We start from the raw sequence: 230,686 nt of genomic DNA on the forward strand, positions 1-230,686 counted from the left end.
AACAAGACCACCAGCAACACACCGACACCTGCGACGGCAATTAGAATTAGGCTTCTGGGGTTCATAGTCCCCTCCTGGCTTTTGTCACACACTCCCCAGGCCCATGGTCAGGCCGAAGGGTTAATAATTCTTCACGAATTAGATCGAAAGTGCAGATATCTGGTGGAAACAGACCCACAGCCCCCCGGCTGAAATAGCAACGCCATACGGTACTTTGGCGCTTTGTTCCGATTGGTCTTTTCTCCAGCGGCTCCAGGCTAGGAGTGCAATGGCAACAAAGCCGCCAATGACCGCAACATAGAGCACGAAAGAGAGCCCCAGGTCAGGACCGGCAAACAAGGCCACTGCAGATAAGAGCTTCACATCTCCGCCGCCCATGACGCCTGTTGCAAACAGGGCAAGGCCGACAAGGAAGACTGAGCTCCCGACAACGGCTGGCCAAACAATGGCGGCCATAACATCCGCGCCGGTCAGGAGGTCTGCTGCAACTGTGACTCCGAAAAGTCCTACAAGGATCAGGCTAAGCCGGTTGGCGATCTGCCTGGTCTTTATGTCTTCAATTGCAGCAAGGATAAGCACCACAGCAACGGCCAGAAAAATGCCTGTGTATATGGCTGTTGTTGCTTGCATATCTTGCCTGAGAACTGCTTTCCCGAAATCTGATTTCAGATCCCTGTCTCACTAAAAAAGCCGCCGGCAAAAGCTATTCCCCCAGCGGCCTTTTGAGTTTCTTGAAGTACCAACTTTTCGTTGGACGCCCGATTAAGGCGTTGTCGTCGGCGTTGCGTTGTCTACTTCAGTAGCCACACCGTCAAACATTTCGCCGAGGTCAGTACCCAGCGTATTCAGTGCCGTGATCAGTGCAACAGCGATGAGGGCGGCAATGAGGCCATATTCAATGGCGGTCGCGCCTTCTTCGTTAGTCCGTAGTTTGTTCAAAAACTTAATCATTGGTTTTCTCCAGCTGCCAAGATTGGATGCAACCTTTATAGCGCTGAACAACTAAATAAAAAGTTAACGTAAAGTCTAAAATGCTTTTTATTACAAAGACTTATTGTAAAAACTAAAGTAAAATTATCTAAAATTTTATCATGCTTAACAAGCTATTGATAATGTTGGCGAATCCAGAGAGCTGGAAGCCGGAAAACACTTCGAAAACTACTTCTGTGGATAAGAAACACGCCCGGATTTGAGGCGTTTGCTGAAATTTCTGGGCAGGTTTGTTAAAAAAATATTGGAAAATTCTGGATGAAAAGGGTGCTTGTGGCCCGAAAAGGCGAATCATCTAGGGTAAAATCAGGAATAACGATGTCCCAGAGACGTTAGATTCCTTAGAATCTTATATACGCGTGCGCTCGCATGCGCGGGAAAGGTGATTCTCGCGGTGGCTGCGCCCACCGGTGCGTCAATGATGAAAGCCAGCTTCTGTCCGGCTCATAGGAGGCCTGCCCGCTTGCTTGTGAGCGGCAACCGCATTTTGTTAAAATGCAGGCTATTTATGCACTGAATTTAAAGAATTCTCCAATAGGTTTGAGGCTCAGGCAGTGTGACCGGAACGACAGGCAGGCGATTCGGATGAAAAAACAATCGAGAATTCAGCGCTTCTTGCGCGACGAGAGTGCCGGCATGATCACCTTGAGTGCATTCATGTTGCCGGCGATTTTGGGTTTTGCAGGTCTCGGACTTGATGTAAGCGGTTGGTACATGGAGCGCCGTCATGTCCAAAACATTACCGACATGGCCGCCATCGACGTGGCAAACTCCGCTATCAATTTTTCCGATTCTGATCTTGAGGCCCAGTTGGCCGCCTTCATGGCGGCACGCGACGAATATGATAGTGGCTCCGACACGGTGACGATGAACAATCCGCCGACATCAGGTGATTATGCTGGCAACAACAACTTCTATGAAGTGACCGTATCGCGCCAGGTAACGCTGAAGTTCCTGAGCGCCTTTTACGCCATCACCGGGGATAACCTGACAGTTAACGTATCTGGCCGCGCCGTTTCCGGCGCTTTGGTTGTGGGGACCCAGTGTGTGGTTGCTTTGGACGATTCAGCAGACCGCGCGCTTGAGTTTTCCGGGAATACCACGATCGGGACCGACTGTGGCGTAACGGCCAACAGCGTATCCGATGAGGCTCTTTACATCGGCGGCAGTGCCACCCTTGACACCACATCGGTGCAGGCGGTGGGTGACATCAGCGTGCAGGGTGGTGGGACACTGACTACCACCAGTCCGCCGCAATCCTTGTCGCAATCGGCGGATGACCCGTTTACGAACCTGCCAATCCCCACGGATATGGGCTGCGATATTTCTGGTAACCAGCGGCTAAGGGACGGGGATTCGCTCGACGCTGCAGGCGGTGTGTTGCGCGTGTGCGGCGATATTACTATCCAGGGGACCGGCGTGGTGTTTGAGCCAGGTACCTACGTGATTGAGGGCGGTGATTTCAACGCCCTTGCCGGGGCTGACTTTACCGGTAGCGGTGTGACATTCATTTTTACCGGGGATACAAGCACGGACATCGGCAGTATCAAGATCAACGGTGGCGCAAGCGCTGTCCTGTCTGCGCCTGCTGACGATGGTAACGTTTATGAAGGCATCCTGTTCTACCAGGACCCAAATGCCGAATACCGTGGGCGCGATTCCGCAGCCAGCTTCACGGGTGGGTCCAGCATGACAATGGACGGTATCATCTATATGCCCAGTTCAGATGTGACCTTCAGCGGAGGAACGTCCTCTGCGCCGTCCTGCTTGCAGATATGGTCGGCCACAGTGAAGTTCACCGGTGACAGTTCAATTGATAACGACGAAACCGTCTGCAGCACAATGAATATCGAATCCACATCGCAGAAGCGTATTCTGCTCGTTGAATAGAGGTTTGAGGCAAGTCGACATGAGGCTGATGCAGAAATTCAGGACCGACCAGGAAGGATCGATTGCGGTTGAAACCGCAGCGATCATGACTGTGATTGCGCTGATTTCCATTGGCGTGGTTGATTTCGGTTTGGCTTATGCACGCAACATGCAGCTTGCGAACGCCGCACGGGCAGGCATGCAATATGCCCTCGTCCGCAAGCCTGTGCAGGGTGACTATTCAGGGATCATCGCGGCGGTGGAAGCCGCGGCGCCTGCCGCAGAGGATGGTTCCGGGCGCACCGTCACCGCGACACTATACTGCGAGTGTCCGGACGGAACCGCAAGCGACTGCACAACCACAAGCGATACAGATATCACTTGCAGCGACGGCACACTCAGGAAGGCCTATCTGGATGTCACTATCTCGGAGACATACGACCTTCTTCTTCGCTATCCGGCCTTTTCTGACAGTGTCAATCTGTCGCAAACGGCCACAGCGAGGCTGAACTGATATGATGTGTTCTAATCTAATAGGGCGCCTGCGGAAAGGCATCAAACGGTTCCAGCGCGATACCAGCGGCGTTGCTGCCGTAGAGTTTGCTTTGACGATCCCGATCTATCTCGGGTCCATAATCATGCTCGTGGAATTGTCGCGTATCGTCTATACTCAAGGGGTGGTGCTGTATGCCGCCGAAGAAGCCACGCGCTACGCCCTGGTGCATTATAATGCGACATCAGACGACGTTCAGGCGATCGCAGAAGCGAACTTGCTGGGGCTGGATCCAGACAACATCACCGCCATTATCATCACGTCGCCGGTTGATCCGTCCGACCAGACGAAATTGGTGACGGTTGAAGTTCAATATCAATACCTTCCTATCCTGTCACTTGAAGCGTTCCTTGACTTGGGCAGCGATGCAGGACTGGCCATCAGGGGCGAGTCCAGTGGTTTCCTGACAGAGGAAATTCCGTCCTAATGCATCTATCTGCCGCAACGCTCTCCCAATTACCGCTTGTCTCACGTCAATATTAATGGCAACGATTGAGAAAAGTGGGTGTGATATGACGTCAGAATTAGAACTGGAAGCTGGTGTGGCCATGCCCGCAGCGGGCGATGACTATCCAAGCGCAGAGATATTGGCCGCCGCGAAAGCGAGCCGCCGCCATGTTCCCGAAGATGCTGTGTTTAGTTATTTCGTGGCACCAGACGAAAGGCGTCTGCGGTTTGCACGCTTTCCCGCCAGCAAGGTGATCGAGCCCAAAGGCACCATCATTTTCCTGCCAGGCCGCACGGAATTCATCGAAAAATTTCTTGAGGACGTCCATATTTTCAATGCACTGGGCTTTGCCTGTGCTGCGATGGATTTGCGTGGGCAGGGCATGTCCTGGCGACCACACCCCAACAGGGATAAGCATTATGTCCGGTCCTTTGATCCGCACCTGACAGACGTGAAGGCCTTCTTTGATGAGAAGCTGGTGGGCAAGATGCCCAAGCCTTTCATCCTGATGGGGCACTCGGCAGGCAGCCATGTTATTTTGCGTTTCCTTAAGGAACACCCTGGCTATGCCGATGCAGCCATTACGGTGGCGCCAATGGTGAAGATTTTCACCGGAGGATTACCTTCCTGGGTTACTAAAGGCTTGCCGTTGATGGCCCGATTGTTGGGCTTGGGCGCCAGCTACATCCCTGGACACACTGCCTTCAAGGAAGGACGCTGGGGGTGGCGCAAGAAGCTCACCCATGACGACGAACGGTTCGAGGACGAGGATTTCTTCATCAAGACCAAGGACAAACGCCTGGCCGTTGGCGGTGCTACCTACAAATGGCTTTGGGAGGCACTCAAGTCCTGTGAAGTCCTGAATTCAGAAGGGTATCCGGAAGCCATCCAAACGCCTGTGCTGGTATTGCAGGCGGAAAAGGACCGTATCGTCGATAACGACGCCCAGCGGGCGCTGGTCGAGCGCATGCCACACGCCCGTCTTGTTGTCATCGATGGTGCGATGCATGAAATCCTGAAAGAAACGGATGACATTAGGGCGCAGGTCTGGCGTGCGGTCAGTGACTTCATCGACCTTGAAAACGGCCCTTCTTTTGGTGTCGATGTCCTGCAGACGAATTCACCCGCGCCGCTTGAGGGCGCTTAGACATCGTCCTCGACCATAAGCTTATGGCTGACCAGAAATGACCGGCAAGTGCGCCAAAGCTGCTGCCGGTCAGTGATGACTTTGCTCATCAAGTTGATACCCGACAGGAAAGCAGCCAGTTCACCTGCAAGTGCCTGAATATCAGTATCCGCTGCCAGTTCGCCCTGGTCCCTGGCCTGACGGACCAACCGCAAGAATCGGTCTACCATGGCACTAAATAAATCACGTACGAAGGGCGGGGCTTCTGCATCCTTTCCCAGTTCGGCGACAGAGTTGATCACCAGGCATCCCTTGCGGTCTGGGTCTGCGGAACGCAGGTCGCATATTTCACGAAACATGGCGCAAAGCGTTGGCAGGATCGGCTTGCCGTCCGTTATCTCGGTCAACACCCCGTCCGGGGCCTCTTTCTTGTATCGGTGCAGTACCAGACCAAAAAGCTTTTCCCGGCTTTCATAAGCGTTGTAGAAGCTGGATCGGGTGATCCCCATCGCCGCCGCCAGCACCGAAACACTGGTAGCTTCATAGCCATTTTTCCAAAAAAGGATCATGGCGATGTCCAAGGCTTCGTCTTTGTCAAATTGTGTCGGCCGGCCCACTGCGCACTCCTCGCTGCTGTTGGCTTTGATGTAACATATTTGTGTACATGCTTGTACAAAAAAATCTGATACCCATTTCCGTATTGTACAATAATGTACAAAATAAACACAAGCCTACGGAGAGAAAGATGTTCCCTACGCATTCCATCGATAGTGCCCCTGCGGGCAGTAAAGAAACGCTTGCCGCAATTGAAAAAGGTTATGGTTTCCTGCCGAACCTGGCCGGGAAGCTGGCCGAAGCGCCGACGGCCTTGAAAGGGTTTGTTTCGCTTGCGGGTATCTTTTCGGGTAATGACACCACCCTTAGCCCGCTTGAACAGCAGATTGTATTGGTGGCAACAAGTGCCGAAAATGGCTGTGACTACTGCACGGCTGCCCATGGCATGTTGGCACACAAGTCTGGCCTTGGCCGTGATGACGTGTCTGCTGCACAAAGTGGTTTGCCACTATCCGACCCGAAGCAGGAGGCCCTACGGGCGTTCACAACGATCATCGTCGAAAAACGTGGCTGGGCCGGTGAGGATGAAATCCAGTCCTTTCTGGACGCAGGGTATACCCGGGCTCAGGTCCTGGAAGTGGTGATCGGCGTGGCAGTTAAGACCATCACAAATTATGTCAACCACATGACAAAGCCGGAACTGAATGTTCAGTTCGCCGACTATGCGGTTACCAGGCAAGCAGCCGAATAGGCGCTAGTCTTTCAGGATATCCAACACCTGCCCCAGAAGCGTCGGGTCCCCCATGGCCACCAGTCGGCCGCAATCGCCCGGCGCTTCACCTTCCCAGTTTGTGGCGCAGCCACCAGCACCGCGGATCACGGGGATCAAGGCCATCATGTCATAGGGCTTGAGGCCGCTTTCCACCACAACATCCATATGGCCAGCGGCCATCACGGCATAGGCATAACAGTCAAGGCCATAGCGCACCAGTCGGGTTTCCTGGAGAAGCGTGTCGAATCTAGCGCGTTCGGCGTCCTTGAAAAGATATGGATCAGTGCTTGAAAGAGTTGCTTTGTCAAGGCTTGGACAGGCGCGGGTGCTGATGGGCGTGCCGTTTAATGTGGCGCCATCAGGCCAGCCCAGGTAGCGTTCCTTGAGGTAGGGTTGATCAATCACACCAATCACCGGTTCACCATGGTGGCGCAGGGCAATCAGCGTGCCCCACGTTGGCAACCCGGAGATAAAGGCGCGTGTGCCGTCAACAGGATCCAACACCCACTCGAACGGGCCTTCCGCAGCCTTGACCCCGAACTCTTCGCCGAAAATGCCGTGGTCGGGGTAGTGTTCCTCGATCAGCGCACGGATTACCCTTTCAGCGCCTTGGTCCGCTTTGGTCACCGGGTCAAAACCGTCGCCTTTGTCCTTGTCATCCACGCCCATGGGCTGCCGAAAATAGTCCAGCGTAACTTCGGCCGCGGCATCTGCCAACTTGCAGGCAAAGGCGCATAGTTCTTCGACCTGATCCTGCGATAGCGTAGCGGGCTGTGCTGTGGCGGTCATGATAAGTTCCCGTGACGTGATTGGATAAAGATTTTCATCAATGGCGCCTTGCCATTGCGGTCACTTTAGACCACAAATTGCCCGGAAGACGCAACGGATGTATGTGGATGAATGTTGATTTTCTGATCGTTGGAGCTGGGATCGCCGGGGCAGGGCTGGCCTTCCGCCTGGCGCCTCACGGCCGGACTGTGCTTCTCGATATGGAAGAGCAGGCCGGGTATCATACAACGGGCCGGTCGGCTGCTTTCTATGCCGAAACTTATGGCGGCCCGAAACTGCAGCCGTTAACCACGGCATCCAAGGAATTCCTGACCAGCCCCCCTGATGGGTTCACCGATGCACCACTGATGAACAAGCTGGGCGCTATCCATGTCTTCAAGGAAAGCCAGCGTGCGCAGGCAGAGGCTGTCTTTGAGGAGATGCGCGAAGCCCTTCCGGGTGTCCGTATGCTAACTGAGGCCCAAGTGCGTGACCGGGCGCCACACCTGAAGCCGGGTGTATTCGTTGGGGGAATTGATGATCCAGACTGCGGAGACCTGGATGTGGCGGCCCTTCATCAAGCGTATCTCCGTGCGGCGAAGAAGCAGGGGGCAGAGGTGTTTTTGGGAGCGGGCATGGAGGCTGCTGCGCACGATGGCACATTCTGGCATGTCAAAACCCGTACGGGGCAGGTGAAGGCGCGGGTGCTGGTCAATTGCGCCGGCGCATGGGCGGACGATATCGCCAAGCGTGCGGGTGTCTCGCCACTGGGATTGAAGCCCCTGAGGCGAACCATTATTACGGTACCGAAACATGGTGATGTTCCGTTTGATCGCTTTGGGCCGGTCATCATTGATGTGGATGAGGCCTTTTATTTCAAACCGGAAGGCAACGGCTACCTGATCTCACCCGCGGACGAGTCAGAGAGCCAGCCTTGCGACGCCCAACCGGAACTTGAGGATGTGGCCATCGCCGCGATGCGGTTCGAGGAAGCGACAGGCTTAACGGTTGAGAAGATCGACGCCAAATGGGCCGGTCTAAGAACCTTCGCGTCAGACAAGGCACCCGTCATCGGCTATGACGCCGGCCAGCCAGCCTTCTTCTGGAACGTCGGCCAGGGCGGATACGGTATTCAGACATCGCCAGCCTGGTCAGAATTGGCGGCCGCCCTCATCCTCAAACAGGGCGTGCCGGACACGCTGGCCCGGCACGGTGTCAGTGTTGACGTCTATCGACCGGAACGGTTGCGTTAACGCCTTCTACGCTGTCTGCGGTGGCGGGTTTCGCCAAAGGCAAAGACCAGGATCAGGGCGCCGGCAACGCCCGCGATAACATCGCCTATCCAGCCGGTGGGGCCCAGGCCGATCACGCCGAACAGGAAATTGCCGACCATCCCGCCAAAGATTCCCAAGATAATGTTGCCTAGGGCGCCAAATCCTTCACCTCGGATGATGTGACCAGCCAGGAAGCCGACAATGGCGCCAGTGATGATTGTTCCTATCATGACGTCTGCTCCTGTTTGTCATTATGGTTGGGGCCGAAGCGCAACAGGATTGCGCCTGCAAAGCCTGTGACAATGGCGCCAAACAAGTTGGTGGGCCCAAAGCCCAGTAACCCGACGGCAAACCAGGCCACTAGGGCGCCCAGAAGGCCCAGTGCAACATCGCCGACCGGGCCAAAAGACTTTCCTTCAAGATATCGTCCGGCAATGAAGCCCGTCAGGGCCCCGGCAATCAAAGTACCAATCATCAGTGCCTCCCCTAGTAGCGATATCGCCGACCATAACCGCGGTCATAATCAAACTCGCGCCGGAGTTCGTCGTTGCGGTATTGGCTCAGCGCATAGATGGCCCACATGGCGGCCACAGGCCAACCGATGACGGTTATCCACAGAAAAGCATTCATCAAGCCCTGGAAAGGGCGCCAAATGGTGAAAAACACCAGGGGTGGGAAAAGTATCGCCAGTATCAGGCGCATCAAATCCTCCTCTATCCTCGCTATGTGTCGACATTTTTTTGTCTTATTTGAAATATGTGGGTGTGCGCCTTTTTGTTTTCAAGGTCAGGCTTGGCTGAAGGGCGCCGTACGCCTGCCGTTGAAGGGCGTTATGTCGCTGCTGATTTTGATACGCAACCAGCCGCTACTGTGCTAAGGAGCCGAATAGCTACTTGTTTTCTATGGGGTTAGGGCAGCCTTGCCAGGCTAGGGATTGTGTGTCGAGATGATTAATTTTCTGCGTAACTTCAAAGTGAATGTCCGGATCTGGACGCTGACTATTTTGGCCTTTCTGGGCATGGTCTTCATTGTCTGGGAATTTTCCACTTTGGTGGCGGAACTGCAGGCGGGGCGCGTATCCGAGGCGCAGTTCGCAAGCCACCAGAACTTGGTTTATATTGTCACAGCTATCTTGATAGCTGCGATCTTTGCCCTGTCGTGGGCCATTACCGCCAGTGTTATGGGGCCGCTCCGACGTCTTCAGGAGGAGTTGAATTATCTTGCGGAAGGTAAGTACGACCAGCCGGTGACTGATACCAATCATGGTGACGGTATTGCGGCTATGGCCAAGGCAGCGGAAGTCCTGCGGCATAATTCGCTCGAGACAGAGCGCTTGCGTCAGGAAGCTGATGAGGCCAAGGCGCAACAGGCAGCCGCTGAACGCGAGGAAGAGGACCGCCGACACGCAGAAGAAACCCGCCGCCTGCAGCAGGAGCAGGAAAAAGAACGCCAGATGAAAGCCGAACGCGACAGCATGCGGGCGGACCTGGCAGATAGCTTTGAAAACGAAGTCTCTGGTGTGATCCAGTCCCTTTCAGGTGCAGTCGCAGAACTGCAAATGGCGGCCGACACCATGACGGACGCCATCGAGCAAACAACGATGGAAGTCAGCGCGGCAGCAAGTGCTACGGACGCCACAAGCCAGGACATGATCTCTGTAGCAGAAGCCACAGAAGGTCTTACCGGCGCCATTGGCGAAATCCGCACGCAGGTTGAGCAGGCCAATACTATCAGCACCAATGCAATGTCGGTGACCAAGGCGGCGGCTGAACGGGTGGGGTCGCTGGCCAGCGCGTCTGAGCGGATTGCTGAAGTCGTGCATCTGATCAACGATATTGCAGAACAGACCAATCTCTTGGCACTCAATGCCACCATTGAAGCCGCGCGGGCAGGTGAGGCAGGCAAAGGCTTTGCTGTCGTGGCGAATGAGGTGAAAAGCCTGGCAAACCAGACAGCACGTGCCACACAGGAAATTGAAGAACAGGTTGCGGCCATGCAGTCCGCAACCAAGGAAACAGTGGACGGCGTGAATGAAATTCACCGCACCATCAATCAGGTGAGCGAGATTTCCGGTATGATTGCCGCCGCCGTGGTGGAACAGGAAGCTTCGACCGGTGAGATCGGTCGCAGCGTCCAGAACGCCAGCCAGGGTACTGCCAATCTGGGCCAGAATGTTGGCCGCGTGCAGGAGATGGCGCAAAAGAGCTCTGGCGCAGCCACTGTGGTCAGCGAAAGTACAGGCGGCCTGACCGATCAGGCCAGCATCCTTGAGGATTCGGTATACCGCTTCCTGAAGAGATTGCGCGGTTGATCTGTGCCCCGATGTGGGATCGGTGAAGGCCTTCAGTCTCGTCTGAGGGCCTTTTCTTTACGCTCTATACAGGATCATGGGGTAACATGGTTTCTACAGAGAAAGTTTGGGTGAAGAGTTGATCAAAACATTCCAGATTGCGGTGGCAGCAGTACTGAGTGTGCTATGCGGTGCCTTTAGCATGGCAGACGATGGTGTGGAATGTCCTGCAACTGGCCCTGTGCTGCACCTGTCCGTTATCGCTGGTGAAATCACCAACATGATCGAGAAGTCCGGACAAGGTCCCTATTTGCGTTTGCTGCGCGAAATTGAGGCACAATCCAACATTCGTTTCGATGTGACTGTTTTGTCCGACCGTCGGGCAAAACGTGATTTTTTGGAAGGCATGGGCGATGTGTACATGATCCGCTCCAATTTTGATGAGGAGCTGTCGCCCGTCCGGGTCACGTTGGATGTGCACGGATTGCACGCATTCGTTCGCAAAGGCGAAGCTGTCCCAACGTCCCTGGATGACCTTAAGGGCAAACGTGTTGGCCTGCCTTACCTTTATTCCTTCCCCAAGAGCTTGATGGAGAATGCCGACATCAATGTGGTTAAGCTGGCGGAATCTGCTCACGCAAACCTGGAAGCATTAGCAATAGGCCGGGTGGACGCGACCATCGTGCCGCTGGCGGTGGGAGAGGCTTTCCTGAAAGCCAGGCCGGACGCCAATTTGACGGTAGACGTTGACCATCCGGTCCTTGTGAAAGAAGCAAGCATGGTATTCCGCCCCACATTGACCTGCGCAGCACAGCAGGTGGGTCAGGTGGTCGAAGATTTCAGGCGTAGCGGCAAACTCTTCACTATTTTAGCAGAAAACCCCTGATCTGATCGGTTGGCGCGAGACCGCGCAATCGAGGGTGGTGGCTGCTAATGCCTTGTTAAATCATCTGAATTAGCCTTGCTGATATGAAAGCGTGGCGCATCCAACTCTGGTCCCTGTTGATTGTCGTGACGGGTATTTTTGCCGGTCAGGCGGTGCAGGCCCATGCGCCTGCCTGCAGCTGGGACACCAGCCAGACCCATATCAGCATTGTGGGTGGTGTATTGGGCAACCTGATCGAAAGCCCCACGGAGGGCACCTATGTGAAGCTGTTGGAGCGGCTATCTGAGCGTACGCCTATGCGCTACGACCTGGAGGTTCATTCCGATAAACGGGCACAGCGCCATTTCACCGACAAGCATTATGATGCCTATATGGTCTGGTCCAACTTTGATCCCGTGCTGTCATCGCTTCAGGTCAGGATCAGCGGTCGGCCCATCTATGCCTTTGTGCAGGAAGGCCAGAAAATACCGCGCCAGATCAGTGACCTGGAAGGGCTGACTGTGGGGCTGCCGTTTGTCTATTCTTTTCCGAAGGAGCTGACAGAAAACCCGGCCATTCACACCATGCGGCTGGCGGAAACCGCAGCCAGCAACCTTGACGCCCTTTCGCGCGGGCGGGTGGACGTTGCGCTGGTGGCGTCAGGTGATGCGCTGGCCTTTATGCGGGAAAACCCAATCAAGGGCCTGGTCTATGACGAAGATCATCCGATCATGACCAAGGAAACGGCGCTGGTGCTGCAGGATCATGAAGCCCTGCGCTGTACGGCTGTGATGCTCCAGCAGGAAATCGAAGCGATGCGGGCTGATGGTAGCCTGGCACGGATACTGGCGCCCTAGTTGCGCTTCTTGGGGTCATCCAGCGGGCGGTGGCTTTCGATGTGATCGATATACCAGCCAGGAAAACCATAGCTTTTTGCGGCCTTCAGGACTTTCTCGATATATTCTGTCTTGGCCTGTTCGGGTTTCATGTTGTCGCACACATACACCAGGGCCGGCACAATCTTGCCGCCGCGGGTCGTCACAAGCATAGCCTCCGGGTGGTATTCATAGTCAGTGAAGGACGACAGGTGAGTGGTATAGAGCGTATCCAACTCTTCGTGGGTCAGGTTCGCGAGAATGCCATACACGACGCCGTCACCGTTTTCGTGCAGGTTTGCAACGGGCTGCATCAGCATTTCATAGCCATGAATGCAGGCTGGCGCGAAGGCGCGCTTCTTGATGCCTGCTTCTTCAAGCACGCTCAGGCTGATAAAAGACCCGTAGAAAAAAACCTGTACCTTGCGGTTGGTCATATGAATTCCTCCCAATTTCCCCAGCAGTTTCTTATGAACACGCGCACCGGTTGCCCGTCAAACCTTATCTTATGTATTTGCTACAGTTTTACCGGGGTTGCCTCGTAGCGTTTCACATTGATCGACAAGATCTGCATGCCCGCGAGGGCCTGGCGGAACTTCGCCGTGTTGTCTGATTTCAGATGCCGGGCAAGGGCCTCTTTGGCCTCCCATTCCTCGTAGAAACGGAAGTTGCCCGGCATGTCGATGTCTTCCGACATCTGGTATGTAATGTTGCCGAATTCCTTGCGTGCGGCGCGGACAAACTGTTCGAACGCTTCCGTCGCCTCGCGGCGGTACTCGGGCGATATCTCAATCAGGCCTGTTACAATTAACAATCTGGCCTCCCGTGGTGATTTTTCCCCAACCACAACACCAGTATAGCCAGAAGACCTTTCGCAGCTGTTAATAAATCAGGGTGGGTTCAATACGCAAGTGGCGCCAAGCGCAGGCGAGGTTCCTGGGGCGTGCTGTGTTGTTCGTTGATATCAAGCTGGCTGGTGTCGAACCGCTGAATGTCGATAGACAAGACGCCAAAACGCGCCAGCGCCCGCCGGAATTCAACAGTATAATCCGCCCTGATATGGCGCATCAGGGCCTGCTTGGAATACCATTCCTCGTAAAAGCGGAAGGTGGCCGGGTCGTCAATATCCTCGTAAAACTGATAGGTGGCGTTGCCGGGTTCCTTGCGGCTGTGGCGCATTAGCATGCGTGCGGCAGCGATGGTCAGAATCCGGTTTTCTGGCGCCACCTTGATCAGACCTGTCACGACAATCATCCTGCCCTCCTGTTCAGGCAGTGACCCCACGTCGTGCGCGCAAACCTCTCAAATCCGCTTCGAAGTTCCAGCATACCGAAAGGGGGTTGATGACGGGTTAATTGATCAGGTTGCGCCGCCACGCTTTATACGTGCATAATTGTGCGAACCGCTGATGGGGGAAACACCATGCCCGAAGACACGAAACCCGACGAGACGCAATACACCGATCCGGAAACCGGCAAGCCGATCATCTATGCCGACAACGTGCCTGAGATTTTGCGGGGGCTGACGGAGGGGAACTGTGGGTTTGAGTTGGATGATCCCGAGCTCACAAAGATGGACACGAAGATGTCTGCCATCCAGCGTGCGGAGCAGGGTGTTGTACTTTGGAAGCGCTGGGTTCAATGGGCTGAACTAGTGGAGCAACGATGGACCATTGATGAAGAGCGTGACGGTCTGATTTTTCGAGGCATCAAGGAATCTGGAGATATTGGTCACACTATTGAATTTAATGCTCAATTCCCAAGAACTGTGGCTGCCCATCTGTGCAATTTGCGTGAGTTTATATTTCCGTGTCATGTTAAGTTTAACTCAATTAATTTTGTTCGGCGAGTGTCATTTGAGGATGCAATATTTTGCTCAGGTGTCTCCTTCTGCAACACAATCTTTGACCAAGGGGGGAGCTTTGGCTCAACAGTTTTCAAAGCCTCAGCAGATTTTCGTCATGCAAAATTTCGTGGGCTATCTACATCCTTCAATGGTGCCCATTTCTTAGACTTTGTCGATTTTAGCTACGCTGAATTTCATGAAAACGTCGGATTTATTCAGAGCAAATTTGAAGACGCTGCATGTTTTGATGAAAGTAAGTTTCTTAGCAATGCATCCTTTAATGAATCGATCTTTAGTGGTGCTATGCGATGTGTGAAAACACGTTTTGAAAATTCATTTAATGCCAATGATTGTGTCTTCCTTGGTTATGCCAACTGGTCTGGCGCAACGTTTATGCGTAGCGTTAACCTGCGGAACAGTGCGTTTCTCTTTCGATCCAATTTTGTGAATTGTGACTTCAAAGGCCATGTGGATTTGGACTGGACACGTTTCGGAACAATGAAGCAGGTAACGAAAAATGAGAGTAAAGCCGTGCCCAATTTTGGGGGCGCGAAATTCGCGGTTCCGCCTAATCTTGGCTATACGCTGGTCGAAGCGCCAAGTCTAAGAGCAACAAGGAACCTTTGGGAAAAACTCAAACTATCATGCGGCATGGATGTAAATTCATTTCGGGTTTCAGATGCAAAAGTCATGTCCAAGCTGCGGCGCCTTCAGGAATTGGCGGCAGACGGGCATCACCATTTGGCGGAAAAAAGATTTTTCCGGGCGGAGCTTTTATGCCGTCGGGGCCATGAAGCCACAGGGTGGCGTGAGATTATGATGATCAATCTCTTTGAGCTTTTTAGTGAATGCGGGCTCAACTTCTGGCGGCCGATAGATTGGCTCATACGTGTCAACATACTATTTGGCCTCTGCTATTTGGCACTCACCCAGCAGGGACCGTTGGAGTTAACCCCTGACACAGCGATAGTATCTATCTGCTTTTTGGGCCTTAGCATCTGGCGACCAAAGGCGTTCGTTCCGTTGTTCGGCGCAATGTTCTTCTTCGTGTACTGGCAATGGGGCGATTGGACGTTTGTCAACGTGTCTGGGGAAACCTGGCGAGAGCTCCTAATATACTGTGGCTCAAATAGCCTGCCGGTTATCGGCCTTACATCGGACAGTTATCAAGTCGCCGTCGAGTATCTTTTCGGTTTGCCGCACCAAGTGCCCGATCCTGTGCGAGTGTTAGCCTTTATCCATAATGCGGTGTCGGCAGTTTTCCTGTTCTTTGCATTGCTGGCTATCCGCAACTATTTCAAGCTGGGGTGAATGCACACAGCTCGTCACTCGCCGACTGGATCGGCGAGTCTATGGTCACAAACGATAGGTGGATTCGCTGATCAGGTGGCGTGCCGCCAGCTTCGCAAACAGCGAATGACGAGATAAAGACGTGCGGAAACGCGCAGCATGGCGGCCATGCTGCGGCGTCAAATTCTCGGGGGTTTAGCTTTGGCTGTTAGCCGCGCTTTTTCTTGAAGCGGGCAAAGAAGCCTTCGCCTGGCTGGTAAGACTGGGCTGCTTCCCATTCTGCTACCTTGCGGGCGTACTGTGTTTTGGTGATACCGTAAGTGGGCACAGGCTTTTGCTGTTGCATGGTTTCTTCCTTCGCTTATCGTTCGGGCCTTTTTTTAGGTTGGCCCTTTTGTCGTGTTTTATGGTGCCTCTTTGGGCGCCTCTTGTTCACCTTATCTGGTGATGATTTCCACGATTACAAGATACTGATTAATACGGCATTAAAAAGGCGGCGAACGGTGCAAGAAAAAAGGCGACCCGTTTGGGCCGCCTTTGATGTGTCGAATTTTTCTTCCCTTGTACTGGCATGAAGCCAGAACTGGGGCTTATTCCGCCGCGCGGGATGCTTTCTTGCGCTCGTGTGGCAGCAGGAAGCGTTTGCGCAGGCGAATGCTCTCTGGCGTTACTTCAACGAGCTCGTCGTCGTTGATGTAAGCCAGCGCTTCTTCAAGCGGCAGGATTTTCGGCGTGCTCATCTTGATGGCGTCGTCCTTGCCTGAGGCGCGCATGTTTGTGAGCTGCTTGGCTTTCTGCACGTTCACGTCAAGGTCATTGTCGCGGCTGTGTTCGCCGATGATCATGCCTTCATACACTTCAACGCCGTGGTTGATCATGATGGTGCCGCGTTCCTGCAGGTAGAAAAGCGCATACTGAACGGCCTTGCCGCCGGCAGTTGCGATCAGCACACCGCGCTGACGGGCGCGGATCGGGCCTTTGTAGGCGTCATAGCGGTCGTAGGCGCGGGCCATGATACCTGTACCGCGCGTGTCGGTGAGGAACTCGCCGTGATAGCCGATCAGGCCACGGGCAGGAGCATCAAACGTCAGGCGTACTTTGCCGCCGCCGGATGGCACCATGCCGGTCAGTTCAGCCTTACGGAGAGACATCTTCTCAACCACTGCGCCCTGATATTCTTCGTCCACATCGATCTGGACGGTCTCATAGGGCTCCAGGCGCTTGCAGTTTTCGTCCTGCTTGAACAGCACGCGTGGGCGGGAGATTGCCAGCTCAAAGCCTTCACGGCGCATGGTTTCAATCAGAACGCCCAGTTGCAGTTCGCCGCGGCCCGCCACTTCAAACGCGTCCTTGCTTTCGCTTTCCGTCACCTCGATGGCCACATTGCCTTCGGCTTCGCGCATCAGACGGTCGCGGATCACACGGCTGGTCACATGCTTGCCCTCGCGGCCCGCCAGAGGGCTATCGTTGACCATGAAGGTCATCGCCAGGGTTGGTGGGTCAACCGGGATCGCATGCAGCGCTTCGGTTACTTCCGGCACAGCGATGGTGTCTGCAACAGTTGCAGTGGTCAGGCCCGCGATGGCGACAATGTCACCCGCTTCGGCTTCTTCAACCGGCACACGTTCGAGCCCGCGGAAAGCCAGCAGCTTGGAAATGCGGCCAGTTTCGATCACCTTGCTGTCGCGGCTGAGGGCATGGATGGGGTCACCCACCTTCACGCGACCGGTTTCAACACGGCCGGTCAGGATACGGCCCACGAAGTTGTCGCGGTCCAGCAGGCTGATCAGCATGGAGAAAGGCTTTTCTTTGTTGCCTTCGGTCACCACTTTTGGTGCCGGCACGTGCTCGATGATTTTTTCAAACAGAGGGTGCAGGTTTTCGCGTGGGCCGTCCAGGTCATTGTCACACCAGCCGTCACGGCCGGAAGCGTACATTACCGGGAAGTCCAGTTGCTCGTCGTTGGCGTCCAGGTTCACGAACAGGTCAAAGACGGCGTCTGTGGCTGCGTCCGGGTTGCCGTCCGGCTTGTCCACCTTATTCACCACCACGATCGGCTTCAGCCCGAGCGCCAGCGCTTTCATGGTTACGAACTTGGTCTGTGGCATTGGGCCCTCGGCCGCGTCCACCAGCAGTACCACGCCGTCTACCATCGACAGGATACGCTCAACTTCGCCGCCGAAGTCGGCGTGGCCTGGGGTGTCCACGATGTTGACGCGGGTGTTGCCCCACATCACGCTGGTGCATTTCGCCAGAATGGTGATGCCGCGCTCTTTTTCCAGATCGCCGCTGTCCATGGCGCGTTCTTCCACGCGCTGGTTATCGCGCACGGTGCCGCTTTGCTTGAACAGATTGTCCACAAGCGTGGTTTTGCCGTGGTCAACGTGGGCGATGATCGCGATATTGCGAATGTCTTTACTCATGTCTGCTTCCTGAGGCCGTCAATGGGGGCCCAATTTAAAAAAGGCTTCCGGAAAAATCGGAAGCCCCCCAAATAAAAGATTTGCGCGGCTTATACGCGTCTTTGGTCGTTGCGGCAAGCGGAAAGGGCAGAGCTCCTAGGGCTTAGCTGCCATAAGGCACTTGAAAAGCTTGGTGTCGGCGGCAAATGCCAGTGACCGCTTCTTTGAGAAAGCCAGATGTTGAGGCGCTGAGCCAATGGGTGGCTCGAGCGTGCGAACCCGCTTTAAAACCCCGGTTTCGCCTAGGTAATGTTCGAGAACCGCTTTTGAATCGGCAATGAACTCTACCCTTCCGGTCAACAATTCGGCTACCAGCGATTTGGCGTTGCCGCGGATTATCAGGTCTACCGCGTCGCTGCGGATAAAGGCGTCGAACTTGGGTTCGATCAGGATATTTTGCTGGATTGCAATGCGTCGGCCGCGCAATTGCTCCAGACCCAGAAAGTCCTGCACAGCACTGTCTGCACGCACCATCAAGGCTGGACCCAGATCAAGCAAGGCATGTGGGTGGAAGTCAAAGAACTCGGTTCGCTCTTGTGAAAAGTTTGTTGGGATCAGCGCATCAGTCGTGCCTTCGCGCGCCATTGCGAGTGCTCGGCTCCATGCTGGGGGCGCGATAAATTCAACGTCTGCGCCACAGGCCTGTGCCATTTGGCGAACCGATTCCACGGCCAGCCCAGAGATATGACCTGTGTCTGGTGCAATGGTGACGATAGGCGGCAGAGGGATCGTGGAGACCTTCAGGATTGGGCGGCTGTCTGCAAACACTTCGTCCGCAACTGTCAACAACACAAGCAGCGCGATTAGCAGCGCTGCAGTGCCTAAAAGTTTTCGTGTCACACTCGTAACCACTGAGCTTTCCTCCCCGCCCCTGGCGGTACCATAGAGTGAGAGCCTCTATGAAAGGTTAATTCGGCGAAGTTAAGATAGGTTTCAGTTCTCGGGTAGGTACACGGATTTGCTCAACAGGCAGCGGGAAATCTCTGTCTCCGCAGCGAAGGCAGGCGCGCGTTTTTTGGACAAGGCCAGGAACTGGCCGCTACGACCCAGGGGTGGGTCCAAAACGCGAATTCTCTCCGGAATTTTTGATTCCGTCATGTGATAGATGATCATGGTTGGGCTGTCTGCGATGAAATCTACGCGACCAGACAAAAGCTCATCCACAAGGGAGATGCTATCGCTACGTTCCACAAGTGTCGCCTGATCGCTTCTGATATAGGCGTCGAATTTTTGTTCCAGAAGCGCGTTGGTGCGGACCGCTACTTTTTTCCCCTTGAGGATGTGAAGGCCGCTAAAGCGAAGGAAAGGACTATCAACGCGGACAATCAGGCTTGGGCTCATATCGACAAGCGGCTCTGTCGGGAAATCAAAATACGACAGCCGGTCTTCTGCGAAATTGGTTGGAATGACCGCGTCAACAATTCCTATTTGAGCCATCATATAGGCCCGATTCCAGGAGGGCGTGACGACAAGATCAGCTTCAGCGCCGCAAGTTTCTACCAGCAGCTGGAGGGCATCAATGGCTTCGCCGTGGATGTTTTTGCTGCCTGAGTCCTGCATAACAAGTGGCGGAACCACAATCGTGGAAACACGCAGAGTAGGAACGTCAGCGGCCGAGCCGGTGCCGGTCACTGTGCAGATTACTAGTAGAGCGCCGGCAATCAGTTGCGCCAACCTACCCAATCGGGACCTCCTTTCTACAAGGGTTCCCCGTTTTCCAGGACATTCAATGTAGCTCAATCCCTTCTAGGAAAGGTTAACAGCCTGGATGGCGAGGGGATCGGTTTGCCGCGGCCTTGCCACCGTTCGCCGACTACCGCCTGATTTGTAGCTCTGATGATGTAATGCTGCTGATGTTTGCGGATTAAGGATTGTCGGAGTGAAAACTATGGCTCGGGATATCGATCAGACAATTGATCTTTCCTATAAGCTTTTGGGGTGTCTATGGGGCGTTGGCTTGATCTGTCTTTGCCTGAGTTTCATGGCGGATAGTGCTGAACCGGACTGTCCTTTGGCAACATGCCATATCGAAAAATGCTGAAATTCTGAAAGGCTCCAATCTCTACTATTGGGTGTATTTTGCGTTTTTTTGGCGGGATGCCTCCCTGTTGGAACGGCCTAAGAGACAGTCAGAGCCGATCTGGTTTCCAGCGTGGCATCACAGACAATAATTCCCAAGTGGGATGCCGAGCATCGGCAAGAGAGCTTTCAGAAGCTAATTATTCCTGCGGGGCGCGATAAACGGCAATCATGGGGTTAACCAGAATAATTGCCTTGCGTTGAAATAAAATTGGCAAAGATCTTGAAAAGATGTGAGTCGTTCCTTGAAACCTGCGCCCTTATGGACCCGGGACAACTATTGAGCCAAGTTTGGTGAAAAAAAATTTCAAAAATAACACCAAATAAAATTCATATATTTCATAAAGTTATAGTGAATTAACAGATTCTCAAGGATTCGTGACGTAGCCTGTACTTGGAATTTGAGTACGAAGCATTTATCTTAATGCTTAGCGGGTAGCCCCCGCGAATGCCCTCCGTGGGCGTTTCCTCCCTGAGCCTGGGCCACGCGAAAGCGTGGCCTTTTTTTATTCAGCGTAAATTTTTCAGTAGCTGTGGCATTTTTGCTTACCTTACTTATTGCGGCGCATGTATGGCTTGTTTCGCACATGCTTGACCTTTCAAGCCCTGGTATATGTATCGCCTGCATTAGGTCGTCGCGGTTTTAGAAATGACTTTGTGGCGGCACAAGGGCCTTCGGAACCTCTTACAAGTTTTCACTTATGGGTAGAGTGTTGCAAAAGCAATAAGTTGGGAGTGGTGTTGCGCAGGCCTCTTGGTGTAGTGCCCCGGCATAAATAGTTGCGGCAAAAGAAAAGGGGCGCCGAAGCGCCCCTTTGGAACTTAGTATGGCATCAAGCCCTAGAAGCTGTAGCGAGCCCGTACATAGTACATGCCACCATTGAAGCCGAATGGCGATTCAACAGGGTAAGCCGCGCCTGCGATCCCGGCGTGTGGGTTGTCATCAGGATAGGTGTCGAACAGGTTTTCTGCGCCGATAACCACTTCAACATTTTCCATGACGTTGTACCCGAACTCAGCATCGAAGGTGATCTTCCCGCCTGCGTCAATCGGCAGGCCGAAGGAGCCGAGGTGATACTCGGTGTGGCCGCCATAGTAGTTCACGCGGGCCAGCATCCGCCACTTGTCATCGGTGTGCGTGAAGGTCGCGTTACCACGGTAGCGTGGCAGGCTTGTTTCAAGCTGTGCGATGCGCAGGTCATCAAGCGTTGCTGGGTTGAAGTCTGTTACCTTCGTTTTGGTGTAGTTGCCCGCGAACGACAGGTTAGTGCTACCATTCTCGAACAGGTCGAGAGGGATGGTTGCCACGATATCGATACCCTGTGTACGGGTGTCAAAGTCGTTCACGAAGAAGCGGAAGGCCGCCAGATCTGCTGCGAAGCCAATGCCCGATTCAACCAGACGCGTCCGGTCTTCGGTTGACAGGTTGATGGTTGCAGACTGGGTAATCCGGTCTTTCAGCTTGATATTGAAATAGTCGATCGTGAGGCTGGCTGCCCCAATATCGGCTGCAAGGCCAAGCGTGAAGGCGTTGGATTTTTCTGGCCCAAGAGGCTTCGCGCCAAAGTCAGCGGAAACCGGGTTGGTTGGTGGAATGGTACCACGCTGAGCTAGCTGCAGGCGGCCGTCAACTTCCTCGAACACTGTCGAGATGTTCACAACCTGCTGCTGACCAACGGTTGGTGCCCGGAAGCCGGAGCTGATGGAACCACGGAGGCGCAGGGCATCTGTGATTTTATACAGGCCGGAAACTTTGAAGTTGGTTGTGGAACCAAAGTCAGAGAAGTCTTCCCAGCGCAGTGCTGCACCAAGGATCAGGTCTTCGGTTACATCAGCTTCCATATCGAGATAAAGCGCGATGTTCGTGCGGTCCCACTCACCGGCTACGTTCGGACTGAAGCCCGCAAAGCCGTTTGCGGCAACACCAAAGCCCTGGTTGCCAACAACGATGTCGCCATCAGCGTTTTCAAGCTCGAACGGCTGGGCAAGAATGCCTGTTTCCCAGGATTCTGTTTGACCAATACGTGCTTCGAACTGCTCTTCGCGCCACTCGAAACCGGCTGCCACGTTCAGGTCAGAGAAGAAGCCAACATCGATCGGATAGGACAGATCGGCGTTGAAGTTCTTTTCAAGCTGAATGTAGGAACCAAGTTCAAACTCGGTTGGCGTCAAAGAACCCAGGCTTGGGTTTACAGTGTTCTTGATGAAGAAGTCTGCCTGGTTGCGGCCCACATGCATGGACACGTCATAGGCAAGGCCATTGTCCATCTCGCCGCGGTAACCCATGGCGATAGCTGCGTCGTTCAGTTGGCCACCGAATTGTGGTGTAAAGCCACCTGGGAACATTTCGTTGAAGACGAAACAGTTCGGGTCGGCAAAGATTTGCGCCAGAACGGCTGCTTCATCTGCATCGCCAACATTCAGAGGATCGGCAACTGTACCAGTAGTGGCTTCACCTTCGTTGAAGTTGATACCGCCAGGGCAGGTGATGCCGTCATCCGGGGCCATGTCACCCACAAGACGCTGTGTGCCAGATACGTTCACGCCGGAACGGGTGTCTGGGTTACGATAGAAGAAGCCACCTTCTGTTTCCCGTTCGGCATAGTTACCGAACAGATAGGCTTCGCCAGAGCTGGTGTTCAGACCAGCATTGAGGAAGACCTTCCAGTCATCACGAATTTCAGGTGTGCCCCAGACTTGGGCGTATGGCTGGCGAACATTGTTGTTGCCCCCATCAATCAGGCCCTGGGCATCGTCACGCTGGACGCTGCGGCTGGTTGGGTCTGCTTCGCGCCATTCAGCGGAGAAGTTGGCAAAGCCGTCTGGGCCAAGCGGCAGGCCGATATTGGCTGCGAACATGCGCTGGTCGCCGTCACCCTCATAGGTTTGGCCCCATTTGGCTTCAACGCTGCCACCTTCGGCATCGTCGCGCAGAACAAAGTTCATCACGCCAGCGATGGCATCGGAACCATATTGTGCTGCTGCACCGTCACGCAGAACTTCAACCTGCTTGAGGGCAATAGAAGGAATAACGGAAATGTCCGGACCTTGTGCACCGTCAGAAAGACCGCCGCCAAGGAAGGAAATAACCGCCGCACGGTGACGACGCTTGCCATTCAGAAGAACCAGCGTCTGGTCGGGCGCGAGGCCACGCAGGTTCGCAGGGCGAACAAGCGTTGCGGCATCCGAAATTGGCTGTGCGTTCACGTTATAGGATGGCACAACAGTCCGCAGCAGGTTCGACATGTCCCCGTCGCCCTGGTTTGCAAACTGGTCTGCGCTGATTACATCAACTGGTGCCGGCGTATCTGCCGCAGAACGTGCTGCCCGGCGCGAACCGGTAACAACAACTTCTTCAATGGCAAAACCGTCATCAGCAGAAGTGCTTTCCTGTGCGCTAGCAGCAACAGTCGGTAGGACTGATGCCATCGCTACGCAGGACGTACCTAATAGGAATTTTTTCATGGTGTCCACAGAACCCCTCCGTGTTTTTAAGGTGTGGTTTCAGTTCTTCGCCGCCAACCTCCCAGAAGCGCAGCGAATGCACTCGATACCTACAAAGACGGATATTAAGCCTGCTTTAGGAATAAAAAGATCAGAAAAAGGTGCCTTTTTTTCTTTGGCGCCAAGAAAAGTTAAAATGTGTTGTTTTTGAAACACTTGTGAACTCTTGGGTCTAGAAAAAGAAATTATGTTTCCTGAAACATGGGTGGGCGCAATATTTGACAATGAGTGATGAGGTTGTCAGGCGCGGAAAATAGCGATTTTCTAGGGAGTGGCAATAATGATTAATCACTCAGCTGCGCGAGGGAGAGCCGCTTTCACGTGACCCTTTTGCATGTCTATGAAGCGCGAAATAAGGTTCTGGCTAAACCACTGAAGTTTTTCACGAATTTCTTCAAACTCTGGCAAAGGCTCTATTTTGTTCTCATTCATATAGATGGCGCGATTGATTTCAATCTGCAGCGCATGGCGTCCCTGGTTGGGGTTACCATAATGCTGAGTGGTAAAGCCACCGGAATAGGGCACGTTCCGACGCACACGAAAACCGGTCCGGATCAGTAGCTCCTCTGCGATGGAGGTCAGGTCGCGACTGCATGCGGAGCCCCAGTTGTCTCCAAGTACGATGTCTGGCCCCTGATGTCGGCCCGTCTTTTGTTCCGAAGGCATCGAATGACAATCAATCAGCGCAGCATAGCCGAACTGCTTTTTCCGGGCGCTGATAAGGGCCGCCAGCTTGTCGTGGTAGGGCTTGTAGACGGCACCAATGCGATAGAACGCTTCCCGGGCTGGCAGCTTCTCAGTATAGATGGGCACGTTTTCGGCCACAAGTTTCGGGATGATCCCAAGCCCTGCTTTTACGCGGTGTGTTTCGTGTACCAGGCCTTCATCAAGGGTGGGGCTGAACATGGATGGGTCAAGCTCCATCTCGTCACGATTGAGGTCCAGATAGGCGCGGGCGTGGGTTGCCACCAGAAGAGTTGCGCCATTTTGGGGCGCGTGATCAAACAGCTTGTCGACGAATGCATCTTCCGACAGGCGCAATGTGTGATCTGACAAATGGGTGGCTGAGCGCATGGCTTGCGGGTAGAAGCGGCCGCTGTGTGGCAGGGCAAATATAAAGGGTCCCGGTGTTGGTGCGGAACGGCACAAGAAGGGCGCTGGGCGCTCAACTTTTTTCCGGCTTGTCTCGTCGCAGCTATGCTCTGTCATATGAATAGCCTAGCGCGAAACCGTCACGAAGTCATCGCTGATCTTAAGTGGGTCGGTCCGATAAAAATTGGCTTGCACGGTCGCGGGCTGCGGTGTAAACACAGGCCCGTTCCCTCCCGGTCCAAGTTTCTTGGTGCGGGCGGGCCTTCCGAATGAAATGGCACGGTCGGTTAGCTCAGTTGGTAGAGCGCATCGTTGACATCGATGAGGTCGTTGGTTCGAGCCCAATACCGACCACCATTTATTTTCCGCAGAATAGACTTTTATGCGTGACCGGATTGTTGCTGGCTAATTTGCCTGCACTGTATGCGCTTCGGTTGGGTGATTGTTGAAAAGGGCAGCAACCTTTCCTGCTTTTACCAGCGTCTCAATGGCCTTGCCGAGGCGATCGGCAAGGCCGATACAGGGGGATTGACGCGAAAAGGCCATATAGACCTTGTGCGCATCAACGGGCGTTGGATGCAGCATGAATGTGCCGTCCGGGCTGAAGTCATCTGTTTCGAACATGGAATATTGCCCGGTGAGCATGAAATCCACTCGCCCGGCTTTCAGTAGGTTGAATGCAACCTCCTGACTGTGGACATACAGCATGTTCAGATTCTTTCGCATGAACGCGTCAAAGCGGTCACCGCGGCTATCACTGGCCACTGTAACGCCTTTGAAGGCTTTCAGGTCATCCCAGGTGGTGTAATTGATGGGACCGTCGCGGCGCATGACAATTTGTGTTTCTTCCGACCAGAAGGCTGGGAGGAAATGCATGGTCTCTTCCCGTGGTTTAGTGTGATACAGCCCGACAACAACGTCCAGATTGCCCAGCGCGTGTTGCTGAAGCACGCGTGCCCAGCTACCTCGGTATGTGATTTGCACCGGAATGCCGGCTTCTTCGGCGGCCATCCGCGCCAGATCGATGCCGACACCTTTGACGGTATTATTGTCTTTGTAGGACAAGGGGAAATATTCTGGCGGCCCACTGATCTGCAAGCTTTTGCAGGAATGGTCATCTGCCAGAGATGCAGGGGGGCCAAACGCGAGCGCGACTATTAGAGTGATCCCAAGAATAAGAATGCGGTGCGTGGTCACCCGGCCTCCTGTCGCCCCCACTAGAGTAACAGAGTGTAGCGCAACCCGGCGTTTCCTCCAAGGCTGATTGAGGCCGGTCAGAGCTTCCTGTATTGGTTCAATTTTTATGCATTCTTTATACAACCAGCCCGGAGTCATATCGAAACCTCACATGAATGGCAGCACCCTAAGGGCTTCCAAGTCAGGAGGTCGCTGGGACATGTCTGAAGAGCCGGGAGAAATGCAAACGTTTGACACCGTAGCGGTCAACCTGCATGAGCAACTCAAGCAACACCAGGATATGCTGGAAGCAGAAGGCATGGTGGTTGAGCTTGGGGCTTTGGTCTATTGGACTGACAGAGTGGCCCGAGGCCAACTTTCTGCCCGGGATGCTCTCGACAAGCACGGCTTGGGAGATCTTCTGGCGCTTAAGCGCCGGATCGCGGCCACCTGTGCCGAGTTGGAAAACGCCACCCAGGATCAAGAAGGCGAGGATGTCCTTCTCATCAAAAAGCAGCAGGAATATTCCAAGGCCTATCAGGACCTGTCGGTTGCGATAGACTGTTATCTGAAGGCAGCCTATAGCATGAAGCCGGAACAGCGCCTCAAGGATTTCAAGCAGGTCTCCGACTTGGCGGCCGAAAGTTCGCTGAAGCCAAAGGCGAATACCAAAAATGGGCGTAAAGCGGTCCTTGTTGAGCCATTGGCAGGGCTGCTGGTCACTATTTATTCGCTCTATGTCAAATCACTATATTACCGCTGGAACAGCGGCAAGAAAAGTGCAGCCCATGCGCATGAGATGCTTGATCACCACTGTACGGCCATCAGCCAAATTGGCGATGAGCTTGCGAAGCGCATCAGCGCACTTGGACATTCGACGCCGGGTCAGTTAAGGGCCTATGCCGCCTTTGCTGCAGAACGTGACGACCTGGGGCAGCCGGGAACGCCAGTAGAATGTATTAATGCGCTAATTGTTGCCAATCAGGTCTGTATGTCGGAAGCTAGGCGCGTGTTTGATGTGGCCCGGGCAGTACGGGATGAGACGACGGTGGAGCTGGTCAACCCCATTTTCACTTTCCATAACCGGGCCATCCAGGAGCTCAAGGCTGTCCGAAGTGCGACGGAAGGGCCAGGCGGTACCAGTTGATGTCGTCTCTTGTGCCAGCTTTGTATGTCGAACACCGGCCCACCGAAGGCACAGCATGTGCGGTGGGCGGTGGCTACAAGGAAGAACGGATGGCAAAGAAACAGCAACAGATTCTGGCGTTTGTCGACAGCCACCCAAAAAGTTACAAGGTCGTTGCCGCGGCGCGCGAAAAGGCGGCGAAAACCGGCGCGCGCTGGCGCCTGATTTATGTTGACCGTATCGACGAAAGTGTTGGCAGTGACAATCGGCGCGAGGCGCTGCTCTCTCTTTTAAACAAGGCCCGCCGCGAAGGGGCAAGCGTCCTTCACCTTGATTCCGCCAGAGGCAGCCAAACGGAATTGAACTACATTCGCAGCTGCGTTAACAGCGGAGAAGCCGTTTCTCACATATTCATGGGGCAACCTGCAACGGCACGGGGAGCGGACCTGAGGCGCTATTGGCGCACTCGAAGAATTACCAAAGAGTTCTCGCACCAAGCGTCGGTGACCATTATTCCGCTTGAGGGCAGCATCAAGCCTGCGAGCCTCTGGAGCCGATTTGTTCACGGTCCTGTTACGTGGCATACCGCTGTTTATCCACTCGTGGCTGTCGCCGCCGCCTATCTGGCGGTGGAAGGAATCCGTGCGTTGATGCCGGTGATCTATTTCAAGATCAACACCCACAATGTGGCGCTCTTGTTCCTGCTTGCATGTGTGATGGTAGCTATCCGGCAAGGGCTCCTGGCCGCGCTTTTGGCGTCGATCCTGAGTGCCGCGACGATCAATTATGCTTATACTGTGCCGTTCCAGAAGTTCAACATTGGCACTGTTGCAGATGTTGCGAATATTACCATCTTTCTTGCCTCCGCTTTTATCATTGCCTTTTTGGGTGGCCATGTAAGAGCAAATCTGGAAACGATCCGGCGACGGGAAGAGCGCAGCAGGGTGCTTTATGAAATTCATACACTGACTGCAGAAGCTAGCGCACGGGAAGCGCTGCTGAAGGTCGTGGCGCGTGAACTGAAATCGCTTTTGGGTATGAAAGTCGTCTTCTTCATCACCAAGGTGCGCACGTCGGTTTTGGAAGCCGATGCTATTGCCGATTTTGTTCAATACCCGGAGAAGGTTGACCTGGATGGGCCAGTGAAGCAGGGGCTGGAGGAATGCTGGCAGGCGGGTGACGTGGGTCGCGCCTTTCGCGCTGTTCGCCATGAGACAAGCACTTGGGTGTTCGAGCCCATTACAACGCCGAACCAGAAATATGGCGTTTTGGCGGTATGTATTCCTTTGTCGTGGCGCCTTGATTCAGAATTCACCCAGTTGATCAGTGCGCTTGCCGATCACACCGCGCAGGCGTTGGAACGTATCGAATATGCTACCGAAATGCAGGAAAGCCGGTTCCGGGAAGAGCGTGAAAAATTGAGGTCCATGCTGCTTTCCAGTGTGTCCCATGACCTCAAGACACCGCTGGCTTCGATCATCGGCAGTATCAGTGTCCTCAAAAGCTTGAAGAAGTCAGATCGGTTGTCAGATGACCAGTTGGAGACGTTGGCAGGTACGGCGCTTGAAGAGGCGCAGCGCCTGGACGCCTTCATCACTAATATTCTGTCGATGACACGGATCGAAAGTGGTGACGTGGAGTTTTCATGTCTGCTGCACGACCCGGCCGAGCCGCTGGATCAGGCGTTGAAATCGCTGCGGTCCCGCTTGCAGGGGCGCGAGCTGCGCATAACGCGGAACTATGAAGGCCTCCATGTCGAAATGGACGCCCTGATGACGGCCCAGGTGCTGCAGAATGTCATCGATAATGCGGCCAAATATTCGCCGAACGACAGTGCGATCGAGATTGATCTCAAACGCCGCGAGGACGGTTTCGAATATCGCGTCCGGGATTTTGGTAGCGGCATACCTGAGGATAAACAGGAAAAGATTTTCGATAAGTATGAGCGCCTCAATCGTACGGATCAGCAAGTCGCTGGGACCGGCCTGGGGCTTGCCATTGCAAAGGTGGTGATGCACCGCCAGGGCGGCGTCATCACGGCAGGCAATCACAAGCAAGGTGGTGCAGAATTTGTTCTGGTGTTCCCGACTGTTGTCGCCGTACCCAAAGGGCAAATGGATGGCTGAAGAACTCAACAAATCTATTCTGGTAATTGATGATGCCGACGCAATCAGGACCTTTCTGCGGATCTCTTTAGGTGACTTGGGTATGAAGGTTACTGAAGCCAAAACCGCGCGGGACGGGCTTCAGGCCTTTCGGGACCAATCGCCGGATTATGTGGCACTTGACCTCGGTCTGCCTGATGATGATGGCATTGAAGTATTGCGGCAGATTAAGGCGGACGGTGCTGGCAAGCGAACCCATGTGATTGTACTTTCTGCCCGGTATGGCAACAAGATCAAGGACGAAGCCCGTGCTCTGGGGGCTCTTGCCTTTATTCCCAAACCGTTCGTGATTGACGACCTTCTCGAAGTGATCGGTTGTTAGGCTCTCCAGCTTGCAGGAAGCTGCCTCAATGCAGCCTTAATTAATTTACCAAAAATTTATGCACAGTCGCGGTTCGGCGGATCGAATACTGATGCCGCGTGCGCCATCCTCAGTTCAACAGATCCTTGAGGGCTGGAGGGTGACATGACTAAAACATTATGCATGCTGGCAGCCGCGCTTGCGCTGCCCTTGACAGGGCATTCTGCAGCAACCGCGGAAGAGAGCCTGACCCCCGCAGTGGCTCACAAGGCGGAGTGGCCAGAAGGGGTCACTGATGCAAGCTCTCTTTCATGGGTTATTGAGGACCGGAGCAACGCAATTGCGCGTGCCAAATGGACGTTGATGGATCAACTGTTTCAAGCGCACCTCGCTACCAAGCATCAATCCCGGGAACAAGTCGGACGGCGGCTTGCAGATGCTTCCCAACAGTTGCAGTCGCTGGTTGAAGAGGGTCTTGAAGGTGCGCCTTCAAAGGTTGCCGGACCAGTCAAACTGGTGGAGCTGAAATACGGCAGCATCATTTCGCCAAATCTGATTTATGTCCCAGTTGCCGATAGTACGCTGGCAATTGATGATTTTGTCGCTGTACTTGATATCAAAGCTGCTGATCGAAGCGATATTGAAGGTGCAAAGGTGCGCTACGTGCGGCTGCAGCTGGACCCAGACAAGCTATCCCATGACTTGAATGAAGGCCTGGAGGCACTCAACATGGGGGACCTTGACGGAGTGCGTGATCAGTTAGTGGACGCACAGCAAAGCATGATTACTGAATTGGAACGTGCACCATCCTTGCAGGGGGTGGCGCGGGACAATGTGTCGCTCGCGCGTTTCCTGCTCAAAGCGGCTGAATATGAAGGCGCGCGCGAGGCCCTGAAAGAGGCAGAGAGGGCTGTGGCGGCACTCTGTGAAGGTCAGGATGCCTCAGACCGCGATGCCGCAGAGGTCGAGACGATCCGCAAGGAGATGAGGGAGCTATCGGGCATGATCGAGCAGCGTGACCCGGCACTAGCGGATCAGATCGACAAACAGCTGGAAGCCTGGTGGAACTCGCTGAGTTGACCCCCAGACGCCGGGCCCGGCGCATAACAATAAATATTTTCCTCACCCAACCTTCAGGAGCCTTCTGGCTCCTGTTTTTTTGAGCAGCTAATTGACTTTGGTTTAAAAGTTCCAGTTACCAGAGAGGTGAACATGCGCTATCATCCAGCCCAAGTTGTCATATTTGGCTATATTCCAGACAGGCAAAACTTTGGGGGGAGCGCGGTGAAGCAGAAGAAGAACACCATTCTGATTGTCGATGACGAGCCGCAGATACGTAAGCTGCTGTGCATCACGCTTGAAGCCCACAATATGAAGCCGGAAGAAGCGGACGAGGGGCGGAAGGCCATCCGCATGGCTGTTTCTGTAAAACCTGACTTGATGCTGTTGGATCTGGGGCTGCCCGATATTGACGGTAAACAAGTGATCAAGGAAGTACGTGAATGGTCGAACCTGCCGATCATTGTCTGTTCGGTGCGCGACAGCGACAAGGAAATGATCGAAGCCTTTGATTTAGGGGCGGATGATTATGTCACCAAGCCCTTCAACCCTGACGTGTTGCTGGCGCGAATCACAGCAAACTTGAGGAAGGCCGCGTCCGTTGAAGCAGGCCAGCCGGTTCTTGAGAATGGGCGTATCCAGATGGACCTTGTGAAGCATGAGGTGTTGGTTGATGGCAACCGCGTGGAATTCACACCCAAGGAATATGATCTGTTGCGCTATTTCCTTGTGCACCGGGGTAAGATGTTGACCCACCGGCAGATCCTGCATGAAGTTTGGGGTGCTGCGCATGGTGATGACACCCAATATCTACGGGTTTATATCAGTCAGGTGCGCGAGAAGGTCGAGCCGACGCCGTCAAGCCCGGACTATATTGTCACCGAGCCCGGCATCGGCTACCGCATGGAAGTTTTCTAGCCTCGTTTCACCAACCATCCAGAGGCTGATCTTTGCACAGAATTTATGTGTGTAGCCTTGATGCATATAGAGCCCTCATGAGGTGGTGCCTACCATAAAGCTCAATGGTTCCATATCAATGGGAGGTGGAAATGAATAAAAGTACCCTGATTTTGTCGGTGGCGTTGTTCGTTGCTGCCTGCGCGGGCTCCAACAACCGTTATATGGCGGCAAGTGAACCGGGTGACTTTGGCTACTATGAGCAGGCCCTGGCAGATGACCGATATCGTGTGGTTTATAAATCCAAGGGGGATAACTTGGCAGAAGCCAAAGACTATGCCCTCCTGCGGTCCGCTGAACTGACCCTGCAAAAGGGATACACCTGGTTCGAGATAGTGGACCGTAGCACCACTCAAAGTAAAGACGATGACCATGACAATGCTGTCGCAGACATGCGTATTCATGCAACGACATACCGAGAATGCGGAATTTTGGCCTGCCGAACGGTAACGCATCCAACCTATATCGAGTCAGGGTTTGCAAACAGACCAACCAGTGCGCGCGAATCCACAGCGACCATCATTGAAATCAAGATGGGTGCAGGTGCAAAGCCTGATGCGGGCAGGTTTTACGATGCGGCCAAATTGGCTGATACAATTCGGGAACGGCAATAGCGGTCAGCGCGCTGGCGGAGGGGCATACATCTCCCGGTTCGTTTGCAGTTTGGCCATTAGTGTTTATGCTGGTGGCTGGCGGGCGCAGGCCCGCGCTGGAGGAAGCAGGGGGAGCATGTCTTGAAAAAGCTGGCTTCGATTGTAGGGCGATTAAGCCTACTGTCGCCTGTACTGGTGATAGCAGTGATTGTCGCGTTTGTCCGCTTCGTTGACCTTCGGCCTGAAATCACCCCAGATTTTTTCTTTTCCAGCCAAAGTGCAGTTTTTCAGCAGAACAAGCAGATTACTGACGTTTTCCCATCAAGGCATCAGATTATCCTGAATGTCACTACCGGAGGGAAAATTGACGAGCCAGCTTTTATCGATACCATCGACGCTGTCACCAGGCGGCTGCAAAAGCTGGATGGAATTTCAGACGTTCAAAGCATTACAAACGGCCCGGATGATTTGAAGGCGGCGCGGGAAAATCCTCTTTGGCGACGCCTGTTGATCGGGGATGACGAGAAATCCAGCTTTGTGATCGCCTTCCTCAATACTGATCGGTTTGCGGGCTTGGTCGAAGAGATCGAGCAAATCGCGGATCAAGAGGCCACCTCCACCTTCCGTATCCGGATTTCCGGCTTGCCTTACATTGTTGAACAGATGCGGCGAAACCTGACTTCGGACATGAAAGTCTTTACCCTAGGGGCCATATTGCTCAGTAGCTTGCTGCTGATTGCTGTTTTTCGCTCTGGCCTCGTGGTCTTGGGAGCGCTTTTGGCATGTGCGACAGCTGCAATGCTTACCCTTGTGGTGCAAAGCCTTCTGGGGATTTCCATCGGTATCTTGACAGCCAATCTGGGCACGATTGTTTTTGTATTGACCCTGTCTCATGTCATTTTCCTGGTATCCAATTGGTGCAATTCTGCTCGGCGGAATGCAGACGTGAAACTCAGGCATACTTTGAGCCAAACGTTACCAGCCTCCTTTTGGGCCGCAGTGACGACCTTGATCGGTTTTGCCAGTCTGATTTTTGTAGAGGCCAAACCCTTGAATGAGTTGGGCATTGGCGGCACGATTGGGGCCGTGTCGGCACTTTTGTGTGCCTATACGATCCTGCCAGGATTCCTGAAGCTCTCAAAGGTCAGTCCGGATGCTTTCACCTACAGCCTTGCCAGCCGTTTCCCGGTAAGCAAACCTGTGGCGCGGGGGCTGGCTGTGGCGGCGCTGGGGTTAGGGCTTGCAATTGGTGTTACCGGTATATCGCGGCTGAACACCGATCCGTCACTGCTCTCTTATTTCGATGAAAAATCGCAGCTTTATGACGGCATTTATTATGTCGACCAGAATGGTGGAAGCAGCCCGCTGTTGCTTGTGGTTCGGCGCGAGGATGGGGCAAAGCTCGATGGCAACGAATCGTATGAGCGCCTGTGGGATCTGCAGAATTCATTGGCTGCCCACCCTTCCGTCGGGTCTGTAATCTCATTGCCGGTTATTATGGCCGAGGGTGACGAGCATTGGCTTGGTCAGCTGCTGCCTTGGAATTTGCTTTTGGATATCCTGTCGAAGCCTGAGTATGGCGCAGTTGCAAAGAGCTTTATTTCGCCTGACCGGATGCATGCGCTTTTCATGCTGAGGATGAAGGAGGGCGGGCGCGAGCAGTCTCGCCTCAAGGTCATAGAAGAGATCAGCAAAATACCCCGTCAGCATGATTTCACGATCACCCTTACGGGCGGCACCTATTTCCTGCAAGGCGAGCTGGCAGCATCGGTGGCTCGGAGCATGGCAAGTGGGATCATCACGCTGGTACTAATTTTTGGCGTGGTAGTTTTTATCATCGCGCGGCGATTAGTGGTGGTGGCCGGTGTGATGGCGTGCATGGCTGCGCTCGCGGGTATCGTATTAGGGGTACTGGGGGTGGCTGGTATACCGGTCGATATCATCTCGTCGCCGGCGATCAATATTTGCCTGGGGCTGGCAGTGGACAACATGATCCACCTCAGTCTGGCGGCTCGGAGGGCGGCCAAAGGGGATGCTCAGCTTTCTTTGTCCCAATGGGAGGTATGGCGGAAGGCGCTCGACAGCCAAAGTTGGCCGGCAACCGTGTCGTCCCTTACCATCATTATCGGATTTTCAGTTTTTGCGTTCTCGGATTTCCCGCCATCGCAGCGGTTCGGGCTGGAAGTCGCTTTCGGGACGCTTATTGCAGTAACGTTGGCGCTGGCGGTGCTGCCTTATCTCGTGACCCGAGTGAAATCCAGTCGGGCATAACCATATCAACTGTCATGGTATAAGCGATTTGCCTCTATGTATTACACGGAGCTGGGTTAAGATGCGGCGGTAAGTCGTGTACAGGGAGATTTCGATGGAAAGCGAGAACACGTCCTTTTTGGTTCAGGTCCGCCGTAACATGTTGGTGGGACTGTTTACGCTGATTCCCATCTGGCTGACGCTGTTGCTGATCAACGTCATTCTAAGATTCATCAACGACCTTGCCGCACCGATCATCAAGTGGATGACATCAGGTGTTAACTCTGATGGAAACCTATACAGCATTATCAAATCGCCTCTGTTCAACACGTCACTTTCCGTGTTTGTGCTGTTGCTGCTGTTTTATGTGGTGGGGTGGGTCGCGTCCCGATATGTGGGTCAAAAGGTTTTGACCCTTTTTGAGCAAACCGTGGACCGTATCCCGGTCGCGAAATCCATCTACCGCACTATCAAGCGCCTGGCGGACGCCGTGCAATCAAGCTCCAATGACATCGAACGAGTGGTGCTTATTGAGTTTCCATCGCGCGACATGAAGACCGTCGGGTTGGTCACGCGCACTTTCAAGGACACAACAACCGGGCGTGAGCTTGCAGCCGTGTATGTGCCGACAACGCCCAACCCCACCTCAGGCTATCTTGAGATCGTGCCGGTGGAATATGTCACGCCTACAAACTGGAAGATGGATGAGGCCATGTCCTTTATCATTTCTGGCGGAGCGGATGTGCCCAAAACCTTCAACTATGATAAAGCCCCGCGCCAAAAATAGCACGGGGCAGGGGGGTGCCAATCAGGGTATCGTTCTTTAGTGCCAAACCAATCATTGGAGTGGCATCGCGACCCCGGCGCGTGTGTGGGGGAGGTCGGGGCCGCGATGCGGTGTGTGCTGGATAGGACACAGCCTGATAATGCATCCGCCCTCATCAAGATGCGATATGGAGCGCGCTCGGCGGCATAAAGATTCCGTAAAAATGTGGCTTATTTGGTCTGTGGATCCCAGTGTTCGGCAATCTTGCCATTTTCAATGCGGAACATGTCGAACCAAGTTGTGCTGTAGGCCGCATTATCGCCTTTCGCAGGCATATTGCGCACAAATACAAGTGTAACCAAATCGCCTTCCGCCATGATGGCGACAAGGGGCGCTTTCACCCGGCTTTCCACGTTGGTGTCGGGGTTGGCGAACTGTTTGAAGAGGTCAGTGAAACCTTGCCGGCCTGTGGGGACGCGTGGGTTATGTTGGATATAGTCTTCGGCCAGAAAATCAGCGGCACGGTCCAGTTGTTGTCCCTCGAAAACAATGCGCCAGAAGTCATAAACCAGGCGTTTGTTGGCCTCCAGTTCTGGCGTGTCGGCTTGCAGCATGGCTGCATGATCTGGGTTGCCGGTGACCGGAACCTGCGCGTGGGCCGTGGAACTGATTAGTATGAGGAATAAAAAGGTGGTTTTTACCACGATCGTCTTAAGCATAGATGCCCCGCTAATGTTCATTGTCATGCTTGCGGATAATTGTGCCGCAAGCCAAAGCCTGACTGGCAGGGCAACATGCTGTTCGTCAACAGCAGTTGATCGCTACTCGCGGTAGTTTTAACTGCTATTGACGAAAGCTGACGGTTTCGTGATTTCTGGGAGCTTTCTTAGGACGCGACCTGTTGAAGGTCTTCTGTAGGCACCTCCCACGAAAGGTGGTTGTCGTTCAGGATCACCATATTTTTGGTGGTGATGACGTCCGGCACTGCAGAATAGCCGAGCAGCTCTGCCGTGGTGGATTCCGGATGGCGCGCCAGCAAAAGAACCTCGTCTGAGCCGAAGTTTGTCAGCCCTCGGGCGATTTCCTGTCCCTTTTCATCGTAGATGTGAAGGATGTCGCCTTTCTGGAACGTGTCGGCCACCGATACAATATCCGTATGCTTGATGGCTTGCGGGGTTGAGACAAGCTCGTCCGCAGCGCTTTGCTTCAGGATCAGGCTGCCCGCCACTTGAAGCCTGTTGGTCAGCCAAACCTTCCAGGCAGAAGCCGGGGTACCGATCGCGGTGCACAAGGTGTGGCGACGTTCGCCTTCAAGCACCGACAGGATTGGGTTTTCAATGATGCCTTCAGCGATGATGGTGCTGCAACCTGCGTGCTGGGCCATGTTGGCCGCCTGCAGTTTGGTGTACATGCCGCCGCTTCCTAGCGCATTGGTGCCTGTGGTTGCCGCCAGATAGGTGCTGACGTCTTCGAGTTTTTCAATAAACTCGGCGCCGGGCTCTGATGGCGGCCGGTCATAAAGGCCATCAATGCTGGTCAATAGCACCAGGTGGTCAGCCTGAATCATTTGCGCAACCTTGGCGGCCAGGCGATCGTTGTCGCCCACGCGCAGCTCTTCCGTGGTCACCGTGTCATTTTCATTCACGATGGGCATGATGCCATTGTCGAACAGGCGCTCGAGCGTGTTTTTAATATTAATGAATCGACGGCGGCCTTCCATATCGCCCAGCGTCACAAGGATCTGTGCGATGTCGAAGCCGAATTCATGCGCTACCTGCTTGTAGGCGTTCAGCAAAAGTGGCTGGCCGTAAGCAGCCGCAGCCTGCTTGTCCAGGATACCTGCATCCTCTGGTGATTTTCCGATGGCGTTCAGGCCCAGCGCAACAGCGCCGGACGACATAAGCACCACTTCATAACCTTGCTCCTTCAGACGTGCGATATCGCTCATCAGTCCGTGCATAAAGGCGTACCGGAGCGTCAGTTCTTGGCTGTGCGCCAACAGGCTTGAGCCGATTTTGACAACGATACGCTTGGACATAGACAAAACAGAATCTCCTTTTAATGGCCAAAACTCGGCCCTTCATATAGGGGGCATTGCGCAAAGATACCAGAATTATTTTGAATTAAAATTAAATTCAGATGAAACGAATATGTCCAATATTCCAATTAGGCTTTATTTAACATCGCGTTACGGCCATTTTATGTGTCAGCACCCCTGACCTTCCTGAAATTTAGACTTGAAAATATCATTCGAATTCTAATATTTAGCAGCAACCGAGCGACCGGGGTTTTGTCGAACCACTGCGCTTGGGCAAAGTGATGAATACGCCGAGAGGCGGAAAGAAAAGGAGCAGTTGAATGGATATTCTGATGGTCGGATGCGGCCGCATGGGCGGGGCGATGCTTGGATGTTGGAGTGCCCGCAAGGATATTCGGTTCACTGTTATTGACCCTGCCGGCCCGGCTGCACCAGAAGGTGTTCGGGTCCTGAAGGCGCCATCGGCGCTGGGCTCTGACCAGTTTGATATGATCATCATTGCGGTGAAGCCTCAGATGATTGAAGACGTGATGCCGGGCTACACGGCGCGCCTTAAGGATGATGGCTGCATGGTTTCCATTGCGGCTGGCTTCAGTCTTGAAAGCCTGAAGCGGGTTCTTGGCAACGTTCCCGTGATCCGCGTGATGCCTAACCTTCCAGCGCTGATTGGCAAGGGTGCCACCGGCATTTACGCCAGTGATGACTGCTCGAGTGCACACAAGGAAACGGCATCAGACCTGATGGGCCGTATTGGTAAAGCCGTATGGGTGCGCTCGGAAGATGAGCTCGACCGCCTGACGGCCGTATCTGGCAGTGGGCCCGGTTATGTATTCCAGTTTATTGAAAGTTTTATGGAGGGCGCCAAGGAGCTGGGCTTTTCTGATCAGGATGCCCGCACGCTCGTTATCCAGACCATGGTAGGCGCCACAGAGATGGCAGCCAACACGGACGCGCCAATCAGCGAATTGCGCACGTCGGTTACAAGCAAGGGCGGCACCACGCAGGCCGGGCTGGACCAGCTGAGGCAGGACCATATGCTGGACCTGCTGATGAAAAGCACCACCAAGGCCGCTTACGAACGCGCGCTTGAGCTGAAGTAGCCCGGATCGCCCGAATTTTTCCTCCCCAAGTTAACGAAACGGAGCCATTCATGACCTCCCTGTCGAATGAAATCAGAGACTATGTTCACCTGCTGGCCAAGCGCGCGAGCGCGGCGTCCAAGAAACTGGCAACGGCCACGACTGACCAGAAGAACGCTGCCCTGTTGGCTGCGGCAAGTGCGCTGCGGGCAGACAAGAAACTGATCATTGCCGCGAACGAGCGAGATGTGGCCGGTGCGCGGGAGGAGGGACGTCCCGATGCCTTCATCGATAGGCTCGTGCTGAATGACGACCGCGTTGAGGCTATGGCAGAGGCGCTGGAGGCTATTGCTGAGCTGCCTGACCCGGTGGGCCGTCAGCTTGCCATGTTCGACCGCCCGAACGGCCTGAAAGTTGAACGGGTTGCTGTGCCGATCGGTGTGATCGGGATGGTTTATGAAAGCCGCCCGAATGTGGGTGCGGACGCTGGCGCCTTGTGCCTGAAGTCCGGTAACGCCGTGATTTTGCGTGGCGGGTCTGAAAGCTATCATTCCACCAGTGCAATTGTGGCCTGTATGAAACAAGGCCTCAAGGACGCTGGTCTGCCCGAAGATATCATTCAGTTTGTGGATACCCGTGACAGGGCTGCGGTAACCCACCTGTTGAAGTGCGCTGAGTATGTCGATCTTGTCATCCCGCGTGGCGGTAAGGGCTTGGTGAAACTGGTAACAGAGCAGGCTGAAGTGCCGACACTGCAGCACCTGGACGGCAACTGCCATACCTATATCCATTCGGCGGCTGACATTGATAAAGCTGTGGCGATCGTGAAGAACGCCAAGCTTCGCCGGACGGGCATCTGTGGTGCCACTGAAAGCCTGGTGATTGACCGTGAGATCGCGCCGGACGTGTTGCCTCGCCTTCTGGATGCCATGCCTGACTGTGAGTTCCGTGGCGACGGCTTGGCGCTGACCATCGATGATCGCATCAAGGAAGCCAGCGAAGAAGACTTCAGCACCGAGTATCTGGATGCTGTGCTGTCGGTGAAACTTGTGAACGGAGTGTCAAATGCAGTCACATTTATCGACCAGCATTCGTCTAAACATACGGACGCTATTGTGACAGAAGACCAGGCCGTCGCCGATCAGTTTATGGACATGATCGACAGCGCTGTGGTGATGCACAACGCATCCACGCAGTTTTCGGATGGTGGCGAGTTCGGCATGGGCGCCGAAATTGGTATTGCCACCGGCAAGATGCACGCGCGGGGGCCTGTGGGGCTCGAGCAACTGACTACCTTCAAGTACAAGGTACATGGCAGTGGCCAGATAAGGCCGTAGCGCACGACGAAAATATTGAGTGTTTGGCGCCCGGCACCTTAGTGACCGGGCGTTTGCACAGAAACGGATAATGACCAGAAGGGGCAGGAGACAATGCAGATTGAAGTGATGATTTCGCTGGCCGCCTATTTCATCTTGATGATGGGCATCGGGCTATATGCCTTCAAGAAATCCACCGACGACGTGTCGGGTTATATGCTGGGCGGCCGCCAGCTGAGCCCGGCCGTGGCTTCGCTTTCAGCGGGCGCGTCAGACATGAGCGGTTGGATGCTGATGGGCCTCCCTGGCGCCGTGTATGTTTCGGGGCTGTCCAGTGCCTGGATTGCCGTTGGCCTGATGGCAGGCGCTTTCCTCAACTATCTTTATGTGGCCCCGCGGCTGCGCGTTTATACCGAAATCGCGGATGATGCCATTACTATCCCTGACTATTTCGAAAAGCGCTTCCACGACAGCTCGCACATGCTGCGGGTCCTGTCCTCGGTGGTGATCATCATCTTCTTCACGCTTTATACGTCTGCGGGCGTGGTCTCTGGCGGCAAGCTCTTCGAGGCGTCTTTCGGCATGTCTTATGAGGTGGGCCTGTTCGCCACGGCGGGTGTGGTCGTGGCCTATACACTGTTTGGCGGGTTCCTGGCCGTAAGCATGACGGACTTCGTGCAGGGCTGTATCATGTTCGTGGCACTTGTTCTTGTGCCTGTTGTTGCCTTTTTCGACATGGGGGGCAGCGGGTCCATCTCCAACACCATCGGCGAGGTGGACAGCAGCCTGCTGAATATGTTTGGGGGGCTCACAATCGCGGGCGTGGTGTCCAGCTTGGCGTGGGGGCTGGGCTATTTTGGCCAGCCGCACATCATTGTGCGCTTCATGGCGATTCGGACACTGAAAGATGTGGGTGTCGCTCGCAACATTGGCATGAGCTGGATGCTGATCACCGTGATCGGCGCGGTGGCAACAGGTATCGTGGGGCTTGCGTACATTTTGAAAAACGACCTCAACCTTGAAGACCCGGAAACCATCTTCATCGTGCTGTCGGAACTGTTGTTCCACCCCTATATTGCAGGCTTCCTGCTTGCGGCCATTTTGGCTGCGATCATGTCCACGATCTCCAGCCAGCTGTTGGTTTCGTCAAGTTCGCTTACGGAAGATTTTTACAAGACCTTCCTCCGGAAAGAGGCCAGTCAGAAAGAGCTGGTTCTGGTCGGGCGTCTGTCGGTTCTGGCGGTATCTCTCGTGGCCATCGGTTTGGCATTTGACCGGTCCAGCACTATCCTGTCGCTTGTGTCGAATGCATGGGCGGGTTTTGGTGCCGCCTTCGGGCCTCTGATTCTCCTCAGCCTGCATTGGCGTCATATGACCCGGGACGGGGCGATGGCCGGAATGATCTCCGGTGCGGCAACTGTCCTGTTCTGGATCTACGCGCCCATCACCATTGGCGGCAAATCGCTTTCTGATAATCTCTACGAGATGCTGCCCGGTTTTGTGGTCAGCATGATTGTCTCGGTCGTCGTCAGCAAGCTGACAGAAGGTCGCGGCGAAGCGGCGCGTTCAAAAAAACTGTTCGCCGAGATGGAAACCGTTCTGGCTAAAGGCTAGGCGTTACCTTTGAGTTCTGCTGGTAGCGGTTCGCCGCTACCAGCATCACATACCCCAACAGTCAGAAACGTTGGCCTTCCTGCCTCCAGAATAATTTGACTTCAACCTAAAATATGATTGCACGTCTAATCTTATAATGATAATGCGAAGCATTCTTAATTAATGGTTCAGGGAGATATTTATGTATCGGAGTAAGGTAAGTGCCGTTGCAGTGCTGGCAGTTCTTGCGACAGCAGGCGCAGTTGCCGATGACGCCGCGCTTGAGGCAGGCGGTGATTTTGAGGAAATTATTGTAACCGGCAGCCGAACGCCGGAAAAAATTGATGAAGTTACGGCCTCGGTTTCCGTGATTGGCAAAGACGATCTGATGGAGGATCTAAAGCTCAATCTGGAACTCCAGAGCACACTTGCCACCCGTATCGCCGGATTTGGGCCAGCGACCGGCTCCACTAGTAACTCCGGCATGACCTTGCGTGGGCGGACTGTCCTGGTGATGATTGACGGTGTGCCGCAGTCCACCCCGCTTCGGAACGGTCAGCTGGGGCTCAGGTCTGTTGATCCAAGCGCACTCGGACGAATTGAGGTAATCAAGGGGGCGACCTCTATTTACGGTAATGGTGCCGCGGGTGGCATCGTGAACTATATTACCAAGCAGGCGTCAGAGGAGACGCTTGCGGGTGATATCGCGGTCAGCAGCCGCTTTTCCATGGTTGATGCCGATGGCAGCTTTGGCAAGCGCGTTGACGGCACGCTGAGCGGTACGCTGGACAAGTTCAGTTATGTCGTGAATGCAGTGTACGACAGCCGCGGCCAGCAAAAGGACGCCGATGGTGACACCATGGGGCTCGTATATGGTCTGTCAGACCTGGATACGGTCAACCTGTTTGCCAAGGCGGCTTATCAGTTTGACGCTGACAAGCGCCTGCAAGCTACAGTGAATTACTATGACAGCCAGCAGGACAGCGACCTTGTTGATGTAACCGGAAACCCAGTCACGGGCCAGAAAACCTATGCCGTGGAAACCAGCGCGGATAAGCCGGGCGTACCGCAAGGGCCGAAAGGCAACACCAATATCATGGTGAAATACAGCGACGCCGCGCTTCTGGAAAACACCGAGCTGACACTGGATCTCTATCGTCAGAAAATCGAAAATGTCTTCTTCTTCTCCTCGCGCCTTGCGAACCCCGACGAAGGCTTCGACGGTGGCCAGTCCCTGATCAAATCCGAAAAATTCGGCGTGCGTGCAAACTTCAAAAGTACGTTCGATTGGGACAGTGTGCAGGCTGATTTTGTCTATGGCATCGATTATCTGAAAGACACCACATCCCAGCCGCTGGTGGATGGCCGCCTTTGGGTCCCCGAGATGGACATGCAAAACAAGGCTGCCTACCTGCAGTCCAAGTTTGTCGGGCGTGACCACTGGGTGTTCAAGGCTGGCGTCCGTGCGGAAAAGATCGATATCTCTGTTGATGACTATAGCACCCTGCGCCTGTGCCGGTCGGAGACTCAGTGCTCGGTCCCCATGGACGTGACAGGGGGCGAGCTGGACTATAGCTCCACAACCTATAACGTTGGCCTGCGCTATAATGCCATTCCGGCGTTCAGCCCGTTCATCAGTTTCTCCGAAGGGTTTGATATCTCAGATCTTGGCCGTCTATTGCGGTCCGCCGTGGTGACAGACCTGATGCAGGTCCAAACGGAAGCATCGGAAGTACGCCACTATGAAGTCGGCTTCACCAGCCAACTGCAAGACCTGAAGCTCGAGTTTGCCTATTACCGCAGCACGTCTGAGCTGGGTACTGGCACACAGCTGGACCCGGACACCGGCGTGTTCCTGCCGGTCAGGGAACCGCAGGAAATCACCGGTTTTGAAATCGCAGCTCAATATGATGTCAGCGACACGCTGGAGATTGGTGCCAACTATACCAGTTTTGATGGTGAAAATTCCGACACTGGCGAAAAACTGTCCGGCCGCTTTATCTCGCCAGCCAAACTGTCGGTTTATGCTGATTGGTCCCCGATCGAAAACCTTCGGATTTCGGCGAACCTCCTGCATCTGGCATCGCGTGATGAATTCACTGCTGAAGGGAATGCCTACGCCATCTATGAAGGCCCGGTTGACGGCTATGACCTGGTGAACCTGAGCGCGTCTTACCGCATGGACGACGTGGAGATTTATGGCGGCGTGGAGAATCTGTTCAATGAGGACTATTTCTCCCAGCGGGCGCAATCGATTTTCATCGACAGCTACTATTCCAAAGGCCTTGGGCGCACGGCCAATGTAGGCGTGCGCTACAGCTTCTAAGCCATGGCCGGGTTCCTGCGGGTGCCCGGCTGTCTGACTGTACCAGTTGTTCAAGGGGCGTGCCGGTTATGCGCAAGACAATGAAACGTGTCCATCAGCTCATCGGGCTTGTGGGGGCGCTGTATATGATACTGATGGCGCTGACCGGCACCATCCTGGCGTTCGAGGACCAGTTGTTGCGGCTTGCGGTGCCTCAACTTGAACAAAGCGTGGTGCCCCTGGATGCTGATCAGCTGGGTACTGTGCTTGAGACCATTGAGGCCAGGTATGACGCTTACCAGCTTTTGTCCATAAAGCTGCCGTATCCGGGCATGAATGCTTACCGTGTGTATGAACGGGGGCATGGCTCCTATCTCCTGGATCCGCGTACGTTGAAGCCAATAGATGACCCGCTCAATGTTGATGCCGCGCTCCAGTTCCTGTTCGACCTGCATCACCGTTTGGCGCTGGGGCACTGGGGCGAGGAAGCTGTTGCACTGCTTGGGCTTGTGGCCTTTTTTCTGGTACTCAGTGGGCTGTACTTGTGGTGGCCGTGGCGTAGGGGGTTTCGGCTGAAATTGCTGAAACCAAAGAATGGACGCTCTTCGGCCTTGCGGGCCACACATGCCACCAGCGGTATCCTCATCGCGCCGCTATTGCTGCTACTGATTGGGACAGGTGTTGGGATGATGTACGGCGCCCCCATTCGAAGTGCCCTTGGGGCTGTGTTTGGTGGTGACCAGCCAGTGAATATGCATGCTGTATCAAATGGCAGTCCGGCATCTTTGCTGACCATGGCAGGTGATCACTTCGCTGAGGCGCGGGTCACGCTCTACCGTCCGGCGCGCAAGCCAGGGGACCCTGTGGGGCTCAGGCTGCAGATGCCGTCTGAGATGCACCCCAATGGCCGAACCACAGTGACGGTGGGGCAGCAGGGGGGGCAGTCCTATGATGCTACTAAGGCAGGGCTGGGGCACCGCATTGCAGACAGTTTCTATCCGCTCCATTCCGGGAAAACAGGCGGGCTGCCATATCTGCTTCTGGTTGTCTTTACCGGGCTGGGTACGCTCTATCTCGCAGGTATGGGGCTGATGGCCTATGTGCGGCGGCGCTAGTCAGCTTTGGTCGGCACTACCTCTTCGGTATGGCGCCGGATGAACAGCAGGAACAGGGTGGCCGACAAGCCAGCGGCGGCAAACATCATGCACATCACCATGATCTGGTACCGGGCGGCAACCAGGGGCGAGACGCCTGATAGGATTTGTCCGGTCATCATGCCAGGCAGGGACACCAACCCTACGGCGAACAGGCTGTTGGTGATCGGGATCAGCGCTGCTTTCAGTGCTACGGAACGGGCCGCCTGGTAGCTATCCCCGCGTCGCATTTCCGCGGCCAGGCGCTCTGCCGCCAAACTGACGCTGTTCATGGAGGCGGCGAAAATCATGCCCGCGAGCGGGATAATCACCTGGGGCGTGAACCAGGGGTCCGGGCGCAGCACCCCTTGGGTAATAACCGCAAGTACGGCGCCGCCGCCCAGTGTGATGGAACAAAGTGCGATGGGGTATAGTGTCCGGCGGGAAAACTTGGTGGTCCGCAGCGAGATCCAGCTTGATACCAATGCCATGATGGCCAGCACAGCAATTACAAGCCAAGGCGTTTCGGCGGCGAACAGATAAACCAGGAAATAACCGATCAACGATAGCTGAAGGATCATCCTGGCGAAACCATACAGGGTTTCCCGTGCGTCCCGTGACCAGATGTGAAGGATGGCAACTACCGAGGCGACAGGGACTAACGCCAGTGCCAGGTCAGTAAGCGGAATTGTGTGCGTGGCATCAGCCATTTCCAGTATCATCTCCATAGAAAGCTCATATCGTTATAGCGCAGGGAAGCTTGGCTGCACATAGCGTTCTAAAGCCCAGGATTACCCTCTTGAAACCGCAAAAAGGCTTCCTAGATTCTGTATGTCGGCGCCTGAATGGGCCGGCAAATATGGTGAACATTGCTCAAAGGAGGATGTAAGCTATGACACGCTTTAACTTCGATCCACTATTCAGAACCACGATCGGTTTTGACCGACTGGCGCGCCTGATGGACGCGGCAGAGCAGCAAGCCGAACCGTCTTCATCATTTCCACCCTATGACATCATGATGGATGGCGATGACCGCTATCGCATCACCATGTCAGTGGCTGGTTTTTCGCGTGAGGATATCGATATCCAGGCGCAGGAAAATCTGCTGACCATTGTAGGACGGAAAGAGCAAAAGGAGACTGGTGGTGAGTACCTTCATCGCGGCATTGCGGAGCGCGATTTCAAGACTGAGTTCCAACTGGCTGACCATGTGGAAGTTAAGGGGGCGAATCTTTCTGATGGCCTTCTGACCATTGACCTGGTTCGTGATGTGCCTGAGGAAAAACGACCCAAGACGATTGAAATCAAATCGTCTGCTCCGGCTGGCTTCCTGGATAAGGCCAAGAAATTGCTGTCGGATAGCTCACCGAAAAAGGCAGCCTGAAGCTGTATTCCCTGAGAAAGCCTGAGGGCCCCTCATGGGCCCTCTTTTTTGTTCCGCTCGTGCCGGTCAGTTGTTTGCTGTTAAGGCGCTGGAATGGGCCGTTGCCACAACTGGCTGGCCCGGCTGTAGGCGCTCGCCGCCGCGCACCACAATTTTGTCACCAGCTTCAACACCATCTGCCAGCGCAACCCAAAGCCCCACAGTTGCCTTGATGTTGGCGTCCACGCGTTGTGCCGTGCCATCCGCACCCACCTTGAAGAGATAAACACTGCCACTCTTGATGATAAGCGCGTCACGGGGAACGGCAACTGCTGTCATTTCTGGCCCCTTTGGCAAACTGATCATCACCGGTGTGCTGACGGTCCAGTCTTTTGCGTCTGCGCTCAGGCGGACTTCTACCATACGCGACACCGCGTCGCCCACGGGCACCACCGTCCGGATCGGCAGGTTATAGATACCGTGCTTGCTTTTCACTTCCACATTGGTGCCTACCGTCAGATAAGGCGTGATGTCGATGGGAGCAGGCATGGCGATTTCGATATTCCGGGTGTCGACAAGGCGCAGGACTTCCTCGCCAACCGTGACATATTCGCCCTTGTTGGCCAGCCGCTGCACCACATGACCGGGGAAGGCGGCTTTGATCTGGGTACGGTCCACATCGCCCTGCGCGCGATCCAGTACGGCCTGTGCGTCGGCGATTTCCTGACGTGCCATTTCAAGGTTGGCGATGGCTTCGTCCAGGCGAGCCTGGGATGCGTTGTTGCCGGCAGCCAGTTCTTTATAGCGCTTCACTTCCTCCTGGCGATAGGCAAGGTCCGCTTGCAACCGTTTCACATTTGCGGCTGCGCGCCTTAGTGCCACAGCAAGCAGTCGGTCATCAATGCGGGCAATGACATCGCCTTCTTCTACTGCAGTGCCGACGTCTGCGACCCACAAAAGAGGGCCTTCCACTTCTGCTGAAATGCGACTGTCGTGGAGACTGATCACGGTGCCTGACACATCCATTTGGGGTGCCATCTTGCGGGATGCGGCCTCAACCACTTCCACTTGCGCGGGCGGCATTTCGCCCATGCCCTGGCCTGATGCAGGTGCGGCAGCCAATAGGCCAGCCACAAGCATCAGGGGGGCGGCGATACGAATATTCAAAAGGGTTCTCATAACTTAGTCCTGCTGTCTTTCTTGTTATTCTGCCGGGTTTGCCTGGCCAGCGTCACTGCCATCTTCAAAGCGCCGAAGCTGGTCTGGCGTTGCAGGTGCGATCTTTGTGGGTACAAGCTGCAAAAGGCTCGGCAACAGCAACAGCGTGAAGATGGTCGAAATGCTCATGCCGCCCACAATAACAGCTGCCATGCCGCGATAAATCTCTGACCCTGCGCCTGGGAACAAGAGCAGCGGCAGCATGCCGAACAGGCTTGTGAGGGTACTCATGAAAATGGGGCGAAGTCGTAACTTGAGCGCCTGATGGACCGCTTCGGTCCGGTTCATGCCGCGGCCTTGTGCTGTACGGGTTTGGGCTACCAGAAGAATGGCGTTGTTTACGACAAGACCAAGCAGGATGATAAAACCTATCATGCCCAGAAGATCGAGTGGCGTGAACTGAATAAAGTTGAGTATCGCCAGTCCGATCATGCCCCCTGCGCATGCCGTCAGGATGGAAACCACAACAAGCAATGCATCCACGGGCGACCGGAACAGCCCGGCAAGGATGAAATACAACAGCGCAATGGCAACCAGGAAGTTGAGGCCCAGTGTTTTAAGGGCCTGCATCAGGTCATCCGCACTTCCCGCGTATTTGATCACCGCATCAGCGGGTAACATTGCTTTAAGTTGCGGTTCGATCTTGGTCTGAAGTTCATTGATCAGGGTGTCAAGCGCCATGCCTTCGGGTGGGTTGACCTGGAGGCTATAGGCACGGATGCGGTCAAACCGGGCAATTGCGTTGGGGCCAAGAACCGTTGATATCTGGGCTAATTCCCCAAGCGGCACTAGGCCGCCATTAGGGGTTTGCACTGGCAGGTCTGCCATCTGTTCCGGTGACGTGAAGCTCTCTGACTTCAGATAAATATCCATCTGGCCCTGGCCGTCAAAATATTCACCCAGCCAGGCGCCTTGGCCCAACTCGAGGATGACCATGGTCAGGTCCTGCCGGGTCCAGCCCACTTCGGCGAGACGGCGGTCATTGGGATCAAACCTGAGTTCGGTGGATTCTGCGAACGGGTCAGGTTGCGGGTTGGCCGTGGCACCAGGAATTTGGCCCATCACCATTCCCATGCCTGCCATGGCAGCGTTTTTGGCGGCATTCAGGTCTGTAGAGCTGATGCGCATTTCCACGCTGTTTTCACCGCCAAAGCCGCCAAAAAGACTGCGCCGCAGGGTGAAGCCAAACATGTCGGGGATACCACTTGTCACCTCCGACTGCACAATGTTTTGGAGTTCTTCTAGCCTGCTCGGGTCTTCTGCATTGAGGGCCAGCCAGCCGCCAGTTGCGCCTGGGAAAGACCAGAAGAAATAGTCGCGAACCTTGGGTTCTTTTTCACCCTTCAAATAGGGCTGGATGCGGGCATCCACGACCTGTGCAATTTCCTTGTCCGCCGTTTCCACATTTGTACCAGGCGGGAAAAATAGGAAGCTGTCGACGGTGTCGCGCTTAACGGGAGGCAGATAGTTTAGCTGGGGCATAAAGTACAAGAACAAGGTAGCCGACACTGAGACAAGGGCGACGAACCAGAATAATTGTTTTTGGACTGTATCGGTTAATTCCATCAAGGTGTTTGCCATCCGGTCCCATGACGTTTCGCGACCGTCAGATTCCGGCAAGCTGCGCATCCAGAAGCGCGCCATGGTGGGGAGTACAGTGACGGCAACAAGAAGTGAAATCGCCACGCCAACAGCGATGGTGAGGGCGAGGTCAGCGAACATCTGGCCAATGGCGTCCTTTAGAAACATCACAGGTATAAATACAGCAACCGTTGTGGCGGTGGACGCCAGCAGCGCCCCCCACACTTGGGTCGCGCCCATGTCAGCTGCGTCGCGTGGGGTTTCACCGCGTTCCCGCAGGCGGACGATATTTTCCAGCACCACGATGGCGGCGTCCAGTACCATGCCGGTGGCGAAGGCAAGCCCTGCCAGCGAAATCACGTTTAGCGTCCGGCCAGCCACGCCAAGGATTACAAACGTGGCCAGCAGGGAGGTCGGAATGGCAATGGAAATCAGCAGGGTTGCCCGCCATTGGCGCAGGAACATCCACAGGGTGCCGACAGCCAGTAGCATCCCTATCACGAGGTTACTGCCCAACAGGCTGATCGACCGATTGATATATTGCCCGGGGTCAAAGGCATATTGGGCTACCATACCGCGGTCTTTGAAGGCCCCGGCATTCAACTCATTGATCTTGGATTTTACGCCGTCGAGAGCTTCAAGCACATTGGCGTCATTGCTTTTGGCGATGGCAAGGCGGAAAGCGGGATTGCCGTTCTGGTAGATGAAACCGTCTGCGCGCCCTGGCCCAACTTCAATACGGGCCACATCTCCAAGCGTGATAGGCAGTCCGCCGCGCCATTCAAGGATAAGCCCTTGCAGTTCTTCTATGTCATAGCGGCCTTCATAGCGAACCGTATACTGCTTGCGGCCCACGTCGACAAAGCCCGACGAAATGTCAGCTGATTGGCCGATGCGCGCCGGCACGCGTGCGATGTCGATGCCGAATTCCGCAGCCTTGTATGGGTCGAAGATGATCTTGAGCTGGTCCTCGCCGCCATTGCTGTCCCAGAAATCAATGTTGGAAACGCCGTAAAGCGCTTGCAGTTCCGGTACGATGATATCGCGCATATAGCGCGCGTTTTCACGCGCCAGATGCTCGGTGCCAGGCAACTGCTGTACATAATACTCGATCAACTGGTCGTTGGCGTCACCCCATTCGCCCAGCTGGACCTGTGGCTTTTCCGCATTTGCGGGCAGGGGACGCAGGCGGTTGAGTCGGCTGATAATTTCAATCAGCGCCCGCGTCATATCGGTTTCAATGGCGAACTCGAGCTGCATGAAACCAAAATTGGCCATGCTCCAGCTCTGCATTTCCGTGAGGCCTGGCGTGCCTTGCAGCACTTCCTCAACCGGCACGGTAATCTCAGATTCGATTTCGGCAGGAGATGCCCCAGGCCACTGGTTGACAATTGTGACAACCGGCTTCTCAATCTGTGGCAGCAGCTGCGCCGGCATGTTTAGCATGCTGGCGATGCCCAAAAGCATGACCACCGCGGCTACGATGCCCACGGCAACAGGGTTATTGAGGCTTTGGCGCGTCAATCGCATTTTCTGTCCCTCGCGGTCAGCCCCCTTTTTTGGGAGCCTATTCTTGTTGCGTTCAGTTGAGCGAACGGGTGCCTTCAGGCTGTTGCCCTGCATATCTGGCTACCATGGGTATGGCCGAAAGCCGTATGGTCTTTCGTGTAGCGCGAAGTTGCTGACCCCCGTAAGCTATCCCAGAGTGCACGTGTTCACGGTATGTTCAAGAAATTTGGTCTGATCACATCGCGCCTGTGCCTTGGAAACACCAGCGCTGTGTTTAATTGATCACAGTGTCAAAAACTGACAGGAGCGTTCCGCCGAATGGAAGCTTCTTTTATGATCTAGGCGGCAGCACCATTTGCCTGCGCGATCGCAAGATAGACATTGCCGCTTTCATCTACGTTCGTTTCAAGAGCGGGGGTGCACCCCTTGTCAGCGCCCTGCGCTTCTCCGCTCTTGAGGTCAATTACCCAATTATGCAGTGGGCACGCGACAGAGTGCCCGTGCACGATGCCTTCCGACAATGGGGCTTTTTTGTGCGGACATTCGTTCTTCAGCGCGAAGATTTTATTGTCCGATGTTCGAAACAGGGCTACCTCAAAAGCACTGGTGTAGATGCGGCGGGCACCGCGAGCCGGGATATCGTCAATATGGCAAACAAGGGTAAAGATCGGTTGGACGGGCATTTTCATATCCTGCTGGAACAACTTGGGAAGTATTTTTTGGAACTCCGGCATTTAGCGTAGGGTTCGACGGAGAATAGCAAGCCGTATGCCAAAACGGTGTCCTGAAAGAAGTGGCTGACTGACAGGGGTGCCGTGAAGTCTTGATGCAGTGGAGCTGCAAAAGTGGGTGCAAGCACTGACCATAAATTAGACAGCTGACCAAAAAACGGCCAGTGCCTTGGGAAAAATACACCGGTCAGCGGAGCGGGGTGGAGGAAATGACTTCCATTTCAGAAATATGGTGTTTCTTCTTCAGTGCCTGAATTTCATCAAATGCATCCTCCAACCATCTGTTGAAGGCATCGATCATCAGTGGTTTGGTGGTGGTTGAGAGGAAATACTGGCTGTTCTGAAACGGCAGGTCGCGCCTGAAAATCACTGTTTCCACAGGTATGCCCTCGCGCCTCAGGTATGCGCGCATCACGTTGATATTGGTATAGATTGTATCCACTCTGCCCCGCACCAGCAGGTTAAACAGGTCTGCTTCTGCGTTGGCTTCGAACAGTTTCACTGAAGTATTGCCCAGGACGCTCATATCGATCGTGAAGCCGCGCATTGTTCCAACTTTTTCGGGTGCTCCTTTGTGTTCAGGGAGGGTCAGGAAACCATCTGTGAACAGCACGACCGGGTCGGAATAGAGAACGGGCGAATTCCCTTTTGTGGATTGTGCCCAGTCTGGGTTGGCGGGAAACTTGGCATCGATCAGGCCGGACGCCAGGGCCCTGTGAAGTCGCGGAATGGGTAGCGGTCGGTAAAGGACTTCCACACCCTGGGCAGCGGCAAATGCATCCAGAAGGTCGCGCCCAAAACCGCAATATTCTGTATCGCATATGCCGTAATAGGGCAGATGCATGATGTTTTCCACGCCGATCACGTACGTGGTTTGAGGCGGGTCGTCATCGGCGCCTGACACAAGACTACCTGCAAGCGCCAGGCATAGGGCCTGTGCCAACCGATGCAATATGGAAGATCTGGTCCCGCTCTTGCGCATCCGTTACCCCGGGGCCCGCCAACTTGGATGGAGAGGCCAATTCACTTTACGCCGACCAGTATGAGATGGACCTGTTAAAACAATGTTAGCACCAGACAGTGGTCCATCCTTCTCATCAGAAGGGTAGGTTGCCCATGCGCTGCACTTGGGCTACAAAAGCCACTGCCCCGCTCGACATATGCTGGCGCCCGCCTATGTCATGGACCATTAATCGATTTGTGACTTTTCAGGAGTGCTCCCCATGCAATCATTCATCCCGACCAAACGCACGTTGATGGGCCCCGGGCCCTCTGACGTCCATGACCGCATTCTCGAGGCCATGGCGCGCCCCACTCTTGGCCATCTTGATCCTGAATTCCAGCGCATGATGGAAGAGCTCAAGGGCGGCCTCCGTGCACTGTTCAAAACCGAAAACGCCATGACCTTCCCGGTTTCTGCGCCTGGATCAGCGGGCATGGAAATGTGCTTCGTTAACCTTATCGAGCCGGGCGACAAGGTTGTTGTTGTGAAGAATGGTGTTTTCGGGGAACGCATGCGCGAAAACGTGGTGCGTGCGGGCGGCGAAGCCGTGATGGTGGAATTCGATTGGGGCACAGCCCCTGATGTGTCGAAGGTGGCCGAAGTACTGGCGGCCAACTCAGACACTAAAATTCTGGCCTTCGTTCATGCTGAGACATCAACGGGTGTGCGCGCGGACGCTGCAGCTCTTTGCGCGCTGGCCCGTGAACACGATTGCCTGACAATCGTAGATGCGGTGACCAGCCTGGGCGGTCTGCCGGTTGAAGTGGACGCCTGGGGCATCGATGCCATCTATTCGGGCAGCCAGAAATGCCTTTCCTGCACGCCAGGCCTATCGCCGGTGAGCTTTTCTGAACGCGCGCTCGCGCGCGTAAGAGCCCGGAAGGTACCTGTGCAAAGCTGGTTTCTGGATCTCAGCCTCGTGATGGCCTACTGGGACGGCACAGGTGGCCGGTCCTACCATCACACAGCGCCTGTGAACCCGCTCTATGGTCTGCATGAAAGCCTGGTGATGTTGTTTGAGGAAGGGCTTGAGGAAAGCCACGCCCGTCATGCGGTAATGCACGAAGGCCTCGTTGCAGGCCTGGAGGACATGGGGCTTGACTTCCTGGTGCACCCAGACATCCGTCTGCCGATGCTGAATGCAGTCAAGGTGCCTGACGGCATCGATGAAGCTGCTGTTCGGGCACACCTGTTGCAGGAATACGATCTTGAGATTGGTGCTGGCCTTGGCCCACTTGCAGGCAAGGTTTGGCGGATTGGTCTGATGGGAACCTCGGCGCGTGAAGAAAATGTAGAGCTTTGCCTGACAGCACTGGCTGACGCGCTGGGTAAACAGCAGATGCATGTGGATGGCCTGAAAGCTTTGGAAGCAGCCCGTAAAGCCATGAGCGACGATTAACAGCAGGCAGACCAGTCTGGTGTGAAAGGGCGGGGACTTCCCCGCCTTTTTTTTGTTTTAGATGGCCGTGATGTCCTTAACTTTCCTTGCCCGTCAGCTTGCGCCACAACCGGCGCTCGCAGGTGGGGCTGCCACCTGAAAGCGTGCCTGAGAAGGCCAGCACAAACAAAAGCCACATCACTTTGTCTGCCTGTTCCGTGCCTTTCAGGATAAGGGCACTGCCAATCAGCGCCACCGCCCAAAGAATTGCCTGCACGATTTCCTGCCGACCTTTTTTCCGTTTCTGTGCGGTTTCCATTTTGTTGTCCTCGGTCATGTCTCGCTCCTGTATGTCCTTCATGGGTTCATTAATGTAACCTATAGGTATCAAATAGGTTGATATAGTGGTCATGTCAAGAGGGGCGCGTATATCGCCCGTAAGGTCTCGCAAAGTCGTGATCTGCATGAACCTTGTTTTTTGGCGTGCGTAGGGCAATCTCTGAAATCCGAAAGCAATGCCATGACATCAAGGAAGCCCATGAAACCGATCCAGCTTTACTCACTGAACACACCCAACGGGCAGAAAATCTCCATCGCGTTGGAGGAGCTTGGGTTGCCCTATGACTACCACCGCATCGATATCGGTGCTGGCGATCAGTTCACACCAGAGTTCCTGGCCGTGAACCCGAACAGCAAAATCCCTGCGATTACAGATCCTGATGGCCCTGATGGTAAGCCAATCAATGTTTTTGAGAGCGGTGCGATCCTGCTGCATCTGGCGGAGAAAACAGGCAAACTTTTACCGGCAGAGCCACGCGCCCGGTCTGAGGCCATCCAGTGGCTGTTCTGGCAGATGGCAGGGTTGGGTCCCATGTTTGGTCAGCTCGGGCATTTCTTCAAATATGCGAAAGACAAATGCGATCATCCCTATCCGGTGGAGCGCTATACCAATGAAGCCAAGCGGCTGTTGAGTGTGCTTGATAAGCGGCTGGAGGGGCGAGGCTATCTGGCAGGGGAATATTCCGTTGCCGACATCGCTACTTTCCCCTGGGTGAATTGTTTGGAAGAGTTCTATGAGGCCACAGAACAAGTCGATTTATACAGCTTCCAGAATGTGGCTGCCTGGCGGGCGCGGTGCAATGAGCGCCCTGCTGTGATCCGAAGCCGAGAGCTTTACGTATAAGGTTCATTCCTCGTAACAGCGACCCCGACGGGTCTCCTCCCTCTCCATCCAAGGGGGCCCTTCGCTGACTGACCCGCCCCCTTCCCCCGAGGGCGGGTCAATTTTTTTGAACCAATACCTTATCCTGCCTCAATCCCGGATTAGGGGTTGGTGCCGACGGTTGCATCCGATATGAAGGCCCCAAACGATAACCGAGGATTTTATGACAAAGTTTGTGGCGCTTTTGCGCGGTATCAATGTGGGTGGTCACAAGAAGATAAAAATGGCCGACCTCAAGGAAGTGGCTGGAAAATGCGGGCTTTCGGACGTGCAGCATTATGTACCGTCAGGGAATCTGGTGTTTTCGGGCAAAGGCACGCCGGATGCGGTTGCGGGCAAGCTGGAGAAAGCGTGTGAGCGGACCTTTGGTTTTCCTGTGGATATCATGGTGCTCTCGGAAGATGAATTCCGTCAGGAAGTGGCGGCCTGTCCGTTTGCCGATGGTAGCCGCCCCAAAGGCGAGCTGGACCCGAAATTCCTGCAGCTGGCCTTCCTGAAAGGCACGCCGGACAGCGCGCATATTGAAGCGCTTTTTGAGGGTTACGAAGGGCCAGAGGTGGTGCAGTTGGCAGGCCGCACCCTCCACATCTATTTCACCGAGGGCTCGGGCCGGTCAAAGCTGACACCGCTCCTGACAGACAAGAAGCTGGGTGTGCCTGCAACTGCGCGGAATTGGAACACGGTTCAGAAACTTCTGGCGATGCTGGACGACTAGGCTGTCTTCTGCGCGGCCTTGGCTTCGCGCCACAGTTGGGCCACGGCGGCCATGAGGCTTGGGCGTGTGGCCTCCAGATACAGCCGGTTGTCCGGCAGTTCTGCCTTCAGGCGGAAATAGGCCTTCTCAAGCGAATGATAGGGCATGCCCGGAAACAGGTGATGTGTCGCGTGGAACCGCAGCCCCACAGGTGCCCATAGGCTTGAGATATAACGGTTGCCCGGGATATCCACGCTGTCGAGGAACTCTTCCTGCTGGGTCATGCGCTCGCGCCCGCCGTTCCGGTAAGCGTGGGCCGCCAGGGTCCGAAGGCCGTTCAGCACGAAAATCAGGATCGTCACCACATACCATACAGCCAGAAGCTTCCACGGCAGATAGCCCAGATACATCAGGCCGAGGCCCGCATAGGCATAGACGCCGGTGAAGATATCCTCAAGCAGCCAGCCAGCCACTTGGTCTTTTTTGGGGGCCGGGCGGATATAGGCGAAGTCGATCACCAGCGAGCTTGCCCGCTTCCAGACATAGCGGCGGAATGGGGGGATGATCAGGGTTAGCGGCATCAATACCGTATAACGCAGCAGCAGAAGGCCCGGCACAATCAGGGCCTGGACGATGAAGGCCACAATCTTCCAGGGCTTGTCCACGGCGAACGGCAGATATTCCCCGTCCTCGGACGTGCCATAAACCTGCGGTTTGTGGTGGTCGATATGTACATCGGCGTAGGTGTAGGCCGGCACCATCATTGGCATGCCGCAGAAGGCATTGAAATAGCGCCGGAAGGCGGTGAAGGTGCCTTTGCGGAAATGCGCGATTTCATGGATGAAAATCACCGCGCGGTAGAGGCCCAGCGTGGCAACCACAAGCGCCAGAATTTGCACAATCGAATAATTGGGTGCCAGGGTGGCGACAGCTACAGCGCCCCAGCCGATGCCGGCAGATAGCGTGAAGTCGGTCCAGTAGACGCGGGCATTGGGTTTCCACAGGTCCTTGACCAGCTTGCGCGCTTCCTTGAGCGGAAAGGCTGCCGCTTCCGGGTGCTTGCCCGACCGGGTTCGTGCGCCTGTTGCAGCGCTTGCCACTTTCTCTACAGTCATACCGTCTTGCATGTCACTCTCTCACGCCGCGATGGCGGTAAATCTTATGTGTGCGCCTAATTGCCACAAAAACTATGAAAGGCAAAGTGTCTTAAAGCCCTGCAGGCCTCACAAATCCTTGACTTTGGGCAAGTGACGGTGGGCTTGTGCTAAACTAGTTAGGCGAAACTATGTCCCTGGCGCGGGGCAGAGATGCGTATTTCTGCTCTTTTTTTCAAGCGCTTGTCCGTCTAATCTTGAAAGTATAACAGAAGGAATTTCTTGGACGTGCTCGATTATCAGGCATTGCTGGATTACATCGCCGAAGGGGTGCAGCCTCATTTCGGTAAGGGCAAGGTTGCCAACTATATTCCAGCGCTCACGGGCGTTCCGGCAACAAAGTTCGGCATGGCCGTGCAGCTTGCGTCTGGCGAGAGCTTCTCGGTGGGCGACGCTGAAGAAGCCTTCTCCGTCCAGAGTATCTCCAAGCTCTTTGTGCTTGAACTTGCCATGTCTCACTTCGGTGACATGGTCTGGACGCGGGTTGGCAAAGAGCCGTCAGGCGACCGTTTCAATTCCATGATCAAGCTTGAGATGGAACATGGTGTTCCCCGGAACCCCTTCATCAATCCAGGTGCGCTCGCAACGCTGGACCTCCTGATGGGGCTGAAGGGCGACACCAAACACCGCATCCGCAATTTCCTGCGGTTCCTGGCAATGAATGATGCGGTTGACGCCGATGAAGCGGTCATGCAGTCAGAACTGACGCATTCAAACCTGAACCGCGCCATGGCACACCTGATGAAAAGCTATAAAAATATCGACCAGGATGTGGATACACTACTGGAAACCTATTGTTTCCAATGTTCGATGACCATGACCTGCAAGGACCTTGCGCTTGCGGGCCTGCCGCTTGCAACAGGGGGCTATTCCGCGCTCCATGACGCTACCATCCTGTCGGTGGCACAAGCAAAGCGCATTAATGCCGTAATGCTGACGTGCGGCATGTACGACAGCGTCGGCAGCTTTGCTTACCGGGTTGGGGTGCCTGCGAAAAGTGGTGTTGGCGGCGGTATCCTGGCAGTGATCCCCGGCAAGATGTCCGTGGCCGTGTGGTCGCCTGAGCTGGACCAGTTCGGTAACTCTTATGTTGGTACCGCGGCGCTGGAAATGTTCACCTCCATGACCCATACCAGCATTTTCTAGGTCATCTAGCGGTCTATCGGCGGACCATCCACGAACATCATATCAAAGTCATTCGCGTCAACCAGATGCGCATAAGCTGCCCTGATTTTTGCGGCCAGTTCAGGGCGCAGGTTTGCGCCGCCCGCCAAATAGAGGGTCAGGCCCACCTCAAGGTCATAGACCGGCTTGAACGCCCCTCGCCAGGCGCCGTGGTGCTGGCGTTCAGTCTGGTAATTGATCATGCTGCCCGGGAAAAGGTCAACGCGTCCTGCCTCAACCATTTTGAGTGTGCCGGGTTGATCCAAGTCTGGCGACTGGATGATGCTGGCTTCTGGCAGGCCTGTATCCTGAAGAATGGTGCAGGAGATATCCCCCTGAACGCAAATGACACTGAAGGCCCCTTTCCGCAACTGTTCGCGAGTGAAGACGCGTTTGTCATCCTTACGGGCAAACAGCCGGTAATTGTCGAACGCCAGGGGGACAAGCCACTGAAAGCGCTCCTCACGGTTCGGTATGCGGGCGATGGAGTAGATCAGGACATTATCTGCGGTTTCCGTGTAACGCACCGCCCGTGCCCAGGGGACGATGGTGATCGAATAGTCCAGTTCACTTGTGTTCATCACCTTGCGGACAAGCGCAGTTGCGTCTCCAGCTACAGTGCCATCAGCTGCAGGGAAATTATAAGGGGGATAATTTTCCGTGAAGATGAATACGTCAGCCGCGTGTGGGCTACTGACGCTGCTGAACAACAGCAGACAGACAAAAAACAACGCACGCCTGAACAAAAGCTGACGTCTCCCCATTTCTGGCCCCACGGGGCAATAATAACCGCATAGCGAATGGTTCGCACGTGAATATTGTCAAATGGCTGTGATGTTAGCGTTCAACAATATCCCGCTTCATCGGGGCCAGAAGAGCCAGCAGTCGGTTCTGGGTGTGGAAAGGCACGCCTTCTTCGTCCATCGCTTGCTGGAGTTGTTCCACAAGGGCATTGAACTCGGCCTCGGTGATCCCAAGCTTGATGTGGGACTTTTTCATGTTTACGCCGCGATATTTGCACGGCCCCCCTGAAAGCTCGCATACCTGATCAGTCAGTAGTCTGGCCAGGCGATCCTTTTTTGTCTGCTCGAACTGGTGGGCGGTGCGGGGGTCGGCAGACGTCAGTTCCACCAGTCGGGTCATCATTCGCGCGATCGCATCTTTGCCCCCCAAGTCATCAAACAGGCTATCTGCATGAACGGCGGTGGTCAGGGCCAGAAGGCCAGCGATCAGCGTGGTTTTCAGAAATTTCATATCTAGAACCCCAGTTGGACGGACAGGTAAAATCCACGTTGGCGGCCCTGCAGGGCAATCTTGCCAAGGTCAGTGTAGGCGGCTGTTACCGTCAAATGTTTTGACGGCAACCAGACCATATAAGCGGCCATGGCGTCATCTTCTTCTGCGAAAGCCAGGTTGTCCGGCTTGGTGCGATAGTCAGCACCAAGTACAAAGTGACGACTGAGTAGGTAAGCGACTGATCCTTCAAATTGAAGAGACCTGCTTGAGCCATTCGGACCGCCGAAGCCCAGGAGGCCGAACTGGTTGGCGCGTGTCAGTCTGGCCGTGCCGGTTAGCACAAGGCTTTTATCCAGCAGGATTTTAGTGGCAGCCAGATAAACGTCTATATCGTCGTCGTCCTCAGCGCCCACTGCGCGTACGATAGCTCCCTTGTCCGCTTTCTTATACTGAGCGCCCAATGCCACTTGCGGCATCCAGGTGTCTTGGTCATAAACCGCGTCCCCGAATATCTTCACTTTCGCACCAAGGATGTCCTGGTTGAACTTGAAACCCTCCCCAAGGCCCAGCCGCTCGCCCGCACTGCCGGTGTCAAACCACTGCCTGGTGAAGCTAAGCTCAAGCCGATCATATAGTCCCACGGTGGCGCCGGTGGCGTTCAATGTGAAATCGTTGGTGGTGACATAAGTATGGTGCACGCTGCCGCCAATCTGGCGATTGGTTCCATAGCCTGAAATTACTGCCCAAGGCGTCAATCCGCCGCCTGCAGTCCCTTCAACCTGGATCACCCCTGGGGTTGCCAAAATTTTGCCGCTTCCGAACAAGTTTTCCTCAGCAGTGGTTGGGCTGGAAAATATGAGTAAAATGGTCAGAAAAAACAGCAGGGTTGTGCGGCTTTGAGCCATTTTAGCGTTCCTTTTCAGTGTTCAACCCCATGAAATCTATAGCAAGTTTTCGGCCTGTTATGAAGGGATAGCTGGAATATTGCCCTTACTTCTGTGCCTCTATTTGCTATCCTTACGTGCAAGGTGACCAATCTGCTGTTCGGTGTCTCTTATAGTGTTAAGGTCACGTTTTCTTCAGCGACACAGTAGGCGGAGAACACCAATCATGTCCCTTCTTGATAATATGATGTCTACCGATTTTATGCCACATGGCTACTGCTTCCTGTGGGCGCCGGAAATCTTGTGGACCCACGTGGTTTCTGATGCGGTAATCGCCTTGGCTTACTTTTCCATCCCCATCAGTCTCATGGTGTTCATACGCAGACGCCCTGACGTTCAGTTCACTTCTATATTCTATCTTTTTTCGGCGTTCATTTTCCTGTGCGGAGTAACTCACATTTTTGGGATCATCACGGTATGGCATGGTACCTATGGCATGTCGGGTATTGCAAAGGCCGGTACGGCCATTGTGTCTCTCCTCACAGCGGTCGCCGTCTGGCGACTCATTCCTGCTGCACTCAAGATACCAACCCATGCATTGCTCGAACAACAGGTGGCGGAGAGAACTGCAGAACTTGAACAGAAAAGCCGTCGGCTCGAATTGGTGATCAACAAGATTTCACCAGCGATCATTGGAGTGAACTCGCGCGGATTGATTCAGGTGGTAAACCCCGGTGCGACAAACCTGTTTGGGTATTCGGAAGACGAGTTAATGGGCCAGCCTGTTGAAATTCTGGTGCCGCAAAATGCTCGGGCGAAGCACCCAGCCAACCGCGAGAGATTTTTCACTAATATGAAAACCCGTCCAATGGGGCAGGGGATGGAGCTTTATGGCGAACGAAAGGGTGGCGAGCTGTTCCCTGTGGAAATTGGCCTGACGCCGGTTGAAGACGATCCAGAAATCGTTGTGATTGCTACAATTGTGGACGTTACGGAACGCATGCGGGTCGCAACCGAGCGTCGCCGTTTGGTCGCTACCATTGAGGCTTGTGATGATGCCATTTTCAGCCTTGATCTCATGGGCACAATCCAGAGCTGGGCGCCGGGCGCGGAGCAGCTGTTTGGGTATTCCGCTGCCAAGGCCATTGGCTGGCCGGGTACGCTGATCTTGCCAGAAGGTAAGTCCGGGGAGTTGCATGATATCCTTGCCCAGATTGCAGCCGGAGAGACGGTTCGCCACTATGAAACGGTTTACCGCCATGCCGATGGCCATGAAATTGATGTATCCATGTCCATTTCCCCGGTTAAAAATCCGCACGGCCAGATTGTCGCGGCGGCTGTAGTGGCGCGGGATGTTTCTGATGCAAAGGCTGCTGAAAAAGAGCTGCGCGAATTGAACGGCAAGCTTTCTGCTTCCAATGAAGCGCTGGACCAATTTGTCTATATCGCAGCGCATGACCTGAAAGAACCGTTGCGGGGTATTCATAATCTTTCATCTATTGTGCGTGAAGAATGTGCCGATAAGCTCGAGAAGGAATACCAGGAGGACCTTGATACGGTTGCGCGGCTGACGATGCGTATGGAGAGGCTGATCGACGACCTGCGAGAATATTCCCGCATCGAGCGCGGTGAACGACAAGGAGAAGAGATTGCAGCCGATAAGGCGGTTGAAATTGTTCTGGATGATATCGGTGGCTTCTTGTCCGAGCATGGTGCGGAAGTTGTTGTGGTTGGAGACCTCCCACGGCATGTTTTCCCTTCAGCACATCTTACCAGCATTTTCCGAAACCTGATTACTAATGGTGTGAAGTACAATGATAAATCGGAAAAAAGAGTGGAAATCTCTGGCCGTACGGACGGCAAGTTTGCTATACTGAATGTCACAGATAATGGCATCGGCATTGCGCCGGAATTTCAGAACAAAGTGTTCGACATGTTCCGGCGTTTCCACCGTGAAGACGCCTTCGGGGGCGGAACTGGTGCTGGCTTGGCTATTGTGAAGCGCATTCTGGATCACAGTGGCGGCTGGATCAGGTTCGAAACTGAGGAAGGAAAGGGAACAACCTTCTCCTTTGGCCTACCCATTCAAATGGAGTCACATGATGGCGGACAATGAGACCGACCTTATCTTACTCGTTGAAGATAGCGAGGCGGACGTCCGCGTAACCAAGCGCGCCTTCAAGAAGTTGGGTGTCGACAACCCGGTACATCACTGTGAAGACGGACGTCGGGCGATCAATTATCTGGCCATGTCCAGGCGGCCCAGCGGTAACCGGTGGCCTTCCCTTGTGCTACTGGATTTGAACTTGCCAGGTGTTGATGGGCGTGAAGTGTTGCGTACGATCAAAGATGATGATCGGTACAAGTCTATTCCAGTGGTTATATTCAGTACCTCAGATGATGAACGTGATGTTCAGGATTGTTACGCACTGGGCGCAAACAGCTTTGTCAAAAAGCCGCACGACTTGAACGGATTTGTGGATGCCATTCAGTCTCTCTCGGAATTTTGGTTGCACAGTGCGGAATTGCCGTCGCGTCCGTGAGGCTGTGGTGGCGTTCTAGATCATGTCATTAGGCAGATTTTGATCAGGTTGCTTCTTTGGCAATTCGATCTTGAATCTGCTGCCGCCAGTCGCACGCCCTTCGCACCAGATCCGCCCGTGATGCATCTCAGCAATTTTGGCGCATGTCGCGAGGCCAAGGCCGGAGCCCGTGGTGTTTTTCCGGTGGATGCGGAACAAGGGTGAAAAGATTTGGCGACGAGCAGAAGCAGGTACGCCGCAGCCATTGTCGGTAATCGTGATAATACAGCTATCCTCCATGTCTTCGGCGCTGATCGTGATCACGGGGCGAGCGTCAGAATGATACTTGATTGAATTGGCGATAAGGTTTTGGAACATCTGTGTCAACTCCGTGACATAGCCTTCAATCTTCGGCAACGTCTCCAATTCAATGACAGCACCCGACGCCTCAATGGCTTCCTCAAGTAAATTCGCAGCCAGCTGTACTGTGTCTGTAAGGTTGACGGGCTCGCATGCTTCTGCCGAAGAGCCAGTTCGCGCAAAGTGCAACAGGTCGATAACCAGTTGCTTCATATAGTGGGCCGCCTTCAGGGCGCTGTCCAGATAGTCAGGTATCTGGTCAATCTCGCCCCTTTCCATCATCTGTTGGGCAAGCGACACAAAGCCGATGACGCCGTTGAGAGGATTGGCAAGGTCATGCGCTGCGGTGGATGCAAAATTTTCCATCAGCATTTGCTGGTGCACTTGGCTACGTTTTTCCTGAGCCCGTCGGATGGCGCTATCGATTACTTCTTGCAGCCTTCCGGAGTTCAGCTGATTTTTGGATAGGTAGTCATGCGCCCCCAGTTTGATGGCTTTAGCGGCCACCCGCTCACTGCCTTCTCCACTGATCATCACGAGGCCTGGAAAGCCGGTTTCAATATCACGGTGAATACTTTCCATGAGTTCCAGCCCGTCCAGGTCCGGAAGCCGGTAATCGATCAGCATGCAGTCATAATGCTTTTCGGCAATCTTGCGGCGCGCGTCTGCGGCTGTATGCGCGGAATCTATATGGTAGCTGGCACTTGAACGTTTGAGCGCGTGTTCAATGAAGCGGCAGTCAGCGCCGCTGTCATCAACAAGCAAAATATCTCTATGGTGTATCGGCAATGCAGTTCCCCTAGGTTTCGCCATAGTGGGGCGCATAAATACAAGACGATATTGGTACGATTTATTGTCGAATAAATCAAATGTTAGCGTGCTATTTCATAAAATTTTACTAATGAGGCTGCCAATTTGTGCAGACTATTCATTAACGGGCTTTTAAAGGCACCTTTCTAACCTTTTCGCGGTCTATGGCCCTTGAAGGGACGGTAAGGCGCCCTAAACTCTTTCCCCGGATATACAGTGGACCCAAGCGGTATAGATTTGAAGGGGCGAACAATGCGTCTTGAATATAGTGAAGAGGACCTGGCCTTCCGTGCGGAAGTACGGTCATTCCTGGAAGCCAGGCTTCCAAGCCATATTGCAGAGCGGACCAAAGCGGGCCTTGCTCTGGAAAAAGAAGACTATCTGAATTGGCAACGCACGTTGCAGGAAAAACAGTGGGTGGCCCACGCCTGGCCCAAGGAATTTGGTGGATCGGGTTTTACCCCATTCCAGAAGCACATCTTTGAAGAAGAGTGTGTGCGGGCTGGCGCGCCAGAGCTGCCACCTTTCGGGCTTTCCATGTTGGGTCCGGTGATTATTGCATTCGGGTCGGACGAACAGAAGGCCCATTATCTGCCGCGCATCCTTGACGGTACCGATTGGTGGTGTCAGGGCTATTCGGAGCCGGGATCTGGCTCGGACCTTGCCAGCCTCAAGACAAAAGCAGTACGCGACGGTGACCATTATATTGTTAATGGTCAAAAAACCTGGACCACGCTTGGCCAATATGCCGACTGGATCTTCTGTCTTGTACGGACATCCAGTGAAGGCAAGCCGCAGACCGGCATCAGTTTCCTGTTGATCGATCTCGACACCCCAGGCGTTGAGATGCGCCCGATCATCACCATCGAGGGCGGTCACGAGGTGAACGAGGTATTCTTCGATAACGTCAAGGTGCCGGTTGAAAACCTGGTCGGTCAGGAAAATATGGGCTGGACCTACGCCAAATACCTGCTGCAGCACGAGCGTGTTGGTATCGCAGGTGTGGCTGCGGCCAAGGAAACACTGAAAAAGCTGAAAAAGATCGCGTCCGACACCGATGACGGTGAAGGCGGGCGTTTGATTGACGATGCGCATTTTGCGGAGCGTCTGGCGAATGTGGAGATCGACCTGATGGCGATGGAACTGACCAACCTTCGGGTGCTTGCGGCGGCTCAGGCTGGCGGCGCGCCGGGGGCTGAAAGCTCCATGCTCAAGATCAAGGGGTCTGTGATCCGCCAGGAGCTGAGTGACCTGATGCGCCGGGCTGTTGGCCCCTACGCGCTACCGTTCATGCCGGAGCTGGATCAACTGGGTTCCAACATGGAACCGGTCGGCCCAGAAGGCGCACATCTTTATGCAGGCCAATATTTCAATCGCCGGAAATACTCAATTTATGGCGGATCGAACGAAATTCAGCGCAACATCATCTCCAAGATGATTCTTGGGCTTTAAGGGAGGATTTAGGTATGGATTTCAATCTCTCTGATGATCACCGCATGCTCAAGGACATGGTCTCGCGCTTTGTACGTGAGCAGTGCGATTTTGAAAGCCGGTTGAAGCTGATCAGCTCTGAAAAGGGGCATGATGAAGCGGTTTGGGCGCAGATGGCTGAACTGGGCCTGGTGGCGGCCGTGCTACCGGAACGGGTTGGCGGTCTTGGTGGGTCAGGCTTGGATATCATGGTGGTGGCCGAGGAGCTTGGCCGCAAGATCGTGGTGGAGCCTTTCCTCGCAACGGCCGTACTTGGGGCTGGGCTTCTGGCTGAAGAAGGTGCGGAAGGTCGTGGTCCGGCTCTTCTTGATGACGTGATCGGCGGTGGGCACAAGCTCGCGCTGGCGCACTATGAACCGGGTGCACGCTACAATGCGGCGAAGGTGGATGCGACAATCGCTGGTGGCAAGCTGTCGGGTTCGAAATCGCTTGTGATCAATGGCGGCGATGCCGACACCCTGGTTGTGTCCGCCAAAGATGGCGACAAGTTGGTACTGGCACTAGTTGCGAAGGATGCTGAAGGCGTTGCCATCAAGGCCTTTAAAACTCATGACGGTTTTGGCGCCGCTGAAGTGACCTTCACAGATGTCGCCGTGGCAGCGGACGATGTATTGCTTTCGGGCGATGCTGCGGAGGCGGCCCTTGGCCGGGCTCTTGCGCGCGCTACACTCGCGCTGTGCGCGGAAAGCCTGGGTGCCATGGAAAATGCACGCGACGCCACGCTGGAATACCTGCGTACCCGGACACAGTTCGGAGTGCCGATTGGCAAGTTCCAGGTGCTGCAGCACCGTCTTGTGGACGTGTGCCTCGAGATCGAGCAAGTGCGGTCAATTGTGCTGCTGGCGGCTTCCAAGCTGGACGCTGGCGACCGCGACAAGCATCTGTCTGCTGCCAAGGCCCTAGTAGGCCGTGTGGGCCGAATGGTCGCTGAAGAGGCGGTGCAAATGCATGGTGGTATCGGCGTGACCTGGGAGCTTGAATTGGCACATGTTGCCAAGAGGCTTGTGATGATCGATCATTATTTCGGTGACACCGATTACCACCTGAAGCGCTTCCAGAAGCTGTCAAAAGCAGCTTAAAAGACTGCCGCTAGAACGCAGAAAGCCCGGCTTTTGCAGCCGGGCATTTTGTTGCCTCTATGTCGTGAACCTCGGGGCAGTCTACCCTTTAGCGTTGATCTTGTAGCTGAGGGGAATGGTCAGCGACACGCTTTCCCTGTTTTCAGGCAGCTTAGGGAAGCTGACGCGGCGCATCAGGTCGACGGCTTCATCGTCCAGGATCGGGTTGCCTGAGCTTTCGACTACCTGCTGAGCCAGGATGGTGCCGTCCATGGCAATCTGCACCTTAACCCGGACCGTGCCTTCAATGCCTTCTTCAATCAGCTGTGTTGGATAGCCCTGGTATCTTGCCAGAATACGGGAGACATCACGTTGCCAGCCCTGCCAGTCAGGTGTGGCTTCTGCTACCTGGATATCGGCACCCAGCTGGGTTTGCTGCTCGTCCATATTGAATCGAAGCGGAATCTTGAAATTGAAGCTGGATAACCCCTCAGGCAGCGGGGGCAGAGGGTTGATCCGGTTCAGTATCTGCAGGACCGAACCGTCCAGCACATTGTGGCCCGACGACTGGTTGATTCTGAAGCCGATAATGTCGCCGTTCTGGCCGACAGTAACTTCAACCTTCACTGTGCCTTCCAGTTTGGCGTCCAGCGCGCGCTTGGGATACCGCTGCTTGGACGCGAAAGCGTCATAGACTCGCTCGCCCCATGTGGCGAGGTCATAGTCTTGTGCGGTAGCTGAGGGCACTGTGGTGCCGCATAAAAAAGCGAATAGGCCGAGGGTGAATATAGTACGGGTGGACGTTGGCGACATTGCGCGTTCTCCTTGCGGAAAGGGCTAAAGGCAACAAACGCAGAACTGTCGGGCAGGCTTCCGATACCTATAAAGTGGTGGTTGTCTGTCCTATGTCGGGCAGAATAGGTAACATTGGTTTATATCAAATTAACGCCCTTCAAGTGACCAGAACTACGTCGTTTTTTCGTGCGAACTGACAGATTGTGTCGGCGCGCAGCATTATGTATGGTTCCTATAGGGATGGCTGAACGCGGGGTCACAGCGCAGGGAGGACCTATGGGCGACATTGAGATCAGGCCAAGTGGCGTGTTGCGGGGAAGAACGGCCCTGGTGGTTGATGACCAGGAAATCATCCGCAAGATGTTGGAGAAGTTGCTCCTGAGCCTGGGCTTCACAGAGGTATTGCAAGCTCAAGACGGTTCTGATGCCCTCAAGATGCTTGATCGCCGTGCCTTTGACGTGATTGTTTGTGATATCAATATGGATCCAATGGGCGGTATTGATTTTGTTCGTACACTGCGGGATGGCGCCAACATCCGATTTGATGCCAAGCGCGCAAGAACACCTGTGCTGTTCCTTACAGGCAGTGCCGAAAAGGACCATATCCTGAGTGCTAAGGGCTTGGGCGTGAAGGACTATTTGTTGAAGCCGATCGACCCGGAAAAGCTGCGTGCTCGGTTGGTTAAGATGTTCAGTTGACGTGCTGAACTGCGCATAGGTGCGGTTCAAGAAAACGTGATCGGGCGGGGGCTTACAATTTCAGTTGTGGCCCCCATTTTTGTGGTGCCCGGGGCGTTCCCCTACCTCCCCCTAAGCTCCCGGGATCGCCCGCGCGTCAGCCCCCCATAGACGCGCGGGCTTTAATTTTTCGGGCTTCGGTGAGTGGCTAGAACTGCCCAGAGATTTCAAATAGGAATCCGGTATCTCGTTCACGTTCGGAGATCTCGGTGCCGATAAAGGTATCGCCACGGGTTGGTGCGTAAAGATATCTGATACGGTCACGCTGGACACTGAAGGTGTAAAAGCTTGTCAGTTTCATTTTCACGCCGAAAAATTGGGTGGTTTCAATGAAAAGGTCCCAGCGGTCACTACCCTCGAAATCCTCGAATTCCTCGACAAAATAGCCATGCCAGTTGAAGTTTGATTCATATTCCACGCCCCATGACCATTCCGAATTCAGAATGTCGTGACGGAAGTCGATAAAATACTCCAGAGGCTTGAAGTCATGGAGCCTGCGCGTCTGATTGGTGAGCGGATCAAGGAAGCTGCTTTCTTTGGCATAAAGCTCTACCTCCAGCAGTCCGCCTTTCAGTAATTGATCAAGAGGAATGCTGGCCTGGGCATCAAGGCCCCAGCGGCGGGCACTGCCGACGTTGGCGCGGGCCTGTGCGCCACTTGGTAACACGATGCGTTCAAGCACGTCGTCTTTCCACTCGTGAAAAAGGGTCAGTGACAGCGCGCCCCGGTCGCTGAACTGATAGTTGACTGTGCCTTCGAGGCGGTCGGTACGGTCAGGCCTCAGGTTCGGGTTGCCGGCAAAAACGCGGTCGTCTGTTGCGTCCGCGCTTGCGGCAAAATCGCCAAAGTCAAGCTGGCCTACAAGCCGCTCCATTTTAACATCAAACTGCAGATTGTCGGATATATTGAACGTTGCCCCCAGGGATGGCTTCAGGAATTTGAAGGTCTGTGCCTGTTCGGCGTGCCCTGATGTGGAGATGCGTGAAATTTCTGCCTTCAGGCCACCATCAAGAGTGACCTTGTCAGAGGCCTGCCAAACCATATTGACGAAGGCCTCAGCTCGTTTTTCCTCAACCCGAACAGGTGAGGGCGCGCGGTAGAATGTCTCCATGCTACTGCTGTCCCGTTGGCTGATTTCCAGGCTGCCATCCAGCGTGTTGAAGGCTCCCTCAATGCCGAACTCGGGCTTGAAGCGGCTAAGCCCGTTTTTGCCCAGCGTGGTTCTAAAAATGGTTTCGGTGGTTTTTTCCTTGGCAGTGAAGGTGCTGAAAGAGGACGGCGTTCCCAACGGTGTTTCGAATGAAATCTCGTCAACGGCTGTCCAGTCCTCAATTGTGGTCAGGCCAATAAGGCGCCACTTCCAGCCGCTGTCGTATGTGCGCGACCAGTCGGCCCCGAATTCACCCGAATATTCTTCCCAGTTATGGTCGTCAAAAAAGCGATCAGTCACCGGAGCTGTTGCCAGGCCCGCGCCGCGACCAAGGCGCTCAGTGTCCCCGTACCAACTGTCGAACCCTAACCGGCCGTTCAACTGCAGTCGACCGCCAAAAGCGTCCCGACCGGCATCGAACGAAAAGGTGCCATCGCGGTTCCGTTCGGCTCGGTTCTCAGTTTGTCGTTTGGTAAGCGCACCGCCTGCATCCCGGCGGCTGATCACGGCCTGACGGGATTCGTCCTTGAAAAAGGTCACCAATTTAAGGGATGTGTCCCATCCCATTAGTTGGGTGCTGAATGTGCCGGAAACGGACGGCATGATTTGGCTTTTGTCAAACTTGCGGAGCCCGACTGTCCAGGTGCCTGTGCTGACATCTTTCAAGCGAACGACGTTTGCAATCATGCTTTGGCCGGCCGCTTCACCTGCGCCAATAGCGCCGCGCTGTATTTCAATGTGGGACACCTGGCTTGCCGGAATTCGGGAAAGGGCTTCCGAGAGGCCGCCTGATTTTGATGTCGGCCGCGTGCCGTCGATAAGAACATTGCCCGCTGTGCCGCCAAAACCCCTCGCGCTTGAGCCAGCGTCAAACACAAATCCGGGCAGCCGGTTGATCATATCCAGTGCCGTCTGAGGCGTATATTGTTCGAAGAAGTCAGCATCGAAGGCTTGGTGGTCAACATCAATTGTCACGGACGCACTTGCGTTAACTGTTGCATCCGAAGCGGCAGCAGGCAAGATGGCCGAAGCAAGTGCGGACCCAAATACAAGGGAGCCGTAGGCCTGTCGTGTGGCCCTTTTCGTCATTCCAAATTTCCCCAGAGCATGTCTGCTTCCCGGACCCTGCGAAAGGGTGGTGCTGACTTGAATTGTTATAATGTCCGGCTTCAAACTAATGATTTAATGGGCCTGGGGCTGGTCTTTTGCGGTGAAAAGAGCCCTTGCCGCGATAAATTGAATCGATCTGACTGCGCACGATACCTTAGGTGCAGCCAGCCTTAAGCCGAACTCATGCTGGGGCTAAAAAAATAAAATCAGGGCGTCAACAATTCTTTAGCGGATTTACAATTGCGAAAGGAATTCGGGCCTAAGCTGTTCCCGGGGTCAAATAGTGTTTGAGAGGTTTGCCATGGTTCCTGGAGATGCAGGAGACGGCAGTTTAGTATCATCGTTTGAAGCTACGAGCTTGACCAGCCAATTGGATAGCCTCCCCTCGGCAAGTGCAGACATGCAGTTGTTGGTAGGTGAGGGTTCCATGCAGGCAGGAATACGTAGTGCAGATCTTAGGGACATGTTTGACCATTATCTGTCGTTGCGTCCTTCCAAGGGAGTAATGCCCTCCCGTGAGGCTTTCAACCCAGCCGCCCTGCCAAGACACTTACCCAATATTTTTCTCGTGGAAATTGAGCTTCAGCCAGATGGCAGGCCGAACTATCGCTATAAGGTGTTTGGTACAGCGCTTAGCGTATTGTTTGGCGCTGAGATGACCGGCAAGCTTGTTAGCGAATTTCCTGATCCCAACAGGGCTGAAAGATCGCGCCGTATTCTGGATCATGTTGCCCTGTTGCGTCGTCCGGTACGAACGGCAGGCAATTTTGTATCCAAGAACGGGATGTCAGTTTTTGGGGAATCTATTGTATTGCCATTTGGTGAGGGTGACAAAGTGACCCACGTTCTAGCAGACCTTGACTACGATCAGCACGACTGATCGTTTTTTCAAATGTTGGTGACAAGTCCGGAAATGGCGTGCAGATTTTTGCGCGGCGTCATACGGTATCGCTTGCTGTCTTGAAAGACGATAATTGCTACTTATGAAGGATACTCCCGCGTGACAGAACCGATCCCGCAAATGGGCCCACGCCAATGGGGGTTGCTGGCCATGCTTTCCGTGCTTTGGGGGGCGTCCTTCATGGCGATTGAAGTGGCAATAACTGCCTTGCCACCTTTGACTGTTGTTGCTGTGCGGGTTTCGCTGGCCGCTTTGGGCCTGTATTGCTTCATGAAGCTGACTGGGGTTTCCGTGCCCGGCGCCGGGCACAAAAACAAATGGCAGATATGGGGGGCTCTTGCGGTGATGGGGCTTCTGAATAACATCATGCCCTTCTCGCTGATCGCTTGGGGGCAGACGCAGATTGCTTCAAGCCTGGCTTCCATCCTGAATGCCACCATGCCGCTTTTCACTGTGTTTGTGGCTCACTTTTTTATCCATGATGAACGCCTGACTGCGAGACGCTTCTCTGGTGTATTGGTTGGTTTTCTTGGCGTGGTTTCCATCATTGGCCCAGGCAGCCTTGCAGGACTTACGGGCGAGTTTATGGGGCAGATCTCTGTCCTCGCAGGATCTCTTTCCTATGCTTTTGCAGTTGTGGCCGGTCGCCGTTTCGTAGGGTTGGGGTTGAAGCCAGTGCAGATGGCATTTGGGCAGGTTACAATGGCAGCGGTTATGTTGATTCCGATTGTTTTTTTGGTAGATGCGCCCCAAAGCCTGCCTCCGCCTGAGGCCAGAGTTTGGGCCGCGCTATTGTCTCTGTCGCTGCTTTCAACGGCACTTGCATATCTGTTGTACTTCCGCCTGATCAGTGAGGCTGGCGCAACCAGCGCGTCGTTGGTGACGCTTACCATTCCGGTGGTCGCGACGACCTTCGGGGTGTTGTTCCTGGATGAGAGTTTGCAATTAGGCCACGGCATTGGCCTTGCGCTGATCGGGCTTGGTCTTCTGGTTCTGGATGGCCGCCTGCTCAGGCGGCTGCGCAACAGCACAAGGCGGCAGGCCTCAAGCCCCCCGCTTTAGGTGTTTCACGGCATGAATTCGGCTGGATCCAGCCCGAGTTCCCTTAGGTGTTCGGCCATTTCGCCAGAAGCTGCCAACTCTTGCAGACGGTGATTGAATTGCGCAATAAAGTCCCTGTTGTTGGGGGTGTCATGGCAAACAATCCGAATGCGCGGAACGGGAATAGGGTCATAGTGCGGATCATGGGGCGGTAGTGGCTGGCCCAGGCTTTGAAACACAAAAAAAGCATCCGGCATGTTTGCGATCATTGCATCCACAGTACCGGTATCCAGGATTTTAGCTTTGTCCACTTCGTCTGCGACAGGAATATATTCCACTCCGATATCACCAAGAGAATGGGGTATTTTTGATCCTAGTGCGTAGGCCAGGCGCTTCCCCGTTAGGTCTGCTGGACTGTGGATGATGGTCATGTCGTCCCGGGTGAAAACCCTTAAGGGGGACCGCAGCATAGCGGCGCTTTCGATGAAGCTTTCCCCTTCCTCCCAATCACCAGTTCGCATAAGTGTATCAATGCTTTTTGGATAGACACAGCTGGACTTGTCGCGTTTGAAGCCGCGCATGGCCCGCTTGTAAGGGGCGACCAGATAATTCTTATTGCTCAGGTCTGTGCCAAGAGTGAAGCGGGCGTAATCATTGTAGAAGCCACTGCCGTCAGCGTCGAGCGTGATACCCCAGCCGGTCGCAAATATATGCGGGACTTTGAATTCCGGATGATGCGCCCAACTGGGCATCGCGACCAATCCCAGCAAGCAGGCAACGGATAGAGCCAGAAGGGAGGGGCGCATTCAAGGGTCCTTGGTGAGAGGTTAATCGATCCTTGAGATACAGGGTATAGGAACAATGATTAACAATTGGCAAAAGCATCGAGTGCTTTGCCTTTCTGCTAAGGCAAAGCACTAGTCATGATAGCGGGATTTGATCCGATCAATGGAATTGGTACACCAATCCATGTAACTTCTTTGAAAGCGAAGTCCGGCATCCAGTGTCATTTGCATGAAGAAGTCATCGTCGCCGAGGCCATCTGGGTAGGTCGGACACTGGGCTTTCCAACCCGCTTCTACAGCCTGAAGTGCAGCGTAACGGGCTTGATAATGCGCCTTCAGTTCTTTGAAAAACTTTAGGGCGGCCTCCCGGTCCTTTTGTGTTCCCATGAAAAATACCTGACCCAGGAAACCATGCCGCACCGGGCTGGTGGCAGGCCCAGTGTGTAGCCAGTCTATCAGGGCTTGGGTGCCAGCGTCTGTTCTGCTGTAAAGCTTTTTGTCTGGGCCTTTGTCAGACGGTACGCCCTCAACGCGCGCTAGGTCGTCCGCTACCAGCTTCTTTAGCGCCGGGTATATCTGACTTAGTTCCGCAAACCAGAAATGCTTCAGCGAACTGTCGAATTCCTGTTTGATGTCATACCCGCTTTTGGGTTCTGCGATAATGCCCAACAGGATATGCTGCAGGCTCATGCTGGGGCCTCCAACTTGCTTCGCTTGGGGTCGTCAAATTTTTTGCGGTAGTGGCGTTCCCATATCATGTTGGCTGGCACGCCTATCAGGGTTGGTAAAATCCAGGGTACAAAGGCAAAGGGGCCTTCGACGCCAATATCGAATAGGCGCGTTGCGCCGAATACAAGAAATGCGGTGTGAAACGCAATGCCAGCACCGATCATTGCGCCCATATGGCTATACCACCAGCCACGTTTGGATGTTTCACGCCCTTTGAAATAACCCACAATCTGTGGCCCGACCAGAAGCCCGATAGGCGATAGTGCCAACAGTACGACTGTCACTTCAGGCCTAACAAGAACGGCATAGGCAATGACCGCAACACTGCCGATAATTGCCCCGTACCCCAGCGCTAAGTTGGCTGCGGAGGCAAGCTTGGTTGGGTCTTTCTTCTCCCAGAGAACGAGCGTCCCGAAACGCAGCATAATGAAGGTCACCAGTGACAGGTAGCCAAGGAAAATCGCGAAACCCCAGAAGCTTTCCAGTTGCTCGAAGCTGTAATCAGACAGCGCATAGCGTATCGCGCGTGTCCCAATAGAAAGCACCGCGGCGGTCACCACCACATAGCCGGCATAGAGGAAAGCCTTGCCAAAGCGCCGGTGGTTAACCGCGCCTTTCTTGGCAAAGATGGGAACCCAGTAAGCCGCGAGGCCGATAAAGCCTGCGGTTATGTGGGTATAGAGAAATATTTGGTTGAGCATATCCATCGCAGCCGTGCCTCGGTTGTTATCTATGTAAATATTTATATAGTAGAAGCTTGTGTTCGGTTCAAGAGGGGGGGCTTTCACTTGACAGGCCACTTCTGAATAAACATCTATAATGAATGGGGAATTTAAGAAAAGTTTGGTTGAAAAGACGCCAGAAGCGCCATGCGTTTGGCTGGCTCTCAGATAACCAGGATCTTATCGTTACTGTGTCGATGCTGCTGATCTACCGCTTGATCCACGTGTTTGCGGTGGTTGGGTTTGGCCCAAGGGATTTTCTGACATTTTGGTGTGGATCCCATGACTTCTCAGTTCCTCTACATCCTGCCTTCATGCTGGTTTTTGCTCTCTTGCTTGCATGGATACTGTCGGTCATATTCTCAAGACTGCGTCAAACAATGACAGGCCGTTGGCCTATGTTGCTGGTGCGGGGACTGACTATAACACTGCTTGTCGGTTACATTTACGTTCTGCATGAGCAGTATGGCGGCTTCACGTGTAGTGTTAGGTCTCCCGCATATTTCGCAGCCGAACTGCATCAGGAACGGTATGAGGAATCTAAACGCTTCTTGGCGTCTCTGAGGGAAGATGAGGAAAGATGACCCCTGCTGAATTCAAAGCTTTGCGGGAAGGGCTTGGTCTATCCGAGCGCGACGTGTCAATGTTGACCATGGCCAAGGAAGCGCAGATCAAGGCATGGGAGCAGGGCCTTGAAGATGTCCCCGAGGCAGAAGGCGGCCTGTTGATGGATATCGAGCGCGAGGTCGAACGTCGGCTCGCCGAGGCTCTCAAGCGTGCGCTCGCGAGAGATGCCGTGACCCTCAAGCGCTTCAAGAGCCCGCTTGATTTCAAGAAGACCGGCCCGGACATGAGTCCCATCCCAAGCATGCTGGCATACCGTTGCCACTCGGCGCTGATTGGTCGGCTTTACCGGGCCCTCAGGCGCGCGGGTCGGGACGTCACGATCATCTATTCCTGATGTGGCATATGGTCTTTGGGGTCGAGGCCTTTTGAAATCAGAAACGTACGCAGCTTTCCACTATCTATCAACGCTTTGAGATGTTGGTCGAATGCCTGGATGAATGCCCTGTTTTTCTCAGTCTTATGGCAGACGAGTCCAATTTCTGTTGAATCAAGGGAATAGTCCACGTCATAAGGTGGGAGTTCCTTGCCAAGGCTGTCGAAGACGAACTTCGCATCCGGCAGCACGGCGACCAGCAGGTCCGTGCGACCTTCCAATAGCATTCTGGCTTTTCCGACCTCATCTGAGACTGCCACAAAATAGGCGCCGGACCCTTGCAGCAGATTGGCTACGTCTGAACCCAGGGCATAGGCGACCCTCAGCCCTTGCAGGTCACCCACATTGGCCGGAGGGCGGGTGCCGTGGGGACTGAAGATGCGCGACTGTGCAGCCACTACGCTTCGACTGCCGATATAGCTTTCAGGGTTGTCGATGGCGCCGGTGGTGACAAGATAGTCCAGGCTGTTCGGGTATAGGCAACTGGTTTTGCTTTCCAGGAATGCGCGTTTGGCCCGCTTGTATGGTAAAATTTCATAATCGATTTCGCCAAGAGCTGATGGCAGGACCATTCTAGCCAATTCGTTGTAAAAACCACTGCCATCTGATTTGAGCGTCAGGCCCCAATCTGTCCCAAGGATATGGGTAGAGTCGGTCGCAACGCATGCCTGGGGCGTGGTTGAAACAAACATGCCAAAAAATGCAGCGCCTAAGGCGCGGCGTACTGGTTTGAACGCCATATGCTGTCAGTTCCCCTTCTGCGCTCCCCTGCGCGACCGCCATAGTAGCGTGCCTGCAGGCCAGTTGGCAAACGAAGGACGTTTGCCTGATGGTGGATTTTACCTGTAGGGTGTTGGAAAAGGGGAGGAACGAGCATGCGATGGCTTTTCACACTATTGGTGGCAGGAGTGTTTGGAACATTCGCTGCTGCTTGGGCAGACCCTTTGGAAATAGCACCGCCCAGTGATGCCCTGACTTTCGCCAGGTCCTATGAGGACGGGATGCCTTCAAAGCTCTTGCTGGTTATTCGTTACGAAGGCGAAACAATCACTGGAATTGATATGTCTCATGCACTTGGGCGCCCGGTGTATGATCCGATCATTCTCTATCAAGAGCTGGGAAGGCCTGCTATTCTGGAGGCGCTGAAAGTGATACCAGAGAGCGCCGCCGTGACGGTGCCGATTTTCAGTCTGGGTATGCCGGTGGGGCTTGGTGGCAACCATATCGCTGCAGGGGCGAATTTCTCGGAGCATGCCGATGAGGCCGAAGTTGAAGAGGGACCGTTCCTGTTTCCGAAACAGGTTCAGCCGACGCCCTGGAATGCGCCCATTCCCATAGGCGAAGGGCTCCTGGATTATGAGGTTGAATTGTGTTTCGTGCCGATGCGGGATTTTCCCCCTGTCCGGCCCTCCTCGGTGATGGGCTTGATCTTGTGCAATGACGTGACTGACAGAGCACTGCTTTTGAAGCGCATCGACGCTTTTGATATTGGATCCGGCAAAGGCTTTACCGAGGGAAAGAGTGCGCCAGGATATCTGCCAGTAGGCAATCTGTTTGTTATCCCTGCAGATATGGATGCTTTTACCCGGACGTTGGTGCTCCACTTGTCTGTAAACGGAGAGGCTCGTCAGTTGGCATCTGTATCCCGGATGGTTTGGAACCTGAGGGAGATCCTGCTGCAGACGGAGGCCAGGAAGGATCATCGGTGGGCTTTCCATGAAACCTGGGCCAGCTTGCCTATCAGTAAGGGCAGGGTACCCGCACGGGCAATGATCATGTCGGGCACGCCGTCGGGAACCGTATTTGACGGGGTTCGCACAATGCACAAAGTACGAGGCTTTCTTGACTATCTGTTGGGCGGCTGGGATCAGCCCATGCAGCAATGGGTTATGGGGCGTTACACTCGAGAAGAACGGAAATTGGACCGGTATCTGAAGGCCGGTGACACGGTTCATATTCGGGTGGACCGTATGGGGGAGCTCCTGAATCCGGTGGAAAAGCCGGTGGAATAGCGCTCTGTCGGCACCGTGAAATCGGGCCTTTTGGGTGCCAAATTATCCTTTTATTTCCGCATCTTGAAATATAATTACGGTTTTCTGGATTTTCCTTGTTGACAATTGCGCGGCGCTTCGGTTAGTGATGCAAATATCGGACGGCCTCAATAGGAGGGGCCTCGAGTATTTAGGATTTTAGGAACATGAACACCACTTGGACGAAAATGTATGCAGTGAAAGGCGCGCAATTTATTTGCGTCCGTCTCGCATGCGTCCAGGAGGGTAGAGAGCTTTAAGCCGACAGGCCAAAAAGTTAAAAGGTTCCGAACCCCTCCGAAGCATCGCTCCGGAGGGGTTTTTCGTTGGACCGAACAGGAGCAAGGATAGGCACCTCAAAGCGCAAGCGACGGACGGTGCGAGACATTTGAGAAACAGAAGACCCGAGTGCGGCACGTTTTGAGTGAGATACTTGCGAGGACAGAATGAACCCCCGGGGTGCGGTAAGCGGCCCTTACCAAACCTCGGGGACCATAAAATGAAACAAATATGGCCCAGGATATGCATGGGCAAAATGGTGAGACAGAGACATGACAGCAATTGTTAACATACGGCCCGGTGAGACGGGCGAAGAGCGGTTCAACGAGTTCCGAGAGGGACAGCCGCTGAAGATTGCCCGCGCGCGGCGGGGCTTTGGCGGCTTTATCACGCTCGATATGGGCGAACCGTGCGAAGCGGATGCGGTGACGGGCGACGCCCAGTGGCAGTGGCATTTGTGGATCTACAGCTGTGACTGGGACCTATATCTGGACGAGGCGCGGATCCTGTGGCGGCGCGAAAGCGACACTGCCCGGGCCGGTCATATCCTGTCGAAACTTGAAGGCGAAAGCCTGACCAGTATTGAGCATGACGAAGTGGACGACTGTTTTGTGTTCACCTTCACCGGTGGTTTCCGTCTGCATGTAGACCCGGACTTCTACGGCTATGACGCAGGGGACGACCTGTTCATGCTCTTTAAGCATGGCGAGCGCGATGTGCTCTCCTATTCCCCGAAACGACGTTTTTACAAGGCAGCGTAACATGATGAGTAGCCCAGCGTATGACATGACGGCAGATCACCCTGAGTTCGAGATCAGCGTGAGCCTGGAGATTGATACCCAGGAAAGTTCACCCGACGCGGTGACCAAATCCCTTGGCGTCTTCCCGAGCTTGGTCACGCGCAAGGGCGAGCCTGAAGCGCCGGAGGGCGAGCATCACAGCGTGCTAACGCATCAGGCGCTCAACAGCCACAATATCTGGCGGCTCGACAGTGGCCTACCCGCTGCCAACACGACGCTGTCGGACCAGATCAATGCACTGCTGGACCGGTTAGAGGGCAAGGAAGAAGAAGTGCAGAAATGGGCAGAAGGCGCACACGTGTTTGTTGCAGCCTACGCCTATAGTCGGGTGCCGCTTTTGACGCTGAGCCCTGAACAAATGAGCCGCATGGCGGCGCTGGGTGTGACGTTGGAGGTCGATTTGCACGACCTTACACATGCCCAGGACAATGATAATTGACGGAGACAGACGATGGAAAAATTTCACGACGTAATGCTGCCCCGCGACGTAGAGCAGTTCGACCTGAAGAAGGGCGCGAAGGGCGCAATCATCGGGTCTGGGTTGACGCACCAGCGGGTTTATACCGCTGAGTTTCCAAGCATCCGGGGCGGCGGTGCTTCGACGCTCCTGGAGTTGGACGCTGACGCGTTCGACAGCCTCGGCGAAGTAGTGGTTGTGGCCGGTTGGCGCCAAAGCGCAAGCCAGCTCGACCGACACTAGGTCAGTTGAGTTTCTTTAGCCCCTGATTCCTCCCCCGGCCTCCCCTTTGGCCATTTGGAATCCCCTGGCGCCGGCATCCTCCCCTGAATTCGGCGCCAATCCTCAGCCCCCTCGCCACAAGCGAAGGGGCTTTTTTTTTGGTTAGCGGTAGAACCCTGTGGCGGATATGCAGCAGTTGGCACCAGAGTCGTCAACGGCGCGGAGATTCCGCTTCACCAAAACTTTGTCTGGCCGTCGAACGGGCTATTATATCAAGCAGGGAGTGGGGAATGCGCGACAAGTTTTTTGACATTGCGGACACAGCGGCAGAGACCTTTGCAAAACTGGTCTTGATGGCGCTGTTTGCCGCTTGCACCATTTTCCTGATGGTTGATGCGGCGCCCGTTGGCATCGTTTTCTTCTTTGTCGTCCTCAGCTTTGCGCGCTGGGTATGGGCGAAGCCCGCAGAGAAAGACGACCAGTTGACCGACTGATCGTGCGGTTGGCCACAGCTATCTTTTCAAGAGAACAGACAGTTCATCGGCTGTGTCCAGAATTGGCCGGCTGGATTTCTCGACACGAGCTGTGATCAGGGCGCCTTCAAAGGCTGAGAGAATCAGCGTCGCGGTGGCGCGGACCCTGGCGCGGGGCCAGTCATGGCTCAGCAGCATGTCGCTTACTGCGCGTTGCCAATGATTGAAGGACGCTTTGGCTACTGGGGTTATGAGGTCGGAGTGAGGTACGGTTTCGAGAACCGTTGTGGCAACTGGACAGCCGTCCGTGTAGTCCGATTTTTCCATCCAACCCGCCAGCAGCGACGCATATGCTTGTACAAATCCTGCCGGGCTTTCTGCGGAACCCGCAAGTTCTCTGAACGTGCGGGTGGCAACCTTGCTGGCTGCTTCAAGGGCGGCCGCACCAATGGCTTCCTTGCCTTCCGGGAAATAATAATAAAGTGATCCACGTGGTGCGCCGGACCGCTTCAGGATTTCTGCGGTGCCGGTGGCTGCATAGCCTTGTTTGCGAAAAAGTACGGCAGCCGCGTGGATAAGCGCCGCTTCATGTTTTGACCGATTCTGCGGCACCTTTTTTCGCTTGTCATCTGCGGCTTTCGCGGCAGTTTCAGTTGTCTCTGACATCCCGAATTTCTCTGTTTTTGACTCTGGGGCTTGACTTTTGTTAAAGTTATACAGATCAGTCTATATAATCAATAACTTTCAAGGACGGAAAATGACAAATCAAGTGAATGACGTGACAGAAAAAGCAAACGGGGGCCACCAAAGTCCAGTTGCAGGCGTGCGGGTGGCTACCACGACCTTGATCCGGGAAGTGGTGAAAGCCTCGCCGTTCACCGAATGGACCGGCTGCGAGGTGATTACCTGTGAAAACGGTGTGGCGGAACTGAAGATGCCGTTCCGGCAGGAACTGACCCAGCATCACGGCTTCGTCCATGGGGGTATTATTGGATTTCTGTCTGATAATGTGTCGGCCTGGGCCGCTGCCAGCGTGGTGGGCGACGTGGTCACTGCGGATTATAGTGTAAAGTTGTTGGCGCCAGGGATCGGCGAGGAATTCTTCGCGCGCGGCGAAGTTGTGAAAGCCAACAAGCGTCTGGTGGCTGTTGAAAGCCGGGTTTACGCCTTGCGGGACGGTGAGCGCAAGCTGATCGCTATCGGCAGCGCTACTATTTTACCGGTATGAAATAAACCATTAATTGTTTTTTTGGGTTTCCAAGAATTAGCTTCGGGCTTATGCTGATCAATCAGATGCATCCGGTTTAGGGGAGACCACATGTCTGAAGGAACGGGTACCCGGCGCGAAAAAATACCAGTGTCAACCATCATTTGGGCACTGTTGACGGCGCTGATTTTTTCAGCCGCCGTCTATCTTGGCGAGAGCTAAGCTAGGCGATACGTTGAAAGTCGGTGGCGGCCATCAGGTCACCAATCAGCCCGGCCTTTGATCCCTTTGCATTCACATGGAATATCGCTCGGAAATCATCAGCCTTCTTTATCAAGCTGGGGTCCATGCCGTCCGGTAGGCCGACATCGTTCGGAAGCAGCATCATCTGACTGCTGCCATAGGCATTGCAGGCAAAATAGGTCCCCCAGAAGCCACTTTCTTTTTCTGCCAGCCGGATACCCAGTGCCCGCTCTAGGTCTTGACGGGAGCCCATGATATCAGTTTGGCGTGTGCCGAAGATCATCTCCTGCACTTGAGATTTGTCACCAACTTGTTGAGGCGTTGACGGTGCCTTAATCGGATGGTCCACTGTTTTCTTCATTTTTAACCTGAGGCCGAAAATAGGATCAAACGGTGCGTGATCCTGCAGGAAAAGCTTCAGTGGTAGGTGAAAACTGATCACGATCAGGCCAAACGGAAAGAAATAGAGGCCCCGTGCGAGCGATGCCCAGCTGACGGGCGCGGTGCCGCCTTTCATGACGTGGTAGCCCAGTATGCGCGCGCCAATAGTGGTTCCCTGCATCACCAAGGCTGGTAGCGCAAACAAGAGAGCATTCAGGGCAACGATCATGGTAAAATCAAAACCGGTCAATACGTCTGGTTTGCGGTCGAAGACCAGCTTGAATATGCCAAATACTCCAGCAAAGCCGATCAGTGCGTCAATGGCAAAGGCGCAGACTTGGCCGAACCAAGGCGCTTCCCTCAGAACAGTTTTCTTCACGTTGACCCCCACAAGCTCAATCATCAGCCGATGGAATGTGCGTATCGGCTGTTTTATTCTCTCTACAGTATATTGAGTGTTTTGTTAACACCATTGGTAGCAAATGATACATCCAAATTGCCGGTCGCATAGGGAGGGTGGCAATAGTATTGTGCCGGTAGGCCGTATGTAAGGAAGGCGGATGTCAAAGGTGAAAAATCAAGTAGCTCATTTAGGGGTGCTCCTGGTTCTACGCGATGCAGTCGGGCACATTTCCCGTATCTGGGCTCGGGCAGTGATTGTTTGCCTTGCGATGGTTTGCTCGCTTCTCGCCTTTGGTGGCATTCTGCAGCTGTTTGGTATTCCGATCTTTGACGTCCAGCCGGAACCGGCGTGGCGCTTTGACACCTTCCTGTTCAATTGGTTGGGTTGGGTAATCAGCTATATAGCCTACACCATGCTGATCGGAAAAATGCTGGCCCACCACTCAGCGATTGGGACCGCTTTGCCTAGGCATTTGCTCAAGTCAGGCATGTCTGTTTTTGTTTTGATGGCTGTCCCCAGCGCAATCGTATCCACCTGGATGCCAGACGGGGATCTGACAATGACCTATATTCTTGCGATGGTGCCGCAAAGTATGCTGGATGTGTTGCTCTCAGTCTGCGCCCTCTACTTGGTCCTTCGGCGAGGAGCGATAAATGGTGGAGAATTTCCGACGCCGGATTGGCGATCCATTCCAATTCGTCTTTCGCTGGCTTTGATAGTATTGCTTGGTGTTTTCCTGATCGCGGCTGAGTTGCTCTATACTGCTTTGGGGACAATCAAGTGGCAGGTGCTGACCGGTAGCGATGATCTGTCTGCCTTCATGAGTATGGCGGCGTTCGCAGTTGCCATTATGGCGCTGTATCTGAACATTGTGGCGACTCCCGGCTTGGTGGCGGCTTGGTACAGCAATCAACCAGGCGCGAGGGATCATCTGTCGGGGATAAGGAATATTTTTGGGTGATCGATTGACAGCCATCCCTGCAAACGTCCAATGTGCGGCATTGATCGTGTCGAAATTACATGTAATTGGGGGTTGGGATGGAAGACATCTCGCAGGGGCCGCAAAGTCTGGGCGCAATACTTGGTAACAGCGTTCGTCAGATTTCCACCATCTGGGGGCGTGTCATCCTGTGGACAATTCTGATCTTTCTGATCAATTCTTTTGTTGCTGTATTCATCATGGCCATTACTGGGTTGCCCTTCGAGAATGGATGGTCGGCATCGGGCTACCTCTATAACTGGATAGCCATCACCCTGGCATATGGGACGATTGTGAAGTTCGTGGGTTATCTTTTGGCAGCCAACCATCTGCTCCTGGGCGAACCGGGAAAGAAGCCACAGCTTGTTCGCACAGCCTTCCTGGAAATTGCCATTGCTGCCGCAATTATGGCTGTGCCACAGACGCTTGTGGCCGAAGACGGTCTGACGTTGTGGGACTTTGTTGTTTCTGTCCCATGGAGTTTCCTTGATGGCTGCGTCATTGCGACGATTTTGGTTCGGGCGATAGCGATGAATGCACGCCGGCAGGGGAGCGAAGAAGGCGTCAAATGGCGTGAGGCGCCTGGCCCTATTACCGTCAAGCTGATGCTGGTTTACAGCTTGATGACCAGTGCGGTGGGGCTGACGCTGGAGTATCTGCGGGGGCTGCGTATGCCGGTAATCGACGGTGACTATTCTTCTTCTGATGTGACCACTGAATGGATCATTTATCTCTCGCACATTGGTGCGTTTGGCATCGCCACTGCGTTCGCTGCGGGTGTCTTTGTCGCCTGGTACAAGCTGCTGCCGTCCGTACAGGCTAACCCTGGCGGTATCCGCAACATTTTTTCGTAGATCATATCTGGCAGGCACTGGGAGAATACATGGACAGCAAACCGATGAAAGAAGCGGGACATAGTTTAGCAAACGCCGCCTCGATTACCGGAAATGGCAACCTGCCCGGGACAGGGGCGCTGATGCGGGAAGCTGTTAAAAGTATGTTTTCCAATTTCAGGCGCTTGATTGCCTGCTTCCTTGCTTTATGCCTGTTTGGGGGGCTCCTGTTTCTTGTGGCCAGTGCAGCAGGCTTAGAGAGTTTCTTCGATCAGGGCATGGCGGGCTCGGCCCTTGGCAGCTTCATGTTTTTGTTTATTGACTACTTCATTACCACGGCCGTGATGGGAATGCTGCTGGCCTATATTTTTGCTGCCAAACTTGGCTTTGAGATAAGCCTATGGAAAAGCTTTTTGCTGAGCTTCCGCGGCTGGATAGGGGTTTTGGCCTTATCTGTTGTTTTGGCCCTGATCTATTTGGATTTTCCGGCAGACATTTCATACAGAGAGCACGCAATGGTGGCTTTACCGTTGGAAATTCTGGAAACCGCCCTTGTCGGTGCAGCGCTGATATTCATGGTGAGGAAGTCCAGCGAACATTATGGCTATCCTCTCGTGTTGTGGTCCGATTTCTCGGTGCGTAAGATCTGGCGGTTCCTGGTCTGTATTTCCGCAATTGTTGGCTATTCTGTCCTGTTTTTGGATTGGGGCAGTTCCTGGGCGATCGAGGTGTCGGATGCGGCTTTGGAAGCGACCGACCTTGAAAGCTTGCAATTTCTCCTGCTTTGGCAGGTTCTGGCAGTTTTGCTTAGCACAGCTGGGTTGTTGATAGACTTGGGGATGTTGCCCTGTGCTGTGCTGGTTTGGTTTCTGCATGTACCCTCGGTTCGTCAGGACGCCTGTGGCATCACCCAAATATTTCGGTGATCTCTCCTTCAATCCGACAGACCCAATACGGTAAACACTGCGCCTGTTCATGCGACTTGCAAGTGCCCATGACCCTGCGCCAAGTATTATTAGTGTCATTAATACGTGAAAATATTACTGGATATCAGGCGTTTAGCTCAGACCCGGGAAAAATCGTCTCTGAGCCACTTGAAGTTCTGTATGCAAATGCATACATATAAACTGTAAGTTTTGAAGCTCGCTTTTAGGGTGTGGGTGCCGAGTGCCTGAAAGCGTAGATTGGGGGAGGCCTTCATGGTCGCAAAATCGGTCCCGTTAAGCGTTCGCTTGTCCAGGGAAGACGCCGAATTTATCGCAGGCCTGAAGGCCGGAGACGCCGTCACCATGAGCGAAAAGGTGCGGGCGCTTGTAAGTGAAGCACGCCTGAAAGCCTTGCGCGGTGACACGTTTGAAGGGGTGGTTGAGCAAACTGAAGACACGCTCGCCCCCCTCAAACAGGCGCTGGACAGACTGGAGCAGGACGAAGGTGTCCGCTCTGCCCTTCTGAGGGCCCTGATTGTCGCTTTGCCGCGAATCTTGGCAGAGCTGGAGGCCGCCGATGTGGACGGAGACCCGCCCATTCTGGAGAGCCTGACCGACCTGGAAGCCGGGGCTGCCCGGCGAGTGAAAGATCTTCTGGATCAACTGGCGCGCCTGAGCGTGACGAAGGAAGCACCAACCCTTGATCCCTGTATCATGCGTAAAACGATCGCTGAGCCCCTGACGGAGCTTATCGATATCATTAAAGCCAACCCGAACAGTGGGGAGTAGGGATATGACCAATATTGCATCACGTGTAAGCCGTCTGATCTCAGGCAGTGTGAATGCCGCCATTGACGCCGTTGAGAACATGTCGCCGGAGATGGTGATGGAGCAGGCCATTCGCGAAGTGGAAGTGGCTGCCGCGGAAGTGCGGGCCGAGCTTGGCAAAGCCACAGCAGAGCGCCATCTGGCCTCAAAAAAGCTGGCTGACAACAGCAGTAAGCACGAAGAGCTTGCGTCACAGATTGAAGTGGCCGTTGCGGAAGGTCGCGACGACCTTGCCAGTGCGGCCATTACCCGCCAGATGGATCTCGAGGCCCAAGTGCCGGTCCTTGAGCAAACAGTGGCCGATGCCGCAGAGCGCGAGAAGGAGCTTGAAGGCTATATTGATGCCCTTAAGGGCAAGCGCGCTGAAATGCAGGAAGAATTGAAAGCCTTTAAGGCACGTCAGGCCGAGATGCCGGAAAACACGGTGATCGACGCCAGTGGCAACCCGTCTTCAAGTCATGAGATCAATAAATCTGTGGATCGCGCTTCGGCGGCCTTCGACCGGGCATCGGGGCACGCGGCAGATATGCTGGGCACCAGCTCGAAGGACGCCGCAGCGATGGCTGAACTGAAAGACCTTGCGCGCAAGTCCGAGGTTGAAAAACGGCTTGCTGCCATGAAGGCCAAAGGCGCCTGATAAGGCTTTGGTGCGACGATGGGGGTCGCATCAACGTTCCGCCGGGCTGCTGCCCAGCCTGGCGGGACACCCAACAATAAGAATATATCTGATAGGGGTTAAAGCGGATGATCGAATTTATGCTGGCTGCAGCCAACCTGCCATTTTCCGTGGCACTTGCGATCATGCTTCTCATCGCAGCGATTGAAGGTGTCGGCATGCTTCTGGGCTTTGCGCTTTCCGGTCTGTTGGACAACCTGCTGCCGGACCTAGAGCTGGATGTGGATATCGACGCCGGTGACGTGGCAGACCACGGGGCCTTTGGTGAATTTCTCACCTGGCTAAGGCTTCGGGAAGTACCCGTAATTGTGGTGTTGATCGCCTTCCTGACAAGTTTCGCCATTACCGGTTTTGCCATGCAGCAAATCCTTACAGGTACGCTGGGCTTCATGCTGCCGGCGCTGATCGCGGCCCCAATTGCACTCTTTGTTTGCCTGCCCGGCGTGCGCCTGTTTGCGGGCGTTTTGGGCAAGATCATGCCCAAGGATGAAACCGAAGCAGTGGGAAGCGAGACCTTTATCGGCCGCCCGGCGACTATCACGCTGGGCACCGCCAGCATGGGCAGCCCAGCCCAGGCAAAACTGAAAGATAAACACGGGCAAAGTCACTATGTGATGGTGGCGCCTGATAACGACGGCGAGAGTTTCGAGCAGGGAACAGGCGTGCTGCTGGTGCGCCAAACAGGCTCCACATTCTTCGCCATCAAAGACACTCAAACTGACATGTTGGACGCTTAAAGCCAAAATCAGGGGCCAGACGTGTGCCCAAATCCCATGCGGCCAAAGAGCCAACAACCGATCAAATGAATGCAACGTCTCCTCCGAGCCGCATCAGGCAGACGGGGGTCTATTGAAGGAGGCAGTTCATGCCAGAACAAATGATTACGATAGGAATTTACGCGGGTATTGCCGTTGTCGGTATGCTCACCATTGGGCTCATTCTGGCCCGGCTTTACACTCGGGCGTCGAAGGAAATCTCTTTTGTGCGGACTGGTTTCGGTGGCCAAAAGGTCATCATGAACGGCGGCGCGCTCGTGTTCCCGGTGCTGCATGAGGTCATCCCAGTGAACATGAACACGCTGCGCCTCCCGGTGCGCCGCGATAATGAGCAGGCGCTGATCACTCGCGACCGGATGCGCGTGGACGTGGTGGCGGAATTTTATGTGCGTGCCCAGCCAACCACCGAAGCCATCGCCAATGCTGCCCAAACGTTGGGCGCGCGAACCATGCAGCCCGAAAAGCTGAAAGACCTTGTTGAAGGCAAGTTCGTCGATGCGCTCCGCTCCGTGGCGGCAGAAATGTCGATGGAAGAGCTGCATGAAAAACGCGTGGAGTTCGTGCAGAAAGTGCAGCAGGCTGTGTCGGAAGACCTGCTGAAGAACGGCCTGGAGCTTGAAACCGTGTCGCTGACTGGCCTCGACCAAACTGGCATGGAATATTTCAACCCCAATAACGCGTTCGATGCCGAAGGCCTGACGCGCCTGACCGAGGAGATCGAGCAGCGCAAGAAAATCCGCAACGATATCGAGCAGGACACAGCGGTTCAGATCAAGAACAAGAACCTGCAGGCGGAGAAAGAGTCGCTCCTGATCGCCAAGGAAGAAGAATATGCGCGGCTTGAGCAGCAGCGCGAAGTGGAAGTGCGCCGGGCGGCACAGATGGCGGAAATCGCCAAGGAACAGGCCGACCGTCAGCGCGACGCCGACCAGGCGAAAATTGTTGCCGATCGTGCTGTAGAAGAAGAACGCATCGAGAAAGAACGCGTGGTTCAGGAAAAAGACATCGCCAAAAACCGGGCGGTGGAAACCCAGGACATTGAACGCCGCAAGGCTGTCGAACTGGCCGAACAGGAACGCGATATCGCGATCAGCCAGAAGTCCAAGGAACAGTCCGAAGCTGCGGCTGAGGCTGATGCCGCACGCGCCATCGCAGTGAAGGCGGAGGAGCAGGTAACCACGTCCCGTGAAACCGAAGTGGCTGACCGTCAGAAACAGATCGAGCTCATTGAAGCCGCCAAGGAAGCCGAGCGTGAAGCCCTTGCGATCACCATCGCGGCTGAGGCCGAGAAGCGTGCCGCATCCGACAGCGCTGAAGCTGTGCGTGAAAAAGCCCGCGGTGATGCCGACAAGGCCCGCATCACAGCGGAAGCCGAAGCCGAGGCCGAGAAACTGCGCGCTGCGGCTGCAGAGATCACCTATGCGGTTGAAGCAACGGGTATGAAGGCGCTCAACGAAGCGGCCAACCTGCTGTCATCTGAGCAGATCGAGATGAAAGTGAAGCTGGAGCTGATCGGCAATCTTGAGAAGATCATCCGCGAAAGCGCCAAGCCGATGGAAGCCATCGATGATATCAAGATCATTCAGTTGGACGGCCTGAACGGCATGGGCGCCACAACCGTGAACGGCGAAGCCGTGAGCACAGGTGGTGACGGAAACCTGGCGGACAAGGTTGTATCCTCAGCCCTCAAGTACCGGGCACAGGCACCGCTGATCGACAGCCTGATGGCTGAGGTGGGCCTCGCGGGCGGTGACCTGAATGGCCTGACCTCCAGCTTCAAGCCAAACGGCAAAGCCAATGGCGCGGCAAACCCTGAAGATGCAGCGGTTCCGACGCCTGCTGTAGCCAAGAAGGTCAAGCCAGCAGCAAAGCCAACCGGCGCGGCTGAATAAAAACAGATAGCCAACCGGCGTGGTCTTCGGGCCGCGCCGGTTGGCTAAGAGCCCAGAAAAGGAAACTTAGATGCTGCACTTGATTGTCCATCTTATTTCCTGGCTTTTCGGTAGGTGGTTCGAGGAAGACGAGGGCGCCAAAAACGAGGAGCGTCTGAGGAAGGGCGCTCCCATACCGCGCAGATCGGAGGATGATCGGTGAAGATACTGCTGGCCATATCGACCCTCGTGGCGCTTGTTTCGGCGGATACTCGGGCAGAAGACAACAGCAGCATCTGTGATCTTGCGATCAACCGGGTTTGTGAGGTGAAGGCGGGGCCGATGCTGGAACATGCCACCCTGCAGTTGATGGACGAAGAGACCCAGGTTGACCTGGTTGGCGGCGCGGCCTGGCGAGTGTCTTTCTATCGCTATCCCCACCAGTTTGCTGCGGTGGTTGAGCAGGCCAAGGGCGAACATGTTTGGTGGAACGTCTATCTCCTGGGGAGAAATCCTAACATCCGTTTGCAGTTTGAGACGATGCGGGAAGAGGGCGTGCGTGAGTTCACGCTTTCTCCCTACCATGGGCTGAAAGCCTGTCTGGCTGACACGCCGGGCGTTTGTGACCAGGTGATAGCCGTGAAGCAGATCCTGGCGGGTCATCTGGAATCAAGCCGATTAAGTTGGCGAGCCGGTCCCGGAATTCTTTCCGCGCTCGATTATGTCATGGCTGAGTGTGAGGCGCACCTTGGCCAGCCGTGCGGAGAGGATTTCACCCTTGATTGAAACACTGTTTGATTTTGTGGCCGACTTTCTGATGATGGGATTACCGAATGGCAAGGCGCCAAGCAGGCCGATGCTCGGTTAGCAGCGCGCACCGAAGAGTGAAGTAAAGATGGGATTGAAAGCCAAGGGCAATTCTAGCCTTAAGATAAGGTAAAAAGCAGCCTTCATTTGGGAGGCCACCATAGGAGAACACAAATGACAGCGGTTTATATTATTCTGGGCGTGGCAGCATTGCTGCTTCTGTATGTGGTCAGCGTTTACAACAAGCTCGTGGGCTTGCGCGTGCGCAAGAATGAGGCCTGGTCGGATATCGATGTGCAGATGAAACGCCGGTACGACCTGATCCCGAACCTGGTGCAGACGGTGAAGGGCTATGCCAGCCACGAAAAGGAAACGCTTGAGCGCGTGATTGCGGCGCGGTCGGCGGCCGTGTCTGCGACTGGCAGCCCGGCCGATCAGGCGCAGGCGGAGAATATGCTAACCGGTGCGCTTCGGCAGCTTCTGGCAGTATCCGAGGCCTACCCGGACCTGAAGGCCGACAAGAATTTCGCCAACCTGTCGGACAAGCTGCATGAGGTTGAGGACCACATCCAGAAAGCGCGCCGTTTCTATAATGGCAACGTGCGCGAACTGAATGTGGCGGTGCAGGAATTTCCGTCCAACGTCGTGGCGAACATGTTTGGCTTTGCCCGTGCTGAATTCTTTGAACTCGACGATGCCGAGGCCGAAGCCGTGAAGCAGGCGCCGAAAGTGGAATTCTAGGTGTCGACGACAGGAGATAAGCCGCAGGTTGTGCGGGCTGAATATGACCCGCCTGAGGGCGTGTCACCCGCGGCGGCGCGTTTTCTATCTGTGGGCTGGTATGACACACGTACCTTCGCGGCAGCGATATTGAGCCTTGTTGCGCAAAACTGTGTCTCGCTGGAGACGCGGACTGGCGGTCAGTTTGTCTTGTCCAGGATTAAGGGGAGCAAGCCAAAATATGCAGACGAGCAGTCCCTGCTAAGGTCCTTGTTCCCGGGTCGCAGGGCCCTGGTGATTGGCGAGAAGGCATATGTGCGCCTTTGTTATTTGCGAAAACGGCACAAGAGATTTCTGGAAAAGCGGCACACCAACGGCGGTGCGTCAGAAGGCGTTCTGTTTATGATGCTCGCCGGCCTTCTGGTGGTGCAATCGGTAATGGCAGTTGCCTATATGGGCCAACAGCCACCTGCAGTATCCGCTTGGGAGGGGCTGTTGCCTTTCTGGTATGTTCCGGTGGTCATGTTCGGGGGCGCCATCTTGGGGCGCTGGTTGTGGCGCAGGGAGCAGTCCCAAGAGACGGTTCAGGAAAGTGGCGTAGCGGGCTACCGCTTATTTGTAGAAAAGGCGATGGCGGATCGGGTCAATCCGTATTTTGTCGCCGATGGGATTCACAAAACCCTCGACCCTGCAGCGCTTTATTCCGTGGCGTTCGGGTTCGAAAATGCTTGGGCAGACCCATTCATCGAAAGTCTGGAAAATCTTTTGCCGAATGCGGTTCACGGCACAAGCCTTGATGAAATCACGGAAGTGAATACGCCCCATATTGATCGGTCCAGCCGTTATGGACGTGATCAGGAAATGCCGACCTTAGCTGGGGTGATCGGCTTTTTCTGGCGGCGATATGGCTTCAAATGGAAGTATGACGATTTCGATTGAGGCATTTGTCTTGTCGGAACGGTGGGGAGAAAGACATGACGATACTGAAATACGTTCCGGTATTTCTTGGCAGTGCTGCGCGGCACCTTGTGGCCGTCATTTGTGTCGCGGTGGCGTCAGTTGCCGTCCAGGCGGTTGAGCAGATCGAGCGCTATGAAAGCGACATAACAGTGCGTGCTGACGGGGTGGTTGAGATTTTGGAAACCATTACGGTCAATGCCGAAGGGCGATCCATTCGGCGCGGTATTTTCCGCGATTTTCCAACCGAATACGGCGATGAACATGGTAACAATATCAAGGTCGGCTTTGATGTAATATCCGTTACCCGCAACGGCAGACCGGAACCTTACCGGGTTGAAGCAAAAGACAACGGCAAGAGTGTGCGGATCGGCAGTGCGGAGCATATGCTATCTCACAGGCAGCACACTTACAGCATTCGGTATGAAACCACCTGGCAAATAACCCACCTGACAGATACTGATGAACTCTATTTCAATGCTATTGGTCACGGTTGGCAATTCCCCATCCTTTCGGGCGGTGCCACGATCAGGGTTCCCGAAGGCGCCGAAATCGGCCGCACCAAGGCAACAGCGGGCCGGATGGGGCAGGTAAACGACATGATTGAACCCGAGCGGCTGGCGCCGAATGTGGTGCGGTTTGACCTGCCGCATGACCTGCGTCCGCGCGAGGGTTTGACAGTTCTGGTGGAATGGCCGGCGGGGTTCGTTGCCCGCCCATCGGGCGCAGATAAGGCTGAACGCTTCCTGTTGGACAACGGCTGGATTGGCGTTGGCGTGCTGGCGCTTGTAATTCTGATTTCCTATCTGTATGGCGCATGGAAGTTGGTTGGTAAAGACCCAAAGGGCGGTGCCATTGTCGCACAGTATGCACCGCCTGAAGGCCCGTTTGGTGAAATGTCACCGGCTCTGTGCCGCTTCATGATGGAACTCAAAACAGACAATACGGCGTTTAGCGCAGCGATCATTTCGATGGCCACCAAGGGGTATTTGAAGATCAAGGAAACAAGTAAGGGGATCACGCTGACGCGGATCGCTTCTGATGTCGAATTGCCACCGGGTGAGGAGGCCATTGCCAACCGACTTTTTTATCATGAAGGGGATGAATTCCTGATCGAGGAAGGCGAATATAACAGTAAGCTCGCAAGCGCCGTGAAGGCCTTCGGCTACGCTGTTGGGCGCGGTGAAAATAAATATATCAAGCGCAATATGGGGCCTGTGTGGACAGGTGCTGCGCTTTGGATTGCAGGTATGGCCGTGATGATCATGGGCGGTGCCCATTTCCCCTTTTCCTTGCTTGGACTTCTTGTGGTTGGTGGGATTGCTTATTGGGGGCTGTCTGTTTTGCGGAAGGCCGAACATGAAGAAGGCCAGGGAGCGGTTACGGCAGCGGCAGTTCTTGCTGCCTTTGCTGCCTTTGGTATGAATGTGGTGTTTTCCGAAGCCGTCGCACTTTACCCCGGAATGTTTCTCTTCATTCTGGTTGGCTTGGTGATGGCTCTGGTTTTTGGCATCTTGATGAAGGCTCGCACTCCATACGGGCGCCGCCTGTTGGATGAGGTGGAGGGCCTGAAGCTCTATATGTCGGTGGCGGAAAAGGATCGGCTGGAATTTCATAACCCACCGGACAAGACCCCTGAATTGTTTGAAAAGCTGTTGCCCTATGCCATCGCGCTCGGCGTTGAGAACCGCTGGGGCGACCAGTTTGACGATGTTCTGGCACGCGCGGCGAAGGCAAGGGGCGAAGAGCATTATCAACCTGGTTGGTATCGCTCCAGCAGAGGCAGGGGCTCGTTCGGTAGAGGGCGCTTCTCCGCTGGCGCCTTTGGCGGGGCAATAGCCGGCGCCATGACCAGCTCGATCGCATCCGCAGCGACCCCACCGTCTTCAAGCGGGTCGTCCGGTTTCTCTGGTGGAGGATTTTCCGGTGGTGGCGGTGGCGGCGGTGGTGGCGGTGGGGGCTGGTAAGCTGTGACACCGCTCAGGCATCAGTGGCCCAGGGTTTTGCGCTCCAACGGACCAAGATAATAGGTCGGGTCGATGCCATTTTCCGATAGGAAGGCGGCTAACGCGCCGCTTTCCCGTAAGGTGGCGATCCGCGCGTTCACCCGAGCAAGCATCGCTTCATTCCCTGGCGTCCGGTGACAGACGATGGCGATATTATCGTCGTTTATGGTGAAGGTTGGATCATAGGGGGGTAGCGGTTTGCCAAGCTCGCGAAACACAAAGAGCACGTCGGGCATGTAGGCGATCATCAACTCTACCCGGCCGCTAATTAGAAGCTCAGCCTTGCCCTTTTCGTCGTTAACCGGAATGAAGGATGCACCAAACCCGTCCAGCAGCTTGGGAACTTCTGCCCCCATTGGGTAGGCGATCACTTTTTCTGAAACGCCCGATTTTCTGCTTACTGGTGGCGTGTCATAGCGCGAAAAAATATGGGCCACGCTGCGGATCATGAAGTAGCTTTCAATCAGATCGGATGTGTCGGCAACGATGCCAGTCGCAGCCATGTAATTCAGGGTGCTGGGATAATGGCAGCTGGATTCATCTTGTGCAAAAATTCGATTGGCACGGCGGTAGGGGACGATGTCGTACTGGGGGGCACCCTCCAGGGTGCCCAGGACCAGTCGTGCTAGATCGTTGTAAAAGCCTGCCCCATCCTCAGCCAAGGTCATACCCCAGGCAGTGGCATAAATTTTCCCGGCGTTGTGCGCATCCTCTGTAGGCTGCGCGAACACATGCGTCGTCACCATGAGGGAAATACAAGATGCGATAAGCTTTAATGCGTTCATATGTAGTCCCATTATACCCCGTTATTCATGATACGGGAAGGCTACGGGAGTAGCAACGGGTTATGGCGAGCGAATGGGCGTGTACAGCTTAGGGTCCAATATGTTCTTCACGAAAAATGCTTGCAGTTCACCGCTTTCCAGCACGGTTGTCGCGCGCTCATTGAAGGCATCGATGAAAGCCCGTGTCGTTGGCGTGTTGTGGCAGGTGATGCGTACTTGCGTGTCGTTCAGTTCATAGGATGGATCAAATGCAGGCAGGGGCTGCCCCAGGGCATTGAACACGAATTGTGCGTCTGGCATGGCCGCCGTCATCATGTCGACCCTTCCAGTAAGCAGCATCCGGGCCTTGTCGCTTTCATTGGCAACTGCAATGAAATCCGCGTTAGCCTCCTTCAGGAAGAAAGGAATGCGTGACCCCATGGCATAGGCGACCAATTTTTGGCTTACATCTGCTATGCTGGCCGGCGGTCTGGTGCCCCGTGGCGAAAAAATATAAACCTTCACCTGTAGCAAGCCGGTAGTGTCAATAAAGCTCTCGGCGTAGGTAATCTCACCGCCGTCCTGAAGAAGCTCAATATTGCTTGGGTAAAGGCAACTGCTGTTGTCGCGCAGAAACAATGCCTTGGCGCGCCTGTAAGGACGAATGTCATAGTTGTATGGCGTGTCTAGCCCGGAAAGAAACAATGCGGCCAGATCATTGTAGAAGCCGGAGCCATCCTCCGCCAATGTCATGCCCCATGCTGTAGAATAGATATGGACGCCCTCTTCGCTCACAGGCGTTGTTGGTTCGCTTGCAGTTGGCGCCATTGTGTCTGCTGAATGCTCGCTTACAGGCGCGGGCAGCAGGAAAACCATGGCGACCAGCCCACCCAACAGGACAACAACGCCCCACGCTAGAACTGTATTCTTCATGCGAACTCCGGTTTGGACACCGGGCCACTATATCAGACGAAGATTAGCAGGGGAAAGAGAGATCAGTCCTGATCCAACTGCTCAAGATACAGGCTGGCATTCAGGCCATACCCCTCGTAGAAGCGTTTCAGGTCGCCGGAGCTGTGCAAGCTTCGCAGACGTCTATTCAGTTGGTCCATAAATGCCCTGTTGCCAGGGGTGTCGTGACAGACAACGCGTGAACTGGCTGCGGGAAAGGGGCGATAGCTTGGGTCATAAGGCGGTAGGGCACTGCCCAAATGGCTATAAACGAGGCCTGCGTCAGGAAGATTGCCAACCATGACATCCACTCTGCCAGTCAGCAGCATACGGGCTTTGTCCACCTCATTTGCGACCGCGATAAAGAAGGCCCCGTCTGCGCCCAGATACTCTGGCACCTTGGCCCCCATCGCATAGGCAACACGTTTGCCGGCCAGTTCCTGCGGGCCTCGGACGGCAGGGGAGCCGGGCGGTGTAAAAACTGCGACAAAGGTTTTCTGGATGGGGATGCTCTGGATGAACCCCACCGAATTGTCGATATCCTTGGTGCGTATCAAGCCAAGGATGCTTTTGGGGTATATGCAGCTGCTTTGCTCTTCATAAAAACGGCGCATTGCCCGGCGGTAGGGCTCAATGTCATAGCCAATATTTAAGCCAAGCAGGATATAGCGACCCAGGTCATTGTAAAAGCCGCCCCCGTCGGTGGAAAGGGTCAGACCCCAGGCTGTTGCATAAACCTTTGAAGGTGGAAATTCGGTCGGCTCCGCTTCGGCCTGAGGGATGCCTGCAATACAGAGCATGGCAGCCAAGCTGCATGCTGCCAGGTGAAGTCCCCGTCGGATCCGGCGGATGTGTTTGTGCATACGGTTTCCAGCAATTGATCATATTAGCATACATAATTTTAGGACGCCTGGGAAGTCAGGGCGACAGGCGTGGCTGTTGGGCCATAAATCCAAAACTGGAATGAGAAATTTGGATCTTATTGTTAACACTTGCGCAACGGTCTATCTATAGAAGTGCAAAACAAACGTGCAAAACCAATAACTTGCACCAATTTATATCTGTCCAGGATACACGAATGCTGTCCGATGATACTCAAAGTGGCGCCATCGCCTTTTATGACCGGTTGGTCGCCGAAACCGAAGTTGACCGGGCCGCTTTCATGGCGTTACCGATTATTCGAACAGCGCTTAAGGGCGGATTGTCAAAGGCCGTCTACCTTGGTTATCTCAGTGAAGCCTTCCATCATGTGAAACACACAGTGCCATTGATGGCGCTGGTCAATGAGCGACTGGACGAAAAACACACGGCATTTCAGATTGGCCTCGCGGAATATGCCCTAGAGAAGCGCGGGCAGGAACGCTGGATATTGCACGATATTGAGCATGCTGGTGGCGATGCCGATGCCGTTAAAAACGGTACTCCTGCCAATGAGACCCAGGCCTTGGTGGATTTCGCATATGAGTATATCAGGCAGGTCAGTCCAATGGCCATTTTTGGCATGATTTTCGTGATCGAACGTACGGGCTCTGGGTTGGCGGAAAGGGCAGTCGAACATTTGATGGAGACCTTGGGGCTTCCACGAAAGTGTTTCAGCTATCTGTTATCTCACGGGTTTGCGGACCTGTCGGAAATCAGCTTCTTCGAAGGCCTGATGGCGCAAGTAAACGACCCAAAGGAACAGGATGCCATCGTGTATATGGCAAAGCGCATGTATGGCCTTTATGGCCAGGTGTTCCAGGCGATCGCCGACAAGTCGGGTTTCAGCGAAGGCGACTGAAGCCGGCACTTTACCCCAACCCGGGAACGGGCCAGCGCAATCTCGATTGACAGATGGCCTCTGGGCCTCCTAGTTCATGGATACCAAAAAATGGTGGGGAAATTATTTATGGCTTGTTTGGTGCGTTCGCTGGCTCTGTCATTTGCGTTTGTCTCATTGATAGCTGTCGGCCCGGAAGTCGCTTCTGCTCAGGACTATGAAACGATCCCGCCACCACGCAAGCTGACCAAGGCACAAAGTGATCGGGCAGCTGCGAATTATCAGAAATATTGCGCATTGTGCCACGGTGTTAACCGTGAGGGCTACGCCAACGACCATGCCCCGTCGCTGAAAAGTGAAAGTCTGTTCCAGTCCGGCGTGCCGCACGCTGTGCTGCGCCCACTGTCTTACGGTCGCGAAGGCACTGCCATGGGCGGTTACCTGGATGAGGTTGGCGGTCCCTTGACCCTGGACGAAACCTGGGATCTGACCTACTGGCTGTTCTGGGAATCTGGCGTGGACCGCGTAAGGCTCTCCACGGAACCTGTGCATGGCGATGTTGGCCGCGGAGCGGCGGTGTATCAGGAAAACTGTGCCAGCTGCCACGGGGTGAACGGCGAAGGTGTCGACGCCCCGGCGCTTGGAAATCAATCGGCACTTGCGCACAATACTGACGAATTTATCCGCTTTGCCATTCAAAACGGTCGGGACGGGACACCAATGCCAGCATGGCGGGATAGTCTGTTGCCGGAGGATATCGACAATGTAACCGCTTTTCTGCGCAGCCGGGCAAGTGGCTGGACCATGCAGAAGCCTGTACTGCAGGCGATGCCCACGCCAGATGAATATATTATAAACCCAAACGGCGAAGACCCCGGTTTCGAGTTGTCGGATGGTCGATACGTCTCCGCAAAAGATTTACTGACTGCCCTTGAGGGCAAGAAGCGTTTGGTTTTGCTGGATACCCGTGTGACATCTGTCTGGCAACGCGTCCATATCGAAGGCTCGATCCCGATCCCCTATTATACCGACTTCGACAAGCTGATGTCAGACCTGCCAAAGGATGTGCAGATCGTGGCCTATTGTTCGTGCCCACGTGCGGCAGCGGACAGCGTGATCAACAAGCTCAGGCGCCGGGGGTATGAGAATACTGCCGTGCTGTATGAAGGCATCTTTGGCTGGATGAACATGGGATACCCTGTCAGGCGCATTTATCGTTAACCGAATTCTAATAGGGTAGGCATAATGGTTTGTCTGGAGACCGATCGGGGAATGTATGCCGTCGTTGAATCTAAGCTGCAGCAAGAACATATACAGTAGCTTCAAAAGCACACTTTTGAGGTTGGCTGCCCTAATGATGTTTGTACTGCCTGTTCAAACCAGTTGGGCGGCAGCTAGTGACCGCACGATCATTGTGGGCTATGACGAAAATTCCTTCCCTGCCTATTTTCAGGAGGAGCGAAAGTGGGTCGGCATGGATGTGGAAGTGATCCGGCGGCTTATCCAAGGAGCTGGCCTGACGTACCACCCAGTTTCAATGAAATTTCCCCGCCTCCATAAAGACCTTCGGATGGGTGTTGTTCATCTGGTGCCAAACCTGACCAAAACGGCTAAGCGGTCGGAAGATATGGAGTGGATAGGCCCGGTCAGGACAACAGCCATCGCCCTTCTGTGTCGTCCGGAAAGGCTCAGTATTACTATCGAGACCTACGACGACCTTGAACGGGCTGTGAGGGACACCCAGCTCAGGATTGCCTATGTCACGGCTACCAGCTTTTCGGAATCGTTCGAGCGACGTCTCGCCGATGAAGCGTTTGTCAGAAGTCTGTTTTTCGTATCAGAGAAAGCAACCGCCGCCAGGATGACGAAGGCAGGCAGGGTTCTTGGTTTCTTCTATGATGATCTTGAGGCCGCGGCGATCATGCAGCAGCCCGAAATGGCGAAGCTCGAAGGATTTGACGGCCTGGCCATCCATGATTTCCGTATTCCGGGATCAGAGGGTGGGGTCTATATCGGCATGTCCAAACGATTGCCGGATGCGGTCAGGACAGCTTTGCAGCAAGAATTTCAGACGATCCAGCAAAATGGCGAGCTTGACGCGATCATCAGCCGGTGGACCGAGGCTGACAATGCGGCCAATGCAGCCGATCAATCCAGTATTCTGAACCCATCTTCATCACAAAGGTAAAGCACCTCCTTGTCGTCGACCGTGGTCATCAACTCCATGGGGCGGCGCCACAGGGCGTACATATGCTCCATCGTGTGGCGGCAATTGTCGGGCTCAAGCTCGCGCACTTCGCCCGCAACTTCGTCCACTTCATGCTTCAGCGTTAGCCGGTCGCCCGCGCGGGCATCGATCTTGTGACCCTTGATCACCGGCACGCCGCCCATGCCCATATTGGCGATTAAGGTCGCCTTCACATCCTTCCAGCCGCTGTCGTCTGACACATGGCTGACCACCAGATCACCCTGTCGGTTGGGGCCATACTCGAACAGGTCCAGTTCGCGCATAAGTTTTTCATCAAGGAAGCGCCTGAGGAAACTGACATCCCGGTCCACCTCCCGCACCTTGAACATCTCTTCGCGCACATGCGCGGCGTCGGCGGTGGTCAGTGGCAGTGGGCCACCATCGTCATCCTTGTCGTCGATGCCCAGATGTTCCTTGGCGATCTTCCGCCAGGTCATGAAGCCGATATGATAGGGGTTCATACCGCCCGGGTGTGGGCGGATCACCTGGTGGTGCCGCACCAGGAATTCCATATGGATACCGTGAGGCAGGTCGAGCGCATTCATGATCTGGTGGTGCCAGAAACTGGCCCAGCCTTCGTTGATGGTTTTGGTTTCGATCTGCGGCAGAAAATAGAGGCTGTCTTCGCGCACGATATTGACGATATCGCGCTCCCATTCGCTGAGGTCAGGGGCGCGATCCCGCACCAGCAGCAGCAGGTCTTCTTCATCCTCCAGAAGCGGTTCGTCGAGCACACCTGAGAGTACCTTGTCGTGGATTTCGCTGTCCTGACCCTTGCGATTGCGCGCAAACTCGGCCGTGATATTGGCTTCCTGCTGCGCGCGAGTGTGGCGCTTGACGGACGGGTTCCTGGTGACCTGCAGGCTAAGGGCATGGCAGGCATCCAGGATGCGTTCCACCTTGTCGACACCGATCGACGGGTCGGCCATATAGTCGCGGATGCGGTTGCCATGCACCTTCACCCGGTTCAGCACATTGGTGGGGTCGGTGTGGCGGAAGGTGAAATTATTCTTGAAGAAGTCGTTGTGGCCATAGACATGTGCCATTGTCAGGATCTGCAGGCACAGGCTGTTGCCGCGCATCAGGTAAGCGACCGACGGGTCCGAATTGATCACCATCTCATACGGCAGGCCACTGAGCTGCAGGTCATAGAGCGTCTTCTGGCGTTCGAAGCTTTTGCCGAACGACCAGTGCGGATAGTGGGCAGGCATGCCGTGATAGGCCATATAGCCCAACATCTGCTCGTGGTCGCACACCTCAAATTCCTGGGTGAAGCAGTTGAGGCCGATATCATCGACGATGCGCAGGATCTTTTCGTTCCAGCGCTGAAGGTCCGCCATGGTCCAAGCGGTTTCGTCGGGACGGAACGGGACTTCGTTACCCGGCATCGGCATCCTCCTCTTCCCTTAGCGCATGGCGGAGTTTTTCTTTGCTCAACAGCGCCTGGAACGCGGGCCAGACATCGTCTTTCTCGTTGATTTTAACGGCCTTGAAATTGTCGGCATCCAGATTGCGTTCGAACACATCCACAAGTCCCGAACCCCACGGGCGTATTTCGCCATAGCCAAACAGGTTGCATACATCGCAAAGCTCGTTGGCGCATTTGAGCATGGTCTCATTGTCTTCGGTGAAATTGTCACCGTCGGAGCCATGGAAGGCATAAAGGTTCCAAACGTCCGGGTGATAGCGTTCGCTGATGATATCGAGCGCCTTCTGGTAGCCCGAGCTGATCTTGGTTCCGCCACTTTCGCCCTTGTGGAAAAACTCATGCTCACTCACTTCCTTTGCCTGGGTGTGGTGGGCGATAAACGCCACCTCGACCGACCGATAGCGGGTGCGCACGAACTGGAACAGCAGGAAGAAGAAGCTACGCGCCAGATATTTCTTCATCGTGTCCATCGAGCCCGAGGTGTCCATGATGCAGATGATGGCGGCGTTGCTTTCAAAGCGGGTCTTGGGCTTGCGCCTACGGTAGCGCAAGTCTTCGCGCCGCATGCTGGCCGGGTCTTCCGACCCGATGGTGCCGCCGGCGATCCGGCGTTTGATCAGGGTCTTGAGCGTCTTTTTCTTGTCGAGTGTGGCGGGGTTGCCCGCGCGCTGGGTGCCCGCGCGCCTCAACGTGCGTTCGGATAGGGTCTCGCGCATCTTGCGGCGCTCCATGTCCGGCAGCTCAAGGTCTTCGAACATGATGTCCACGAGCTCATCCAGCATGATCTCGGTTTCATAATAGTCTTCGCCCTCATCGTCGCCGCCTTCACCTGGCTGGGCGCCTTGCTTCTTCTCGCCCGCCTTCTGGACAACCTGGCCTTCCTCAGTATCGCCATCGCCCGTGCCGGTGCCTTTGCCCTTGCCATAAACAAAGCGATACTCCTTGATGCCGCGGACGGGGATTTTGATGATCGTGTCGCCGGAGCGGCCGATGATGGGTTGTTCGGCGACAATGTCGGCGATGTTTTCGCGGATGGCTTTCCGGACCTTCTGTCGGTGCCGGGCCCGGTCCCCCGCAGAGCGGTCGGACCGCAGCCCCTCCTGGGCCGGATAGTCGCGGAATATGACTTTTGGCTGGCTCATGTGCTTATGGCCTCAGTCCTTCCACAGATTGTTGGCGGCATACTTGAGGATCACATCCGCCGAATAGGGTGTGTAGCCGAGGTCGAGAAGATCTTCGACCAGCTTGTCATACTTGTTGCGCTGGTCCTCGTCGCGTGTACGGCTTGCTGTGACGATCCGACTGATATCGCGCACGCTTGAGGTGAGGCGTTTCTCAATCGCGTCTTTGAGCGGTGCATAGGACGTGTATGTGATCTTCTCTTTCCGTCGTGTTGCGGACCACAGGAAGGCGATCACTTCCTGGCGGAAGCCCTGGCAGGCGCTGCCGACGATAGCGATCTGTTCCTCGATGGACTTCAGGAAATTCTCGTCAGGTTCGAGCTCTTCCTTGGTGTCGCGGTCCTTGACCTTGGATTTGTTCACATAGGCTTCGGCATGGTCGAGATAGTTGTGGAACAGGGTTTCGGCCTGTTCTTCATAGGCATGCACGAACGCCTTGGTGATTTCTTTCTCAAGGATCGACAAATATTCCTTATGGATGGTGTCCTGCAGGAAGCCAAGGAGATCCTTCTTTTTATCGTCGGCAAATTCGCTTTCCTTGACCATGTCAATCAGCGCTTCGCGGATATGAATTGGTGTGATGCCGTCCGGGCTTTTAGAGAGTGCAATATCAAGCGCCTTGACGATGAAGCGCGTGGAGATGCCGGAAAGGCCCTCGTCCTGCGCATCGCCCTTGAGTTCTTCGATATCCACTTTCTTGGTGCGGCCCTTCTCGATCACCTCATCGCCATTATAGAGACGGAGCTTGGTCATGCGATCGCATTTGTTCGACGGCTCAAGGCGTGACAGGATCGCGAACATGGCCGCGGTCTCCAGCGTGTGGGGAGCTATGTGGCCGTCGAAACCGGACTTGCCCAGGATCTTCTGGTAAATCTTCACTTCTTCTGAAAGGCGGAGGTTATAAGGCACCTTCACCACTACGATCCGGTCGAGGATCGCCTCGTTCGTGTGCTCGGCCTTGAACTTGCGCCATTCGGCCTCGTTCGAGTGCGCAAGGATCGCACAGTCCACATAGACCATGCCGTGTCGGCCAGGGGCCGGGACCTGCTTTTCCTGTGTCGCGGTGATCATGGTATGGAGATATTCAGTTTCGTTCTTGAATACCTCGATAAATTCGACAATGCCGCGGTTGCCTGCATCGAATGCGCCGTCGAGGTTGAGCACACGTGGATCGCTTTCCGAATATTTGTCGAGCTTCGAGATATCTTCGGAGCCGATCAGCACGCTGGTGTCCTGGTTGTTGGGGTCCACCGGCGGCACTACGGCGATGGCGCGGCGCGCGCGCTTGGACGGGCGCACGGAAATGACACGCATCTTTTCATACTCGCCGCCGAACTCTTCCTTCAGTCGGTAGCGGCACACCGGGCACAGGTCGCCTTCGACATGAACGCCCAGCATCTTCTCGAATTCTTCCCTCAGGTGCCTTGGCGTCAGGTGCAGGGGTTCTTCCTGGATGGGGCAGCCCTCAATCGCCATCATCGGGGCTGCGGTCTCGAACAGGTGATGGACATGGTCGACAAGGCTTGACTTCCCGGCACCCACAGGGCCCATCAGGTACAAGACCTGACGGCTTTCCTCGCCCTTCAGGGCGGCCGCATGGAAATAGCGCACGATCCGGTCCACAACCGGTTCGATGCCGAAAAAGATATCCTTGAATTTGGTGTAGACCTTGACGCCTTCGTCGCCGAACAGGCGGCCGATGCGGGGGTCGTCTTCTGCTGTGAGGACGGTGTCGTTCTTGTCGATCAGCGCTTCATAGACGCGCTTATGGGCCAGCATGGGCAGGTGAGGATTCTCGCGCAAGAGTTCAAGGTAATCAAGGAAGGTACCTGACCATTCTTCCTCGGCTCGCTTTTCACGGTCGGTTGAAATCAGTTCCGCAAAAGACTTGTCCTTCTTCACCATTGCTTTGTCCTCACTCGTTGCTGTCCAGTTTCCTTGTGTCTCCATCTTCATCACGCACACGCGTGTTCATCATCGGTGCGCGATGCCCCGTTCGCTTCTAACGCCTGCCGCGCTGGTGGCGACATGACCGAAAGAATCCCCTAAAAAATTAACAAATGAGTTCGATTTGCGTCCCGCTTCTGCGGGGAGATAATGAAATTGCCGGGCAGATCCGCCCACGCGTTAACTATATCACATGGTGCGCCCGTGCTGATTAATTTTTCATGAACAGATCACCTGGGCAGAGAAAAACCAGTCAGCAGGGAGGACAAAAATCCGTGATCGGGCCGGGTGAACTGAAAAATGACGGTCTGGCATATATGGCCTGAAATTGACATTTTGGGCACTTAACGCGCAGAGCGCCATTCGGCAGGGTGCCGCTGTTCTCAGTCACGACAGCGAAAGGAAATTTATGTTGGAACTTATCATCCTGAGCACCTTCGGCCTCCTTGCGGTGTGGGAGATGATCCACCCACGCCAGCAATATCCTGCCTCTGCCTTTTGGCGGACGCGGGGTGCAATTGGTTTCATTCTTTATTTGGCTGTTGGCACTTATGCCCCCTTCCTTTGGGATGATGTGCTCGCGAATTATCGGCTTTTTGATCTTACATCCCTGCCGATCTGGCAGCAGGCGTTGGCGGGCTTTTTCACAGCCGAACTGGTCGGCTATTGCTGGCACCGCAGCATGCATAACTCGAGCTTCCTGTGGCGCGCCTTCCACCAGATGCACCATTCTGCTGAGCGATTTGACGTTTGGGGCGCCTTCTACTTCAGCCCCCAGGACATGGTGGGCTTTACCTTCTTTGGCAGCCTTGCACTTGTAGGTGTTGTGGGCCTCGGCGGGGAAGCGGGTCTGATTGTCAACCTCGCAATCCTGTTCCTGACTGCGTGGCAACATATGAACATCAAGACACCGTACTGGCGGGGCTTTTTCATCGTGCGACCGGAGGCCCATTCGGTCCATCACGAACGGGGCGTCCACAAATATAACTATTGTGATGTGCCGCTGATCGACATGGTGTTTGGAACCTTCAGGAACCCGAGGGAGAGCATTCCTGAGACAGGCTTCTATCAGGGGGCCTCCCTGGAAATTCCAAAGATGATTGCTGGGTTCGACGTGTCTTCAAGCTATGCGGGCCCTGGGCCTTCAGGGTCAGCTGCAGGCAAGAAAGCGACGGCGGGCTAGGCCTAGGCCAGATGGGCCAATGGCTTTCCAAGGTTGCGGATGGCTTGGTATTTTTGCCGGTACTTGGCTGGTGAAACTCCTGCCGTCCGCTTGAAAAGGCGGCGGAAAAAGGCGGAGTCTTCATAGCCAACTGCCGCGCTGATCTCCTCCACGCTTAAGTGTGTGGTTTCCAGCAACTGTTTGGCTTCCTCCACGCGGATGGTTTGCACATAGGCCACGGGTTTCATACCCGTGGCACTTGTGAAACGGCGTTTGAAGGTGCGTTCTGCCAAACCGGATTTCTTGATCATGCGACTAACCGGCTGGGGCGCATCATAGTGGTCCGCGATCCAGGACTGGCATTCCCTTATGACGGCGTCATCATGATCCTTCAGGGGGGAAGGGCCGGTGAAAGGCAGTTGACCGTCACTTCTGTCACCCAGCAGGTAAATCTTTGCGGTTCGCGCTGCGGCGTCATATCCGAAAAAGCGCTTGATCAAGTAAAGGCACAGTTCCATCCAGGATGATGCGCCACCGGTTGTAATGATGCTCTCGTCTCCGATTGCGCAGGAGAAGATCAGGTCAGGCTTCCATTTGACTTCCGGATAGGCCGACTGAAGCAGTTCGGCCCCGGCCCAATGGGTGGTGGCCTCCCGGTCATTCAGGAGACCAGTTTCTGCAAGAAGGGCGGCGCCGGTACAAACCGAACAGATGGTGCTGCCACGGGCGTGCTGATCTCGAATCCACTCGGCGCTGGCCTGCCAGAATTCTGTGGTCTGGAAGTCATCCCCAAGAAGAAAATCGGGGGCGATAATAATGCTGCCTGAAGGCAAATCCTCAAGGCTAGCTTGGGGCATGATCGGGATTTTTCCGATGCAGGTAAATACACCCTTGATGGGGGAGGCGATACGCACGTCGAAGCCTTCGATGTGAGTGTCTGCACCGGTCAGGGTTGTCCACATACTATCCGCCGAATCCAGGATTTCATACAGGCAATACAGCACTGATCCCGTGGTCTCGGGCAGGGCAAGGATGTCGATTCTTGGTTTTGCAGGCTGCATAAGGTTTCCAGGTGGCATAAAAAGACCGTAATAGTCATTTATAGCACTTATCAGTTTGAGTTGGCTTTGACAAGGTGCGCCTGCATTGAGCGAATGAAGGACTGGTCAGGCATTTCCGGTCCGTATTCAATCATGCCCTGCCCTGCAGGATAGGGCTGACCAGTCGGAGCACGTCTTCCTGACAAGTGCCGGGTGACGCTCCTCCCGCACTTACCCCACAATCGTCACCGATTGGTCAGCCCTCGTGATCAGTCGTGACACTATGCAAATCAGCACCCAAAGAATGGCTGCACCTTAATGCTTGACCTTGTAGTAAGCTTTAAGGTGTATGATGATGTCGACTCAAGGATAAGGAGTGTGGCATGGCTGGCATGACAATCGGAAAACTGGCGAAATCCACAGGCGTGGGAGCGGAGACAATTCGGTATTATGAACGCAGCGGCTTTTTGCCGCCACCGGACCGGATGCCCTCCGGGTACCGTGTCTATGGCGGTGACGCGCAAAAGCGCGTGCGGTTCATCAAGGAGGCGCAGGCGCTGGGTTTTACCCTGAACGAGATCAAGGAGTTATTCTCCCTCACGGATGATCCTGACGCTGACTGTGCCAGTGTGAATGCACGCGCCCGGGCAAAACTGGCCGAGATCAATGAGAAGCTGAGGAAGCTGAAGTTGATGAAGAAAAGCCTTGAGCGCCTTTCTGACTATTGCCCCGCAGATGAACACCCGCTGACTGAATGCAGCATTATCAACTATCTGTACGGCAAATCCGGGCTCAGCGCCTGAAGCGGGGCTAGCGCCCCAGTTGTCGCTTCGCAGTGGCCCTTAGCGCAATATAATTGTCCTGGTTCTCTTTGGCGATGCTGGCGCAGTAAGCTTGTGTGGTCATCTCCAGACGGTCTTTGGCCTCGCGCCTTTCTGCAATAGCTGTTGCATATTCAAACGCATAGATATCCTGGCCAAGGTCGCCAATGAAGCGCCGAACGTCGGCTTTGTCCATCGCGCCAAACTTGGACCATTCGGTTTCTTCAAAGTGGGCGACGATGATTTCACTCAGGTTCTTCAGTGCCATTTCGTTGAGGATGGGCATGTTTACATTCAGTTCGTGCCGTCTGCAGAAATAGACATAGGAGCGAAACCGAGCTGGCCCTAGAGCATTATGATACAGCGGGTGATTGGTTTTTCTGACAGCCATCCACTTATCCATCGACCATGCACGGAGTGCAGCAAGGCCTGGGCTTTCAGCTTCAAAAAGCGGGTCCGGGATGGGGAAGCTGCTGTCTTCCTGCGCATGCAAAACATGGCTGGAAATTAGCAGTATCAACATACAGAGGGCAAGCCTGAGAGGGTGCATGGTCTTCTTTCCTTTGTTTGTTCCGATTTTGGCGGTTTTCATCTGCGGCGCAACCGTTAAGATGCCCTACAAGGAAGGAACCTCAATTTGCTGATATCTCCGCTACTGACCCTTTTGCTGGCGAACGCCACTCCTGCCGACTGCACCCCAGTTGAGAAAGAAATTCACGGCACGTCCCTTGAGGGCCAGTTGATGCCAGGGCAGAAAGTGACCGCATTACCGCCGGGATGCCGGGACATGCGGCGGTTGGATTTTGTTATTTTCACATCGGACGAAAGCCAAAATCTGGTCATCAAGCAAATCTGGGGAATGCCGGGTGATAAGCTATCGGTTGACGACCGGGGCTATGTGTTTGTCAACGATGAGCAGGTGCTGACACCCTTTGACAAGCCATACCGCCTGAACCGTTATTTCATGCGCAAGCTGAAGAAATTTGAAGGCGAATTGACCGATTATCTATTGTTGGGGCACCCTGGCAGCCTGGACAGTGGGCGTGTTGGGCCAATTTCCATTAACCACATTGTAGGCATCGTCGAGAAGGAAGAAGGCCGCGAACGGCACTAGCTGTGAAGCCTTTTGATCCTACCCGCCTAAGGCTGACAATTGGGCCCGGTAGCGGCGGCTGGCGGGTACCTTGGAGCCGTCCTGCAGCACCACTTCCGCGTCACCATCAGACTTCGGTTTGACCGAAAGAATGCATTCAGCGTTGACCGTGAAGGACCTGTGTATGCGAATGACGTTGACCCCGGCATCCGTAAGCTGGCGTTCCAGCCCGGTCATGCTGAGCCGCACCAGGTGCATGGCATTGGCGGTGTATAATTCCACATAATTGCCGGCGGCCTTGGCATAAAGAAAGTCACAGGGCTTGATCCAGATGAGCTCGCTCCCGCTTTTGAACGCCAGCCGCTTGTCTGGTGTTTGACGTGTGCCTTCCTGCAGGGCTTCTTCACGTCGGACCAACGCCTGCACCAGATACAATAGTGACACAAACATGATGTAGGTCACGACATCCTTGCGGTATTCATAGAGCGCATCGCGCCATACGACATCCAGGAAGCTATAGTTGCTGTCGAAAAATCCCCAGAAGATCAACTTGCGCAGACCCACCATGCCGGCAACATGGATAGCGGAAAAGGCTATGCTGAGTCCCAAGTGTGCGATCACCGCTTTCTTCATGCCAGCGGCGTCGAGCGTCAAACGGCGCACGAACCAACTGACGAGTGGAAATAGCAGAATGATAAAGACCGCACTGGTGGCTTCAGTAATCCACGGTGTTCGCGCGTCAAGGCTGTCGCCCCGGCGCGCCGCTTCAGTCAGAATGGACAGCGCGTTGACGGCCACGATAACCAATGTCACCACCGATACCACGCCCCAAAGAAAGCGTTCGTTTCGGCTGGGCAGGCAGGCGCGATAGAATTTCCGTAAGCTGATCATGCCTGTCACTATAGCGCCGCCTCTTTTGCGGCGAAACTGCAAAGCTTGGCCACTTGTCCCAGATGTGCCGCCGTTCGTCCCTGGCCAGCGGCTGCTGGGCCCATGGGAGTCATTTTCAATCCGCCGCTCGTCCCTCCCAGGCAGCAATTCGTGTCTGGCTATCTGGTACCTCTGTTACCTTGATGATTGTATGTCCTTACCCGAGAAAAACGATGACGCGAGGATATGATGACACATACAATGAATAATAGGCGGTATGACCTGGACTGGCTCCGGGTCGTCGCCTTTGGGCTCCTGATCTTTTATCACGTAGGCATGTATTATGTGACCTGGGGCTGGCACGTAAAAAGCCCTTATGAGAGCGATTTCCTGGAACCAGCCATGATGCTGCTCAATCCGTGGCGGCTGTCGCTATTGTTCCTGATCTCCGGTGTGGCGGTTCGGTTCGCTGCTGATAAGGCCGCGGCGGGCTATTTCGCCTGGGCGCGCGTGAAGCGCCTGACGGTGCCCTTTTTCTTCGGTGCATTCGTGATCGTGGCACCGCAAACCTATTTCGAATTGCTACGGGCTGGCGCAATCGAGCCGGGGTACTGGGCATTCTACAAGGATTATATGGACCTTGATCAGCGCTGGGAGGTATTCACCCCCACATATAACCACCTTTGGTATGTGCTTTATGTACTGATCTATACGCTTCTGATCCTTCCTGTATTGCCACTTGTGCGGCGGTTTCGTGCGGGTGCAACGTTGAAGAATTTGCTTCAGACGCCACTTGTACTTGTTGTGCCTGCACTCCTGTTCGTGCTGTACCGTTTCTCGTCAGATATTGCCTGGCCGGAAACCCACGATATTCGGGGCGACTGGGGCGCTCACATCCGCTACTTCAGCTATTTCACCGTCGGTGTGCTGATCGCCAAAAGTGACGCTTTCTGGGCCGGTATTGCGCGCCAATGGAAATTGTCGCTGGGCTTGGTTGTCGCTGCAGGCATCACGCTCACCATAACCTGGGCCAACTGGACGGAAATGGAAGTGGATGGGCCACTGATGCAGGCCGCTCGTACCCTCAGGATATTTTATATCTGGTGGGTAATCTGTGCGCTCTTCGGCGCGGCTCAACAGTTTCTTAACCGCCCCAGCAGCGCGCTTAGCTACCTGACAGAAGCGGTGTTCCCATATTATATTCTGCACCAGACCGTGATCATTATGATTGGTGTGGCGGTGGCTCCTTACCTGATTGGCGCAGTGCCTGAGTTTTTGGTGGTGACGATTGGCACCGTGGCTGCCTGCGTGCTGCTCCATGAGTATGTAATCCGCCGTATTGGCTTTCTCAGGCCGTTGTTTGGCCTGAAACCAAAAGGCGCCAGTCCGGTCAGCGAGCCGCTGGTGGTGCAGACATAGCCTATCTCTGAAAGGGGCGGTCACGGCCCGATCGCCTCTTTCTGAATCTTTTCCGATCCAGTCATTCAGCCAGGGTTCATGTCGTGCCCGCACAATGCGCGCAGCACAGATATGGGGACCTGCCCAGGCTTGCATGAGCCGGGGCGGGTAGTGTCAGAACTAGGCCTCTGGGCCAAACATTGCCTTATTCGAAGGAAATATTGTCGGCCTCCGTATCACGTGGGAACCATTCCAAGCGGAGCGACCAATGCTATTTTCTGACAGATTTCATTATGTCCCAATTTTTAGCGCCTTAACCCTTGTCGGAGCGACGGTTTCTCCAGCCGTTTTTGCTGATGATGCAGAAATCGATACCGACCGCACTACGGCTGTGGATACCACGACGCTGATGGGCGGCAGCGGGACACTGACCGTCACCGCAGACGGATCTGTCACGGTTTCAAGTGGCACAGCTGTCAGCATTACAGGCAATCATTCGCTATTGATGCAGGGAACGTTGCAGTCAGATGACGCGACGAATGCTGTCGCGCTAGGCGTCTATACCGATGATCTCCGTCTGACCTCAGACATCGACATCGAAGGGGCGTTCGTGATTGATGGCCCCACGGACGAAGATACGGCTACGAGTAACGTTGGCTTGGGTGTTTTCGGGACTGGCGTGTTTGACGGCAACCTGACGCTTTCGGAAGAATCGACCATATCAGTCACGGGCGGCAGTGCCCGGGGCATCCTGATCGAATCCGGCTTCGAAGGCGAAATATATAGCGACGCTGTCATCACCATGACCGGTGAAGGGTCTGTCGGTGTTGAAATCATTGGTGACGTCACGGGTGACGTGACCATCGATGGAACGATCACTGCCCGCAACAAGGACAGCATCGGCATCCTGCAAACGGGCACTATTGACGGTGCGTTTGTGCATGAGGGTGGGATGTCTATTGGCGAGCCGACCACCACTGATGACGATGGCGAAGTTGTTGACGCAGTTCCTGGCAGGGCAGGGCTTTATGTGGGGAGTGATATCACCGGAGGCCTGATGCTGAATGGTGAGGGCGCGGACTTCAATGATGATTCAGACGAGGTGATCCCGACATCGGCCATCACCACATATGGTGGTGCCCCGGCTGTGTTGATTGAAAACCTGAAGGCAGACGGCACTGATTTGCGCCTCGGGCAGATCTCCGGTCTGGACTACGGTTTGGTCCATCGCGGTTTTATCACCGTGAACGGGCAAAGTGCCGGCCTTGATGCCGTGGGTATGCGCATTCTGGGCGGTAACGAGGCCAAGTCCATCATCGAGGGTGGTATCCACATCGACGACGGCTCGATCGATGTCAGTGCGCTTGATGCCACGGCTGTTGCGTTGCATCTGGGTGACGGCGCCGAGGTGCCAATGCTTTATAACCGAGGCACGATCGAAGCCACGACCGGCGTGACCTACAATGATGATGGCAACGAAACCTACAGCGTTGGCGGTGATGCCATCGGTGTGGATGTGGACGAGAATGCCCTTCTGGAAGCGCTCCAGAATGAAGAGACCATTGTGGTGTCCGCTGCAGGTGAAACCGGCGACGGTTTCGGCGTGCGCGACCAATCCGGCACGCTGAGACAGATTGACAACTCGGGTGCCATCTTTGTTGTGCGCGGCACCAACAGCTCAGGAGAAACGATTGCGTTTGATTTGCGAGCCAACACAAGTGGCGTTGAAATTAGTAACAGTGGCACGATCCAAGGCGATATCTGGCTCGGGAGCGGCGATGATAACGTCGTTCTGACGGATGGCAGCCTGGACGGAGATATTGCATTTGGCGCCGGGCAAAATAGCTTTTCCATGTCTGGAAACGCTGATTTCTCAGGCAGTATCAGCCATGAAGGGTCGCTTGATTTCTATCTTTCAGGCGCCGATCTGATGCTAGGGGCGGATGACGTGCTGGACGTGACCTCCGCCACGCTGAGTGACGGTGCGACGCTGTCCATCACCGTTGATCCTATTGAAGGCAGTGCCGGGCAGCTGAATGCGACGGGCGCTGTGGCCATCAGCGACGACGTTTCAATTACCACACGCTTCAGCACGTTTGTGACCGAGGAACAGACATATACGGTGATCGACGCAGGTGATCTGACGCTGGAAGGTGACCTGGTAAACGATGGAGGTGCTTTCCTTATGCACAGTACGCTTGGTTTGTCTGACGACGGGACAGAAATCGAGCTGACAGTCCGTCCCAAGACGGCAGATGAACTTGCTTTCACCGGTAACCGTGCAACGCTTTATGACAATCTCTTTAAGGCACTTGATCCGGAAGATGATTTGGGGAGTGCCTTGGTACAGCTCGAGGACGCCGATGAAGTGGAAGATGCCATGCAGGCCATGATGCCGGATACCACCGGCGCCAGCCTGCAGATGGCCTACAGTGGCCTCCAGCAGCTTGAGGGCGGGCTTAGCGACCGCCTGATTGAGGTCAATGCCAAGAAGCGTCTTGAAGGTGGTTTCTGGGCCCGTGAAGTCGTTGGTGTTGGCGACATGACTGGATCCGTCAGCGAGCAAGGCGTGGACTATATCGGCGCGGGTATCCTTCTGGGGTACGACAAGGCGATTGGCCAAAATGTCCTGTGGGGCTTCGGCGGCGGCTTCATGTTGCAGGGTACGGAGCGTGAAAGCAACATCGGCGATGACGTATCCATTTTTTCACCTTATCTGAATACCTACCTGATCGCCAAGGCGGGGGCTGCCTATGCCACGACGTCAGGATCCATTTGGTATAACGATGTGGACCGTAGTCGAGAGCTCTCTTTCGCCACCATCGATAAGTCGGTGGACAGCAGTTCAAGTGGCTACACGGCAGCGCTGGATGCCAGTATTGGATATGACCTTAAGCTCGGGGGGCTGCATGTGCGGCCACATGTGGGCGCAAGCTATATGCATGTTCGCGAGGGCGGATATACGGAAACGGGTGGCGATGGTGCCAACCTGGTGGTGGAAAGCCGAAGTTATTCACGCCTGGACGGAATTGGCCGGGTATCAGTGGGCTACGATTTCCGTTGGAGCGGCAAGGGTGAGAATGCAGTCATTATCCGGCCTGAGGTCTTCGGCACATACAGGAAGGCCTTGAGCGGAAACGATACGTTCGTCACCGCAGCGCGTTTTGAAAGTGGGGAAGACTGGTTCGAACTGGCTAACGACCCAATGGCAGACAAGTCAGTGGTTATCGGTGGGGCGTTGAATATCTTTTCGGGCTTCGGTACCGCTAGCCTCAGATATTCGCGTGAAAAGCGCGATGACTGGAAGTCCCATTATGCCGGGTTCAATTTCCAGATGCGCTTCTAAGAGGCGAAACGAGAAGCGGCGCAGCCATTGGGCCGCGCCGCTACATAATCGGTGTATCCATAATCTTATGCCGCTAGTTTGGCTGCCCGCAGCACGAGTGTTTCAATCCGTGCGCTTTTCACCGTGATAATCTGACGTACCTTGTTGAGAAGCACGCTGGCGGAATGGTCATCCACGTCCGAACAATCAAGCTCGATCCACTGAAAGCCTTCTTCCGTTTTCCGTGCAGAAACGCTGTCGCAATCCTGACCGCGGATCGAGAAAAGTTCCAACACGCGGGACAAGGTGTTTGGGTCATAATCCGCCATGACGGAAAATCGGGTTCGGGTGTTGCCTCGCAAAACCATGACTTGGGTCTCCATATAAAATGCCGACCCCGCCCGTTTGCTCAGGCCCTTCTGGGGTGCGGCTTTCTGTCTAAGGTATGAACATTTTACCCTGACGCATGCGAGAAAAGGTTCCTATTGTCGCGGATATGGCATATAAAGTGAGAAAATATCTCATTAAATAGCGGTATATCGAAATAATGGCCGACAAAGTAGATGATCTTGATGCACGTATCCTGAATTTACTGCAGGAAGACGCCCGAATCCCGCTGGTGGATCTGGCCGACAAGGTTGCCTCCAGCCGTTCTGCCGTGTGGCGGCGTATCCAGAAGATGGAAGAGGCGGGCGTGATCTCAGGGCACACGGTGCTTCTGGATGCGGAAAAGGCCGGGCTCGGCGTGCTTGTGTTCGCGCAGGTCAAGATGCATGCCCACAGCCGTGACGTGCTGCCGGACTTTATGGAAAAGGTGCGCGGCTTCCCGGAAGTGATCGAATGCCACACCCTGATGGGTGACATTGACTTCATTCTGAAGGTGCGGGTTCGTGATGTGCAGGCCTATGAGGAATTTTTCTGGAATCACCTGTCGCAGATTGACGGTGTGCGCGAAATCAACAGCTCCATCGCCCTGACGGCCGTGAAAAATACCACCAAGCTACAGGTGGTGGCGGGTTAGCCATTTGGCCTGAACACACGCTTGATATAATCGCGGCATAAAAGGACCTGCCGGGGAAGCAAGTCTTTGGTGTCCAGCGATCGGGACAGAATAATGCCGCCCTCAACGGATGCCATGACCATGTCAGCAACGGCTTCCATGTCAACGTCCCCGGTAGGCGGGTGTTTTCGGGCAATCTGCTCCAGGCGATCCAGGAACAGCTTGCGCCAGCGCAGGACACCTTCGGCATTCAGGTCGCGTATTTCACTGTTGAACAGCTGGTGCTGGTAGCAGTAGGACGCAACCATGCAGCCAGGATGCAATGACGGCATGTCCGAGAGCATGTCTGCAAGCAGTTTCAGCATCAGCAGGAGGCTGTCCAGTGGATCTGTGCAGCAGGCGTCAGCCTCGTTGAACAGGTCAGCAAAAATGCGGTCGTCTTGCTCGACATACCGCAGGAACAAATGCTTGGCCAGGTCGGCCTTATCCTTGAAATGATAGAAGAAGCCGCTTTTGGTGATGCCTGCGGCGGCGATCAGCTCATCTATGCTGGTGGCGGCAAAGCCTTTTTGAAGCACGGACTGTTCGGCAAGCTCCAGGATCAGGTCCCGTTTTGACTGTTTCTGGTGCATCGCAGCCCCCACTAAGGCTTGTCAAATGTTATATATATCAATGGCTTGGCTCTACTGTACCACAAGTACACTAGAAGGCCCATTGCCAAATAGAGATAGTGGCCGCGACTGGGCGGCTTCGGCTGCTCAAGGAGACCAAGAAAAACGCGAGGATACCATCATGACAACAACCTTTTTACCCAAGGTCGGCGGTCCGCTTTACCTGACCGACAGTGGGCTCGAAACCACCCTGATCTTCCACGAAGGCCAGGAATTGCCTTATTTTGCGGCGTTTGACCTTTTGAAGACCGAAGACGGGCGTGCATCGCTCAAGGCCTATTACATGCGCCACGGCGAGATCGCGCTTGCCCAAGGAATGGGCTTTCTGATGGAAGGGCCAACCTGGCGGGCAAGCGCCGACTGGGGCGATAAGCTGGGCTACGCGCCGGACGAACTGGCGGCCGCGAACAGGGCATCGATCGAACTGATGCAGAGTGTGCGGGATAGCCTGAAGGCCCGAGGCGATATCCCTGTTCTTGTCAGTGGTTGCATCGGGCCGCGTGGTGACGGCTATGTGGCCGGAGATGCCATGACTGCTGAGGCAGCCCATGCCTATCATCAAGCACAGGCCATCGCCTTCAAGGAGGCCAGAGCGGATATGATTGGCGCCATCACCATGACCAATATTCCGGAAGCGACGGGTGTTGCGCTGGCTGCAAAGACGGCCGGAATCCCGGTTGCCATATCCTTCACTGTGGAGACAGACGGCCGCCTGCCAAGTGGTGACAGCCTCAAGTCGGCGGTGGCCGTAGTCGATGCGGCGACGGGCGGGTATCCGGCATACTATATGATCAACTGCGCCCATCCTGAGCATTTTGATCACGTGCTGGAAAGCGGGGCAGCCTGGATGGACCGGATTGGCGGTATGCGGGCCAATGCGTCCCGGTGCAGCCACGCGGAACTGGACGAGGCAGAAGATCTGGATGACGGCAATCCGGAAGAACTGGGGCAGCAATATCGCGCGCTTCTACAAGCCCATCCGCAGATTGTTGTGCTGGGTGGGTGCTGTGGCACTGACCACCGTCATATCCACAGTATTGCAAAGGCTTGTGTGTCGCTTGGTCAAGCTGCCTAGAAGTGGATTTTCAATATGGCGTTGATCGCCACCTGATCGGTATCGAAGGCCGCAGTGTCTTTGATGCCGAACTGGTTCTTCCAGATGTCGATCTCGGTACCAAGCCATATTTTGCCCGGTTCGCCCCATGTGGCGCCCAGGTCCCATTTGATCTGTGGCACCAGATGGAGGGCTGTTTCCTGTGGGCCCCAGCCCACTACATAGTCCATGAAGCCATCGATGACGAACGCCTGTTCACCCACTTTGAAAGGGCGTGACCACGCAATCGTCCATTGCATGTCGTCAAACCCGGCACCAAGGCCGGTGTCCTTGCGGGCATAGGCATGGACGTTGAAATAGCTGAAGCCCGGCAGGTTCAGATCAACGGCACCGCCGATCAGCAGGCCTTCAACGCCATCCTTTCCGCGTTCCCAGGTGGTTGCGATCAGCACATCACGAACCAAACCATCTTCTGAAAATTTGAGCCCAGCGACTTTGCCAAGGCTCAGGCGTGGCGAAATTTCACCGTACCAACTGCTGCCGGTGAAGGCATTGTCGTGATAATCCAGATAGTCGAAAAAGCCGAACACATCGCCCCAGTTCCAGGCACTGACGTGCTCAAATGTCAGGGTGGAAATATTGTTCCCCGGCACCTCGAAACCTGTGCCAGTCAGAGCGGTAATGCTATTGTCCATCCAGATGAGCGGGCTGGAATCTTCTGCAACTGCCGGAGTGCCGGTAAGGAGAGTTGCAAGTACCAAAGGGCGCACGACAGCCATACCTATGCCTCCCGCACGTCGGTGAGGAAGCGCTTCACATCGTCGCCTATAGTGCCTGAAAGCTCGTCCAGCCGTTCAGCGACCGCCATTACGCTGTTGGATGCTTCACCAGTCTGGTTGGCCCCTTCTGTCACCTGGCCGATTTCACTTGCCACCTTGTCAGTTTGCTCGGACGCGAACTGAACGCTGCGGCTGATCTCAGACGTGGCGGCTTCCTGTTCCTCCACGGCGCTTGAGATGGCCAGCGTGACCTGGTTGAGTTTGCTGATGGTCTCGTCGATCGCTTGCATGGCGCTCACGGCTTCGCCGGTCAGGCCCTGCATTTCACTGATCTGGGCAGTGATGTCCTCTGTGGCTTTTGCGGTCTGGTTGGCAAGGGACTTCACTTCTGACGCCACCACGGCGAAGCCCTTGCCGGCGTCGCCCGCGCGAGCGGCCTCAATGGTGGCGTTCAGGGCGAGGAGGTTTGTCTGCTCGGCGATGTCATTGATCAGTTTCACCACATCTTCGATCTTGGCGCTGGCGACAGACAGGGTATCAATCGCTTCGCTGCCGGTGCCAGCCACCTTGACGGCGTCAGCGGACATCTGGCTTGCGGCCTGGATCTGGCTTGCGACCTCCCTGATGGAGGCCGAGAATTCTTCAATCGCAGACGCCATGGTGGATACGTTGTTCTGCATCTCGTGCGACGCGGATGACACGGATGTTGCCTGCCCGCGCGTCTGGTCAGCCACATCCACCATGGTAGTGGCGGTTGAGCGCATCTCGAGGGCGTTGGCGTTCAGATTCTCAATTGCTTCGGAAATGGACCGATCGAAGGCGGCGATCAGCGCTTCAATGCGGGCGGCATGCTCTTCGCGCTGGCGTGCTTCCTCAGTATCACGGGCATGTTTTTCCCGTTCCAGTGTTGCGCGCTCCTCTGCCGCTTCCATCTCGGCTTTCTGGGCGGCTTCCCGTTCTTCCGCCAACTGCTCGACCTTCTTCATCTCATCTCGGAAGAACTCCATCGCGCGGCCCATGTCGCCGATCTCGTCCTGGCGGCCGGTGTGCGGAATATCGATATCCAGCTTGTTCTCCGCCAGCGTCAGCATGGTGCCGGTGATATCATTCACAGGTGCCGCGATTGAATGGCCAACGCCGCGGGCAATCACAACAGCCAACAGCACACCAAGCGCGCCCGTGACAATCAGGGTCCATGTCTGGAAGCTGAAGGCGCTCAGCATTTCGTCTACGATGGACTGTTGTTGCCCTTGCTGTAATTCAACCAGTTCGTTGATGCTGTACAGAACCTTTTCGAGGGGCGGCCAACTAGTGCCGTCGATCTCCAACTGTCGGGCTTGCAGGCGGGCGTCTTCGCCGCCCTGCATTGCCAGGTCTATCTGGCGGCGGAACATCGTCTTCAGGGTTTCGGTATTCGCCTTCAGTTCCCTTGCGATCCGCAGGCCGTCACCATTTTCTTCTTCATATTCACGATACAGGTTGATCAAGGTTGTGATGTCCCGGTCAAACTGTTTGGACCGGTCCTCGAACAGGCCCACCAGATAGTCATTTTGCGTCAGGACGGTCCCGCGTGTTAGCGCCAGCATATCGGTGACGTCATATTGTACCTGCCGCAGCATGGCGGTGGATGCATAGCGGTTCGCTGCCAGCTTGGTGGTCGACTGCACCCCTTGCACCTGGATCAAGTTGCCGATCACAAATAACAGCAAAAGCGCTACCAGCGCACCTTGGCCGAGAGCAAGTTTCATTGTCAGGGAATAGTCCCGCAGAAAAGCATCAAAGAATCGTCTCATCGAAGAGCTCCAGGAAGGCGCCGTGGCGCATTAGACCGAAACAAAGGAACTGGGGCCATCTGCCGGCCCGAATGGCGGGATTCGAAATCCGACATCATTGTCCCAAAGCAGGGTTAAAGTTGCGTTAGCGGTCTTGCCAACTGGCAATAAGCGCCTTGCCGGGGCGCGAACCATGCAGTATAGCGGGATCAGGTGGTGCTGGCCCGGCGCCAAAGGCGTTGGGCAGCTAAGAGGGAACACGGACGTTGACCCCGTCAACTGCATGCCGTGGCTGTACCCGCAACTGTGATTGGGGACGCGTTTCAACAAGGCCCACTGGACCGCTAAGTTTGGTCTGGGAAGGGTGAAACGGCGGATGATCCAAAAGCCAGGAGACCTGCCACCGCGTCGCCCATCTGTCAGCCGGGCTAGCTGATCAGAGCGGTTCTCCCGCAATGGCGACAATCCCGCTGAAATGCGCGGAGATTGTCCCTGTCTTTGAAGGCAAGCTCCCGTTCAGTGGTTTTGTGAAACCAAGAATGATGGGAGCGGGCATGCCCTCAAGCCTGCAATTGAAACACTTTTTGACAGCTGCTTTTGTTGTGGCAGGCATTGCTGCGCGCGCAGGTGCAGCGCCCACCGTGGCTGGGCTTGATTTCTGCGCCGACCAACATGTCCTGGCCTTCGCTGACCGGCAGGATATTGTCGCTGTGTCGGGGGATGCCACCAGCCCGAATTCTTTTTACTTCCGGCGGGCCCGAGGTCTCCATGCGCTCAGGGGGGGCGCCGAAGAGGTTCTGATGCTGCGGCCGGATATCCTTGTGCGCAGCTACCGGGGGAGCCTGTCTATGGATGCCAAGTTTGAGCGTGTCGGCATTACCTCTTACCAGCCGCCTTATGCCTTCAACTTCGAGGCCAACCTGAAGAATTTTGGGGCTGTTGCCACGCTTTTGGGGCACGAGGCAGAGGGCAAGGCCTTCATGGCGGACTATATGGCCCGGTACCAAGCGCTAAAGCAGGCTGCCCCTATTCCCATGAAGACGGTCTATATGACTCCCAGCGGCTTCACGGCAGGGAAGGGAAGTTCGGTAGACGATATGATCCGACTGGCGGGGCTTGACCCTATTGCTGAGGACCTTGGCCTGAATGGCTGGGGGCCTTTGCCCCTCGAACAGCTGGTCATGACGCCGCCTGACCTGGTGGTTGGCAGCTTTTTCGAGGAGGGGGCTGTTCATATTTCCAATTGGAGCAGCGGGCGCCACACAGTGTTCCGCGATCTGGTGAAAGACGTGCCGTCGATCATGGTGCCAAGCGGCATGATGTCCTGCGGCGGTGCCTTTACGGTGGATGCTGCCGAATATATCCGCGCGGAAATCAAACGTCGTGAATTGATGCCAAATAGGGTTGCCGCCGGTGCGACCGGGGAGGAACAAGAGTGATCAGGAAGCTGCAACAAAACGGCTGGCTGCTGAACGTGTCGCTGATGGGGGTTATCCTGATCGTGGCGCTGATGTCAGGCATGTTTGGCCAGGTGGACCTCGATGTTGCGCAGGTGGCGGCGGCTGTATTTGGGCCGCCCGACAGCCCTGAGGCCATCATCGTGCGCGAACTGCGTTTGCCTAGGGTGCTGCTGGCTATTCTCGCCGGTGCGTCGCTAGGCTATTCCGGTGCTGCCCTTCAGGGGCTTCTTCGCAACCCGCTGGCTGATCCGGGTGTGATAGGCGTGTCGGCCAGTGCCAGCTTGGGGGCAGTCATTGCCATTTATATGGGGCTGGCGGCGATGTCGTCTCTCGCCATTCCAGTTATGGCCATGGCGGGTGCATTTGTTTCAACCGCCATCCTGATGCTGCTGGCCTCGCGTGACGCCAGCGTCCTGACATTGATCCTGGCCGGGATTGGTATTTCAAGCCTGGCCACTGCCGCCATTGCGCTGGTGATGAATTTTACCTCAAACCCGGTGACGGTGCAGGAAATGGTGATGTGGATGCTGGGGTCGCTTGAAAACAGGACGTTTGACGACCTCACATTGGCAGGGCCTTTCATCATAGCTGGATGGCTTGCAATGCTAGGTGTGGGGCAGGGCCTGAACGCCCTGAGCCTTGGTGAAGAGGCCGCCCAGACGCTGGGGATTGACCTTAAACGCCTGCGCTGGCGCGTGGTGCTGGGGACAGCCCTGTCTGTGGGGGCGACCGTATCAGTTTGTGGTGCCGTGGGTTTTGTCGGCCTAGTGGTGCCCCATATGGTGCGGGCCATGATTGGTTATGAGCCGCGCCGCCTGCTGCTGCCGAGCGCGTTTCTGGGCGCGATCCTGATGATGCTTGCCGATATCCTGACCCGCTTGCCCATCGGCCACGGTCAGCTGCGCCTGGGCGTGGTGATGGCCATCATTGGCGCACCGGTATTCCTCTATATCGTGTTCAAGACGCGGGAGAGCATGCGATGAACGGGCTGGAAATTCAAAACCTGGCCGTCACGCTGGGTGGCAACGCCATCTTGCGCGATGTGTCTTTCACCGTTGAGCCCGGCCAGGTGGTTGGGCTGATTGGCGCGAATGGCGCCGGTAAAAGTACAGCGTTGAAAGCTGTGCTTGGCATTGTTGAGCCCGAAGCGGGCGACATCCGCATCGGTGATCAGGACGTGGCGGCCCTCGCGCCCCGCGAGCGAGCCAAGAAGCTTTCTTATGTGCCGCAGGGCGCGCCGGTTCACTGGCCGCTGACGGTCGAGCGACTGGTGGGGCTTGGGCGTACACCGCACCTGACGCCCTGGCAGGAAGTGAGAGAGGAGGATCAGGCTGTCATCCGGAGCGTGATGGAAGAAACAGACTGCTGGCACCTTCGCAACCGGTTGGCCACAACCCTTTCGGGGGGTGAACGGTCCCGGGTGCTGCTCGCGCGCACCATGGCGGTTGGAGCACCCTTCATGCTGGCGGATGAGCCCACGGCGTCGCTGGACCCGCTGCATCAGCTTCAGGTGATGGACATCATGCGCGGGCAGGCGGCTTGTGGTGCCGGCGTGCTGCTGGTGCTGCATGATCTCAGTTTCGCGCTACGCTATTGCGACCGCTTGGTGCTGCTACATGAAGGAGGCGTACTGGCGTCTGGTACGCCAGCGGATGTGCTGACAGACGCCCATTTGGAAACCGCTTTCAAGGTGAAGGTGGCTCGCTGGTCTGAGGGCGGTGAGCAGTTCCTCGCGCCGCATGTGGCTGGGGGATAGGCCTTGGCGCGGTCCCTCATGCTGCAGGGCACGGGCTCTGACGTTGGGAAGTCCGTGTTGGTGGCGGGGCTATGTCGCGCGTTCCACCATCGTGGCCTGACGGTCAGGCCCTTCAAACCCCAGAATATGTCCAATAATGCGGCGGTCGCCAAAGAAGGCGGCGAGATCGGTCGTGCCCAGTGGCTGCAGGCACAGGCATCCTGCGTTGACCCCAGTGTTCATATGAACCCGGTTCTGCTGAAGCCGGAAAGCGACACGGGCGCCCAGATTGTGCTGCAGGGGCAGGTATATGGCCGCGCCGAAGCCCGAACCTACCAGGAACGCAAACAGGAACTGTTTGCCCGCGTGGTGGAAAGCTTTGACCACATGAAGGCGGAAGCCGACCTCGTACTGGTGGAAGGCGCGGGCAGCCCGGCAGAGGTGAACCTGCGTGCCACTGACATCGCCAACATGGGCTTCGCGCTGCCAACCCAGACCCCAGTGGCGTTGGTTGGTGACATCAACCGCGGCGGTGTGATTGCGGCCATTGTGGGTACGCATGCGCTGTTGCCGCCTGAGGAACGGGCGCTGATCAAAGGGGTGATCATCAACCAGTTCCGCGGCGATGTGCGCTTGTTTGATGGCGGGCTGAAGACCATCACGGATGTCACGGGCTGGCAGAACTTTGGTGTGGTGCCCTTTCTGAGCTGTGTGCGGGACCTGCCGGCTGAAGATGCGGTGGTGCTCGAGAGCGCGAGCGAAAAACGCGAAGGCGGTTTGCGCATCGTGGTGCCCATGCTGTCGCGCATTGCCAATTTTGATGACCTTGATCCCCTTCGGGCTGAGCCGAATGTCGAGGTGGTGTTCGTGCGGCCAGGTACGCCCCTGCCGCGTGATGCCGACCTCATCGTGCTGCCGGGCACAAAGGCCACTATTGCGGACTTACGCTTCCTGAAAGCCGAAGGGTGGGACACCGATATCATAGCCCATGTACGCACAGGCGGGCATGTTCTGGGTATTTGCGGTGGCTATCAGATGCTGGGGCAGAAGGTGTTTGATCCTGAAGGTATTGAAGGTGCACCTGATGAAGAAGCCGGCCTTGGTCTGCTGGACGTGGAAACGGTCTTGTGCCGCGCCAAGGAAGTGCGAGATGTGGCGGGTCATGCCCCGGACCTGGGGGCTGAGGTGACCGGATATGAAATCCACACAGGCCGCACGTCAGGCCCCGCACTCGACCGTGCCTTCATTCTTTCTGGAGGGGAAAGGCTGGGTGTAGTGTCTCAACAAGGTCGTGTGATGGGGACATATGTACACGGGCTTTTTGACAAGGCAGCCTTTCGCAATGCCTTCCTTGCCCGCCTTGGGCTGGCGAATGGCATGATGGAAGATCATCACCATCGGGTGGACCGGGCGCTGGATGAACTGGCGGAGGCCCTTGAAAAGCACCTTGATCTTGATGCCCTTTATGCGGCAAGCAGATAGACAGGCATACAGCCACGGGTAGCCAAGGGGCGCGGTTATGGAAAACCTACTGACGATCTTCGATATCGCGGGCATCTTTGTGTTTGCGGTCTCAGGCGCGCTGGCCGCCATCCGGAACGGCATGGATCTTTTTGGTATTATTGTTTTGGCGCTGATGCCGGCGGTCGGCGGTGGCACGCTGCGGGACTTGATGCTGGACCAGCCAGTGTTCTGGATTGAAGGCACCCAAACCATCTGGATCGCCCTCGGCGCTGCACTCATTACATTTGTCGGGGCGCGTTACCTGGACGGCAAGCGGCTGAAGTGGCTTGCCTGGGCTGATGCCATCGGGCTGTCACTCTTTTGCGTTGTCGGTGCCGAAAAGGCCCTGGGCGTCTCAGGCAGCATGCTGGTGGCCACCATGATGGGAGTGGTGACAGGCGTGGCGGGCGGTATTATCCGTGACGTTATCTGCAATGAAATTCCGTTCGTGATGAAAAGAGGCGAAATCTATGCCACGGCGGCTTTCTTTGGCGCCGGCGCTTTTTGCCTTCTGGTGTATGTCGGGGTTTCCGGGCCGATTGCCTTGTGGCTTGCCATGCTTGGGGCATTCCTGATGCGCGCCGGCGGCATCGTCAAGGGGTGGACCCTGCCGCAGGCGCTGCACTAATTCCCTAGAAGCTCAGTATTTTTCCCGTTTTCGGGCTGACACGGCCATCGACCATATCGGTGTAGGTCGCAAGCATCATGCTAGGGCCTTCATCACGCTCGATGTCGATCCAGCTGGCGGCGGGTTTGATGAAGCTGAGCCAAGCTTCGGCTGTGTTTTTCTGGAAGCCCTCCGGGCCCCAATCCGCCAACCGCTTCTGGCCTTGGGACGGTGCAAAGAACATCGTCGGCTTTGCGCCTGGCAGGTTGGAATTATCGCCCATCTCGTCCCAGTGGGACGCGCCAACGGCACAGCTGTAAACCAGATTATCGGCGAAGTGGGTATGCATATCTGTGCGCACCTGCCCACTGCCGGCCATGTCGATATAGATGGTCTTCTTGCTGGCATCCAGACTAGCCACATCGTCATAGGCAACGGTGCGGTCATAGCAGCCCAGGCTTTCCACGAATGCTATGTTCCCGGGCGAGGTAAGGCCGATCACCTCAATGCCGTCCCTTTTGGCCAGCTGGAACGCGGCGCCGAATGCAGTTTTTGAAGATGCGCTTGAAAGCACCACCTGCGTGGCACCGAAAAAGTCATTGTCGGCCATGAAGTCATCAATCAGGAAGCTGGTCATGAAAAGCGGCCTGAAGATCATCTGCAGGTCTTCCATGCTTTCCACATACCCAGGGTCCGTGGCGGCATTGACATATTGGTTGTAGACAATGGCCAGTTCTGATCGGTGAGCGCTGCCGTCAAGGAAACCACCCGGTGATACCTTGGCTGGCTTGACCACCAGATGTGTGGACATTGGGTAGTACCCATAGAAGCGTTCGCCCACCTTCACTTCCGGGTGGTTGCTGGCCTCAACGTCGGCGAAGCCCCACACGGGAATGCGTCCCCAGCCGTCGCTTGCCGGGAAAAACTGCCAGTATTTCATCACGTCACCGAAGGCCGCATAGGTCACATTGTTGGCGGTAAAAGCGAACCGGTCCAGCTTCAGAAGCACGTCACCATCCTTCAGGTCAGGCAGGTCGTGGCTTCTGAATTCTGTTTTATGGAGGTCCGCTTTCGCGACCAGAAAATCGGTGCACTGTGTCATGTGATGCTCTTTTGTCCATGGTTTTCATTTTGTTCGTTACACATGACCTAGGGTGAAGCTTTTCGCATTCAACTTCTCTTGTCGGGTGTAGGGCAAAAAGGCATACTGCATCCAATTGGAGATCCTAGAGGACGGATATAATGGACTTTTTCAATTCGGACGACCTTGATACCGACAAGCTGGTGGCCCAGGCCACAGACATGGGTATCACCATTCTGGCAGCTATTCTTGTTCTGGTTATTGGCCTTTGGCTGGCCGGATTCGTTGAGCGCCGCCTAAATGCCGCCTTCAAGAAAAGCAGTAAAATCGATCCTACGGTATCGAGCTTCATGGCCAGCCTTGCAAAATATGCGGTGATCATCTTTACCGGTATTGCGCTGCTGGACCAGTTTGGCATCGAGACGACATCTCTTGTGGCGGTACTTGGTGCGGCCGGCCTCGCCATTGGCCTCGCGCTGCAGGGCACTTTGTCGAACCTTGCTGCGGGTGTAATGCTACTGATTTTTCGGCCGTTCAGGGTGGGGCAATTTGTTGAAGTAGGAGGTCATGCGGGCACAGTAAAGGGGATCTCCCTTTTTCTGACCAAGCTGGACACCGGCGACAATGTGCGCATTACCATCCCGAACAATTCGGTATGGGGTAGCTCCATTCGCAACTTCAATCACCATGATACCCGGCGCCTGCAGATTGTGTATGGCATCGGCTATGGCGACGATATCGACAAAGCGATGGAGATTATCAAGGCCAGCATTGAAGCAGACGAGCGCTGCATGAATGATCCGGAACCAGTGATTGCAGTGACATCGCTTGGCGAAAGTTCGGTGGATATCATGGTGCGCGTCTGGTGCGCGTCCGGCGACTATTGGGCGCTCAATTGGCATCTGCTGAAAACCGTGAAGGAACGGTTCGACGCCGAAGGGGTTTCGATCCCATTCCCGTGCCGCACCATTTACCAAGGCGAATAGGAGTTCAAGGCTACATCTTTCGTTTATAATTGTTGATCAGGGCAGCCTGCAGCCGGTCAAAACCATTTCATTGGTTGACTGTGCCGCAGCTGCCCTGTTTTATGTCGCGGGTGAGCCCTGCGGCTGGGTGGTGCAGGGCTCACATCAAAAAGAATATGGGCAATAACAAAAAATATCTCGTTACAGCTCCTGGAGGGGATCAATGATTAAAGCAGTACTCAAGTCGTCCGTTGCGGCGACGGCGCTGTTGCTTGCGGCATGCGGCAACGGTGAACAATCCAATGATACGCCTGCGAATGAGCAGGTTGTGGCCAAAGCCGAGGTGAAGCCTGAACTGGGCAGCTTTGGTGTCGACCTGACGGCGCAGAAAGAAAGCGTCAAGCCAGGCGACAATTTCTTCGAATATATGAACGGTACATGGCTCGATACTTTCGAGCTGCCGGCTGACCGCACCAACTACGGCGCCTTCACAGTGCTGGCTGAGCGCTCCCGCGACCGGACCAAAGCCATCATCGACGAAGTGACCGCTGGTGACTTCCCGCAAGGGTCTGTCGAGCAGAAGATCGGTGACTATTATAACAGCTACATGGATGTGGAAGCGATCAATGCCCGCGGTATTGAGCCCCTACGTCCGCTCCTTGATGAAATCGCGGCTGTTGAAGATGTGGCGGGCCTGACCCGCATGTTCGGCCGTGACGGCAAGGATAGCATGATTTCGCCGGTGTCGGGTGGCCTGGGCATCGACCGTGAAAACCCTGACTACTATATCCTGAACCTGGGCCTTGGCGGCCTTGGCTTGCCGGATCGTGACTATTACCTGGATGACAGCGAGCGCTTCCAGGGTATCCGCGAAGCCTACAAAGCCCATATCGCTGAAATGCTTGGGTTTGCTGGCGTCAGCACAGAAGATGCTGCCTCGCAGGCAGAAACCATTCTGGCGCTTGAAACCAAGCTGGCCGAAAAGCAGTGGGACCGCGCAGACCGCCGTGATCGCACCAAAAACTTCAACCCAACCACGATGGAAGAGCTGAAGGCAAACTACACGGGCTTTGATTGGGATGCCTTCTTCGGTGCAGGTGGTCTTGAAGGCCTGAAGAAGGTCAACGTCACCGGCCCGCAGCCTCTGAATGATGCCATCGCACTGGTGAATGAAATTCCGGTCGCAGACTGGAAAGCTTACCTTAGCTATCACACCATTTCGAACCATGCCGCCATCCTGTCCGAGGAAATCGATACAGCGAACTTCAACTTCTTCGGTAAGACACTGCGCGGCCAGCAGGAACAGCAGGACCGCTGGAAGCGGGCCACTGCGCGCGTGGGTGCATTGGACGCGCTCGGTGAAGCCATCGGTCAGGTGTATGTGAAGCGTCACTTCCCACCAGAAGCCAAGGCTGAAATGGTCAAGCTGGTGGAGAACCTGCGTACGGCCATGGGCCAGCGCATTGATGGGCTTTCCTGGATGGGTGAAGAGACCAAGAAGGAAGCGCACGCCAAGCTGGCGTCCTTCAATCCGAAGATCGGTTACCCAGACAAATGGAAAGACCTATCCAAGATTGATATCAAGGATGGTGATCTGTTTGCCAACGCCAAAGCGATTGATGCCTTCAACTATGAAGACCTGCTCGGTCGCTTCAAGCGCAAGACCGACAAGGACGAGTGGTTCATGACGCCACAAACGGTCAATGCCTACTATAACCCGCAGTTCAACGAGATCGTGTTCCCGGCCGCTATCCTGCAGCCGCCATTCTTTGATCTGGGTGCTGATGCCGCCGTCAATTATGGTGGTATTGGCGCGGTGATCGGCCACGAAATGGGCCACGGCTTCGATGACCAGGGGTCCAAGTCCGATGCCACTGGTGTGCAGCGCAACTGGTGGACAGACGACGACCGCGCGGCGTTTGAAAAGCTGACGTCCACGCTTGGCGGCCAGTATGACCAGTATGAGCCGGTGCCGGGCAACCATGTGGACGGCACCTTTACCATGGGTGAAAACATCGGTGACCTGGGCGGCCTGCGGATGGCCTACACGGCCTACAAGCTGTCGCTGAATGGCAAGGAAGCGCCTGTGATTGACGGCCTGACCGGTGATCAGCGCTTCTTCATGGCCTGGGCACAGGTGTGGAAGCGCAAGTATGCGGAAGAAGAGCTTCTGAACCGCCTGAAGTCTGACCCGCACAGCCCGTCCGAATACCGCGTCAATGGTATCGTGCGTAATATGGACGAATGGTATGAAGCCTTTGACGTGAAAGAAGGCGACGCGCTTTACCTTGCGCCAGAGGATCGAGTCCAAATCTGGTAAGCGGATAGGCATAGAAATACTGAAAGGGCTGGGGATTTCCCCGGCCCTTTTCGTGTGATCCAAAGAGCGGACAGTGCTTGGGAGCATTTTTCATGGACGACTTTGGGTGGGCCAACCTCCATGGGTCAAGCAACATGTCGGCGCAAGTTATAAACCTTTCGTCGCATTACCCTGGCCGCTTCGCGGCCGCCGCCGATAAATCTAGTCCTTGAATTAAAATGTCCAGTCATGGGGGGAGGACACCAATGACCAGAACCGGTTTGGTGCTGCTTGCAGCCGCTTTTCTTTTATCAACACCTTTCATTTCAGCCGATGCCGAATCCGAACCGCAGATAAGGCACCACAAGATTGCAAAAGGGTTCCACGTTCTTTATGGCGGGAATGGTCTTGGGGCATCTGTGGGTGTGATTGAGACCTCAGACAGTCTGGTGCTCGTTGACGCCATGCGCGACCGCACGACTGCCAAGCTGGCGGCAGCGCTTCAGGAAATTTCGGACAAGCCGGTCAGCCATGTGTTCAACACGCACCGGCATGAGGACCATACCAGCGGCAACAGCGCCTTCGTCGAGCAGGGGGCAATTCTTGTGCGCCAGGCCAATGGCCCGGGCGCTGGTGAAGGCCGCCAGATCCGCTTCGAGAAAAAGGTGATATTGAATGTCGGCGGCGTGCGTTTCGAAGCCTATTCAGTCCAGTCTCATACGCCGGAAGATGCGCTGATCCGGGTTCCCGCGGCCAATGTCATTTTCCTGGGCGACACATTTACCACCAACTGGCACCCGACTTTTTATTCTGGCGGCGAAGCTGGCCAACTTGCCGTGGTTGAACGGGTATTGGCCCTTGCGGACGATAAAACGGTTATTGTGCCCGGCCATGGGAATGTGACGAACCGGCAGGGGGTGATTGTTTATCGGGATGCCTTCCGCGATTGGATGGATCGTATGCGCGAGTTGGCCTCCGCCGGGTGGACGGCTGATCAAATGGCAGCTGATGTGGAATTGAAGTCTATTTCGAAAAGGTTTCTGCAGGATGGCAGCAGAGACGAGATGAGGCCGGCGGGCTATAGGCGTTTCATCAAGCGCACGATCTCAACTGAATTGACGACGGCAAATGAAAGCGTGCTGCCACACCTTGGCGAGTATGTCGGCACCTACCGTTATGCAGATGGCATGTTGCTTCGGGTTGAACTAGCGGAAGGTGGTTTAACGATTTTCGAAGGTGGCCAACTTTCAGGCCACGTCATTCCGCTGTCGAAAGACAAGTTCCATTTCCCAGGCAGGCTGGAGGGAGAGGGCCATCTGACATTCCAGTTTGATGGCGGCGGCAATGTCACTGGCGCTACGTATGTCGGCGAAGACCAAAGTTGGCCCGCTGCACGCGTCCGCGACTAGTGAGATAGCGGATTGTCTGGTATCCTGGGCATACGTGTGGAAGGGGGGCACCATGACGACATCAATTTTTTGTCGCTTTACAGCAATCTCATTGTTCTTGCTGTTGCCGGGATGTGTGGGCAACAGCTTCTTTTGTAAAGCCGAACATGAAGATCCGAAAGTCGCTAGCTTGATGCGTGATAGCTGCCAGGGTAACCGCGGTGCCAGCATGCAACTCGGGTTGTGGTTCGAGGGCGAAGAAGACTATGAGCGTGCCGCGCGCTATTACCGTGCTGCTGCCACGCCCGATATTGGCCAGACCTATATCTATGTGCCGCCGGCAGGCGATGTGGGCGGCTATGTAATGCCCATCGACACCGGCCCGCACACGCCGGGCAATGCCGAAGCGCAATACCGGCTGGGGTTGATGTACCGTGACGGCAGGGGCGTTAAGCAAAGCGCCTCCAAGGCGCGCAGCTATTTCCGGCAGGCCGCTGAGCAGGGCCATGCAGACGCAAAAGCTATCCTGGCAGTTACCGGGTAGCCTCCTTGATGAGCCAGTCCCTGAAGGTTTTCACTTTTCGCAAGCTACCGCGGCCGTCGGCGTATGCCAGATAGTAGGCGTTCCGGCTTTTCACGGGGCCGCCGAAGGGTGCGATCAGGCGGCCGGTCGCCAGGTCGTCTGCCACATACATCAGCGGCAGCACGGCAACCCCTAGGCCCGACCGCGCGGCTTCGATCATCATGGTGAAATTCTCGAATTGGGCCCCGCCTCGCGCACTGCTGTCTGAAAGTCCTGTTCCTTCCAGCCATTCGGTCCAGACGGTCGGACGGGTGGTCATCAGCAGTCTGTCATAGTCCGCGATGTTGGCGTCCTCCTTGCCCTTCATCAGGGCGGGGGCGACGACCGCAATGATTTCCTCGTCGACCACCTTGTGGCTGGTCATGCCGGGCCAGTTACCGTCGCCATACTGCACAGCAACATCTGCATTCGCCGTCTTGAAGTCATCAGGTGTCAGGCCGGTGATGATATTCAACTGGATGTCGGGGTACGCATTGGTGAAGACGCCAAGGCGGGGGATCAGCCAGCGGGAGCCAAACGTGGGCAGAAGGCCCAGCCGTAACACCCGGTCATCCGCACCCCAGGTGATGAGCCTGAGGGTTTCGCTCTCAAGCCCAGCCAGCAGGGGCGCGACGGCATCCGCATATTGCTTACCAGCTTCTGTGGGAATGAGCCGCTTACGCTCGCGGGTGAACAGGCTTTGACGCACAAACTCCTCCAGGTTGCCGATCTGGCGGCTGACGGCGCTTTGCGTCAGGTTCAAGGCTTCTGCGGCACGGGTGACCTGGCCGGTCTTCATGACTTGTTCGAAGCATTCGAGAGCGATCAGGCTTGGTATTCTGCGTTTCATGGTTCTAATTCATGATTATTTGTAATGATAATAGTCCTAAATGTTACTTTATGCGCCTGAGAATTGCTATATACATTCATTAAATTCATTAAGTGCCCGCCTCTCGGGCCTAGTTGAGGGAAGAATAATGTCGAAGCCAACATTCAATTGGGAAGATCCGCTGCTCCTTGATGAGCAACTCACCGAAGACGAGCGCATGATGCGTGACGCTGCCCGCGCTTACTGTCAGGACAAGCTGATGCCGCGCATTCTTGAGGCCAATCGCCACGAGCGTTTCGATCGCGAGATCATGAGCGAACTGGGTGAGATGGGCCTTCTTGGCGCGACGCTCCCTGAAGAATTCGGCGGCGCTGATGCATCCCACGTGGCCTACGGCCTGATCGCGCGTGAGGTTGAGCGTGTGGACAGCGGGTACCGCTCTGCCATGTCTGTACAGTCGTCCCTCGTGATGTACCCGATTTACGCTTATGGCAGCGATGAGCAGCGCAAGAAATACCTGCCGAAACTGGCGTCTGGTGAGATGGTTGGTTGCTTTGGCCTGACTGAGCCTGATCACGGCTCTGACCCTGGCGGCATGAAATCCCGCGCCGAAAAGGTTGATGGCGGCTTCAAGCTGACTGGCAACAAAATGTGGATCACCAACAGCCCGATCGCTGATGTGGCTGTTGTGTGGGCCAAGTTGGACGGCGTGATCCGTGGTTTCATCCTCGAGCGCGGCATGGAAGGGTTCAAAACGCCGAAGATCGAGGGCAAGATGAGTCTGCGCGCCTCTATCACCGGCGAGATTGTGATGGACGGCGTGTTTGTGCCGGAAGAAAATCTGCTGCCGAACGCCAAAGGTCTGGGCGGCCCATTCGGCTGCCTGAACAAAGCACGCTTCGGTATCGCCTGGGGCGCCCTTGGTGCCGCTGAATTCTGCTGGCACGCCGCGCGTCAATATACCATGGACCGTTCGCAGTTTGGGCGTCCGCTGGCGCAGAACCAACTGGTGCAGCAGAAGCTTGCGAACATGCTGACGGAAATCACGCTTGGTCTTCAGGCTTGCCTGCGCGTCGGCCGCCTGCTGGACGAAGGCAAGTCCGCGCCTGAGAATATCTCGCTGATCAAGCGCAACAGCTGTGGCAAGGCGCTGGATATCGCCCGCATGGCGCGCGACATGCACGGCGGCAACGGTATCTCTGACGAATTCCATGTCATCCGTCACATGGTGAACCTGGAGACCGTGAATACCTATGAAGGCACGTACGATATTCACACATTGATCCTGGGCCGCGCACAAACCGGCCTTCAGGCTTTCATGTAAGCAAGTCCGCGTTCGGAGTAAGCGATTATGGCAGGCCCTTTGACAGGCATCCGTGTACTTGACCTCAGCCGCATTCTGGCCGGGCCCTGGGCAACCCAGTGTCTGGCCGACCTGGGCGCCGAGGTGATCAAAGTCGAGCGCCCCGATGTGGGTGATGACACACGCACCTGGGGCCCGCCATTCTTTGAGGACGGCGACAAGCCGGTCTCGGCCTATTTCATGTGTGCCAACCGGGGCAAGAAATCGGTGACCATCGATTTCACCAAACCGGAAGGGCAGGCGCTCATCAAGAAGCTGGCCGAGAAATCTGACATTCTGGTCGAAAATTTCAAGGTTGGCGGCCTTGCAAGATATGGTCTCGACTATGAGAGCATCAAGGCGGTTAATCCGGGTCTGATCTATTGTTCGATCACAGGCTTCGGCCAGACGGGCCCTTACAAGGACCGTCCGGGCTATGACGCGCTTATCCAGGCACTTGGCGGCCTCATGAGCATCACGGGTGAGCCGGACGGCATGCCCGGTGGCGGGCCGCAGAAGGTGGGCGTGGCGGTGACAGACCTGTTCACCGGCCTCTATAGTACCATCGGTATCCTCGGTGCGCTGCACCACAAGGCACGGACGGGTGAGGGCCAGCATATCGATATGGCGCTGATGGACACGCAGGTGGCCGTGCTGGCGAACCAAAGCATGAATTATCTGGTCTCATGCAAGGAGCCAAAGCGACTCGGGACCGCGCATCCGTCCATTGTGCCCTATCAGGTGTTCGCAAGCGCCGACGGACACATGATGCTGGCGGTGGGCAATGACGGCCAGTTCGCGCGCTTCTGCGTGGCTGCAGGCATGCCGGAAGTCGCTGCGGACCCACGCTTCAAATCGAACCCCGGGCGGGTGGAAAACCGTGAGGCACTGATCCCCTTGGTGGCGGAAGCCATCGCGCGCAAGACGACGGACGAATGGATCGCGCTGCTGGAGGCACACAATGTGCCGGGCGGGCCGATCAATACCATGGAGCGGGTGTTCGATGATCCGCAGGTGGAAGCGCGCGGTGTGGCGCTGGCGCTGAAGGCAGAGGATGGGTCCATCATGCCGTCTGTGGCCAACCCCATTCATTATTCCGGTACCGAAATAAGTTATGACAAGGCCCCACCAGCGTTGGGTGCAGACACAGATGATGTGCTCAAAGACGTTCTCGGTGTGACAGACGATAACCTGAAGCTCGTGCGGGCCTCGAAGGTGCTGGGCTAGTCGCCATCAAACGTCACACCCGGCATTGGCCGGGTGTTGACCTTCAGCTCAAACACATCCGGGCGGCTATAGTGGCCGTCTGTATCCAGCGCCTGGCATTCCTCAAGCTGCCTCGCCATGTCAACTTCCCCCATCACCAGGCCAGCGCTGCCGTAAAGTGGTTCGGTAATGTAGCTGCCGTCGGCGGCGATGATGGCACTGCCGCCCGTGTGGATCAGGTCATCTGCGCCGCCCGGCATGGAGGCCAGCATGGCTTCGGCCTCTGGTGCGTCCACATCCAGTGACCTGAAGCCTGCAATAACGTCCGCTTTGGTCAGCACGGCGCCCGCCGCAGCCACGGCACATCGCCCTTCAAAGGCATACTGGCGGCTGGCGATATGGTTCATTTCCTTGACCATGGGCCACTGGGCTATGTGGATGGCTTCGCCTTTCGCATGCATGGCGGCCCGCGCCAGCGGCATCCAGTGTTCCCAGCATATCAGCCCACCAAGGGTGCCCCACGGCGTGTCGATGGCAGCGAGGGTTGACCCATCACCCCGGCCCCAAACCAGCCTTTCGGTATAGGTGGGAACCAACTTGCGGTGCGGGACAGGGGCTTCTGCGCCCGGCGTGAAATAGAACATGCTGTTATAAAGCGTGTTTCCAATTCGCTCATGTGCGCCCATCACCAGGTAGGCACCCAGCCGGTCGCAGGTTTCCTGCAGGCGCGACAGATGGTTGTCACCCAGTCGCACGCTGTTTCCCGCCAGCAGGCGAAACAGCGCCTTGGCACCCGGGTCATCCCACAGGCCCGCGCCGGGCGCAAAATCCAGCCACACCGGATATCCAGGCAGCCAGGTTTCGGGGAATACGATGATGCTCGCGCCAGCCTTTGCGGCTTCTTCCATATGCCCGATGGCTTTTTCCACGCTCGCTGCGAGATTCAGGAAAACAGGCGCTTCCTGTACGATGGCGATGGTTGGTTTTGTCACGATGTTTTCCCTTAGAATGGTTTGGAGACGCCAATGAGCAGGAGAGTGTCGTTAACGTCTGCCACGTGACCTGCATTGAAGCGCTTGCCTGCATTGGCCTCGAGAAGCCAGCCCCCCATCTGCGTACGGTAGGCCAGTTCCAGGGCAAGTTCCCGCGATGACGGCGCCAATGAAAGCTGCCTCTCTGTGAACAGCACATTGCCTTCCACATCCAGCCTGTCGCCAACCGTCAGACGTGCAGTTGCGCTTTCTACACGCAGTGGCTGGTGCAGGGTCAGGCTCAACTGGTCAGCGCCTGATATGACATCCATGGCCGTCAGGCGTGCCGTGAAGCTGGTGCCCAGAATGGTGCCCACATCATCAAACAGGCTGCCGGTGCGCGCGGACGGATGGGTCATGGTTGCTGTGCCGCTCACGCTGGCGCTGATGTTGTCGGATATGAACCATGTGCCGCTGGTGCCAAGCCATGTGGTGTCCGCGCCCCCCGCAAGTGACAGGCCGCCTGCTGATCGGCTGCCCAACAGGCCGCCGTCCTCATGTGCCAAACCAGCCTCAAGCGCCCATGTGGCGTGCGCGGTGAAGTGCTCGAACCGCGCACCGACCGATTGGGTGCGGCTATCGGTCCGGAAGGCCTTCACGGGGTGGCGGTCTGTGCCGCTGTCTTCATCGAACGATAAGCCAACCCAAAGCATGCTGCTATCTCCCACCGGCTGGCCAACCGCCATATAGCTGCCGCCATTATCGGGCAGGGGGCTTGTGTTCGCGCCGGTGGCAGAAAGAGTGTGCCCGGTGCGGTAGTCCACTGGTTGGCGCCTCAGCGCATCAGTCAGGCTGCGACCGGTGCCGATAGCCCATAGGGTATCGCCCAGTGTGCCCGTGAATTCAAAACTGGCGTCTACGACGGGGTCAAAGCTGTGTTCAGCTTGCCCAGTCAGGGCAAAGGCGGGGGCATGGTCTCTCTCGCGCGTCAGGGAATAATTCAGCGCCATGCCACCAAGGCCAATACTGCTGGCCTGCTGGTCGCGCCGCAGGTTCAGCGCGCCTTCAAGCAGGCGCTTCTCTGTGCTTCCTTGCACAAGGCCTGACGCGTCCATCTGGAAATCGCGGCCGTAGCTATCGAGGATCATGATGTTGCTGAGGCCTCTGTTCAGGTCCTCGGCGTCCCCGAAGGCGCTGCCCAGCAGGATAGCAGAATCGGCCACCGGCTGCGCGCCGGCTTTGATCGCCACCTTGGCCTGCCCTGTCGGCTGCAGGGCTGCGTCCAGGTTCAAGAGGCCGTGGCCATAGACATTATCCACCCCCGCTTCGCCAAGATCGGTAGCGGTTTCAAACAAGATATCCGCGACCTCACGGGCCGTCAGGCTGGGCCAGCGATCCAGGATCAGTGCAGCGGCCCCTGTGATGTGGGGTGCGGAAAAGCTGGTGCCTGATAGGAAGTACAGGCCAGGCCCTTCGGCTTCAGTCACCCATGGCACAACTACCCGCTCGCCGGGGGCAACAAGAAAGTGAAACCGCGCAGGCCCATTCCCAGCCCGGTCCGAAAAATCCGAAATCTCCAGGTCTTCGTCCACGGCACCGGCGATGATCAGCGCGCCTGGGCCACTGTTGAGGATGCCACGTTCGGCCAGCCGTTCGATGGCCTCTAGGTTTGATAACGACGGCTCCGGGTCATAATTGTTTCCGGCTGAGCTGACGATCAGCGCGCCAGCCTCAATCGCAGTCGTTTCAAATTCGAGCGTGTAGCGTTCGTCCACATCCGGCAGGTTGCTGACGACGTCGTCTTCATCAAAACCAAGCGATTTGTTGATCACACGTGCGCCATTCTCGAAGGCATACAGATAGGGGTTTGAAACGGTGTAACGGATGCCGTTTTCTGTTGTCTGATAGCTGCGCACGCCGGAGAAGAAGTCTACAGCAATCACTTCTGCGTCGTAAGCTACACCGTGCGTGTCACTGTCGTTCTTGACGCCCGCCGCCGTCACTGCAACAGCTTGGCCATGGGGCTGGGTTGACGCTGGCCTGTCGAACTGGGCTTCATAGATGGCGCGCAGGTCTGGGTCTGCATCGCGGCTGGCGCTATGGAAATTCAGCTCGTTCGATGTGAAGTCAAAGTTGAAATCCACGAGACCGATGGTGACGCCTTCGCCCGTATAGCCTTTGGCGTAGGCACTCGCCGCGTTGATGGCATCAAGCCCCCAGCTGCGGTTATACTCATCGGTCTTGAAATCATCCGGATTGCCGTCAAGCGGCGGTTGTTCGGGTGGCGTGACAACGGTTGGAATGACGGGCGCAAGTCTTGGTGAACTGGAGCCGCCACAGGCAGCCAGCGTCGTCGACGCAGCCAAAAGCCCGGCAAATTTGAGCCAACTGAAGTGATGACGCATATGGTTCCCCTTTAACCCAAGTCCCACAGCACGACTTTAGATGAAACTGATTGTTGCACAAGCAAGCTGAACAAAATTTGAACGGACTTCACGGGGGCGCACACGAATAGTTGACGGTGGCTTGAAGTGCGTAGCCTGCCGTTCGCTGATACATCATCGGCAACAGAGACAGGAGCCAGCTATGAAGCGCATTCTACCTTTTTTGACCTTCATTCTTTTCATTGCAGCCAGCCCAGCCCAAGCTGGTGAAGACCCAATCTATACCGGCATCTTCAACGATCGCGCGGCGGGTGGATATGACGTTGTGTCCTACTTTACTGATGGTAAGGCGGTGAAGGGCGACAAGAAATTCCAGACGGACTACATGGGTGCCAAATGGCGGTTCACATCGGAAGAGCATCTTAATGCTTTCCTTGCGAACCCGACCCAGTATGCCCCCCAGTATGGCGGCTATTGTGCCTGGGCCATGGGCCGCGGCTACACGGCGAAGGGTGATCCAGAAGTGTGGCGTATCGTCGAGGGCAAGCTTTATCTCAATTACGACGAGTCGGTGAAAGCCCAATGGGAGACCGACATCCCAGGCTTCATCATGAAGGCTGACGTGAATTATCCCAAGCTTGTCGACCTTGAGGAATAGGCATGCGGACTGTCCGGAATATGATCGCGCTGACCATGCTGATCTCAGGCATGGCCGGGGCAGTGGCTGCGAATGCGCCGACGCTGGGTGTCAATCATATTGGCCTTGCTGTTTCCAACCTGGACGCGTCAGCTTCTTTCTTCATTGATACACTTGGCTGGCGCCGAGCCGGTGGAGACGCCGATTACCCTGCGATTTTCGTCACTGACGGTGAAGCCTTCGTCACTTTATGGCAGGTCGAAAACCCAGCTGAGGCGGTAGCCTTCGACCGAAAGAAGAATGTCGGCCTGCATCATTTGGCGATAACGGTGGAAAGCCTGGACGCGCTGCATGCCCTACACGCAAAGTTCCTGCAAACCAAAGGTGTGACCATTGAATTCGCGCCCGAGTTCATGGGGCAGGGGCCAACCACGCATATGATGATCCGTGATCCATCGGGGTTGAGGCTCGAATTTATCCTGCCCGGGAGCCGAATGCCAAAGGCGGGTAACGAATAGCCTTAGGTCCATTCGCCTTCCGTCGGAATCTTGAGCGTGGTGCCACAGTGCTTGCAGTGGACGGCGTCGGGGTCATGCCGGTTCAGGCCGCATGTTTCGCATGGATATTGCACCTTGGTGGGGCGGAAGATGGTCTGAACCAGGCGTAGAAACAGCGCCACGCCAAACACCATGATCACCACCGAGACCATGCGCCCGAGCGTATCATCCATGGTGATATCGCCGAAGCCGGTGGTCGTCAGCGTTGCCACCGTATAATAAAGCGCATCAAGGTAATTGTTGATGGAATCGTTCCTGCCAGCTTCCAGCACATACACAACGGCAGTGATAACAAACACGAAAATCGCAAGATTGACGCTTGAGAGAACCACCTGCTCGTTCTGTCGGAACCAGGAAGATTCCTGTCGGATGGTCTTGAGCATATGATAGCTGCGCATCAGCCGGAGCATACGCACGACCCTTAGGAAGCCAAGGTTATCGATGAACAGTGGCGCGATGAGGGAGAAAATCACGATCAGGTCTGCGAGTGAGCTGAAATTAATCAGGAAGCGCACTTTTCTCCGCGCGATGTAGAGCCGGGCGGAAAATTCCACCAGCAAGAACAATGCGATGCTGTAATCAATGATATAGGTGGCCCAGCCCTGCTCAAGCAGTGAGGACAGGATGAAGAAGGCAATGGTCAACAAATCCAGCATCAGCAGGGCGAGGCGGAACCTGTGAGCCCGCTGGTCTGCCCCGAAATAGAGTTTGCTGAGTTTCTCTTTCACCTGTGATCCTCCCCCGGATTAGGCACGTACCTGTTCCGGCTGCGTGCTTCCCGGAAACTGCCCCATTGTGGCGTGACCTGCAAGTGTCTTGGCGTTATCACAGGGGTGTGATTGACGCATCGCAGAAATGAAAGATACACTCCCAACTCTTCAGGGAAGTTCGTCTAACATACGGGTAATCCGTATCAGAGGGAGTTTTGTATGAGTATGCTGCGTATCTTCGTGGCTCTGGTGGTTGCGTTTGGTGTTTTGACCAGCGTCACACGAGCCGACACCAAAGACCCCATCATCGTTTATGATACCCAGTTCCACCCAACGATTGCCCGAAACGGTATGGTGGTGAGCCAGGAAACCTATGCGTCAAAAGCCGGTCGCGAGATTCTGGAGCAGGGTGGTAACGCGGTTGACGCCGCAGTGGCCACGGGCTTTGCATTGGCCGTGACCCACCCGCAAGCTGGCAACCTGGGGGGTGGCGGCTTCATGATGATTTATCTGAAGGAAGAGGACCGGGCCATCGCGCTGGACTATCGCGAGATGGCGCCAGCAGCTGCGCACCGGGACATGTTCCTTGACGAGAATGGCGACGTGGACAAGAAGCGTGTGCGCTTCACGTTGAAAGCCAGCGGCGTACCGGGGACTGTGATGGGCCTGACAGAAGCGCTGGCGAAATATGGCACCCTGCCACTTGATGTAGTGATGGCGCCCGCAATCCGCCTGGCTGACGAAGGCTTCCCCATGACGTGGGCGCTTTATGAATCGCTTGGCCGCTATGCCGGTCGTCTGCAGGCCGACCCGGAAAGCGCCAAAAACTATTATAAGGCGGATGGGTCGCTCTATGAGGCAGGCGAGCTGTTCCGCCAGCCTGACCTGGCGGCCACACTGAAAGCCATCGCTGCCAATGGCGCTGCTGGGTTTTATGAAGGGCCGGTCGCCGACAAGCTGATCGCTGCGATGCAGGCGCAGGGCGGTATCATGACCCATGAAGACCTGCGGAAGTACCATGCGGTTGAGCGGGAGCCCCTGGTGGGGACATACCGCGGCTTCAAGGTTGTCACCATGCCGCCACCGTCGTCAGGCGGGGTGCATGTGGTGCAAATGCTGAATGTTCTTGAAGGCTGGGACCTGAAGGCACTTGGGCACAACAGCGCGGCCTATATTCACCGGCTAACGGAAACCATGAAGTATGCCTATGCGGACCGCTCAAAGTACCTTGGTGACCCGGATTATTTTGATGTCCCGGTCGGGGCGCTGACAGACAAAGCCTATGCAGCGTCCATCAGGGGTAAAATCAAACTGGACCAGGCCACCCCATCGACCGCGATTGCCCCGGCGCAGAGCCTGCCTGAGGAAAGCAATGACACCACCCATTTTTCCGTCATGGACAAGGCCGGTAATATGGTGGCCAACACCTACACGCTTAACTTTACCTATGGCAACGGTCGTTCGGTGCCCGGCGCGGGCTTCCTGCTGAATAACGAGATGGATGACTTTTCTGCGAAGCCGGGTGTGCCGAACGCCTTCGGTCTGCTGGGCGGTGAAGCCAACTCGATCGAGCCGGGCAAACGGCCTCTCAGTTCCATGACGCCCACCTTCCTGTTCAAGGATGGGGAGCCGCTGATGGCGACGGGCAGTCCTGGGGGGTCCACCATCATCACGGTGGTCTTGCAGGCCATCCTGAATGTGATGGAGTTTGACATGAACGTGCAGACGGCCATCAGTGTGCCGCGCATCCATCACCAGTGGTATCCGGACCGCTTGTATCTTGAGCCAGGCCATTCGATCGATACTCGTCGCATCCTGGGGCAGATGGGCCATCAGGTGAAGACGGAAGCAACCGAGGCCTGGGACAGTGTTTTGGGGTCAGCCCAGTCACTGATGCGGACGACAAGTGGCATGATCCTGGGCGCAGCCGACCCACGTCGGCCAGGATCGTATGCTGCGGGCTTTTAGCGCAACTGATCAATAAGCCAAAAAGAAAGGCCACCGGAAATCCGGTGGCCTTTTTGTTTCTGGCAATACCGCAAGAGCTATTCAGCTTGTTGCGGGAGGCTGCCTTTCGGTTGGCCCTTGAAGCGGCGTTTCGCACCAGCCCACATGCGGCCGAAGAAACCACCAATGTCAAAGCCGATGGTATAAAGCGCCGGCACCATGAACAGGGTGACGAAGAAGGCGATCAGGACACCGCCCGCCAAGGCCACAACGATGGGCTTAAGGAAGGCTGCCTGGATGGACCGCTCCAGCATCATCGGCACCAGGCCAACGAAGGTTGTCACTGATGTCAACAGGATCGGGCGGAACCGCGCCACACCTGCTTCCACAATTGCTTCGTAGGGGTCCATGCCCCGCTCGCGCAGCTTGTTGCAATAATCCACCAGAACCAGGTTGTCGTTCACCACGACCCCCATGGCGGCGGCTATGCCGAAGTAGCTGAAGATTGCCATTGTCATATCTACCGCCAGGTGGCCGAAGATGGCACCTGCAAGGGCATACGGCATGGCAATCAGGATCGCAATCGGCTGCCAGTAGCTGCGGAACGCAATTGCCAGCATTGCATACATGACGAAAAGCGCAGTGGCATAGAGCTTCAGGACTTGTGCGATGAAGCGGGCTTCACCTTCGGCCTGGCCAATGGCGCCACGAATGATCCCTGGATATTGCTTCTCCCACTCAGGGAAGAAGTTTTCATTCAGGTCCTTCATGATGTCTTCGCGGATATTCTCTTTCATATCCGCGCTGACCCTTGCGGCCCGGTTCATGTTCCAGCGCGCGATCCGGTTGATACCCGGCGCATACCGCAGTTCGGCGATGGACATCAGGGGCACTTCTTCGCCGTCAGCCGTACGAACACGGAAGTCCTTCAGGCTTTCGATCGACCGGCGGCTTTCCCGTGGATAGCGCACCATCACCTTCACATCCTGGCCATCGCGGGGCAGGCGCTGGACTTCTTCACCATAGTAAGCCTGACGAACCTGGCGGGTCACATCCGCCAGAGTAAGGCCAAGTTTTTCGGCCCCAGGCATCAGTTCGATCCGAATTTCCTCGGATGCACCTTCCAGGTTGTTACGAACATCATAGAGTGCGTCATAGGTGCGCAGCTGATCTTCTAGATCATTTACTGCTTCACGTAACAGGTCCAGATCGGAGTGGCGAACGGACAATTCAAAGCCCGGGTCATTGTCGTTGGAAGAATAGTGAACCGTTACTTCCTTCGCGTCAGGAATAACGCCAATCAGGTCACGCAGGCGCAAAGCAGTTTCCTTGGCAGTCATGCTTTGAACTGCTTCAGGGCGCTCTTCTGGTGGCGTCAGTTTTACGATGGCTATAACGCTGTCACGACGGGACCGGGTGTACCAGTTTTCAATAAGGGCACCCTCGGTATTCGTGCTTGCATCAACCTCGCGGACAAGTTCTTCTTCCGCAGCCTGCAACTGTGCCAGAATTTCCAGTGCGCGGTTATATGACGCGCCTTCCGGCAGAACCACATTCACGTTGATCTCGTCGGATTCGATATCCGGCATAAAGGCTTTTTTCACGTAGCCAACGTTAAAGAGACCAAGAGCAACAATGAAGACGGCAACGAAGACCGAGAAGGTCAGGTAGCGGCGCTTCACAGCCCACTGGCCAATGCCGCGATAGTGATTGTGGGCAAAGGTCGTGATGCCGTCGGCAATACGCTTCTGGAACTTCCCGAAGCGGCTCAGGTTCTGTCGTGGTTTCAGGCCCGACAGGTGGGCAGGCAGGATCAACAGTGATTCCACCAGCGAGAACGCCAAGGCACAAATAACCACCCATGTAATGTGGCGGGTAAATTCAGACGTTGAACCATCAATGAAAACCCAAGGCAGGAAGGCAATGATGGTCGTCAGGACGGCAAAAATAACCGGTTTGGCAACCAATTGGGTACCGAACACTGCAGCGGTGATGCCGCCACCAGTCTTCTGGCTTTCCGTATGGATGCTTTCGCCAACAACAATCGCATCGTCTACCACAATCCCCAGCACAAGCAGGAAGGCAAAGGTGGACAGGAAGTTGATGGAAATGCCCAGCGATGGCAGGAATACAAAGGCGCCTGCATAAGCCGTGGCAATACCAAACGCCACCCAGAAGGCCACCTTAGGCCTCAAGGTCAGCATCAGGACGATCACAACAAGGACAAGGCCCCAGAAGGCCGAGCTGCCAATGGTTTCCATGCGACCCTTGAACAGTTCACTATTGTCTGTCCACAACGTCAGCTTTGCACCAGTTGGCAGTGTTTTACTGCGCTCATCGACCCATTTGTTAATGGATTCAGAGGCCGTGACAATGTCCATAACCTCTGTTGTCATCACCTGCAGAAGAACTGCGGGTTCACCGTTCAGCGTTGCCAGGATTTCATTGTCTTCGAAACCGTCGATAACCGTCGCGACATCGCCGACACGAATGGTGCCGCCGTCAGCCGTTTGCCGCACGATAATGTTTTCAAAATCGGCTTTGGTATCGGCCATATTACGGGCCGTCAGCTTGTATTCGCCGGCATCGGTCCGTACAGTACCGCCGGACGAGTTCAAGCTGTTGGCGCGAATAACCGCGGCCACATCTGCGAAGCTGATATTATAGCGGCGCAGCGAATTCTCACTGACCTCTATCGACACTTCCTCGCGGCGTACGCCGAACAGCTCCACGATGTTTACCGCAGGGAGCTGGGCCGCTTCCCGGCGCAGCTTTTCAGCCAGACGTTTCAGCGGTCGTTCACCAATGTCGCCGTGTACTGCAACCCGGATCATCTCGTTCCGGTTTACCCACTGCTGGACCCTTGGGGGTTCAATATCGCGTGGGAAGCTGGAGATAGAATCGACACGGATTTTCACATCGTTCATGAACTGAGTGAAATCGACGCTCTGTTCTGCAAGAATATAGACCTCGCCCGAGCTTTCGCCGGCAAAGGAGCGCACCCATTCGATGTTATCCAGGTCCCTTACCGATTCCTCGATACGGGCGACAATCTGTTCCTCGACTTCCACCGGGCTGGCACCAGGCCAGGCCACAACGATCTGCAGGCCAGGGAAGCGCACTTGTGGGTCAAGCTCTCGCTCCATCGACGTGAAAGCGAAGAAACCTGACATGAAGATGCCGAACATCAGCAGGTTGGCCGCAACCTTGTTGCGGGCCCACCATTCAATTAATCCATTCATGATCTGATCCCCTTAGCGTGAAGCTGGATCGGCTTGGGCATTGCGCGAGATGGCAGTAGCCCCCATACCGTCGTATGCGCCGCGAACCGGTGAGGTTACTACCTTTTCACCAGGTTCCACGCCCGAAGTGACAACTACGCGATCCGCGGTTGTCGACAAAACGTCAACCGTGCGAATTTCAAGCTTTTCATTCTTGATCACATAGACCTTGTCTTCGCTCCGCAGAGCCAAGCGCGGCATCACGAGCGCATTCTGTGGGTTCACGCCTTCAATTTCGGCGCTCACGAACAGCCCGACAGCCAACGGCATGCCATAGTCGTCAACCGAAACGCCGTAAGGATCTACGACTTCGGCAACTGCATACATCAGGCGGGTTTTCTGGTCGACCGATGCGTGCGTCCGCACGATACGGCCTTTCCACAAATGGTCGTCGCCGCCAAGGTTGGCCTTGAAGGTAACAACAGGAGCATTTGCGCCAGTTGCTACAAAACCGATAGGCAGGTTCAGCTCAGCTAATTGGCTGTCTGTCAGTGGCAGGCGAACTTCAACTTTGTCCGTGGCAAAAACGCGGCCCAGTTGGGCGCCAACATTCACAAACTGGCCAACACCGACCTTGCGTTCCAGCACGCGGCCCTGGAAGGGCATTTTGATTTGTGTGCGGGCGAGGTCCAGCTTGGCTTTTTCAAGGTCAGCTTCAGCAGCGCGCAGCTTGGCTTGCGCCTCAGCAACCTGTGGCTGGTTCAGGGCCAGAGGCGTTGGCTCGCCATCCTTAACCCAGTCTTGCCACTGTTTTTTCTTGATGCGAGCGTCTGCCAGTTCCTGCTCTACGCGAACGCGGGCTTCTGCTACCCGGGCCTCAGAACTAGTAACGGCGAGCTTATAGTCGGCATCGTCAATCTGAATCAATGTCTCGCCCGCGGTGAAGCCTGCGCCTTCCGCAAAGGAATCGGAAATCGCGATAATTCGGCCCGATACCTGTGGTACCAGATCGACTTCTGTCTTGGGGCGAACTTCGCCTTGTGTCCGGACAGAAAGCGTTACACGTTCAGCGCGCACTTCATCTACATAAAGTGAGACCTGCCGAGGCGCTTCTTCTTTCTTTTCCGGAGCTTCTTTTGCTGCGGCCAGCACTACAACAGAACCGATGGCAGCCGCCAGCACCAATCCAGGTGCGGCAATCTTTAAAATCTTCCTCACGTCATCCTCGCGTTTTTTCTGTGTGGCTTGCGCCACTTGTCGTTTTTTATGCGGTTTATACCGCTTATTTTTGTGGCTTATGCCACTTGGTCTATGGTTCCCCATATATACTATTACAATATAGTTTGTCACGGCCTTAATTTTAAGGGGGCGACTGGAAAAGGATGAACCTTATGCGACCTTTCGCCGTCTTTAGCATATGATTGCAATGCGTTAGGCTGCATGTAGTAGCCATATTTCACTATTGGGGGGCAGATGCTGAATTCCAGCACATGTTTTGAAGTCACAGGATTGACCAAAATATACGGGGAAGGCTCGGCCCAGGTTCGGGCGCTTCGGGGCGTTGATGTGACAATCCGTGACGGCGAAGTGATCGTGCTGCTCGGCCCATCGGGTAGTGGCAAGTCAACGCTTTTGAATATTCTGGGCGGCCTAGATACGCCAACCGACGGTCATGTTTTCTACCACGGTGTGGACCTGACCACCATGTCCGACCGGGACCTGACCAGTTATCGCCGCGACAATGTCGGCTTTGTTTTCCAGAACTATAACCTGATGCCCGGCCTCACGGCTGAGGAAAATGTCGAGCTGGTGACCGAGATTGCAGCCAACCCGTTGAAGGCAGCGGAAGCCCTGGAACTGGTCGGATTGGGCGAACGGCTCCGGCATTTTCCAAGCGAGCTGTCAGGCGGTGAACAGCAGCGTGTTGCCATTGCCCGTGCTATCGCCAAGCGCCCGGGTGTGCTGTTTTGTGACGAACCAACCGGTGCGCTTGATTCCACGACAAGCCTGAAGGTGCTGAGGGCCCTGAACCGGGTGGTCGAGGAACTGGGCACCACCATGCTGATGGTTACCCACCATCAGGGCATCGCGCCGCTGGCACACCGGGTATTGCATTTCAAGGACGGCAGCGTCGACCGGGAGGTCATCAATGAGACACGCGCCCGACCGGAGGATATTCATCTATGATCCGTGGCCACCTCATCAAGCTGTTCAAGCCACTGAACCGCAAGCTGTTGCGTGACATCAATCTGATGTGGGGGCAGGTGCTGGCGGTCAGCTTGGTGCTTGGGTGTGGGGTGGCAATCTATGTGATGATGAACGGCACATTGGCGTCGCTGAAGGACACGCTGGCGGCATACTATAGTCGCTACGACATGGCCGACGTATGGGCGCCGGCGCGCCGCGCGCCTTTGCAGCAGATGGAGCATCTGAAAAACATACCCGGCGTGCGGTTGGCTGAAGGGCGGATCTCCGTAGGCGGTATATTGGATATGCCGCTTGAAGCTGAGCCTGTGCGGGCCAAGATCATGTCGCTTCCGGATGGCCGGATGCCACGCATCAATGCGCTGTTCCTGAAGGCTGGCAGCCTACCTGAGCGTGGTTCCGAGCAGGTGGTGATTGCCGATGATTTCGCCGAAGCCCATAGCTTGCGTGTGGGCGATGAGGTTCAGGCAACTCTATATGGCGTGCGTCGCACGCTCAAGATATCCGGGGTCGCGCTGGCGCCCGAGTTCATCTATTCCATCGCACCCGGCGAGATGATCCCGAATGCCCGGCGTTATGCCATCATGTGGATGGGGTATGAGGCGCTGGGCCACGCCTACAACATGGATGGAGCCTTCAACGAAGCTGTGTTTCTTCTGGACCGCAGTGCCAGTGTGCCGGAAGTTCTCGCGCGTATCGACGTGGTTCTGGACCCCTATGGCGGCATCGGCGCCTACCACCGGGACGACCAGTTGTCTGACGAGTTTTTGCAAAGCGAATTCACCACCCTGGACACGCTGGGCGGGCTGTTGCCTCCCATATTCCTTGGCGTCGCTGCGTTCCTTCTCAACATGGTGGTGACCCGGATTGTGGAACAGGAGCGCGAGCAGATCGGCCTGATGAAGGCCTTCGGCTACCGCCCGTCGGCAATCGTCTGGCACTATTTACGGTTCGCCGGAATTATCGTGCTGATTGGGGTGCTGGGCGGTTGGCTGGCTGGCTACCGCATGGGCGGCGGCATGGCCAATATCTATAAGGATTTCTACAAATTCCCGATCCTGATTTTCGACCCTGGCCTGGGCATTTACCTGCGGGCCGCCGTGTTCGCAGGGGTCGCGGGCGTGCTGGGTGTATTGCTGGCCGTCCGGAAAACCATTTCTCTCAGGCCTGCGGTGGCGATGGCACCTCCGGCACCGACCGATTACAGCAGGCTTGGCCGATTCGCTTCAAAAGCACGCTGGATGGACCAGGGTCTGCGCATGATCGTGCGCCACATTGCCCGCTGGCCGGGGCGATCAGCCCTGACTTGTCTGGGCGTGGCCATGGGTATGGCGATCATGATTGGCGCTCAAAGCGGCCGGGACGCCATCAACCTGATGATTGCCACCCAGTTCGAGCTGGTGAGTCGTCAGGATCTGACCGTGGCTTTCACTGAAAAGCAGGATCCGGTGATCATCAACGAGCTGATGGCCCAGAAAGGTGTGATTGCCGCTGAGCCTTTCCTGGCCGCACCCGCGACCATAAGATTTGGTCATCGGTCTCGCCACCAGGGAGTTACCGGGGTAGTACAGAACGCCAATCTGAATGTGTTGATCAACCAATATGATCAGGCCGTCAATCCGTCGCCCCAAGGTGTAACGCTGTCTGAAAGCCTTGCGACGGCGTTGGCGGCAGGGCCAGGCGACCTGATCACGCTTGAATTCAAGGATGGCCTCAGAAAATCCGAGCGTCTGCCGGTGATGAAGGTGGTGCCCACCTATCTGGGCACGCCTGCCTATATGGACATTGACGATATGTCGACGCTGCTCAGGGAATGCGACCGTGTGTCTGGTGCCTACCTGCTGGTCGACGCGCATGAGCTGGAACGGATATACGGTCTGCTCAAGGACATGCCGACGGTGGCAGCCGTATCAACCAATCAGTCGTCCCGAAAAGCCATGTCGGACACCATGGATGAAACCATGGGCACCATGACTTTCTTCAATTCGCTATTCGCGAGTCTTATCGCTATCGGTGTCGTGTTTTCGGGGGCTCGCATTTCCTTTTATGAACGTCAACGCGAGATCGCGAGCCTCCGCGTGCTGGGTTTCACGGTTGCGGAAGTGAATGCTGTGCTTCTGGGGGAGCTTGCGGTCCTGACTTTCCTGGCACTTCCGCTTGGAGCTTATCTTGGTTATCAGCTCGCACTCTTTATCCACACCAATATGAGCAGCGAACTGTTTCGCGTGCCAACAACGGTGTCCAATTGGTCGTTCGCCTATGCGACGACCGTGATTATTCTGGCAGCGGTCGTATCCGCTGCCGTGATTGCAAGGCAGGTCGCCAAACTGAATTTGGTCATGGCCCTGAAAACGCGCGAATAATGAAAAAGCGCGAACGGAGAGGAAAGTAGTATGGCTGCACCGCGTGCACGCACAATCATGTTTGGTGCCATGGGCGCCTTGGTTCTGGCATTCCTGATCTTCGCCTTCCGGCCGGAGCCTCTGCACGTGGATGCCGGCAAGATCGAACGTGGGCCAATACAGATTTCCATCACCGATGACGGACGTACTCGGGTGAAGGAGCTTTATGTGGTGTCTGCCCCGATTGCTGGGCGTGTGCTTAGGCTGGACCCTGAGGTTGGTGACCGGGTTGTGGCTGGCGAGACACTCCTTGCCACGATGGTGCCTTCTGGCCCGGCCTTCCTGGATGAGCGCCGCCAGAAGGAAGCAGAAGCTGCAGTAGAAGCCGCGCGTGCTGCTCTTGAATTGGCGCAGGCCAGTGTCGCTAAAGCGGAAGCCGAGGTGGATTATGCTCGAGCGGAAATCAAACGTACGGAATCGCTGGTGGCCAGTAACACCGCGAGCCCGGCAGCGCTTGACCGGGCACAGCTGGCGTTCCGCACGGCTGCGGCCCAGCTTGATACCGCAAAATCAAGCGTTCGCATGCGTCGGGCAGACGTAGCCGTGGCAGAAGCCGCACTGATCGGGCCCGATAGGGCAAACGGCACCAGCGGTGGCGTGGTGCAGATCAGGGCCCCCATCAGTGGCGCGGTGCTAACGCTCAATCATGAAAGTGAGGGGGTTGTGGCTGTGGGTACACCACTGCTGGAGCTGGGCGACCCGCAGGATATTGAAATCGTAGCAGATTTTCTGTCCCATCAGGCGGTGAAGGTGATGCCTGGCGCCCGTGTGATGGTTGAAGGGTGGGGTGGCGAGCCGCTATCGGGACACGTCCGACTAGTGGAACCTAAAGGGTTCACCAAATTCTCAGCACTCGGGATCGAAGAGCAGCGGGTCAATATCATCATCGATTTTGATGATGCTTCACGAGAACAGTTGCAGCAGCTGGGCCATGGCTTCCGGGTTGAGCCACGCATCATTCTGTGGGAAGGACAGGACGTGTTGCAGGTGCCCACCAGCGCCCTTTTCCGCAAGGGCGAAAATTGGGCCGTCTTCAGGATTGTTGACGAAACCGCCCTGCTGACCGAGGTGCAGGTTGGTCGCATGAATGACCGTGTGGCCGAACTTGTCGAAGGATTGAATGAAGGCGCATCGGTCATTCTGCACCCGTCAGACGTGCTCGAGGATGGAATGACGGTCCGCATTCGTGTTGAATAACATATGGTTAATTGGGGAGATGCCCGGATAAGAATGCGTTTTTCAGATGACTGAAAGTCACCATTGTCATTGCAATTTCCTGCCCTGAATCTATGATTTCCTATGAATCAGATGTGGGGATTCGCAGTGGGAACGAGTTTTCAGAGCAAAAGGGGCCAGAGCTTGGACGCAGACCAAGATGTGCCGTCGTCAGCCGACCTTCCGGCGGTGATGGACCTGCTGACGGAAGGCGTGATTGTACGTCGCGGCGAAAAAGTGTTGTTCGTCAACGAAGCCCTGCGTCGTCTGATGGCGTTCGATGGCCCAAAAAGCGAGATGCTCAAAGAGCCGATGAAACATTGGCTGCACCCCGAGGACTATAAACGGATCGAAGACTATTACGCCAACCGTATCGACGGCGGCGACGCCCCGGAAAGCTATGACGCCAGGGTCATGCGGGCTGATGGGGAAGTGCGCTGGTGCACTTTCCGGGCCGCCCAGATCATCTGGGAAGGCGAACCCGCTGTCACGGCATCTCTGACAGACATCACCGACCAGCGAGAGACTGAGCAAGCCTATGCCCAGTCAGAGCGCAAATTCCGCAATATCTTTAACCTGACGCCGGAGGTGATGATCATCTCCAGCCTGGTAGACGGCAAGATACTCGATGTGAACCCGGCATTCCTGAATGTATTCGGTCGCAGGCGCGACGATGTGATTGGCAAAACATCAGCTGATCTGGATATCTGGGCAGATACCACTTTTCTGGGCCGTTTCGTCGAAGAGCTGAAGATGAACGCTTCAATGACGGATGTGCCGACGACTGTCAGGACACGCGGCAACCTGATCCGCCATTTCCGATTGTTCGCACAGAAAATCGAACGCGATGAGGAGCCGATGTTGTTGATGATTGGGCGCGACGTGACCGAAGACCTGACGCAGGCCCAGGAACTTCAGCGCAGCAAAGATTCGGCTGAACTTGCCAACCGCGCAAAGTCTGAGTTCCTCGCGAACATGAGCCATGAGCTCAGAACGCCTTTGAACGCCATCCTTGGTTTTGCGGAAATTATCAAGGAAGAGATGATCGGTCCTTTGGGGACGCCGCGCTATGCCGAATATGCCCGCGATATCCACGAAAGCGGCACGCATCTCTTGTCCATTATCAATGACATTCTGGATTTGTCGAAAGTGGAGGCCGGGCGGCTTGAAGCTTACCTCAGTTGGGTTGACCCGCTTGAGAATCTCGAAATGTGCATCAATCTGGTGCAGCAGCGCGCCCGCGAGGCCAACTTGAAGCTGAGTTATGCTTTCGACGATGACATCCTGATCGAGGCCGATGACCGGCTGATCAAACAGATCGCGCTGAATCTTCTTTCGAATGCCATCAAGTTCACGGAACCTGGCGGTTCTGTGTCGATGAAGTTGGAGAAGACAGCCACAGGCGGCTTGTGCCTGAGCGTCGAAGACACCGGCATCGGGATGACAGCGGAAGAGATCAAGATCGCCAAGCGTCCGTTCGGGCAGGTGGACAGCAGCCTCAGCCGACGGCACGAAGGCTCGGGCCTTGGCCTGCCGCTGATCTCTGCGTTCGCCGAAAAGCTGAGCGCCACCATGACCATCGACAGCCAACCGGGGGTCGGTACCCGTGTTTCCATCGTGTTCCCCCCATTCAAGGTGCGCGCGAAAGACGACCAGGACGATTAAGTCGCCGGAATTAAAGGCAATGAAAAAGCCAGCTCAGGGAGCTGGCTTTTGTGTGTATGGGCGCGTGCCTTGGATCGACGCTGTCTAGTTCAACCAACTTGAGACACCGGGCATCCACCTTTCCGCGATGGCCGTGGATATGCTGCCGGGCCAGAAATTAGTGGAGGCCCCGTTGGTCAGATAGATCACGCTTATGGTGTCGCCGGATGTCTTGCTGATGAAATGCCGAACATCCACCCGGTTGCCACCGCCATGGCCCACGATCCGGAAGCTTTCAGTTTCCCAATATTCCCAGCCGGCGGCAAAGCCGCCAAGTTTGCCGTTCGCAAGATCCTGTGTCTGCCAATAATGTTGCAGGCGTTCAGGTGGCAGGAACTTGCCGTCAAGCAGGGCTTTGGTCCACAGCACCATATCTGGCGCTGAACTGTTCAGACCAGTGCTAGCGAACATATAGTCAGGCTGGAAAATCGGGCCATTCAATAACAGGCCATTTTCGCCCGCGAAGTAAGTGCGGGCACGGTTCGGTACAACGGCATATTCCCCGCCATAGCGAGTTTGGGTGAGGCCCGCAGGGTCCATCATGCGCCCTTGCATGACCTCACTAAATGATTGGCCTGTGATGGTTTCAATGATCTGTTTTAGCAGCAGATAGTTGGTTTGATTATAGCGGTAGTCCGTATTTGGCGTGAAAACAAACTCGCCCTTTGCGGCAAGCGCAATAGCAGTGTCTTCGTTTTCGGGGGTTGGATTGGGCCAGTGATAGTAGTCGGGCAGGCCAGACGTATGGGTTAACAGCTGGCGAACCGTTGTTTTTTGCCACTGGGACGGCAGGTTCGGCAGATAGGTTGCTACAGGGGCATCCATTTGGACATCGCCAGCTTCCATCAACTGCATCATGACTGTATTTACAAAGAGCTTGGCGACAGAGAACATCTGAAAGACGGTGTCTTCACCCACTGGGACAGAGAGTTCGACGCTGGCCTGTCCGTGCGTGGCTGTTGCCACCAGTTCACCATTTTTTAGCACAGCGACGCTTTGGCCGACGATGCCATGAGCCGCCGCTTTGTCTGCCAGCAACGCGTCAAGAGACTGTTGGCGAGCCACCAGGGTGTCCTGTGGTGTCACTTGGCTCGTGGCCCCAAGCATCAGAATAAGCCCGACAAGGCATTGGTGAATTGCAGACAGGCGCATCACAGAAAGTCCTCCAAAAATTTCAAGTGTGGAAGTCTTCCTAAGTGCGCGTGGGTCCTGTCAAGCAAGCCTGCATAACAATAACCGGAGCCACGGAGGTAGACCATCAGGGCGTGACCGAGAAAACTCAACCGGCCTGCTTTTCCCGTTCCACAGCGCGCCATCCGATATCGCGGCGGCAGAAACCGCCCGGCCAGTTCACTGTATCAACGGCCGCATAGGCTGTTTTTTGCGCTTCAGTCACGCTTGCGCCCAGCGCGGTTACGTTCAGGACCCGGCCGCCGTTTGCGACCAGAATACCTTCTTCAAGCTTGGTACCCGCGTGGAAGACTGTGGCACCCGTTTTGCGTTCTGCCGCCTTGAGGCCGCTGAGTTCATCACCCTTTTTGTAGCTGCCCGGATAGCCCTTGGTTGCCATCACCACAGTCAGGGCCACGTCGTCATTCCATTCCGCTGTACAGCCCGCCAGTTCGCCCTTGGTGCTCGCAAGCAGCAGCGGCACAAAATCACTTTTCATGCGCGACATCAGTACCTGGCATTCCGGGTCGCCGAAACGCACGTTATATTCGATCAGTTTCGGGCCGTCGGCTGTGATCATCAGGCCGGCGAAAAACACGCCGCGGAACGGGTGGCCCATATCAGCCATGGCCTTAACGGTTGGATTGATGATTTCCTTCATTACCCGGTCGCACATATCGTCGGTCATCACAGGCGCCGGGCTGTAGGCGCCCATGCCGCCAGTGTTGGGGCCGGTGTCGCCTTCACCGACTGCTTTGTGGTCCTGCGCGGTTGCCAGCGCCAGCGTGTTTTGGCCGTCACACAGCACGAAGAAGCTGGCTTCCTCGCCGGTCAGGAATTCTTCGACCACAACCTCAGCACCTGCTTCACCAAAGGCACCGCCAAAGATTTCATCGATGGCAGACTGGGCTTCTTCAACCGTTTGGGCCAGGATTACACCCTTGCCAGCGGCCAAGCCGTCAGCCTTGACCACAATCGGCGCGCCTTGTTCGGCCACATAGGCTTTGGCGTCGCCCGCTGTCTTGAAGCGGCCATAAGCGGCAGTAGGGATATCATATTTGGCGCAGACATCCTTGGTGAAGCCTTTGGATCCTTCAAGCTGTGCCGCACCTGCGGTGGGGCCGAACGCCAGGATGTCGGCTTCCGTGAGTGCATCCACAAGGCCCGCCACCAGCGGGTCTTCGGGGCCTACTACGACAAAATCGATTGCCATCTCGCGACAGAAGTTGATCACAGCTTCGAAGTCGGTGGCTTTCAGGTCCACACAAGCAGCCACATCGGCAATGCCGCCGTTGCCGGGCGCACAATAGAGCGTATCCACCATGGGGCTCTGGGCAATTTTCCAGCAAAGGGCATGTTCGCGGCCACCTGAGCCGATGACGAGAATGTTCATTTTTTATCCAGTCACATGATGGTTGCTTGAAGGCTGCCCCCTTGTATCATAGGTTCCAGAGCACTCAAGCCTGAACTGGGATAAAACAGTCGGGTGCGACAAAAAACAAGGGAGCATCGCGGCAATGTCGAATGACGACACGCCAGCAGGCGCAGGATCCGGCGCCCGCAACGTCTTTGAATATAGTGTTTCGGAGCTTTCTGGCGCCTTGAAGCGCTCGGTTGAGGACCAGTTCGGCTATGTGCGTGTGCGGGCGGAGCTTTCTGGCGTTAAGCGACCGGCATCAGGGCATCTGTATTTTGCCCTGAAGGACGATAAGGCCGTCCTGGACGGCGTGTGCTGGCGCGGTGTGGCCGGGCGGTTTGCTTTCAAACCCGAAGACGGGCTGGGGGTCATCTGTACCGGCAAGCTGACGACCTACCCGGCGCGGTCCAAGTACCAGATGGTCGTGGAGCATATGGAGCCGGCCGGCGCCGGCGCCCTGATGGCCCTTCTGGAAGAGCGTAAGAAGAAACTGGCGGCTGAGGGCTTGTTTGACCCCACGCGCAAGAAACCGATTCCGTACCTGCCGCAGGTGATCGGCGTTGTCACATCACCCACGGGTGCTGTGATCCGCGATATCCTGCACCGCCTCAACGACCGTTTCCCGCGCCACGTGCTGGTGTGGCCTGTGCTGGTGCAAGGGGAGGGCGCTGCCGATCAGGTGGCGAACGCTATCAAGGGGTTCAACGCCATTGATGGCACGCGAGGCATCCCGCGGCCTGACCTGTTGATTGTGGCCCGCGGTGGCGGCTCAATTGAAGACCTGTGGTCCTTCAACGAAGAAGTCGTGGTGCGCGCGGCAGCAGACAGCGACATCCCGCTGATTTCAGCTGTGGGGCACGAAACCGATACCACACTGATTGATTATGCATCCGATATGCGCGCGCCAACGCCGACGGGTGCCGCAGAAAAAGCCGTTCCAGTGCGGGAAGACCTCCGCTTCACGGTCGCTGACCTGGGGCGCCGCCTGGCGGGGCTCAAGGTATCCATGCTGCGCGACAGGGAAGAGCGTTTGCGGGGCCTGGCCCGTGGCCTGCCCAGCCCGCGCGATATATTGGGGTTGGCGCAGCAACGCTTCGATGACCTGTCCGAACGCCTGCCTCGCGGCCTGGTGGCAGCGGTGCAGCAGAAATCAATCCAGCTGAACCGGCTGGTAGGCGGCTTGAGTGCCGGGCGCCTGAAACAGCTTGTCAGCTTCCGCGGCAAGGAACTTGAAAGCACGTCCCGCCGGTTGACGCCGGCGTATGCCCGCAAACTGGATGACCTGGGTGCCCGGTTGGCGGCAAGTGGCAGGATGCTCGATAGCCTGAGCTATGAGCGCGTGCTGGAACGCGGCTTCGCGCTGGTTGAAGACGCAGGCGGCACACCGGTCTCAAAGTCGGCGAACCTGTCGGTAGGGGATCAGGTAACTGTCCGCTTTGCTGATGGCACCAGCGACATGCAGGTACTTGACGGTGATAGCGCAAAACCGGTTCCGAAGCCAAAACCTGCGCCGAAGAAAAAGTCTAAGGCCAAAACATCTGGCAGCGACGACCGGCAAGGGTCGCTGCTCTAAAAAAACGGGTCTCGATGCCCAACTTTTGCCGCCTTCACCGGAGAAACAGAGGTCCATGATTAAGATTGTCCAAATATGCGTTGTTGCCCTTCTGCTGACCATGCTGACGCCGCTGGTGCATGCGGTTGAGCTCAATGGCAAGCTGGTGCAGGGTGGCCTGGTTTGGGGGCAGCTTTCCCCCGGTAGCGAGGTCAGTCTGAATGGCGAGCCCGTCAAGATTGGCCCAAATGGCGAGTTTGTGTTTGGTTTTGGTCGGGACGAGGGACCAACAGCGTCGCTGGTGATCCTGCACCGGGACGGCACGCGAGAGGAGCGGACACTCAGAATAAAAAAACGAGAGTTTGATATTGAACGCGTAGAGGGCCTGCCGCCCAAGACCGTGACGCCGCCCCCTGAATGGCGCGAGCGCCGGAAGGTCGAGACCGGCAAGGTGCGGGAGGCCCGTAGCCATATGGCCGACAATATGCATTGGTCCCGAGGGTTTATTCGCCCAGCTGAAGGCCGGTTTTCCGGCTTCTATGGCAGCCAGCGCATTTTGAATGGCCAACCAAGAAGCCCCCATTACGGGCTGGATATTGCTGGCCCCACTGGCACGCCCATTCATGCGCCTGCAGGTGGGGTCGTCAGGCTTGCGGTGCCGGATTTCCTTCTCGAGGGCGGCATAGTGATCATCGACCACGGTTTTGGCGTGACTTCCACCTTGTTTCATATGAATAGCGTGGATGTTAAGGAAGGCACATGGGTGCATCAGGGTGACCTGATCGGCACCATTGGGGCCACCGGACGCGCCAGCGGCCCCCATGTGGACTGGCGCGTGAACTGGAAAGATGTGCGGCTTGACCCGCAACTTCTGATTAATGACAGCATCGAGGAATAAAAAATGAAAAAGACAATTGGCTGCCTTGGGCTTCTGCTGGCGGCATCAACAGCTGCGACTGCGCAGGAAGAATCGAGTTTGGCGATCGACGGCTACGTTGGGGTGTTGAGCGACTATCGCGACCGAGGCTTAAGCCTGTCAGACAAGGATCCGGTGATCGTAGCGTCTGTGGGTGCCTTCCATGACAGCGGCTTCTACGGTGGCGTGGTTGGCGGTATTCTGGGTGACGGGTATGCCGGGAAGACCAAGGCCGAGTTCTACGCTGGCTACCAGATGGATACCGGCACTTACATCTATGATTTTTCCGCTGAACTGGACAGCTTTCACGGTGATGGCAGCAGCCGCTTCCTCCCAGAGTTCAAGGCTACCATGGCCCGGGATTTCGGCCTGGCCTTCATCAGGGGTGGTATGTCCTATGCGCCTGATGGTCGCTGGAGCGATCCGGATAGGGACAGCTTCTATGTTTATTCCGACCTCGAGGTGCCAATCCCGTCCATTCCGGAGCTGACGCTGATTGGCCGTCTTGGCTATGACATGCGGCAAAACCGGTCCAATGTCTGGGACTGGGGGCTGGGAGTGAGTGCCTTTATCGAAAATGTCGAGCTGAGTGTCATGTATGAAGACAGCGGCCGGGAACATGACATGGGCGAAGGTGCACTTGTGTTCGGTGCGCGCTTCTACTTCTAGGTCACGACTTTAGCTGACCGCTTTGGAGCGAACAGCTGCAAGCGTGCGGGATGCCGGGAAACGCATGGTGACGGTTGTCCCGACACCTTTCTCTGATGCGATCTCGAGCTCGCCGCCGTGTAACTCCATCAGGCTTTTCACGAGGGGCAGGCCAAGGCCTGTGCCTTCGTGACTGCGGGTCATGGTTGACCCGGCCTGGCCGAACGGTGTCAGCGCGATGATAATCTCGTCCGGTGTCATGCCGATGCCGTTATCTTCCACCGCGACATACAGGCAATTGTTGGCATCAACACCCGCGCGCATGTCAATGCGGCCACCGTGGTTGGTGAATTTGGAGGCGTTGCTGAGCACATTCAAAAGGACCTGCTTGAACAGTCGGCGGTCACCATGAAGGATTGGCAGGTCTGAGGGGACGTGGGCCTCCAGCTTGATCGATTTGGCCGTTACCCTTGGGGTCATCAGTTTGGCAATGTCGTCCAGAAGCGCGTCGATATCGACCGGTTGCTCCTTCAGGACCAGACGCCCAGATTCTACCTTCGACAGGTCCAGGATATCATTGATGATATCCAGCAGGAGCCTGCCGCTTTCGTTGATGTGGTCGACATATTCCTCATATTGGGGCGCGCCCAGCTTGCCGAAGACTTCATGTTCCATCATCTCGGAGAAGCCAAGAATGGCATTCAGGGGTGTCCTCAATTCGTGGCTCATGTTGGCCAGGAATTCTGATTTCGCCTGGTTGGCGGCTTCGGCCTGCTGCATGCTGCGTTTGAGCGCCCGGTTATGGCGATGTTGCATGACCAACACGGTCACGGCTGCGATGGCAACCAGCAGTGCCAGCGTGATGGCAAGCCGGGTATAAGCTTCTTCAGCGTCAGCAAGGGCGGCTTCGGCCTGTTGTTTTGCCAGCATGGTTTCAAGGCTCGAGCGCAAATCGGTGATGCTGCTCTGAAACTGTTTGAATTGGCTGTCGAGCAAGGCCCGGCGGGCTTTATTCAACAGCTCAAAGGCTTCCTCATATTTGCCTTCGGCCTGCAGGATGTAGGCGCTTGTCAGCATGTCCTGACCGCTTGGCCCGTCCTGCCGGTAATCCGGATGATCCCGATAGAAGTCCTGCACCAGTTTTTGGTAAGACCTTGCCGTTTCCGGGTCCCCCAGGCGGGCATAGCTTATGGCCAGCAGGTCATAGAAGGAAATATCGAAACCCGGGTCGCTGGAATAGGACTGAAGCGCTTCCTTCGCCAGGTCTATGCTTTCCTGATAGTCTTCCTCGTCATAGGCGATCCAGGCCAGGCCGAACAGAACATAATAATGCCCGGCATCCCTGCCTGTTTGTTCAATGACTTTCTCAAGGCCTCTGTAGTATTGCTTCGCCAGCTGGTTTTCTTTCAGGTTGTTGAAAGACGACGCGATATTGAATAGGGCGCTTTCCCGGTCGAATGCGATGCCTTCCTTTTCCGAAACATCCAGTGCGTTGCTATAGTTTTCAATGATCGCATCAATTTCGTCGACGCCTGTGTAGGTGTATGCCAGCACAAGATATGCCATCATGCGCATGCGGTTGCCGCGCGGTGTGTCCGGCAGTGTCTGGGCCGCCTGTGACATGGTAGACAGGCCTTCCAGCACATTGCCCAGTTCCGGACCGAGGATAGCGAGTGTTGCATCGGCAAAGAAAACGCCCAGGTCGTCATCGATGGAGAGGGCATAGTCTCGCGTCGCCTTAATCAGGTCGCGGGCTTCATATAGTTCCCCCATAAGCGACAGGTAGGTGGCCTGTGCCAGGTCGCCATAGATTTTCAGTTCCGGGTCGTTCAGTTTCCTAGCCAGAGCCTGCGCATCATCTGCGGCACTTTCAAGGCCCTCGGGTTCGGCGACATCCATATAATGGAAAATCAGTTCCTTCAGGATTTCGGCGCGGTCTTTGGGCGCCTGTTCCTTTTCCAGCCTCGCTTTCAAGAGGGCGATATGCAGGTGTGCATCGGATGATTTGGCGGCAACAAGCTTGGGGAGCAGGGTTTCGGCGCGGGCCCGGGCTTCGTCGCTCAGTTTGCCAGTGGCATGGGCAGATACCGCGAGCACCATGGCGCCAGCAATCGCTGCAAGCCAGAGGCTCAAGCGTTTCCCAACAAGGGATCTAAAGAAGAATTCAGTCATCCAGCACCAATTCCCTACGGCCCCAATAGCCATATGTACCTTCATACACCTAAAAAAGGAAATTGAAGGTTAACGGCAGTGCAACAATTAGCGCCTCAGGCCGCGACATGGCGCCAGGCGGCAAGGGCAGGTTCAACCCTGTCCATGATAGCACTGCGAAGCTCCGGCGTACTGGCCACGATATGGTCATGCAGCGGGCGTTTGCGGTTGAACAGCAGGCTTCGGCCGGTGCCCGTTGTCAACTGCCCACCAGCTTCTGCTAGGATCAGGTCAGCTGCGGCGACGTCCCAATCGTTTTTGGGCCTCAAGGTCACGCAACAGTCAAACTGGCCATCGGCGATCTGGCATATCCTGAGAGCGATTGAATTGGCCTGCTCGGTGTGCATGGTCTTTGGCCAGGGTTCCGGCCAGATCTTTTCTGATTTGAAGGCGCCCGGGTCTCCCATCATGCGGGCAACTGTCAGGTCAGATTGGCCGCTGACATTGATGTTCAGGCCGTTTTTTGTGGCACCGCGGCCCTGTTCTGCGAAATAAAAGGCGTCTTTGACCGGTGCATAAAAGGCCGCAAGAATGGGTTTCTGATCCTGCACGAGCGCGACTGAAATGCCCCAGTCTTCGCCGTTTTCAAGAAAGCTGCGGGTGCCGTCGATCGGGTCAACCACCCACAGGCGGCCACAGCGGAGGCGCTCAGGGTGATCTTCGGTTTCTTCAGATAGCCAGCCATAGCCTGTGCGGTTCTGCATCAGGGTGGTGCGCAGGAATTCGTCCACGGCCATGTCGGCTTCGGATACCGGATTGTTCGGGGATTTGTCCCAGGCGTGGCAATCGCGCGCAAAATAGGATAGGGCGATCCGGCCCGCCTCTTCGGTCACAGACCGGACAAGCTTGGCGTCGTCCGCGCGGTCCCACGGACAGGTCTCTTCATCAAATGGTTCGCTACTCGTGCTCACACTCTGTCTCGGTTCGGCCTAGGCCTGGTTTATCCCGCCCCCGCGACTGTCATTCCTTCAACCCGGAGGGTCGGCGCGTTGATGCCGTACCGGAATGACAAGTCTGATGCTGGCACAAGATGCCTGAACATTTCCTTAAGGTTGCCGGCAATGGTGAATTCGCTGACTGGCTCAGCCAGTTCGCCGTTCCTGATACGGAAGCCCGCGGCACCGCGGCTATAGTCGCCTGTCACGCCGTTCACACCCATGCCAATCAGCTCGGTGATATATACGCCGTCCTTGATGTCGGCGATCAGCTCCGAAGGGCTCAGCTCGCCTGGTGCCATATAGAGGTTGCTGTGCGAAATGCCGGGGGCAGAGGACGTGCCGCGGCTGGCGTGCCCTGTTACCTCAAGGCCCAATTGGCGCGCGGTGGCAGAATTCAGCATCCAAGTTTGCAGGATGCCGTCCTCCACAATGGCGCATTTATGCACACTGACACCTTCGCCATCAAACATGCGGGAACTGAGGCCACGCATCTTCAGTGGGTCATCAATGATAGTGATGCCAGGCGCGAATATCTGTTCGCCCATCTTGTCCTGCAGGAAGCTGCTTTTCCGTGCGATGGAGCCACCGTTGATGGCGCCTGACAGGTGATTGAGAAAAGACTTTGACCAACGAGGGTCATAGACAACAGGCATCTGCCCGCTGGCCATTTTGGCAGCACCCAGCCGCTTCACGGCACGCTCGCCCGCTTCTGTGCCCACCCAGGAAGCGCTTTCAAGGTCACTAAAATGGCGGGCCGACGTGAATTCATAGTCACGCTCCATGCCCGTGCCCTCACCCGCGACGGCGGAGGAGGAAATGGAGAAGCTGGAACCCTGATAGTGGCCTGAGAAGCCGTGGCTTGTGACGAGAGAGATGGCCCAGCTGCTGGCGCTTGCGCCCGCACCAGATGAGTTGGTCACGCCTTCGACCGCCCTTGTGGCATCCTCGGCTTCGCGCGCCAGGTCGGTCAGTTGTTCCGCCGAGACTTCTGTGCTGTCAAAAAGGTCCAGCTCTGCCATCGGGCCGGTGTGCAGCCTGTCTTCCGGTGCCAGGCCGCAGTAGGCATCCTCAGGCACAGCTTTGGACATGGTGATGGTGCGCTCAACAAGGGCTTTCAGGGCGGCCGGCCGGCGGTCACTGGTGGACACCATCGCCTGCTTTTTACCAATCATGACACGAAGGCCGATGTCCTCGCCCTCAGACCCGTCCACATCCTCCAAGTTGCCTTCGCGCCAGGACACGCTTTTTGACCGGGCGTCGACCGCAACGGCGTCGGCAGCATCGGCACCGGCCTTTATCGCATTCGTGACAAGGTCCTGAAGCAGGTTGAGGGTAGTGTCGGTCATGAAAAGTCCTTGGAAAAAGCCTGTAAAAACATGGACGCCAATAAGCCATAGAAAGCGCTGGTGTTCAATGTTGTTCTGGCTTGGCTGCCATCAAAACCTCAGGATAGATGCTTCTCGAAAAATGCCAGCGTGCGGGTCCAGGCCAGTTCGGCAGCTTCAGGGTCATAGCGGGCTGTGGTGTCATTGTGAAAGCCGTGGTTGGCACCTGCGTACATATGCATCTTGTACGCCTTGCCATTGGCCTTCAGCGCCGCCTCATAATCGGGCCAGCCCGCATTCACGCGCGTGTCCAGTTCGCCAAGATGAATCATGAGCGGGGCATTGATGCTCGGCACTGCCTCGGCTGGTACACCGCCGCCATAGAAGGGCACGGCGGCTTTGAGCGTCGGCAGCTCTGCGGCCAGCCTGTTTGATACGCTGCCGCCAAAGCAGAAGCCCACGCAGCCCACATTGCCCGTGCAATTGGGGTGCGCCTGAAGGAAGCCAACGGCTGCTTTGAAGTCCTCGACCATCTTGTCGCGGTCGCGCTGGCGCTGCATGGTGCGGCCATCGTCGTCATTGCCGGGGTAACCGCCAAGGGGGTAAAGCGCATCGGGCGCGAATGCGATATAGCCCGCGGTGGCCACGCGCCGGGCCACGTCACGGATATAAGGGTTCAGGCCACGATTTTCATGGATCACCACCACGCCCGGGCGCTTGTTCATGTCGCTGGCGTCCACCGGGCGCACCAGATAGCCCATCATGTCACCCGCGCCCATAGGGGACGGGTAGGGCACATCTTCGCCCACAATGCGCGGATCATCGGGCTTTACCTGTTCCGCCAGCGCATAGTTGGGCATGAGGCTGTTAGCCAGCGCTGCCACGGTCAGGCCGCCAATCGCCAGACGGCCAAGACGTGCCATGAAGGTGCGGCGATCAATAAAGCCGTGGGCATATTTGTCATAAAGGTCCAATGCTGCTTGCGGTGGCGTTGTGCGAGTGTTGACCATGACGTCCTCCTGTCCCCTGAAATTGTGCCCAGCTTACCATAACTTCACCAAGGTGCGGTACGGTGTCGCGTGGGTGGCTGGATCAGCCATAAGACTGGAAAATTAGCGGGAAATGGCGTATGACCCGGCCAAATTGGCCGTTAGGCACAAGTGCGAGTGAAGGTAATGACCGAACAAATGATCGTGAACAAAACAGCATCCGGGCGCCGGTCCGAACTGTTGATGCCTGCGGGTAACCTGGAGAAGCTGAAAGCCGCTGTGCTATATGGCGCGGACGCGGTTTACCTGGGCACGCCGGACATGAGCCTGCGCACCAAGTCTGCCTTCTCGCTTGAGGATGTCGTGGAGGGTGTGGAGTTTGCACATGCGCACGGCAAGCGCGTCTACCTGACGCTCAATCTGTTCTCGCACAACAAGGACATCACCAAACTACCACAGTATCTGGAAACCGTCCGCAAGGTGGCGCCTGACGGTCTGATCGTGGCCGACCCGGGCGTGTTCATGTTTGTGAACGACCAGGCGCCGGAGCTCGAACTTCATATCTCCACGCAGGCGAATGTGTGTTCGTGGCAGTCAGTGAAATTCTGGGAAGACCTGGGCGCGGGGCTGGTGGTGCTCGGGCGTGAGGTGTCATTCGAGGAACTTAAGGAAATCCGTGAAAGATGCCCGGATATCAAGCTTGAGGCCTTTGTTCACGGCAGCATGTGCATGACCTATTCGGGGCGCTGTATGCTGTCGAACTTCATGGCGGAACGCGGCGCCAACCAGGGTGCGTGCGCCAATTCTTGCCGCTGGAAATACAAGGTGCATATGCGGCTGAAGGACGGCACGGTGAAGGAGCTGCCTCTGTCGGAAGAGAATCTGGAGCTGTTTGAGTTCCTGATCGAAGAGGAATATCGCCCGGGCGACCTGCTGCCCATCGAGGAAGACCAGCGCGGCACCTACATTCTGAACAGTAAAGACCTCTGTATCATGCCGAAGCTGAATGATCTTTTGAGCATCGGTGTGGACAGCCTGAAGGTCGAAGGCCGGGGCAAAAGCCCTTACTATGTGGCCATGGTGGCGCGGGCTTACCGTATGGCCATCGACGCCTGGTACGATGACCCCGAGGGTTGGTCCGCTGACCCTTACATGAAAGAATTGAGCACAGTACCATCGCGCGGCTATACGATGGCATTCCATGACGGGCGGCTGACCAACTATGCCCACGGGTTTGAGGATACCTATACGCTTGCGGACCATGAATATGCAGGCCTGATCGAGGACGTCACTGATGACGCCTTTATCGTCAAGGTGAAGAATAAGCTGGTGGCGGGCGACGTGGTCGAGTTTGTGCCGCCCAGCGCGCGCGAGCCGATGCTGCTTCGGATCTATGATTATGAGAATGCGGCCAACGGCAAGGTTACCACAGAGGTCCATGCCGGCAACACGCCACTCATTCGCCTGCCGTTCAGCCTGTTTGATCAGGAAACGGCGGAAAGCCTGAAGGCTGATTTCCCGCCCATGACGGTCCTCAGGAAAGAAAAGGCGTTGACGGAAGACCAGTGGGCGCGGTTGAAGCTGGACGCAGAAGCCCAGGCGCTTGAACAGGGCCGGGGCAACGCCGCCGTTTATGAGACGAAGCGTTTGACGCTGCAGGACGCGCTGGACGATCGCCGGTCGGAGCTTAGGCTACGGACTCCTCGTCGGGGCACGGAAGGATGCTGCGGCAAGGGCTGCAATGGTTGTCTTGTGTTCTGGCATGACGACAAATATGCCAAGGCCAGAGACATTCTTGCGAAGAAGAAGCAAGGCGAGATGCTGGCCCGCAAACTGACAGACGAAGACATCGCTGCCCTTGAGGCTATATAAGGCGCCCAGGAAGGCCTGCCCCATAAAGGCCAGTCCGCGGCCTGAGACCTTATTCGCTGCCGCTTGTTTCCGAAAAATATCGAGCAGAACTATCTCGAAATCCGATACCGTCCAGTTGAGCGAGAAGGTGTTCAGCCTTCCCCTGGTCGCCCATAGCGGTATAGATTTGTGCCAGCTTGCTTTTGCCGTCAGGAGAGAGGGTGGCAGTTGTGGTTTCCAAGGCGTTCATGGCCTTGCTCCAAACCATTCTTGCGGCTTCCATCTGGCCGGATTCTGCCAGCAGTTTTCCTTGGGCCAGATGGGTATTAGCATATTGTGTCAGCGCCCCATTCGAACGTAAGTATCCGTCCGATTCATGGTCCAGTGCCGTGATGGTTTTCGCAAGGAGTGCTTGAGCGTCTGCAGTGTTACCTCCACGTACCAACAGCTCGGCCTCAAGAACGGCCACGCGGTAGCTGGTCAAGCGCCGGATGGTCCGGCTATTATCTCTCTCCAGCGCCTCTGTAATCTGAGCTTTACTCTTTTTCAGAGCGTGTGTTGCAAGAGGTACCTGCTCCAATTGCAGCGCCATATTGGCGAGTTCATAGTAAGCTTGCGCAGAATTGCCAAGCCACATGGTATTTTCCGGATCCTTTGCCACCAGGATGTCATACCCTTCGGCAGCAGCTTTCTGGAAAGACAGGGCTTCAGAGAGGTCGCCCCGGATACGGGCAAGGCTTCCCAGATTCTCCAGAGAAATCAAATATCGTCGATAAATGCGATAGTTTTCGGGGTCGCGGGTTGTCAACTCATCATACAGGCTCAGCCGTGCCTTGAAGGCGTCTTCTGCCATTTCAAATTCGCCGGCGTTCACATAGGTGTGCCCTGCATAGTGGTATGCACTGGCCAAATTAGTCAGGGAATCATTGTCATTCTCTCGAAGAGATGCGATCTGTTTATGCAATTCAACGCTTCTCGCATGCATAGGTAAGGCTTCTGTCAGGTTCCCTAGAGGGCCGGCAAGCAGAGATGCCAGGCCCATTAATGCGTCAGCCTCCCGTTCAAGCCATACTGTAGGAATGTACAGGTGCGCTGCGTCGCCGGGAACATATTGACTGGTATTTGCCCGATATTTCCTTATCAGTGCCAATCTTTCCCGATAATCTCGTTCAGCATCCACGAAATGACCCTGCCGGAGGGCCAGATAGCCAGTAAAAAAGAGGTTGTTTTGCAGCCGAAAAATTGCGGCTTCCCGCATTGGGTGATGCTCGTAATATCGCCGAGACACAACCAGGGTCTTGTCGAACATTTCTTTTGCTCGATCGCTTTCCCCCTTCCTGTCCAGAGTCTGCCCCAGCTTTAGCATGGACCCGGTCATTCGGGAAAACCCTTCGTCGCTCAGAGAGTTCAAGTCCTTGTTTTTGAAAAACTCTACTGTCTTACGTGTGAGATTTTCTGCCGCGCTCAGCTCTCCTGCCGCCAGCAGAGAATAATAGGATTCGCTCATCATGAATTTCAGCAGATCTTCAACGTCGTTCTTGTTGGTGATAGCTTCTTGTGTTTTAGCTTCCGCGAGCTTTTGCGCTTGTTTTGCAGCGTCGCGTGCCGTTGACGCCTCATATGTCAGGGCTCCCATAACTGACATCCCGACAATCGAGGCTGCTGCCACCGCAATCATGTTTCTCTGTCGACGCTGTTCGTCGCGGCGAACGAGATCGTTTAACCCCACGCCGATCAAACCGGCGACGATTTTCAGTAGGCCCATGGATCTGCCATCGCCTTCAGCGCGGATGTCTGCCGCCAGGCCTTCCGCTGACAGGCCGCCCCGACTGCCATCAGCGCGGAAGCTGTGCAGGAGGGCTTCGGGGAAGCATTCCTTTTCCGGGTCATCTGCGAACGGCACCCCGTCTACAATCATGCACAGGATGCGCCCGTCACCGTGGGTCTTTTTAAATTCAATGATTTCCCGGTTCACTAGCTTTGACTTGGCTGAGTTGGGTGAACACAGGACAATCAGAAATTCAGATGCTCTCAGGGCTTCAAAAAGCCTGTCGGTCAGCCGGTGAGCAGCAGGCAACTCGTCCCGATCTCTGAAGATGGGTGCCAAACGCGCTGGAACCTCTCCAATTTCGGTCGCGCGACCAACAAGGTTTTTTGGAATGCGATAGGATTCCAGCGATTTCAAGAGCCATTCAGCCCAGGCTTTATCAGCATGGCTATAGCTGATGAAAGCCTTGTACCTGAATTCTGTAACGGACATAGCACCCCCACACTCGTGCATATTCATATGTCGGTCGTAAATATATAAAAAACAACCACTGCGGCCATTTCAGGGCCAATGATTGTTATTGTTGCCAGATTGCGAGGTGTGGCTCAATTCAGGATTGCGTCCCAAATGGCCGTTTTCTGCGGCGTTGAGGTTTGGTTGTCTGTTTACCTAAAATTTTACCTGAGTTTCTGCTGCTTTTCCTGAAATGTCGGAAAGCGTGAATCAAGATAATCTATTGGTGTGTATAAAACGGTATATGGCGGTTCTACGCGACGGGTGTGCCAACGGAAACCGGCTTGCGGGAGAATCTCCTGGAATGGCACCCGACAGGACGCTAATCAGAAGCTGCAAGACCGGGCGCTATTTCTTCCAGATTTTCGGGTTCTCGCCGGGGATGCCCAGGCTTTCCCAAATGGCGTCGACCTTGTCGATCACCTTGTCTTCCATGTAAATCTCGGTGCCCCATTCGCGGTGGGTTTCATTGCCCACCTTGTTGGTGGCGTCCATACCCAACTTGCCGCCCAGGCCGGACTCTGGCGACGCGAAATCCAGATAGTCGATCGGCGTGTTCTCAACCGTTACGATATCGCGCACCGGGTCCATGCGGGTACTGATCGCCCACATCACGTCTTTCCAGTCCCGCGCATCAATATCATCGTCCACCACAATCACGAACTTGGTGTAGACAAACTGCCTGAGAAAGGACCACACGCCCTGCATCACGCGCTTGGCGTGGCCGGCATAGGCTTTCTTGATGCTGACAACCGCGATGCGGTAGCTGCAGCCTTCGGGGGGCAGCCAGAAATCCGTAATTTCAGGGAACTGCTGTTGGAGGAGCGGGATAAACACTTCATTCAGCGCCTCGCCCAGGATCGCAGGCTCGTCCGGTGGTCTGCCGGTATAGGTCGACAGGTAAATCGGGTCTTTCCGCATGGTGATGGCTGTGATGGTAAAGACCGGGAATTTCTCCACGCTGTTATAATAGCCGGTGTGGTCACCATACGGGCCTTCATCGCGGTAATCATCCAGGCTGACATAGCCTTCAAGCACGATCTCAGCGGTTGCAGGCACCTGCAGCGGCACAGTCTTGCAGTCCACCAGCGGTACTTTCTTGCCGCGCAGGAGCCCTGCGAACTGATATTCGCTGAGCGTATCGGGCACGGGCGTCACAGCCGCCAGAATGGTGCCTGGGTCCGCGCCGATGACCACGGCGGCGGGCACAGGCTCGCGCTTTTCGTCTTTCCAGCGCTGATACTGCTGGGCACCGCCTCGGTGCTTCAGCCAGCGCATCAGCGTCTGGTTCTTCGAGAGTTTCTGCATCCGGTAGATGCCCAGGTTATAATTGTCCTGGGCCTTGTCGGACGGGCCTTTGGTGACCACTAGTGGCCAGGTAATGAGGGGCGCAGGCTCGCCCGGCCAGCAGGTCTGGATGGGCAGCCTGTCCAGGTCGATATCGTCGCCTGTCAGTACTACTTCCTGCACCGGCGCTTTCTTGACCTTCTTGGGCTTCATGGACAGAACCTGCTTGGCCAGCGGCAGCAGGCTGATGGCGTCCTTGATGCCACGTGGCGGCTCAGGCTGCCTCAGGAATGCCAGCGTTTCGCCCACTTCCCGCAGTTCATGCGGTTCCCGGTTCATGCCCCAGGCCACGCGCTCAACGGTACCGAATAGGTTCACCAGAACCGGCATGTCGGCTTTTTCGCCGCGTTCGTTCACGACATTTTCAAAGAGGAGGGCAGGGCCGCCCGCATGCAGCACGCGCGTTTGGATCTCCGTCATCTCCAGTTCGGTGGAGACGGGTTCCCTGACGCGCACAAGGCGTCCCTCGGCCTCTAGCCGGTCAATGAAATCTCTGAGCGAATCGTAAGCCATACAAGGGCTTATAGCGAAGCCGCGCGACAGGCGCTATGGTGTTTTTTTGGTTTGATCAATTTGACGCATGCAGGGGGCGAGGAAATGAGTAAAGCAAACGCACATGCCGAAGTGGCGACAGTAGAAGAAACAGCGCCAACGGTTCTGATGCCAAAATGGTTCCAGCGATTGGCGGCTGTGTGCGCCATTGCGGTTCCTGTGGTGATCCCGGTTTCCATGTTCGAGCTTGAAAAACGATCATCGGCCCAGGAGCGGACAGAAAGCGTTGCGTTTGAAATATCAAGCGACGCCATGAAAGGTGTGGCTACCATGCGGGATACGATGATGGTGCTTGAAGATATCATCAGGCTGCATGAAGCAGGCATGGCCGATAAGATAGCGGCTGCAGGGTTTGTTGACAGGTTCCTCAAGCTTCGGGATGAAAGCCGGTTGAAGATCATCAGGACTGGGGCCGAAATCAACGGCCACCTGCTGCGCTTTCACGGCACGATTGATAGCCAAACTCTGGATGCATTTGCGGCAGATGCACGGGCGTCCGTCAACCGATATATCCAGCCTTTCAGTGACTGTGTGAACAAAATGCTGCCGCTGGTGATGGCGGGTGAAAACCCAAAACAGGATTTTGACCAGTGCAAGCTGGCCGACCTTGCTGACGGCCTGATGGCTGCATCCATCGCAGTCAGCCAGGAATCGGTTTCACTGGGATTGCACGGACGCTATGACCCTGAGAAGTTGAGAGACGCAAAGGCAGGCGCCGACAAATCGGGTTGATCATTCGGCTGCTGCCAGCACCTCCTGGGGCGGGGTCTCGGCATAGGGCGTGGTTTCATCGCGGACGAGCGGCCATATCAGCTGCGCGCCGGCGCTCATGGGGGCGAGATTCTCGACCCCGTATTCCTTTGGGTAGCTTCGTGTGATTTTGGCGGTACCAAACAGCACGTCCCAGAAGAACAGCAGGTTGCCGAAGTTACCCTTATAGTTTGTTGCGGGGTCGGCGGCATGTTTGCCGTGGTGGGCGAAATGGGTGGCCGGCGTGCTGATGGTTCGTTCCACCAGCCACATCACGGGCGACAGCCATTTGATGCCATAAAGCTTCGCGTCCCATTTGGTGCTGGAGTGCGCCCCGTAAATCACCAACAGTTTGACGATGATATAGCCCCCATAGATGGGCGCGAGCCCCAGATGGATCAGCGCGCCAGATAGCCACAGAGAGGGCATGAAGGCGTAATAAAGGATGTTGTTCCGGTATACGATGCGGATGCTCATATATTCCGCATTATGGTGCGAGCGGTGCAGGCCGTAAAGCCACGGGAAAGTGTGCGAAGCCCGGTGCCACCAATATTGCGCCATATCATCGAACACCAGCAGAAGCGCTACCCCGGCCCAGATCGGCATGTCCGCCAGCATGCCTTTGGCCTCAGGGGCGATCCAGCCGGTCACATAGGCAGACGCAATGATCACGCTTGGCTGGGTAATTGCCAGCAGGAACAGACCGCAAATCAGCTCGATCCATTTGTCTTCAGGGCGCTCAGTGGGCAGAAATAGCAATTTTGATTGTACGGCCTCAAGCGCTGCGAAGGCGAAAAAGATCGTGAAGATGATCAGCTCATACGGCATTTGGTGCTTCCCTGGTTCCGGCCATCGGCCGGGTTTCCTCAATTCCCGTGACAAAGCATGACGCATGTGGCTGAATAAGAATGTAAAATAGTTTACATTATGGGGTATCCATGAGCTTTGTTTTCAACTTTGGCCTGCCGGGTCTGATGTCGGCGCTGTCGGCTGAGCAGCGCACGCTGCTGGACGGCCTTGGTGTGCGGCAAAGCTACCGGCACAAACAGCATATCCAAAGCCGGGGTGACCAGGACAAGGGCTTTTCCATCATCAAGGAAGGTGCAGTTTGCTTCGGCAAGACAGACCGCGACGGCCGTTTCATCGCGCTCGCCGTTCTGGAGGCAGGGCAATATTATGGTGAGTTCACCGTCTTTGGCGGCCTGCCGCGCAGCCACGATGCCCATGCCCAGGGTGACACAGTCGTCAGCCATATCTCGAAGGCCCGGTTTGACCAGCTGTTGATCGACAGGCCGGATCTTGCGCTGCCGATCATCCGGCTTTTGACGCTCAGGCTCTATCATTCGCTGGAATGGATGGATGATGTCAGGCGATATCCGCTTAAATACCGGTTGGGCAAAACCTTGCTGTCCATGGCGCAGGAGGAAGGGGATGCCACCATCAAGGTCACCCAGTCGGAGCTGGCGGATCTGTTGGGTGTCAGTCGGGTTGCTATTGCGCAAACGCTTGCGGACTACCGTCGGCGCGGCTTTGTCCAGTCTGTCTACGGCGGGGTAAAACTTATCGACCTGCAGGCTTTTCGCGATTGGTTGCGGGCGTTTGTCACCCTTGATCCAGTTGCGCAGATAAGCAGGCAGGGCGTGCCTTAGTTGCCTTTTGGCTTCGGCAGGTAGGCGTTATAATTCGACACGAAATTTTTAGGCAGAGCGCGGTCCATCGTACCGTCCCGAACCATCGACAAGATTGCCGCATCGATGCGCTTGATCAGGGCGGGGGAGACACTCTTAGAAAACACCATGTGGGCCGGCCAGACATAGAAGGGCCGATTAGCATCATATTTGATATTGTCGACGTCGGCTTCCAATATGCCCGCCCGTGTAGTGGTTTCGTCATTGATCCACACATCGGCGCGGCCCTTGGATAGAAGGGTCAGCGCCGAGGCATCTGAATGGGTTTCAAGGATGGCCAGTTCGTCCCTGATGACATTCAAGGGTGGTGGCAGGGTGGTCATGGGGCTTATGACCAGCACCATCTTCCGAATTTCATTCAGCGTATGAGGGATGGTGGTGTTTGTTCGTACGAAGGCATAATCGCGCCGGAATACGATGGGCAGGGAAAGCTGGACAGGCCGTTCATAGCGGAATTTGATCATTGCACCCAATTGGGGCACACCTGCGGCTGCCTCTTCGGTCTGCAATTCCCGGATCATTCGGTTCATCACCATATATTGCAGTTGAAATTCAACGTCCGCACGCTTGCTGACCTCGCGGATGACTTTGGCAAGCGGGCCGTGATTGGCACCATTTTCCCCCTCAAGGAGGCCGGGAAGCGCAAGGTAGTATAGCCGTAGGGTGTCGTCAGCGGCGGCCTTATGGCCAACACTGAAAAACAGACACATAGCAGCAAGACACACCTTGAAGGGGCGGCCCGACACGGCACGTTTCATTCCCTGAGCTTCCCTGAGCTTCCCTAGCTTTTATTGCGCGTACGATAACACATCCAATGCGCCCGCCAAAACGGCAGAGCAAAAAGAGGCTTAAAAGCCGCCTTGATACAATCTAGGGGTGGGAAATGATCCGGTTTGGCGAAATGCCGCCGACATAATAGGCCAGTTCTGCGGGCTCCGAGATGTCGAACAGCAGAATGTCGGCCTGTTTGCCCTCTTCAAGCGTGCCAAGGTCTTGCTCGAGTCCCAGAGCGCGAGCACCGTTCAGGGTGATGCCGCGCAGGGCTTCTTCTGGTGTCATGCCGAAGAGCGTGCAGCCCATATGCAGCATTAGTTGCAGCGACAGGACGGGCGAACTGCCTGGGTTGGCATCTGTGGCCAATGCCATATGCACGCCTGCCTGGCGCATCATCTCAACCGGTGGGCGCTTGGTTTCCTGCAGAACATAAAAGGCGCCGGGCAGCAGGACTGCCACAGTGCCAGTGTCCGCCATCGCGCGCACACTTGTCGCGCTGGCATATTCCAGGTGGTCGGCCGACAAGGCCTGATAGCTGGCGGCAAGCGCACCACCCGATAGGTCAGACAGCTGGTCGGCATGCAGTTTCACGCGGATGCCGTGGGCTTTTGCGGCATCAAACACGCGCGCGGTTTGTTCTGCGCTGAAAGCAATGCCCTCGCAGAAGGCATCGACGGCATCAGCGAGGCCCTCTTTGGCGACGGCCGGGATCATCACATCGCACACATGGGCGATATAGCCGTCTTTGTCGTCCTTAAATTCCGGGGGCAGGGCATGGGCGCCCAGGAAGGTGGTACGCACGCGCAGGCCCACTTCTTCTGCGGCGGCCTTGGCGGCCCGTAGCATCTTCAATTCGTCATCAAGTGTCAGCCCGTAACCCGATTTGATCTCAACCGTGGTCACCCCGTCTGCGGCCAGGCGTTTCAGGCGTTTTACCGCGGAGGCGGTCAGCTCTTCCACGCTTGCAGCGCGAGTGTTTTTGACAGTCGACAGGATGCCGCCGCCCCGGCGGGCAATTTCTTCGTAGGACACACCGTTCAGGCGCTCTTCAAATTCACGGGCACGATTGCCGCCATAGACAATATGGGTATGACAGTCGACAAAACCCGGGAAGGCCCACATATCGTTGCCATCAATTTCCTCGGCCGCGGACAGGCCTGCAGGAAGCTCAGCCATGGGCCCAACAAATGCGAGTCGGCCATCCTTCACACCGATTGCGCCACTTTCAATAGCGCCATAGGGCGCACGGCCATCGGCCATGGTGGCTATGTTTACATTGCGCAATAGCGTGTCAAACATGGGTTTTCCCTCGTTGATCCTCTCCCTGCCTTTTCGATTATCACAAGAATCGATTGACAGAAAGGCTAACCTGTATGAACTTGTATATACAAGTTGGAGGCGGCAATGCAAAAACATTATTTTTCTGAAGGCCTGGTGGGTGGAGACTGGCTCCATGACCTGTGCCTGACTGTCGCGCCAGATGGCATGATTACCGCGCTTGAAAGCGGCAAGAAGGCGCCAGCGGGCAAGCCTGTGCATGGACCTGTTCTGCCGGCGATGCCTAATCTCCATAGTCATGCGTTCCAGCGTGCGTTTGCCGGCCTCGCAGAATTTCGTGAAGCGGGTGCCTCGGATTTCTGGAGCTGGCGTAACGCCATGTATCACTTTGCCCGCCACATGACGCCTGAGGCGGTAGAGGTGATCGCAAGCGCGCTGTATGTCGAGATGTTGAAGGCTGGCTATTCGGCGGTGGGCGAGTTCCACTATCTTCATAATGCGCATGAGGACCAGTCGCTGGCCATGTCAGAGGCGGTTCTGAAGGCAGCGAACGCAAGCGGCATTGCGCTGACACATCTGCCGGTTCTCTATCAGGCATCGGACTTTGGTGGCGAGCTGCCGGTTTCAGGCCAGGCGCCCTTTATCCATTCCACAGATGATTTCACGCGGCTCCTGAAGGTATTGAAGCCGCGCTTTGATGGACGCCACAGACTGGGGCTTACGTTCCACAGCCTGCGCGCAGTGCCGGAAGACAGTTTCGCGCCAGCCATTGACGCAATCGAGACGCTGGATATGAAAGCGCCGATCCACATCCATATCGCCGAACAGACGCGTGAGGTGAATGCATGCGTTGACTGGGCTGATAAGCGCCCGGTTGAATGGTTGCTGGAATCCCAAAATGTGGACGAACGCTGGTGCCTGGTGCACGCCACCCATGTGGTGGAAGCCGAATGGCGCGGCATGGCAGAACGCGGCTGTGTCGTGGGCCTGTGTCCTACAACAGAGGCTAACCTGGGTGACGGTGTCTTCCCGGCGCATGAGTTTGTCAAGGCTGGCGGCCGGTTCGGTGTGGGCTCTGACAGCCACATCAGCATTGATGTGCGCGAAGAACTCAGGCTGCTGGAATATGGCCAGCGCCTTGCGCGGCAGGCCCGCACTGTCTTGACCCATGCAGATGGTGGCCACACGGGCGAGTTCCTGTGGCGGCAGGCAGCCAGGGGCGGTGCCCAGGCATTGGCGCAGCCGGTCGGCGAGATTGCAGTAGGCAAGCGCGCAGACCTGATCGTGCTGGACGGTAAAGCACCCATGTTTGCGGGCGCGGCTTATAGCCAGATTGTGGATGCCTTTGTCTTTTCTGGCCAGCCCGCCACCATCACCGATGTGATGGTGGCGGGCGACTGGGTCATCACTGGTGGCAGGCACGCGAATGAGGATGAAATCTTCGGTCGATACAATGAGACAGTGGGCCGCATTGCCCGCCTGATGGAAGAGGAGGGCGCATGATTCCGGTCCCCAGATACGAGCAGGTCAAGCGCCACATCATGGACGCCATTGAGGCTGGCAGCTATGACGCAGGCGACAAGCTGCCAAGTGAAAATGAACTGGTGCGCGAACTGAATGTGTCGCGCATGACCGTGAACCGGGCCCTTCGGGAACTGACCGAAGAAGGCCATATCGTGCGACGCGCGGGCATGGGCAGCTTTGTTGCAGACCGCCGCATGCGAGGCCACGCTGCAGATATCCTGTCGATCCGCGGTGAGCTTGAAGCCCGGGTCGAGGAATGGTCGGCGGTGGTTCTGTTCCAGGAAGAAATCGCGCTGCCGAAAGATGTGGCAGAGGAAATGGGCCGCACCACAGGTGACAAGGTTTTCTACCTGTTGATCGTGCACAAAGGCGACGACATGCCGATCGAGCTTGAAGAGCGCTGGGTGAACCCCGAGATCGCGCCAGAGCTGCTATCGCAGGATTTCGAAGCGACAACCCCGACCGATTATCTGCTGGCGGTGGCGCCCTTGTTGCGCGCCGAGCATGTTGTGCGCGCTGTAGCGGCAACCCCCAGCGAAAAGCGGCTCTTGGAGGTCAGGGAAGGGTCACCCTGCCTTGAGATCAACCGCCGTACCTGGACCGGTGACCGCGTGGCGTCCTATGCCCGCCTGCTGTACCCCGGCGATAGATATGAATTGACGGCAAGGTTCTCCCCCGTGGGTGCCTCGTCTACCGCATAAAAATACTGTTTCGAGAGAGAAGGGACAAAACCATGAAAAACCGCCCCGATATTCACGCACCGCACGGCGCGGAGCTGACATGTAAAAGCTGGGCCACTGAAGCGCCCATGCGCATGCTGATGAACAACCTGGACCCAATGGTGGCCGAAAACCCCGAAGAGCTTGTGGTTTATGGCGGCATCGGCAAGGCCGCGCGTAACTGGGAATGCTATGAGACCATCATCGCCACCCTGCGCGGCATGGAAGAAGATGAAACCCTCTTGGTGCAGTCGGGCAAGCCTGTAGGCGTGTTTAAAACCCACACGGACGCACCGCGCGTTCTGATCGCCAACTCAAACCTTGTGCCGCACTGGGCGACGTGGGAACATTTCAACGAGCTCGATAAAAAAGGCCTGATGATGTACGGCCAGATGACGGCGGGATCGTGGATTTATATCGGCAGCCAGGGCATCGTGCAGGGCACCTACGAGACATTCGTTGAGATGGGCCGCCAGCACTTCGGCGGTGACCTCTCCGGCAAGTGGATACTGACAGCTGGCCTTGGTGGCATGGGCGGCGCGCAGCCGCTGGCGGCCACCATGGCAGGCGCAAGCTGCATGGCCATCGAATGCCAGGAAAGCCGCATCGATTACCGTCTGAAGACCGGCTATCTGGACACCCGCGCCGACACGGTAGAGGAAGCGCTCCAGATCATTGAAAAATCGCACGCGGAAGGCAAAGCCATCTCTGTTGGTGTGCTCGGCAACGCCGCTGAAATCCTGCCGGAGATGGTAAAGAAGGGCATTCGCCCCGACGCGCTGACAGACCAGACTTCGGCGCACGACCCGGTGAACGGCTACCTGCCGATCGGCTGGACGGTTGAAGAGTGGTTTACCAAGCGCGAGACGGACCCGGCAGCCGTTGCGGCTGCATCAAAGCCGTCGATGGCGGTGCATGTACAGGCGATGCTTGACTATCACGCCATGGGCGTGCCCACGGTTGATTACGGCAACAACATTCGCCAGGTGGCGTTTGACGAAGGCGTGAAGAATGCCTTCGACTTCCCGGGCTTCGTGCCTGCCTATATCCGCCCGCTTTTCTGTCAGGGCATCGGCCCGTTCCGCTGGGCCGCGCTTTCTGGCGACCCGGAAGATATCTACAAGACCGACCAGAAGGTGAAGGAGCTGATCCCGGACAATCCGCACCTTCATAACTGGCTTGACATGGCGCGTGAGCGCATCCAGTTCCAGGGGCTGCCGGCACGGATTTGCTGGGTTGGCCTTGGTGACCGCCACCGTCTGGCGCTCGCGTTCAATGAGATGGTCAAGAACGGTGAGCTGAAGGCCCCTGTGGTGATCGGGCGTGACCATCTGGACAGCGGCTCTGTGGCGAGCCCGAACCGCGAAACGGAAGCCATGATGGACGGCTCAGATGCTGTGTCCGACTGGCCGCTCCTGAATGCCCTGTTGAACACTGCGTCGGGTGCCACGTGGGTCAGCCTCCACCACGGTGGCGGCGTGGGCATGGGCTTCAGCCAGCATTCGGGCGTCGTGATCCTGTGCGACGGCACAGAAGCAGCCGCCAAGCGTGTTGGCCGCGTGCTGTGGAATGACCCCGCTACGGGCGTGATGCGCCACGCGGATGCGGGCTATGATATCGCCAAGAATTGTGCACGCGAGAAGGGCCTGAACCTTCCGATGCTCGACAAGTAGAGAGTGGGAACCGATTGATGACAGTGCATAAAATGATCCGAAAGGCAGGCCATTTCAGCCTGCAGGACCTGAGGCATATATACGAGAAGCCAACCGAGCTGACGCTGGACAAGTCCGACCAGGCGCGCATTGACGCCGCGCGGCAAACAGTGACAGACCTGATCGACCGCGGCGACACCGCTTACGGTATCAATACAGGCTTCGGCCTGATGGCCAACACGCGCATCAAGGCGTCGGACGTTGAAAAGTTGCAGGAAAACCTTGTGCTTTCCCACGCGACCGGCACAGGCGAACCTTTGAAGGACGGTGTTGTGCGCCTCGTGCTGGCGCTCAAGGCAACGTCGCTGGCACAAGGCCACTCAGGCATCCGCGGTGAGGTGATCGATGCGCTTCTGAAGCTGCTCAGCCACGGCGTTTACCCTGTGATCCCGGCCAAGGGATCCGTGGGCGCATCGGGTGATCTGGCGCCGCTCGCGCACATGTCGGCAGCCCTTCTGGGCGTGGGTGACGTGCGTCATGAGGGCAAGATCATGACCGCCAAGGACGGCCTAGAAATGCTTGGCCTTGAGCCGCTTCGGCTGGCCGCCAAGGAGGGCCTGGCGCTCTTGAACGGCACGCAGGTGTCGACGGCGCTGACGCTTTCCGGCCTCTTTGAGATTGAGAATGTGTTTGCCTCCGCCATGGTGGCTGGTGCCATGAGCGTGGACGCCATGAAGGGCTCTGACGTGCCGTTCGACCCACGCATCCATGCAGTACGCCGCCAGCAGGGTCAGATCGATACGGCAGCCATGTACCGTAGCCTACTGGCCGGCAGTAACATTCGTCAAAGTCACGAGGACTGCGAAAAGGTGCAGGATCCCTATAGTCTGCGCTGTCAGCCACAGGTGATGGGCGCGGCGCTTGGCGTGATGCGCCAGGCAGCTGAAACGCTGCTGACAGAAGCCAATGCAGTAACTGACAACCCGCTCATTTTCCCGGACGAAGGGGATATTCTCTCAGGCGGTAACTTCCACGCGGAGCCGGTGGCGATGGCGGCTGACATGCTGGCAATTGCCGCGTGCGAGATCGCCTCAATCTCAGAGCGTCGCACCAGCCTGCTTGTCGACCCCAAGATGTCCGGCCTGCCCGCCTTCCTGGTGGAAGACGGTGGCCTGAATTCGGGCTTCATGATCGCGCAGGTGACGACTGCCGCACTGGTGAGCGAGAACAAAACGTTCGCGCACCCTGCAAGTGTGGACAGCATCCCGACCTCGGCAGGGCAGGAAGACCATGTGTCCATGGCGACCTTCGCGGGTCGCCGCCTGCATGACATTGCCTTCAACGCTGGTGCGGTGATCGCGATTGAGCTTCTGGGTGCGGCACAGGGGATGGACTTCCACCGGCCGCTCAAGTCATCCGAACCACTGGAGGCGGTTTATGGGCTGATCCGGGAACGGGTGGATTTCTACAAAGAAGACCGTTACTTTGCCCCTGATATTGAGGCAGCGCGGGAATTGGTGGCCTCCGGTAGTCTGAATGGCTATGTGGAGACGCTCCTGCCGTCCACAAGCCTTGGGAGCCAAGCACTTTGACGCAAGTCTTCGATCTCACGAGGGGGCACAGCCCCCTCATTATCTCCATGCCGCACAGCGGCGAGGAGTTGGGGGCCTACGCGGGCCGCATGACAGCCGACGCGCTCAAGATCGCGGATACGGACTGGCACCTGCCGAAGCTCTACAGCTTCCTTGCCGACATGGACGCAACAGTCGTGCATGCGCACTATTCGCGCTATGTGATCGACCTGAACCGCGATCCGTCAGGCAAGAGCCTGTACCCGGGCCAGAATGTGACCGAGCTGTGCCCCACCACCACATTTGACGAACATCCGGTTTATCTGCCGGGAGAGGCGCCGCATGATGCGGAACAGCGCGACCGTGTCGGTCACTTCTGGAAGCCGTATCATAACGCGCTGGCGGCAGAGATCGAACGCGTGCGGCATATCCATGGGTATGCGTTGCTGTGGGACGCGCATTCGATCCGGTCCCACGTGCCGCGTTTCTTTGATGGCCAATTGCCTGATTTTAACCTGGGTACCAACGACGGCCAGTCCTGCAGCCCGGAACTGGCAGAGGCTGTGTACGGTGTGGCACAGCAGGCTGAAGGCTATAGCGCAGTATTGAATGGCCGCTTTAAGGGTGGTTTCATCACTCGCAAATACGGCCAACCCGCGCACGGTGTGCACGCGATCCAGCTTGAGCTGTCGCAAATCACCTATATGGATGAAAGCTTCCCTTTCACCTATCTGCCGGAGCGGGCAGGCGAAGTGGCGAAACCCATCCAAGCAATGCTGGAAGCCATGCTTAGTTGGAAGCCGAAGGGCTGATTTAAAGCCAGCGCCGGACCTTTGATTTGTAGGTACGGTATTCGTCGCCGAACAGTTCTTCCAGCCGCCGTTCTTCCGGCAGGATGAAGCGGATTGTGATGATGCTGATGAACAGCACAAAAGGCACCACCGGCCAATAGCCGCCGGTGAGCGGCCACAGGCCAATCAGCCCAAGCACCATGCCCAGATACATCGGATTCCGTGTGAAGCGGTAGGCGCCATAGGTGATCAATTTGTGCGCGTCTTCGCCCGGATAGAAGCTGGTGCCAGCCGCGACAAAGCGGTTCTTTTCTCTTGCCGCCATCCAGATGCCGAAGATCGTCAGGCCAAGGGGCCAATACTGTACGCCGAAGCCGCCGGTTTCCCAGTATCCAATGCCCAGCATCAGTGTTGCTGTCAGGAAAAACAGGTGCGGTGGCAGGATGCGCGGCACATTTGGGCGTTTCTTCTCAGGCATAGCCGTTTCCTCTGACTATTTCGCGAAAAGCTGGGATGGGTCCTTGAAGGCCTTCAGTTCAATGGCGTTCCCGGCGGGGTCGAGGAAGAACATGGTGGCCTGTTCGCCCACTTCTCCCTCGAACCGGATGCCTGGCTCGATCACGAACTCAATTTCCGCCGCTGCCAGCTTGGTGGCCAGCGCGTGCCAGTCTTCCCAATCCAGCACCGCGCCGAAATGGAAGCTGGGCACTTGCTTGCCGTCCACATCATTGGTGTCTGCCTGGCCAAGGGGTGTGCCTTGGTGCACCACAAACTGGTGGCCAAAGAAGTTGAAATCGATCCATGTGTCGCTGGACCGCCCCTCAGGGCAGCCCATCAGCCCGCCATAGAAGGCGCGGGCTGCTTCAAGGTCGTCAACCGGGACCGCAAGATGGAAAGGAGGAATTGCCATATCCTTCACCTTTATTTCCCAAGAAGATCCAACGCGATCACGGTCATGGCTTCAACGCCCGCCTTTACTGATGGTTCAGGCGCGATCTTGAAGAGAGGTGAATGGTGCCCGGCAACGGCGGGGCCGCCATTCTTTTCGGCTTCAAAGGCCTCCATAGGCGTGCCGCCGACTATGAAATAGAAGCCGGGTACAGCCGGGTCGACTTGGCTGAAGTAGGCAAAGTCCTCAGCCCCCATGTTTTTCTGCTCGTAGCGGGCAACCTGGCCTTCGGGGAAGTGCTCCCTAAGCACGTTATCCAGCCGTGAAGTCAGCGCTTTGTCGTTCACTGTCGTGGGCGTGCTTTCGATCGACAGTTCAACGGTCGGCAGTTTGTCTTCCGGCAAGCCCGCGACACGACCTGTGTTTTCCGCGACGCGCTTGATGCCTGCCAGCAGCTTGTGACGCACTTCCTCATCGTTAGAACGGACAGTGAGGGTGAGTACGGCTTCATCCGAGATGATGTTGTTCTTGGTGCCGGCGTGGAAGGTGCCCACCGTTACCACACCTGGTGAAAGCGGCGAGATTTCACGGGCTACCAGGGTCTGGAGGGCATTGACGATCTGGGAACCGATCACGATCGGGTCCTTGCCCAGGTGGGGCGACGCCCCGTGTGTGCCCACGCCGTGGACCGTGATGCGCACGCTGTCGCTGGAGCTGTACATGATGCCTGGCTTATAGACGATCATACCAGCAGGCGCTTGGGCGGCCACGTGCAAGGCCACGGCATAATCCGGGCGCGGGAAGCGCTCATAGATGCCGTCTTCGATCATCGCCTTGGCGCCGCTGATGGTCTCCTCCGCCGGTTGGCCGACAAGCAGAAGTGTGCCTTGCCATTTGTCTTTCATGGCCACCAGCTGACGGGCGGTGCCAACAAGGCCTGTCATGTGCATGTCGTGCCCGCAGGCGTGCATCACGGGCATTTCAACACCGTCCAGGTTCACCTGCCGTTTGGTCGACGCATAGGGGAGGCCCGAAGCTTCCTCAACCGGTAGGCCGTCCATATCCGCCCTGATCAGGAGCGTCGGGCCATCACCGTTTTTCATCATGGCTACAAGGCCGGTCCTGCCCACCCCGGTGGTAACGTCGAAGCCAAGCGCACTCAGTTCTTTCGATAGCCGCTCAGCCGTCTCGTTCTCGCGGAAAGACAGCTCAGGATTCTTGTGCAGATAGACGAACAGGTCCTCGAGATAATCATAATCTTTGGCGATGGCATCCTTGATGCTGTGATTATCTGCAGCCGCGCCCAGGCTGGTGCTTGCCAGCAGGCTCAGCGCTGCAATGGTTTTGGTGAAACTATGTTTCATGGTTGCGTCCCCTTGTCCCTGTTTATGCGATGTCCCCAAAATGCTTCAGGGCGGCCGGCGCAATCTCGTTGCCCCATTCCTGCACAAAATGCCCTCCGTCTGCAATCTCCATCGGTTCAGGGCAGCCTTTGATCAGCCCGGCCAGCATACGCATGGCGGGTGGGCCAAGGACCGGGTCTTTCATGCCAATGGCCATGAACGTCTCGCCCGTCCAGTCTTCATTCCAGAATTTGGCGGCACGCTTTGATGTGCCCACGCCTTCCATATCCGGGGCGGTCATCACCAGTTGCGGGAAGGCCCGCACGCCAGCCTTATAGTGGTGATCGGGGAAGGGGGCGTCATAGGCCGCGACTTCCGCGTCCGTCAGGTGCGGCGTTGTGCGCTTCATCAGGCCACCCACTGGCATATCGGGCGTTGTGCGGGCATATTCGCGCCACTCATTAAAGCCTTTGCCCGCGGGGACGCCGACCGCAAGGGCTGTGTTCATCACAAGCAGGCGTTTGAAACGGTCGGGCATGTCCACCGGCAACGTCAGCCCCAGAACACCGCCCCAATCCTGGCACACCAATGTGATGTTCTTCAGGTCCAGCTTTTCGATAAAGCGCAGCAGGAAGTTGCGGTGGAAGTGGAAGCTATAGTCTTCATCGCGCGTTGGCTTGTCGGATCGGCCGAAGCCAAAGAAGTCAGGGGCAACAACCCGCGCGCCTGACGCAGTGAAATGCGGGATCATGTGCCGGTAAAGATAGGACCAGCTGGGTTCGCCATGCAGGCACAGAAAGGTACGATCTGCGTCTTTTGGGCCTTCATCAACATAGTGGGTGCGCATGCCCTCATAGCCTTTGAGGTCATCCATATAGTGCGGCTCAAATGGCCAGTCCGGCAGGTCGTCGAACCGGTCGTCGGGCGTTCGGATTGCTTCCAGTGTCATATTTTTCCTTCCCAGATTTTAGCTGTTTCATCAGGATATAGGCGGATATCGCCCCGTGGCGAGCCGGGGCCTTGCAACACAGCTATTCGCTTTTGTGACATCGGCAGTGATGGCGGCAGACTGCGGCAAATCTGGCACCGTGCATTTTTTTGAAACTGTTCGTTGACTCAGGGGTGGCACTTAGCTATTCACGGCGGCGGAGACGTGGCTGAGTGGTCGAAAGCGCTCCCCTGCTAAGGGAGTATACTGGCAACGGTATCGAGGGTTCGAATCCCTTCGTCTCCGCCATTTTCTCGACCAAGAGAATTCATGAAAAGTCAAAACCCGCAGTTTTCTGCGGGTTTTCTTTTTGCCATTGCGCCAGGAGGTCCAGGAGGCACCATGCAGGTCCCCTCAAGTGGGGGGTGTAATCGGGAATCTGGTTTTGTGTGGGCGTAGCTGCGACACTTGCTACGAGATTGCTACGATCTCCTTGTGCTTTTTGGCTTTCCTATATGCATTCCGTCCATCCTTTTGCGCCGAGATATTAGGAAGCGCACTTTTTCAGATGGGTCATAAATTCCCCCAATCAGTATTCCTAAGTCTGCTGAAGGTCGTGCCTACTTTTCAAGACAAGTCTAGAAAATGCACTTGGCACTTGGCAGTTGGGAGTGGGACGACTGTTTCCTGATCCAAAAGGGGACAAACCATGAAACTCTACTTTCAATATGAAATTCCCAGCGCTGCTCATAGATAAACAACGAAGAACCTCAGGGCCGTTCAGTTGCCATTGGTCATTCGAATATGGAGAGCATGGTTCGCTATTTGGGTGTCGATGTGGTTGACGCTCCTGAGGTTGCGGGTTCACTGGAGATCTAAAAGCAGACATTCAGAGCGACCATTTCGGTGGTCGTTCTTTGGTCAGAAGCAGGCATAGGTGTATGGGGCCGGGTACTCAGGTTCTGTTTTCGGTAATGCCCAGAAAATTAGCGATTGCAGTGCGGGCATCCGCCTCGTCGAGCGTGGGGGCGTGTCCTACGTTTGCAACCTCAGCAGTCAGGAGTGTTGGCGCCTTGTATTTCAGTTTCTCGACAGTGGTAGGCGCTAGAAGGTCGGACAAGCTGCCCCGAAGCAGCAAGGTTGGGTGCTTTCTTGCCAGACGGGTGAAGCGCGGCCAGAGAAACAGGGACAGAAGGCGAACCTGTAGTGGCGACACGGTACGCGCCACAGCCGGATCATAATCGAAGCGTGGTTTGCCTTCGGCGGTCTCTCTGAAGGTTCTGCGCAGAAAACGGCGCCAGTCTGTATCGGAGAACGCAGGATAAACATCAGCCCCAACACGCCGGCAATAGGCATCCGCGTCTGACCAATTGGCAATGGATGCCTTTCCGCCCGCGTATGCCCCAATGCGCTTGATTCCTTTCGGGTTCGCTTCCGGGCCAATGTCATTGAGGATGACCCTGCCAATCCGGTTCCCATGCCTCATTGCTATTGTAGCTGTAACGATGCCGCCAAGGGACGTGCCGATGAAATGGGCGCGATCGATTTTCTGTTCCTGCATCAGGGCCAGAATGTCCTGCGCATAGGTGTTTGGGTGATAATTTTTTGCCTTTGGGTCATAGTCTGACAGGCCGCGCCCGCGGAAGTCCACGGCAATCGTCTGCTTGCCCTGGACGGCAAGCCAAGTGGCGACGTCTTCAAAATCACGGGCATTTCGGGTCAGGCCGGGCAGGCAGATAATGGGCAAAGAAGGCCTGCTGTCCCCCATTGCGGGATAGTCCCGTGCATGCAGTTGCAGGCCGTCCCGCGACTGCCAATAGATATCCTGATAGGCGGTCACTGATTGTCCCCTGTTGGTTGGAAAGCGCCGCCAGCTGTTGCCGGCAGCGCATCGTCAAATGCGGATTTAGAAGCGATATTCAATGGATGCAGTCACCGTGCGTGGCGGGCCATAGAAGCCGATCACGGAATCGCCGAACGCCAGGCCAGGGAAATTGTAGGCCCCGGTCCTGTATGTTGTGTTCGTCAGATTGCGGCCATGCAGCCCCACGCGCCAATGGTCTCCAGCCGACGTCCAGACGACCGAGAGATCAAGCAGCTGATAGGCGTCCTGGTTGATCTCGTCGACCGGCGTTTCGAACATCGACGTGGCGCTGCGGAAGCTCATGGCACCATGGATGTTTACGCTGCCCCGGCTGTCGAGCGGCACCATATAGCTGAAGCCCACATTGCCGTTCCATTTCGGAGTGTTTTGGAACACGCGGTCGTCCGCCACGTTGGTGAGCACAAAGCCAGTGCCGTCAGAGACATAGGCAAGATACTCATCAAAAGCGGCATCAGTGTAGCCAAGGGTGACATTGATACTGAAAGTGTCGGTCAGGAAAGCTGTCGTCTCCAATTCAGCGCCCTTGATGGTTGACTTGCCCACATTATCGACAAAGCTGACAACACCTGTGTTTGTGGCGTTGATCTGCTGGCTGGTCACCTGTTGTCCGTCATAGGAGGCATGGAACAACGCTGTGGCAAGCGACAGGCGATTGTTAAAGAGGCTGCCCTTGAAGCCCAGCTCGAACGTTTCCACTGTTTCGGGGTCATACCCCTCCATTGTAGCGGGGGTTGCGAAGGCATCGCCGCGCATGTCGAAGCCGCCAGATTTGAACCCCCGGCTGTAGCTTGCATATATGTTGGTCGTGTCGCTCATATCGTAGGCAAGGCTGACGCGGGGTGTGAATTCCTCGAAGGCGAGTTGGTTGGTATAGTCGGTCAGCGGCTGGATCAAGATGCCAGTACCGCCAGATATTGGGCTGCCGAGCCCCAGATAATTGGCCTTGAAGACGGTGCCGGTTTTTTCATCCCGCGTCCAGCGGCCGCCAAGAGACAGGTGCCAGCGTGTGCTCAGGTCGATATCGATGTCGGCAAACACGGCATAGGATTTGGTCTCGACCCGACCACTGGTGCCTTGGGTGAGATTTGGTGTTGGCACGTTTGGGATGGCTGCGGCTGCAAGAGCGAGTACTGTGTCAAACGCCCCTTGCGCCACCGCGTCCATATAGTAGGCGCCGACAACGCCGCTCCAGCTGTCGTGATCAATGAGAAGCTGCAGTTCCTCAGAATATTGATGGTCTTCATAGACGCTTTCCGGCGCGACGATATCGAGCAGCGGTGCGGGCGTGCCATCAAAATCAATACCATCACCATGTGTTACGCCATCACGGTAGGCGCTGATCGACTTGATTGTGTAATGCTCATTCAGTGTCCATTCCGCCAGCAGCGAAATCCCTTGAGTGATCACCTCGTTGGTGTCGCCAAGCCCGGCCCATGTGTCATAGACATCCTCCTGGACAGGGAAAGCATCGGCCGGAATGTCGAGACTGAACGGCGCAAGGGTGAAGGGCGGCACGGAAAATGCCGCGGGCACCGCCAATTCCCGGTGGCCATGATTGGCATTCGAGTTGTCTTCTGTACGGTCGGCGGAGATGCGGAAGAAGAGCTGGTCTGAGGGCATGAATTCCATGGTCAGGCGCCCAGCCCATGCATCCTTATTGTTGGTGTCATTGCCGGTAAAATGATTGGTGCCATAGCCGTTCCGGTTGAAAAGCGCGAAGGCACCGCCGACAGCGAGCCTGTCGCCGACAGGGGCGGAGCCGGAGACGATCAGATCGTGCTGGCCATAAGATCCCACATTGGCCCGAACCTTGGCCTGAGGCTCCGCCCCCAATCGGGCGGTAACATATTTCACCGCGCCGCCAATGGTGTTGCGGCCATAGAGCGTGCCTTGTGGCCCGCGCAGCACCTCGATCCGCTCGATATCAAATATATCAAGGATCGCTCCTTGCGGGCGCGCGATATAGACATCGTCGACGTAAAGGCCGACCCCGGGTTCGAAACCCCATAGGGGGTCCTGCTGGCCAATGCCTCGAATGAAGCTGGTGAGCGTGCTATTGGTGCCCCGGGCCACCTGCAGGGTCAGGTTCGGGGTAAGGCGCTGAAGCGCCGTGATGTCAGCAGCGCCCTTCAAGTCGAGCTGATCGCCGGATTGAACGGAAACCGCAACTGGTACGTCTCTCAGGCTTTCTTCCCGCCTGCGGGCGGTCACTACAATTTCTTCCAGCAGAAAATCACTCGCTGCTTCGGTGCTTTGCTGAGCGACCGCGGGTGGCGTAACTGCGATCAGGCTCACGTTTGCCATCAGCGCCATGGACATGGTCGATATTGTCATTCTGTTCATAGGTTCCTCCCAAAACCAACTTTCCCATCGTTGGTCATGCATGAGCTGAAACATTGATGGAGTCAACTTATTTATTGATTGACCAATAAATAAGTTTCAGTATCCTTGCCAAATCATGTTAGTTTGCGCATGGTGCCAGGCAGGCCTGTGGGCTGGAAATTTTAGGAAGCGACTGAGGCAGGGCATGACCGTCACTGACATGAAAAACAAACCAGCGCGACGCAAGCGGCGCAAACAGGCTGACCGGCGGGAGGAGTCGCGCGAACGAATCCTGGACGCGGCGGAAGAGCTATTTGCAAAACGCGGTTTTCATGGTGTGTCGGTTCGCGAGATAGCAGATGCCTCTGGTGCCGATACGTCACTTCTGCATTATTATTTTGGTGCTAAAGCTGCCTTGTTCGAGACGGTGATCGAGCGGCGGGCTGCGCTTGTGAACGACAGCCGGTTAGCGTCGCTTGAGGCGTATGAGCGAGATAATGCGAATGCGATGACGGCGGCGGGGATCATTCGCGCCTATCTGGAGCCGACTTTTAAATTCATGATGGCCGGAGATCCGGGCTACCTGAACTATGGTGCGCTGATTGCCCGTATCAATAGCTCGCCGCCAGGTGAGGGGCCTGATATGTCCGCCTCCCCATTCGACGGTGTTGTGCAGAAGCTCATCGGGCTTTTGAAAACAGTACGACCCGATTGCAGTGAGGCCGAGCTGTACTGGTTTTATCATCTGCTGTCTGGGGCGATTACTCTGTCGTTGGCCCAAACAGGTCGCATCGATTTCCTGTCAGGAGGCGCCTGTCGGTCGGACGACTTTGAGACGATCCTGCAGCATATGGTGCAGGTGTTTGGTCATGGCTTGGGGGGGCTGGTCGGGAACAAAGTTTAGCGGATATCTGTTTTCATTCTGTAGGAGGCCCCGCCGGCAGTTTACTACCAGCGGGGCTGACCCGTGTGGCACGCAGCATGCTCTCCGGGAGGAGTTGTGGGTCGCTGCGCACCCCGGGCCTTATCCTATGCCTGAAGGGGACCAAGCGCTGCAACAATACGGCCCAGTTGGGCGTCTGTCAGAAGATCCCCCAGCACCTTCTGGAATTGCGGGTGGCCTGCGCCAGAGAGGATATATTGCCAGCGGTAGGCCTTCAGGATACTCGCTTCGATTTGTTGAACCTCACCGGCAGCAACATCGCGACCGCAGGTATTGGCGAAATATCCTGCGTCTGCGGCAGCCTGCGCTTGCAGGATGCCGTCCACAGCACCAACGAGTTCGATAAAGTCGGTTACGGCCTGATCGCGCTCTGCATCGGTCAGAGTTGCGTCATGTTTCCGAAGCTCCAGCTCATCAAGAATTGCGTGCTGGCTCTCTTCCTTCCAGTGAAACAGGAAGACATCTTTGAAGAGAGGCGACAGGGCTTCGTCCTTGTCGATGCTTTCGCGGTAGTGTTGTTGGGTAAAGAGCTCGATATGAAGGGTCAGCGTCAGGACCGCCCAGGTGCATTTACTGAGAACAGCCTGGGCGACTGCATCGGGGTCAGGTGTGTTGGTATACCCTGCAGGCATGGCTTCCGCGATCATCGTTTCAATACGGCGAAACAGTTCCTGGTGCTTCAGTTCTTCGTCACTGAAACGCACCAGCGCTTCCAGCTTTACCTGGTCGCCCAGCCAATAGTCACGGCTCAGCTCCAGGATTTTGGCATTGATGAATCGCTCAACCAGACCAAAGATATTGGCATAAGTGCGGCCCTGGATCTGGCTCAGATACTTTTTCTCATCAGAACTCAGGCTGGTGAACTCTGCGGCAAGCGACAAGCCATCCGGCAAATATTTATGCGCTGTATCGAAAGCACGTCCCTGGATAACGTCGCGCTCAATTTCCCAACGTACCCGCTTCGATGCTTCAATGCACCGCGCAAAGCGTTCTGTCGTGTCCATCTCGATCTTATCAAACATGATCTACTCCTTATCTTTCGAGCGCCGGGCAACTGGGGAGGTGCGACCCGGTCTGAGGCAGGAAATACCGTGGGCAGGCTGGGCGGACTGTGACGCAGAGCACATATTTGAAAAAGAATGAAAATCTTTGAAAAATGGTAGAACCAGAAAAATGGCAGAATGCAGCGAATCTTGGGCGGCGTTATGCAAAAAAGCATGGGCTCCATACGATCTTGACCTTTTGGCAGCACGCTGATCCAATATAGACAGCCACCGACGTGCGAGGCGCAAAGGAACAAGCGATGACATTCCGAAATCCTGAATCTTTCAACGCGGAGGGTACTTTGCTGGCGAGTCTGTCTGACGCGCAGAAGCAAGCAGCCCTGAATATTGCCGTTGAAAAGTCAGTTCCCAAAGGGACAACCCTGATGCACCAGGGTGATGATGGAGACACGCTTCTGGTGATCCGCGAAGGTACTTGCAAAATTTGCATTTATACCGCCTCAGGCAAAGAGCTGATCCTGGATTATCTTGGGCCGGGTCAGATCGCGGGAGAGCTCTCAGTATTTGACGGCCAGCCATGCTCGGCTTCCGTGATCACGGTTGAATCATGTCGGGTAGCCGTTTTCCAACGTGCGGCGCTATTGTCCTTTCTCGAGAAGAACCCGGATATCACTCTGCAGATCATTAAGGTTTTGTGTGCCCGGATCAGACGTACCAACCAGTTGCTGGAAAGCGACCGGTCTTATGCGATGGGGCCGAAGTTGGCGCGTGGCCTTCTGCAATTGGTCGCCTTCCATGGCGCCAACATCGATAGCGCACTGAATGCTGAAAGCAGCCTGCGCTTTGCTATCAGCCAATCAGACTTGGGGAACTTTGTCAGTCTTAGTCGGGAAAACGTAAACCGACAGCTGAGGGACTGGCAGGAAACAGGAATTCTGACTGCTGCCGGTGGCAAGATCACCATAAAAGACCTTCAAGCCCTTAGAGATATCGCCGACTATATCGACTAGGCGCTAGCTCCGGTCCTCGAAGTCGAGGGTGTAGAGCTGTTGTTCGCCAAAACCCTTCACGTCCACCAAGGGAAGCTGAGTAAGGGAAAAGTTATTGCGGATCAGCTCTTCAGTAGGCTGACAAACAGTGATTTTCATTGGCTCGCATGCGCTTTCCAGCCGTGCTGCGAGGTTCACAGCCGGACCGAAAACGTCATAGACATATTTCTGAATACCTACGATCGACCCGATGAGCGGCCCGGTGGCAATACCAATGCGGAAGCGCCACTGAGTGGGGTGGGCTGCGTTCCGTTTTTCCAGGTATCGCTTCATCCTCAATGCCACGCGTGCCAGCTGTGTCGCATGATCACTATTGGGCTCAGGCAAGCCAGCCACCGCCATATAGGCATCGCCAATGGTCTTGATGCGCTCACAATCAAAAAGCTCCACAATCCGGTCAAACGCAGAGAAGATGTCATTCAATTCTGCGATCAAAGCCCCGGGATCCCGAGCTACCGCCATTTCGGTAAAGTCAACGAAATCGAGCATCAGCACGGATGCGCTGTCAAATTTTTGCGGCGTTGTGGTGCCGTAGTCCTTCATCTCCTCGTAGACGGACCGGGGCATGATGTTCAGAAGCAGCTTTTCAACGCGCTCTTTTTCGCGTTCCAGCTCCCGGCGTGCCTTTTCAGACATTTTGGAATAGCTGTCGAGCATCAACTCGGCTTCGCGCTGCTTGGTGACATTCTGTGCCTCGAGAAGAACAAGGGGTTGTTCTTCGCTGGCCGGATGAAACACCAGGTTAAGGCATATGGTGCGGGGGTCCTGGCGGACATCGATGGCGAATTCATACTTGCGCCCACGGCCCAGGCGCTTTTCAAGTTTGTCCCGGTCCAACCCGGCAACCCGGTCGAATATCGTCTCTCCATCACCACCGCTACAAGGGAAAAAGCGGAAGAAAGCAGCATTTTCAAACACTGGCTCCCAAGACGTCGGGTTGATCACCGCGACCGCTGTGTCCAGTCCCTGAAGGGCTTGTATGGCTTCTTCAGAAAGGCTCATATCTGTTTCCCTATTCGGTCACAATCAGATGAGACCGCTTACGAATTTCACCCACGACATATTTCACATCTTCGGGCTCAATATCGTGATCTTCAAGGGCCTCTTCGAAAATAAGGGCCATTTCTTCAAACTCAGGTCTGGTGATTTTCAGCATCTTGTGTGCTCGTGCCAGATGATCGTCGGATATGTTGGCCGGTCCACCGGTTACATAGGTCACAAACTTGGTCTGGTGATCAATCAGTCGGGCCATGTCGACACCGGTAAAATGCTTCTGCAAAACAGGGCTGTCCAGCACCTGATCGTAAAAGGCTGAGACCACTTTACGGAAGGTCGGGAAGCCGCCGTATTTCTCGAACAGGGTTTTGGCCATATCTACTCCTTTATGGCGAATCCACGCCAAAGCACGACAAAACTCCCGCCTGCCTAAAGCCGGAGGGAGAATTGTCTTGTGCGAAACTAAAGATTACTATGCCACTGAAAGCGTTTTCATATCAATGGCATAGTTCTGAATAGCTGCTATCTACGGTGCAACCACTTCGGTAACATCTGATAGGGATCGATGACAGCGTTTTCATCATAGGCAATGCCCGCTTCCTTCAGCGTTTCCTCAAGGTTACCATCTTTGAAGGCGTCGAAAATATCTGTGCAGCCACCGATGAATTTGCCATTCACGAACACTTGCGGAAAGGTGTTGACACCCGAGCGCGCCTCGATATCTGCCCGCACACGCACCCCGGCATCATTCACCTGGAACTCAGGTCGGTCAATTTCCACCATTTGGTATTTTACACCGATTTTGTTGAGGAACTTGGTCGCAGACCAGCCAAATTCACACCAGGCCAGGCCAAATACAACAACAGGGTTCGTTTCGTCAGCCAAGGTATCGGCAACGAAGGTGTCGGCATTGATGGACCGCTGCACCGCCGGCTTCGCCTCCTGCTTTTCCGGCCCCTCCGGCGCTAAGGGCGCAGGAGGGGTGTCGCCAAAGCGGCAGCTATCCGTGGACTGCGAAATTGCCATTTCTTCAGGTGACATTTCTTCCTCGATGCCATCGAACAAAGGCGTACTCAAATATCGTTCACCCGTGTCCGGTAGCATGCACAGAATGCGCGAACCTGCTGGGGCTTTTTCCGCGATTTGCAAAGCGCCGGCAAATGTCGCCCCACCGGTAATGCCGGTGAGGATACCTTCCTCTCTTGCCAGCTTTCTGCTCAGTTCAACAGCACGCCCACCGTCGATCAATTCAAATCCGTCGATCAGATTACTGGTCAGGGCATCTTCGGTAAGCCGCGAAATGAAATCGGGGCTCCAGCCCTGCATCAGGTGCGGCCTAAAATGAGGATGGCTTTCAGTCGGAACACCGTCCGAGCGGCGGGCCTGTCCATGGCCTGATGTAACCACTGGCGCGTTGTCGGGCTCGCAGGCAATAATCTTGATGTCGGGTCGAGCTTGCTTGAGCCTGGATGCAACACCGTTCAAGGTGCCGCCAGTGCCAAAGCCGGACACCCAATAGTCCAACCGTTCGCCTTCAAAAGCTTCCAGAATTTCAGGGGCCGTTGTACGGCGATGCATTTCTGCATTTGCCTCATTTTCAAACTGACGGGTCAGGAACCAGCCGTGCTCGTTTGCGAGTTCCTCGGCCTTTCGGATCATGCCCATGCCTTTTTCCGCGGCGGGTGTCAGGACCACTTTGGCCCCAAGGAAGCGCATCAGCTTCCGGCGCTCCACGCTGAAGCTTTCGGCCATCACAATTACCAGCGGATAGCCTTTGGCCGCGCAGACCATGGCAAGGCCAATGCCGGTGTTGCCGCTGGTTGCCTCCACAATAGTCTGTCCGGGTTTAAGCGCGCCGGATCGCTCGGCATCTTCAATGATGCCCAGCGCCAACCGGTCCTTCACTGATCCTCCAGGGTTGAAGGCTTCCAGCTTGGCATATACCTCCACGTGATCCGGCACGCCCGCGCGGATACGTACAATCGGGGTGCGACCAATAGTAGACAGGATGGTTTGGTGCTTGGTGTCCGGCTTCTCGATATTGGCGATCGCCTGTTCAACCGCCACCCGGTTTACCCGTTCAATTTGCTCAGCAACAGTCATGATCTCTCTCCTAACCTAGGCTTTGGGGGAGGCCAGCATGGCGTGCGTTTCATGCACTTTCTTCCATGCCTTGATGATTTCATCGGCCAATAGTTCTATGTCTGCCTGTTGGGTCGGCTCTGAAATGATCGATACCCGCAGCACCCAATGGCCGCGCCAATCACCGCCTTCGACAAACACACGGTTCCTGTTCTGAATTTCCAATATGACGGCCTTCGTCAGGGTATCGCGCATCTGCTGGTCAGCCTCTGCGCCACCGAAACTGATAATGACCTGATTCAGCCGAACCTTGTTTTCCACGCGAATGCCGACCTCGGGTTTGAGCTTGTCCGCCAAGTAGCGCGCGAAATCACAGTGCCCCACAACCATTCTTTCGACACCGTCACGGCCCAGTGCGCGCAACAGTGCCCATGTTGCGAAGCCCCGTGCGCGGCGTGACAGCTCGGGCACATACTGTGACGCCTCATACTGGGCACCGTTCGTTTCAGGCAGGTAGCTGGCATTGATGTTCATCGCCCTGCGGTGTGCTGCGGGGTGACGCACGATGGCGAAGCCGGTCTCATAGGGAAGTTGAAGCCATTTGTGTCCGTCTGTGGCCCAACTGTCCGCCCCTTCGATACCGATTGTCTGCGACCTGAGAAGCGAGCTTGCATTTGCCCAAAGCCCAAAGGCGCCGTCAACATGCAACCATGCGCCAGCGGCTCGGCAAATCTTCACAATGTCACTCATGGGATCAATGGCGCCTGTATTGATCTGCCCGGCCTGCGCCACAACAATTTTCGGACCCACAGTAGCCTGGATTTTTGCTTCAAGCGCTGTAGGCCGCATACGACCCTGGTCGTCGGTTTCGATTGCAACCACGCGTTTGCGGCCCATGCCCAGATATTGCAGGGCATTCAGGACCGTGGCATGAGCATCCGCGCCGATAAATACCGTCACGGCCGGGGCACCCATCAGGCCATCAGCTTCCACATCCCACCCCACGCGGCACAGTACCTCGCTTCGGGCGGCCGCAAGACATGTGAAGTTGGCCATTGTGGCCCCGGTTACAAATCCGACAGAACTGTCTTGCGGCAAATTCAGAATGTCCAAAAGCCAGCGAGACGCAGCTTTTTCGGCCATCGCGGCAGCCGGGGACGCATGAAAGTTCCCCGCGTTTTGTCCCCAGGCACTGGCGAGCCAATCCGCCGCCACGCCTGCTTCATGGGAAGCGCCGATCACCCAGCCGAAGAACCGTGGGCCTGCCATGCCCATCAGGCCTGGTTCTGCCGCAGCGGCCAGCTCATCTATGACCGTATCGGCATCCAGGCCATGCTCGGGCGTTGGCAGCCCAAACGCCAGTTCAAGCATTTCTGCACTGGCCGGAGCCTTCGGGGGGCGGCTTTCAAGATTCGACCGAAAACGGTCGGCATGGGCAAACGCGGTTTTCAGCGCGCTGGATGTCATACGATCTTTTGTCACGGTCTATTGCCAATCTTTAGGGTTGAAGGTTGTCTTCAGGCGGACTCTTTAAGAAAGGGCGTCACAGCCTCAGTGTGGCTCTCGTCATCACCGGCCATCCACAGCAAGCGATCACCCTGGTTTACGCCGGACAGAAACTCTACCAACCGGGGCAATTGGTCTGTTGGGCGTGCACAGGTGCGACTGGCAACACCCTCGAAACTTGCGAAAAGTGCACGACGGTCCGCCGTGAAGGGCTCGGTTGCCCAGATAATTTCGGTCAGGCCGGTGTAGGAGGCCGCAAAATGCGCTGCCATCTGCGCAGTCAGGCCATATATTGCACGCAGGTCTGATGCAGCGCGGCGCGTCTCGTTGCTGCCATATGCGGCGGCTGTTACTTCAATCATCTTCTTCAAAACACCGCGCAGTTCCGCATCAATCCGTCGCTCGGTCGCCAGCAGGCCTGGCACGGCCTGATGCGACATACTGTTGGTGTTTCGGCAAGCATGGGACATCCACTCAGTTGCCCACAGGGTTTCAAGAACGAAGACCTGCACAGCCAACGGATCCAGCTTCAGTATCGATGCTGCAAGGTCCTTGCGCTTGTCGGAGAAGTCGAGGCTGCTTTCGCCACATGTCTGTGTAATCTGACGTCCAAGTAGGTCGAACAGGCCCTGCTGCGACGCCTTGTTCTGTGCGAAACGCACGAGCGCACCAAACTCAGCCAGGGTCTTGTTGCTAAACGCACGCGCCTGCTCAAGCGCCCAGGAAATAGTGATCTCTGCAGCTGCGCCCATTTGGGCAGCAAACATTGCAGCCATCATATGATTTATCTGGACTTCAACCTGCCCGGTCGAGGCCAATTGCATGAGCCCTGCTGGCATTACGGGAACATTGAAGCCGGGCTTCGGCCACGGTGTAACAACTGGTTGGCTGCTTACTTCATCCAGTCGCATCTGTTCAAAACGGGTCACTGACATCCTCGGCCTCCATCACTCGGGCATTCGTAAATTCATTGGGCCATTGCGGCCTTGAACCATGCCTTTGTCTCATGGCAGAGAATTCCGCGCTGTGATGCACAGCACACAGGACAAGAAGTTTTCCCGCCGGGCACAAAGCCCGCCTAAGTATTTGGTTTTCAAAAGGGATAGGTGGATCGGCCAATCATGAAGGAAAGAGAAAACTTCAGTGACTGACACCTTCAGGCGAGGGTGAGTAACTACGCGCAAGCCCGTTTCCAGGTCTTGGATTTGTCAGCTGAGGGTCAGAAAGGAACCAGTCGAATGAAGGCCCATCTTTCGCCAGACTGAGACGCAATCGTCTCGGGCCAAGCAATGTCGAGACAAGCAACAACAGTTGCCAGCGAAGGCCGGTTATTCGAGCCTTAGGATTTGTTCCAAGCCTTTCATGTGCTTGGGAAGTAACATATCAGCCAAGCTGTATTGGTCGAGCGTTTGGAAGAAACTTTCCATGGCTTCCGCCAGAACGTGCTTCAGCTGGCAGGCTGGTGTGATCACACATTCATTGTCGGTGCCAAAACACTCAACCAGCGGCGAGCCCTGTTCCATGTCGCGCACCAGCTTGCCGATATTGATCTGCTCTGGTTTGGCGGCCAACCTGAGGCCACCGTTTTTTCCTCTTACGGCTTCAACATGGCCCTTGGCACTGAGGTGCTGCACGATCTTCATCAGATGATTTTTGGAAATGCCATAGCTGTCGGCGATCACCTTGATGGTTGCCAGCTCCTTGTTGTTTACGGCCAAATACAGAAGAACGCGTAGCGAATAATCTGTGTAACGTGTGATATGCATTTGTTCTCCAATGTGGGCAGGAACAATACTGCGGGTCGAAGCGGGAGCAAAGCTCGGCAACGCCAGTGACCCGCATAACCTCTCTACAATTCATTTAGCGGTTCAGTGATCAATCGGCAACGTTAAAGATGAATGTAGATTGCATCTTTTAAAGATGTATGTAAAATACATTTATTGATTCCGGACAGACCATCCGGAATCCAGTGCCTGCTGTCAGGTGAACCGCTGTTTTATGGAGATAATCATGAGTATGCTGGATAGGTCATTGGCCCAGTTAGCACAGGAGTTGCCTGGAGCAACCGCAGTTTTCCACCAATATAGGTTGAGCTTTTGCTGTGGCGGCGAACACACATTGCGTGAGGCTGCGATCAAGCGTGGCGTGGACGTGAAAGAGATTGCGGCCGCCCTGGCCGCTCTTTCAGGGGCTGCCCTCGACGCCAAAAACGTGGATACATTGAGCGACGCCGACCTTGTCGAGTTTATCCTTAATCGGTTTCACAAGGTGCACCGCGAACAATTGGCGGAGCTGAAAAGATTGGCGCACAGGGTTGAAAGCGTACACGGCGACAACCCTGCCTGCCCACATGGTTTGACAGAATTTCTGCACCATCTTGCCCTTGAACTGGAGCACCATATGCAGAAAGAAGAAGCAATTCTCTTTCCAATGCTGGTGCAGGGCCAGGGTAGCATGGCGGGTGCGCCGCTTCGTGTGATGATGGCTGAACATGAAGGGCATGTGCAGGAGTTGGCCCGGCTGGACGAACTGACAGGTGGGTGCGTGCCCCCTGAAGGGGCCTGCAACACATGGCGTGCCCTTTATCTGGGGCTGGAGGCCTTTGTGGCAGATCTGGCATCCCACATTCATCTGGAAAATGACGTTCTGTTCGCACGTAACCTGAAGGGGGCGGTTCATGGCTAGATATTATCGACTTTGGTGGACATTGATCGCAACACTTGCGGTCACGTTCGGGCTGCTTGGGTATTTCGGTAACGAGGTTTACCGTGAAGCGCCTCCAATACCCGGGGCTGTTGTGTCCGAAGACGGCGCTGTCATCATGACCCGTGACAGTATTCTGGATGGCCAGACGGCCTGGCAGTCGGTTGGCGGCATGCAGTTGGGCTCCGTCTGGGGGCACGGTGCCTATCAGGCGCCGGACTGGACAGCAGACTGGTTGCACCGGGAGCTGGTGGCATGGCTGGAACTGGCCTCTCGGGATGTCTATGGGCGAGATTACAGCCAACTGTCAGGGGCGGAACAGAACAGCCTTCAGTATGAACTGACGCAGGCCTACCGTACCAATGGCTATGACGCCGCGACCGACACACTGATGCTGTCACCGCGCAGGCTTGAAGCCATTTACCAGACAGCTGACTATTATTCCCGGCTTTTTGGTGGTGCGCCGGAGCTTCGCGGAACCCGCGACAGCTATGCGATGAAAGAGTTGGTGCTGCCAAATGCCGAGCGTCGGGAGAGGTTGACGGAATTCTTTTTCTGGACAGCCTGGGCCGCCGCAACTGAAAGGCCGGGCAGTGCCGCAACCTACACCAACAACTGGCCCCACGAGCCTCTGATCAAGAATGTCCCAACGGCAGAGAATGTTGTTTGGTCCATTGTCAGTGTTGTCTTGCTGATTGCTGGTATTGGCGGCCTGGTTTGGGCCTGGTCCTTCATGCGCGGGGAAGATGAAAAGGAGCCCGAAGCCCCCGCTCGTGACCCTTTGAGCCGCTTCCAGCTGACCCCTTCCCAGAAGGCGTTGGGCAAATATCTGTTCCTTGTTGTTGCGCTTTTTACCTTCCAGGTGTTCCTGGGTGGTTTCACAGCGCACTATACGGTGGAAGGCCAAAGCTTCTACGGGATCGAGACCTCCAAATGGTTTCCCTACACGCTTGTTCGGACGTGGCATATCCAATCGGCACTGTTTTGGATAGCGACCGGTTTCCTTGCCGCAGGCCTGTTTCTGGCCCCCATCATCAACGGTGGGAAAGATCCAAAGTATCAGAAGCTTGGTGTCGACGTGCTGTTCTGGGCTCTCATCGTTGTTGTGGTGGGGTCTTTCGTCGGGAACTATCTGGCGATTGCCCAGATCATGCCCGCGGAATGGAACTTCTGGCTTGGCCATCAGGGCTATGAATATGTCGACCTTGGCCGACTGTGGCAAATCGGCAAATTCACCGGAATCGTGCTTTGGCTGGGGCTAATGATGCGCGGCATTGTTCCCGCGCTGATGCAGCCGGGCGACAAGCACCTTCTGGCCTTGTTCACCGCATCCGTTGTTGCCATTGGCTTCTTCTATGGGGCGGGCTTCTTCTACGGCGAACGAACCCATATTTCCGTTATGGAATATTGGCGCTGGTGGATCGTCCATCTGTGGGTGGAAGGTTTCTTTGAGGTCTTTGCTACCGCAGCTCTGGCCTTTATTTTCTCCAGCATGGGGCTGGTCTCAAAGCGGATGGCAACCATTGCCGCTCTCGCGTCTGCCTCCTTGTTCATGCTGGGCGGCGTGCCGGGCACATTCCACCATCTGTATTTTTCCGGCACAACGACGCCGGTGATGGCTGTTGGTGCGACCTTCAGTGCGCTTGAGGTTGTGCCCTTGATTGTCCTGGGCCATGAGGCTTGGGAACATTGGAAGCTGCAGCACCGCGCGCCCTGGATGGACCAGATGAAATGGCCACTCTATTTCTTCGTGGCGGTTGCTTTCTGGAATATGCTTGGGGCAGGCGTGCTTGGTTTTTCCATCAACCCGCCGATTGCGCTCTATTATATCCAGGGGCTGAATACCACGGCAACACACGCGCATGCCGCCTTGTTTGGTGTCTATGGCTTCCTTGCCTTGGGCTTCACCATCCTGGTGCTGCGCTATATCCGGCCACAGATGGCCTTTGACGAGAAGCTGATGAAATGGGGATTCCGTTGCTTGAACGGCGGCCTTGTTCTGATGCTGTTCACCAGCTTGCTGCCCGTGGGCATTATTCAGTTTGTGGCCAGTGCGTCTGAAGGGCTTTGGTATGCAAGAAGTGAGAGCTTCATGCAAAGTGACCTCCTGCAAACCTTGAGGTGGGTCCGCACCATTGGTGACATCGTCTTTATCGTCGGTGCGCTGGCTGTAAGTTGGCAGGTTGTGAAAGGCCTTTTCAATATCGGCGACACCAGATCACACCAGCCGACAGAAGCTCTTGCCAAAGGTGCGGGCGCGTCGATGGCGCCGGTCCTTGAAAGCGGGAACTCTGCGATGTCCCCTGCGGTATCGATGAATAGTGAGCAGGAAGACAGTATCTGCTGTGGTTCATGTGGCGGTCAGGGCCACTGACCTGCAACACAAGGAAACCCGAGCCCGCTTGTGCTGGCTCGGGTCATATTGCTGGGTTTGTCTCGGTGTAGGCAGCGGACAAGGCTGCGTTAAGGCAGGCCAATATTGACGGGATGCAGAACATGCTGGCGGCATCTCGCCAGGCTGGTCTGGCGCGCTGGGATATCTCCAATTAGCCAAAAGCGGGCATAAGCCTCCAGCGAAGAATATCCCCGTGGCTTTGTATCCAAATTCAACAGATTGTTCAGTACGGTCCCATCAAAAGCCTGGAGGTGTCGCGGCATGCCGGGTCGCCACAATGCTGGCAAACCACCACAGGGTGCAAGGTCTTGCCGCAACTGTGGGTGATCACGGCATGTTCGCCCGGATTGGCCTCATACCAGTCCTGGCCCCACTGAATGAGGGTGAGGACAACCGAAAGCAGGTCTCGTGCTTTCTCAGAAAGCTGATATTCATAGCGGGGCGGATTATCTTGATACCGGCTACGCTGCATCAGGCCAGTGTCTACGGCGCGTGCCAATCTGTCCGCCAGGATGTTGGTGGCGATCCCCGTTGACAGCAGAAAGTCGTCATAACGGCTTATGCCGATCAAAGCCATCCGCAAGATCAAGGCCATCCATCGGTCCCCAATGATTTCAGCGACTTCATGGAAAATCTTGGTGTTTGTGCGGTTCAGTCCTGCCTGGCGGCGACGTTTCACAAAGCCCTTTTGGCCCAGCATGAAAGCGTTACCCCCTTCAAAGGCTAGATCCTTTGCGGCAACTGTATCGCCGCAGGCTTTGCAGTGCAGTTCCGGTATCAGCTCATGGTCGCAACCGGTATGAAAAACCTTAACCTCAGGTCCTTCGCTGGCGTTCCACTTTTGCTCCCACGCGAGCATCAGTAGGGCGGTTGGGAAAAGGGCGAGACCGCGCTCTTCCAGAATATATTCCTGATGCTTGCCATTCCCCACCGGGCGTTTTGCCAGCAAACCTTCCTGAACCAGATATTTCAGGCGGTCACTTATCAGCGCTTTCTGCAGGCCGGTTGACCGTTCGAAATCAACAAAGCGGCGGCTGCCAAGCCAGCAGGCCTCCAGAATCAGAAGGATGGCTGTGTCGCAAACAACATCGAATGCTTTCCAGACACCTGTCTTGAGTGCGGCTTCCTGCTGTGCCGTTGGGTGGGGTGAACTCATACCAGTTGATTACCTGACAAATTGAATCAAAAGGCATGGTATCAACGATACTTTCGAATGTCCTCCCCATTCGCCCAGGTGGAATGCGTGCCGCTGGGGATCCGCTCCGGCAGCATGATCCTGCAGACTGGGCCGTCTTCAATTCGGCGGGCGTCGACAAGAACGGCCTCGGATGTATTGGTGTTCATGTCCGTGATGAAGCTTACCAGATATCCGTCATCTTCTTCAGTCGCACCAACGCGCGGCACAAAGGGGGCTTCACTGCCATAGCGGTTTTCACCAAAGTCCAAACGGGTTTTCTCACCGGTCTTGAGGTCGTGCTTCACCAGGCCTTCAAACAGGAACCACCCTTGCTTTGGCTTTGCGCTGTAGGCGTACCGGTAAGGTTTGCCGGCATATTTCTGGTTGAACATGCCGAATTCCAGATACTCGTCATCCAGCTTTTCCTCGCGTGTTTCACCTGTTTTCAGGTTGAAGCGCCAGCGGTGCAGGCGCGCGCCAAGGGTGGTCAGGTCCAGGAAGGTTGCCATCATGGCGTATTTGGGCGGCACGTGATCCACCATTTTTGCCGGGAAGGGGTCTTCCTGGAAATAGCCGTCCAGAATAATTTCGTCGCCTTCTTCCCAGGCATTCAGCCAATGCAGCACATATGTGGGTTCGGCTTCAAACCAGCGGATGTCCTCCGGCTTTCCCTTGCGCGGGATAATGCCGAACCGGGACTTCTTGGTTTTGTCGAACATGGGAATATGGATGCCCTGCTCCAGGGCATCCGGGCGGTAAAACATCGGGAAGTCGTTGACGATGGCAAAGTTCTCGGTGAAGGCCATGTCATGCGGCATGCGCGGACCGGGCAGGTCCACCGGGATATAGTGTTCCAGATTACCGTCAGCGTCCACGAGGCCATAGTGCATGTAGGGAGCTTCCAGGCTATAGTTGAAGAACAGCAGTTCGCCTGTGTTTTCATCCAATTTGGTGTGTGCGGAGATGCCAGCTTCCGGACACCAGTCGACTGTGCCGTCATCCTCAAGCGTATAGGGGTCCAGCTTGTATCCCTGGCCACATTGCCAATAGGTGGTGATCACCTTGCCGGCATGCACGATGACATCCGTGGAGGACGCATCCTTGAGGCCGGGCTGCTGCACTTCACCCGGCCGTTTGGACATGTTGGGGATGGCTGTCCAGCCCGACCATAGCGCTTCGCCCGCGGCCTGTTCCTCGCGGAAGGCGTTCGTCTGGATGAAACGATTGCGGTAGGTGGCCTTGCCGTCCTTGAAGCTGATCATATGCAGCATGCCGTCGCCTTCAAACGGATGATACATGCCCAGCGGCCGGTGGACGGGGTTTTCTGTGTTGCGGATGTAAACACCGTCAATGTCTGTCGGGATGGTGCCGATCACCTCCATGTCGGTGGCGTTATATTCCCTGTGCATCGGCGCCCAGGCCCCGCTCATGTAGGGGTGATTGTTTTCACGAATCGACGTTTCATATTCCCGGACAAGTTCACTGGCCATGCTGCTTCCCCAAATTTGCTTCATAATTTCAGACGTTGACGCACCATGCCTAAGTTAGTATGGTTTTGCAAGTTACTATTTTTGAAGCGGGGAAATATGGCGCAGCCAGTCTTTATCATTGGTGGGTCGCAAACGGATTTTGCGCGCAATTGGGCGCGCGAAGGCAGCGGCCTGCATGAGTTGATGGACACATCAATAAACGGTGCCCTGGACCAGAGCGGCATGGCAGGGTCGGACATTGAGGTGGCCCATATCGGGAACTTCGTTGGCGAATTGTTCGCGGGCCAGGGCAATCTGGGTGGCTTTCTTGCGACCATCAACGCTGACCTGATGGGCATACCGGCCAGCAGGCATGAAGGTGCGTGCGCGTCCGGGTCATTGGCGATCCTTGCGGCCACGGCCGATATTGAGGCCTGCAGGTATGGCACGGCTTTGGTGACGGGTGTGGAGCTTATGCGCAACGTGCCCGGGAGGCAGGCCGCCGATTTTCTGGGCGCCGCAGCATGGCAGGGGCGTGAAACGGATGGCAGGAAATATGTCTGGCCATCGATTTTCTCTGACCTGCTGGAATTTTATCAGGACCGGTACGGAATTGAGCGAGAGCATCTTGCGGCAATCTCCCGCAAGAATTTCGATAATGCCAAAGCCAATCCATTGGCCCAAACGCGCCACTGGGAATTTCCGGCTGAAGCCTTTGGCGAAGATGATGACGCGAACCCCGTCATTGAAGGCTCCATAAGGCGGTCGGACTGCGGGCAGGTGACCGACGGCGCCGCGACAGTGATCCTGGCGGGTGAGAAGGTAGCCGCGGCCTGGGCCGCACGGCACGGCAAAAGCCTTGCTGATTTGCCCCGCATTTCCTGCTGGGGCCACACCAGCGCGCCCATGATGCTGGCAGACAAACTGAAGGCAGCGCCGAAGGAAGGGTATCTTTTCCCCATGATCCGCAAGGCGATCACCGACGCCTTCAAGCGCGCCGATATTCCCGGGCACCAGGCACTGGACGGCATCGAGTTGCACGACTGTTTTTCCATCACCGAATATATGCTTACCGAACATTTCGGCCTGGCCGCGCCGGGTGAGGCCTGGAAAGCGATCGAGGCGGGCGATACTTTGAAAACAGGCAAGCTGCCGGTCAATGCGTCTGGCGGGTTGATTGGTGGCGGGCACCCTGTTGGCGCCACCGGCATCCGAATGCTGCTGGACGCGTCAAAGCAGGTCACGGGCCAAGCCGGAGACTGCCAGATAGACGGCGCACGGCGGATGGCGACGATGAATATCGGCGGCTCGGGTGTTACCAATGTCTCCTTCATTGTGGAGCGGTAGCATGTATATCTTCGACGCTATTTATACGCCTCGCGGTGCTGCCCGTAAGGGCGGTGCCTTGTCCGGCGTTGCCCCGGCCGATCTGCTGGCAGGCACCATTGACAGCATGCTTGCCCGCGCGCCAGACGCGGCCCCAGCGGGTGTTTTTGCCGGCTGCGTGACCCAGTCTGGCGAGCAGGGCGGGCATATCGCCCGCACTGCGGCGTTGCTTTCCGGCCTGCCTGAGCACACAGCTGCGCTGACCCTTAATAATTTCTGCTGCTCGGGCCTCGATGCGATCTGGACCGCAGCACTTCAAGGCAGCGCGCAAAACAGCCTGCAGCTCGCCGGCGGGGTGGAGAGTATGTCCCGTGTTGCGCCCTTCTCCGACGGCGGCCCCTACTATAGCGACCCGAAGATGATGCAGCGCACCGGCTTTGTGCCCCTCTGGTTCGCGGCGGATTTCGTGGCGACCCTTCAAGGCATCTCCCGCGAGGAAGCTGATGCCTATGCCGCACGCTCACAGGCACGGGCGCAGGCACGAACTCCCGCCTCAGTGATCCCGGTCGAAACACCACATGGCAGGGTTACCAGCAATGAAACCCCCCGCGTGGGCGTGACGGCCGAAAGCCTCGCAGGCATGGAGCCAATGGCCGAAAAGCTCGGGCCCATGATCGCCGATCAGGCTTTTCTGGCGGCCTATCCGGATGCCGCGCCAGTCAATCATATCCACACCTTCGGGAATGCACCGGCGTTGGCTGACGCGGCTTCCATGCTGCTGGTGGGGGATCTTGCCGCCGGTGAGGCCGCCGGGCTGAGGCCAAAAGCAAGAATTGTCAGCTATGCGACCGTGGCAGATGATAAGCTCCTTTCCTTGACCGGTGGCCTGAAGGCCGCGCGCGAGGTATTGGATAGAGCGGGCATGAGCGCGTCTGACATTGATCTGTTTGAGTTCAACGAAGCCTATGCCGCTGTTTGCATCCAGTTCATGCGACATCTGGATATTGATCCGGACCGTATGAACACAGGTGGCGGGGCGATCGCGCTGGGGCATCCCATGGGCGCAACGGGCGGGATTTTGCTGGCAACGCTGCTGGAATGTCTGGAGAGGGAAGACCGGACCACCGGCATGGCTGCCATCTCCGGCGCTTCCGGGCTCGGGTCAGCGATGATCATTGAACGACTGTCCTGACCGATCAGGGACGCAGCGTTGAGGCAAGGCACACAAGGGAAGAAATGATGAAGCTTTTGAAATCCATGATGGTTGCCCTGATCGCAACGACGATTGGCTTGGGCACCATGTTCTTGGCGGGGGGCGAAGGCCCACAGGTATTTGGATTGCCGGTGATGGTGGTGTGCGGCCTGTTGGCCTATGCGGTGAACTGGATTGCTTTTGTTCCGGCGGCGCTTGCCCAGACCGAAAAATACTATGACCTGATGGGTTCCGTTTCCTACCTGGTAACGATCGTGGCTGCCTGTTTACTGAGTGCGCCGCTGCATGAACGGGCGCTTGTTGTTGCCGTGCTGGTAATCATCTGGACAGTGCGCCTCGGCAGTTTCCTTTTTGCCCGGATCAGGGCTGACGGCCAGGACAAACGGTTTACGGAAATCAGGTCCAATCCGGCACGTTTCTTTGTTACCTGGACCATCCAGGGTGCGTGGGTAACGCTGACGGCTGCTGCGGCGTTTATGATTATTACATCGGCTGACACAGCCCCGCTGGGCGCTGCTTTCTATGCGGGTGTCGTCATGTGGGTCGTTGGTTTTGCGTTTGAGGCCGTGGCGGACAGCCAAAAGAAAGCCTTCAGGAACAACCCGGAAAACAAAGGGAAGTTCATCCAGAGCGGCCTTTGGGCATGGTCGCGGCACCCCAACTATTTTGGCGAGCTGCTGCTGTGGTCGGGCATTTTTGTGATCTCCATTCCACTCCTGAGCGGGATGGAGTGGATCGTCTTGATTTCACCGGTCTTTGTCTATTTCCTGCTCACGAAGGTCAGCGGGATTCCGCTTCTTGAGAAGCTCGGCAAAAAGAGATGGGGCGAAGACCCATCCTATCAGGCTTACCTGAAACGAACTTCGCGCCTTTTGCCGCTCCCTCCTTCGAACGCGCGGTAGCGTAGCAATAGGGAAAGTGCCTCTGTCAGCAATGGGGCGAAAGCGGACTGTGGGCTTCATGCGGTGCATGAATTGTCGTTTCCCTTGAAAACCAAATAAACCCCTCCTAGTGTTATGCAACAGTTGCATGGGCGTATCGTAGGGAGAGTGGGGTTGACACAAAAGCCGCCAATCAAGATGGCAGATTTGGCGAAACTCGCGGGGGTTTCCAAGTCGACAGTGTCGCGCGCTCTGGCTGACAGCCCGCTTATTCCCCAGGAGACGAAGCAGAAGATTGCGGCGCTGGCGAAAGAGCATAACTACCGCCTGAACAAGCGCGCCCGGAATTTTCGCACCAAGGAAACGCTGACAATCGCTGTGCTGATTCCGGATACCAGAGAGAAGGACTGGCGGCTTTCCGACCCCTTCTTTCTGGAGCTTCTGGGCAGCATAGCAGATACGCTGAATGACCAGAACCACGAGCTTCTGCTGGCGAAATCGTCTGTCAGTGCCGAAGAGTGGGCGCGGGACCATATTGAGCGCGGCACCTGTGACGGTGTGATCCTGGTGGGGCAGGGCACCCAGCATGAAGAAATCAACAAGCTGGCGGAAGGCAGCACACCATTCGTTGTGTGGGGCGGCCTCCTTGATGGCCAGCATTATTGCACGGTGGGCAGCGATAACCGCCTGGGCGGTAAAAAGGCCAGCAGCCATCTGATCGAACGCGGCCGCAGGTATATTGCGTTTCTGGGGGACCGGCGCCTGCCCGAGGTGGCGCTCAGGTACGCCGGGTATCAGGATGCGCTTGCTGCGGCAGGCCTGGATGTGGATGCCAGCCTTGAAGTTGTAACGCCCTTTGGTGGCGAAGCGGCCTACAGGGCAGTGGCAGATTTTCTTGACAGCGGCCAAGCTGTTGACGGAATTTTTGCTTGTTCTGACGTGATCGCGATGGCGACGATCCGGGCGCTTAGGGAACGCGGGCTTTCCATTCCCGAAGATGTGGCAATCGTGGGGTATGACGATATTGCGCTGTCATCATACTATAGCCCGCCGCTGACCACCGTGCGGCAGGATTGCCAGCGTGGCGGGCAGGAACTCGTATCCCGTCTTCTTGAAATCATTCAGGGAGGCAAGCCTGCCCCCCTGATGCTGGATACCGAGATTGTCGAACGCGCCTCGACCTAGTATCGTTAATCTGAAGTTCGCCTTATCATTTGAGGCAGGCAATTTGCGAACTTCAGATTCTGAAACGATACTAAGTCTTTTATTCTAGTGAGGTTTAGGGATTTTAAGTTCCCAGAAGCGCGCCTCCAAGAATGAAGGGAACTTAAAATCCCCCTCACTAGGCGAAGCTGATTACCAACAGGGCAGTGACCGTCAGCAGGATCACCGACAGAACACGATAGTTGGCGTACCAGGGCGTGCCCTTGAGCGCCACCGTTTCCGCGCGGTATACGTCGGTCGTCCAGGTCAGGCCGTCAAGCTTGTCCGTGCCCGGCGCGGGCGACATCAGGCTGGCGACAATCAGGATCACCGTGCACAGCGCGCACAATATCGGCGCGGCATACAGGAAGTGGAGCGATGTTGCGCCGACCACTTCATTGGCTATGAAAAGGCCGACGCCTGCGATAGTGCCAACAAGGATGGTCCAGAAAGCGCCGGTGGCGTTGGCGCGGCGCCAGAAGGTGCCCACCAGGAACAGCACCACCACAGGCGGAATGCTGTAGGACAGGATCTTCTGCAGGTATTTGAACAAGGATCCGAAATTCTCGATCTGCGGCGCCCACAGGACCGACAGGATCATGAAGATGAAGGTCAGCCAGCGGCCGGTTTTCATCAGCTCCTGTCCAGTGGCTTCGGGGCGCGCGCGGCGGATGAAGTCCATCGTTACCAGCGTGGACGCAGAGTTTAGCGTGCTGTCGATCTGCGACATCAGCGCCGCAATAAAGCCTGCAATCACAAGGCCCAGAAGGCCGGTGGGTAACAGGTCAAACATCAGGGTTGGGTACACCAGGTCGGCGCGCTCAAGGTCCGGATACAGGAGGATCGCAAAGGTGCCCGGCAGCACCATGATGAACAGCACCGGCAGCTTCAGCGCGCCTGCAAACAGGCTGCCCAGCTGGCCGTGCTGTACCGATTTGGCGGAAAGCACCCGTTGCACCATGAACTGGTTGGTACACCAGAAATAGAAGCCGATCAGCGGTACGCCGGTTGCCAGCCCCAGCCAGGGCAGGCTGGTGTCATCCAGGGGGCGGATAAGGCTCAGCTTGTCTGCTGATACTGCCGCGGTGACAGCTTCCCAGCTGCCGATTTTGTCAAACGCCACGATGGAAATCACCACCGCGCCAATCAGCAGCAGGCCTGCCTGTATGGCGTCTGTGTACATGACGGCTGCAAGCCCGCCCATCATGGTATAGATGCCAGCCACGAGCGCGAGAATCGCGATGATCTGCCACACGGGCAAGGCGGGGAAAACCATTTTCACCACCAGCGCACCGGCGAACAGGCTGCCGGCGGTATCCACCACAATATTCAGGAAGATGGTCAGGCCGGAAAAATACAGCCGGGCACGGGCGTCAAAGCGGCGCTCCAGGAACTCGGGCATCGTGAATACGCCGGATTTCAACACAAAAGGCAGCAGGAAGATGGCGAAGAACACCAGGACAACAGCTGCCATCCATTCGTAGTTGAACACTGAAATGCCAGTGGCATAGGCGTCTCCCGCCAGCCCGATCAGCGTGGTAGAGGAAATATTGGACGCGAAAAGCGAAAGGCCGATGAAAGGCCAGACCATCTTGCGGCCAGCCAGGAAATAGTCGCCGGCGTCTTCATGCTTGCGGCCAAGCATAACCCCAAGCGTCAGTACAAAAACAAAATAGGCAGCCAGGATCGCCAGATCCACCGGATGCATCGAAACGCCAAAATCAGGCATTTGCCCCTCCCAGAATATGAAGCCCACCGGCTGCCGACCTTCCCGTTGGCATAGTATGGCGGTGGACAGGTTGCTTTTACCATAGCGTAAAAAATAAATTACGCAACCGGTTGCATAAAGTTCTTGCAACCGGTTGCACATGAGCGTATGACTCGAAGCTGTGGAAGGTGCATTGAGCTTTGGGAGGCTCTTTGCAGAGTTTTTGATTACAATGACCTGGGGAGGTTTATGATGAAGAAATATAGCCCTTACGGCTTGCTGGTTTCCACATCCGCCATGGTGATGGCGGCAGGTGCCCATGCTGCGGATGATGCAGCTGATGCGCAAAAACCAGCAGAGATGCCCCTTGAAGAAATCGTGGTAACAGCAGTTGCCAACTCAACATCGCAAATGATGTCCAGTGTATCTGTATCATCCGTCAGCCCCGACGAGATTCAGAAATATGCACCACGCTCGGCCGCGGAAATCTTCCGTAACATCCCGGGTGTACGGTCCGAATCGACAGGCGGTGAAGGCAATGCCAACATTGCTGTACGCGGTTTGCCGGTGGCGGCTGGCGGCGCCAAGTTCCTGCAGCTCCATGAAGACGGCCTGCCGGTCATGGAGTTTGGCGACATTGCGTTTGGTAACGCCGATATTTTCCTGCGCGCCGATTATTCCATCCGGAGAGTCGAGGCGGTTCGCGGTGGGTCGGCCTCCACATTCGTGTCCAACTCGCCAGGCGGGGTGATCAACTTCATCTCCAACACCGGTGAAGAAGAAGGCGGCAGCCTCGCGCTCACGCGCGGCCTTGACTATAACACCACGCGGGCGGACTTCGCCTATGGTGGCCCGATCGGCGATGACCTCCGTTTCCATGTTGCAGGCTTCTACCGCGTTGGCGAAGGCCCGCGCGAAGCTGGCTATAACGGCAACAAGGGCGGCCAGATCAAAGCCAATATCACCAAGGAATTCGAAAACGGCTTCGTACGCCTTTACTTCAAGCACCTGAATGACCGGTCCATTGGCTATCTGCCGATGCCCGTACTGGTTTCCGGCACCAATGCCGATCCGGAAATCGGCTCTGTTGAAGGGTTTGATGTGTCCGGCGATACGCCACACAGCCCCTTCTTTCAGAGCAACTTCGGGCTGGACGGCAATGGCGCGCGCCGCACGTCTGATGTAGCGGACGGCATGCACCCAGTCAGCACGGCTGTAGGCGGCGAATTCAACTTCGACTTCGAAGATGGTTGGAACATCACCAACAAGATCCGTGTGGCCAGCACCAAGGGCCGCTTCGTGTCGCCATTCCCGGCCCAGGTGGCGGACGCCTCCACCATCGCCGAATCCATCGGTGGAACGGGCGCGACGCTTGCCTATGCCAACGGCCCGTCTGCAGGCGAGGCGATCACAAGCCCCTCCAGCCTGAACGGCAACGGACTTGCCATGCGCATGCATGTGTTCGACACGGAAATCAACGATTTCGGCAATTTTGCCAATGATTTCAAAGTCACCAAATCCGTGGATATGGACAGTGGCGCGGCCATCGACCTGTCGGCCGGTTACTATAAATCCAGTCAGTCGATCGACATGGATTGGCTATGGAACAGCTATCTGATGGAAATCAAAGGTGATGCGGCAGCCCTTCTGGACGTGTTTGACGCAGACGGCAACGCAGTGACCGAGAACGGCCTTATCGCCTACGGCGTGCCTTTCTGGGGCAACTGTTGCACCCGCAATTATGACACGTCCTACGATATTGATGCGCCTTACGCGTCACTCAGCTACATGCAGGGCAACCTGACGGCTGATGTGTCCGTGCGCTATGACCGGGGCAGTGCGTCCGGCACCTATGCGGGCGCAGTGCAGATGGCCAACCTGGACGTCAACCAGGACGGCACCATCTCGGTGCCTGAGCAGAGCGTGTCGGCGGTGGATAACGCCAACCCGATGCCGGTCGATTATACCTGGAGCTACTGGTCCTGGTCTGTCGGCGCCAACTATGCCTTCAACGATGATCTCGCCGTCTTTGCCCGCGCCAGCCGCGGTGGCCGTGCCAATGCCGACCGCCTGCTGTTTGGCAAGGTGAATGCTGATGGGTCTGTCGCAGAGGAAGATGCGGTTGATATGGTTGACCAGTATGAGCTGGGCGTCAAATACCGTACCGGCAGCTTCGGCCTGTTTGCGACCGGCTTCTATGCCAAAACGCAGGAACAGAATTTCGAGGCCACGACCCAGACATTCTTCGACCGCACCTACAAGGCTAAAGGGCTGGAGCTTGAAGCCAGCTACTTCAATGGCCCGTTCGACCTGACGGCGGGGATCACCTATACGGACGCGGAAATCTCCAAGGACGCCCTCAATCCGACGGTTGTTGGCAACACACCGCGCCGGCAGGCTGATTTCATCTATCAGGCGACGGCCAGCTATACGGCCGACCGCTTCTTCTTCGGTGCCAACATGATCGGCACCACCAAGGCCTATGCGCAGGACAGCAACGAGCTGGTTATGCCCGGCTATGCGCAGGTCAACGCATTCGCGGGTTATCAGATTGTCGACGGGCTGACACTCAGCCTCAATGTCAACAACCTGTTTGACGCCGTGGGCCTGACGGAATCCGAAGAAGGATCCATCGTCGAAGGCGTGGACAATGTGATCCGTGCGCGGTCCATCAATGGACGCACCACGACGCTGACACTGAAGTACGTCTTCTAGGCGCTCATGTGAGCCCAAGTACGCCTGTGCCATGTTTCTTCCATCCCTTATCGGCATGGCACAGGTTTTCCCTTGGTGCGGCTCTGTCCCCCCAAATCCATACACAGGGCCGCACCGCCCCTTTTTGTTAATTGAGTTTTGATGCAAATGAGCAAACAGACCGCACATACCCATGGTGACCCCTGCTTTGATGGCCGTATGGCCCGGTTCGGCGGTGATCTGCACGCGGCGCTGACGGCCCTTTACGGCAAGCGCACCGATTTCGCGGATTGGCATCAGCGGCTGATCGACCTTGTATGGCGGGCATATGATGCGAGGCCCCAGCACCTGAAGGCGCTGGATGAAGCGCGGGCAGCTGCCGACACGCCCTGGTATCAGGACGCGAAGATGCTGGGCTATATGTGCTACCCGGACCGGTTCGCGGGCGATTTTGGCGGCGTGAAGCAGAAGATCCCCTACCTTCAGGAACTGGGGGTCACCTATTTGCACCTGCTGTCCGTGCTGAAGGCGCGGAAGGGCGACAGCGACGGTGGTTTCGCCATCGCGGATTATCTTTCGACCAACGACAATCTGGGCAGTATCGATGATCTGGAAGGCCTGATCAGCGACCTGCGGGATGCGGGCATCAGCCTGTGCCTCGATTTCGTGTTCAACCACACAGCGCGGGAACACGAATGGGCCCAGCGCGCCATCGCCGGTGAAAAGGCATTCCAGGATTTCTATTTCATGTATCCCGACCGCACGGTGCCGGATCAGGTTGAGCCGCTTCTTGATGAAGTGTTCCCTCAGACGGCGCCCGGCAATTTCACCTATGTGGAGGACGCAGAAAAATGGGTCTGGACAACCTTCTATCCCTATCAGTGGGACCTGAATTACCATAACCCGGCGGTCCTGTTGGCGATGCTGGATAACCTGTTTCAACTGGCGAACCGGGGTGTTGAAATCTTCCGCCTGGACGCCGCCATCTATGTCTGGAAACAGCTCGGGACCCATTGCCGCAACCTGCCGGAAACCCATGTGCTGATCCAGTTGTTCCGCGCCGCAGTCTCCATCGTGGCGCCAGGCGTGGCGCTGAAGGCGGAAGCCATGGCCGGGGCGCGGCACATCACCAAATATTTTGGCCATGCGGACCAGGCAGGCAAGGAATGCCAGCTCGCGTACCATAACGCCGCGATGGCGGCGCTGTGGGACAGCCTGGCGACAGGCAGTGCGAAACCGGCTTACGATATGCTGTCGGCCCTGCCGGAAAAACCGGAGGGCACTTCATGGGTCTATTATGCCCGCTGCCACGATGATATCGGCTGGGCGGCGCTCAGGGACACCAAAGGCGCCGAATGGGGCGCGAGTGACGAGCACTTGAATTGGCTGTGGCGCTTCTATGCGGGCGAGGTGGACGGCAGCTTCGCGCGCGGCCGCAGGTTCCAGCCGGTGCCGGGCGAGGCGTTCGCTGGCAGCAACGGCACGCTGGCATCGCTCGCGGGGCTTGAGGCGGCGCTTGAGGCAGGCGACGACATAGCGCTCGATCTTGCCGTTCGCCGAATCCTGCTTCTCCATGCCGTTCCCATGGCGCTCGACGGTATCCCACTCATCTATATGGGCGACGAACTGGCGCTCTTGAACGATTATGGCCACGCCGACAGTCCGGCGCACCAAGACGGCCGCTGGCTACACCGTCCGGTGATGCCGGACGGGCTTGAAGGCTTTACCCCTGTTCACCAAAGCGCCTATGCGCGGGTGCGCGCCGGGCTCCGGTCTCTCATCAAGGCGCGCAAGCATTTGCCGCTTCTGGGGGCGATGAACAGCTCGCGCTACCTTGACGCTGGCAACGACCATGTGCTGGCATTCGTCCGCCCTGCGAAAGATGAGGTCATGCTGTGTCTTGCAAATTTCAGCGCCAGCGAACAGTCTGTGGATGCGGGCGTCATTGAAGAAGTGCTTGGGGCCGGGGCGCGGGATATCAGCCCCTTGAACGGCATCTGCGGGCGGCGCCTTAATGAATTGGGTCCGTACCAGTGCCGCTGGATACTGGGTGAGAAGACGGAGTAGGGGATGAGCAAGCTGATTGGCGCGGTTGAAGCCGGGGGCACCAAATTTATCTGTGCAGTCGGTCGGGGGCACGATGATATCATCGCCCAGGCCACGTTCCCGACCACCACGCCCGAGGAAACGCTGGACCTGTGCGCCCACTTTTTTGCCGACACCGCTGCGACGCACGGACCGGTAGAGCGCCTTGGTATTGCTGCTTTCGGCCCACTTGACCTGGACCCGGCCTCTGCCACCTATGGTGCGCTTCTGGATACACCCAAGCCGGGCTGGGCTGGTACCAATTTCATAGACTATTTCAAGCAGCATCGGGGCATGCCCACAGTGCTGGATACTGACGTGAACGGCGCTGTTCTGGCTGAAGTGCGATGGGGCCATGCGCGCGGCTGCGACAGCGCCGTTTACGTGACAGTTGGCACCGGCATTGGCGGTGGTGCCTTTGTGAATGGCAAGTTGGTGCACGGCCTGCTGCACCCGGAAATCGGCCATATCCCCATGCCGCGTGCGCCGGGTGATGAAGCCTTTGCGGGGGTTTGCCCCTTCCACGATGACTGCCTTGAAGGGCTGGCCGCAGGCCCGGCAATCGCAGAACGTTGGGGTGTGCCGGGTCAGGACCTGCCCGAAGGCCATAAGGCCTGGGAATTTGAGGCCTTTTACCTGGCGCAGATGTGCCGGTCCATCACCCTGATGCTGTCCCCGCAGAAGATCGTCCTTGGTGGTGGCGTGATGGCACGCCCCGGGCTAATTGAGGCAGTGCGGCAGGAGTTTGCCAAAGCACTTGCCAGCTACGTGCCGGTCGCTGCGCGCGCAGGCGGGCTGGATAGTTACATCGTGCCGCAATCCCTTGGCGGTGTTTCGGGGTTGGCTGGGGCGTTCGCGCTTTGCTCCTAGCCCTCACCGGCATGGGAGCCGGGGGGGCGGAACATTGCCTTGAAGCCCGCTTCGGGCCAAAAGCGGATGTTAGCGATAGTATCGCTGCAGATCGTCTTTATATTCTGCAACTGCGTTGGCTGCCAGCCCCACAGCTTCGCCGATTGCCACGAGGGCTGGCGCATCGCCTAGCTCAGGTGGAGAAGCCAGAAAACTGCCCAAAGATCCAGCCTTCCTGTCGCTGGTTGTGCGCCCGGCGTCAGAGACGACCGCAATGGGCATTGTCGAGTTGATGCCTGCGTCACGCATGGCAGCCAAAGTGGCTTCAAGCCCGGCTTTGGCCATATAGAGAACAATGGTTCCGCCCTGCAGTAAGGCGTCCCAGTTTGCCTTGTCTGCCGGCAATGACTTGTTTGTGGCAGCTGTCATGAAGGTGGTGCGCCGGGCGACACCACGGTGGGTCAGGGGGAAGCCATATTCAGCTGCCGCGACCGAAGCTGCGGTCACGCCGGGGATTACCGTTACCGGGATATCGGCTTCCTGAAGATGGAACAGCTCCTCGCCGCCCCGCCCGAAAATGAACGGGTCACCACATTTGAGGCGCACGACCTGCTTGCCCTGACGGGCGAAATTTTCCAGCGTTTTGTTGATGAAGTCCTGGGTGGTGGAATGTTTGCCGCATCTTTTGCCTACTGCCATGATGCGCGCATCGCGCCGGGCGTGGCGCAACAGGGCTGGATCCAGCAGCGCGTCATGCAGGATGACATCGGCTTCTTCAAGCGCGCGCAGGCCCCTGAGGGTGATCATATCCGCGGCACCCGCCCCGGCGCCAACCAGCGTCACATGGCCTGCCGGCGGCGCGGCCGTCATGGCCTGTTCGATCAGTGTGTCGGCGCGGCTCGTGGCAAGAGACCGAATGGCGCTCATTGAGAACAGCGTGTTCCAGAAACTTTTCTGGCGCGCCGGGGACATGGTGGCCTGAACATGCGCGCGCATGTCCGCGGCCTTTTGGGCCAGGTCGCCGAGGGAAGCGGGCATTAGGCGGTCCAGCATCTGGCGGAGCGTGCGCGCAAGCGCAGGCGCCGCACCGCCGGTTGAAATGGCCACCTGTATTGGCCCGCGCCTGACAACGGCAGGTGTAAAATAGTCGCAGGCGTCAGGCTGGTCGACGCTGTTGAGCAGGATGTTCCGCTTGTCGGCCTCACGGCGTAGGAGGGCGGTGCCGTCAGCATATTCACCACTGTCGATCGCCAGGGTGATGCCGTCGCAGTGATGGGGTGCCAGCGGCCCGGCTTCCAGCGCGATCCTGCCGGCCTTTGCCAGGTCAGTGACTCCTGGAAGGGGTGCGGGGTCAATCACCCTAATTTGGGCGCCGGTGTCCAGAAGTGGCGTCAGTTTTGCCAGTGCAATGGGGCCGCCGCCCAGGATCAGGCAGGTGCGCCCTTTCAGTTTCAGTGAGACTGGAAACAGGGGTTCAGGCTGCATCGACTGTCTCCTTTTCTTTTTTTGGGGTGGGCAGTAAGGCTTTCAGTTCCGGGATGCAGGACCCGCACCCGGTACCGGCCGCCGTTGTTCGCCCGATGGCGTCCACGCTGCAGAGGCCCTGTGCCTTGACGGCCTCGGCAATTTGCTTGCGGCCAACCTGATAGCAGGAACAAACGATGGGGCCTTTGTCGAACTGCATGCCCCGGCTGCGCCCGGCCAGCAGCAGTTGGCGGTCTCTGTCGTCAAGCGGGCCCGTGAACAAGGAGCTGAGCCAGTCGATATTCACGCCGCAAAGGTCCTCGCCCGCGAACAAAAGGGTGTCCAGCTGTCCGTCGCGGATAAAGGCCAGTCGGAGGCTGCCAGTACCGGCATCCCCCATTTCAAGCCACTCATCCGCGCCCTCAAGTAGTGTGTCCTGCAGGGCCGCGATCTGAGCAAAGCTTTTGCCTGCCAGTCGGGTGAGCAGGCAGCTTTCGAGTTTTGTTCTGCTCCAATATTCTGATGGAACAGTTAGGGCGGAACGGCTGAACAGCAACCCCTTCCAGGCCATCTGCAACGCCTGGACGCGAACTGGCGTTGCCTTGAAGGCAGGCTGGGCGGAATGGGGGTCCACAATCGGCGCGATCAGGCTGCCGGTGCGCGCATCTGCGGCACATTGGTCGTTCCAGTGCATGGGCAGGAACACTTCGCCGGGTGCCTGGTCAGTCGTGATCCGGGCGCGGACAGTGGCGCTGCCGCGATCGTTCCTGACCGAGACGAAAGCTTTATCCGCGATAGCCAGCCGGGCGGCATCCCTGGGGTGGATGTCCAGCAATGGTTCGGCGCGGTGGCCGGTCAATTTATGGGCCAGGCCCGTGCGTGTCATGGTGTGCCACTGGTCGCGGTAGCGCCCGGTATTCAGCAAAAGGGTTCCGTCTGCACCCTTTTTCACGGGCTGCTGATGGCGCACGGCAATCATGCGTGCTTTTCGGTTCGGTGTTGGGAAGATGCCATCAGCAAACAGCCGTTTTTGGGGTGCCTCGGCTCCCTTGGGGAAGGGCCATTTTGTTGGCGCGAGTGTTTCATAGTCCACGCTGTTGATGTCTGCGAACGCCCCAAGGTCAAGCGGGCGGCTGCCACCATTCTCAAACGCAGTCAGCGCGGCATGCTCGCGGAAGATCTGCACCGGGTGCGTGTAAGGGAATGCTTCACCCCACCCCATGGCCTGGGCTACAGCGGTCATGATCTGCCAGTCGGCCCGGGCCTCACCCACCGGTGCGCTGAAGCCGCGCTGGCGGCTGATCGTGCGGTCGGAATTCGTAACGGTGCCGTCTTTTTCGGACCAGCCCTGCGCGGGCAGGCGAATGTGGGCATATTTCTGTGTGTCGGTGCCTGCCACGCAGTCGGACACGATAACGGTGGGGCAGCGGCTGAGCGCTTTGCGTACCTTGCCCGCGTTCGGCATGCTGACGGCCGGGTTGGTGGCCATGATCCACACAGCCTTGATGCGGCCGTCATGGATGGCGTCGAACATATCAACCGCGCGGCGGCCGGGTTTTGTGGCCATGTTGGGGGCATCCCAGAAGCGGGCGACACGGTCGGTCGCCTCTGGCGTGAAATCCATGTGGGCCGCCAGCATGTTGGCAAGCCCACCCACTTCGCGGCCACCCATGGCGTTGGGTTGGCCGGTCATGGAGAAGGGGCCCATGCCTGGCCTGCCGATACGGTCGGTGGCCAGATGGCAGTTGACGATGGCATTGACGCGGTCCGTGCCGTCTTTTGCCTGGTTCACACCCATGGAATAAAGCGTGACGACCTTTTCCGTTTTGGCGAACAGGTCAAAGAACGCGTTGATTTCTTCTTTAATGCCACGCTCTTGCGCAGCAACAGTCAGTTTTTCAAGGTCGGCTTTGGCCGCCTCAATGGCCTCAACATACCCGTCAACATGGTTGTCGGAATAGGCGGTGGGGGCAGCGCCGGTGGCATCAAGGTGTGCCAGTAGACCACCGAACAAAAGCGTGTCGCCGCCCGGCATGATCGGGATATGCAGGTCTGCAATGTCGCAGGTTTCGGTACGGCGCGGGTCAATCACCACAATTTTGGTGCCGCGCTTTTCCTTGGCTGCTTTCAGGCGTTGGAACAGCACCGGGTGGCACCAGGCCAGGTTGGAGCCCGTGAGGACAACCAGGTCGGCCTCATCGAAGTCCGTATAGTCGCCGGGTACGATATCGGCGCCGAAGGCCCGCTTGTGGCCCGCAACCGCCGACGACATGCAAAGCCGGGAGTTGGTATCGATATTGCCGCTGCCGATAAAGCCTTTCATCAGCTTGTTGGCGACATAATAATCTTCGGTCAGCAACTGGCCTGACACATAGAAGGCTACGGCGTCTGGCCCAAACTCATCGATGGTGGCCTTGAGGCGGCTGGCTACCGCCTCAACGGCTGTGGGCCAGGGCACCTCAGAACCGTCAACGATGGGGGCCTTGAGGCGGCTTTCGCTGTCAAGGGTGTCCCCGAGCGCCAACCCTTTCGAGCAAAGTCGCCCGGCATTGGCTGGGTGTTCGGGGTCTCCCTTGATTTCCAGTCGGTCACCACCGAAGACCGCCTGCACACCGCAGCCGACGCCGCAATAGGCGCAAGTTGTGGTGCGTGTGGTCATGCGGCGGCTCCTTCAAGGGCGGGCAGGGCGACATAAACCTTGCCGTCTTCACCAACGGTTACTTTAAGCGCGTGGGTGCAGCCTTCGTCTGCGCCCATGGCCTGGCCGGTCTTCAGGTCAATCACCCAATTGTGGAGCGGACATGTCACCGAATGGCCATGCACAATGCCTTCCGACAGAGGGCCTTTCTTGTGCGGGCATTCGTTCCTGAGCGCGAAAACCGAGCCGTCAGACGTGCGGAACAGGGCCACTTCAAAGGCCGCAGTGGGCACGCGGCGCGCGCCTTTTTCCGGGATGTCGTCCAGGTGACAGACAAGGGTAGGGGAGGTGTCTTGTGCCATGGTCCTTACTCCACTGTCGCAAGTTGTTTGGGGGAGGGCAGCGCCTGAAATTCATGCGCATCCACGCCTTTTGCCCGTTCGGCCCAGGGGTCAACCTGTGCGCCTTCCTGGCTCTTGAGGAAGCGGTCCCTGAGTTCAAGGCGCTCTTCGTCTGAACGCATCAGGCGGTCCTGGACATACTCAAGCCCCACCCGTTCGATCCAGGGTGCGGTGCGTTCCAGATACCGCGCTTCTTCGCGGTACAATTGGACGAAGGCCATGGCGTATTCGATGGCTTCCTCTTCGGTCGCGACCTTGGTGAGTAGGTCTGTGGCGCGCACATGGATGCCGCCGTTGCCGCCTACATGCAGCTCGTAGCCGCTGTCGACGCACACGACCCCGAAGTCCTTGATGGTGGCTTCGGCGCAGTTCCGAGGGCAGCCCGAAACCGCCATCTTGAACTTGTGCGGCATCCAGCTGCCCCAGGTTTCTTCCTCAAGCTTGACGCCAAGACCGGTGCTGTCCTGCGTGCCGAAGCGGCACCAGTCAGACCCCACGCAGGTTTTTACTGTGCGCAGGCTTTTGCCGTAAGCGTGGCCGGAAACCATGCCGGCAGCACCCAGGTCGGCCCAGACGGCCGGAAGGTCATCCTTCTTCACGCCGAACAGGTCGATCCGCTGGCCGCCGGTTACCTTGACGGTCGGGATGTCGAACTTGTCGACAACATCGGCGATGGCCCTGAGTTCCTTGGCTGACGTCAACCCACCCCACATGCGCGGCACGACAGAATAGGTGCCGTCCTTCTGAATGTTGGCGTGGACGCGTTCGTTGATGAAGCGCGAGCGCGCGTCATCCACATATTCGCCCGGCCATGCGCTCAGGAGATAATAGTTCACCGCAGGGCGGCAGCTTGAACAGCCATCAGGCGTTGTCCATTCCAGTGCCTGATAGAGGTCAGGGATGGTCTTCAGTTCCTTGGCCTTGATCAGGCGGCGGACATCGTCGTGCGGCAGGTGGGTACAGCCGCACATGGGCTTTGGCCCATCGTCTGCGACAAATTCGTCCCCCAGCGTGAAGCCGATCAATCGCTCCACAAGCCCCGTGCAGGAGCCGCAGGAAGCAGACGCCTTGGTACAGGTTTTCACCTCATCCAGTGATGTCAGGCCTTCGCCTTTGATCGCGCTTACGATATCTCCTTTCGAGACACCGTTGCAGCCGCAAATCTCTGCGTCATCGCTGAGGGCGGCCACTGCCTTAAAAGGGTCGGCGGCCTGGCCCTCCTCGAACCCCTGGCCGAAGATCATGGTTGACCGGACGTCTGAGATGTCCGCTTCGTCCTTGAGGAGCTGGAAGTACCAGGGGCCGTCGGCCGTGTCGCCATAGAGGACGGTGCCGATAACTTTGTTGTCACGAATGCAGACACGCTTGTAGACGCCGCGTGCCGCATCGCGGAAGACGATGTCTTCCACATCCTTGCCACCCTGGAAGTCGCCTGCAGAGAACAGGTCGATACCTGTGACCTTCAGTTTGGTCGACAGCACAGAGCCTGTGTAACCCGGGTTTTCAATGCCCGCCAGCTTGTCCGCCAGGACCTTGGCCATGTCCCAGATGGGGGCCACAAGGCCGTAGCATAGGCCGCGGTGTTCCACGCATTCACCAACCGAGAGGATATCCGGATCACTGGTGACCATATGGTCATCCACCTTGATGCCGCGCCCGGTCTCGATGCCGTGGGATTTCGCCAGCCACGTGTTGGGGCGAATGCCAACGGCCATAACAACAAGGTCTGCGTCGAAGGAGCGACCATCCTTGAGCTTCACGGCTTCGACGCGCTCTTCGCCCAGGATCTCGGCGGTGTCGGCGCCGGTCACAACATGGATGTCGCGTTGGCCCAGCTCGTTCTTCAAGAGGTTGCCTGCGGCGCTATCAAGCTGCCGTTCCATCAGGTGGTCGGCCAAGTGTAGCACAGTCACGCGCATGCCCAGGGTCGAAAGGCCGTAAGCAGCTTCAAGCCCCAAAAGACCGCCGCCGATGACAACCGCATTCTGCCGGGTTTTTGACGCGCTGATCATATGGTCCACATCGCCCATGTCGCGGAAGGTGATGACGCCTTCCTTGGTATGGCCAGGCACGGGGATGATGATGGGCTCCGAACCGGTGGCGAGCAGAAGCTTGTCATATTCAAGCTCACGGCCGCGCCCTGAAATCACGGTCTTCTTGGCAGGGTTGATGCCGACAATGGGGTCGCCAGCCCGAAGTGTGATGTTATTGGCTTCATACCAGTCCCAATCATTGAGGATGATATCTTCAAAGGCTTTCTCGCCCGCCAGCAGCGGTGAGAGCATGATGCGGTTATAATTAAGTCTGGGCTCAGACCCGAAGACAGTGATGTCATACTTGTCTGGTGCCCGTTTGAGGAGTTCCTCAAGGGTGCGCATGCCGGCCATTCCATTACCGACAACTACTAATTTTTCCTTCATTTCTCTTCCCTAGAAAATGTGTTTGCCCTTTGGATAGCAAGGGGTGTGCCAGTTGTGTCAATTGGAAATAAATATAATAATAACAATGAGTTAGAAAGTTTCGTGAGTGGGAGGGGTCTCTTTGCGGGCTCAGAAAATGATCAATAAATAATCAATGGTTAAATATTATGCATTAAATAGCAGTGGTTCTGACCCACTTTGAAAGCAGATTTCATCTAAGTTTTTGTTTTAATTGATTTAAATATTATGGCCATCGTTTGGCACATGCCTTGCTGATAGGGGCTGCGTACTCAAAACGCATTGCTCAAGTAAGGAACCCTCTCCATGTCCAATTCATCCTCGTCAGGGCTGAACTTATTGTCCTTCAGCGGTAAGACCAAGGTGCTCCACCTCACCTGGTTTGCTTTCTTTTTGTCCTTTGCTGTCTGGTTCAACCACGCCCCATTGATGGCGTCTATCCGGGATACGTTCGGCCTTTCGGACCAGGAGGTGAAAACCCTTTTGATCCTCAATGTGGCGTTGACGATCCCGGCGCGTATCGTCATTGGCATGCTGGTTGACCAGTTCGGTCCACGTCTCGTTTATGCACTTCTGCTGGTGATATCAGGTGTGCTGTGTCTGTTGTTTGCCACGGCCGACAGTTTCGAGACGCTGGCGCTTTTCCGTTTCCTGCTGGGTTTTGTTGGTGCCGGTTTCGTGATTGGTATCCGTCTGATCAGCGAATGGTTCCCGGCCAAGCAATTGGGTGTGGCCGAGGGCATCTATGGCGGCTGGGGTAACTTTGGTTCCGCGGCTGCGGCTCTTAGCTTGCCGTCGATTGCACTTCTGTTCGGTGGGCCTGAGGGCTGGCGTTACGCTGTGGGTCTGACGGGCGTGATTGCCATGGCCTATGCTTTCGTTTTCTACCGCTCTGTGCGCAACACGCCTAAAGGGTCTACCTACTTCAAGCCGAAGAAGGCTGGCGCGATGGAAGTGACCAGCTATGGTGATCTGGCGCTTTATATTTTCATGAAAGCGCCGCTTCTGGCAGCGCTGGCACTGCTGGCCTGGAAGCTGGGCCCAGCCAACCTGTCGGTCCTGAGCTTCGGGGTAACCACCGCCATCTATGCGGTGCTGGCAGGGCTTTATGCCTATCAGGTGTTTTACATCCTCAAGATCAACCTTCCTGCGCTCAAGAAGCCGATCGCGGACATTCACAAATATGAATTCCGGCAGGTGGCAGTACTGGACCTTGCCTATCTGGTGACCTTCGGTTCCGAACTGGCCGTTGTGTCCATGTTGCCGCTGTTTTTCATGGATACGTTCGAGATGTCGGCCGTGGCAGCCGGGGCCGTTGGCGCCAGCTTTGCCTTCATGAACCTGCTGGCCCGCCCTGTTGGGGGCCTGTTCAGCGACAAATTCGGGCGCAAGAAGATGCTGGTGCTTCTGCTTGGTGGTTTGTCGTTCGGCTATTTCGGCATGTCGCAGATTGACGCTACCTGGTTCTTGCCGCTAGCCGTTGTCATGACTATGACCTGTTCGTTCTTCGTGCAGGCTGGCGAAGGCGCGGTGTTTGCTGCAGTCCCTCTGATCAAGCGACGCCTGACCGGTCAAATTGCTGGTATGGTTGGTGCCTATGGCAACATCGGCGGCGTGACATTTCTGACCGTGTTGTCATTTGTATCACCGCAGATATTCTTCCTGGTGATTGCGGCGGCAGCGGTGCTGACCCTGGTTATCACCCAACTGTTCATGCGTGAGCCGGCTGGTACCATGGCAGAAGTGTTGCCGGATGGTACCGTGCAGATGATCGAAGTGGCCTAAATCACATGACGTCGGCAGGGATACAATTGATGCAAGAGCCGTTGAGCATCACGATCGGGCAATATAGCGACCAGGGCGCGAAGGATCGGAATGACGATTCCTACGGCGTGCTGGTGCCCGAAGGGGCGCTCCTGGATAACAAAGGCATCGCAGCTGCGATCGCGGATGGCCTGAGTGTGAGCCAGGCCGCGAAGGAAGCCAGCGAGACCTGCATCAAAAGCTTCCTTGCCGACTATTATGACGCGCCGGCCTCCTGGGCCGCAAGAACGGCTGCCAGCCGGGTCCTTTCAGCCACCAACCGGTGGCTGAACGGGCAAAGCCTGGCCCGGTTTGGCAGTGACCTGGATATGGCGAGTACCTTTTCTGGCCTTGTGCTGAAGGGGGGTGCCGCCTTTATCTTTCACGTTGGTGACAGCCGGATCGCGCTATTGCGTGGCGGGGTGCTGGAACCACTTACCCAGGCCCACAAGATCAGTTCGGAAGCAGGGCGTGAGTTCCTGTCCCGGGCCATGGGCGCTGGTACACATCTTGATGTGGATTACCGCACCCTGGCGCTGGAAACCGGGGACATTTTCTTTTTCTCGACTGACGGGCTGCACGACTATGTGTCGGACGACGAAGTGGCCCGATGTATCGAGGCCAGTGACGGGGACTTTGACAAGGCTGCGCAGGAATTGGTTGAGCAGGCGTTGGCAGAGGGAAGCCCTGATAATGTGACCTGCCAGATTATCCGCGTGGACGCAGTGGGCACAAGGGACGAGGACGCGTTCCACAAGACATTGACCGAACTACCATTCCCGCCGGACCTGGAGGCTGGTATGCGGCTGGATGGCTATCGGATCATTCGCGAATTGCATCTCAGCCCGCGCTCGCAGGTGTATCTGGCCGTTGATGACGAAACGGGTGATAAACTGGTTTTGAAAACGCCGTCCGTGAACTATCGCGACGATCCGGTGTTTCTCGAATGTTTTTCCCGTGAAGAATGGGTGGGGCAGACGGTTGCCAGCCCCCATGTTGCGCGGACCATTGTGCCCAAGCGTCAACGCCAGTTCCTATATACACTGGTTGAATATGTCGAGGGTCAGACGCTGGGGCAGTGGATGGCTGATAACCCGTCACCCGAGCTGAACGCCGTCCGGGATATTGTTGACCAGATCATCGTTGGTGTGCGGGCTTTGCACCGCAAGGAGATCATTCATCAAGACCTGAAACCCGACAATATTATGATTGACCGGGATGGCACCGTGAAGATCGTTGATTTCGGGAGTGTTCGTATTCTGGGCCTTGAAGAGGCTGCCCCGGAGTTCGCACCAGAGCACGCTATGGGTACCGTTGGCTATGTGGCGCCGGAGCTGGTGAATGGCAGTCGGGCCAACCAACAGTCCGATTTGTATGCCATAGCAGCCATCACCTATGAAATGCTGACAGGTGAATTACCGTACAGGCGGGGATTTCAGTCAGCTCGCCAGGTCAAGAAAGCGGCATATCAGTCACTTCGGCAGGTGCGCCCTGATGTGCCAACATGGGTAGATGGTGCTCTTGAAAAGGCGGTCTCGAAAGATCCAGCGACCCGTCAAGCAGCGCTGTCGGAGCTTGCCGTCGACCTGCGGAAAGCAAACGTTAATTTCACCAGTACCGATCGGCCCTTCATTGAAAAGAACCCCGTCGCCTTCTGGCAGACAGTTTCCTGTCTCCTCTTTTTAGCCCTTCTGCTCGCCTTGTGGACCCGCTAGGGGCCTGCACAGCAGTACAATTCATAACCCGCCCGGAGAAAGCTTTATGGCCAGGCCATTTACATTCACAGCAATAAGTATTTTCGCATTATTTGCCACAGGTGCCGCCGAAGCACAGAATATCATTGCCGACGGTAAAGCGGGCCTTGACCTGCGCTACCGGCTGGAACTTGTTGACCAGGACGGTTTCAATAAGAACGCCGCCGCTTCAACGCTGCTGACCAAAATGTGGTATAAAACCGGCGATCTGAAGGGCTTCAGTGCCTATGTGGAGGCCACAAACACCACAGTTGTTGGCAAGGAAACCTACAATAATACCGTAAACGGCAACATCACCCGCCCGGTGGTGGCAGACCCGGATATCACGGAACTCAACCAGGCCTACCTGATGTTCAAGCAGGAATTCGTGACCGTGAAGGCCGGGCGCCAGGGCATCAACCTTGATAACCAGCGTTTCATCGGCACCGTGGGCTTTCGCCAGAATGACCAGACCTATGACGGTGTGCTGGCCAGCTTCTCAGCAGGCAAGGACCTGACGGCTTCCTATGGCTATATCTGGAATGTGAACCGGATTTTCGGCAACGACCACCCGGCGGGCGACTTTGATACCAACACCCAGATTTTCAATGTGACCTATTCGGGGCTGCCGTTCGGCAAGCTCACGGCCTACGGCTATCTGCTGGATATGAACGACGCGGGCGCTTTTGGCCTGTCCAGCAGCACGCTGGGCATCCGCTTTGCCGGAGGCACCAAGGTGACGGACAAGGTCAAGCTTGGCTATGAGCTCGAATACGCCAGCCAGTCCGACTATAAGGACAACCCAGCGGACTATACGGCGGATTATTGGGGTGCCATCCTGAGCGCATCATCAAGCGGTTTCACTGCGCAGCTCGGGTATGAACTGCTGGGCAGCGACGATGGCATCAGTTTCAAGACACCTTTGGCCACGCTGCATAAGTTCAATGGTTGGGCCGACAAGTTCCTGGCCACGCCCGGCGCGGGGCTTGAGGACGCTTATGCCTCCGTCGCCTACAAGGTTGGTGGGGAAGGGCCGCTCAAGGGCATGCTCCTCAAGGCCGTGTATCATGATTTCTCAAGTGACGTTGGGGATACATCCTACGGCAGCGAGATCGACCTTCTGGTGTCGAAGAAGATCAACAAATATCTGACGGCAAGCGTGAAGGCGGCTTTCTATAACGCCGACGGCTTTGGGGCAGATACAGACAAGGTCTGGCTGACACTCGCCGCCAAATTCTAGAAACATGTTGCCTCGGCCCATTGCTTGACGGGCCGGGGCAGCAATCTGATCAGGTGTCGCCGACCGTCGGTGTGTCGTCATCCTCAAGCTTGAAGATCTCTTCTACCGGCACAGCAAAATATTTTGCGATCTTGAGGGCGATGATGGTGGACGGCACGAAACGCCCCACCTCGATGGTGCTGATGGTTTTCCGGGTGACGCCAATCTTTTCTGCCAGGTCGGCCTGGCTCATGCGGTGTTCGGCCCGGTATACACGAATGCGGTTGTCCAGGCTGGTCATGCCCCGTCCTCCCCGAAATCATCATCGTCGCCGGTGTCGCGGCTCAGCACAAAGAAGCTAACGCTAAAGACATAAAGCGAGACCATCAGCGCAATGCCGATGAAGAAGGCGGGAGGCTGATCGGTGAAGATTTTGTCGGACAACACCTGAAGGGCAAGGAGCGTCACAAAGGTGACGCTGAAGGCCAATGTCGAGGCCCGCGCCAGCATGTCCTTGACGAAACTTTCAGGCTCATCGCAGCCCGGCCGGGGTTTAAGGGCACCGATGCGTTTCAGGGACCAGACGGCAGGCGCCACGATCAGGATCACCAGAAGGCCAATCGGTTTCTGGATAATGTTCAGCGTTTCAGCCATGTCGGCAGGTACCAGAAATTCTGCCGTGCCGATGGTGTAGGAAACCGCCAGCAGAAACGTGCCTATCGCGGTTCGCTGCATGAATTTTTCAAGGGTTTGTGCGGCTGACTGATGTGGTGCCATTTGGCTGCTCCTGCAAAGGAAGGGTTTCTGTATGAAACCTGTAGGTTACATCTACGGAGCAGCTGCCCGTAAGTCAAGGGCGATGGGGTGCAAGGGGGGAGCTGGCACAAGCCACTAGAGTGGGCTTGCAAAAATGGTCGTGCATGCCACATTGGGGCAAAAGCCAATAACAACGAGTTGGTCGTGTAATCGTGACTGGCGCTGGTGGTCTCTTTTAAGGCATAAGGCCGCTGAATATGCGTTGATGGCACAGGCGATAGTCCCCTCAAGGAGAGATATGTGGTGAGTAAGCAGGAACAATATGAACTGGTTGTCGAGCAGGTGCGCGCCGTACTTGAGGGCGAAACCAATGTGACCGCAAAGATGGCAACGGTGGCCTGTCTGCTCGCAGGCGCGTTCCCCGAGACATACTTCTGGACCGGCTTTTATGTTGTGGACCCGGAAAAGGACAGGGAGCTGATTGTGGGCCCTTACCAGGGCACGCTTGGGTGCCTTCGCATTCCGTTTGGCAAAGGCGTTTGTGGTGCGGCGGCTGCCACGGGTGAAACCCAGGTGGTGGCAGATGTGCATGCCTTCCCCGGCCACATCGCCTGCGACAGCCGCTCCAATTCGGAAATCGTTGTGCCGGTCTGGAACAAGGCAGGAGAGCTGATTGCGGTGCTGGATGTTGATTCGACCCAACACGGCTCATTCGACGAGACCGACAAACAGTATCTCGAAGGCCTGATGGCTGACATCTTTGCCGCCTGATTAACCAGACAAGGGAGACGAATGGCGTGAAATATCTTCACACAATGGTCCGGGTGACGGACCTCGACGAATCGATGGATTTCTACTGCAATAAACTGGGTCTCATTGAGGTCGGGCGCAAGGAAGTGCCTGCCGGTCGCTTTACGCTTGTATTTCTGGCAGCGCCCGGTGACGAAGACGCACAGGTAGAGCTGACCTACAATTGGGACCCGGAAGAGTATGGCTCTGGCCGCAATTTTGGCCATTTAGCCTATGCGGTTGATGATATTTATGATATCTGTCAACGGCTTATGGATAAGGGTGTGACCATTAACCGGCCGCCGCGTGATGGCAGAATGGCATTCGTGCGCAGCCCGGACAATATTTCCATCGAGCTTCTGCAAAAGGGGGATGCTCTCCCATCGCGCGAGCCATGGAGCAGTATGCCGAATACAGGCGAGTGGTAATAAAGCCAAAGATACCCCAAATTAAGGACAAATTTTCGGGGTGTTAACCAAGTCTTTATTGTTCCACGCCTCAATAGTGGTCTTAGGGGTCGCGTAAGGGGATAATCTTTGCAGCTTCACTGGTCTGACAGGATTTCATTCAAGCTGGCACGAACGGCGGTGATCATTGCGTTCGCCGTGGGTCTGGTTTTATCGGCTGGGCAAGTGTATCTCGATTACCTTGAAGAAGGCGGCATTCTTGACCAGAAAGTGAACAAGAGCTTGCAGGTGGCCGAAAAAGCGGCCACCCGTGCGGTGCTTATCCTGGACAGCGACCTGGCGCAGGAAGTGGTCTCGGGCCTCATGGAATATGAGTATGTGGCCGAGGCAGCCATCCTTGACGACCACGGCTCCATCCTTGCGGGCGACCAGGCAGACACCACCAACTTCGGCCCCGCCAGTGTGAACTATGCGCGCTTCTTTATCGACGATGTGAAAACCTATATTTTCCCGCTGGACCTGCCGGATACCATGGCCGAACGGCCGGGCAGCCTGCGCGTGGTAATTGACCGGGCCGTCGGCCTGCAGCCCTTCTTCTCGCGGGCGGTGACCACCTTCCTGTCGGGGTTCGTGCGGAACCTCCTATTGGTAATGCTGCTCTATTTCGCGTTCCACCAGGGCCTGACGAAACCGCTGGCGCAGATTGTGGAAAAGATTTCTTCCATCAGCCCTGAGCATCCGGGCGAGCAACGGATCGGCGTGCACAAGCGCCACAAGAAAGACGAACTGGGCCTGTTGGCTGGCCAGATCAACCTGGCGTTCGACGCCGTGCAGGTGCTGCTGGATAACCTTCGGTCTACCAACAAGGCGCTCTCGTCATCCGAGGAAGCGCTGAGGAAACGGTCGTGGGAGCTTGAGCAGGAAGTCGAGCGCACCAAGAAAACCTCGATGGAACTTATTGTCACCAAGGAGCAGGCAGAGGCCGCGAACCGCGCCAAGTCTGTGTTTCTTGCGAACGTCAGCCACGAGCTTCGGACACCGCTGAACGCTATCATTGGTTTCTCATCCATCATGGCCGACCAGATGTTCGGCCCGATCGGGCATGAAAAATACCGTGAATATCTGCAGGATATCCGCTCGTCCTCCGAACATCTTTCTGACGTGCTTGGCGAGGTTCTTGATCTGGCCAAGATCGAAGCCGGCCAGTTCAAGATGGAAGAGGAAGATGTGGATATGAACAAGCTCTTCCACGAAAGCCATGCGCTTGTGACCGGTCAGGCACAACAGAAGGGCTTCAAGATTGTTATGGAAGTGCCCGACGGCCTGCCACAGGTGTATGGCGACCGGCTGCGCATCAAACAGTCTGTGCTGAACCTGCTGTCGAACGCAGTGAAGTTTACGCCTGAAGGCCGCGGCCATGTGACGCTCAAATCCTGGATGGACGACGAAGGCCGGATGGCCATCAAGGTGTCTGACCACGGCATCGGCATCCCGGAAGAAGAGCAAGAGCTCGTCTTCTCGCCCTTCATGCGCTCAGCCTCAGCGCTCAGCCGGTCTCATGAAGGCACAGGTCTCGGTCTGTCGCTTGTGAAGGCCTTCATCGACATGCATGGCGGTGATATCGAGCTTGAGAGCAAGGTAGACAAGGGCACAAGTTTCACCATCTTCATTCCGGCTAAACGGGTGCTTGTGGCGGACGCGGAAGAAGCTTCTGAACCAGCCGCCGACAAGTCGGCCTGATCCAAAGGGAAACTCCATGAAACCGTTACTGATGGCTGCCCTGATGCTGGGCTTTAGCCTGCCTGCGACCGCAAGCGATGGCCCTGCCCATGTTGTCACCAAGCTGTTTGACGGTATGCGCGCGGGCGACGGGGATGCTATCCGCGCGCTTGTGGTGCCAGGCGCGAAGCTTGACCGGCTGAAGAAAGACGGCACCCTGCACCAGGGCACCTTCGAGAAATGGGCAGGCTGGGTTGATACCCTGAAGCCAGGCCAAGCGGACGAACAGGTCTTCGGTGTCCGGGTGCTGCAGGCGTCAGATGACCTGGCGACTGTATGGGCGCCCTTCCAAGTCTTGTTCGACGGCGAGTTGGTCGGCTGCGGGGTGAACCAGATCACATTGGCGCGCGAGGCCACTGGCTGGCGCATCCTGTACGGCATCGACCAACCGACGAGTGAAGACTGCCTTACGTTTCGTGAGAGAATAGAGGCTGGTCAAACCAATATTCGGTGAACACCAGCGCGTGGGTCAACTCCCCGTCTTCCGAGACAGGGGCAATCAGGCTTTCTGCATTCTTGTTTTCCTTGCCGAACACCTGTGACTGGGTGCGAAAAGGACGGCGGTGTTCAATCAGATACTGGGCGGTGATGCGCCAGCGTTCGAACAGTTCACCGGGCAGGGTATCCTTGCCGGTGCGCCCTGAAATCTCCTGGATATTATCAGCAATATGGCTTGCCAGTACACGGGCGTGATAGTCCTGAACCTGGCCGTCTTCTATTACCAGTTCAAACAGCGATGCATGTCGGATGAAAGATGCCAGCTTGGGGCCGGACACATCGCTGCGCGGCACCATGCCATCAGCAGCCAGGTGTTCCAAAACCCACTGATAGGCTTCGGCAAGGATAGGGCGGGAGAGATCCGCACACTCGCCAAATATGACATCCTGAACCTGTCGCATAGTGTTCCAATTTAGACGCCCCCAAAGGCGGCGCTCAGACTAGCATGAAGTTGCCAGCGTGCAAGCCGGTGATTGCAATAATTGCCACATTGGGAAGCTTATTTGGGTGGCAGGGAAAGCGAAAAACTGAGACAGCGATTGACCCAGGCCTCAAGGGCTGTTGTGTCTGCTGTCCCGTCCGGCTGAACATAGATCATGCCTTTCATCGGTTTGCCGGTGAAATCCATGGGGCGTGCATGGGGGTCCTTGAGGGCGTCTTCGTACGCTTCGGGGCCGACACGGGCCATCAGCCGGGTGTCAACAATGCCGCAACACATGTGTCCGGCTACCATGAAGCACAGCCCACCGAACATCTTCTTCTCAACCACTTCCGGAAGGCCGTCCAGCACGTGTCTGACACGCCCAGCCAACTGTTCATCATAGGCCATGAAGTGTTCCTCCCTTCGTCATTAGTCCACCCTAAACAGGAAAATAAAAAGGCGGAACCACCTTTAATGGATCCGCCTTTGAATTGTCTGTGAGCCCACTAATCAGGCGGCGTCGAGCGCCTGGGCCAGGTCTGCGATCAGGTCGTCGGCATTTTCAACGCCAACGGAAATCCGCAGCATGCTTTCGGTGATGCCCAGGCGAACCTTCACGTCGTCCGGCACGTCCGCATGGGTCATGGCAAATGGGTGTTCCATCAGGCTTTCGGTGCCGCCCAGGCTGACCGCCAGCTTGATGATCTGCAGCGCATCCAATACCCGGAAGGCTGCCGCCTCATCGCCGTCGATGTCGAATGCGAAGGTGGAGCCAGCCGCACCGCCGCACTGGTCGCGGAAGATATGGTAGCTGG

Annotated in this window: 205 protein-coding genes, 2 tRNA genes, 1 pseudogene and 1 riboswitch (2 of these 209 cut by a window edge); of the genes and pseudogenes, 113 read left to right on the forward strand and 95 right to left on the reverse strand. The window is 56.0% G+C overall.

The window, feature by feature from the left end:
* The 3 genes from cpaB to KORLAC_RS02200 all read right to left on the reverse strand — a co-directional run.
* Positions 1-65: the 5' portion of a Flp pilus assembly protein CpaB gene (gene cpaB, locus KORLAC_RS02190; RefSeq protein ID WP_068302218.1), read on the reverse strand. It extends 823 nt beyond the left edge of the window; only the first 65 of its 888 coding nucleotides appear in the window; its start codon is at positions 63-65; the stop codon falls past the left edge of the window.
* 73 nt (positions 66-138) lie between these two features.
* Positions 139-630 carry an A24 family peptidase gene (locus tag KORLAC_RS02195; RefSeq protein WP_068302220.1) on the reverse strand — a complete coding sequence of 164 codons (492 nt, stop codon included), beginning with the start codon at positions 628-630 and terminating at the stop codon, positions 139-141.
* Positions 631-762: 132 nt separating this feature from the next.
* Positions 763-951 (reverse strand): Flp family type IVb pilin, encoded by a 189-nt coding sequence (locus KORLAC_RS02200; RefSeq protein ID WP_068302223.1) that lies wholly within the window; start codon positions 949-951, stop codon positions 763-765.
* Positions 952-1,575: 624 nt separating this feature from the next.
* Between KORLAC_RS02200 and KORLAC_RS02205 the strand changes: the two genes are divergently transcribed.
* The 4 genes from KORLAC_RS02205 to KORLAC_RS02220 all read left to right on the forward strand — a co-directional run bounded on the left by KORLAC_RS02205 (position 1,576) and on the right by KORLAC_RS02220 (position 5,007).
* Complete coding sequence (locus KORLAC_RS02205; protein ID WP_068302226.1) at positions 1,576-2,880, forward strand: pilus assembly protein TadG-related protein; 1,305 nt, start codon at positions 1,576-1,578, stop codon at positions 2,878-2,880.
* Positions 2,881-2,908: 28 nt separating this feature from the next.
* Positions 2,909-3,373, forward strand: a complete 465-nt coding sequence (locus KORLAC_RS02210) for a TadE/TadG family type IV pilus assembly protein (protein ID WP_206594837.1) — start codon at positions 2,909-2,911, stop codon at positions 3,371-3,373.
* 1 nt (position 3,374) lies between these two features.
* Positions 3,375-3,839 carry a TadE/TadG family type IV pilus assembly protein gene (locus KORLAC_RS02215; RefSeq protein WP_068302232.1) on the forward strand — a complete coding sequence of 155 codons (465 nt, stop codon included), beginning with the start codon at positions 3,375-3,377 and terminating at the stop codon, positions 3,837-3,839.
* 85 nt (positions 3,840-3,924) lie between these two features.
* Positions 3,925-5,007 carry an alpha/beta fold hydrolase gene (locus tag KORLAC_RS02220; RefSeq protein ID WP_068302239.1) on the forward strand — a complete coding sequence of 361 codons (1,083 nt, stop codon included), beginning with the start codon at positions 3,925-3,927 and terminating at the stop codon, positions 5,005-5,007.
* Here the strand turns inward: KORLAC_RS02220 and KORLAC_RS02225 are convergent.
* Complete coding sequence (locus KORLAC_RS02225) at positions 5,004-5,567, reverse strand: TetR/AcrR family transcriptional regulator (protein ID WP_139167499.1); 564 nt, start codon at positions 5,565-5,567, stop codon at positions 5,004-5,006. The genes KORLAC_RS02220 and KORLAC_RS02225 overlap by 4 nt on opposite strands.
* Positions 5,568-5,731: 164 nt before the next feature.
* On the opposite strand from KORLAC_RS02225, the gene KORLAC_RS02230 reads away from it, so the two are divergent.
* On the forward strand, positions 5,732-6,292 hold the full coding sequence (locus tag KORLAC_RS02230; protein WP_068302246.1) for a carboxymuconolactone decarboxylase family protein: 561 nt from the start codon (positions 5,732-5,734) through the stop codon (positions 6,290-6,292).
* 3 nt (positions 6,293-6,295) lie between these two features.
* Here the strand turns inward: KORLAC_RS02230 and hisN are convergent, their stop codons facing one another.
* Positions 6,296-7,102, reverse strand: coding sequence for a histidinol-phosphatase (gene hisN, locus KORLAC_RS02235; RefSeq protein WP_068302248.1), 807 nt, complete (start codon positions 7,100-7,102; stop codon positions 6,296-6,298).
* A gap of 107 nt (positions 7,103-7,209) precedes the next feature.
* Between hisN and KORLAC_RS02240 the strand changes: the two genes are divergently transcribed.
* Positions 7,210-8,334, forward strand: coding sequence for an NAD(P)/FAD-dependent oxidoreductase (locus tag KORLAC_RS02240; RefSeq protein ID WP_160328577.1), 1,125 nt, complete (start codon positions 7,210-7,212; stop codon positions 8,332-8,334).
* Here the strand turns inward: KORLAC_RS02240 and KORLAC_RS02245 are convergent.
* The 3 genes from KORLAC_RS02245 to KORLAC_RS02255 are packed head-to-tail and all read right to left on the reverse strand — an operon-like array spanning position 8,331 to position 9,057.
* Positions 8,331-8,585, reverse strand: coding sequence for a GlsB/YeaQ/YmgE family stress response membrane protein (locus KORLAC_RS02245; RefSeq protein WP_068302252.1), 255 nt, complete (start codon positions 8,583-8,585; stop codon positions 8,331-8,333). The genes KORLAC_RS02240 and KORLAC_RS02245 overlap by 4 nt on opposite strands.
* The gene (locus KORLAC_RS02250; RefSeq protein WP_068302255.1) at positions 8,582-8,830 is read right to left on the reverse strand and encodes a GlsB/YeaQ/YmgE family stress response membrane protein; all 249 of its coding nucleotides are present in this window, start codon (positions 8,828-8,830) and stop codon (positions 8,582-8,584) included. Before KORLAC_RS02250 ends, KORLAC_RS02245 begins: the two co-directional genes overlap by 4 nt.
* Before the next feature lie 11 nt (positions 8,831-8,841).
* On the reverse strand, positions 8,842-9,057 hold the full coding sequence (locus KORLAC_RS02255) for a hypothetical protein (RefSeq protein WP_068302258.1): 216 nt from the start codon (positions 9,055-9,057) through the stop codon (positions 8,842-8,844).
* Positions 9,058-9,301: 244 nt separating this feature from the next.
* Here KORLAC_RS02255 and KORLAC_RS02260 point away from each other — a divergent pair, with 244 nt between their 5' ends.
* From KORLAC_RS02260 to KORLAC_RS02270, 3 genes are all read left to right on the forward strand, one after another.
* Positions 9,302-10,666: a methyl-accepting chemotaxis protein gene (locus KORLAC_RS02260; protein ID WP_068302260.1), complete on the forward strand. Its 1,365-nt coding sequence runs from the start codon at positions 9,302-9,304 to the stop codon at positions 10,664-10,666.
* Positions 10,667-10,772: 106 nt separating this feature from the next.
* On the forward strand, positions 10,773-11,531 hold the full coding sequence (locus tag KORLAC_RS02265; RefSeq protein ID WP_068302261.1) for a substrate-binding periplasmic protein: 759 nt from the start codon (positions 10,773-10,775) through the stop codon (positions 11,529-11,531).
* Between the two features lie 83 nt (positions 11,532-11,614).
* Positions 11,615-12,367: a substrate-binding periplasmic protein gene (locus KORLAC_RS02270; RefSeq protein WP_068302265.1), complete on the forward strand. Its 753-nt coding sequence runs from the start codon at positions 11,615-11,617 to the stop codon at positions 12,365-12,367.
* Here the strand turns inward: KORLAC_RS02270 and KORLAC_RS02275 are convergent.
* The 3 genes from KORLAC_RS02275 to KORLAC_RS02285 all read right to left on the reverse strand — a co-directional run bounded on the left by KORLAC_RS02275 (position 12,364) and on the right by KORLAC_RS02285 (position 13,639).
* A complete protein-coding gene (locus KORLAC_RS02275) occupies positions 12,364-12,822 on the reverse strand; it encodes a gamma-glutamylcyclotransferase family protein (protein WP_068302268.1) in 459 nt (152 codons plus the stop codon). The two genes, KORLAC_RS02270 and KORLAC_RS02275, sit on opposite strands and share 4 nt — an antisense overlap.
* Before the next feature lie 80 nt (positions 12,823-12,902).
* Positions 12,903-13,199, reverse strand: a complete 297-nt coding sequence (locus tag KORLAC_RS02280; RefSeq protein WP_068302272.1) for a putative quinol monooxygenase — start codon at positions 13,197-13,199, stop codon at positions 12,903-12,905.
* Positions 13,200-13,285: 86 nt separating this feature from the next.
* Entirely contained in the window at positions 13,286-13,639 is a 354-nt protein-coding gene (locus KORLAC_RS02285) for a putative quinol monooxygenase (protein ID WP_068302275.1), read from the reverse strand.
* Positions 13,640-13,807: 168 nt separating this feature from the next.
* Between KORLAC_RS02285 and KORLAC_RS02290 the strand changes: the two genes are divergently transcribed.
* Positions 13,808-15,541: a pentapeptide repeat-containing protein gene (locus tag KORLAC_RS02290; RefSeq protein ID WP_068302279.1), complete on the forward strand. Its 1,734-nt coding sequence runs from the start codon at positions 13,808-13,810 to the stop codon at positions 15,539-15,541.
* Between the two features lie 187 nt (positions 15,542-15,728).
* On the opposite strand, the gene KORLAC_RS18855 is transcribed toward KORLAC_RS02290, so the two are convergent.
* The 6 genes from KORLAC_RS18855 to KORLAC_RS02315 all read right to left on the reverse strand — a co-directional run bounded on the left by KORLAC_RS18855 (position 15,729) and on the right by KORLAC_RS02315 (position 24,774).
* Complete coding sequence (locus KORLAC_RS18855) at positions 15,729-15,866, reverse strand: hypothetical protein (protein WP_160328578.1); 138 nt, start codon at positions 15,864-15,866, stop codon at positions 15,729-15,731.
* A 244-nt stretch (positions 15,867-16,110) separates the two neighbouring features.
* Entirely contained in the window at positions 16,111-17,943 is a 1,833-nt protein-coding gene (typA, locus tag KORLAC_RS02295) for a translational GTPase TypA (RefSeq protein ID WP_068302281.1), read from the reverse strand.
* 135 nt (positions 17,944-18,078) lie between these two features.
* Positions 18,079-18,834 (reverse strand): substrate-binding periplasmic protein, encoded by a 756-nt coding sequence (locus KORLAC_RS02300; RefSeq protein WP_068302283.1) that lies wholly within the window; start codon positions 18,832-18,834, stop codon positions 18,079-18,081.
* An 81-nt stretch (positions 18,835-18,915) separates the two neighbouring features.
* Entirely contained in the window at positions 18,916-19,665 is a 750-nt protein-coding gene (locus KORLAC_RS02305) for a substrate-binding periplasmic protein (protein WP_139167502.1), read from the reverse strand.
* 1,236 nt (positions 19,666-20,901) lie between these two features.
* Positions 20,902-23,526 (reverse strand): TonB-dependent receptor plug domain-containing protein, encoded by a 2,625-nt coding sequence (locus tag KORLAC_RS02310; RefSeq protein WP_068303113.1) that lies wholly within the window; start codon positions 23,524-23,526, stop codon positions 20,902-20,904.
* 327 nt (positions 23,527-23,853) lie between these two features.
* Positions 23,854-24,774, reverse strand: a complete 921-nt coding sequence (locus tag KORLAC_RS02315) for an N-formylglutamate amidohydrolase (protein WP_068302287.1) — start codon at positions 24,772-24,774, stop codon at positions 23,854-23,856.
* 164 nt (positions 24,775-24,938) lie between these two features.
* On the opposite strand from KORLAC_RS02315, the gene KORLAC_RS02320 reads away from it, so the two are divergent.
* Positions 24,939-25,014, forward strand: a tRNA-Val gene (locus KORLAC_RS02320).
* Positions 25,015-25,062: 48 nt separating this feature from the next.
* On the opposite strand, the gene KORLAC_RS02325 is transcribed toward KORLAC_RS02320, so the two are convergent.
* Entirely contained in the window at positions 25,063-25,854 is a 792-nt protein-coding gene (locus tag KORLAC_RS02325) for a substrate-binding periplasmic protein (protein WP_068302289.1), read from the reverse strand.
* 199 nt (positions 25,855-26,053) lie between these two features.
* Between KORLAC_RS02325 and KORLAC_RS02330 the strand changes: the two genes are divergently transcribed.
* From KORLAC_RS02330 to KORLAC_RS02365, 8 genes are all read left to right on the forward strand, one after another.
* Entirely contained in the window at positions 26,054-26,980 is a 927-nt protein-coding gene (locus KORLAC_RS02330; protein WP_068302294.1) for a ferritin-like domain-containing protein, read from the forward strand.
* The gene (locus KORLAC_RS02335; protein WP_068302296.1) at positions 26,980-29,085 is read left to right on the forward strand and encodes an ATP-binding protein; all 2,106 of its coding nucleotides are present in this window, start codon (positions 26,980-26,982) and stop codon (positions 29,083-29,085) included. The genes KORLAC_RS02330 and KORLAC_RS02335 overlap by 1 nt, the downstream gene beginning before the upstream one ends.
* Positions 29,078-29,446, forward strand: a complete 369-nt coding sequence (locus KORLAC_RS02340; RefSeq protein ID WP_068302299.1) for a response regulator — start codon at positions 29,078-29,080, stop codon at positions 29,444-29,446. Before KORLAC_RS02335 ends, KORLAC_RS02340 begins: the two co-directional genes overlap by 8 nt.
* Positions 29,447-29,590: 144 nt before the next feature.
* Entirely contained in the window at positions 29,591-30,505 is a 915-nt protein-coding gene (locus tag KORLAC_RS02345; protein WP_139167504.1) for a hypothetical protein, read from the forward strand.
* A 204-nt stretch (positions 30,506-30,709) separates the two neighbouring features.
* Positions 30,710-31,402: a response regulator transcription factor gene (locus KORLAC_RS02350; protein ID WP_068302305.1), complete on the forward strand. Its 693-nt coding sequence runs from the start codon at positions 30,710-30,712 to the stop codon at positions 31,400-31,402.
* Between the two features lie 131 nt (positions 31,403-31,533).
* A complete protein-coding gene (locus tag KORLAC_RS19020; RefSeq protein WP_068302309.1) occupies positions 31,534-32,055 on the forward strand; it encodes a CC0125/CC1285 family lipoprotein in 522 nt (173 codons plus the stop codon).
* A 120-nt stretch (positions 32,056-32,175) separates the two neighbouring features.
* Positions 32,176-34,305 (forward strand): efflux RND transporter permease subunit, encoded by a 2,130-nt coding sequence (locus tag KORLAC_RS02360; RefSeq protein ID WP_068302311.1) that lies wholly within the window; start codon positions 32,176-32,178, stop codon positions 34,303-34,305.
* 94 nt (positions 34,306-34,399) lie between these two features.
* Positions 34,400-35,071, forward strand: coding sequence for a DUF502 domain-containing protein (locus tag KORLAC_RS02365; RefSeq protein WP_068302313.1), 672 nt, complete (start codon positions 34,400-34,402; stop codon positions 35,069-35,071).
* Positions 35,072-35,280: 209 nt separating this feature from the next.
* Here the strand turns inward: KORLAC_RS02365 and KORLAC_RS02370 are convergent, their stop codons facing one another.
* Both KORLAC_RS02370 and proB read right to left on the reverse strand, forming a co-directional pair.
* Positions 35,281-35,769 carry a nuclear transport factor 2 family protein gene (locus KORLAC_RS02370; protein WP_068302318.1) on the reverse strand — a complete coding sequence of 163 codons (489 nt, stop codon included), beginning with the start codon at positions 35,767-35,769 and terminating at the stop codon, positions 35,281-35,283.
* A gap of 167 nt (positions 35,770-35,936) precedes the next feature.
* A complete protein-coding gene (gene proB / locus KORLAC_RS02375) occupies positions 35,937-37,094 on the reverse strand; it encodes a glutamate 5-kinase (protein WP_139167506.1) in 1,158 nt (385 codons plus the stop codon).
* Between the two features lie 314 nt (positions 37,095-37,408).
* Here proB and proC point away from each other — a divergent pair, with 314 nt between their 5' ends.
* The 5 genes from proC to KORLAC_RS02400 all read left to right on the forward strand — a co-directional run bounded on the left by proC (position 37,409) and on the right by KORLAC_RS02400 (position 44,496).
* Positions 37,409-38,188, forward strand: coding sequence for a pyrroline-5-carboxylate reductase (proC, locus tag KORLAC_RS02380; protein ID WP_068302324.1), 780 nt, complete (start codon positions 37,409-37,411; stop codon positions 38,186-38,188).
* 50 nt (positions 38,189-38,238) lie between these two features.
* A complete protein-coding gene (locus KORLAC_RS02385; RefSeq protein ID WP_068302327.1) occupies positions 38,239-39,504 on the forward strand; it encodes a glutamate-5-semialdehyde dehydrogenase in 1,266 nt (421 codons plus the stop codon).
* 93 nt (positions 39,505-39,597) lie between these two features.
* Positions 39,598-41,097: a sodium/proline symporter PutP gene (gene putP, locus KORLAC_RS02390; protein WP_068302330.1), complete on the forward strand. Its 1,500-nt coding sequence runs from the start codon at positions 39,598-39,600 to the stop codon at positions 41,095-41,097.
* Positions 41,098-41,278: 181 nt separating this feature from the next.
* A complete protein-coding gene (locus tag KORLAC_RS02395) occupies positions 41,279-43,402 on the forward strand; it encodes a TonB-dependent receptor (protein WP_068302332.1) in 2,124 nt (707 codons plus the stop codon).
* A gap of 68 nt (positions 43,403-43,470) precedes the next feature.
* A complete protein-coding gene (locus tag KORLAC_RS02400; RefSeq protein ID WP_068302335.1) occupies positions 43,471-44,496 on the forward strand; it encodes a PepSY-associated TM helix domain-containing protein in 1,026 nt (341 codons plus the stop codon).
* On the opposite strand, the gene KORLAC_RS02405 is transcribed toward KORLAC_RS02400, so the two are convergent.
* Positions 44,493-45,242, reverse strand: coding sequence for an ABC transporter permease (locus KORLAC_RS02405; RefSeq protein WP_206594839.1), 750 nt, complete (start codon positions 45,240-45,242; stop codon positions 44,493-44,495). The two genes, KORLAC_RS02400 and KORLAC_RS02405, sit on opposite strands and share 4 nt — an antisense overlap.
* Positions 45,243-45,406: 164 nt before the next feature.
* On the opposite strand from KORLAC_RS02405, the gene KORLAC_RS02410 reads away from it, so the two are divergent.
* Positions 45,407-45,898, forward strand: a complete 492-nt coding sequence (locus tag KORLAC_RS02410) for an Hsp20 family protein (protein WP_068302341.1) — start codon at positions 45,407-45,409, stop codon at positions 45,896-45,898.
* A gap of 66 nt (positions 45,899-45,964) precedes the next feature.
* On the opposite strand, the gene KORLAC_RS02415 is transcribed toward KORLAC_RS02410, so the two are convergent.
* From KORLAC_RS02415 to KORLAC_RS02430, 4 genes are all read right to left on the reverse strand, one after another.
* Complete coding sequence (locus KORLAC_RS02415; RefSeq protein ID WP_068302345.1) at positions 45,965-47,056, reverse strand: efflux RND transporter periplasmic adaptor subunit; 1,092 nt, start codon at positions 47,054-47,056, stop codon at positions 45,965-45,967.
* A gap of 24 nt (positions 47,057-47,080) precedes the next feature.
* Positions 47,081-50,206 (reverse strand): efflux RND transporter permease subunit, encoded by a 3,126-nt coding sequence (locus KORLAC_RS02420; RefSeq protein WP_068302351.1) that lies wholly within the window; start codon positions 50,204-50,206, stop codon positions 47,081-47,083.
* 317 nt (positions 50,207-50,523) lie between these two features.
* The gene (gene nirD / locus KORLAC_RS19240) at positions 50,524-50,868 is read right to left on the reverse strand and encodes a nitrite reductase small subunit NirD (protein WP_068302354.1); all 345 of its coding nucleotides are present in this window, start codon (positions 50,866-50,868) and stop codon (positions 50,524-50,526) included.
* Between the two features lie 235 nt (positions 50,869-51,103).
* Positions 51,104-51,898, reverse strand: coding sequence for a substrate-binding periplasmic protein (locus KORLAC_RS02430; protein WP_082714458.1), 795 nt, complete (start codon positions 51,896-51,898; stop codon positions 51,104-51,106).
* 241 nt (positions 51,899-52,139) lie between these two features.
* Between KORLAC_RS02430 and KORLAC_RS02435 the strand changes: the two genes are divergently transcribed.
* The gene (locus KORLAC_RS02435; RefSeq protein ID WP_068302360.1) at positions 52,140-53,318 is read left to right on the forward strand and encodes a pyridoxal-phosphate-dependent aminotransferase family protein; all 1,179 of its coding nucleotides are present in this window, start codon (positions 52,140-52,142) and stop codon (positions 53,316-53,318) included.
* A 76-nt stretch (positions 53,319-53,394) separates the two neighbouring features.
* Here KORLAC_RS02435 and KORLAC_RS02440 read toward each other — a convergent pair whose 3' ends face one another.
* Positions 53,395-53,634 (reverse strand): hypothetical protein, encoded by a 240-nt coding sequence (locus KORLAC_RS02440; protein ID WP_068302363.1) that lies wholly within the window; start codon positions 53,632-53,634, stop codon positions 53,395-53,397.
* 201 nt (positions 53,635-53,835) lie between these two features.
* Here KORLAC_RS02440 and KORLAC_RS02445 point away from each other — a divergent pair, with 201 nt between their 5' ends.
* Together KORLAC_RS02445 and KORLAC_RS02450 are read left to right on the forward strand one after the other, a co-directional pair.
* On the forward strand, positions 53,836-54,480 hold the full coding sequence (locus KORLAC_RS02445) for a glutathione binding-like protein (RefSeq protein WP_068302366.1): 645 nt from the start codon (positions 53,836-53,838) through the stop codon (positions 54,478-54,480).
* Between the two features lie 202 nt (positions 54,481-54,682).
* Positions 54,683-55,234 carry a DUF1697 domain-containing protein gene (locus KORLAC_RS02450; RefSeq protein WP_068302369.1) on the forward strand — a complete coding sequence of 184 codons (552 nt, stop codon included), beginning with the start codon at positions 54,683-54,685 and terminating at the stop codon, positions 55,232-55,234.
* On the opposite strand, the gene KORLAC_RS02455 is transcribed toward KORLAC_RS02450, so the two are convergent.
* Positions 55,231-56,340, reverse strand: coding sequence for a fatty acid desaturase family protein (locus KORLAC_RS02455; protein ID WP_206594840.1), 1,110 nt, complete (start codon positions 56,338-56,340; stop codon positions 55,231-55,233). The genes KORLAC_RS02450 and KORLAC_RS02455 overlap by 4 nt on opposite strands.
* Before the next feature lie 249 nt (positions 56,341-56,589).
* Between KORLAC_RS02455 and KORLAC_RS02460 the strand changes: the two genes are divergently transcribed.
* On the forward strand, positions 56,590-57,513 hold the full coding sequence (locus tag KORLAC_RS02460; RefSeq protein WP_420913268.1) for a glutaminase: 924 nt from the start codon (positions 56,590-56,592) through the stop codon (positions 57,511-57,513).
* Between the two features lie 5 nt (positions 57,514-57,518).
* Here KORLAC_RS02460 and KORLAC_RS02465 read toward each other — a convergent pair whose 3' ends face one another.
* From KORLAC_RS02465 to KORLAC_RS02475, 3 genes are all read right to left on the reverse strand, one after another.
* Positions 57,519-58,295 (reverse strand): substrate-binding periplasmic protein, encoded by a 777-nt coding sequence (locus tag KORLAC_RS02465; protein ID WP_082714459.1) that lies wholly within the window; start codon positions 58,293-58,295, stop codon positions 57,519-57,521.
* A 73-nt stretch (positions 58,296-58,368) separates the two neighbouring features.
* Positions 58,369-58,785 carry a group I truncated hemoglobin gene (locus KORLAC_RS02470; protein WP_068302375.1) on the reverse strand — a complete coding sequence of 139 codons (417 nt, stop codon included), beginning with the start codon at positions 58,783-58,785 and terminating at the stop codon, positions 58,369-58,371.
* Between the two features lie 2 nt (positions 58,786-58,787).
* Positions 58,788-59,570, reverse strand: a complete 783-nt coding sequence (locus tag KORLAC_RS02475) for a DUF3034 family protein (protein WP_241493359.1) — start codon at positions 59,568-59,570, stop codon at positions 58,788-58,790.
* 307 nt (positions 59,571-59,877) lie between these two features.
* On the opposite strand from KORLAC_RS02475, the gene KORLAC_RS02480 reads away from it, so the two are divergent.
* Positions 59,878-61,767: a PAS domain S-box protein gene (locus tag KORLAC_RS02480; protein ID WP_068302382.1), complete on the forward strand. Its 1,890-nt coding sequence runs from the start codon at positions 59,878-59,880 to the stop codon at positions 61,765-61,767.
* The gene (locus KORLAC_RS02485; protein ID WP_068303121.1) at positions 61,754-62,194 is read left to right on the forward strand and encodes a response regulator; all 441 of its coding nucleotides are present in this window, start codon (positions 61,754-61,756) and stop codon (positions 62,192-62,194) included. The genes KORLAC_RS02480 and KORLAC_RS02485 overlap by 14 nt, the downstream gene beginning before the upstream one ends.
* 15 nt (positions 62,195-62,209) lie before the next feature.
* Here the strand turns inward: KORLAC_RS02485 and KORLAC_RS02490 are convergent, their stop codons facing one another.
* Positions 62,210-63,358: a sensor histidine kinase gene (locus KORLAC_RS02490; protein WP_082714460.1), complete on the reverse strand. Its 1,149-nt coding sequence runs from the start codon at positions 63,356-63,358 to the stop codon at positions 62,210-62,212.
* 237 nt (positions 63,359-63,595) lie between these two features.
* Here KORLAC_RS02490 and KORLAC_RS02495 point away from each other — a divergent pair, with 237 nt between their 5' ends.
* Together KORLAC_RS02495 and KORLAC_RS02500 are read left to right on the forward strand one after the other, a co-directional pair.
* Positions 63,596-64,795 (forward strand): acyl-CoA dehydrogenase family protein, encoded by a 1,200-nt coding sequence (locus KORLAC_RS02495; RefSeq protein ID WP_068302387.1) that lies wholly within the window; start codon positions 63,596-63,598, stop codon positions 64,793-64,795.
* Between the two features lie 14 nt (positions 64,796-64,809).
* Entirely contained in the window at positions 64,810-65,913 is a 1,104-nt protein-coding gene (locus KORLAC_RS02500; protein ID WP_068302390.1) for an acyl-CoA dehydrogenase family protein, read from the forward strand.
* 81 nt (positions 65,914-65,994) lie between these two features.
* Here KORLAC_RS02500 and KORLAC_RS02505 read toward each other — a convergent pair whose 3' ends face one another.
* A complete protein-coding gene (locus KORLAC_RS02505; protein WP_068302393.1) occupies positions 65,995-66,705 on the reverse strand; it encodes a TonB family protein in 711 nt (236 codons plus the stop codon).
* 258 nt (positions 66,706-66,963) lie between these two features.
* On the opposite strand from KORLAC_RS02505, the gene KORLAC_RS02510 reads away from it, so the two are divergent.
* Complete coding sequence (locus KORLAC_RS02510; protein ID WP_068302395.1) at positions 66,964-67,386, forward strand: response regulator; 423 nt, start codon at positions 66,964-66,966, stop codon at positions 67,384-67,386.
* A 187-nt stretch (positions 67,387-67,573) separates the two neighbouring features.
* Here the strand turns inward: KORLAC_RS02510 and KORLAC_RS02515 are convergent, their stop codons facing one another.
* Positions 67,574-69,664 (reverse strand): TonB-dependent receptor plug domain-containing protein, encoded by a 2,091-nt coding sequence (locus KORLAC_RS02515; protein ID WP_068302398.1) that lies wholly within the window; start codon positions 69,662-69,664, stop codon positions 67,574-67,576.
* A gap of 322 nt (positions 69,665-69,986) precedes the next feature.
* Here KORLAC_RS02515 and KORLAC_RS18615 point away from each other — a divergent pair, with 322 nt between their 5' ends.
* The gene (locus KORLAC_RS18615) at positions 69,987-70,565 is read left to right on the forward strand and encodes a PAS domain-containing protein (RefSeq protein ID WP_139167508.1); all 579 of its coding nucleotides are present in this window, start codon (positions 69,987-69,989) and stop codon (positions 70,563-70,565) included.
* Positions 70,566-70,685: 120 nt separating this feature from the next.
* Positions 70,686-71,648, forward strand: a complete 963-nt coding sequence (locus KORLAC_RS02525) for a DMT family transporter (protein WP_241493360.1) — start codon at positions 70,686-70,688, stop codon at positions 71,646-71,648.
* Between the two features lie 5 nt (positions 71,649-71,653).
* Here the strand turns inward: KORLAC_RS02525 and KORLAC_RS02530 are convergent, their stop codons facing one another.
* From KORLAC_RS02530 to KORLAC_RS02540, 3 genes are all read right to left on the reverse strand, one after another.
* Positions 71,654-72,379, reverse strand: a complete 726-nt coding sequence (locus KORLAC_RS02530) for a substrate-binding periplasmic protein (RefSeq protein WP_160328580.1) — start codon at positions 72,377-72,379, stop codon at positions 71,654-71,656.
* Between the two features lie 165 nt (positions 72,380-72,544).
* Positions 72,545-73,102: a PadR family transcriptional regulator gene (locus KORLAC_RS02535; protein WP_068302409.1), complete on the reverse strand. Its 558-nt coding sequence runs from the start codon at positions 73,100-73,102 to the stop codon at positions 72,545-72,547.
* The gene (locus tag KORLAC_RS02540) at positions 73,099-73,848 is read right to left on the reverse strand and encodes a hypothetical protein (RefSeq protein ID WP_068302411.1); all 750 of its coding nucleotides are present in this window, start codon (positions 73,846-73,848) and stop codon (positions 73,099-73,101) included. The genes KORLAC_RS02535 and KORLAC_RS02540 overlap by 4 nt, the downstream gene beginning before the upstream one ends.
* Before the next feature lie 595 nt (positions 73,849-74,443).
* Here KORLAC_RS02540 and KORLAC_RS02550 point away from each other — a divergent pair.
* Complete coding sequence (locus tag KORLAC_RS02550) at positions 74,444-74,824, forward strand: helix-turn-helix domain-containing protein (protein ID WP_068302424.1); 381 nt, start codon at positions 74,444-74,446, stop codon at positions 74,822-74,824.
* Here the strand turns inward: KORLAC_RS02550 and KORLAC_RS02555 are convergent.
* A complete protein-coding gene (locus tag KORLAC_RS02555) occupies positions 74,815-75,603 on the reverse strand; it encodes a type 2 periplasmic-binding domain-containing protein (RefSeq protein WP_068302431.1) in 789 nt (262 codons plus the stop codon). The genes KORLAC_RS02550 and KORLAC_RS02555 overlap by 10 nt on opposite strands.
* A gap of 135 nt (positions 75,604-75,738) precedes the next feature.
* Between KORLAC_RS02555 and KORLAC_RS02560 the strand changes: the two genes are divergently transcribed.
* From KORLAC_RS02560 to KORLAC_RS02580, 5 genes are all read left to right on the forward strand, one after another.
* A complete protein-coding gene (locus tag KORLAC_RS02560) occupies positions 75,739-76,875 on the forward strand; it encodes a fumarylacetoacetate hydrolase family protein (protein WP_068302438.1) in 1,137 nt (378 codons plus the stop codon).
* Positions 76,876-77,444: 569 nt separating this feature from the next.
* Complete coding sequence (locus KORLAC_RS02565) at positions 77,445-77,933, forward strand: hypothetical protein (protein WP_068302445.1); 489 nt, start codon at positions 77,445-77,447, stop codon at positions 77,931-77,933.
* A gap of 1 nt (position 77,934) precedes the next feature.
* Positions 77,935-78,411 carry a DUF4279 domain-containing protein gene (locus KORLAC_RS02570; RefSeq protein ID WP_068302450.1) on the forward strand — a complete coding sequence of 159 codons (477 nt, stop codon included), beginning with the start codon at positions 77,935-77,937 and terminating at the stop codon, positions 78,409-78,411.
* 12 nt (positions 78,412-78,423) lie between these two features.
* The gene (locus KORLAC_RS02575; RefSeq protein WP_068302453.1) at positions 78,424-78,672 is read left to right on the forward strand and encodes a hypothetical protein; all 249 of its coding nucleotides are present in this window, start codon (positions 78,424-78,426) and stop codon (positions 78,670-78,672) included.
* A 269-nt stretch (positions 78,673-78,941) separates the two neighbouring features.
* Positions 78,942-79,145: a hypothetical protein gene (locus KORLAC_RS02580; RefSeq protein ID WP_068302458.1), complete on the forward strand. Its 204-nt coding sequence runs from the start codon at positions 78,942-78,944 to the stop codon at positions 79,143-79,145.
* An 18-nt stretch (positions 79,146-79,163) separates the two neighbouring features.
* Here the strand turns inward: KORLAC_RS02580 and KORLAC_RS02585 are convergent, their stop codons facing one another.
* Positions 79,164-79,790 carry a TetR/AcrR family transcriptional regulator gene (locus tag KORLAC_RS02585; protein ID WP_082714463.1) on the reverse strand — a complete coding sequence of 209 codons (627 nt, stop codon included), beginning with the start codon at positions 79,788-79,790 and terminating at the stop codon, positions 79,164-79,166.
* Positions 79,791-79,881: 91 nt separating this feature from the next.
* Here KORLAC_RS02585 and KORLAC_RS02590 point away from each other — a divergent pair, with 91 nt between their 5' ends.
* Entirely contained in the window at positions 79,882-80,352 is a 471-nt protein-coding gene (locus tag KORLAC_RS02590) for a PaaI family thioesterase (protein ID WP_082714464.1), read from the forward strand.
* Positions 80,353-80,554: 202 nt separating this feature from the next.
* Here the strand turns inward: KORLAC_RS02590 and KORLAC_RS02595 are convergent, their stop codons facing one another.
* On the reverse strand, positions 80,555-81,334 hold the full coding sequence (locus KORLAC_RS02595; protein ID WP_160328581.1) for an RDD family protein: 780 nt from the start codon (positions 81,332-81,334) through the stop codon (positions 80,555-80,557).
* A gap of 181 nt (positions 81,335-81,515) precedes the next feature.
* Between KORLAC_RS02595 and KORLAC_RS02600 the strand changes: the two genes are divergently transcribed.
* From KORLAC_RS02600 to KORLAC_RS18860, 11 genes are all read left to right on the forward strand, one after another.
* Positions 81,516-82,319 carry a hypothetical protein gene (locus KORLAC_RS02600; protein WP_068302469.1) on the forward strand — a complete coding sequence of 268 codons (804 nt, stop codon included), beginning with the start codon at positions 81,516-81,518 and terminating at the stop codon, positions 82,317-82,319.
* A gap of 77 nt (positions 82,320-82,396) precedes the next feature.
* Positions 82,397-83,191 (forward strand): hypothetical protein, encoded by a 795-nt coding sequence (locus tag KORLAC_RS02605; protein ID WP_068302475.1) that lies wholly within the window; start codon positions 82,397-82,399, stop codon positions 83,189-83,191.
* Between the two features lie 29 nt (positions 83,192-83,220).
* Positions 83,221-84,096 carry a hypothetical protein gene (locus KORLAC_RS02610; RefSeq protein ID WP_068302482.1) on the forward strand — a complete coding sequence of 292 codons (876 nt, stop codon included), beginning with the start codon at positions 83,221-83,223 and terminating at the stop codon, positions 84,094-84,096.
* Positions 84,097-84,369: 273 nt separating this feature from the next.
* Positions 84,370-84,885, forward strand: coding sequence for a hypothetical protein (locus tag KORLAC_RS02615; RefSeq protein WP_068302487.1), 516 nt, complete (start codon positions 84,370-84,372; stop codon positions 84,883-84,885).
* Positions 84,886-84,889: 4 nt separating this feature from the next.
* Entirely contained in the window at positions 84,890-85,561 is a 672-nt protein-coding gene (locus tag KORLAC_RS02620; protein WP_068302491.1) for a PspA/IM30 family protein, read from the forward strand.
* A 107-nt stretch (positions 85,562-85,668) separates the two neighbouring features.
* Positions 85,669-86,337 (forward strand): YqiJ family protein, encoded by a 669-nt coding sequence (locus KORLAC_RS02625; RefSeq protein WP_068302495.1) that lies wholly within the window; start codon positions 85,669-85,671, stop codon positions 86,335-86,337.
* A gap of 128 nt (positions 86,338-86,465) precedes the next feature.
* The gene (locus KORLAC_RS02630) at positions 86,466-88,268 is read left to right on the forward strand and encodes a flotillin family protein (RefSeq protein ID WP_082714465.1); all 1,803 of its coding nucleotides are present in this window, start codon (positions 86,466-86,468) and stop codon (positions 88,266-88,268) included.
* 198 nt (positions 88,269-88,466) lie between these two features.
* Positions 88,467-89,033: a hypothetical protein gene (locus KORLAC_RS02635; protein WP_068302498.1), complete on the forward strand. Its 567-nt coding sequence runs from the start codon at positions 88,467-88,469 to the stop codon at positions 89,031-89,033.
* A 195-nt stretch (positions 89,034-89,228) separates the two neighbouring features.
* Positions 89,229-89,795 (forward strand): LemA family protein, encoded by a 567-nt coding sequence (locus KORLAC_RS02640; RefSeq protein WP_068302502.1) that lies wholly within the window; start codon positions 89,229-89,231, stop codon positions 89,793-89,795.
* Between the two features lie 273 nt (positions 89,796-90,068).
* Positions 90,069-90,713, forward strand: a complete 645-nt coding sequence (locus KORLAC_RS02645) for a hypothetical protein (protein ID WP_241493361.1) — start codon at positions 90,069-90,071, stop codon at positions 90,711-90,713.
* A gap of 35 nt (positions 90,714-90,748) precedes the next feature.
* Entirely contained in the window at positions 90,749-92,698 is a 1,950-nt protein-coding gene (locus tag KORLAC_RS18860) for a DUF2207 domain-containing protein (protein ID WP_068302510.1), read from the forward strand.
* 20 nt (positions 92,699-92,718) lie between these two features.
* Here KORLAC_RS18860 and KORLAC_RS02655 read toward each other — a convergent pair whose 3' ends face one another.
* The 3 genes from KORLAC_RS02655 to KORLAC_RS02665 all read right to left on the reverse strand — a co-directional run bounded on the left by KORLAC_RS02655 (position 92,719) and on the right by KORLAC_RS02665 (position 95,315).
* Positions 92,719-93,522 (reverse strand): hypothetical protein, encoded by an 804-nt coding sequence (locus KORLAC_RS02655; RefSeq protein WP_139167510.1) that lies wholly within the window; start codon positions 93,520-93,522, stop codon positions 92,719-92,721.
* A gap of 60 nt (positions 93,523-93,582) precedes the next feature.
* Positions 93,583-94,434, reverse strand: coding sequence for a hypothetical protein (locus KORLAC_RS02660; protein ID WP_068302519.1), 852 nt, complete (start codon positions 94,432-94,434; stop codon positions 93,583-93,585).
* 62 nt (positions 94,435-94,496) lie between these two features.
* Positions 94,497-95,315 (reverse strand): type 2 periplasmic-binding domain-containing protein, encoded by an 819-nt coding sequence (locus tag KORLAC_RS02665; RefSeq protein WP_082714466.1) that lies wholly within the window; start codon positions 95,313-95,315, stop codon positions 94,497-94,499.
* A gap of 215 nt (positions 95,316-95,530) precedes the next feature.
* On the opposite strand from KORLAC_RS02665, the gene KORLAC_RS02670 reads away from it, so the two are divergent.
* The 3 genes from KORLAC_RS02670 (at position 95,531) to KORLAC_RS02680 (ending at position 98,399) form a co-directional block, all read left to right on the forward strand.
* The gene (locus tag KORLAC_RS02670; protein ID WP_068302524.1) at positions 95,531-96,232 is read left to right on the forward strand and encodes an iron-containing redox enzyme family protein; all 702 of its coding nucleotides are present in this window, start codon (positions 95,531-95,533) and stop codon (positions 96,230-96,232) included.
* Positions 96,233-96,340: 108 nt separating this feature from the next.
* Complete coding sequence (locus KORLAC_RS02675) at positions 96,341-97,432, forward strand: c-type cytochrome (protein WP_068302527.1); 1,092 nt, start codon at positions 96,341-96,343, stop codon at positions 97,430-97,432.
* A 193-nt stretch (positions 97,433-97,625) separates the two neighbouring features.
* Positions 97,626-98,399: a substrate-binding periplasmic protein gene (locus KORLAC_RS02680; RefSeq protein ID WP_160328582.1), complete on the forward strand. Its 774-nt coding sequence runs from the start codon at positions 97,626-97,628 to the stop codon at positions 98,397-98,399.
* Here the strand turns inward: KORLAC_RS02680 and KORLAC_RS02685 are convergent.
* Genes KORLAC_RS02685 through KORLAC_RS02695 form a run of 3 tightly spaced genes read right to left on the reverse strand, consistent with a single transcriptional unit; the run spans position 98,360 to position 102,974 of the window.
* Positions 98,360-99,847, reverse strand: coding sequence for a SpoVR family protein (locus tag KORLAC_RS02685; protein ID WP_068303130.1), 1,488 nt, complete (start codon positions 99,845-99,847; stop codon positions 98,360-98,362). The genes KORLAC_RS02680 and KORLAC_RS02685 overlap by 40 nt on opposite strands.
* Positions 99,837-101,030, reverse strand: a complete 1,194-nt coding sequence (locus KORLAC_RS02690) for a DUF444 family protein (protein WP_068302533.1) — start codon at positions 101,028-101,030, stop codon at positions 99,837-99,839. The genes KORLAC_RS02685 and KORLAC_RS02690 overlap by 11 nt, the downstream gene beginning before the upstream one ends.
* Positions 101,031-101,042: 12 nt before the next feature.
* The gene (locus tag KORLAC_RS02695; RefSeq protein WP_068302536.1) at positions 101,043-102,974 is read right to left on the reverse strand and encodes a serine protease; all 1,932 of its coding nucleotides are present in this window, start codon (positions 102,972-102,974) and stop codon (positions 101,043-101,045) included.
* Between the two features lie 451 nt (positions 102,975-103,425).
* Between KORLAC_RS02695 and KORLAC_RS02700 the strand changes: the two genes are divergently transcribed.
* On the forward strand, positions 103,426-104,199 hold the full coding sequence (locus tag KORLAC_RS02700; protein WP_068302539.1) for a sterol desaturase family protein: 774 nt from the start codon (positions 103,426-103,428) through the stop codon (positions 104,197-104,199).
* 2 nt (positions 104,200-104,201) lie between these two features.
* On the opposite strand, the gene KORLAC_RS02705 is transcribed toward KORLAC_RS02700, so the two are convergent.
* Positions 104,202-105,239 carry a GlxA family transcriptional regulator gene (locus tag KORLAC_RS02705; RefSeq protein ID WP_068302542.1) on the reverse strand — a complete coding sequence of 346 codons (1,038 nt, stop codon included), beginning with the start codon at positions 105,237-105,239 and terminating at the stop codon, positions 104,202-104,204.
* A gap of 362 nt (positions 105,240-105,601) precedes the next feature.
* Here KORLAC_RS02705 and KORLAC_RS02710 point away from each other — a divergent pair, with 362 nt between their 5' ends.
* Positions 105,602-106,021: a heavy metal-responsive transcriptional regulator gene (locus KORLAC_RS02710; RefSeq protein WP_068302545.1), complete on the forward strand. Its 420-nt coding sequence runs from the start codon at positions 105,602-105,604 to the stop codon at positions 106,019-106,021.
* A 7-nt stretch (positions 106,022-106,028) separates the two neighbouring features.
* Here KORLAC_RS02710 and KORLAC_RS02715 read toward each other — a convergent pair whose 3' ends face one another.
* Positions 106,029-106,562: a hypothetical protein gene (locus KORLAC_RS02715; RefSeq protein ID WP_139167514.1), complete on the reverse strand. Its 534-nt coding sequence runs from the start codon at positions 106,560-106,562 to the stop codon at positions 106,029-106,031.
* 114 nt (positions 106,563-106,676) lie between these two features.
* On the opposite strand from KORLAC_RS02715, the gene KORLAC_RS02720 reads away from it, so the two are divergent.
* Positions 106,677-107,153 (forward strand): S26 family signal peptidase, encoded by a 477-nt coding sequence (locus tag KORLAC_RS02720; RefSeq protein ID WP_139167515.1) that lies wholly within the window; start codon positions 106,677-106,679, stop codon positions 107,151-107,153.
* 18 nt (positions 107,154-107,171) lie between these two features.
* Here KORLAC_RS02720 and KORLAC_RS02725 read toward each other — a convergent pair whose 3' ends face one another.
* Positions 107,172-108,023 (reverse strand): LytR/AlgR family response regulator transcription factor, encoded by an 852-nt coding sequence (locus KORLAC_RS02725; protein ID WP_241493364.1) that lies wholly within the window; start codon positions 108,021-108,023, stop codon positions 107,172-107,174.
* Positions 108,024-108,263: 240 nt separating this feature from the next.
* Here KORLAC_RS02725 and KORLAC_RS02730 point away from each other — a divergent pair, with 240 nt between their 5' ends.
* Together KORLAC_RS02730 and KORLAC_RS02735 are read left to right on the forward strand one after the other, a co-directional pair.
* Positions 108,264-109,421: an acyltransferase family protein gene (locus KORLAC_RS02730; protein ID WP_160328583.1), complete on the forward strand. Its 1,158-nt coding sequence runs from the start codon at positions 108,264-108,266 to the stop codon at positions 109,419-109,421.
* Between the two features lie 247 nt (positions 109,422-109,668).
* On the forward strand, positions 109,669-112,746 hold the full coding sequence (locus KORLAC_RS02735; protein ID WP_068302560.1) for an autotransporter outer membrane beta-barrel domain-containing protein: 3,078 nt from the start codon (positions 109,669-109,671) through the stop codon (positions 112,744-112,746).
* 65 nt (positions 112,747-112,811) lie between these two features.
* On the opposite strand, the gene KORLAC_RS02740 is transcribed toward KORLAC_RS02735, so the two are convergent.
* The gene (locus tag KORLAC_RS02740) at positions 112,812-113,093 is read right to left on the reverse strand and encodes a hypothetical protein (protein ID WP_139167517.1); all 282 of its coding nucleotides are present in this window, start codon (positions 113,091-113,093) and stop codon (positions 112,812-112,814) included.
* A 179-nt stretch (positions 113,094-113,272) separates the two neighbouring features.
* Here KORLAC_RS02740 and KORLAC_RS02745 point away from each other — a divergent pair, with 179 nt between their 5' ends.
* A complete protein-coding gene (locus KORLAC_RS02745) occupies positions 113,273-113,746 on the forward strand; it encodes an Lrp/AsnC family transcriptional regulator (protein ID WP_068302566.1) in 474 nt (157 codons plus the stop codon).
* On the opposite strand, the gene KORLAC_RS02750 is transcribed toward KORLAC_RS02745, so the two are convergent.
* Positions 113,743-114,357, reverse strand: coding sequence for a TetR/AcrR family transcriptional regulator (locus KORLAC_RS02750; protein ID WP_068302569.1), 615 nt, complete (start codon positions 114,355-114,357; stop codon positions 113,743-113,745). The two genes, KORLAC_RS02745 and KORLAC_RS02750, sit on opposite strands and share 4 nt — an antisense overlap.
* Positions 114,358-114,517: 160 nt before the next feature.
* Here KORLAC_RS02750 and KORLAC_RS02755 point away from each other — a divergent pair, with 160 nt between their 5' ends.
* A complete protein-coding gene (locus KORLAC_RS02755) occupies positions 114,518-115,471 on the forward strand; it encodes a homocysteine S-methyltransferase family protein (protein ID WP_068302572.1) in 954 nt (317 codons plus the stop codon).
* Here the strand turns inward: KORLAC_RS02755 and KORLAC_RS02760 are convergent.
* Both KORLAC_RS02760 and KORLAC_RS02765 read right to left on the reverse strand, forming a co-directional pair.
* Entirely contained in the window at positions 115,468-116,229 is a 762-nt protein-coding gene (locus tag KORLAC_RS02760) for an outer membrane protein OmpK (RefSeq protein WP_068302574.1), read from the reverse strand. The genes KORLAC_RS02755 and KORLAC_RS02760 overlap by 4 nt on opposite strands.
* Positions 116,230-116,231: 2 nt before the next feature.
* Entirely contained in the window at positions 116,232-118,022 is a 1,791-nt protein-coding gene (locus KORLAC_RS02765; RefSeq protein WP_068302577.1) for a methyl-accepting chemotaxis protein, read from the reverse strand.
* Positions 118,023-118,198: 176 nt separating this feature from the next.
* A riboswitch (cobalamin riboswitch) is annotated at positions 118,199-118,420 on the forward strand.
* A 165-nt stretch (positions 118,421-118,585) separates the two neighbouring features.
* Here KORLAC_RS02765 and KORLAC_RS02770 point away from each other — a divergent pair.
* The 5 genes from KORLAC_RS02770 to KORLAC_RS02790 are packed head-to-tail and all read left to right on the forward strand — an operon-like array spanning position 118,586 to position 123,327.
* On the forward strand, positions 118,586-119,440 hold the full coding sequence (locus tag KORLAC_RS02770) for an ABC transporter substrate-binding protein (protein WP_160328584.1): 855 nt from the start codon (positions 118,586-118,588) through the stop codon (positions 119,438-119,440).
* 44 nt (positions 119,441-119,484) lie between these two features.
* Positions 119,485-120,444, forward strand: a complete 960-nt coding sequence (locus tag KORLAC_RS02775) for a FecCD family ABC transporter permease (RefSeq protein ID WP_068303132.1) — start codon at positions 119,485-119,487, stop codon at positions 120,442-120,444.
* A complete protein-coding gene (locus KORLAC_RS02780; RefSeq protein WP_068302583.1) occupies positions 120,441-121,217 on the forward strand; it encodes an ABC transporter ATP-binding protein in 777 nt (258 codons plus the stop codon). Before KORLAC_RS02775 ends, KORLAC_RS02780 begins: the two co-directional genes overlap by 4 nt.
* A gap of 3 nt (positions 121,218-121,220) precedes the next feature.
* Entirely contained in the window at positions 121,221-122,678 is a 1,458-nt protein-coding gene (locus KORLAC_RS02785; protein WP_068302586.1) for a cobyric acid synthase, read from the forward strand.
* Between the two features lie 37 nt (positions 122,679-122,715).
* Positions 122,716-123,327 (forward strand): trimeric intracellular cation channel family protein, encoded by a 612-nt coding sequence (locus KORLAC_RS02790; protein WP_068302588.1) that lies wholly within the window; start codon positions 122,716-122,718, stop codon positions 123,325-123,327.
* 4 nt (positions 123,328-123,331) lie between these two features.
* Here the strand turns inward: KORLAC_RS02790 and KORLAC_RS02795 are convergent, their stop codons facing one another.
* Complete coding sequence (locus tag KORLAC_RS02795) at positions 123,332-124,408, reverse strand: DUF2855 family protein (RefSeq protein WP_068302591.1); 1,077 nt, start codon at positions 124,406-124,408, stop codon at positions 123,332-123,334.
* 140 nt (positions 124,409-124,548) lie between these two features.
* Here KORLAC_RS02795 and KORLAC_RS02800 point away from each other — a divergent pair, with 140 nt between their 5' ends.
* The 4 genes from KORLAC_RS02800 to KORLAC_RS02815 all read left to right on the forward strand — a co-directional run bounded on the left by KORLAC_RS02800 (position 124,549) and on the right by KORLAC_RS02815 (position 129,583).
* The gene (locus KORLAC_RS02800) at positions 124,549-125,373 is read left to right on the forward strand and encodes a mechanosensitive ion channel family protein (RefSeq protein ID WP_068302594.1); all 825 of its coding nucleotides are present in this window, start codon (positions 124,549-124,551) and stop codon (positions 125,371-125,373) included.
* Between the two features lie 202 nt (positions 125,374-125,575).
* A complete protein-coding gene (locus KORLAC_RS02805; protein ID WP_068302596.1) occupies positions 125,576-127,672 on the forward strand; it encodes a M13 family metallopeptidase in 2,097 nt (698 codons plus the stop codon).
* 245 nt (positions 127,673-127,917) lie between these two features.
* Entirely contained in the window at positions 127,918-129,060 is a 1,143-nt protein-coding gene (locus tag KORLAC_RS02810) for an MBL fold metallo-hydrolase (protein ID WP_068302598.1), read from the forward strand.
* Positions 129,061-129,112: 52 nt separating this feature from the next.
* Positions 129,113-129,583: a tetratricopeptide repeat protein gene (locus tag KORLAC_RS02815; RefSeq protein ID WP_206594842.1), complete on the forward strand. Its 471-nt coding sequence runs from the start codon at positions 129,113-129,115 to the stop codon at positions 129,581-129,583.
* On the opposite strand, the gene KORLAC_RS02820 is transcribed toward KORLAC_RS02815, so the two are convergent.
* Complete coding sequence (locus KORLAC_RS02820; RefSeq protein ID WP_068302609.1) at positions 129,573-130,451, reverse strand: LysR substrate-binding domain-containing protein; 879 nt, start codon at positions 130,449-130,451, stop codon at positions 129,573-129,575. The genes KORLAC_RS02815 and KORLAC_RS02820 overlap by 11 nt on opposite strands.
* Positions 130,452-130,578: 127 nt before the next feature.
* Here KORLAC_RS02820 and KORLAC_RS02825 point away from each other — a divergent pair, with 127 nt between their 5' ends.
* A complete protein-coding gene (locus tag KORLAC_RS02825) occupies positions 130,579-131,754 on the forward strand; it encodes an acyl-CoA dehydrogenase (protein WP_068302612.1) in 1,176 nt (391 codons plus the stop codon).
* A 27-nt stretch (positions 131,755-131,781) separates the two neighbouring features.
* Entirely contained in the window at positions 131,782-132,999 is a 1,218-nt protein-coding gene (locus KORLAC_RS02830) for a CaiB/BaiF CoA transferase family protein (protein ID WP_068302624.1), read from the forward strand.
* Here KORLAC_RS02830 and KORLAC_RS02835 read toward each other — a convergent pair.
* Positions 132,996-133,970: a carbon-nitrogen hydrolase family protein gene (locus KORLAC_RS02835; RefSeq protein WP_082714470.1), complete on the reverse strand. Its 975-nt coding sequence runs from the start codon at positions 133,968-133,970 to the stop codon at positions 132,996-132,998. The genes KORLAC_RS02830 and KORLAC_RS02835 overlap by 4 nt on opposite strands.
* An 11-nt stretch (positions 133,971-133,981) precedes the next feature.
* Positions 133,982-136,354, reverse strand: a complete 2,373-nt coding sequence (locus tag KORLAC_RS02840) for a S8 family peptidase (protein WP_068302632.1) — start codon at positions 136,352-136,354, stop codon at positions 133,982-133,984.
* Between the two features lie 181 nt (positions 136,355-136,535).
* On the opposite strand from KORLAC_RS02840, the gene KORLAC_RS02845 reads away from it, so the two are divergent.
* Together KORLAC_RS02845 and KORLAC_RS02850 are read left to right on the forward strand one after the other, a co-directional pair.
* Positions 136,536-136,991, forward strand: a complete 456-nt coding sequence (locus KORLAC_RS02845; RefSeq protein ID WP_082714471.1) for a YHS domain-containing (seleno)protein — start codon at positions 136,536-136,538, stop codon at positions 136,989-136,991.
* A 2-nt stretch (positions 136,992-136,993) separates the two neighbouring features.
* Positions 136,994-137,488, forward strand: coding sequence for a VOC family protein (locus KORLAC_RS02850; protein WP_206594843.1), 495 nt, complete (start codon positions 136,994-136,996; stop codon positions 137,486-137,488).
* A 2-nt stretch (positions 137,489-137,490) separates the two neighbouring features.
* Here the strand turns inward: KORLAC_RS02850 and KORLAC_RS02855 are convergent, their stop codons facing one another.
* Entirely contained in the window at positions 137,491-138,255 is a 765-nt protein-coding gene (locus KORLAC_RS02855) for a potassium channel family protein (protein WP_068302633.1), read from the reverse strand.
* 201 nt (positions 138,256-138,456) lie between these two features.
* Between KORLAC_RS02855 and ggt the strand changes: the two genes are divergently transcribed.
* Positions 138,457-140,205, forward strand: a complete 1,749-nt coding sequence (gene ggt / locus KORLAC_RS02860; RefSeq protein ID WP_068302636.1) for a gamma-glutamyltransferase — start codon at positions 138,457-138,459, stop codon at positions 140,203-140,205.
* Positions 140,206-140,282: 77 nt separating this feature from the next.
* On the opposite strand, the gene KORLAC_RS02865 is transcribed toward ggt, so the two are convergent.
* Positions 140,283-143,426, reverse strand: coding sequence for an efflux RND transporter permease subunit (locus KORLAC_RS02865; protein WP_068302639.1), 3,144 nt, complete (start codon positions 143,424-143,426; stop codon positions 140,283-140,285).
* Positions 143,427-143,438: 12 nt separating this feature from the next.
* Positions 143,439-144,623, reverse strand: coding sequence for an efflux RND transporter periplasmic adaptor subunit (locus KORLAC_RS02870; protein WP_068302641.1), 1,185 nt, complete (start codon positions 144,621-144,623; stop codon positions 143,439-143,441).
* A 255-nt stretch (positions 144,624-144,878) separates the two neighbouring features.
* On the opposite strand from KORLAC_RS02870, the gene KORLAC_RS02875 reads away from it, so the two are divergent.
* The 4 genes from KORLAC_RS02875 (at position 144,879) to KORLAC_RS02890 (ending at position 150,892) form a co-directional block, all read left to right on the forward strand.
* Positions 144,879-145,592: an ABC transporter ATP-binding protein gene (locus KORLAC_RS02875; RefSeq protein WP_175445647.1), complete on the forward strand. Its 714-nt coding sequence runs from the start codon at positions 144,879-144,881 to the stop codon at positions 145,590-145,592.
* The gene (locus KORLAC_RS02880) at positions 145,589-147,973 is read left to right on the forward strand and encodes an ABC transporter permease (RefSeq protein ID WP_068302643.1); all 2,385 of its coding nucleotides are present in this window, start codon (positions 145,589-145,591) and stop codon (positions 147,971-147,973) included. Before KORLAC_RS02875 ends, KORLAC_RS02880 begins: the two co-directional genes overlap by 4 nt.
* Positions 147,974-148,003: 30 nt before the next feature.
* The gene (locus KORLAC_RS02885) at positions 148,004-149,209 is read left to right on the forward strand and encodes an efflux RND transporter periplasmic adaptor subunit (RefSeq protein ID WP_068302645.1); all 1,206 of its coding nucleotides are present in this window, start codon (positions 148,004-148,006) and stop codon (positions 149,207-149,209) included.
* A gap of 162 nt (positions 149,210-149,371) precedes the next feature.
* Positions 149,372-150,892, forward strand: coding sequence for a PAS domain-containing sensor histidine kinase (locus KORLAC_RS02890; RefSeq protein WP_068302648.1), 1,521 nt, complete (start codon positions 149,372-149,374; stop codon positions 150,890-150,892).
* An 84-nt stretch (positions 150,893-150,976) separates the two neighbouring features.
* Here the strand turns inward: KORLAC_RS02890 and KORLAC_RS02895 are convergent, their stop codons facing one another.
* Entirely contained in the window at positions 150,977-152,083 is a 1,107-nt protein-coding gene (locus tag KORLAC_RS02895) for a serine hydrolase domain-containing protein (protein ID WP_068302651.1), read from the reverse strand.
* A 127-nt stretch (positions 152,084-152,210) separates the two neighbouring features.
* A complete protein-coding gene (gene purD, locus KORLAC_RS02900) occupies positions 152,211-153,494 on the reverse strand; it encodes a phosphoribosylamine--glycine ligase (RefSeq protein ID WP_068302653.1) in 1,284 nt (427 codons plus the stop codon).
* 124 nt (positions 153,495-153,618) lie between these two features.
* On the opposite strand from purD, the gene xseA reads away from it, so the two are divergent.
* From xseA to KORLAC_RS02915, 3 genes are read left to right on the forward strand one after another with little or no spacing between them, the layout of a single operon-like run.
* Positions 153,619-155,091 carry an exodeoxyribonuclease VII large subunit gene (gene xseA / locus KORLAC_RS02905; protein WP_068302655.1) on the forward strand — a complete coding sequence of 491 codons (1,473 nt, stop codon included), beginning with the start codon at positions 153,619-153,621 and terminating at the stop codon, positions 155,089-155,091.
* Between the two features lie 55 nt (positions 155,092-155,146).
* Positions 155,147-155,968 (forward strand): M23 family metallopeptidase, encoded by an 822-nt coding sequence (locus KORLAC_RS02910; RefSeq protein ID WP_068302661.1) that lies wholly within the window; start codon positions 155,147-155,149, stop codon positions 155,966-155,968.
* Positions 155,969-155,971: 3 nt separating this feature from the next.
* Complete coding sequence (locus KORLAC_RS02915) at positions 155,972-156,655, forward strand: TorF family putative porin (protein WP_068302663.1); 684 nt, start codon at positions 155,972-155,974, stop codon at positions 156,653-156,655.
* Positions 156,656-156,664: 9 nt separating this feature from the next.
* Here KORLAC_RS02915 and KORLAC_RS02920 read toward each other — a convergent pair whose 3' ends face one another.
* The 4 genes from KORLAC_RS02920 to KORLAC_RS02935 all read right to left on the reverse strand — a co-directional run bounded on the left by KORLAC_RS02920 (position 156,665) and on the right by KORLAC_RS02935 (position 162,118).
* The gene (locus tag KORLAC_RS02920) at positions 156,665-158,767 is read right to left on the reverse strand and encodes a tetratricopeptide repeat-containing sensor histidine kinase (protein ID WP_160328585.1); all 2,103 of its coding nucleotides are present in this window, start codon (positions 158,765-158,767) and stop codon (positions 156,665-156,667) included.
* Positions 158,768-158,901: 134 nt separating this feature from the next.
* Positions 158,902-159,756 carry a 3'(2'),5'-bisphosphate nucleotidase CysQ gene (locus tag KORLAC_RS02925; protein WP_068302667.1) on the reverse strand — a complete coding sequence of 285 codons (855 nt, stop codon included), beginning with the start codon at positions 159,754-159,756 and terminating at the stop codon, positions 158,902-158,904.
* A 29-nt stretch (positions 159,757-159,785) separates the two neighbouring features.
* Complete coding sequence (locus tag KORLAC_RS02930) at positions 159,786-161,129, reverse strand: TldD/PmbA family protein (RefSeq protein ID WP_068302669.1); 1,344 nt, start codon at positions 161,127-161,129, stop codon at positions 159,786-159,788.
* 98 nt (positions 161,130-161,227) lie between these two features.
* Positions 161,228-162,118 (reverse strand): dienelactone hydrolase family protein, encoded by an 891-nt coding sequence (locus KORLAC_RS02935; protein WP_068302670.1) that lies wholly within the window; start codon positions 162,116-162,118, stop codon positions 161,228-161,230.
* Positions 162,119-162,283: 165 nt separating this feature from the next.
* On the opposite strand from KORLAC_RS02935, the gene KORLAC_RS02940 reads away from it, so the two are divergent.
* Entirely contained in the window at positions 162,284-163,969 is a 1,686-nt protein-coding gene (locus KORLAC_RS02940; protein WP_206594844.1) for a U32 family peptidase, read from the forward strand.
* Positions 163,970-164,018: 49 nt separating this feature from the next.
* Here KORLAC_RS02940 and KORLAC_RS02945 read toward each other — a convergent pair whose 3' ends face one another.
* Both KORLAC_RS02945 and KORLAC_RS02950 read right to left on the reverse strand, forming a co-directional pair.
* Complete coding sequence (locus KORLAC_RS02945) at positions 164,019-166,208, reverse strand: toll/interleukin-1 receptor domain-containing protein (RefSeq protein WP_068302674.1); 2,190 nt, start codon at positions 166,206-166,208, stop codon at positions 164,019-164,021.
* 369 nt (positions 166,209-166,577) lie between these two features.
* On the reverse strand, positions 166,578-168,089 hold the full coding sequence (locus KORLAC_RS02950) for a UbiD family decarboxylase (protein WP_068302677.1): 1,512 nt from the start codon (positions 168,087-168,089) through the stop codon (positions 166,578-166,580).
* Positions 168,090-168,173: 84 nt separating this feature from the next.
* Between KORLAC_RS02950 and KORLAC_RS02955 the strand changes: the two genes are divergently transcribed.
* Positions 168,174-168,860: a hypothetical protein gene (locus KORLAC_RS02955; protein ID WP_068302679.1), complete on the forward strand. Its 687-nt coding sequence runs from the start codon at positions 168,174-168,176 to the stop codon at positions 168,858-168,860.
* On the opposite strand, the gene KORLAC_RS02960 is transcribed toward KORLAC_RS02955, so the two are convergent.
* Entirely contained in the window at positions 168,861-169,706 is an 846-nt protein-coding gene (locus KORLAC_RS02960) for a sterol desaturase family protein (protein ID WP_068302682.1), read from the reverse strand.
* A gap of 110 nt (positions 169,707-169,816) precedes the next feature.
* On the opposite strand from KORLAC_RS02960, the gene KORLAC_RS02965 reads away from it, so the two are divergent.
* The gene (locus KORLAC_RS02965; protein WP_068302685.1) at positions 169,817-170,527 is read left to right on the forward strand and encodes a Crp/Fnr family transcriptional regulator; all 711 of its coding nucleotides are present in this window, start codon (positions 169,817-169,819) and stop codon (positions 170,525-170,527) included.
* Here the strand turns inward: KORLAC_RS02965 and KORLAC_RS02970 are convergent.
* Entirely contained in the window at positions 170,524-171,324 is an 801-nt protein-coding gene (locus KORLAC_RS02970) for a substrate-binding periplasmic protein (RefSeq protein ID WP_068302688.1), read from the reverse strand. The genes KORLAC_RS02965 and KORLAC_RS02970 overlap by 4 nt on opposite strands.
* 112 nt (positions 171,325-171,436) lie before the next feature.
* The gene (hutI, locus tag KORLAC_RS02975) at positions 171,437-172,639 is read right to left on the reverse strand and encodes an imidazolonepropionase (RefSeq protein WP_068302691.1); all 1,203 of its coding nucleotides are present in this window, start codon (positions 172,637-172,639) and stop codon (positions 171,437-171,439) included.
* A 105-nt stretch (positions 172,640-172,744) separates the two neighbouring features.
* Between hutI and KORLAC_RS02980 the strand changes: the two genes are divergently transcribed.
* Genes KORLAC_RS02980 through hutG form a run of 5 tightly spaced genes read left to right on the forward strand, consistent with a single transcriptional unit; the run spans position 172,745 to position 178,896 of the window.
* Positions 172,745-174,121, forward strand: coding sequence for a formimidoylglutamate deiminase (locus KORLAC_RS02980; protein WP_068302696.1), 1,377 nt, complete (start codon positions 172,745-172,747; stop codon positions 174,119-174,121).
* A complete protein-coding gene (gene hutC / locus KORLAC_RS02985) occupies positions 174,118-174,843 on the forward strand; it encodes a histidine utilization repressor (protein WP_068302700.1) in 726 nt (241 codons plus the stop codon). Before KORLAC_RS02980 ends, hutC begins: the two co-directional genes overlap by 4 nt.
* A 32-nt stretch (positions 174,844-174,875) precedes the next feature.
* The gene (gene hutU / locus KORLAC_RS02990) at positions 174,876-176,534 is read left to right on the forward strand and encodes a urocanate hydratase (protein WP_068302702.1); all 1,659 of its coding nucleotides are present in this window, start codon (positions 174,876-174,878) and stop codon (positions 176,532-176,534) included.
* A gap of 17 nt (positions 176,535-176,551) precedes the next feature.
* Positions 176,552-178,105: a histidine ammonia-lyase gene (hutH, locus tag KORLAC_RS02995; protein WP_074519359.1), complete on the forward strand. Its 1,554-nt coding sequence runs from the start codon at positions 176,552-176,554 to the stop codon at positions 178,103-178,105.
* Positions 178,102-178,896: an N-formylglutamate deformylase gene (gene hutG, locus KORLAC_RS03000; protein ID WP_068302707.1), complete on the forward strand. Its 795-nt coding sequence runs from the start codon at positions 178,102-178,104 to the stop codon at positions 178,894-178,896. The genes hutH and hutG overlap by 4 nt, the downstream gene beginning before the upstream one ends.
* Before the next feature lies 1 nt (position 178,897).
* Here hutG and KORLAC_RS03005 read toward each other — a convergent pair whose 3' ends face one another.
* From KORLAC_RS03005 to KORLAC_RS03020, 4 genes are read right to left on the reverse strand one after another with little or no spacing between them, the layout of a single operon-like run.
* A complete protein-coding gene (locus tag KORLAC_RS03005) occupies positions 178,898-179,353 on the reverse strand; it encodes a methyltransferase family protein (RefSeq protein ID WP_068302717.1) in 456 nt (151 codons plus the stop codon).
* A gap of 15 nt (positions 179,354-179,368) precedes the next feature.
* Positions 179,369-179,785 carry a VOC family protein gene (locus KORLAC_RS03010; RefSeq protein WP_068303156.1) on the reverse strand — a complete coding sequence of 139 codons (417 nt, stop codon included), beginning with the start codon at positions 179,783-179,785 and terminating at the stop codon, positions 179,369-179,371.
* 11 nt (positions 179,786-179,796) lie between these two features.
* Entirely contained in the window at positions 179,797-181,128 is a 1,332-nt protein-coding gene (locus KORLAC_RS03015; RefSeq protein ID WP_068302723.1) for an amidohydrolase, read from the reverse strand.
* Between the two features lie 22 nt (positions 181,129-181,150).
* Positions 181,151-182,056, reverse strand: coding sequence for a haloalkane dehalogenase (locus KORLAC_RS03020; protein WP_068302731.1), 906 nt, complete (start codon positions 182,054-182,056; stop codon positions 181,151-181,153).
* 198 nt (positions 182,057-182,254) lie between these two features.
* Here KORLAC_RS03020 and KORLAC_RS03025 point away from each other — a divergent pair.
* A tRNA-Ser gene (locus KORLAC_RS03025) sits at positions 182,255-182,344 on the forward strand.
* Positions 182,345-182,795: 451 nt separating this feature from the next.
* Positions 182,796-182,914, forward strand: a pseudogene (locus KORLAC_RS19245) (integrase); the annotation flags it as partial.
* 76 nt (positions 182,915-182,990) lie between these two features.
* On the opposite strand, the gene KORLAC_RS03030 reads toward KORLAC_RS19245, so the two are convergent.
* Both KORLAC_RS03030 and KORLAC_RS03035 read right to left on the reverse strand, forming a co-directional pair.
* On the reverse strand, positions 182,991-183,875 hold the full coding sequence (locus KORLAC_RS03030) for an alpha/beta fold hydrolase (protein WP_068302733.1): 885 nt from the start codon (positions 183,873-183,875) through the stop codon (positions 182,991-182,993).
* A gap of 66 nt (positions 183,876-183,941) precedes the next feature.
* Positions 183,942-186,263 carry a TonB-dependent receptor gene (locus KORLAC_RS03035; RefSeq protein ID WP_068302737.1) on the reverse strand — a complete coding sequence of 774 codons (2,322 nt, stop codon included), beginning with the start codon at positions 186,261-186,263 and terminating at the stop codon, positions 183,942-183,944.
* Between the two features lie 184 nt (positions 186,264-186,447).
* On the opposite strand from KORLAC_RS03035, the gene KORLAC_RS03040 reads away from it, so the two are divergent.
* Complete coding sequence (locus KORLAC_RS03040) at positions 186,448-187,146, forward strand: TetR/AcrR family transcriptional regulator (protein ID WP_068302743.1); 699 nt, start codon at positions 186,448-186,450, stop codon at positions 187,144-187,146.
* 125 nt (positions 187,147-187,271) lie between these two features.
* Here the strand turns inward: KORLAC_RS03040 and KORLAC_RS03045 are convergent, their stop codons facing one another.
* Positions 187,272-188,207 (reverse strand): hypothetical protein, encoded by a 936-nt coding sequence (locus tag KORLAC_RS03045; RefSeq protein WP_068302746.1) that lies wholly within the window; start codon positions 188,205-188,207, stop codon positions 187,272-187,274.
* A gap of 281 nt (positions 188,208-188,488) precedes the next feature.
* Here KORLAC_RS03045 and KORLAC_RS03050 point away from each other — a divergent pair, with 281 nt between their 5' ends.
* The gene (locus tag KORLAC_RS03050) at positions 188,489-189,199 is read left to right on the forward strand and encodes a Crp/Fnr family transcriptional regulator (RefSeq protein WP_068302749.1); all 711 of its coding nucleotides are present in this window, start codon (positions 188,489-188,491) and stop codon (positions 189,197-189,199) included.
* 3 nt (positions 189,200-189,202) lie between these two features.
* On the opposite strand, the gene KORLAC_RS03055 is transcribed toward KORLAC_RS03050, so the two are convergent.
* The 6 genes from KORLAC_RS03055 to KORLAC_RS03080 form a co-directional block, all read right to left on the reverse strand.
* The gene (locus KORLAC_RS03055) at positions 189,203-190,240 is read right to left on the reverse strand and encodes an adenylate/guanylate cyclase domain-containing protein (protein WP_068302751.1); all 1,038 of its coding nucleotides are present in this window, start codon (positions 190,238-190,240) and stop codon (positions 189,203-189,205) included.
* 10 nt (positions 190,241-190,250) lie between these two features.
* Positions 190,251-190,610, reverse strand: a complete 360-nt coding sequence (locus tag KORLAC_RS03060) for a truncated hemoglobin (RefSeq protein WP_068302758.1) — start codon at positions 190,608-190,610, stop codon at positions 190,251-190,253.
* 146 nt (positions 190,611-190,756) lie between these two features.
* The gene (gene cysK, locus KORLAC_RS03065; protein ID WP_082714478.1) at positions 190,757-192,337 is read right to left on the reverse strand and encodes a cysteine synthase A; all 1,581 of its coding nucleotides are present in this window, start codon (positions 192,335-192,337) and stop codon (positions 190,757-190,759) included.
* A 15-nt stretch (positions 192,338-192,352) separates the two neighbouring features.
* Positions 192,353-193,783 carry a pyridoxal phosphate-dependent decarboxylase family protein gene (locus KORLAC_RS03070; RefSeq protein ID WP_068302765.1) on the reverse strand — a complete coding sequence of 477 codons (1,431 nt, stop codon included), beginning with the start codon at positions 193,781-193,783 and terminating at the stop codon, positions 192,353-192,355.
* Between the two features lie 50 nt (positions 193,784-193,833).
* Positions 193,834-194,757, reverse strand: a complete 924-nt coding sequence (locus KORLAC_RS03075; protein ID WP_068302768.1) for a hypothetical protein — start codon at positions 194,755-194,757, stop codon at positions 193,834-193,836.
* Between the two features lie 393 nt (positions 194,758-195,150).
* Entirely contained in the window at positions 195,151-195,588 is a 438-nt protein-coding gene (locus KORLAC_RS03080; RefSeq protein ID WP_068302770.1) for an RrF2 family transcriptional regulator, read from the reverse strand.
* Between the two features lie 244 nt (positions 195,589-195,832).
* Here KORLAC_RS03080 and ytfE point away from each other — a divergent pair, with 244 nt between their 5' ends.
* On the forward strand, positions 195,833-196,507 hold the full coding sequence (gene ytfE / locus KORLAC_RS03085) for an iron-sulfur cluster repair protein YtfE (protein ID WP_068302774.1): 675 nt from the start codon (positions 195,833-195,835) through the stop codon (positions 196,505-196,507).
* Positions 196,500-198,899 carry a nitric-oxide reductase large subunit gene (locus KORLAC_RS03090; protein WP_068302776.1) on the forward strand — a complete coding sequence of 800 codons (2,400 nt, stop codon included), beginning with the start codon at positions 196,500-196,502 and terminating at the stop codon, positions 198,897-198,899. The genes ytfE and KORLAC_RS03090 overlap by 8 nt, the downstream gene beginning before the upstream one ends.
* A 244-nt stretch (positions 198,900-199,143) precedes the next feature.
* On the opposite strand, the gene KORLAC_RS03095 is transcribed toward KORLAC_RS03090, so the two are convergent.
* Both KORLAC_RS03095 and KORLAC_RS03100 read right to left on the reverse strand, forming a co-directional pair.
* On the reverse strand, positions 199,144-200,076 hold the full coding sequence (locus KORLAC_RS03095) for a winged helix-turn-helix transcriptional regulator (protein ID WP_068302780.1): 933 nt from the start codon (positions 200,074-200,076) through the stop codon (positions 199,144-199,146).
* Between the two features lie 41 nt (positions 200,077-200,117).
* A complete protein-coding gene (locus KORLAC_RS03100; protein WP_068302785.1) occupies positions 200,118-201,587 on the reverse strand; it encodes a carotenoid oxygenase family protein in 1,470 nt (489 codons plus the stop codon).
* Between the two features lie 96 nt (positions 201,588-201,683).
* On the opposite strand from KORLAC_RS03100, the gene KORLAC_RS03105 reads away from it, so the two are divergent.
* The 4 genes from KORLAC_RS03105 (at position 201,684) to KORLAC_RS03120 (ending at position 206,171) form a co-directional block, all read left to right on the forward strand.
* Positions 201,684-202,913, forward strand: coding sequence for an acetyl-CoA acetyltransferase (locus tag KORLAC_RS03105; RefSeq protein WP_068302788.1), 1,230 nt, complete (start codon positions 201,684-201,686; stop codon positions 202,911-202,913).
* Position 202,914: 1 nt separating this feature from the next.
* Positions 202,915-204,084: an acetyl-CoA C-acyltransferase gene (locus tag KORLAC_RS03110; protein ID WP_068302789.1), complete on the forward strand. Its 1,170-nt coding sequence runs from the start codon at positions 202,915-202,917 to the stop codon at positions 204,082-204,084.
* A 47-nt stretch (positions 204,085-204,131) separates the two neighbouring features.
* A complete protein-coding gene (locus tag KORLAC_RS03115) occupies positions 204,132-205,007 on the forward strand; it encodes a DUF1295 domain-containing protein (protein ID WP_206594847.1) in 876 nt (291 codons plus the stop codon).
* Positions 205,008-205,160: 153 nt separating this feature from the next.
* Entirely contained in the window at positions 205,161-206,171 is a 1,011-nt protein-coding gene (locus tag KORLAC_RS03120; RefSeq protein ID WP_206594848.1) for a LacI family DNA-binding transcriptional regulator, read from the forward strand.
* A gap of 157 nt (positions 206,172-206,328) precedes the next feature.
* On the opposite strand, the gene KORLAC_RS03125 is transcribed toward KORLAC_RS03120, so the two are convergent.
* The gene (locus tag KORLAC_RS03125) at positions 206,329-207,918 is read right to left on the reverse strand and encodes a sodium:solute symporter (protein WP_068302802.1); all 1,590 of its coding nucleotides are present in this window, start codon (positions 207,916-207,918) and stop codon (positions 206,329-206,331) included.
* Between the two features lie 231 nt (positions 207,919-208,149).
* Between KORLAC_RS03125 and KORLAC_RS03130 the strand changes: the two genes are divergently transcribed.
* The 3 genes from KORLAC_RS03130 (at position 208,150) to KORLAC_RS03140 (ending at position 213,546) form a co-directional block, all read left to right on the forward strand.
* The gene (locus tag KORLAC_RS03130; RefSeq protein ID WP_068303162.1) at positions 208,150-210,612 is read left to right on the forward strand and encodes a TonB-dependent receptor; all 2,463 of its coding nucleotides are present in this window, start codon (positions 208,150-208,152) and stop codon (positions 210,610-210,612) included.
* Positions 210,613-210,759: 147 nt separating this feature from the next.
* Positions 210,760-212,658 (forward strand): alpha-amylase family glycosyl hydrolase, encoded by a 1,899-nt coding sequence (locus KORLAC_RS03135; RefSeq protein WP_160328586.1) that lies wholly within the window; start codon positions 210,760-210,762, stop codon positions 212,656-212,658.
* Positions 212,659-212,661: 3 nt separating this feature from the next.
* Complete coding sequence (locus KORLAC_RS03140) at positions 212,662-213,546, forward strand: ROK family protein (RefSeq protein ID WP_068302808.1); 885 nt, start codon at positions 212,662-212,664, stop codon at positions 213,544-213,546.
* A 69-nt stretch (positions 213,547-213,615) separates the two neighbouring features.
* Here KORLAC_RS03140 and cysG read toward each other — a convergent pair whose 3' ends face one another.
* Genes cysG through nirB form a run of 4 tightly spaced genes read right to left on the reverse strand, consistent with a single transcriptional unit; the run spans position 213,616 to position 220,448 of the window.
* Positions 213,616-215,010 (reverse strand): siroheme synthase CysG, encoded by a 1,395-nt coding sequence (gene cysG / locus KORLAC_RS03145; protein WP_068302811.1) that lies wholly within the window; start codon positions 215,008-215,010, stop codon positions 213,616-213,618.
* Entirely contained in the window at positions 215,000-217,648 is a 2,649-nt protein-coding gene (locus KORLAC_RS03150; protein ID WP_068302814.1) for a nitrate reductase, read from the reverse strand. Before KORLAC_RS03150 ends, cysG begins: the two co-directional genes overlap by 11 nt.
* A complete protein-coding gene (nirD, locus tag KORLAC_RS03155) occupies positions 217,645-217,989 on the reverse strand; it encodes a nitrite reductase small subunit NirD (RefSeq protein WP_068302819.1) in 345 nt (114 codons plus the stop codon). The genes KORLAC_RS03150 and nirD (KORLAC_RS03155) overlap by 4 nt, the downstream gene beginning before the upstream one ends.
* A 5-nt stretch (positions 217,990-217,994) precedes the next feature.
* Positions 217,995-220,448: a nitrite reductase large subunit NirB gene (gene nirB, locus KORLAC_RS03160; protein ID WP_068302820.1), complete on the reverse strand. Its 2,454-nt coding sequence runs from the start codon at positions 220,446-220,448 to the stop codon at positions 217,995-217,997.
* Positions 220,449-220,772: 324 nt separating this feature from the next.
* On the opposite strand from nirB, the gene KORLAC_RS03165 reads away from it, so the two are divergent.
* The 3 genes from KORLAC_RS03165 to KORLAC_RS03175 are packed head-to-tail and all read left to right on the forward strand — an operon-like array spanning position 220,773 to position 225,242.
* Positions 220,773-222,251 (forward strand): NarK family nitrate/nitrite MFS transporter, encoded by a 1,479-nt coding sequence (locus tag KORLAC_RS03165; RefSeq protein WP_068302821.1) that lies wholly within the window; start codon positions 220,773-220,775, stop codon positions 222,249-222,251.
* 29 nt (positions 222,252-222,280) lie between these two features.
* Positions 222,281-223,984: a bifunctional protein-serine/threonine kinase/phosphatase gene (locus KORLAC_RS03170; RefSeq protein WP_068302822.1), complete on the forward strand. Its 1,704-nt coding sequence runs from the start codon at positions 222,281-222,283 to the stop codon at positions 223,982-223,984.
* Between the two features lie 46 nt (positions 223,985-224,030).
* Positions 224,031-225,242, forward strand: a complete 1,212-nt coding sequence (locus KORLAC_RS03175) for an alginate export family protein (RefSeq protein ID WP_068302828.1) — start codon at positions 224,031-224,033, stop codon at positions 225,240-225,242.
* 49 nt (positions 225,243-225,291) lie between these two features.
* Here the strand turns inward: KORLAC_RS03175 and KORLAC_RS03180 are convergent, their stop codons facing one another.
* Both KORLAC_RS03180 and KORLAC_RS03185 read right to left on the reverse strand, forming a co-directional pair.
* Complete coding sequence (locus KORLAC_RS03180; protein ID WP_068302832.1) at positions 225,292-225,522, reverse strand: helix-turn-helix transcriptional regulator; 231 nt, start codon at positions 225,520-225,522, stop codon at positions 225,292-225,294.
* On the reverse strand, positions 225,519-225,998 hold the full coding sequence (locus KORLAC_RS03185; RefSeq protein ID WP_068302835.1) for a hypothetical protein: 480 nt from the start codon (positions 225,996-225,998) through the stop codon (positions 225,519-225,521). Before KORLAC_RS03185 ends, KORLAC_RS03180 begins: the two co-directional genes overlap by 4 nt.
* Positions 225,999-226,280: 282 nt before the next feature.
* On the opposite strand from KORLAC_RS03185, the gene KORLAC_RS03190 reads away from it, so the two are divergent.
* The 4 genes from KORLAC_RS03190 to KORLAC_RS03205 all read left to right on the forward strand — a co-directional run bounded on the left by KORLAC_RS03190 (position 226,281) and on the right by KORLAC_RS03205 (position 229,406).
* Positions 226,281-226,748 carry a GAF domain-containing protein gene (locus KORLAC_RS03190; protein ID WP_068303164.1) on the forward strand — a complete coding sequence of 156 codons (468 nt, stop codon included), beginning with the start codon at positions 226,281-226,283 and terminating at the stop codon, positions 226,746-226,748.
* A gap of 26 nt (positions 226,749-226,774) precedes the next feature.
* Complete coding sequence (locus KORLAC_RS03195; protein ID WP_068302839.1) at positions 226,775-227,194, forward strand: VOC family protein; 420 nt, start codon at positions 226,775-226,777, stop codon at positions 227,192-227,194.
* A 108-nt stretch (positions 227,195-227,302) separates the two neighbouring features.
* Positions 227,303-228,913: a sensor histidine kinase gene (locus KORLAC_RS03200; RefSeq protein WP_068302841.1), complete on the forward strand. Its 1,611-nt coding sequence runs from the start codon at positions 227,303-227,305 to the stop codon at positions 228,911-228,913.
* Positions 228,914-228,929: 16 nt separating this feature from the next.
* On the forward strand, positions 228,930-229,406 hold the full coding sequence (locus KORLAC_RS03205) for a hypothetical protein (protein ID WP_068302848.1): 477 nt from the start codon (positions 228,930-228,932) through the stop codon (positions 229,404-229,406).
* Here the strand turns inward: KORLAC_RS03205 and KORLAC_RS03210 are convergent.
* The 3 genes from KORLAC_RS03210 to KORLAC_RS03220 form a co-directional block, all read right to left on the reverse strand.
* Positions 229,360-229,851, reverse strand: a complete 492-nt coding sequence (locus KORLAC_RS03210; protein ID WP_068302856.1) for a hypothetical protein — start codon at positions 229,849-229,851, stop codon at positions 229,360-229,362. The two genes, KORLAC_RS03205 and KORLAC_RS03210, sit on opposite strands and share 47 nt — an antisense overlap.
* Before the next feature lie 98 nt (positions 229,852-229,949).
* A complete protein-coding gene (locus tag KORLAC_RS03215; protein WP_068302860.1) occupies positions 229,950-230,279 on the reverse strand; it encodes a TfoX/Sxy family protein in 330 nt (109 codons plus the stop codon).
* Between the two features lie 102 nt (positions 230,280-230,381).
* On the reverse strand, positions 230,382-230,686 hold the final stretch of the coding sequence (locus KORLAC_RS03220; RefSeq protein WP_068302865.1) for a cystathionine gamma-synthase family protein. 988 nt of this gene lie beyond the right edge of the window; 305 of the gene's 1,293 nt are visible here — the last part of the coding sequence; its start codon lies off the right edge, out of view — the gene reads right to left on this strand; the stop codon is at positions 230,382-230,384.

This window comes from Kordiimonas lacus, assembly GCF_001550055.1.
In the GTDB taxonomy this organism is placed as follows: Bacteria; Pseudomonadota; Alphaproteobacteria; order Sphingomonadales; family Kordiimonadaceae; genus Kordiimonas; species Kordiimonas lacus.

Excerpts from the sequence above, each read along its gene's own strand:
- KORLAC_RS02195 (WP_068302220.1), bottom strand. The coding sequence starts at position 630 with ATGCAAGCAACAACAGCCATATACACAGGCATTTTTCTGGCCGTTGCT.
- KORLAC_RS02200 (WP_068302223.1), bottom strand. The coding sequence starts at position 951 with ATGATTAAGTTTTTGAACAAACTACGGACTAACGAAGAAGGCGCGACC.
- KORLAC_RS02205 (WP_068302226.1), top strand. The coding sequence starts at position 1,576 with ATGAAAAAACAATCGAGAATTCAGCGCTTCTTGCGCGACGAGAGTGCC.
- KORLAC_RS02210 (WP_206594837.1), top strand. The coding sequence starts at position 2,909 with ATGCAGAAATTCAGGACCGACCAGGAAGGATCGATTGCGGTTGAAACC.
- KORLAC_RS02215 (WP_068302232.1), top strand. The coding sequence starts at position 3,375 with ATGATGTGTTCTAATCTAATAGGGCGCCTGCGGAAAGGCATCAAACGG.
- KORLAC_RS02220 (WP_068302239.1), top strand. The coding sequence starts at position 3,925 with ATGACGTCAGAATTAGAACTGGAAGCTGGTGTGGCCATGCCCGCAGCG.
- KORLAC_RS02230 (WP_068302246.1), top strand. The coding sequence starts at position 5,732 with ATGTTCCCTACGCATTCCATCGATAGTGCCCCTGCGGGCAGTAAAGAA.
- hisN (WP_068302248.1), bottom strand. The coding sequence starts at position 7,102 with ATGACCGCCACAGCACAGCCCGCTACGCTATCGCAGGATCAGGTCGAA.
- KORLAC_RS02240 (WP_160328577.1), top strand. The coding sequence starts at position 7,210 with ATGAATGTTGATTTTCTGATCGTTGGAGCTGGGATCGCCGGGGCAGGG.
- KORLAC_RS02245 (WP_068302252.1), bottom strand. The coding sequence starts at position 8,585 with ATGATAGGAACAATCATCACTGGCGCCATTGTCGGCTTCCTGGCTGGT.
- KORLAC_RS02250 (WP_068302255.1), bottom strand. The coding sequence starts at position 8,830 with ATGATTGGTACTTTGATTGCCGGGGCCCTGACGGGCTTCATTGCCGGA.
- KORLAC_RS02255 (WP_068302258.1), bottom strand. The coding sequence starts at position 9,057 with ATGCGCCTGATACTGGCGATACTTTTCCCACCCCTGGTGTTTTTCACC.
- KORLAC_RS02260 (WP_068302260.1), top strand. The coding sequence starts at position 9,302 with ATGATTAATTTTCTGCGTAACTTCAAAGTGAATGTCCGGATCTGGACG.
- KORLAC_RS02270 (WP_068302265.1), top strand. The coding sequence starts at position 11,615 with ATGAAAGCGTGGCGCATCCAACTCTGGTCCCTGTTGATTGTCGTGACG.
- KORLAC_RS02275 (WP_068302268.1), bottom strand. The coding sequence starts at position 12,822 with ATGACCAACCGCAAGGTACAGGTTTTTTTCTACGGGTCTTTTATCAGC.
- KORLAC_RS02285 (WP_068302275.1), bottom strand. The coding sequence starts at position 13,639 with ATGATTGTCGTGACAGGTCTGATCAAGGTGGCGCCAGAAAACCGGATT.
- KORLAC_RS02290 (WP_068302279.1), top strand. The coding sequence starts at position 13,808 with ATGCCCGAAGACACGAAACCCGACGAGACGCAATACACCGATCCGGAA.
- KORLAC_RS18855 (WP_160328578.1), bottom strand. The coding sequence starts at position 15,866 with ATGCAACAGCAAAAGCCTGTGCCCACTTACGGTATCACCAAAACACAG.
- typA (WP_068302281.1), bottom strand. The coding sequence starts at position 17,943 with ATGAGTAAAGACATTCGCAATATCGCGATCATCGCCCACGTTGACCAC.
- KORLAC_RS02310 (WP_068303113.1), bottom strand. The coding sequence starts at position 23,526 with ATGAAAAAATTCCTATTAGGTACGTCCTGCGTAGCGATGGCATCAGTC.
- KORLAC_RS02315 (WP_068302287.1), bottom strand. The coding sequence starts at position 24,774 with ATGACAGAGCATAGCTGCGACGAGACAAGCCGGAAAAAAGTTGAGCGC.
- KORLAC_RS02330 (WP_068302294.1), top strand. The coding sequence starts at position 26,054 with ATGTCTGAAGAGCCGGGAGAAATGCAAACGTTTGACACCGTAGCGGTC.
- KORLAC_RS02335 (WP_068302296.1), top strand. The coding sequence starts at position 26,980 with ATGTCGTCTCTTGTGCCAGCTTTGTATGTCGAACACCGGCCCACCGAA.
- KORLAC_RS02340 (WP_068302299.1), top strand. The coding sequence starts at position 29,078 with ATGGCTGAAGAACTCAACAAATCTATTCTGGTAATTGATGATGCCGAC.
- KORLAC_RS02345 (WP_139167504.1), top strand. The coding sequence starts at position 29,591 with ATGACTAAAACATTATGCATGCTGGCAGCCGCGCTTGCGCTGCCCTTG.
- KORLAC_RS19020 (WP_068302309.1), top strand. The coding sequence starts at position 31,534 with ATGAATAAAAGTACCCTGATTTTGTCGGTGGCGTTGTTCGTTGCTGCC.
- KORLAC_RS02365 (WP_068302313.1), top strand. The coding sequence starts at position 34,400 with ATGGAAAGCGAGAACACGTCCTTTTTGGTTCAGGTCCGCCGTAACATG.
- KORLAC_RS02370 (WP_068302318.1), bottom strand. The coding sequence starts at position 35,769 with ATGCTTAAGACGATCGTGGTAAAAACCACCTTTTTATTCCTCATACTA.
- proC (WP_068302324.1), top strand. The coding sequence starts at position 37,409 with ATGGATATTCTGATGGTCGGATGCGGCCGCATGGGCGGGGCGATGCTT.
- KORLAC_RS02385 (WP_068302327.1), top strand. The coding sequence starts at position 38,239 with ATGACCTCCCTGTCGAATGAAATCAGAGACTATGTTCACCTGCTGGCC.
- putP (WP_068302330.1), top strand. The coding sequence starts at position 39,598 with ATGCAGATTGAAGTGATGATTTCGCTGGCCGCCTATTTCATCTTGATG.
- KORLAC_RS02395 (WP_068302332.1), top strand. The coding sequence starts at position 41,279 with ATGTATCGGAGTAAGGTAAGTGCCGTTGCAGTGCTGGCAGTTCTTGCG.
- KORLAC_RS02400 (WP_068302335.1), top strand. The coding sequence starts at position 43,471 with ATGCGCAAGACAATGAAACGTGTCCATCAGCTCATCGGGCTTGTGGGG.
- KORLAC_RS02405 (WP_206594839.1), bottom strand. The coding sequence starts at position 45,242 with ATGGAGATGATACTGGAAATGGCTGATGCCACGCACACAATTCCGCTT.
- KORLAC_RS02410 (WP_068302341.1), top strand. The coding sequence starts at position 45,407 with ATGACACGCTTTAACTTCGATCCACTATTCAGAACCACGATCGGTTTT.
- KORLAC_RS02415 (WP_068302345.1), bottom strand. The coding sequence starts at position 47,056 with ATGAGAACCCTTTTGAATATTCGTATCGCCGCCCCCCTGATGCTTGTG.
- KORLAC_RS02420 (WP_068302351.1), bottom strand. The coding sequence starts at position 50,206 with ATGCGATTGACGCGCCAAAGCCTCAATAACCCTGTTGCCGTGGGCATC.
- nirD (WP_068302354.1), bottom strand. The coding sequence starts at position 50,868 with ATGCCCGTCCAACCGATCTTTACCCTTGTTTGCCATATTGACGATATC.
- KORLAC_RS02430 (WP_082714458.1), bottom strand. The coding sequence starts at position 51,898 with ATGCGCAAGAGCGGGACCAGATCTTCCATATTGCATCGGTTGGCACAG.
- KORLAC_RS02435 (WP_068302360.1), top strand. The coding sequence starts at position 52,140 with ATGCAATCATTCATCCCGACCAAACGCACGTTGATGGGCCCCGGGCCC.
- KORLAC_RS02440 (WP_068302363.1), bottom strand. The coding sequence starts at position 53,634 with ATGACCGAGGACAACAAAATGGAAACCGCACAGAAACGGAAAAAAGGT.
- KORLAC_RS02445 (WP_068302366.1), top strand. The coding sequence starts at position 53,836 with ATGAAACCGATCCAGCTTTACTCACTGAACACACCCAACGGGCAGAAA.
- KORLAC_RS02450 (WP_068302369.1), top strand. The coding sequence starts at position 54,683 with ATGACAAAGTTTGTGGCGCTTTTGCGCGGTATCAATGTGGGTGGTCAC.
- KORLAC_RS02455 (WP_206594840.1), bottom strand. The coding sequence starts at position 56,340 with ATGCAAGACGGTATGACTGTAGAGAAAGTGGCAAGCGCTGCAACAGGC.
- KORLAC_RS02465 (WP_082714459.1), bottom strand. The coding sequence starts at position 58,295 with ATGGGGAGACGTCAGCTTTTGTTCAGGCGTGCGTTGTTTTTTGTCTGT.
- KORLAC_RS02470 (WP_068302375.1), bottom strand. The coding sequence starts at position 58,785 with ATGAAATTTCTGAAAACCACGCTGATCGCTGGCCTTCTGGCCCTGACC.
- KORLAC_RS02480 (WP_068302382.1), top strand. The coding sequence starts at position 59,878 with ATGTCCCTTCTTGATAATATGATGTCTACCGATTTTATGCCACATGGC.
- KORLAC_RS02485 (WP_068303121.1), top strand. The coding sequence starts at position 61,754 with ATGGCGGACAATGAGACCGACCTTATCTTACTCGTTGAAGATAGCGAG.
- KORLAC_RS02490 (WP_082714460.1), bottom strand. The coding sequence starts at position 63,358 with ATGCGCCCCACTATGGCGAAACCTAGGGGAACTGCATTGCCGATACAC.
- KORLAC_RS02495 (WP_068302387.1), top strand. The coding sequence starts at position 63,596 with ATGCGTCTTGAATATAGTGAAGAGGACCTGGCCTTCCGTGCGGAAGTA.
- KORLAC_RS02500 (WP_068302390.1), top strand. The coding sequence starts at position 64,810 with ATGGATTTCAATCTCTCTGATGATCACCGCATGCTCAAGGACATGGTC.
- KORLAC_RS02505 (WP_068302393.1), bottom strand. The coding sequence starts at position 66,705 with ATGTCGCCAACGTCCACCCGTACTATATTCACCCTCGGCCTATTCGCT.
- KORLAC_RS02510 (WP_068302395.1), top strand. The coding sequence starts at position 66,964 with ATGGGCGACATTGAGATCAGGCCAAGTGGCGTGTTGCGGGGAAGAACG.
- KORLAC_RS02515 (WP_068302398.1), bottom strand. The coding sequence starts at position 69,664 with ATGACGAAAAGGGCCACACGACAGGCCTACGGCTCCCTTGTATTTGGG.
- KORLAC_RS18615 (WP_139167508.1), top strand. The coding sequence starts at position 69,987 with ATGGTTCCTGGAGATGCAGGAGACGGCAGTTTAGTATCATCGTTTGAA.
- KORLAC_RS02530 (WP_160328580.1), bottom strand. The coding sequence starts at position 72,379 with ATGCCCAGTTGGGCGCATCATCCGGAATTCAAAGTCCCGCATATATTT.
- KORLAC_RS02535 (WP_068302409.1), bottom strand. The coding sequence starts at position 73,102 with ATGAGCCTGCAGCATATCCTGTTGGGCATTATCGCAGAACCCAAAAGC.
- KORLAC_RS02540 (WP_068302411.1), bottom strand. The coding sequence starts at position 73,848 with ATGGATATGCTCAACCAAATATTTCTCTATACCCACATAACCGCAGGC.
- KORLAC_RS02550 (WP_068302424.1), top strand. The coding sequence starts at position 74,444 with ATGACCCCTGCTGAATTCAAAGCTTTGCGGGAAGGGCTTGGTCTATCC.
- KORLAC_RS02555 (WP_068302431.1), bottom strand. The coding sequence starts at position 75,603 with ATGGCGTTCAAACCAGTACGCCGCGCCTTAGGCGCTGCATTTTTTGGC.
- KORLAC_RS02560 (WP_068302438.1), top strand. The coding sequence starts at position 75,739 with ATGCGATGGCTTTTCACACTATTGGTGGCAGGAGTGTTTGGAACATTC.
- KORLAC_RS02565 (WP_068302445.1), top strand. The coding sequence starts at position 77,445 with ATGACAGCAATTGTTAACATACGGCCCGGTGAGACGGGCGAAGAGCGG.
- KORLAC_RS02570 (WP_068302450.1), top strand. The coding sequence starts at position 77,935 with ATGATGAGTAGCCCAGCGTATGACATGACGGCAGATCACCCTGAGTTC.
- KORLAC_RS02575 (WP_068302453.1), top strand. The coding sequence starts at position 78,424 with ATGGAAAAATTTCACGACGTAATGCTGCCCCGCGACGTAGAGCAGTTC.
- KORLAC_RS02580 (WP_068302458.1), top strand. The coding sequence starts at position 78,942 with ATGCGCGACAAGTTTTTTGACATTGCGGACACAGCGGCAGAGACCTTT.
- KORLAC_RS02585 (WP_082714463.1), bottom strand. The coding sequence starts at position 79,790 with ATGTCAGAGACAACTGAAACTGCCGCGAAAGCCGCAGATGACAAGCGA.
- KORLAC_RS02590 (WP_082714464.1), top strand. The coding sequence starts at position 79,882 with ATGACAAATCAAGTGAATGACGTGACAGAAAAAGCAAACGGGGGCCAC.
- KORLAC_RS02600 (WP_068302469.1), top strand. The coding sequence starts at position 81,516 with ATGTCAAAGGTGAAAAATCAAGTAGCTCATTTAGGGGTGCTCCTGGTT.
- KORLAC_RS02605 (WP_068302475.1), top strand. The coding sequence starts at position 82,397 with ATGGAAGACATCTCGCAGGGGCCGCAAAGTCTGGGCGCAATACTTGGT.
- KORLAC_RS02610 (WP_068302482.1), top strand. The coding sequence starts at position 83,221 with ATGGACAGCAAACCGATGAAAGAAGCGGGACATAGTTTAGCAAACGCC.
- KORLAC_RS02615 (WP_068302487.1), top strand. The coding sequence starts at position 84,370 with ATGGTCGCAAAATCGGTCCCGTTAAGCGTTCGCTTGTCCAGGGAAGAC.
- KORLAC_RS02620 (WP_068302491.1), top strand. The coding sequence starts at position 84,890 with ATGACCAATATTGCATCACGTGTAAGCCGTCTGATCTCAGGCAGTGTG.
- KORLAC_RS02625 (WP_068302495.1), top strand. The coding sequence starts at position 85,669 with ATGATCGAATTTATGCTGGCTGCAGCCAACCTGCCATTTTCCGTGGCA.
- KORLAC_RS02630 (WP_082714465.1), top strand. The coding sequence starts at position 86,466 with ATGCCAGAACAAATGATTACGATAGGAATTTACGCGGGTATTGCCGTT.
- KORLAC_RS02640 (WP_068302502.1), top strand. The coding sequence starts at position 89,229 with ATGACAGCGGTTTATATTATTCTGGGCGTGGCAGCATTGCTGCTTCTG.
- KORLAC_RS18860 (WP_068302510.1), top strand. The coding sequence starts at position 90,749 with ATGACGATACTGAAATACGTTCCGGTATTTCTTGGCAGTGCTGCGCGG.
- KORLAC_RS02655 (WP_139167510.1), bottom strand. The coding sequence starts at position 93,522 with ATGAACGCATTAAAGCTTATCGCATCTTGTATTTCCCTCATGGTGACG.
- KORLAC_RS02660 (WP_068302519.1), bottom strand. The coding sequence starts at position 94,434 with ATGAAGAATACAGTTCTAGCGTGGGGCGTTGTTGTCCTGTTGGGTGGG.
- KORLAC_RS02665 (WP_082714466.1), bottom strand. The coding sequence starts at position 95,315 with ATGCACAAACACATCCGCCGGATCCGACGGGGACTTCACCTGGCAGCA.
- KORLAC_RS02670 (WP_068302524.1), top strand. The coding sequence starts at position 95,531 with ATGCTGTCCGATGATACTCAAAGTGGCGCCATCGCCTTTTATGACCGG.
- KORLAC_RS02675 (WP_068302527.1), top strand. The coding sequence starts at position 96,341 with ATGGCTTGTTTGGTGCGTTCGCTGGCTCTGTCATTTGCGTTTGTCTCA.
- KORLAC_RS02685 (WP_068303130.1), bottom strand. The coding sequence starts at position 99,847 with ATGCCGGGTAACGAAGTCCCGTTCCGTCCCGACGAAACCGCTTGGACC.
- KORLAC_RS02690 (WP_068302533.1), bottom strand. The coding sequence starts at position 101,030 with ATGAGCCAGCCAAAAGTCATATTCCGCGACTATCCGGCCCAGGAGGGG.
- KORLAC_RS02695 (WP_068302536.1), bottom strand. The coding sequence starts at position 102,974 with ATGGTGAAGAAGGACAAGTCTTTTGCGGAACTGATTTCAACCGACCGT.
- KORLAC_RS02700 (WP_068302539.1), top strand. The coding sequence starts at position 103,426 with ATGTTGGAACTTATCATCCTGAGCACCTTCGGCCTCCTTGCGGTGTGG.
- KORLAC_RS02705 (WP_068302542.1), bottom strand. The coding sequence starts at position 105,239 with ATGCAGCCTGCAAAACCAAGAATCGACATCCTTGCCCTGCCCGAGACC.
- KORLAC_RS02710 (WP_068302545.1), top strand. The coding sequence starts at position 105,602 with ATGGCTGGCATGACAATCGGAAAACTGGCGAAATCCACAGGCGTGGGA.
- KORLAC_RS02715 (WP_139167514.1), bottom strand. The coding sequence starts at position 106,562 with ATGTTGATACTGCTAATTTCCAGCCATGTTTTGCATGCGCAGGAAGAC.
- KORLAC_RS02725 (WP_241493364.1), bottom strand. The coding sequence starts at position 108,023 with ATGATCAGCTTACGGAAATTCTATCGCGCCTGCCTGCCCAGCCGAAAC.
- KORLAC_RS02730 (WP_160328583.1), top strand. The coding sequence starts at position 108,264 with ATGAATAATAGGCGGTATGACCTGGACTGGCTCCGGGTCGTCGCCTTT.
- KORLAC_RS02735 (WP_068302560.1), top strand. The coding sequence starts at position 109,669 with ATGCTATTTTCTGACAGATTTCATTATGTCCCAATTTTTAGCGCCTTA.
- KORLAC_RS02740 (WP_139167517.1), bottom strand. The coding sequence starts at position 113,093 with ATGGTTTTGCGAGGCAACACCCGAACCCGATTTTCCGTCATGGCGGAT.
- KORLAC_RS02745 (WP_068302566.1), top strand. The coding sequence starts at position 113,273 with ATGGCCGACAAAGTAGATGATCTTGATGCACGTATCCTGAATTTACTG.
- KORLAC_RS02750 (WP_068302569.1), bottom strand. The coding sequence starts at position 114,357 with ATGCACCAGAAACAGTCAAAACGGGACCTGATCCTGGAGCTTGCCGAA.
- KORLAC_RS02755 (WP_068302572.1), top strand. The coding sequence starts at position 114,518 with ATGACAACAACCTTTTTACCCAAGGTCGGCGGTCCGCTTTACCTGACC.
- KORLAC_RS02760 (WP_068302574.1), bottom strand. The coding sequence starts at position 116,229 with ATGGCTGTCGTGCGCCCTTTGGTACTTGCAACTCTCCTTACCGGCACT.
- KORLAC_RS02765 (WP_068302577.1), bottom strand. The coding sequence starts at position 118,022 with ATGAGACGATTCTTTGATGCTTTTCTGCGGGACTATTCCCTGACAATG.
- KORLAC_RS02775 (WP_068303132.1), top strand. The coding sequence starts at position 119,485 with ATGGGGGTTATCCTGATCGTGGCGCTGATGTCAGGCATGTTTGGCCAG.
- KORLAC_RS02780 (WP_068302583.1), top strand. The coding sequence starts at position 120,441 with ATGAACGGGCTGGAAATTCAAAACCTGGCCGTCACGCTGGGTGGCAAC.
- KORLAC_RS02790 (WP_068302588.1), top strand. The coding sequence starts at position 122,716 with ATGGAAAACCTACTGACGATCTTCGATATCGCGGGCATCTTTGTGTTT.
- KORLAC_RS02795 (WP_068302591.1), bottom strand. The coding sequence starts at position 124,408 with ATGACACAGTGCACCGATTTTCTGGTCGCGAAAGCGGACCTCCATAAA.
- KORLAC_RS02800 (WP_068302594.1), top strand. The coding sequence starts at position 124,549 with ATGGACTTTTTCAATTCGGACGACCTTGATACCGACAAGCTGGTGGCC.
- KORLAC_RS02805 (WP_068302596.1), top strand. The coding sequence starts at position 125,576 with ATGATTAAAGCAGTACTCAAGTCGTCCGTTGCGGCGACGGCGCTGTTG.
- KORLAC_RS02810 (WP_068302598.1), top strand. The coding sequence starts at position 127,918 with ATGACCAGAACCGGTTTGGTGCTGCTTGCAGCCGCTTTTCTTTTATCA.
- KORLAC_RS02815 (WP_206594842.1), top strand. The coding sequence starts at position 129,113 with ATGACGACATCAATTTTTTGTCGCTTTACAGCAATCTCATTGTTCTTG.
- KORLAC_RS02820 (WP_068302609.1), bottom strand. The coding sequence starts at position 130,451 with ATGAAACGCAGAATACCAAGCCTGATCGCTCTCGAATGCTTCGAACAA.
- KORLAC_RS02825 (WP_068302612.1), top strand. The coding sequence starts at position 130,579 with ATGTCGAAGCCAACATTCAATTGGGAAGATCCGCTGCTCCTTGATGAG.
- KORLAC_RS02830 (WP_068302624.1), top strand. The coding sequence starts at position 131,782 with ATGGCAGGCCCTTTGACAGGCATCCGTGTACTTGACCTCAGCCGCATT.
- KORLAC_RS02840 (WP_068302632.1), bottom strand. The coding sequence starts at position 136,354 with ATGCGTCATCACTTCAGTTGGCTCAAATTTGCCGGGCTTTTGGCTGCG.
- KORLAC_RS02845 (WP_082714471.1), top strand. The coding sequence starts at position 136,536 with ATGAAGCGCATTCTACCTTTTTTGACCTTCATTCTTTTCATTGCAGCC.
- KORLAC_RS02850 (WP_206594843.1), top strand. The coding sequence starts at position 136,994 with ATGCGGACTGTCCGGAATATGATCGCGCTGACCATGCTGATCTCAGGC.
- ggt (WP_068302636.1), top strand. The coding sequence starts at position 138,457 with ATGAGTATGCTGCGTATCTTCGTGGCTCTGGTGGTTGCGTTTGGTGTT.
- KORLAC_RS02865 (WP_068302639.1), bottom strand. The coding sequence starts at position 143,426 with ATGAATGGATTAATTGAATGGTGGGCCCGCAACAAGGTTGCGGCCAAC.
- KORLAC_RS02875 (WP_175445647.1), top strand. The coding sequence starts at position 144,879 with ATGCTGAATTCCAGCACATGTTTTGAAGTCACAGGATTGACCAAAATA.
- KORLAC_RS02880 (WP_068302643.1), top strand. The coding sequence starts at position 145,589 with ATGATCCGTGGCCACCTCATCAAGCTGTTCAAGCCACTGAACCGCAAG.
- KORLAC_RS02885 (WP_068302645.1), top strand. The coding sequence starts at position 148,004 with ATGGCTGCACCGCGTGCACGCACAATCATGTTTGGTGCCATGGGCGCC.
- KORLAC_RS02895 (WP_068302651.1), bottom strand. The coding sequence starts at position 152,083 with ATGCGCCTGTCTGCAATTCACCAATGCCTTGTCGGGCTTATTCTGATG.
- purD (WP_068302653.1), bottom strand. The coding sequence starts at position 153,494 with ATGAACATTCTCGTCATCGGCTCAGGTGGCCGCGAACATGCCCTTTGC.
- xseA (WP_068302655.1), top strand. The coding sequence starts at position 153,619 with ATGTCGAATGACGACACGCCAGCAGGCGCAGGATCCGGCGCCCGCAAC.
- KORLAC_RS02910 (WP_068302661.1), top strand. The coding sequence starts at position 155,147 with ATGATTAAGATTGTCCAAATATGCGTTGTTGCCCTTCTGCTGACCATG.
- KORLAC_RS02915 (WP_068302663.1), top strand. The coding sequence starts at position 155,972 with ATGAAAAAGACAATTGGCTGCCTTGGGCTTCTGCTGGCGGCATCAACA.
- KORLAC_RS02930 (WP_068302669.1), bottom strand. The coding sequence starts at position 161,129 with ATGACCGACACTACCCTCAACCTGCTTCAGGACCTTGTCACGAATGCG.
- KORLAC_RS02935 (WP_068302670.1), bottom strand. The coding sequence starts at position 162,118 with ATGGTCAACACTCGCACAACGCCACCGCAAGCAGCATTGGACCTTTAT.
- KORLAC_RS02940 (WP_206594844.1), top strand. The coding sequence starts at position 162,284 with ATGACCGAACAAATGATCGTGAACAAAACAGCATCCGGGCGCCGGTCC.
- KORLAC_RS02945 (WP_068302674.1), bottom strand. The coding sequence starts at position 166,208 with ATGTCCGTTACAGAATTCAGGTACAAGGCTTTCATCAGCTATAGCCAT.
- KORLAC_RS02950 (WP_068302677.1), bottom strand. The coding sequence starts at position 168,089 with ATGGCTTACGATTCGCTCAGAGATTTCATTGACCGGCTAGAGGCCGAG.
- KORLAC_RS02955 (WP_068302679.1), top strand. The coding sequence starts at position 168,174 with ATGAGTAAAGCAAACGCACATGCCGAAGTGGCGACAGTAGAAGAAACA.
- KORLAC_RS02960 (WP_068302682.1), bottom strand. The coding sequence starts at position 169,706 with ATGCCGTATGAGCTGATCATCTTCACGATCTTTTTCGCCTTCGCAGCG.
- KORLAC_RS02965 (WP_068302685.1), top strand. The coding sequence starts at position 169,817 with ATGAGCTTTGTTTTCAACTTTGGCCTGCCGGGTCTGATGTCGGCGCTG.
- KORLAC_RS02970 (WP_068302688.1), bottom strand. The coding sequence starts at position 171,324 with ATGAAACGTGCCGTGTCGGGCCGCCCCTTCAAGGTGTGTCTTGCTGCT.
- hutI (WP_068302691.1), bottom strand. The coding sequence starts at position 172,639 with ATGTTTGACACGCTATTGCGCAATGTAAACATAGCCACCATGGCCGAT.
- KORLAC_RS02980 (WP_068302696.1), top strand. The coding sequence starts at position 172,745 with ATGCAAAAACATTATTTTTCTGAAGGCCTGGTGGGTGGAGACTGGCTC.
- hutC (WP_068302700.1), top strand. The coding sequence starts at position 174,118 with ATGATTCCGGTCCCCAGATACGAGCAGGTCAAGCGCCACATCATGGAC.
- hutU (WP_068302702.1), top strand. The coding sequence starts at position 174,876 with ATGAAAAACCGCCCCGATATTCACGCACCGCACGGCGCGGAGCTGACA.
- hutH (WP_074519359.1), top strand. The coding sequence starts at position 176,552 with ATGACAGTGCATAAAATGATCCGAAAGGCAGGCCATTTCAGCCTGCAG.
- KORLAC_RS03005 (WP_068302717.1), bottom strand. The coding sequence starts at position 179,353 with ATGCCTGAGAAGAAACGCCCAAATGTGCCGCGCATCCTGCCACCGCAC.
- KORLAC_RS03010 (WP_068303156.1), bottom strand. The coding sequence starts at position 179,785 with ATGGCAATTCCTCCTTTCCATCTTGCGGTCCCGGTTGACGACCTTGAA.
- KORLAC_RS03015 (WP_068302723.1), bottom strand. The coding sequence starts at position 181,128 with ATGAAACATAGTTTCACCAAAACCATTGCAGCGCTGAGCCTGCTGGCA.
- KORLAC_RS03020 (WP_068302731.1), bottom strand. The coding sequence starts at position 182,056 with ATGACACTGGAAGCAATCCGAACGCCCGACGACCGGTTCGACGACCTG.
- KORLAC_RS03035 (WP_068302737.1), bottom strand. The coding sequence starts at position 186,263 with ATGAACAGAATGACAATATCGACCATGTCCATGGCGCTGATGGCAAAC.
- KORLAC_RS03040 (WP_068302743.1), top strand. The coding sequence starts at position 186,448 with ATGACCGTCACTGACATGAAAAACAAACCAGCGCGACGCAAGCGGCGC.
- KORLAC_RS03045 (WP_068302746.1), bottom strand. The coding sequence starts at position 188,207 with ATGTTTGATAAGATCGAGATGGACACGACAGAACGCTTTGCGCGGTGC.
- KORLAC_RS03050 (WP_068302749.1), top strand. The coding sequence starts at position 188,489 with ATGACATTCCGAAATCCTGAATCTTTCAACGCGGAGGGTACTTTGCTG.
- KORLAC_RS03055 (WP_068302751.1), bottom strand. The coding sequence starts at position 190,240 with ATGAGCCTTTCTGAAGAAGCCATACAAGCCCTTCAGGGACTGGACACA.
- KORLAC_RS03060 (WP_068302758.1), bottom strand. The coding sequence starts at position 190,610 with ATGGCCAAAACCCTGTTCGAGAAATACGGCGGCTTCCCGACCTTCCGT.
- cysK (WP_082714478.1), bottom strand. The coding sequence starts at position 192,337 with ATGACTGTTGCTGAGCAAATTGAACGGGTAAACCGGGTGGCGGTTGAA.
- KORLAC_RS03070 (WP_068302765.1), bottom strand. The coding sequence starts at position 193,783 with ATGACATCCAGCGCGCTGAAAACCGCGTTTGCCCATGCCGACCGTTTT.
- KORLAC_RS03075 (WP_068302768.1), bottom strand. The coding sequence starts at position 194,757 with ATGTCAGTGACCCGTTTTGAACAGATGCGACTGGATGAAGTAAGCAGC.
- KORLAC_RS03080 (WP_068302770.1), bottom strand. The coding sequence starts at position 195,588 with ATGCATATCACACGTTACACAGATTATTCGCTACGCGTTCTTCTGTAT.
- ytfE (WP_068302774.1), top strand. The coding sequence starts at position 195,833 with ATGAGTATGCTGGATAGGTCATTGGCCCAGTTAGCACAGGAGTTGCCT.
- KORLAC_RS03090 (WP_068302776.1), top strand. The coding sequence starts at position 196,500 with ATGGCTAGATATTATCGACTTTGGTGGACATTGATCGCAACACTTGCG.
- KORLAC_RS03095 (WP_068302780.1), bottom strand. The coding sequence starts at position 200,076 with ATGAGTTCACCCCACCCAACGGCACAGCAGGAAGCCGCACTCAAGACA.
- KORLAC_RS03100 (WP_068302785.1), bottom strand. The coding sequence starts at position 201,587 with ATGGCCAGTGAACTTGTCCGGGAATATGAAACGTCGATTCGTGAAAAC.
- KORLAC_RS03105 (WP_068302788.1), top strand. The coding sequence starts at position 201,684 with ATGGCGCAGCCAGTCTTTATCATTGGTGGGTCGCAAACGGATTTTGCG.
- KORLAC_RS03110 (WP_068302789.1), top strand. The coding sequence starts at position 202,915 with ATGTATATCTTCGACGCTATTTATACGCCTCGCGGTGCTGCCCGTAAG.
- KORLAC_RS03115 (WP_206594847.1), top strand. The coding sequence starts at position 204,132 with ATGAAGCTTTTGAAATCCATGATGGTTGCCCTGATCGCAACGACGATT.
- KORLAC_RS03125 (WP_068302802.1), bottom strand. The coding sequence starts at position 207,918 with ATGCCTGATTTTGGCGTTTCGATGCATCCGGTGGATCTGGCGATCCTG.
- KORLAC_RS03130 (WP_068303162.1), top strand. The coding sequence starts at position 208,150 with ATGAAGAAATATAGCCCTTACGGCTTGCTGGTTTCCACATCCGCCATG.
- KORLAC_RS03135 (WP_160328586.1), top strand. The coding sequence starts at position 210,760 with ATGAGCAAACAGACCGCACATACCCATGGTGACCCCTGCTTTGATGGC.
- KORLAC_RS03140 (WP_068302808.1), top strand. The coding sequence starts at position 212,662 with ATGAGCAAGCTGATTGGCGCGGTTGAAGCCGGGGGCACCAAATTTATC.
- cysG (WP_068302811.1), bottom strand. The coding sequence starts at position 215,010 with ATGCAGCCTGAACCCCTGTTTCCAGTCTCACTGAAACTGAAAGGGCGC.
- KORLAC_RS03150 (WP_068302814.1), bottom strand. The coding sequence starts at position 217,648 with ATGACCACACGCACCACAACTTGCGCCTATTGCGGCGTCGGCTGCGGT.
- nirD (WP_068302819.1), bottom strand. The coding sequence starts at position 217,989 with ATGGCACAAGACACCTCCCCTACCCTTGTCTGTCACCTGGACGACATC.
- nirB (WP_068302820.1), bottom strand. The coding sequence starts at position 220,448 with ATGAAGGAAAAATTAGTAGTTGTCGGTAATGGAATGGCCGGCATGCGC.
- KORLAC_RS03165 (WP_068302821.1), top strand. The coding sequence starts at position 220,773 with ATGTCCAATTCATCCTCGTCAGGGCTGAACTTATTGTCCTTCAGCGGT.
- KORLAC_RS03170 (WP_068302822.1), top strand. The coding sequence starts at position 222,281 with ATGCAAGAGCCGTTGAGCATCACGATCGGGCAATATAGCGACCAGGGC.
- KORLAC_RS03175 (WP_068302828.1), top strand. The coding sequence starts at position 224,031 with ATGGCCAGGCCATTTACATTCACAGCAATAAGTATTTTCGCATTATTT.
- KORLAC_RS03180 (WP_068302832.1), bottom strand. The coding sequence starts at position 225,522 with ATGACCAGCCTGGACAACCGCATTCGTGTATACCGGGCCGAACACCGC.
- KORLAC_RS03185 (WP_068302835.1), bottom strand. The coding sequence starts at position 225,998 with ATGGCACCACATCAGTCAGCCGCACAAACCCTTGAAAAATTCATGCAG.
- KORLAC_RS03205 (WP_068302848.1), top strand. The coding sequence starts at position 228,930 with ATGAAACCGTTACTGATGGCTGCCCTGATGCTGGGCTTTAGCCTGCCT.
- KORLAC_RS03210 (WP_068302856.1), bottom strand. The coding sequence starts at position 229,851 with ATGCGACAGGTTCAGGATGTCATATTTGGCGAGTGTGCGGATCTCTCC.
- KORLAC_RS03215 (WP_068302860.1), bottom strand. The coding sequence starts at position 230,279 with ATGGCCTATGATGAACAGTTGGCTGGGCGTGTCAGACACGTGCTGGAC.